The sequence below is a fragment of the Acinetobacter oleivorans DR1 genome (assembly GCF_000196795.1).
GTDB lineage: Bacteria > Pseudomonadota > Gammaproteobacteria > Pseudomonadales > Moraxellaceae > Acinetobacter > Acinetobacter oleivorans.
The window spans coordinates 1,498,898-1,729,583 of record NC_014259.1 but is presented as its reverse complement, the minus strand read 5'-3'; the positions used below and the strand labels follow the sequence as shown (position 1 = coordinate 1,729,583).

General features: G+C 37.2%; 222 protein-coding genes, 1 other RNA gene, 6 pseudogenes and 1 riboswitch (2 of these 230 cut by a window edge). Of the genes and pseudogenes, 81 read left to right on the top strand and 148 right to left on the bottom strand.

All coding sequences use genetic code 11. The annotated features are described in order from the left end of the window. A protein-coding gene (locus tag AOLE_RS08160; protein WP_005046644.1) for a universal stress protein crosses the window boundary here: on the top strand, positions 1-280 show its 3' portion. 164 nt of this gene lie to the left of the window's left edge; the window shows 280 of its 444 coding nt (coding positions 165-444); the start codon falls outside the window, past its left edge; the stop codon is at positions 278-280. Positions 281-336: 56 nt separating this feature from the next. Here the strand turns inward: AOLE_RS08160 and AOLE_RS08155 are convergent, their stop codons facing one another. Continuing rightward, on the bottom strand, positions 337-1,776 hold the full coding sequence (locus AOLE_RS08155; RefSeq protein ID WP_013197623.1) for a glucose/sorbosone family PQQ-dependent dehydrogenase: 1,440 nt from the start codon (positions 1,774-1,776) through the stop codon (positions 337-339). Positions 1,777-2,169: 393 nt separating this feature from the next. Here AOLE_RS08155 and AOLE_RS08150 point away from each other — a divergent pair, with 393 nt between their 5' ends. Both AOLE_RS08150 and AOLE_RS08145 read left to right on the top strand, forming a co-directional pair. Then, positions 2,170-2,802: an SOS response-associated peptidase family protein gene (locus tag AOLE_RS08150; RefSeq protein WP_013197622.1), complete on the top strand. Its 633-nt coding sequence runs from the start codon at positions 2,170-2,172 to the stop codon at positions 2,800-2,802. 224 nt (positions 2,803-3,026) lie between these two features. After that, entirely contained in the window at positions 3,027-4,481 is a 1,455-nt protein-coding gene (locus AOLE_RS08145) for a SulP family inorganic anion transporter (protein ID WP_013197621.1), read from the top strand. Between the two features lie 45 nt (positions 4,482-4,526). Here the strand turns inward: AOLE_RS08145 and AOLE_RS08140 are convergent, their stop codons facing one another. The 6 genes from AOLE_RS08140 to kynU all read right to left on the bottom strand — a co-directional run bounded on the left by AOLE_RS08140 (position 4,527) and on the right by kynU (position 10,543). Further along, complete coding sequence (locus tag AOLE_RS08140; protein ID WP_013197620.1) at positions 4,527-5,705, bottom strand: S8 family peptidase; 1,179 nt, start codon at positions 5,703-5,705, stop codon at positions 4,527-4,529. 238 nt (positions 5,706-5,943) lie between these two features. Further along, positions 5,944-6,057, bottom strand: coding sequence for a hypothetical protein (locus AOLE_RS20690; RefSeq protein ID WP_225623321.1), 114 nt, complete (start codon positions 6,055-6,057; stop codon positions 5,944-5,946). 193 nt (positions 6,058-6,250) lie between these two features. Further along, positions 6,251-6,535, bottom strand: a complete 285-nt coding sequence (locus AOLE_RS08135) for a DUF6527 family protein (protein ID WP_013197619.1) — start codon at positions 6,533-6,535, stop codon at positions 6,251-6,253. A gap of 556 nt (positions 6,536-7,091) precedes the next feature. Then, positions 7,092-7,838, bottom strand: coding sequence for an alpha/beta hydrolase (locus AOLE_RS08130; protein ID WP_013197618.1), 747 nt, complete (start codon positions 7,836-7,838; stop codon positions 7,092-7,094). A gap of 7 nt (positions 7,839-7,845) precedes the next feature. Then, entirely contained in the window at positions 7,846-9,252 is a 1,407-nt protein-coding gene (locus AOLE_RS08125) for an amino acid permease (protein ID WP_013197617.1), read from the bottom strand. A 40-nt stretch (positions 9,253-9,292) separates the two neighbouring features. Next, positions 9,293-10,543: a kynureninase gene (gene kynU, locus AOLE_RS08120; protein ID WP_013197616.1), complete on the bottom strand. Its 1,251-nt coding sequence runs from the start codon at positions 10,541-10,543 to the stop codon at positions 9,293-9,295. Positions 10,544-10,690: 147 nt separating this feature from the next. On the opposite strand from kynU, the gene gigD reads away from it, so the two are divergent. Together gigD and AOLE_RS08110 are read left to right on the top strand one after the other, a co-directional pair. Next, positions 10,691-11,140, top strand: coding sequence for an Lrp/AsnC family transcriptional regulator GigD (gigD, locus tag AOLE_RS08115; RefSeq protein ID WP_004791887.1), 450 nt, complete (start codon positions 10,691-10,693; stop codon positions 11,138-11,140). Positions 11,141-11,169: 29 nt separating this feature from the next. Beyond that, positions 11,170-11,709 carry a GNAT family N-acetyltransferase gene (locus AOLE_RS08110; protein WP_013197615.1) on the top strand — a complete coding sequence of 180 codons (540 nt, stop codon included), beginning with the start codon at positions 11,170-11,172 and terminating at the stop codon, positions 11,707-11,709. Here the strand turns inward: AOLE_RS08110 and AOLE_RS08105 are convergent. After that, positions 11,691-11,984 carry a hypothetical protein gene (locus tag AOLE_RS08105; protein ID WP_013197614.1) on the bottom strand — a complete coding sequence of 98 codons (294 nt, stop codon included), beginning with the start codon at positions 11,982-11,984 and terminating at the stop codon, positions 11,691-11,693. The two genes, AOLE_RS08110 and AOLE_RS08105, sit on opposite strands and share 19 nt — an antisense overlap. A gap of 553 nt (positions 11,985-12,537) precedes the next feature. On the opposite strand from AOLE_RS08105, the gene AOLE_RS08100 reads away from it, so the two are divergent. From AOLE_RS08100 to AOLE_RS08065, 8 genes and pseudogenes are all read left to right on the top strand, one after another. Further along, entirely contained in the window at positions 12,538-13,164 is a 627-nt protein-coding gene (locus AOLE_RS08100; RefSeq protein WP_013197613.1) for an SOS response-associated peptidase, read from the top strand. 64 nt (positions 13,165-13,228) lie between these two features. Then, positions 13,229-14,554, top strand: coding sequence for an AbiH family protein (locus tag AOLE_RS08095; protein ID WP_013197612.1), 1,326 nt, complete (start codon positions 13,229-13,231; stop codon positions 14,552-14,554). A 184-nt stretch (positions 14,555-14,738) separates the two neighbouring features. Next, on the top strand, positions 14,739-15,236 hold the full coding sequence (locus AOLE_RS08090) for a LexA family protein (RefSeq protein ID WP_013197611.1): 498 nt from the start codon (positions 14,739-14,741) through the stop codon (positions 15,234-15,236). Continuing rightward, the gene (locus tag AOLE_RS08085) at positions 15,233-16,531 is read left to right on the top strand and encodes a Y-family DNA polymerase (RefSeq protein WP_013197610.1); all 1,299 of its coding nucleotides are present in this window, start codon (positions 15,233-15,235) and stop codon (positions 16,529-16,531) included. The genes AOLE_RS08090 and AOLE_RS08085 overlap by 4 nt, the downstream gene beginning before the upstream one ends. A 37-nt stretch (positions 16,532-16,568) precedes the next feature. Further along, positions 16,569-17,327 carry a hypothetical protein gene (locus tag AOLE_RS08080; RefSeq protein WP_013197609.1) on the top strand — a complete coding sequence of 253 codons (759 nt, stop codon included), beginning with the start codon at positions 16,569-16,571 and terminating at the stop codon, positions 17,325-17,327. A gap of 49 nt (positions 17,328-17,376) precedes the next feature. Continuing rightward, the gene (locus tag AOLE_RS08075) at positions 17,377-18,213 is read left to right on the top strand and encodes a hypothetical protein (RefSeq protein ID WP_013197608.1); all 837 of its coding nucleotides are present in this window, start codon (positions 17,377-17,379) and stop codon (positions 18,211-18,213) included. A 171-nt stretch (positions 18,214-18,384) separates the two neighbouring features. Then, positions 18,385-19,224 (top strand): PAAR domain-containing protein, encoded by an 840-nt coding sequence (locus tag AOLE_RS08070; RefSeq protein WP_035331338.1) that lies wholly within the window; start codon positions 18,385-18,387, stop codon positions 19,222-19,224. Then, positions 19,221-19,863: pseudogene (locus AOLE_RS08065) on the top strand (hypothetical protein). The gene AOLE_RS08070 and the pseudogene AOLE_RS08065 overlap by 4 nt, the downstream one beginning before the upstream one ends. 125 nt (positions 19,864-19,988) lie before the next feature. Here the strand turns inward: AOLE_RS08065 and AOLE_RS08060 are convergent. From AOLE_RS08060 to AOLE_RS08040, 5 genes are all read right to left on the bottom strand, one after another. Next, positions 19,989-20,759 (bottom strand): TIGR02594 family protein, encoded by a 771-nt coding sequence (locus tag AOLE_RS08060; protein ID WP_013197605.1) that lies wholly within the window; start codon positions 20,757-20,759, stop codon positions 19,989-19,991. Then, positions 20,756-21,055, bottom strand: coding sequence for a phage holin family protein (locus tag AOLE_RS08055; RefSeq protein WP_013197604.1), 300 nt, complete (start codon positions 21,053-21,055; stop codon positions 20,756-20,758). The genes AOLE_RS08060 and AOLE_RS08055 overlap by 4 nt, the downstream gene beginning before the upstream one ends. 121 nt (positions 21,056-21,176) lie before the next feature. Further along, on the bottom strand, positions 21,177-21,395 hold the full coding sequence (locus AOLE_RS20840) for a hypothetical protein (RefSeq protein WP_013197603.1): 219 nt from the start codon (positions 21,393-21,395) through the stop codon (positions 21,177-21,179). Beyond that, positions 21,388-22,086: a hypothetical protein gene (locus tag AOLE_RS08045; protein WP_013197602.1), complete on the bottom strand. Its 699-nt coding sequence runs from the start codon at positions 22,084-22,086 to the stop codon at positions 21,388-21,390. Before AOLE_RS08045 ends, AOLE_RS20840 begins: the two co-directional genes overlap by 8 nt. Then, positions 22,086-22,898: a hypothetical protein gene (locus AOLE_RS08040; RefSeq protein ID WP_013197601.1), complete on the bottom strand. Its 813-nt coding sequence runs from the start codon at positions 22,896-22,898 to the stop codon at positions 22,086-22,088. Before AOLE_RS08040 ends, AOLE_RS08045 begins: the two co-directional genes overlap by 1 nt. 201 nt (positions 22,899-23,099) lie before the next feature. Here AOLE_RS08040 and AOLE_RS08035 point away from each other — a divergent pair, with 201 nt between their 5' ends. Beyond that, positions 23,100-24,161 carry a hypothetical protein gene (locus AOLE_RS08035; RefSeq protein WP_013197600.1) on the top strand — a complete coding sequence of 354 codons (1,062 nt, stop codon included), beginning with the start codon at positions 23,100-23,102 and terminating at the stop codon, positions 24,159-24,161. Between the two features lie 97 nt (positions 24,162-24,258). Here AOLE_RS08035 and AOLE_RS08030 read toward each other — a convergent pair whose 3' ends face one another. The 5 genes from AOLE_RS08030 to AOLE_RS08010 form a co-directional block, all read right to left on the bottom strand. After that, positions 24,259-28,089, bottom strand: a complete 3,831-nt coding sequence (locus AOLE_RS08030) for a DEAD/DEAH box helicase family protein (protein ID WP_013197599.1) — start codon at positions 28,087-28,089, stop codon at positions 24,259-24,261. Between the two features lie 75 nt (positions 28,090-28,164). Then, complete coding sequence (locus tag AOLE_RS08025; RefSeq protein WP_013197598.1) at positions 28,165-29,676, bottom strand: hypothetical protein; 1,512 nt, start codon at positions 29,674-29,676, stop codon at positions 28,165-28,167. After that, entirely contained in the window at positions 29,676-31,637 is a 1,962-nt protein-coding gene (locus tag AOLE_RS08020; RefSeq protein WP_013197597.1) for a defense against restriction DarA-related protein, read from the bottom strand. Before AOLE_RS08020 ends, AOLE_RS08025 begins: the two co-directional genes overlap by 1 nt. 73 nt (positions 31,638-31,710) lie before the next feature. After that, positions 31,711-32,364: a hypothetical protein gene (locus tag AOLE_RS08015; protein ID WP_013197596.1), complete on the bottom strand. Its 654-nt coding sequence runs from the start codon at positions 32,362-32,364 to the stop codon at positions 31,711-31,713. Next, positions 32,364-33,899, bottom strand: a complete 1,536-nt coding sequence (locus AOLE_RS08010; protein WP_013197595.1) for a hypothetical protein — start codon at positions 33,897-33,899, stop codon at positions 32,364-32,366. The genes AOLE_RS08015 and AOLE_RS08010 overlap by 1 nt, the downstream gene beginning before the upstream one ends. Positions 33,900-34,058: 159 nt before the next feature. Here AOLE_RS08010 and AOLE_RS08005 point away from each other — a divergent pair, with 159 nt between their 5' ends. Then, positions 34,059-34,253: a hypothetical protein gene (locus tag AOLE_RS08005; protein WP_013197594.1), complete on the top strand. Its 195-nt coding sequence runs from the start codon at positions 34,059-34,061 to the stop codon at positions 34,251-34,253. 40 nt (positions 34,254-34,293) lie between these two features. Here AOLE_RS08005 and AOLE_RS08000 read toward each other — a convergent pair whose 3' ends face one another. From AOLE_RS08000 to AOLE_RS07840, 34 genes and pseudogenes are all read right to left on the bottom strand, one after another. Then, a complete protein-coding gene (locus AOLE_RS08000) occupies positions 34,294-34,995 on the bottom strand; it encodes a hypothetical protein (RefSeq protein ID WP_013197593.1) in 702 nt (233 codons plus the stop codon). 5 nt (positions 34,996-35,000) lie between these two features. After that, positions 35,001-35,348 carry a hypothetical protein gene (locus AOLE_RS07995; RefSeq protein WP_013197592.1) on the bottom strand — a complete coding sequence of 116 codons (348 nt, stop codon included), beginning with the start codon at positions 35,346-35,348 and terminating at the stop codon, positions 35,001-35,003. 44 nt (positions 35,349-35,392) lie between these two features. Beyond that, positions 35,393-41,053 (bottom strand): annotated as a pseudogene (locus AOLE_RS20890) (interleukin-like EMT inducer domain-containing protein); the annotation flags it as partial. A 630-nt stretch (positions 41,054-41,683) separates the two neighbouring features. Further along, positions 41,684-46,480: pseudogene (locus AOLE_RS20885) on the bottom strand (interleukin-like EMT inducer domain-containing protein); the annotation flags it as partial. 9 nt (positions 46,481-46,489) lie between these two features. Then, entirely contained in the window at positions 46,490-47,383 is an 894-nt protein-coding gene (locus AOLE_RS07985) for a hypothetical protein (protein WP_013197590.1), read from the bottom strand. Beyond that, on the bottom strand, positions 47,383-47,826 hold the full coding sequence (locus AOLE_RS07980) for a hypothetical protein (protein ID WP_049787184.1): 444 nt from the start codon (positions 47,824-47,826) through the stop codon (positions 47,383-47,385). Before AOLE_RS07980 ends, AOLE_RS07985 begins: the two co-directional genes overlap by 1 nt. Continuing rightward, on the bottom strand, positions 47,826-48,473 hold the full coding sequence (locus tag AOLE_RS07975; protein ID WP_013197588.1) for a hypothetical protein: 648 nt from the start codon (positions 48,471-48,473) through the stop codon (positions 47,826-47,828). Before AOLE_RS07975 ends, AOLE_RS07980 begins: the two co-directional genes overlap by 1 nt. 117 nt (positions 48,474-48,590) lie before the next feature. Further along, a complete protein-coding gene (locus AOLE_RS07970) occupies positions 48,591-49,814 on the bottom strand; it encodes a type II toxin-antitoxin system HipA family toxin (RefSeq protein WP_013197587.1) in 1,224 nt (407 codons plus the stop codon). Further along, positions 49,814-50,125 (bottom strand): helix-turn-helix domain-containing protein, encoded by a 312-nt coding sequence (locus AOLE_RS07965; protein WP_013197586.1) that lies wholly within the window; start codon positions 50,123-50,125, stop codon positions 49,814-49,816. The genes AOLE_RS07970 and AOLE_RS07965 overlap by 1 nt, the downstream gene beginning before the upstream one ends. Before the next feature lie 239 nt (positions 50,126-50,364). Further along, on the bottom strand, positions 50,365-50,643 hold the full coding sequence (locus AOLE_RS07960; RefSeq protein WP_013197585.1) for a hypothetical protein: 279 nt from the start codon (positions 50,641-50,643) through the stop codon (positions 50,365-50,367). Positions 50,644-50,707: 64 nt separating this feature from the next. Continuing rightward, entirely contained in the window at positions 50,708-51,469 is a 762-nt protein-coding gene (locus AOLE_RS07955; protein WP_013197584.1) for a hypothetical protein, read from the bottom strand. 15 nt (positions 51,470-51,484) lie between these two features. Then, positions 51,485-52,780: a hypothetical protein gene (locus AOLE_RS07950; protein WP_013197583.1), complete on the bottom strand. Its 1,296-nt coding sequence runs from the start codon at positions 52,778-52,780 to the stop codon at positions 51,485-51,487. Between the two features lie 119 nt (positions 52,781-52,899). Next, complete coding sequence (locus tag AOLE_RS07945) at positions 52,900-53,187, bottom strand: hypothetical protein (RefSeq protein WP_013197582.1); 288 nt, start codon at positions 53,185-53,187, stop codon at positions 52,900-52,902. 4 nt (positions 53,188-53,191) lie between these two features. Beyond that, on the bottom strand, positions 53,192-53,743 hold the full coding sequence (locus AOLE_RS07940) for a hypothetical protein (protein WP_013197581.1): 552 nt from the start codon (positions 53,741-53,743) through the stop codon (positions 53,192-53,194). Positions 53,744-53,807: 64 nt separating this feature from the next. Then, positions 53,808-55,586: a hypothetical protein gene (locus AOLE_RS07935; RefSeq protein ID WP_035331545.1), complete on the bottom strand. Its 1,779-nt coding sequence runs from the start codon at positions 55,584-55,586 to the stop codon at positions 53,808-53,810. 154 nt (positions 55,587-55,740) lie between these two features. Then, on the bottom strand, positions 55,741-56,043 hold the full coding sequence (locus tag AOLE_RS07930; protein WP_013197579.1) for a hypothetical protein: 303 nt from the start codon (positions 56,041-56,043) through the stop codon (positions 55,741-55,743). Beyond that, complete coding sequence (locus AOLE_RS07925; protein ID WP_013197578.1) at positions 56,043-56,588, bottom strand: hypothetical protein; 546 nt, start codon at positions 56,586-56,588, stop codon at positions 56,043-56,045. Before AOLE_RS07925 ends, AOLE_RS07930 begins: the two co-directional genes overlap by 1 nt. Continuing rightward, positions 56,578-57,708 (bottom strand): hypothetical protein, encoded by a 1,131-nt coding sequence (locus AOLE_RS07920; RefSeq protein WP_013197577.1) that lies wholly within the window; start codon positions 57,706-57,708, stop codon positions 56,578-56,580. Before AOLE_RS07920 ends, AOLE_RS07925 begins: the two co-directional genes overlap by 11 nt. A gap of 1 nt (position 57,709) precedes the next feature. Continuing rightward, a complete protein-coding gene (locus AOLE_RS07915) occupies positions 57,710-57,988 on the bottom strand; it encodes a hypothetical protein (RefSeq protein ID WP_013197576.1) in 279 nt (92 codons plus the stop codon). Between the two features lie 14 nt (positions 57,989-58,002). Then, a complete protein-coding gene (locus AOLE_RS07910; protein WP_013197575.1) occupies positions 58,003-59,541 on the bottom strand; it encodes a phage tail-collar fiber domain-containing protein in 1,539 nt (512 codons plus the stop codon). Between the two features lie 50 nt (positions 59,542-59,591). Then, positions 59,592-61,598, bottom strand: a complete 2,007-nt coding sequence (locus AOLE_RS07905) for a terminase (protein WP_013197574.1) — start codon at positions 61,596-61,598, stop codon at positions 59,592-59,594. 19 nt (positions 61,599-61,617) lie between these two features. Next, positions 61,618-62,130, bottom strand: a complete 513-nt coding sequence (locus AOLE_RS07900) for a hypothetical protein (protein WP_013197573.1) — start codon at positions 62,128-62,130, stop codon at positions 61,618-61,620. An 11-nt stretch (positions 62,131-62,141) separates the two neighbouring features. Further along, positions 62,142-62,342, bottom strand: coding sequence for a TraR/DksA C4-type zinc finger protein (locus AOLE_RS07895; RefSeq protein WP_013197572.1), 201 nt, complete (start codon positions 62,340-62,342; stop codon positions 62,142-62,144). Then, entirely contained in the window at positions 62,335-63,138 is an 804-nt protein-coding gene (locus AOLE_RS07890) for a hypothetical protein (protein WP_013197571.1), read from the bottom strand. The genes AOLE_RS07895 and AOLE_RS07890 overlap by 8 nt, the downstream gene beginning before the upstream one ends. Before the next feature lie 2 nt (positions 63,139-63,140). After that, the gene (locus AOLE_RS07885) at positions 63,141-64,046 is read right to left on the bottom strand and encodes a hypothetical protein (RefSeq protein ID WP_013197570.1); all 906 of its coding nucleotides are present in this window, start codon (positions 64,044-64,046) and stop codon (positions 63,141-63,143) included. 310 nt (positions 64,047-64,356) lie between these two features. Next, a complete protein-coding gene (locus AOLE_RS07875; protein WP_013197568.1) occupies positions 64,357-64,815 on the bottom strand; it encodes a hypothetical protein in 459 nt (152 codons plus the stop codon). 78 nt (positions 64,816-64,893) lie between these two features. After that, positions 64,894-65,508, bottom strand: coding sequence for a hypothetical protein (locus AOLE_RS07870; protein WP_013197567.1), 615 nt, complete (start codon positions 65,506-65,508; stop codon positions 64,894-64,896). Then, positions 65,496-66,941 carry a hypothetical protein gene (locus AOLE_RS07865; RefSeq protein WP_013197566.1) on the bottom strand — a complete coding sequence of 482 codons (1,446 nt, stop codon included), beginning with the start codon at positions 66,939-66,941 and terminating at the stop codon, positions 65,496-65,498. The genes AOLE_RS07870 and AOLE_RS07865 overlap by 13 nt, the downstream gene beginning before the upstream one ends. Then, on the bottom strand, positions 66,922-67,260 hold the full coding sequence (locus AOLE_RS07860; RefSeq protein ID WP_013197565.1) for a hypothetical protein: 339 nt from the start codon (positions 67,258-67,260) through the stop codon (positions 66,922-66,924). The genes AOLE_RS07865 and AOLE_RS07860 overlap by 20 nt, the downstream gene beginning before the upstream one ends. Then, a complete protein-coding gene (locus tag AOLE_RS07855) occupies positions 67,260-67,616 on the bottom strand; it encodes a hypothetical protein (protein WP_013197564.1) in 357 nt (118 codons plus the stop codon). The genes AOLE_RS07860 and AOLE_RS07855 overlap by 1 nt, the downstream gene beginning before the upstream one ends. 115 nt (positions 67,617-67,731) lie before the next feature. Continuing rightward, positions 67,732-67,869: a hypothetical protein gene (locus AOLE_RS20370; protein WP_013197563.1), complete on the bottom strand. Its 138-nt coding sequence runs from the start codon at positions 67,867-67,869 to the stop codon at positions 67,732-67,734. 74 nt (positions 67,870-67,943) lie between these two features. Next, the gene (locus tag AOLE_RS07850) at positions 67,944-68,162 is read right to left on the bottom strand and encodes a hypothetical protein (protein WP_013197562.1); all 219 of its coding nucleotides are present in this window, start codon (positions 68,160-68,162) and stop codon (positions 67,944-67,946) included. 162 nt (positions 68,163-68,324) lie between these two features. Continuing rightward, a pseudogene (locus AOLE_RS07845) lies at positions 68,325-68,876 on the bottom strand (hypothetical protein); the annotation flags it as partial. A gap of 126 nt (positions 68,877-69,002) precedes the next feature. Next, entirely contained in the window at positions 69,003-69,626 is a 624-nt protein-coding gene (locus tag AOLE_RS07840; RefSeq protein WP_227501991.1) for a Rha family transcriptional regulator, read from the bottom strand. 298 nt (positions 69,627-69,924) lie between these two features. Between AOLE_RS07840 and AOLE_RS07835 the strand changes: the two genes are divergently transcribed. Continuing rightward, entirely contained in the window at positions 69,925-70,341 is a 417-nt protein-coding gene (locus tag AOLE_RS07835) for a hypothetical protein (protein ID WP_013197559.1), read from the top strand. A gap of 82 nt (positions 70,342-70,423) precedes the next feature. Here the strand turns inward: AOLE_RS07835 and AOLE_RS20685 are convergent. The 5 genes and pseudogenes from AOLE_RS20685 to AOLE_RS07815 form a co-directional block, all read right to left on the bottom strand. Continuing rightward, positions 70,424-70,620 (bottom strand): annotated as a pseudogene (locus AOLE_RS20685) (phage antirepressor N-terminal domain-containing protein); the annotation flags it as partial. A gap of 277 nt (positions 70,621-70,897) precedes the next feature. After that, positions 70,898-71,353, bottom strand: a complete 456-nt coding sequence (locus AOLE_RS07830) for a copper resistance protein NlpE N-terminal domain-containing protein (protein ID WP_023274210.1) — start codon at positions 71,351-71,353, stop codon at positions 70,898-70,900. 46 nt (positions 71,354-71,399) lie between these two features. Beyond that, on the bottom strand, positions 71,400-73,505 hold the full coding sequence (locus AOLE_RS07825) for a TonB-dependent receptor (RefSeq protein ID WP_013197557.1): 2,106 nt from the start codon (positions 73,503-73,505) through the stop codon (positions 71,400-71,402). A 53-nt stretch (positions 73,506-73,558) separates the two neighbouring features. Next, positions 73,559-74,353: a Plug domain-containing protein gene (locus AOLE_RS07820; RefSeq protein WP_013197556.1), complete on the bottom strand. Its 795-nt coding sequence runs from the start codon at positions 74,351-74,353 to the stop codon at positions 73,559-73,561. A gap of 72 nt (positions 74,354-74,425) precedes the next feature. Next, complete coding sequence (locus AOLE_RS07815; protein WP_013197555.1) at positions 74,426-74,836, bottom strand: DUF2946 family protein; 411 nt, start codon at positions 74,834-74,836, stop codon at positions 74,426-74,428. A 325-nt stretch (positions 74,837-75,161) separates the two neighbouring features. Here AOLE_RS07815 and AOLE_RS07810 point away from each other — a divergent pair, with 325 nt between their 5' ends. The 3 genes from AOLE_RS07810 to cydB all read left to right on the top strand — a co-directional run bounded on the left by AOLE_RS07810 (position 75,162) and on the right by cydB (position 78,200). Continuing rightward, on the top strand, positions 75,162-75,611 hold the full coding sequence (locus AOLE_RS07810; RefSeq protein WP_013197554.1) for a DUF2946 domain-containing protein: 450 nt from the start codon (positions 75,162-75,164) through the stop codon (positions 75,609-75,611). Between the two features lie 154 nt (positions 75,612-75,765). Continuing rightward, positions 75,766-77,199, top strand: a complete 1,434-nt coding sequence (locus AOLE_RS07805) for a cytochrome ubiquinol oxidase subunit I (protein ID WP_013197553.1) — start codon at positions 75,766-75,768, stop codon at positions 77,197-77,199. Continuing rightward, positions 77,196-78,200 (top strand): cytochrome d ubiquinol oxidase subunit II, encoded by a 1,005-nt coding sequence (gene cydB / locus AOLE_RS07800; protein WP_013197552.1) that lies wholly within the window; start codon positions 77,196-77,198, stop codon positions 78,198-78,200. The genes AOLE_RS07805 and cydB overlap by 4 nt, the downstream gene beginning before the upstream one ends. Positions 78,201-79,571: 1,371 nt before the next feature. On the opposite strand, the gene AOLE_RS07795 is transcribed toward cydB, so the two are convergent. The 7 genes from AOLE_RS07795 to AOLE_RS07765 form a co-directional block, all read right to left on the bottom strand. Next, positions 79,572-80,558, bottom strand: a complete 987-nt coding sequence (locus AOLE_RS07795; protein ID WP_013197551.1) for a GlxA family transcriptional regulator — start codon at positions 80,556-80,558, stop codon at positions 79,572-79,574. Positions 80,559-80,683: 125 nt separating this feature from the next. After that, positions 80,684-81,463, bottom strand: a complete 780-nt coding sequence (locus AOLE_RS07790) for an MBL fold metallo-hydrolase (RefSeq protein WP_013197550.1) — start codon at positions 81,461-81,463, stop codon at positions 80,684-80,686. Positions 81,464-81,671: 208 nt separating this feature from the next. Further along, on the bottom strand, positions 81,672-82,853 hold the full coding sequence (locus AOLE_RS07785; RefSeq protein ID WP_013197549.1) for an MFS transporter: 1,182 nt from the start codon (positions 82,851-82,853) through the stop codon (positions 81,672-81,674). Between the two features lie 438 nt (positions 82,854-83,291). Beyond that, positions 83,292-83,987 (bottom strand): porin OmpL, encoded by a 696-nt coding sequence (gene ompL, locus AOLE_RS07780; RefSeq protein WP_013197548.1) that lies wholly within the window; start codon positions 83,985-83,987, stop codon positions 83,292-83,294. A gap of 536 nt (positions 83,988-84,523) precedes the next feature. Further along, complete coding sequence (locus tag AOLE_RS07775; protein ID WP_013197547.1) at positions 84,524-85,375, bottom strand: MBL fold metallo-hydrolase; 852 nt, start codon at positions 85,373-85,375, stop codon at positions 84,524-84,526. 364 nt (positions 85,376-85,739) lie between these two features. Further along, on the bottom strand, positions 85,740-86,441 hold the full coding sequence (locus tag AOLE_RS07770; RefSeq protein WP_013197546.1) for a DsbA family oxidoreductase: 702 nt from the start codon (positions 86,439-86,441) through the stop codon (positions 85,740-85,742). An 84-nt stretch (positions 86,442-86,525) separates the two neighbouring features. Next, positions 86,526-87,635 carry an alkene reductase gene (locus tag AOLE_RS07765; RefSeq protein WP_013197545.1) on the bottom strand — a complete coding sequence of 370 codons (1,110 nt, stop codon included), beginning with the start codon at positions 87,633-87,635 and terminating at the stop codon, positions 86,526-86,528. A 281-nt stretch (positions 87,636-87,916) separates the two neighbouring features. On the opposite strand from AOLE_RS07765, the gene AOLE_RS07760 reads away from it, so the two are divergent. From AOLE_RS07760 to gorA, 7 genes are all read left to right on the top strand, one after another. Continuing rightward, on the top strand, positions 87,917-88,324 hold the full coding sequence (locus tag AOLE_RS07760; protein ID WP_013197544.1) for a thioredoxin family protein: 408 nt from the start codon (positions 87,917-87,919) through the stop codon (positions 88,322-88,324). Between the two features lie 111 nt (positions 88,325-88,435). Beyond that, positions 88,436-89,230: an SDR family NAD(P)-dependent oxidoreductase gene (locus AOLE_RS07755; RefSeq protein ID WP_013197543.1), complete on the top strand. Its 795-nt coding sequence runs from the start codon at positions 88,436-88,438 to the stop codon at positions 89,228-89,230. Positions 89,231-89,257: 27 nt separating this feature from the next. Then, positions 89,258-89,593 carry a carboxymuconolactone decarboxylase family protein gene (locus tag AOLE_RS07750; RefSeq protein ID WP_013197542.1) on the top strand — a complete coding sequence of 112 codons (336 nt, stop codon included), beginning with the start codon at positions 89,258-89,260 and terminating at the stop codon, positions 89,591-89,593. 86 nt (positions 89,594-89,679) lie between these two features. Further along, positions 89,680-90,234: an OsmC family protein gene (locus tag AOLE_RS07745; protein WP_013197541.1), complete on the top strand. Its 555-nt coding sequence runs from the start codon at positions 89,680-89,682 to the stop codon at positions 90,232-90,234. A gap of 96 nt (positions 90,235-90,330) precedes the next feature. Then, positions 90,331-90,894: a TetR/AcrR family transcriptional regulator gene (locus AOLE_RS07740; protein ID WP_013197540.1), complete on the top strand. Its 564-nt coding sequence runs from the start codon at positions 90,331-90,333 to the stop codon at positions 90,892-90,894. Between the two features lie 242 nt (positions 90,895-91,136). Next, positions 91,137-92,351 (top strand): MFS transporter, encoded by a 1,215-nt coding sequence (locus AOLE_RS07735; RefSeq protein ID WP_013197539.1) that lies wholly within the window; start codon positions 91,137-91,139, stop codon positions 92,349-92,351. Further along, complete coding sequence (gene gorA / locus AOLE_RS07730) at positions 92,344-93,696, top strand: glutathione-disulfide reductase (RefSeq protein WP_013197538.1); 1,353 nt, start codon at positions 92,344-92,346, stop codon at positions 93,694-93,696. The genes AOLE_RS07735 and gorA overlap by 8 nt, the downstream gene beginning before the upstream one ends. A 908-nt stretch (positions 93,697-94,604) precedes the next feature. Here gorA and AOLE_RS07720 read toward each other — a convergent pair. Together AOLE_RS07720 and AOLE_RS07715 are read right to left on the bottom strand one after the other, a co-directional pair. Further along, complete coding sequence (locus AOLE_RS07720) at positions 94,605-96,887, bottom strand: DUF2971 domain-containing protein (protein WP_013197536.1); 2,283 nt, start codon at positions 96,885-96,887, stop codon at positions 94,605-94,607. Between the two features lie 194 nt (positions 96,888-97,081). Beyond that, on the bottom strand, positions 97,082-97,990 hold the full coding sequence (locus AOLE_RS07715) for a phage antirepressor N-terminal domain-containing protein (RefSeq protein WP_013197535.1): 909 nt from the start codon (positions 97,988-97,990) through the stop codon (positions 97,082-97,084). Positions 97,991-98,163: 173 nt separating this feature from the next. On the opposite strand from AOLE_RS07715, the gene AOLE_RS07710 reads away from it, so the two are divergent. Then, entirely contained in the window at positions 98,164-99,018 is an 855-nt protein-coding gene (locus AOLE_RS07710) for an Arc family DNA-binding protein (protein WP_013197534.1), read from the top strand. A gap of 47 nt (positions 99,019-99,065) precedes the next feature. On the opposite strand, the gene AOLE_RS07705 is transcribed toward AOLE_RS07710, so the two are convergent. The 23 genes from AOLE_RS07705 to AOLE_RS07595 all read right to left on the bottom strand — a co-directional run bounded on the left by AOLE_RS07705 (position 99,066) and on the right by AOLE_RS07595 (position 114,667). Next, on the bottom strand, positions 99,066-99,593 hold the full coding sequence (locus AOLE_RS07705; protein ID WP_013197533.1) for a hypothetical protein: 528 nt from the start codon (positions 99,591-99,593) through the stop codon (positions 99,066-99,068). Further along, positions 99,593-101,881 (bottom strand): phage tail tip lysozyme, encoded by a 2,289-nt coding sequence (locus AOLE_RS07700; RefSeq protein ID WP_013197532.1) that lies wholly within the window; start codon positions 101,879-101,881, stop codon positions 99,593-99,595. Before AOLE_RS07700 ends, AOLE_RS07705 begins: the two co-directional genes overlap by 1 nt. Positions 101,882-101,965: 84 nt before the next feature. After that, the gene (locus AOLE_RS07695) at positions 101,966-102,241 is read right to left on the bottom strand and encodes a hypothetical protein (protein WP_013197531.1); all 276 of its coding nucleotides are present in this window, start codon (positions 102,239-102,241) and stop codon (positions 101,966-101,968) included. Positions 102,242-102,400: 159 nt separating this feature from the next. After that, positions 102,401-102,667: a hypothetical protein gene (locus tag AOLE_RS07690; RefSeq protein WP_013197530.1), complete on the bottom strand. Its 267-nt coding sequence runs from the start codon at positions 102,665-102,667 to the stop codon at positions 102,401-102,403. Between the two features lie 95 nt (positions 102,668-102,762). After that, on the bottom strand, positions 102,763-103,593 hold the full coding sequence (locus AOLE_RS07685; RefSeq protein ID WP_013197529.1) for a hypothetical protein: 831 nt from the start codon (positions 103,591-103,593) through the stop codon (positions 102,763-102,765). 13 nt (positions 103,594-103,606) lie between these two features. Next, positions 103,607-104,293 (bottom strand): helix-turn-helix domain-containing protein, encoded by a 687-nt coding sequence (locus tag AOLE_RS07680; RefSeq protein WP_013197528.1) that lies wholly within the window; start codon positions 104,291-104,293, stop codon positions 103,607-103,609. Further along, the gene (locus tag AOLE_RS07675; protein ID WP_013197527.1) at positions 104,294-104,992 is read right to left on the bottom strand and encodes a RusA family crossover junction endodeoxyribonuclease; all 699 of its coding nucleotides are present in this window, start codon (positions 104,990-104,992) and stop codon (positions 104,294-104,296) included. A gap of 97 nt (positions 104,993-105,089) precedes the next feature. After that, positions 105,090-105,395 (bottom strand): hypothetical protein, encoded by a 306-nt coding sequence (locus AOLE_RS07670; RefSeq protein ID WP_013197526.1) that lies wholly within the window; start codon positions 105,393-105,395, stop codon positions 105,090-105,092. 117 nt (positions 105,396-105,512) lie between these two features. Next, complete coding sequence (locus AOLE_RS07665) at positions 105,513-105,728, bottom strand: hypothetical protein (RefSeq protein WP_013197525.1); 216 nt, start codon at positions 105,726-105,728, stop codon at positions 105,513-105,515. 16 nt (positions 105,729-105,744) lie between these two features. Next, entirely contained in the window at positions 105,745-106,422 is a 678-nt protein-coding gene (locus AOLE_RS07660; protein ID WP_013197524.1) for a hypothetical protein, read from the bottom strand. Positions 106,423-106,613: 191 nt separating this feature from the next. After that, a complete protein-coding gene (locus tag AOLE_RS07655) occupies positions 106,614-107,375 on the bottom strand; it encodes a DNA-methyltransferase (RefSeq protein ID WP_013197523.1) in 762 nt (253 codons plus the stop codon). Then, positions 107,372-107,770, bottom strand: a complete 399-nt coding sequence (locus tag AOLE_RS07650; RefSeq protein ID WP_023274201.1) for a hypothetical protein — start codon at positions 107,768-107,770, stop codon at positions 107,372-107,374. The genes AOLE_RS07655 and AOLE_RS07650 overlap by 4 nt, the downstream gene beginning before the upstream one ends. Further along, entirely contained in the window at positions 107,767-108,495 is a 729-nt protein-coding gene (locus AOLE_RS07645) for a hypothetical protein (RefSeq protein ID WP_013197521.1), read from the bottom strand. The genes AOLE_RS07650 and AOLE_RS07645 overlap by 4 nt, the downstream gene beginning before the upstream one ends. Beyond that, entirely contained in the window at positions 108,492-109,019 is a 528-nt protein-coding gene (locus AOLE_RS07640) for a hypothetical protein (RefSeq protein ID WP_013197520.1), read from the bottom strand. The genes AOLE_RS07645 and AOLE_RS07640 overlap by 4 nt, the downstream gene beginning before the upstream one ends. Further along, positions 109,016-109,780 (bottom strand): ATP-binding protein, encoded by a 765-nt coding sequence (locus tag AOLE_RS07635; protein ID WP_023274200.1) that lies wholly within the window; start codon positions 109,778-109,780, stop codon positions 109,016-109,018. The genes AOLE_RS07640 and AOLE_RS07635 overlap by 4 nt, the downstream gene beginning before the upstream one ends. Further along, a complete protein-coding gene (locus AOLE_RS07630; protein ID WP_013197518.1) occupies positions 109,777-110,805 on the bottom strand; it encodes a hypothetical protein in 1,029 nt (342 codons plus the stop codon). Before AOLE_RS07630 ends, AOLE_RS07635 begins: the two co-directional genes overlap by 4 nt. A 3-nt stretch (positions 110,806-110,808) precedes the next feature. Further along, the gene (locus tag AOLE_RS07625; protein ID WP_013197517.1) at positions 110,809-112,287 is read right to left on the bottom strand and encodes a DNA cytosine methyltransferase; all 1,479 of its coding nucleotides are present in this window, start codon (positions 112,285-112,287) and stop codon (positions 110,809-110,811) included. Further along, the gene (locus AOLE_RS07620; protein ID WP_023274199.1) at positions 112,284-112,670 is read right to left on the bottom strand and encodes a hypothetical protein; all 387 of its coding nucleotides are present in this window, start codon (positions 112,668-112,670) and stop codon (positions 112,284-112,286) included. Before AOLE_RS07620 ends, AOLE_RS07625 begins: the two co-directional genes overlap by 4 nt. 5 nt (positions 112,671-112,675) lie before the next feature. Next, a complete protein-coding gene (locus AOLE_RS07615; RefSeq protein WP_013197515.1) occupies positions 112,676-113,236 on the bottom strand; it encodes a hypothetical protein in 561 nt (186 codons plus the stop codon). Further along, positions 113,236-113,700, bottom strand: a complete 465-nt coding sequence (locus AOLE_RS07610; protein WP_013197514.1) for a hypothetical protein — start codon at positions 113,698-113,700, stop codon at positions 113,236-113,238. Before AOLE_RS07610 ends, AOLE_RS07615 begins: the two co-directional genes overlap by 1 nt. Further along, positions 113,697-113,987 carry a hypothetical protein gene (locus AOLE_RS07605; RefSeq protein WP_013197513.1) on the bottom strand — a complete coding sequence of 97 codons (291 nt, stop codon included), beginning with the start codon at positions 113,985-113,987 and terminating at the stop codon, positions 113,697-113,699. Before AOLE_RS07605 ends, AOLE_RS07610 begins: the two co-directional genes overlap by 4 nt. A 66-nt stretch (positions 113,988-114,053) precedes the next feature. After that, positions 114,054-114,428 carry a hypothetical protein gene (locus tag AOLE_RS07600; protein ID WP_013197512.1) on the bottom strand — a complete coding sequence of 125 codons (375 nt, stop codon included), beginning with the start codon at positions 114,426-114,428 and terminating at the stop codon, positions 114,054-114,056. Between the two features lie 35 nt (positions 114,429-114,463). Then, the gene (locus AOLE_RS07595) at positions 114,464-114,667 is read right to left on the bottom strand and encodes a MarR family transcriptional regulator (RefSeq protein ID WP_013197511.1); all 204 of its coding nucleotides are present in this window, start codon (positions 114,665-114,667) and stop codon (positions 114,464-114,466) included. 138 nt (positions 114,668-114,805) lie between these two features. On the opposite strand from AOLE_RS07595, the gene AOLE_RS07590 reads away from it, so the two are divergent. From AOLE_RS07590 to AOLE_RS07520, 14 genes are all read left to right on the top strand, one after another. Continuing rightward, complete coding sequence (locus AOLE_RS07590; protein ID WP_013197510.1) at positions 114,806-115,570, top strand: S24 family peptidase; 765 nt, start codon at positions 114,806-114,808, stop codon at positions 115,568-115,570. 3 nt (positions 115,571-115,573) lie between these two features. Then, positions 115,574-115,858 (top strand): hypothetical protein, encoded by a 285-nt coding sequence (locus tag AOLE_RS07585; RefSeq protein ID WP_013197509.1) that lies wholly within the window; start codon positions 115,574-115,576, stop codon positions 115,856-115,858. 194 nt (positions 115,859-116,052) lie between these two features. Continuing rightward, positions 116,053-116,385: a hypothetical protein gene (locus AOLE_RS07580; RefSeq protein WP_013197508.1), complete on the top strand. Its 333-nt coding sequence runs from the start codon at positions 116,053-116,055 to the stop codon at positions 116,383-116,385. Positions 116,386-116,423: 38 nt separating this feature from the next. Next, the gene (locus tag AOLE_RS07575) at positions 116,424-117,227 is read left to right on the top strand and encodes a DUF2303 family protein (protein ID WP_013197507.1); all 804 of its coding nucleotides are present in this window, start codon (positions 116,424-116,426) and stop codon (positions 117,225-117,227) included. A gap of 85 nt (positions 117,228-117,312) precedes the next feature. Beyond that, positions 117,313-117,573: a hypothetical protein gene (locus AOLE_RS07570; protein ID WP_013197506.1), complete on the top strand. Its 261-nt coding sequence runs from the start codon at positions 117,313-117,315 to the stop codon at positions 117,571-117,573. A 58-nt stretch (positions 117,574-117,631) separates the two neighbouring features. Next, a complete protein-coding gene (locus AOLE_RS07565; RefSeq protein WP_013197505.1) occupies positions 117,632-117,961 on the top strand; it encodes a hypothetical protein in 330 nt (109 codons plus the stop codon). Beyond that, on the top strand, positions 117,958-118,326 hold the full coding sequence (locus AOLE_RS07560; RefSeq protein WP_013197504.1) for a hypothetical protein: 369 nt from the start codon (positions 117,958-117,960) through the stop codon (positions 118,324-118,326). The genes AOLE_RS07565 and AOLE_RS07560 overlap by 4 nt, the downstream gene beginning before the upstream one ends. A gap of 173 nt (positions 118,327-118,499) precedes the next feature. Continuing rightward, positions 118,500-119,180, top strand: a complete 681-nt coding sequence (locus tag AOLE_RS07555) for a putative quorum-sensing-regulated virulence factor (protein ID WP_013197503.1) — start codon at positions 118,500-118,502, stop codon at positions 119,178-119,180. 12 nt (positions 119,181-119,192) lie between these two features. Further along, entirely contained in the window at positions 119,193-120,233 is a 1,041-nt protein-coding gene (locus AOLE_RS07550; protein ID WP_013197502.1) for an ead/Ea22-like family protein, read from the top strand. Between the two features lie 141 nt (positions 120,234-120,374). After that, positions 120,375-120,665 (top strand): hypothetical protein, encoded by a 291-nt coding sequence (locus AOLE_RS07545; protein WP_013197500.1) that lies wholly within the window; start codon positions 120,375-120,377, stop codon positions 120,663-120,665. 6 nt (positions 120,666-120,671) lie between these two features. Beyond that, on the top strand, positions 120,672-121,007 hold the full coding sequence (locus AOLE_RS20680) for a hypothetical protein (protein ID WP_227501990.1): 336 nt from the start codon (positions 120,672-120,674) through the stop codon (positions 121,005-121,007). Then, entirely contained in the window at positions 121,004-121,540 is a 537-nt protein-coding gene (locus AOLE_RS07530; RefSeq protein ID WP_013197498.1) for a hypothetical protein, read from the top strand. Before AOLE_RS20680 ends, AOLE_RS07530 begins: the two co-directional genes overlap by 4 nt. Then, entirely contained in the window at positions 121,537-122,004 is a 468-nt protein-coding gene (locus tag AOLE_RS07525) for a hypothetical protein (protein ID WP_013197497.1), read from the top strand. Before AOLE_RS07530 ends, AOLE_RS07525 begins: the two co-directional genes overlap by 4 nt. After that, positions 122,001-122,192: a hypothetical protein gene (locus tag AOLE_RS07520; protein WP_013197496.1), complete on the top strand. Its 192-nt coding sequence runs from the start codon at positions 122,001-122,003 to the stop codon at positions 122,190-122,192. The genes AOLE_RS07525 and AOLE_RS07520 overlap by 4 nt, the downstream gene beginning before the upstream one ends. A gap of 121 nt (positions 122,193-122,313) precedes the next feature. Here the strand turns inward: AOLE_RS07520 and AOLE_RS07515 are convergent, their stop codons facing one another. Continuing rightward, the gene (locus AOLE_RS07515) at positions 122,314-123,636 is read right to left on the bottom strand and encodes a tyrosine-type recombinase/integrase (protein WP_013197495.1); all 1,323 of its coding nucleotides are present in this window, start codon (positions 123,634-123,636) and stop codon (positions 122,314-122,316) included. A gap of 236 nt (positions 123,637-123,872) precedes the next feature. On the opposite strand from AOLE_RS07515, the gene AOLE_RS07510 reads away from it, so the two are divergent. The 4 genes from AOLE_RS07510 (at position 123,873) to AOLE_RS07495 (ending at position 126,705) form a co-directional block, all read left to right on the top strand. Beyond that, a complete protein-coding gene (locus tag AOLE_RS07510; protein WP_013197494.1) occupies positions 123,873-124,559 on the top strand; it encodes an HAD-IA family hydrolase in 687 nt (228 codons plus the stop codon). Continuing rightward, positions 124,543-124,971, top strand: a complete 429-nt coding sequence (locus AOLE_RS07505) for an RNA-binding S4 domain-containing protein (RefSeq protein WP_005306259.1) — start codon at positions 124,543-124,545, stop codon at positions 124,969-124,971. The genes AOLE_RS07510 and AOLE_RS07505 overlap by 17 nt, the downstream gene beginning before the upstream one ends. Before the next feature lie 145 nt (positions 124,972-125,116). Continuing rightward, the gene (gene recA / locus AOLE_RS07500) at positions 125,117-126,163 is read left to right on the top strand and encodes a recombinase RecA (protein WP_004791877.1); all 1,047 of its coding nucleotides are present in this window, start codon (positions 125,117-125,119) and stop codon (positions 126,161-126,163) included. Positions 126,164-126,222: 59 nt separating this feature from the next. Next, positions 126,223-126,705 carry a regulatory protein RecX gene (locus tag AOLE_RS07495; RefSeq protein WP_005306262.1) on the top strand — a complete coding sequence of 161 codons (483 nt, stop codon included), beginning with the start codon at positions 126,223-126,225 and terminating at the stop codon, positions 126,703-126,705. 14 nt (positions 126,706-126,719) lie between these two features. Here the strand turns inward: AOLE_RS07495 and ffs are convergent. Continuing rightward, positions 126,720-126,816: signal recognition particle sRNA small type (gene ffs, locus AOLE_RS19795), an RNA gene on the bottom strand. Between the two features lie 317 nt (positions 126,817-127,133). Between ffs and AOLE_RS07490 the strand changes: the two genes are divergently transcribed. Beyond that, positions 127,134-127,997, top strand: a complete 864-nt coding sequence (locus tag AOLE_RS07490; protein WP_013197493.1) for a YbgF trimerization domain-containing protein — start codon at positions 127,134-127,136, stop codon at positions 127,995-127,997. A 58-nt stretch (positions 127,998-128,055) separates the two neighbouring features. Here AOLE_RS07490 and lpxA read toward each other — a convergent pair whose 3' ends face one another. The 12 genes from lpxA to rimO form a co-directional block, all read right to left on the bottom strand. After that, positions 128,056-128,844 (bottom strand): acyl-ACP--UDP-N-acetylglucosamine O-acyltransferase, encoded by a 789-nt coding sequence (lpxA, locus tag AOLE_RS07485; RefSeq protein ID WP_013197492.1) that lies wholly within the window; start codon positions 128,842-128,844, stop codon positions 128,056-128,058. Continuing rightward, positions 128,841-129,326, bottom strand: coding sequence for a 3-hydroxyacyl-ACP dehydratase FabZ (fabZ, locus tag AOLE_RS07480; RefSeq protein WP_003652176.1), 486 nt, complete (start codon positions 129,324-129,326; stop codon positions 128,841-128,843). The genes lpxA and fabZ overlap by 4 nt, the downstream gene beginning before the upstream one ends. Before the next feature lie 6 nt (positions 129,327-129,332). Beyond that, positions 129,333-130,403: a UDP-3-O-(3-hydroxymyristoyl)glucosamine N-acyltransferase gene (lpxD, locus tag AOLE_RS07475; RefSeq protein ID WP_013197491.1), complete on the bottom strand. Its 1,071-nt coding sequence runs from the start codon at positions 130,401-130,403 to the stop codon at positions 129,333-129,335. Positions 130,404-130,407: 4 nt separating this feature from the next. Then, positions 130,408-130,908 (bottom strand): OmpH family outer membrane protein, encoded by a 501-nt coding sequence (locus tag AOLE_RS07470; RefSeq protein ID WP_004643108.1) that lies wholly within the window; start codon positions 130,906-130,908, stop codon positions 130,408-130,410. A gap of 40 nt (positions 130,909-130,948) precedes the next feature. Further along, on the bottom strand, positions 130,949-133,459 hold the full coding sequence (gene bamA / locus AOLE_RS07465; protein ID WP_013197490.1) for an outer membrane protein assembly factor BamA: 2,511 nt from the start codon (positions 133,457-133,459) through the stop codon (positions 130,949-130,951). 36 nt (positions 133,460-133,495) lie between these two features. Beyond that, positions 133,496-134,851 (bottom strand): RIP metalloprotease RseP, encoded by a 1,356-nt coding sequence (gene rseP, locus AOLE_RS07460; protein WP_013197489.1) that lies wholly within the window; start codon positions 134,849-134,851, stop codon positions 133,496-133,498. A gap of 2 nt (positions 134,852-134,853) precedes the next feature. After that, positions 134,854-136,050: a 1-deoxy-D-xylulose-5-phosphate reductoisomerase gene (gene ispC, locus AOLE_RS07455; RefSeq protein ID WP_013197488.1), complete on the bottom strand. Its 1,197-nt coding sequence runs from the start codon at positions 136,048-136,050 to the stop codon at positions 134,854-134,856. Then, positions 136,051-136,875 carry a phosphatidate cytidylyltransferase gene (locus tag AOLE_RS07450; protein WP_013197487.1) on the bottom strand — a complete coding sequence of 275 codons (825 nt, stop codon included), beginning with the start codon at positions 136,873-136,875 and terminating at the stop codon, positions 136,051-136,053. Next, positions 136,875-137,627, bottom strand: a complete 753-nt coding sequence (gene uppS / locus AOLE_RS07445; protein ID WP_004791854.1) for a polyprenyl diphosphate synthase — start codon at positions 137,625-137,627, stop codon at positions 136,875-136,877. The genes AOLE_RS07450 and uppS overlap by 1 nt, the downstream gene beginning before the upstream one ends. A gap of 5 nt (positions 137,628-137,632) precedes the next feature. Next, positions 137,633-138,187: a ribosome recycling factor gene (gene frr, locus AOLE_RS07440; RefSeq protein ID WP_004791853.1), complete on the bottom strand. Its 555-nt coding sequence runs from the start codon at positions 138,185-138,187 to the stop codon at positions 137,633-137,635. A gap of 85 nt (positions 138,188-138,272) precedes the next feature. Further along, complete coding sequence (gene pyrH / locus AOLE_RS07435) at positions 138,273-139,001, bottom strand: UMP kinase (RefSeq protein ID WP_004791851.1); 729 nt, start codon at positions 138,999-139,001, stop codon at positions 138,273-138,275. A gap of 50 nt (positions 139,002-139,051) precedes the next feature. After that, entirely contained in the window at positions 139,052-140,395 is a 1,344-nt protein-coding gene (gene rimO, locus AOLE_RS07430) for a 30S ribosomal protein S12 methylthiotransferase RimO (RefSeq protein WP_004791849.1), read from the bottom strand. A gap of 342 nt (positions 140,396-140,737) precedes the next feature. Between rimO and glnL the strand changes: the two are divergent. The 5 genes and pseudogenes from glnL to AOLE_RS07405 all read left to right on the top strand — a co-directional run bounded on the left by glnL (position 140,738) and on the right by AOLE_RS07405 (position 145,993). Further along, positions 140,738-141,846, top strand: a pseudogene (gene glnL / locus AOLE_RS07425) (nitrogen regulation protein NR(II)). Continuing rightward, positions 141,833-143,326 (top strand): nitrogen regulation protein NR(I), encoded by a 1,494-nt coding sequence (gene glnG / locus AOLE_RS07420; protein WP_013197486.1) that lies wholly within the window; start codon positions 141,833-141,835, stop codon positions 143,324-143,326. The pseudogene glnL and the gene glnG overlap by 14 nt, the downstream one beginning before the upstream one ends. A gap of 265 nt (positions 143,327-143,591) precedes the next feature. Beyond that, on the top strand, positions 143,592-144,245 hold the full coding sequence (locus tag AOLE_RS07415; RefSeq protein ID WP_013197485.1) for a TetR/AcrR family transcriptional regulator: 654 nt from the start codon (positions 143,592-143,594) through the stop codon (positions 144,243-144,245). 112 nt (positions 144,246-144,357) lie between these two features. Then, positions 144,358-145,275, top strand: coding sequence for an ornithine carbamoyltransferase (gene argF / locus AOLE_RS07410; RefSeq protein ID WP_005306284.1), 918 nt, complete (start codon positions 144,358-144,360; stop codon positions 145,273-145,275). 193 nt (positions 145,276-145,468) lie between these two features. Continuing rightward, on the top strand, positions 145,469-145,993 hold the full coding sequence (locus AOLE_RS07405; RefSeq protein ID WP_013197484.1) for a protein tyrosine phosphatase family protein: 525 nt from the start codon (positions 145,469-145,471) through the stop codon (positions 145,991-145,993). Here the strand turns inward: AOLE_RS07405 and ispF are convergent. Beyond that, positions 145,981-146,472, bottom strand: coding sequence for a 2-C-methyl-D-erythritol 2,4-cyclodiphosphate synthase (ispF, locus tag AOLE_RS07400; RefSeq protein ID WP_004791837.1), 492 nt, complete (start codon positions 146,470-146,472; stop codon positions 145,981-145,983). The two genes, AOLE_RS07405 and ispF, sit on opposite strands and share 13 nt — an antisense overlap. 99 nt (positions 146,473-146,571) lie before the next feature. On the opposite strand from ispF, the gene AOLE_RS07395 reads away from it, so the two are divergent. After that, positions 146,572-147,216 (top strand): A1S_1983 family putative colistin resistance protein, encoded by a 645-nt coding sequence (locus AOLE_RS07395; protein WP_013197483.1) that lies wholly within the window; start codon positions 146,572-146,574, stop codon positions 147,214-147,216. Positions 147,217-147,261: 45 nt separating this feature from the next. Here the strand turns inward: AOLE_RS07395 and AOLE_RS07390 are convergent, their stop codons facing one another. The 7 genes from AOLE_RS07390 to galE all read right to left on the bottom strand — a co-directional run bounded on the left by AOLE_RS07390 (position 147,262) and on the right by galE (position 154,271). Beyond that, positions 147,262-148,506: a D-amino acid dehydrogenase gene (locus AOLE_RS07390; RefSeq protein ID WP_013197482.1), complete on the bottom strand. Its 1,245-nt coding sequence runs from the start codon at positions 148,504-148,506 to the stop codon at positions 147,262-147,264. Between the two features lie 175 nt (positions 148,507-148,681). Continuing rightward, positions 148,682-148,769, bottom strand: a riboswitch (glycine riboswitch). A gap of 150 nt (positions 148,770-148,919) precedes the next feature. Beyond that, on the bottom strand, positions 148,920-149,411 hold the full coding sequence (locus AOLE_RS07385) for a hypothetical protein (RefSeq protein WP_013197481.1): 492 nt from the start codon (positions 149,409-149,411) through the stop codon (positions 148,920-148,922). A gap of 323 nt (positions 149,412-149,734) precedes the next feature. After that, positions 149,735-150,286, bottom strand: coding sequence for a cysteine hydrolase family protein (locus AOLE_RS07380; RefSeq protein WP_013197480.1), 552 nt, complete (start codon positions 150,284-150,286; stop codon positions 149,735-149,737). A gap of 298 nt (positions 150,287-150,584) precedes the next feature. After that, the gene (locus AOLE_RS20540; RefSeq protein ID WP_004791826.1) at positions 150,585-150,815 is read right to left on the bottom strand and encodes a hypothetical protein; all 231 of its coding nucleotides are present in this window, start codon (positions 150,813-150,815) and stop codon (positions 150,585-150,587) included. A 416-nt stretch (positions 150,816-151,231) separates the two neighbouring features. Then, the gene (locus tag AOLE_RS07370; RefSeq protein WP_013197479.1) at positions 151,232-151,549 is read right to left on the bottom strand and encodes a hypothetical protein; all 318 of its coding nucleotides are present in this window, start codon (positions 151,547-151,549) and stop codon (positions 151,232-151,234) included. A gap of 203 nt (positions 151,550-151,752) precedes the next feature. Beyond that, complete coding sequence (fumC, locus tag AOLE_RS07365) at positions 151,753-153,147, bottom strand: class II fumarate hydratase (RefSeq protein WP_013197478.1); 1,395 nt, start codon at positions 153,145-153,147, stop codon at positions 151,753-151,755. A gap of 116 nt (positions 153,148-153,263) precedes the next feature. After that, positions 153,264-154,271 carry a UDP-glucose 4-epimerase GalE gene (gene galE / locus AOLE_RS07360; protein WP_013197477.1) on the bottom strand — a complete coding sequence of 336 codons (1,008 nt, stop codon included), beginning with the start codon at positions 154,269-154,271 and terminating at the stop codon, positions 153,264-153,266. Between the two features lie 65 nt (positions 154,272-154,336). On the opposite strand from galE, the gene tusD reads away from it, so the two are divergent. The 4 genes from tusD to AOLE_RS07340 are packed head-to-tail and all read left to right on the top strand — an operon-like array spanning position 154,337 to position 155,732. Further along, positions 154,337-154,705, top strand: a complete 369-nt coding sequence (gene tusD, locus AOLE_RS07355) for a sulfurtransferase complex subunit TusD (RefSeq protein ID WP_004791822.1) — start codon at positions 154,337-154,339, stop codon at positions 154,703-154,705. A gap of 44 nt (positions 154,706-154,749) precedes the next feature. Continuing rightward, a complete protein-coding gene (locus tag AOLE_RS07350) occupies positions 154,750-155,100 on the top strand; it encodes a hypothetical protein (RefSeq protein WP_003652218.1) in 351 nt (116 codons plus the stop codon). Positions 155,101-155,117: 17 nt separating this feature from the next. Then, positions 155,118-155,402 (top strand): hypothetical protein, encoded by a 285-nt coding sequence (locus tag AOLE_RS07345; RefSeq protein ID WP_013197476.1) that lies wholly within the window; start codon positions 155,118-155,120, stop codon positions 155,400-155,402. A gap of 18 nt (positions 155,403-155,420) precedes the next feature. Continuing rightward, positions 155,421-155,732 carry a TusE/DsrC/DsvC family sulfur relay protein gene (locus tag AOLE_RS07340; protein WP_003652222.1) on the top strand — a complete coding sequence of 104 codons (312 nt, stop codon included), beginning with the start codon at positions 155,421-155,423 and terminating at the stop codon, positions 155,730-155,732. 2 nt (positions 155,733-155,734) lie between these two features. Here AOLE_RS07340 and AOLE_RS07335 read toward each other — a convergent pair whose 3' ends face one another. Continuing rightward, a complete protein-coding gene (locus AOLE_RS07335; RefSeq protein WP_023274196.1) occupies positions 155,735-156,598 on the bottom strand; it encodes a DMT family transporter in 864 nt (287 codons plus the stop codon). Between the two features lie 123 nt (positions 156,599-156,721). Here AOLE_RS07335 and AOLE_RS07330 point away from each other — a divergent pair, with 123 nt between their 5' ends. Then, on the top strand, positions 156,722-158,113 hold the full coding sequence (locus AOLE_RS07330) for an aminotransferase-like domain-containing protein (RefSeq protein WP_023274195.1): 1,392 nt from the start codon (positions 156,722-156,724) through the stop codon (positions 158,111-158,113). A gap of 16 nt (positions 158,114-158,129) precedes the next feature. On the opposite strand, the gene AOLE_RS07325 is transcribed toward AOLE_RS07330, so the two are convergent. The 12 genes from AOLE_RS07325 to AOLE_RS07270 form a co-directional block, all read right to left on the bottom strand. Then, positions 158,130-158,612, bottom strand: coding sequence for a winged helix-turn-helix transcriptional regulator (locus AOLE_RS07325; RefSeq protein ID WP_004791810.1), 483 nt, complete (start codon positions 158,610-158,612; stop codon positions 158,130-158,132). A gap of 216 nt (positions 158,613-158,828) precedes the next feature. After that, on the bottom strand, positions 158,829-160,064 hold the full coding sequence (locus AOLE_RS07320; RefSeq protein WP_013197473.1) for a molybdopterin molybdotransferase MoeA: 1,236 nt from the start codon (positions 160,062-160,064) through the stop codon (positions 158,829-158,831). Next, the gene (moaCB, locus tag AOLE_RS07315) at positions 160,064-160,987 is read right to left on the bottom strand and encodes a bifunctional molybdenum cofactor biosynthesis protein MoaC/MoaB (protein WP_013197472.1); all 924 of its coding nucleotides are present in this window, start codon (positions 160,985-160,987) and stop codon (positions 160,064-160,066) included. Before moaCB ends, AOLE_RS07320 begins: the two co-directional genes overlap by 1 nt. Positions 160,988-161,010: 23 nt before the next feature. Then, a complete protein-coding gene (locus AOLE_RS07310) occupies positions 161,011-161,496 on the bottom strand; it encodes a molybdenum cofactor biosynthesis protein MoaE (protein WP_013197471.1) in 486 nt (161 codons plus the stop codon). A 3-nt stretch (positions 161,497-161,499) separates the two neighbouring features. After that, positions 161,500-161,754 carry a MoaD/ThiS family protein gene (locus AOLE_RS07305; protein ID WP_005306329.1) on the bottom strand — a complete coding sequence of 85 codons (255 nt, stop codon included), beginning with the start codon at positions 161,752-161,754 and terminating at the stop codon, positions 161,500-161,502. Continuing rightward, the gene (gene moaA / locus AOLE_RS07300; RefSeq protein ID WP_081399133.1) at positions 161,755-162,795 is read right to left on the bottom strand and encodes a GTP 3',8-cyclase MoaA; all 1,041 of its coding nucleotides are present in this window, start codon (positions 162,793-162,795) and stop codon (positions 161,755-161,757) included. A gap of 229 nt (positions 162,796-163,024) precedes the next feature. Further along, on the bottom strand, positions 163,025-165,298 hold the full coding sequence (locus AOLE_RS07295) for a molybdopterin-dependent oxidoreductase (protein WP_013197469.1): 2,274 nt from the start codon (positions 165,296-165,298) through the stop codon (positions 163,025-163,027). 149 nt (positions 165,299-165,447) lie between these two features. Then, the gene (gene mobA / locus AOLE_RS07290; RefSeq protein WP_013197468.1) at positions 165,448-166,077 is read right to left on the bottom strand and encodes a molybdenum cofactor guanylyltransferase; all 630 of its coding nucleotides are present in this window, start codon (positions 166,075-166,077) and stop codon (positions 165,448-165,450) included. Then, positions 166,074-168,854, bottom strand: coding sequence for a nitrate reductase (locus AOLE_RS07285; RefSeq protein WP_013197467.1), 2,781 nt, complete (start codon positions 168,852-168,854; stop codon positions 166,074-166,076). The genes mobA and AOLE_RS07285 overlap by 4 nt, the downstream gene beginning before the upstream one ends. Positions 168,855-168,872: 18 nt before the next feature. Then, on the bottom strand, positions 168,873-170,495 hold the full coding sequence (nirD, locus tag AOLE_RS07280) for a nitrite reductase small subunit NirD (RefSeq protein ID WP_013197466.1): 1,623 nt from the start codon (positions 170,493-170,495) through the stop codon (positions 168,873-168,875). A gap of 12 nt (positions 170,496-170,507) precedes the next feature. After that, complete coding sequence (gene nirB, locus AOLE_RS07275; protein WP_013197465.1) at positions 170,508-173,054, bottom strand: nitrite reductase large subunit NirB; 2,547 nt, start codon at positions 173,052-173,054, stop codon at positions 170,508-170,510. An 11-nt stretch (positions 173,055-173,065) separates the two neighbouring features. Beyond that, positions 173,066-173,407 carry a hypothetical protein gene (locus tag AOLE_RS07270; protein ID WP_013197464.1) on the bottom strand — a complete coding sequence of 114 codons (342 nt, stop codon included), beginning with the start codon at positions 173,405-173,407 and terminating at the stop codon, positions 173,066-173,068. Between the two features lie 384 nt (positions 173,408-173,791). Here AOLE_RS07270 and AOLE_RS07265 point away from each other — a divergent pair, with 384 nt between their 5' ends. Further along, positions 173,792-174,382: an ANTAR domain-containing response regulator gene (locus AOLE_RS07265; RefSeq protein WP_005306352.1), complete on the top strand. Its 591-nt coding sequence runs from the start codon at positions 173,792-173,794 to the stop codon at positions 174,380-174,382. Next, positions 174,383-175,405, top strand: coding sequence for an ABC transporter substrate-binding protein (locus tag AOLE_RS07260; RefSeq protein ID WP_013197463.1), 1,023 nt, complete (start codon positions 174,383-174,385; stop codon positions 175,403-175,405). Positions 175,406-175,410: 5 nt separating this feature from the next. On the opposite strand, the gene AOLE_RS20880 is transcribed toward AOLE_RS07260, so the two are convergent. Continuing rightward, positions 175,411-175,518, bottom strand: coding sequence for a hypothetical protein (locus tag AOLE_RS20880; RefSeq protein WP_404814728.1), 108 nt, complete (start codon positions 175,516-175,518; stop codon positions 175,411-175,413). Positions 175,519-176,017: 499 nt separating this feature from the next. Here AOLE_RS20880 and sbnA point away from each other — a divergent pair, with 499 nt between their 5' ends. The 11 genes from sbnA (at position 176,018) to accC (ending at position 191,708) form a co-directional block, all read left to right on the top strand. Next, positions 176,018-177,022: a 2,3-diaminopropionate biosynthesis protein SbnA gene (gene sbnA, locus AOLE_RS07255; RefSeq protein ID WP_023274193.1), complete on the top strand. Its 1,005-nt coding sequence runs from the start codon at positions 176,018-176,020 to the stop codon at positions 177,020-177,022. 21 nt (positions 177,023-177,043) lie between these two features. Then, a complete protein-coding gene (gene sbnB, locus AOLE_RS07250; protein ID WP_013197460.1) occupies positions 177,044-178,057 on the top strand; it encodes a 2,3-diaminopropionate biosynthesis protein SbnB in 1,014 nt (337 codons plus the stop codon). 71 nt (positions 178,058-178,128) lie between these two features. Beyond that, complete coding sequence (locus AOLE_RS07245) at positions 178,129-179,769, top strand: IucA/IucC family protein (protein WP_081399295.1); 1,641 nt, start codon at positions 178,129-178,131, stop codon at positions 179,767-179,769. Between the two features lie 3 nt (positions 179,770-179,772). Continuing rightward, positions 179,773-180,978 (top strand): MFS transporter, encoded by a 1,206-nt coding sequence (locus tag AOLE_RS07240; protein ID WP_013197458.1) that lies wholly within the window; start codon positions 179,773-179,775, stop codon positions 180,976-180,978. Continuing rightward, positions 180,975-184,502, top strand: coding sequence for an IucA/IucC family protein (locus tag AOLE_RS07235; RefSeq protein WP_013197457.1), 3,528 nt, complete (start codon positions 180,975-180,977; stop codon positions 184,500-184,502). Before AOLE_RS07240 ends, AOLE_RS07235 begins: the two co-directional genes overlap by 4 nt. Then, positions 184,495-185,268, top strand: a complete 774-nt coding sequence (locus AOLE_RS07230; RefSeq protein ID WP_013197456.1) for an HpcH/HpaI aldolase family protein — start codon at positions 184,495-184,497, stop codon at positions 185,266-185,268. Before AOLE_RS07235 ends, AOLE_RS07230 begins: the two co-directional genes overlap by 8 nt. 152 nt (positions 185,269-185,420) lie before the next feature. Further along, positions 185,421-187,655, top strand: coding sequence for a TonB-dependent receptor (locus AOLE_RS07225; RefSeq protein WP_013197455.1), 2,235 nt, complete (start codon positions 185,421-185,423; stop codon positions 187,653-187,655). A 211-nt stretch (positions 187,656-187,866) separates the two neighbouring features. Further along, positions 187,867-189,192, top strand: coding sequence for a Y-family DNA polymerase (locus tag AOLE_RS07220; RefSeq protein WP_013197454.1), 1,326 nt, complete (start codon positions 187,867-187,869; stop codon positions 189,190-189,192). Between the two features lie 235 nt (positions 189,193-189,427). Then, entirely contained in the window at positions 189,428-189,883 is a 456-nt protein-coding gene (gene aroQ, locus AOLE_RS07215; protein ID WP_004791768.1) for a type II 3-dehydroquinate dehydratase, read from the top strand. Positions 189,884-189,900: 17 nt separating this feature from the next. Beyond that, positions 189,901-190,320, top strand: coding sequence for an acetyl-CoA carboxylase biotin carboxyl carrier protein (locus AOLE_RS07210; RefSeq protein WP_004791766.1), 420 nt, complete (start codon positions 189,901-189,903; stop codon positions 190,318-190,320). A 17-nt stretch (positions 190,321-190,337) separates the two neighbouring features. Further along, positions 190,338-191,708: an acetyl-CoA carboxylase biotin carboxylase subunit gene (gene accC / locus AOLE_RS07205; RefSeq protein WP_004791764.1), complete on the top strand. Its 1,371-nt coding sequence runs from the start codon at positions 190,338-190,340 to the stop codon at positions 191,706-191,708. A 45-nt stretch (positions 191,709-191,753) separates the two neighbouring features. Here accC and AOLE_RS07200 read toward each other — a convergent pair whose 3' ends face one another. The 7 genes from AOLE_RS07200 to AOLE_RS07170 form a co-directional block, all read right to left on the bottom strand. Then, complete coding sequence (locus AOLE_RS07200) at positions 191,754-192,257, bottom strand: hypothetical protein (protein ID WP_004791762.1); 504 nt, start codon at positions 192,255-192,257, stop codon at positions 191,754-191,756. 155 nt (positions 192,258-192,412) lie between these two features. Continuing rightward, positions 192,413-193,579 carry an MFS transporter gene (locus AOLE_RS07195; protein WP_174435481.1) on the bottom strand — a complete coding sequence of 389 codons (1,167 nt, stop codon included), beginning with the start codon at positions 193,577-193,579 and terminating at the stop codon, positions 192,413-192,415. Between the two features lie 466 nt (positions 193,580-194,045). Beyond that, the gene (locus tag AOLE_RS07190; RefSeq protein ID WP_013197452.1) at positions 194,046-195,074 is read right to left on the bottom strand and encodes a Csu type fimbrial protein; all 1,029 of its coding nucleotides are present in this window, start codon (positions 195,072-195,074) and stop codon (positions 194,046-194,048) included. Beyond that, positions 195,065-197,473, bottom strand: a complete 2,409-nt coding sequence (locus tag AOLE_RS07185) for a fimbria/pilus outer membrane usher protein (protein ID WP_081399132.1) — start codon at positions 197,471-197,473, stop codon at positions 195,065-195,067. The genes AOLE_RS07190 and AOLE_RS07185 overlap by 10 nt, the downstream gene beginning before the upstream one ends. Positions 197,474-197,513: 40 nt before the next feature. Further along, the gene (locus AOLE_RS07180; RefSeq protein ID WP_013197450.1) at positions 197,514-198,221 is read right to left on the bottom strand and encodes a fimbrial biogenesis chaperone; all 708 of its coding nucleotides are present in this window, start codon (positions 198,219-198,221) and stop codon (positions 197,514-197,516) included. A gap of 83 nt (positions 198,222-198,304) precedes the next feature. Then, positions 198,305-198,832, bottom strand: a complete 528-nt coding sequence (locus AOLE_RS07175; RefSeq protein ID WP_013197449.1) for a Csu type fimbrial protein — start codon at positions 198,830-198,832, stop codon at positions 198,305-198,307. A 533-nt stretch (positions 198,833-199,365) separates the two neighbouring features. Then, positions 199,366-199,797, bottom strand: coding sequence for a hypothetical protein (locus tag AOLE_RS07170; protein WP_013197448.1), 432 nt, complete (start codon positions 199,795-199,797; stop codon positions 199,366-199,368). Between the two features lie 426 nt (positions 199,798-200,223). Here AOLE_RS07170 and AOLE_RS07165 point away from each other — a divergent pair, with 426 nt between their 5' ends. From AOLE_RS07165 to AOLE_RS07155, 3 genes are all read left to right on the top strand, one after another. Further along, entirely contained in the window at positions 200,224-201,897 is a 1,674-nt protein-coding gene (locus tag AOLE_RS07165) for an FMN-binding glutamate synthase family protein (protein ID WP_004791750.1), read from the top strand. 210 nt (positions 201,898-202,107) lie between these two features. Next, positions 202,108-203,163 (top strand): linear amide C-N hydrolase, encoded by a 1,056-nt coding sequence (locus AOLE_RS07160; RefSeq protein WP_013197447.1) that lies wholly within the window; start codon positions 202,108-202,110, stop codon positions 203,161-203,163. A 62-nt stretch (positions 203,164-203,225) separates the two neighbouring features. Then, positions 203,226-203,720 (top strand): hypothetical protein, encoded by a 495-nt coding sequence (locus AOLE_RS07155; protein WP_005306413.1) that lies wholly within the window; start codon positions 203,226-203,228, stop codon positions 203,718-203,720. Positions 203,721-203,775: 55 nt separating this feature from the next. Here AOLE_RS07155 and AOLE_RS07150 read toward each other — a convergent pair whose 3' ends face one another. From AOLE_RS07150 to AOLE_RS07130, 5 genes are all read right to left on the bottom strand, one after another. Further along, a complete protein-coding gene (locus AOLE_RS07150) occupies positions 203,776-204,804 on the bottom strand; it encodes an alpha/beta hydrolase (protein ID WP_005306414.1) in 1,029 nt (342 codons plus the stop codon). Next, a complete protein-coding gene (locus AOLE_RS07145; protein ID WP_004791740.1) occupies positions 204,804-205,925 on the bottom strand; it encodes a YdcF family protein in 1,122 nt (373 codons plus the stop codon). The genes AOLE_RS07150 and AOLE_RS07145 overlap by 1 nt, the downstream gene beginning before the upstream one ends. Positions 205,926-205,929: 4 nt before the next feature. Beyond that, entirely contained in the window at positions 205,930-206,964 is a 1,035-nt protein-coding gene (gene murB / locus AOLE_RS07140; RefSeq protein ID WP_013197445.1) for a UDP-N-acetylmuramate dehydrogenase, read from the bottom strand. Positions 206,965-206,983: 19 nt separating this feature from the next. Beyond that, positions 206,984-207,487, bottom strand: a complete 504-nt coding sequence (locus tag AOLE_RS07135; RefSeq protein WP_013197444.1) for a low molecular weight protein-tyrosine-phosphatase — start codon at positions 207,485-207,487, stop codon at positions 206,984-206,986. Positions 207,488-207,850: 363 nt separating this feature from the next. Next, positions 207,851-208,078 carry a tautomerase family protein gene (locus AOLE_RS07130; RefSeq protein ID WP_013197442.1) on the bottom strand — a complete coding sequence of 76 codons (228 nt, stop codon included), beginning with the start codon at positions 208,076-208,078 and terminating at the stop codon, positions 207,851-207,853. 62 nt (positions 208,079-208,140) lie between these two features. Between AOLE_RS07130 and AOLE_RS07125 the strand changes: the two genes are divergently transcribed. Further along, positions 208,141-208,611, top strand: a complete 471-nt coding sequence (locus AOLE_RS07125; RefSeq protein WP_013197441.1) for a winged helix-turn-helix transcriptional regulator — start codon at positions 208,141-208,143, stop codon at positions 208,609-208,611. An 87-nt stretch (positions 208,612-208,698) separates the two neighbouring features. Here the strand turns inward: AOLE_RS07125 and AOLE_RS07120 are convergent, their stop codons facing one another. Beyond that, on the bottom strand, positions 208,699-209,472 hold the full coding sequence (locus tag AOLE_RS07120; RefSeq protein WP_023274191.1) for a DUF4882 family protein: 774 nt from the start codon (positions 209,470-209,472) through the stop codon (positions 208,699-208,701). A gap of 420 nt (positions 209,473-209,892) precedes the next feature. Then, on the bottom strand, positions 209,893-210,204 hold the full coding sequence (locus AOLE_RS07115) for a YcgJ family protein (protein ID WP_013197439.1): 312 nt from the start codon (positions 210,202-210,204) through the stop codon (positions 209,893-209,895). 348 nt (positions 210,205-210,552) lie between these two features. Here AOLE_RS07115 and AOLE_RS07110 point away from each other — a divergent pair, with 348 nt between their 5' ends. Both AOLE_RS07110 and AOLE_RS07105 read left to right on the top strand, forming a co-directional pair. Next, a complete protein-coding gene (locus tag AOLE_RS07110; protein ID WP_013197438.1) occupies positions 210,553-211,710 on the top strand; it encodes an iron-containing alcohol dehydrogenase in 1,158 nt (385 codons plus the stop codon). Continuing rightward, a complete protein-coding gene (locus AOLE_RS07105) occupies positions 211,710-212,144 on the top strand; it encodes an acyl-CoA thioesterase (protein WP_013197437.1) in 435 nt (144 codons plus the stop codon). The genes AOLE_RS07110 and AOLE_RS07105 overlap by 1 nt, the downstream gene beginning before the upstream one ends. Before the next feature lie 46 nt (positions 212,145-212,190). Here the strand turns inward: AOLE_RS07105 and AOLE_RS07100 are convergent, their stop codons facing one another. From AOLE_RS07100 to amvA, 5 genes are all read right to left on the bottom strand, one after another. After that, positions 212,191-214,419 carry a phosphocholine-specific phospholipase C gene (locus tag AOLE_RS07100; RefSeq protein ID WP_013197436.1) on the bottom strand — a complete coding sequence of 743 codons (2,229 nt, stop codon included), beginning with the start codon at positions 214,417-214,419 and terminating at the stop codon, positions 212,191-212,193. Between the two features lie 323 nt (positions 214,420-214,742). Beyond that, on the bottom strand, positions 214,743-216,896 hold the full coding sequence (locus AOLE_RS07095; protein ID WP_013197435.1) for a DNA polymerase III subunit gamma/tau: 2,154 nt from the start codon (positions 216,894-216,896) through the stop codon (positions 214,743-214,745). A 123-nt stretch (positions 216,897-217,019) separates the two neighbouring features. Then, entirely contained in the window at positions 217,020-217,652 is a 633-nt protein-coding gene (gene cpaB / locus AOLE_RS07090; protein WP_023274187.1) for a metalloprotease secretion chaperone CpaB, read from the bottom strand. A gap of 22 nt (positions 217,653-217,674) precedes the next feature. After that, positions 217,675-219,456 (bottom strand): metalloendopeptidase CpaA, encoded by a 1,782-nt coding sequence (gene cpaA / locus AOLE_RS07085; protein ID WP_013197433.1) that lies wholly within the window; start codon positions 219,454-219,456, stop codon positions 217,675-217,677. Between the two features lie 257 nt (positions 219,457-219,713). Next, positions 219,714-221,192 (bottom strand): multidrug efflux MFS transporter AmvA, encoded by a 1,479-nt coding sequence (amvA, locus tag AOLE_RS07080; protein WP_013197432.1) that lies wholly within the window; start codon positions 221,190-221,192, stop codon positions 219,714-219,716. Between the two features lie 125 nt (positions 221,193-221,317). Between amvA and AOLE_RS07075 the strand changes: the two genes are divergently transcribed. Beyond that, complete coding sequence (locus AOLE_RS07075; protein ID WP_013197431.1) at positions 221,318-221,896, top strand: TetR family transcriptional regulator; 579 nt, start codon at positions 221,318-221,320, stop codon at positions 221,894-221,896. Positions 221,897-221,943: 47 nt separating this feature from the next. Here the strand turns inward: AOLE_RS07075 and AOLE_RS07070 are convergent, their stop codons facing one another. The 3 genes from AOLE_RS07070 to AOLE_RS07060 all read right to left on the bottom strand — a co-directional run bounded on the left by AOLE_RS07070 (position 221,944) and on the right by AOLE_RS07060 (position 225,595). Further along, positions 221,944-223,203: a serine hydrolase domain-containing protein gene (locus tag AOLE_RS07070; RefSeq protein WP_013197430.1), complete on the bottom strand. Its 1,260-nt coding sequence runs from the start codon at positions 223,201-223,203 to the stop codon at positions 221,944-221,946. A gap of 71 nt (positions 223,204-223,274) precedes the next feature. Continuing rightward, positions 223,275-224,129 carry a MaoC family dehydratase gene (locus AOLE_RS07065; protein WP_013197429.1) on the bottom strand — a complete coding sequence of 285 codons (855 nt, stop codon included), beginning with the start codon at positions 224,127-224,129 and terminating at the stop codon, positions 223,275-223,277. A 74-nt stretch (positions 224,130-224,203) separates the two neighbouring features. Beyond that, positions 224,204-225,595: a 3-oxoacyl-ACP reductase gene (locus AOLE_RS07060; protein ID WP_013197428.1), complete on the bottom strand. Its 1,392-nt coding sequence runs from the start codon at positions 225,593-225,595 to the stop codon at positions 224,204-224,206. Positions 225,596-225,830: 235 nt separating this feature from the next. Between AOLE_RS07060 and AOLE_RS07055 the strand changes: the two genes are divergently transcribed. Next, on the top strand, positions 225,831-227,402 hold the full coding sequence (locus AOLE_RS07055) for an acetyl-CoA C-acetyltransferase (protein WP_013197427.1): 1,572 nt from the start codon (positions 225,831-225,833) through the stop codon (positions 227,400-227,402). A 63-nt stretch (positions 227,403-227,465) separates the two neighbouring features. On the opposite strand, the gene aceI is transcribed toward AOLE_RS07055, so the two are convergent. Continuing rightward, positions 227,466-227,900: a chlorhexidine efflux PACE transporter AceI gene (gene aceI / locus AOLE_RS07050; protein ID WP_005073799.1), complete on the bottom strand. Its 435-nt coding sequence runs from the start codon at positions 227,898-227,900 to the stop codon at positions 227,466-227,468. 90 nt (positions 227,901-227,990) lie between these two features. Between aceI and aceR the strand changes: the two genes are divergently transcribed. The 3 genes from aceR to leuE form a co-directional block, all read left to right on the top strand. Continuing rightward, entirely contained in the window at positions 227,991-228,884 is an 894-nt protein-coding gene (aceR, locus tag AOLE_RS07045; RefSeq protein WP_013197425.1) for an HTH-type transcriptional regulator AceR, read from the top strand. Between the two features lie 131 nt (positions 228,885-229,015). Beyond that, the gene (gene tal, locus AOLE_RS07040; RefSeq protein ID WP_013197424.1) at positions 229,016-230,005 is read left to right on the top strand and encodes a transaldolase; all 990 of its coding nucleotides are present in this window, start codon (positions 229,016-229,018) and stop codon (positions 230,003-230,005) included. A 73-nt stretch (positions 230,006-230,078) separates the two neighbouring features. Continuing rightward, positions 230,079-230,686: the 5' portion of a leucine efflux protein LeuE gene (gene leuE, locus AOLE_RS07035; protein WP_035331318.1), read on the top strand. 43 nt of this gene lie beyond the right edge of the window; only the first 608 of its 651 coding nucleotides appear in the window; its start codon is at positions 230,079-230,081; its stop codon lies off the right edge, out of view.

The following is a 230,686-nucleotide window of genomic DNA, read 5'->3' as shown; positions in this document are numbered from 1 at the left end:
ATTAGCACAGGATTACTTTAATAAAGCTAGAGCATCTATTCAGGGTATTTTAGACCAAGCGAAAGAACAATTTAGCCAACATGGAATTTCTGTTGAAACAAAAATTGTTGAGGGTCAAACAATTCACACAGAAATTATTAAAGCCGCTACTGAACTCAAAGCTGACCTATTAGTGATTGGTTCTCATGGTCGAAAAGGGTTTAAAAAGTTCTTCTTAGGAAGTGTGACTCAAGCTCTTTTAGGAGAAATTCATTTACCGGTATTAGTCGTAACTGAATAATTTTTCTTAAGCTAAAAAAACCGATCTTATGTAGATCGGTTTTTTAATGGCCTGTGTTACTGAGCTTTATATGTAAATTTAATCAGAGACCCAGGGTTTTCTAATGTGTTCGTTACAGAGCCATCATCTTTTTGGACATTTCCGGCTGTATCAGTCAACACGTATAAAACATTTCCATCTGGACTTGCAATCACGTCACGATAACGGTTGTTGCTTTTAAACATTGGTACCGCATCATCATAAGTCGCACTATACGTTGGATCTAACTTAATACGGAAAATAACACCACGTTTTAAAGATGGAACCAATAATGTATTTTCCCAACCAGCAATTGCTTTTTTGCCGCCCTTATAGACATAAGCAGATGACGGCGCAACGGTTGGCCAGCAAATGTAGGTCATATCCCCACAAGTTGGATCATTATAGTTATAGCTATCCTGCACGGTATATAAAGTTTTTAACGGTGATACAAAGTTTTTACCAGTCCATTCAGACTCTTTCGTCACAGGTACACCTGCCGCTACTTTTACTCCGTTTTGCCCTAAATCTTTAATTTGTGACTTATTGGTTGCTGCCGAATAATTTGCATAGGCATAGCCGCTGTCATCTTTATAACCCGCTACATTTGGCCAACCATAGTTACCACCCTTAACTATGAGGTTAATTTCATCATCAGAGTTTGGACCTTGTTCAGATTGCAACAATTTACCATTTGGAGTAAATGCTAAGCCCTGCGGATTACGGTGTCCGAGCGTATAAATATGGCTAACCACCCCGTTAAAACTTGGATTATCTTTTGGAATACTTCCATCAAGATTTAAGCGTAGTACTTTACCCATATAGGTATGATAGTCTTTGCTACTCACTTCTTGTTGAGTCGGCGTATGTTGTGCTTGATTTGGCAAGAATAAATAAGCAAGCTGGTTACGCCCTTGATCACCAATCGTATAGTAAATCTTTTGGTCTGGACCAATGACAAGACGACCGGATTGATGGTCTTTTGATGAAGGTAATCCTGCTAATAAATCGACTGGCTTCTCAAGAGTATCAGTTGACTTGTTATAGGTATATCGACGAATAATCGTTTGATTCGGTAGTTCTTTATCTGTAGATTTCGGATTTTTAAATGTACCCGAAATGTAGATATAAGGATTATTTTTAAAATCAGGATGGAAAGCAAAGCCTAATAAACCATTTTGTCCATCAGCATCATTTACAATCTCAGGCACCTGAAAAACTGTTTTTACACTGCCCGACTCCGGATTCACTCTTAGAATCTTACCTGTTGCGCGCTCTGTTAACCAAATTTGATTATCAGGTCCCCACAACAAAGCATGTGGCTTATTTAAATTAGATAGAATAACTTTCTTGTCAAAGTTTTCTGATTTCGCTTTAGCAAATTGAGATGGAGTTAGAGGAATATCAGCAAATGCTGAGAGTGTAACTAGCTGAGCAGCGCCTAATAAAGCAATTTTAGCCAATAAATGTTTATTCATGTGTCCACCTTATAAATTGTCAAAATTTTCCGAGAATTTTTAAACCTCTAATAAAGGGTTTGTAAAAGTTCTCTATATGATTTGTATTATGATGAATAACGAATCTATTAAAATCTAAATTTCTGAAAGGCTCTGTTGCATAAAAGTAGCTATTAAAACTGAATAAACTCTCTTTAAGATGAGCAACTTAACTATACGATTTATCTATTCAATTCATTTTATATCTGAAACTTTTTTGAAATGGCCATTATTTAAATAAATATTTATTAACGAAGTAATTGATAGTTAAAAATTAATACTCAAAGAGACAATTCTAATTATAAAAATATACATCACTAAAGATTAAAAGTTAGAAGCTGTAATTGAGAGCTATTTTTGCAATGAAGGTGTCTTATGTGTGCAAACTTTAAACCTATTAAGAAAACACATGCCAATCAATTAAACTTATTTGAACCCACTTTTGAATATAAGATGGATATTTTTCCAAGTGATGATTGCCCACTCATTTTATCGAATGAAAATGAGCTTGAGTGGAGAAAAGCTAAATTTGGAATGCTTCCCCCTTATGCCAAAGAAATTGCTTTCAAATACGCAACGTATAATGCCAGAACAGAGACAGTACAACAAAAGCGCTCTTTTAAACATGCTTGGTTAAATGACCAATTTGCGCTTATTCCTGTTGAAGCCATTTATGAACCTAAATATATCAATGGAAAAGCGCATTGGTATGGTATTTTCCGGCAAGATGAGCAACCTTTTACACTGGCTGCGATCTTTGAAGAAACACTTATTGATGAACAGAAAGTTAGATCAATGTCGCTATTAACAATCAATGCTGATCATCACCCTTTTATGAAACAATTTCATAAACCAGATGATGAAAAACGCTCAGTTATTGTAATACCAGATGATCTTAGAAATGATTGGCTCAACTGCACTCATTCTGAAGCAAAAGATTTTTTCTTAGATATGCCTGCGAATGAATTTACCTCAATGCCGAAAGCTGAAATGAAGAATTATGATTAAATTGGTTTAGTCGACTTAGGTTAGTCAGCCTTAAAAACTTATGCTATTCTTCGGGCACTTTTAGATGCCTCAAATCTTTATACCTATGACACTTACGCCACCTTAAGTTTATTTACCCTTATTCATTGTAAATAACTCATCACTGTTTAGTGATGTGGTGTAGTCGCTTGTGTTGGTATATCACATCACTAGCCTTTCAAAATTTAGAACTTAGGCTATTTCTCATGTTATCGAATGTCCGAGAACAATGGTTCTCTAATGTCGGCGCAGATATTCTTTCTGGTCTTGTTGTGGGTCTTGCTTTAATTCCAGAAGCAATTGCATTTTCAATTATTGCGGGTGTGGATCCCAAAGTCGGTTTATATGCATCCTTTTGTATTGCCGTTATTATTTCTTTCGTAGGTGGTCGTCCCGCTATGATTTCGGCGGCTACAGGCGCAATGGCTTTGGTTATGACAACGCTCGTAAAGGACCATGGGCTTCAATACTTATTTGCAGCAACAGTATTAACTGGCGTCATACAGATTTTGGCAGGATATTTCAAACTCGCCAAACTCATGCGTTTTGTTTCTAAATCGGTGGTTATTGGATTCGTGAATGCTCTCGCCATACTTATCTTTATGGCTCAATTACCAGAATTGGTAAATGTGACGTGGCATGTCTACTTATTAGTAGCAATCGGCTTAGGAATTATTTATCTATTCCCCTATATTCCAAAAATTGGAAAGTTCTTTCCCTCACCTCTTATTTGTATTGTAGTGGTCACATTACTCGCTATTTTTTTAGGTTTTGACGTTCGAACAGTGGGTGATATGGGATCATTACCAGATACGTTACCTATATTTCTAATTCCGAATATTCCTTTTAATTTAGAAACACTCCTTATTATTCTTCCATACTCGTTAGCCCTTGCCGCGGTTGGCTTACTTGAATCGATGATGACTGCAACAATCGTTGATGAAATGACAGATACATCTAGTGATAAATTTCAAGAATGTAAAGGTCAAGGTATCGCAAATATTGCTTCAGGTTTTATGGGCGGCATGGCAGGTTGTGCCATGATTGGTCAATCAATGATTAATGTAAAATCGGGTGGTCGCACACGTTTATCCACTTTCTGCGCAGGCATATTCTTACTTATTTTAGTTGTATTTTTAAGTGGTTGGTTAAAAGTGATTCCCATGGCTGCTCTGGTTGCGGTCATGATTATGGTATCGATCAGTACTTTTGAATGGAACTCTCTGACTCAATTTAAAAATAATCCTAAAAGTAGTAATGTCGTTATGATCGCTACCGTTATTGTAGTAGTTGCTACCCATAATTTAGCGCTAGGTGTGTTAACTGGTGTATTACTTTCAGCACTTTTCTTAGCAAATAAACTTGAAAATGATATTCGTATAGAAACTTCATTCGAGAATCGAGCTCGTCTATATGAATTAAGAGGTCAAATATTTTTCAGTTCATCTGAAAAATTTATGCAAAGCTTTAACTTTAAAGAAGAAATTAAAGAAGTCATTATTGATCTTACTCACTCTCATATTTGGGATGTGACTTCAGTTGCCATGCTAGATTCAGTAGTAAATAAATTTCAAAAGAACGGTATTCAGGTAACGGTCCGCGGTTTAAATGAAGCCAGTTCAATCATGATTGATAAATATGGTACTCATGCAAAAATCTAAAAAAGGTCCTTCGGGACCTTTTCCAATTTCAAGACATACTTCTTATTAAGGTGATTTATATAACAATCGATTTGGGCTACCAGAAGGATTTTTTACCACATTACTACTTGCTTGATTTAACAGATTAGTTGAGATTATCTGAGGTGTTGCTGTAGGTGTACTTTGCAACATTTCAGCTACGACACCAACAACATGTGGAGTAGCCATTGAAGTTCCATTTAAAACTTTAGTTGCGGTATTACTCCCAATCCATGAAGAATTGATCTGGCTTCCTGGCGCAAAAATATCAACGCAGCTTCCATAATTAGAATAACTCGCTCGTGTATCAGTATCATCTGTAGCAGCGACAGTGATTGCTTTACTCACTCTTGCTGGAGAAGAACTACATGCATCTGCATTAGAATTTCCTGCAGCGACAACCATCACATAACCGTTATTAAATAAGTTTTCTACTGCGCTATCTAAGGATGTGTTCGCATCACCGCCTAAAGACATATTCACCACAGCTGGCTTTTTACCATTTTTTAATATCCAATCTAACCCCGCAATCACGTTACTCGAAGCACCAGACCCATCACATCCTAAAATTCGTATTGGTACTAAACTTACGTTCTTAGCAACACCATAAGTACTGCCACCAACCGTTCCTGCTACATGAGTACCATGCCCATTACAATCCGTTGTACCATTTCCATCAGAGATCGCGGTATAGCCACTTAATACTCGTCCAGAGAACTGTTGATGTGTAGATAATATTCCGGTATCAACAATATAAGCTGTTGTGCCCGAGCCTGTTTGTAAATATGAATAAGCTGAATTTAAAGGTAAGGTTTTCTGATCAATACGATCTAAACCCCAATCTGGATTGCTTTGTGTAGTTACATCAATTTTCATGACTGTGTCATTTTCTACTGAAAGAACTTTAGGATTTTTTTTCATGGCTTCAACAAAAGCACTACCCGCAACATCGGGTAAATAAATTGCAAATCCCTTAAGTACAGTATCATAAGTCTGTAATATCTTTCCCCCATGTTGTTTAGCAATACTTTGTGCAAAATCATTAGAAGGACCAACATCCTTATTGAGAATAACAATATATTGGTTTTTAATAATTCCTTTAGCTTCCAAAGAAGTTGGTACAGAATTTGTTGTAGCAGGTGCTGCATAGACTAGATTGACGGCGGCCATTGATAAGAAAGCAGCCGATATTTGGCAAAATTTCATAAAAAATCTCCATATTTTTTACTTCAGACATCGTTGTTATGATCAGTACAGTCTTTATATTTAGAAGTTAAAATTTTTTAGAAAGGAATTTTTATTATATTCTCCATCTATTATAACCAAGTCATATTTTCATAAAACTTGGGCCTATACAATACTCTTATCTTTTTCTATTAAAAGTGAGAACCAATTCAAATAAATTAAAAAATCAAAAGTTATTTTACTCTATTGATAATTTAGATTAGCTGGGATGTATGATGTAAAAATATATAATCATTAAAAATAATATAAATGTAGAAATAATGAGATATGTTCCAATGGTGTTAAAACTTCTTAAAAATTTCCAGATATCCATAAATAAAATATAAAACAGTAAGTTATATAAATTTTTGCAAATTTCAATCCTAGCTTCAACCAAAATAAATTTACAATTTCTTTAACTATACATATTCAGTATTAAATATGTAAAGATATATTACTCAAGTCTCTATTACTTACCGATTCTATAAATTTTTAAATGATCTTAAATATATAGACAAACACTAAAATTAATAAAACCTATCATTTTTTAATTTTAGTTCTGGCAACTCAACCGTACATCCTGCTAAATGATGTCTACAGTTAGCACTATATTCAATAAAGCCACCTTTAATAAAGTAATTACAATGACCATACATAATTATGAGCTGATCAAAAGTTGGTTTTTCCAAATTATTATTAAAAGTCCATTGGTTACCATTAGAAAAAGGATAAAGTACAGGAATATAGTGAAGATACCCGCAACCTGGACACATATGTTTATACATGCCACCTTCAAAATATTGTACTTTCATAAAGGCTCCTTTATAAATAAAAAAACCAACTCATGAGAGCCGACTAAATCAATTACTTTCAAATGCTATATATTATTTAATTATTCTTATAGCTTTTATTTTCTTATAATTTATCAAGCCTATATGACAAATTCATGAATGATAAGTCAGCTTATATTTTAATTAATCTACTTATTAAATGATAATTCGAGTTAAATCATGAAAAAACCCTAGTTTATTTCTTATTTATGACAGGTCTATCTTATTCATTCATATTAATCTTTGGATAAATATTATAGCTATATCACCCTTTATCTTATTGTTTTTAAAAGTCAAATAAAAAAGTCCGCATCTTGGGAAGCTACGGACTTAAAAACTCAACTAAACAACAGCTAAACAATTTATTGTCTAGTGAGAAAGCACTATCTTTTTAATCTAATTAAGTTCCACTGTTAGGTCAACAACAATAAATAATTTCTATAAAAAAACAGGTTAAGATGTGATTCACCTCACACTTTATCTGTCTATAAAATTAATTACTCATACAATCACATTGCATATATTTTAATTCGACTGCTTAAACTAATATCGACTTAAAATAGTGTTCTAAAATAGAATAATGATTAACTTTAGGAATAAGCTTAAAAGAAACAAAATCCTGATCTTGCTCTTTTTTAATATCAAAATAATTTTGGCTTTGCCATTTCAACTCTTCGAGCTCAAGTTCACCACAGAAAATTGAACATGGAATAGTGACTCGATCACTGTGATGAACAGGACTATATTTTAAGATATCTTCGCTTGAAAGATTGAGAGCATGGTTTAAATGAGTGCTTTGTATAGGCCTTAAGTCATAAATTCCACTTAACAACACCATCTCAGATATGAATGGATGGCCTAATGACAAAGCAGCCAGGTGCGCCCCTGCTGAATGCCCCACCAAAACTACCTCATTAGTTTTCCAGTCTTGCTCTCGAATAAAATCGAGAGCTTGATTAACTTGAGAAACAATATCTGAAATTTTGCTTTGTGGTGCCAAATCATATTCTAAAAGAACACACTGGGCTCCTTTTGCTAGAACATAGGGTACGATGAATCCAAAATCTGATTTATCACACCATTGCCAATAGCCACCATGAATAAAAATAACAGTCTTTTTGGCTTGCTCTAATGGGAATAAATCTAAAGTTGATCTTGGGTGCGGACCATATTGAATATCTGCAATATGAATAAACTCTTGGTAGCTCAGTAAACTTGTCCGTTGAAATTCTGCCAATATCTCATGTTCATTAGCCACGGTTCTAGCATTGTCATAGGGTCTCATAGGTCTCTCACTTCAACGATTCTTCATGAGCATTTAAAGCAAGCTTGGCTGATGACCGTTTTAAATAATAGAAAACAGTAAGCACAACAACTAATGGAACTCCAAATTGTAAAGTTGACTTGAATTCATTGGTAAACCATGTGGTGACTGTGATACTTAAAATTGCGATTAACCCCAACAGTGAAATTAACTGGCTTGCTGGAACCTTAAACTTTAATTGCTGGCCTTTTCGTGCCATGTGCCTTCTGAAACACATATGGGTAACAAAAATACTGCCCCAAGTGAACAGTGCACCAAACATAGATAAAGCAATCATGATCGGGAATGCCGAGCTCGGATTAATGGTATAAACAATACTCGCGATCCCAATACCCACTGCTGACAATAGCAACGCGTTGATTGGTACGCCATTATGACTAATACGACCAAATAGTTTTGGTGCATCACCTGCGCGTGACAAGCTAAATAGCATACGTGTCGAGATATACAACATACTATTCATGGCGGATAAGGCCGCGACAATTACAATAAAATTTAAAATACTGTCCGCATATGGAATACCTACAATTTTCATTACCATCACAAAAGGGCTAGTCGCATCGGCTCCAATTAAAGTTGTCCAAGGAACAAGTGCCACAATGAGAAATAAAGACAGTAGATAAAATAGTATTAAGCGAATTGCAGTACTTTTAAACGCTTTCTTAACGGCTCTTTCCGGATCTTTAGCCTCACCAGCCGCAACAGCGATCATTTCAATACTTAAATAACTAAATATTGAAATAATTACCCCGATCCAGACCCCACTAAAACCATGAGGAAAAAAGCCACCATGCTCGGTTAAATTAGAGAGAACCTGTTCTGTTCCTCCATGACTTTGGGTCAGAATACCAATTGCTAAAAGAATAAATACAATAATTGCAAAGACTTTTATGGTCGAAAACCAATATTCAACCAAACCAAAAGCTTTAACACTATATGCATTAACCACAAGCAAAGTCAGCGAGAAAAAAGCGATCCAGACCCAAGAGCCTACATCTGGAAACCATAATTTCATATAGTTAGCTACTGCTGTAATTTCTGTACCGACCGCTAATACAATACATGCCCAATAGCAATAACGGACTAAAAACCCAGCAAGAGGACTTACATAATGCTCAGCATATGCTCCAAATGAGCCTGACGTAGGATGCTGAACTGTCATCTCAGCCAAACAAGCCATAATAGCAAATGCGATTAAACCACCAATAGCATAGCTCACGATGACAGCTGGCCCAGCAAAGCTAATTGCAAACTTGCTTCCCATGAACAGCCCTGTACCAATCGCTCCACCAATTGCAATCATTCCCATCTGTTTTGCGGATAATTTCTTATGTAAACCCGCTTCTCGATTTTGTATTTCATCAAAACTGCTCATAGGCTCTCCTAGCCATTCTTCTGATATTAACCTTTAACGATCAGGTCACTTCACTACGTACCAGATAACGCTCATTTTTCCATTCACTATTCAACATAATCTGCTTAAGTTGCTGTACGGCATTCCAAATATCTTCGAAACCTAAATATAGAGGTGTAATTCCAAAACGTAATACTTCCGGCTCTCGGTAATCCCCAATCACACCACGAGCAATAAGCGCCTGAATAATTTCATAACCAAACTCATGTCTATAACTGACATGACTGCCACGATAGTTATGGTTTAAAGGTGTGATCAATTCAAAACCAAACTGAGGACATTCTTGTTGAACAAGTTGAATAAACAAATCAGTTAATTTGAGGGATTTCTCGCGTATTTGTTGCATATCAGCTTGTAAGAAAATATCGATACCACATTCGATTAGACTCATCGAAATGATAGGTTGTGTTCCACACAAATAACGACGAATACTGTTAGCTGGTTCATAGTGCTGAGCCATATCAAATGGTTTTTTGTGCCCCCACCAGCCTGATAAAGGTTGCCAGAACTGATCACGATGCTTCCGATTTACCCATAACAGCGCTGGAGAACCTGGGCCGCCGTTTAAGTATTTGTAAGTACAACCAATCGCAAAATCACTGTTGCTCTGATTAAGATCCATAGGCACCGCACCAACCGAGTGACATAAATCCCAAATAATCAAAGCATCTTTAGCGTGAATTTGTTGATTAATAGACTCCATATCATAGAAATATCCAGTCCGATAATTCACATGAGAAAGAACAACGACAGCCACATCTTTTACTAAAACACGAGATAAATCATCGGCCCCATCAATCAATTCAACTTGATAACCTTGATTAATCAAGTCTATAAAGCCTTCAATAATATAAATATCGGTTGGGAAGGCATCTTTTTCTGCAACAATAATTTTACGTTCCGGAAATTTTTCGGCTTGAATTTTTACCGCTGCGGATAAAACTTTAAATAAATTTAAGGTGGTTGAATCTGAAATAACCACTTCCCCTTTTTCGGCACCGATAAGCTGTGCAACTTTATCTCCGAGCCTAGTCGGTAGCCCCCACCAATCTGCTTTATTCCAACTATTAATGAGGTCCTCGCCCCACTCTTTTGAAATAATATGCTGAGCAACCTCTAATGATTTCTTTGGTCTTGCACCTAAAGAATTACCATCTAAATAAATGACATTTTTTGGCAGTGCAAATTCATCTTTAAACTTTTTGAGTTCATCATCCTGATCCCAATAGAGGCATTGTTCGCGAGTAATCATTTGTTATTTCACCTATTTTCAACATTTCCTTTGTATTTGAATTTTATCACGCCAATTCTTTCGATTTATTCGATAATATTTGATTAAAATTTGCTATTTTCGTATAAAATTCGAATTAAAATTAAAAAACATGGATGAAATTCGAAAATGAATGTGGATGCAATCGACCTAAAAATCCTAAAGTATTTACAAGATAATGCTCGGTTAAGTAACCAAGAACTGGCCGATCTCGTTAACCTTTCGGCTTCAGCTTGTCATCGGCGTGTTAAAATTTTAGAAAGCAATGGTGTAATTGAAAAATATCAAGCGAAAGTTAATTATGAAAAACTAGGCATAAAAATTGAGGCAATCGTCGAAATAAAACTTGCCCAGCTAACAGAAAATGATCACAACTTCTTTTTAAGTCAGATCAAAAATTTTGATGAAGTCATTAATGCATATATTATTACTGGTGAATCTAATTATGTTTTACACGTTGCGACCAAAGATTTGAGTTCCTTTTCTCATTTCGTCATTAACACCTTAAATAAAATAAAAGGTGTAGTGAGCATCAATTCCAAGATCATTTTACAGAAGATTGTGCAAAAACCACTTTAACTTCTCATTTTCAATTAAAGAGCCATCTCATGATCGAAACAAAACGTTTAATTTTAAGACAATGGAAAGAAAGTGATTTTGAGTCTTTTATAACAATGGGCTTAGATCAAGATGTTATGCAATTTTTCCCAAATCTCTTAACACCCCAAGAAAGCCTTAATTTAATCGAAAAAATTTCATCTCTCATTCATGAAAATGGTTGGGGCTTTTGGGCAGTAGAATTAAAAGAAACCCATCAATTTATCGGGTTTATTGGTTTACACAGCCAACCTGAACAATTTGACTTCTCTCCATGTGTGGAAATTGGATGGCGACTTGCAAAAGAATTTTGGAAACAAGGTTATGCAACAGAAGGAGCAAAAGCAGTTTTAGATTATGGTTTTAATATACTGAATTTAGATAAAATCGTTTCATTTACTGCTACGATTAATACACCCTCTCAAGCTGTCATGGAAAGACTGGGAATGCAAAAAGTTAAAAACTTCGAACATCCTAAAGTTCCTCTTCATCACGAATTAAGAGAACATGTGCTATATGAAATCACGAATGCTTACTCATCAAAGTCATAACCGACAGAGGTCGAACACTCCCAATATTCATTAAGTTTATCTGCTATTTCTTCTTTTTCCATAGTGGTAAGCACATAGAAAAGTTTAGCCTCTTTATTTTTTCTTAGAATTAATAAATTGTAATAATCATACTCAGGTCCATTCAGCCCTAAGTTAAGTTGTGACTCACAATGTTTTTCTGCTTTGTAGTGCCACTCAAGTTTATAAGTATCAAGGCCATCAGCAGCATTGATTACGATACCGTCATTGGTTCCACCAATAAATCCAATTTTCATTGCTTTCTCTAAGTTCTTATAGGAATAATTTTAAATATAACTTTAAATAAGTATCCTTCAATTTATAAAATGTTTGTCAATACGTATGCTATGTAAACAAACTTAATCCTAGGGGCTAAAAATCTTAAATAAATTTTAAATATTTTTAATTTAAAGGAGGAATTTTCCACTAAAACTGCTTCATTATTATTTTTTATTTTACCAAATTCCACGTTATAATTTCAAACCATTTATCTTTCCTATCCGTCCTATGAAGCTATGTAAATTTTAGAAAATTATTGGATGGAGTTTTAAATTAGTTTGAGTATTTATAAGTTTATTTAATTTATGATTTTAAAAGGTTATATGGTAGATGTGTTTTAAAAATTTTGCTCTGAATGATTTTGGAGATATTTAAAAAAATGTCTAAAATCATAATGTTTGATAAGAATGGTACAATTAACAAGTAATTGATTTATTTAAACTAATTTACGAATATACAAGTTGTAATAAAAATATGTACACAAGTTTGTACAAAAATAATAAGTTATAAAAAAAGTTAAAGGATTTAGTTATGTGTGCAAATTACGAACCGATTGAAAAAGATCGAGTACACCTTCTTAATCTTTTCGAACCAACTTTTGACTATAAGACCGATGTTTACCCTGGTTACGATTGCCCTTTACTTTTTAGTAACAATGGCAAAATAGAATGGCGACAAGTAAAGTTCGGCATGATTCCACCATGGAAACATGATCTCAAGTTTTCTAAGTTCACATACAACGCAAGAACTGAGACGGTTGATAAAAAACCTAGTTTTCGACATGCATGGGCTAAAAGCCAGTTTGCTTTAATACCTGTAGAAAAGATCTATGAACCAAGATATGTAAATGGTAAAGCCGAACGTTGGGGAATTTATAGAAAAGACGGCTTGCCGTTCACAGTGGCAGCAATTTATGATTCAACGCTGATTGATGGCAAACAAGTTAGGTCTATGTCAATGCTGACTATTAATGCAAACAATCATCCTTTCATGAGTCAGTTTCACAAACCTGAAGATGAGAAACGGTCAATTATTGTAATCCCTGAAGAATACAGGGAAGATTGGTTGAACTGTAAAAAAGAAGATGCTGATCAATTTTTCTTTAAGATGCCCTTAGGTGAATTTAAAGCTGAATTTTTACCTAAAGCTTCACGCTAGCTAAGTCTTTAAAACTATTATTTTTTAATGTATCTTCTTTAAAATTTATATTAAGGAAACACATGTGAATATTTTAGTTGTCGGCAATGGCTTTGACTTATCACACTTTTTACCGACAAAATATGATCACTTTATGTTTGCCATGCAATCTATTCAAAATTTCAAAAAAAATAATATAGATATGGAGTTTAAAAAAATTTTTGGTGAGCTACTAGAAAGTGAACATTATTTTTTTGACAAAACCAAAACTTTATACGACACCAATAAAATAATAATTCCACACAATGATGTTAAAAGCATTAAAGACAAACTAAACAAGAACTCATGGTATAAATATTTTCACAATCATTTTACTGAAATAAAAACATGGATTGATTTTGAACAAAAAATTGAAGAGGCATTAGTTTTAGTTGCTAAAGCTATAGAAAAAATTGAAGAAAAATATAATACATATGGAATTTTTAATTATCCAGTTTATACAAAATATTCTGAAAGAATTAATCAATATTATTTCTCTGAAATACAATTCCACCTTTTATTATGCTTAAATCTTATTGAAGAGGAAGTAACTGCAAATAGTCCAGGATATAGGTATGGATTTATTTCTTCTTCTTTTTATACAGTACTGAATGATGAAAAATATGGATTTAACAGTCAGAAATATTTACAACATCTACAAGATCAATTAGATGATTTTATTGATCTTTTTAACTTATATTTATGCTTAGTTGTTGACAAACTATTACCTTTTAAAAAATTCAGTTTTAATAAATCTGATTGTATTGATGAAGTATTTTCTTTTAACTACACCACTACCTTTGAAAATTTTTATGAATCCCCTGTGACAATTCATTTTCTTCATGGAAAATTAGGAAAACAACACAATTTAGTACTTGGTATTTCAGAATTAAAAGATGGTTATCTAAAAAGTTTAAAAGCGTATGGCTTTACCAAGTATCATCAAAAAATTTATAAGAATACAAATTATCAATTCTTAAATTCAAAACTTAATGATTTAAAAGTGTTAAATGAAGCTTTAAGCGAGTCGAAATTAGACTATAGAGCTGGTGTACCACTACCTAGCAATATACCCTCTTACAATACATTAATAAATAGAATAAAAAATTCTATTGAGAATTTCGATTTAAATATACAAATTTGGGGTCATTCATTAGATATATCTGATGAAGTTTATATTAATGAAGTTTTTTCTTTTAATGAAATTTATGATAATAAAGTCAGAGTTTGTATTTATTATTTTGATCCAAAAGCAAAATTTGCCCTTTTGAATAATCTATTTCATATATTAGGAAAAGAAAAGGTTGAAACTTGGATGAAAAATGGCTGGCTTCATTTTGATGAAAATCCAAATTTAGTAAAAAATGATTAAACTTCTTTTCAAAATTAAAAATGCTTTTCAATTTAAGTGAAGAGCATTTTCCGACCAAATGCTCCTTCTAGCGCGACAACTTATGACTAGTCCTTATTTATCCACAACTTTTTAAATTTGAAATTTAACTAAGCTCTAGCATATCATCTTGAATATGTTACAAATTCAAGTTAGGGGATATTCTATGAGCGAAATTGCACCATCCATCATCCAGATAAAACCGTACCTCACACAAGGCGCTGTTTTATCTGAAGCCTTGTTAATCAAGCAAGTTGTACCATCAACTCACCTGCTTGTCCCTTACGCTCTTGAAAAAATTTCCGCTGGCTTCCCCTCTCCTGCACAAGACTATATAGACAAAGCGCTCGATATGAATGAGCACTTAATAAAAAATGAAACTGCAACTTTCATTGTCAAAGTTGCTTCGCTTTCAATGCTAAATGCAGGAATAGATATTGACGACGAACTAATTGTCGATCGCAGCTTAGATGCAAAACACGGCGATATTGTCGTGGCACTAATCGATAATGATTTTACAGTTAAGCGCCTAATGATCGATGAAAAAGGCCAATGGCTAAAAGCAGAAAATCCGGATTACAAAGATATTCATTTATTAGATGGCCAAGAATTAATAATTTGGGGCGTTGTCACCTGCATTATTAAAATGATTAGAAACTCATGAAACATGAGAACAAAGTCTTTTTCTTGATAGACGTCAATAACATGTACGTCTCTTGTGAGAGAGTCTTTGACCCGAGTTTAAACAACAAACCTGTGATTGTTCTCAGCAATAATGATGGGTGCGCCGTGGCGCGCAGCAACGAATCCAAAGCCCTAAATATAAAAATGGGTGTGCCGTTATTCCAAATTAAAGACATAGTCCAAAAACATAACGTAGTAGTGCTATCAAGCAACTATGTAATGTATGCCGAAATGTCACGGCGCTTTCATAAGATCCTTGCTTCATACGTAACAGATGAAGAGGTTGAGCCCTACTCAATCGATGAATGCTTTGTTGATTTCACAGCTTATGAGAAGAACTTTGATTTAGAAAAAGTCGGTCACGATATGCGGGCGAAGATATGGAAATGGATTGGTTTGCCCGTGTGCGTAGGAATTGGTCGCAGCAAGACGGAGGCAAAGATCTCCAATCATATAGCTAAGAAAAATCAAGGCTTTAACGGCGTTTGCGATCTCGTCAATATGGATCCATGTAATAAAGAATATTATTTTGATCAGATCGATGTAAGTGAAGTTTGGGGCGTTGGACGTAAGCATGCAAAGAAGTTGTATTCTATGGGAGTTAAAACAGTATTGGACCTAGCTTGTACTGAAGCACGCGAAAAGCAGCGTCAGTTTTCTATAGTCATGGCCCGTACCATTAATGAACTACAAGGCATGTCATGCATTGAGATTGAAGACACTCCGCCATCAAAAAAACAAATTATTAAATCGTGTTCTTTTGGAGCAAAAGTAACTGAGCTAAATGATTTGAAAGAAGCTATAGCAATGCATGCACAAGAAGCATGTAAGCGGTTGCGTGATGAAGAGTCACTATGTGGTTGTTTACTTGTGTTTGTTCAATCAAGTCCATTTGATGAAAGTGCGCCATTTTATAATAAGTCTATTACTGGCGCATTTTCTGAGCCTACTGATAGCGCGCTTGACTTTGTAAAAGCAGCGACAAGGATGTTGAACGAGATCTATAAAGAAGGGATTAAATACAAGAAATGCGGCGTAGTGCTGACAGGTCTAGAGCCAAAATCTGGCCATACCTATGACCTATTAACCGACTTTGAAATGATAGAAAAGAAAGAACAATTGATGAAGGCGCTTGATAACGTGCACACAAAATTCGGAAAGAAAAAGCTCGGTGTTGGTCCTTGTTATATACCTGGTCGAACTTGGTCAATGTCGAGGGATAAACTGACTAAAAACCCATTTATGTGGGATCAACTATTGACGATAAAGAGTTAATAACTCATTATTCTTAAAACAAACTTCACTAAACATTATGTCTCATAAATTTGAATTAATCGTTAAACTCTTTTTATCATATTTCTTTTTGTTACTTTTATGCTTTTTATTTTATGCTCTAATAGTTTTACCAGTAACAGAGGCAGAGAAGGTTAACGCAATTATTGGTTTATTCGGGTGGTCAGCAACAATATATGCTCCAATAGCGGCATATATTCTTTTAGATAACTGGAAGGCCCAAAATCACTATATTGTAAAAATTAATATCTTGATTGAAATGTTAGATACAATAGAAAGCTTCTCAAAATCAATAACCACCTTGAGAAACACAGATATATACGACCCCCTTTTTGAAAATAATATTGATTTTAATAGCGATTTAAACAAATTACAATTTGATTTACATGATTATTACCAAGTGATTAGGGATCATTTAAGTAAACTTGAAATTCTTGAAAATAAAATCAAACTTATTCAAAACAAAAATATTAACAATCCAGTATTTGGTGATTCATTGAGTCATGCCAAAGAACTAGCTATGAATTTATATATTGATATAATTTATATCTATACTCTATGCTTCAAACATAAAAAAGAAATTTATGATAGAGGCGAACGACCAAAAACATTCTATGTTAAATATAAACATGAAGATTTAAAAAGATTTATTAATTTAAGCTATATGAATGAATTAAATCTAGGAAATAAACTAAACTATAAATTTTCAGAAAGACAAACTCGAGTAATTGAAGAGCTGAATTGTAAAATTATGACTTTTAGGAATACTTTAGATTAAGTTTTTTAATGAAATATCACCCTAAACTCAAGCATGGGAAATTTAAAAGATGTTTTCTTCAACTTTAATAAAAAAATATTACTATATTTTAGTCAGTTACATTAAATTAATTTCAATGCGAAAAGTTAGTTTAAATAGAAAACTTATAGGGGTCTTCACCTGCATCCTAGTTTTTTCTTTACTAATATATATTGTTGCCATTTATCCTCTTAATGGGGATAAGGCTAGCTCTCTAGCTAGCATGTTTGGCTTTGCTGCGACTCTATTTGCTCCTGTAGCTGCACTTTTTCTATTGGATAACTGGAAAGAGCAAGTAAAATATAATGAACAGATTAATTGTTTGACTGCAATTCATAGGAACTTACATAATATAAGAAACAATATAATCGACATTCGAGAGCAAGATAACTATTTTTATTTTCACAAACTAGTTCGCTACTTATTAATCTCAGAAAAGGGAAATTTAAATCTCGAAAATCTAAAAATCCAATTTGATGATTATTATTTTAAAGAAATCGATAAATATATTCGTGAAATTATGTTTTATAACTCCCAACTCGCCTTAATCTCCAACAATCCAGAATTTAATTTATTTGGAATTGAACTACATCACCTTCAAAATAAAATCAAAGGCTTAAACCATGATTTTATTTATTTTAATAAAATAGTTCCTAATATAGACTTCTCAAGATTACAAGATATTGATTTTGATAATGAGTTTAAAATTATTGTTCAAAAGGCAGCTTATTGTAATTATCAATTCAAACAAATAGAAGGTATTGAATTTCTAAATATAATCGAAGAAAAAAATTATACTAAAAAATTATTTAATACATTAGACCAACTATTAATCGCAGTTCGAGAATATAGAAGAACTCTAAATTAGTTATTATAAAAAATAATATTTCTGTGAATTCAACGCTTTTATAAAACTACCGAAATTTAGTTAAATAGTTATCTTTTATAATTTATCTGAGAAATAATAAAAAATATACAGTATTGTCTACCCTCTCTTTGATATTCTTTCGCCACTTCAATAAAATAAGATGGAATTGATTTGGCAACCCCATATATAACAATCGGCTGCCCCACCACAGGAGGCGGCCAAGTAATTTCTGGGAACAGTATGTTCCTTATTAACGGTATTGCCGTTGCTTGTGTCGGTGACAAAGCAACATGTCCAACACATAAAGTTGTTGCAACCATTGTGTCTGGCGATCCATGTATGCAGATTTTTGGCAAAGCTGCCGCTCGTGTTAATGATTCCCTTTCATGCGGTTGCAAATTATTGCCTCAGCAAAACTTAGTTGTTCAAGACAATGGTGGTGGCGCAGCAGCATCTTCGAAATCTAGCTCGGCTCCTATGTCTCAACAACAACCGGCTACAGATAGTTTCGTTAAAGATCAGTACGAGAATTACTACATAGAAAATCAAAAAACAAAAATGGTTTCTTTCAAACCTGTATTAATGCCTTATGACCAGGATAGAGCTAATCTCTTAGGTGTACTTTCTCAGATGGCTTCGGGAGCATGTACGTTTGAAGTTACACATCAGGTTAAAAAAGACCAACTCTTCGTCACTGCTACGCTTCTCCCGCCTACGGTTAAGGGTGACGCGCAAATCTTCCCTGAAGGCGTTCTTCGTTTATTTAAGAAAGGCAAACAAATAAGCGACGTAATAAAGCTTAAAGTTGGCAAAGGCTACTGGAATACTGAAAACGACAAACAACCCGTTGGTAGTTGCGAAGTTAAACTCCCAGCCCCCGATTTAGAAGTAATTGAGGCTCATGTTACATTGAAATATGACGCAAAATTTGATGGTGGCCTAGTAACAACAATGCCACCAGACACCACTTATAAGTTTACAATTACATCGGCAGCAAGACGTAAAGCATGAAAAAGTATTTAACCCTAATTATTATTGGCTCAGCACTTCTAAGCGGTTGCAGCAACGCATCTGATGGCACTAAACAAAAGGAAGTAAAAACTGAGACGACAGCACCCAAAACATTGTCTGCTGAAGATCAGAAGATTATTGATAAGCACAATGAGTACGTTCAAAAATACTCTCTAGAAGATAAAGAAGTCTTTCAAAAGCACATGCGTGAAATACTTCCTGAGGTCGATAAAATCACAGACAAACGCAAGCGTGAACTACTTCAAATGAATATTTATATGATTTTGAATGACTATGACAAAGCACACGCTTTAAATGATAAGCAACTTGCAGAAAAACCAAATGACACAGCAAGACTTACATTTAGATGTCAGTTACTTGGATTACAAGGAGAAGCAGCCCCTACACTTAACAAGTGCTATGACTATGTTGCAGAAGTTCTAAAAGTAGAACTAGACAAACCAGAAAACAAGAAGGACCCAAACTACAAGCAAGGCGAGTTCTCCTACTTACTAGCTAAATACAAAGGTGGGCATCCCGAATATAAAGAGAAAATGAAGAGGTTTATTGATAGTATAAATGATGAAGCTCTAAAAAACCTCTTTAAAAACAATCTACGATACAGAAGTACAAAATTAATTAAAAAGCCCTGATCATTCAGGGCTTTTTTTAAAGGGCTTTTACGCAAATAGATACGTTTACATTGCTATTAATTGTATGTGCTGTACAACCACATAAAAGAAAGCTCAGTAATAGAAACTTCATTAGGCTTCAGAAACCCGAGTTGCTGTTACGCCTTTAAATTGCGGTAAAGAATAACGTTTACTTGCTGGTTGAGGTGTAAGTCCATACCAACGGAACTCTTGGAATTCAGACTCACTATACAGCGCATAACACACTTTATTTGATTGGTTTCCACCAAGACAAACGAGTTTTCCAGAAGACATATCTCGCCCTACGACAAAGCAAACATGGCCCCCACCCTTACGTGTTTTAATAGCAACACAACCATAAGCGGGTTTTGCTAACTTTGTGCCGTAATTCACATAATCCAATGCACGGTACCAATGTTTAGGATAAGCAATTCCTGCTACCTTCAAACAATGAGCCACGAAGGTTCCACACCAAGCTGTTTCATCATCGGCCCACCAAGCTTTAAGCTCTTTTAACCATTTCAAAATAGTTGGATTATGCTGTTTACCTGGTATTTCTTGCAGACCAAGATGCTTTTTTGCTTCTGCAATCCAAGCTAATTCATCAGGCTTTGTTGGAGATGGGATATTCAATAAAGAATTGATCCCTACTAACTGGCCTGTTAGTTGCGGGACATTAAGTCGTGGCTGAGAAATTTTCTTTCCAATCCATGACAGACCTAGCATTAAAGTACCAGTCACAAAAGCATGATATTCTTTAGGAATTACCTCAAAATCTACTCCCCATTGAAGTGCTGGCAACAAAATTAGCATGATGAATGCACCAATTGTCGGCAGCTTGACAGAAAGGTACTGCCAAGCACTATTTTCAATAAACTTCATTCATCTTTCCTCTTTCGTAAACTATCTTGCTCTAAGACTTTGATTCGTAACTCGCTTTCTTTTTCACGTAATTTGCTCTCTTTTTCACGAAGAGCACTTTCCTTACGTTCCCGACGATCACGTCTCCACTGAAAAACAAAGCTAATGAATAGGCCAGCAACAGCAACAATTGCACCTGTATAGCTCAACCAATTGAAAGATGCTAAAGATCCAATTGCACTAGCGATGCCACTCAAAAATGTTGTTTTATTGGCAACGCTAGTGAGTGTGATTTCAACTGTCTGATGATCAGACATGGCCTATTCCCCAGATTTCATTTATGGTTATTTTTGCAAGAGTTATTGTTAAGAACGGAGTATGGTTCCAAATACAAAGCGCAAAAAAAAAGCCTGAATTACTCAGACTTTTACACGAATACTATCGGCCTCTACTGGCTAGGACATTTAGGCCCTTAATCACTTCCTGCCCCAGCTTTATGAAAGCATTGTGCCGTTCGACTTCATTTTCTAAATGTTTTTTGCGGCTTTCCCATGCAGAAGAATTGAAGTAAATGCTTTCAAAACTCAAAGGCATTTTCAAAGCTTCAGATAAAGGCATCGGACAGTTTGCAGAAATACTATTAACAGTCTCAAGCAAAAGATCGGTCCAACTCTTTGATGATTCCTGTAAAGACGGAAGCGGTGCGAAATCGAGCAGGCGCGTCATCTGCACCTCTTTCAACTAATATGCCATGGTTATCAACACTTAACCGCAAATGAGTAAACAACGCATTGTTTAAATTATTAAAATCTTGATAACACAAATCGAAATCACTGGCTGGCATTTTCTTAATGAAATCCAGACGCTGTTTAAATTGTTCTTCAAATAATTGCGGGTTAGATCTATCAGGCAAAAAAGATAAATGCTCGTGATTAGAATAACTCAGCTGAAAGGCCATCATGCATGCAATCCATTCAGCGACATTCTTACAATTTGCCTCTAAGAACTCAGCTTCCATTCCAACAAGCTGTCTAACTGTAATTCCATTTTGAGTAGCTTCAGTTTTCCAATTATTTTCGGACTGAAGGAAAACTTTTGACAAGTCTGTATTCACATCCAACATAGTATTACTTTGTTTTTCAAGATACTTTAGTAGCAGTAAATACCGTTCCTGAATCGTTAACAGCAATGGATCAACTATATTGTCTAAAGCAGATTTAAGAAAAGCTGAAAGTCTTTTTTCATTAAAATTAGGAGTTATGATTGAAATTTTAAGACAATGCTCAAAACTAAGCTCTTGCATTTTGTAGGTATTTCCACCTACGGACACAGGGTCAAAAGTAATCATTAGTTGCCTCCATATAATAAGTAAATGTCTTTTGAGTCCCATGCAGTACGACTCATTAAACTAATATTGACGGCCAAACTTAACCGGTTACCTTTTTCATCAATAGGCGCGACAATTGGTGCTGAAACACTTTCAATAATAAAGGGTTTATAAGTTTTGCCATGGGTAGTGAGAGATACAAAAGGCGGGATTACACCTGAAAATAACCCTTCTAGGGCTGTATTAGAGTCATTAATGACATTTTGCAGCGTAGAATCTGATGATAATGATACTGGCAGGCTCCATGCCTCCAATTGCATAATTCTGTCTTCAACTTCTGATTTCGCATCACTAAATGCCAAGAAAAAGATTGATAAATTGAGACGTACTGACGAGGTAGATAGGAAAACTTGAGTTGTATTCACCTTGGTTAAATTTGTGCGTCCCTCAACGCTTTTAAGTGCACTTTCAGCAGTTGCTAAAGGACCAGAAGCCATATCGCTTAATGCAGAAATAAAGGGCGAATTTTCTCCTAGAGTAGCAGCAGCTTGAAGCATCTGACCAGTTTGCAAGTTAGCCATCAACATAGGCATTTTTAGTTCTGGATTGCTATTTTCAAATGGAGTTTGCCATTGGCTCTCAATACTTTTGTCTCCTTCAGTAAGCAAAGCTCTAATTACTGGTGATGCAATTGCATTACCATCTTTATCACATAGAGAAAACTCAGCGTATTTGTGCTTTGAAATAGAACCGTAGAAAGGATCTGATTCAGTACTTGGCAACTTAGTTTTTGCTGTATTTACAGCTGGTGCATAAGCTAAAGCTTTGGACATATTTAAGTACTAACTCATAAAATTAAAGTTATTATCAATTAAAAAATAAGAACAATTATTAGGTTTGTTCCAGCATAACAAACGACTAAAAAAATATTAGAAACAATAATTTCTTATTTTTATATAAAGTTGATTATGAGTAATTTTTTAGTATTATGGAATTGAGAATATTTATTTAAGCTATTGTTTGAGAATTAAAAAATGTTAGATTTATTCACACCTATTGTTGAAACCGAAAAACAGCATAAAATTTTTAAATTGTTATTAAATGAAGCAATGTATGCTGAAAGGAATGTGATATTAGATTGGGCAAATGGATTTGTTGATAGAGATAATAAATTTGTAAAAGAATTCCAAACTACTTTTGAGTCTTCTTTTTGGGAATTATATCTAAATAAAATTCTGAAATCTGAAAATATTGATATAGACTATAAACATCATGCGCCTGACTTTGTATGTAACAAAAATAATTCAGCATTTTGTATTGAAGCGACAATTGCCAATCCAGAACAAGATGGGTTGCCAGCATATGGTTTTGGCGGTGAATATTTAGATTTTGAAATTGACTTTAAAGAGTTCAATCGAAAATCAATTATTAGAATAGCTAATTCGATTGTATCTAAGGCTCAAAAATTTAAAAAATCATATAAAAATTTATCTCATGTTATTGGCAAACCATTTATTTTAGGTCTTAATTCTTTTGATCGTCCTCATTCCCACTTTATAGGTCATCGAGGTTTAATTGCTGTTCTCTATGGAATTTATCTTAATGAGGAAAAGGCCATTTCCGATAAACTCAACTACTTACCAAGAGAAAGAATGGATTTTATTGAGAAAGATAATGGAGCAGAAATTCCTCTAGGTTTTTTTACGACTTCAGAGTATGAAGATATTAGTGCTGTAATTTATAACCCTTATGCAACTTGGGGGAAAGTTCGAGCATTAGCTGAAGTAACTGAAGCAAATAAAACTACTTTCTTTAACGCACTTTACACTAGGGATGACGTAAGTGAGAGTACATTAATTCCTGATATCCACCAAGGAATTCCTAAAGAAGAATATACAGAATCAATCTTTGATGGTTTATATATTTTTCATAATCCTCATGCTAAATACCCTTTCCCTGATTTTTTATTTAATGATCCTCATATTGCTCATTTTAGTTTAGATAATAGCGGTAATCTGCTTGAAAGCGTTGGAGAAAAATTTTTACTTTCAAGAAGTTTAATTAGTTCATATGCAAGTTCTATGATTCCCAAGTAAATAAAAATTCAAAGACATAATATTAATAAATTTAATTTTTCTAAATCCAGTACACCATAAAAATACGCTCATCATGAGCGTATTTTTAATACTTATATTAAGCTGCTAAATTAATACTGTTCACTTGCTCAAACTCATCAATCTTTTTAATGATTTCAGCAGATTTGTTATATGGCATAACTACTTCATTGAACTCATTAACTTCTGAGCCCCAGAATTTCAGCATGATATTCTTGATCTGAGGTTTATCAACTCCGTCCCCATTGAAAACATACTTGCTACGTTCAGTTCTAACATAAAGTTCATACTTAGCAAGCTGCTCATCAATGCGTAGTTTTCTAGGAGGCATTGCGATGTCACGGATTTCTGAAAAGAGGTCTTCAACACTTGTTAGATGTGTAAAGTCTAATTCTCGTGTAATTGGTACATCATTAGTTCCGGCATGTTTTTCGATAATGATGATTCGAGTTGAAACGGCGGTACCAGCATTTTTAAAGGTAGATTGAGGCAACCAGATTTCAGCTGTAAGAACTGCACCAGGTGTGCTTTCAATAAACTCATCAACTTTTGAATCCATCGAACCACGTGGTACCAAGGCCACAATACGACCACCATCATAAAGATGACCAAAAGCTTTTTTAATATGTTGAATTGCCAACGTTCCTGCATGACCAAACGGCGGATTCATTACAATTGCATGGTACTTATTTAAAGTCTCTAAAGACTCGAAAGTATCAACAATTACTTTTGCACCAGTATTTGCCATTTGAGCACGACTAGCTAAAGATTCAGTCGGTTCAATCATTGTTAGCTCTACATCTTGCGGAACAAATCGACCAATAGCTCCATCACCAGCGCTTGGCTCAAGAACAGAATCACCTGTGTGCACACCAGCCCATTCAATCATTTTAAATCCAAGTGGTTCAGGCGTTGCATACCACTCTTTACCTTCGCGGTTATCACGACTTTCAGAACGTTTGCCTTTGGCATAGTAGAATGTTAGTGCTTGATCAAATGGGGTTAACTTAGCAATACGGGCATTTTCTTCATCATATGCTTTACCACCAATACCATCATTTAGACTTGGCTCTTCATATTGAGCATCTTCATAAGCCTGAATTAACGCTTCTTTGATACTTACTACAGCATCGGCACCTTTTGCAAAGTTATCTACTGTTTCTGCACGTCCAGCAATCGTGTCTGCAAATGCAGCCCGTTCCCATGCAGTACCCGTAGTTAAGTATCTCTGAATAGCATTCGATGCTTGTCCAGTTCGATAGATACGACCTTCTGTCTGTCTTAACTTGGCTGGCTTTGTTGGTTGCCCAATATTAATTAAAACTCGTTGATGTTTACCAGTTGTATCATGCAAGCTAATTCCTGTTGAGCCCGCATCTGACTGCAGAATAAGAATGTCATGCCCGCTACCATCTGTATTAAATAAATTTACATTAGATTCACGTTGTTGCTTTGAAATACGGCCATTAAATAATAGAGCATTTGGAAATGCTTTCTTTAAAGTCTCAACTGGTGAATCATAGTCAAGATTGAGATTCACTAGATCCGGTCTGGTTTCCTTGAATGAATTATATTCAAGCTCAATAGCATCTCTTAAGTGGATCTCATATTTTTCGATATCAAGCTGACTAATTAAGAAAGGTGCAAAACCACCACCCTCATTGTAATCATGGAAAATAACTACTTTACGGCCTAATGCTAAGTGCTTTTTCACCATATCAACACAAGCTTCAGCTTTAATAGCTTCTAATAAACGACGTCTTGCTAAATAATCAAAGCGTTTTGCAATAATTTCGTATATGTTTTTAAAACGATTTCCTGTGAATAGCTGATCATATTCTTGCATCGATGCATGACGTCCCCAGCCTGTTGTTGGTTTTCCAGTCTGAGCCGCCCATTCTTCAAAAGTTCGTGTTTTATGCCCTTCGATTTCTTTATAACCATTGCGAAGATAAGTTAAACCTTCATCAATAAGTTCACCTACTCGAGAGCCAATTAGAATAAATTTTCGATCATAGTCAAAATTAACTTCTAAATCGCGTCCAGACATAGCCCCAGTGTTTTTAAGACTTTCGGCAAACTGTCTTTCAAGTACACCTGTATCCACCTTTGCCTCTGGACGAGTCAACTTACCATATCGTTTTCGATATCCAAGATTGCCCATATAAAAGTGCTCTCTAGCCTTACCAAAGCCTTCTGCAAAATTACCTTGATCATCTACAGATACTGAAGGCGACATATAGTCATATAAATAGCCCTCCGCCCAATCAAGTGAAAAGTGATAACTAAATGGCGTAGCAGATAAGAAAACAACTTTGCACTTACTTTTCTGGTGTTTCCAGTTCAGATTCCAGATTTTATGTTGCTCATTTCGAAGGATCTGCATTTTGTTATAAGCGGATAGATATTGCTCAGTTTCTTTGCCATTTTCATCAAGTTCTTCATTAGGTATTTGATCTGCAAATTTATTATCAAACCATTCATTAAAACCTCGCAAATGACCTGTTAATGCTCGTAGCTTGTTTAAAGCTGCAGTTGATTTCCCATCAGATGATTGTGAAAGAGTATGGGCTTCATCAATTAAAATAAGGTCCCAATGTTTATGAACCAAACTTGTATTTTGACCAAAATTAGCAAAAGTTGTGACTACTACTGAGTGCTCATCTCCGCCGTTATCTTTAATGCTTTTTAATTTATAAGCCTTTATATGCAAAGGACTTGAGCTTTTTACAAAGTCATTCACGATTTTATCGTTAAGGGTAACAATCAAAATATTCTTGAGACCAGCATTAATAAAACGCTTTGCAACACCCAGCCCAGTAAAAGTTTTGCCTGTACCTGTGCCATTTGTAAAAAGAATACCCTTCTTATTTTCCGCGATTAAGTGCTTTTCCGTTTTAAAAACATCCCCGCGCTGTGCAGGTTGTAGATATGGCAAAGCTTCGTCAATATTTGAGGCATCACTCCAAACAGTTTCTACATTATCTGCTTTTAATTGAGCTTCACGCTTTTCATCTATGGCAGCTCTAACTGATTTAGCAGATTGTACAATTGATCGATCTCTTGCTCGTTTAAGAGATGATCTCTTACCAGATAGTTCACCGCTTCCGCTGCTGTTAACCCGGTTAGTACTGGTTCCACTATCTCCATCTGAAGATTCATTTCTTGGATTTCGGCCGCCAAGTAAACTTGCATCATCACTTTTTGATAAGCCAGAACTACTGTTTCTGAGTTCCCCAGTTTCTCCATCATTTCTGATTGCTTCTGCAGTCTCGAGTTCATCTTTTCCTGATCCATTTGCAGGAACAATTGGTCCTCTGGATCTGAAACGAAATTCGCCAACTGATTCCACATCTGAATTGGTATTTGATACATAGGAGAATAACCCTTTTACTAGTTGCTGATCTTCGGAAAGAAGTGAGTCTGGAATAGCTTTAAGATGTTTTGAGCGAACAAGAATTTCACCCTGAGAATAAAAGGCATAAGGATCATATTCTTTAGCTTTGGTTAATTTTATTCCTTTTAAACCAATAACCTGTAGCGTTTTATTCTTTTTAGTTGTGTATGGCTTCAGCTCTTTTTCACAAGCAAAAAGACTGACAATAGTCTCTAGTTGTTCAATAACATTTCTTGAACCGTTATTTAAATGTTCGATAACTGATTCATCAATGTTTTTTATAGCTTCAGCATATAAGACTTCAACTACTTCATCCAATTTTGGAAAATCACTTTCTTGACGTGCAAAGGATAATGCTTGCTTCGCTACAGACAAGTTAAGTTCTATTTGCTTATGGATGATAAGAAGGAAAAACCGAGCAATATTGCTCTGAAAATGCATGAAATCAATCATGTAATAAATCGCAACCAATACAGTGTCTTTAGTGATTGGTTTGAGCTTAAAGTTGGACATATATCCCTCAGCATAGGAACTTTATGTTCGTATGTTGAGGGATCGTAAGTACTTAATTTTCAGTAGGTTCCAGAACTAAATATCTAATCCTTCGAAAAGAATGTCATTAATTTTGTTCACTTCTGGTTTTTCATTGTCACCACCTTGAGCAACTTTTATTTTCAAAGCACTATGGAAACGTTCAGCCCCTTCTTTGGTTAATCGAATTGTCTTAGGGTTACTTGATCTGTTGGCCTCAATCAAAGAATCGTACATTTGAACACTAATGAAATCATCACCAAGCACTTGTTGTGCATATTGGATAGCATCTTTTACACTTACTGGTTCAGGTTCACCAAACAAGCCTACATTGCTACTATCTAAAGCCTGTTTCTCTGCAAATTCAGCTAATGCTTTAAATAACATACTCATTTTTTTTGAACTGCGGCTATTCTTGGCGAGAAACACGGCGAGCTCAGCAACACCTTCTCCCAAATCCTCAAAAAGCCCTTGTTGCTTTACGAACTCAACAATATCTTGGTCATTTTGCTTGGCAGTTAAAATGGTATTTGCAGCATCAATAATTGCATTAGCAACACGTTGATCAATAGCTTGCTCCATACCATCTACGATTTGATCCGATATATCTTGTACATTTCCACGGCTTATAGCTTGAGCTTCAATAAATTTAGGCGCAGCAACACCAAGCGCATTAAGCATATTTTGAAGATCTGGTTTTGTATGATCGGCCATCATTTCTAGTAAACGATCATCATTGTAAGCTTTACTAAAAATTGCGGCCTTAATTCTGTTTATCAGTGCTTGTGTTGGTTTTTTATCTTTCGTGGTGTACTGGGCTGCTTCTGTATCACCTAATTTAGTTAAAAAACCTTGAATAAACTTTTGGTTACTTACTGCTAATAAATCACCGTCTTCATTCGGGTTAAAGAGAGCCAATAAATTATTATCTAATCGTTTAGCATCAGCTTTAGCCCGCTCTGTAGCTGTAAATGACAACTTATCATCTTGGTTTGCATCAATAGCAAATTGTGCTCTATCAATTTCAGTGGTACGAATACGTATCAAAATGGGTTTAGCAATAGTCTGTACCTGCTCAGTGCTAAACCCAAAGTAATCGGCTTCATCAATCAACCATTGCTTATACTCATTTGCGGTACCACGCTCATATGCAAGCTTGATTGCCATGGTGCGGCCATTTCCTGATTCAACTACTAAATCATCTCCAGTTATTGGTGCTCCCGTATCTGCCCGTCCTGAACGTCCGAGGCTTTCAGGATCTAAATCATTAGCAGTTTTCTGTACCCATGCTTGTGATGATTCACGACTACGATCTCGTGGCTGCAGTTCTTGCGGATAGTTTGGGTTTTCTGCACCTGTTGCCGTATGAGATGCAATGACTTGATCAATATCGACTAAAGCGAAGACAGTAGAAATCTTTTCCCCTTTGGCTGTTTTCACATTATTATTTCTACCTTTCAAAAGCCCAGTAAAGCCCGATTTAGGTTTTAATAAACTAATCATTTGATCAATTACAACTAAGGGGTTTTTAGTAATATCTTGAGTAGAAATCTGTTTTAGTGTTGTCATTAGATATTCTCCGCTTCCATTTCCATTGTTTGTACTTGGTTCAATAGTTCTGTAACAGCCGGAATAAGAAGAGGATCATCTAAGTCTTTTTCTGCTTCGTCCCGAATTTGTTCTAATAACTCGAGATTAACCTTAACCTGCCCTTCAATTACTGAAAGATAAAGTTGATTACCTTCATTTTCCGTCGTACTAGATTGCAGATCTTCAACTTCAGTTGGAGTATTTAGTTCTTCAGGTTCATCATCTGTTACTGAAGTTTGAATTTGTTCTTTCTTACTAACGCGATCCGCTAAATATTCATCTGCCCATGCTCTTGAATATTCATAGAATGCTGTTAAATATTCTGGTGAACCTTCAGCCCCATTCCAGGTTTGTAAGAACTCACTACGGCGATCTGAAACCCACCCCATAAAGTCAATATTGTTAGAATTTTCAGGATTTTCTAAAGTGTCTAACCATGCCTGCATCATTTTATTTTCAGCCATACCAGCTGAACGTGCTGCTAATACTTCTTCATCTCTTTTTTGATTTGCTTCAATTTCAGCCTCAATGAGTTTTTTTGATTCTAGTTCTGCTTGCTGTTGAGCTAGATCTTGTTCATCTAATTCAGATATCCATTTTCGAGCCCAAGATACTGCTTCTGAATCGCCCTCTACAGCCTTATTGATACGTTCATAGAAAGCTTGATAACGTAAGCCATCTTCTCCCGCCCATTGAGGATCTGCATTCAAACGCTTTAAATCAGCTCTTAAACGTTCTGCTTCTTCATGTGAAATACTATCTGGTGAATTATCATTTAAACTATTCTCTTCAATGATTTCTTCATTTTCTTCTGATTGCTTCGATTGCAATGAAGTTTGCAATTGATCCAAATCGTTTAATAAATTGGAAATTTCCGCATTCAAAGAATTTAACTGGTTTTGTTTTTGTTCAATACGACTTTCAGCATCTGCCAAAGCTTTAGCTTTTTCGGCTTTTTTAGCCTGTAAACGTTTAAAACGATTACTATTTTGGTTAATTAACTTCATGATTCGACCAGCGAGAATTGGAATTGAAATTCCTTCACCCTGATTAGGCTGAATTGCAGCCGTAATATCGCGATTGTTCATTAATATCTTCCATGACATTAATGAATCTGCTGGACTAATTTTTTTGGATAATCGATCGGGCTTATGGAAAAGAATTGTGAAGTTTTGGCCGTCATCAAAGTCATAAGTAAGCGCTATTTGAAGTACTTTTCTATGTTTAAACGGCTTACTTTCAGTAACGTTAACGACTTTAACACCAGGTTTAGAAAACTGGTTCATAGCGTTATGTAAGATAGCTGACAGCTGCTCTAAATGCTGGTAATCAACAATAATAGAGTCATAATGTGCTTCTTCTACCCCTAGACTACATAATAGCGTAGGTAACCCATCAAATTTACTTAGCAGCTGGCTATGGTCATCATTTCGCTGCATGTCTAATAAAAGTTTTGCTGTATCACCTTCATGTGAAACTAAACTGATACCGTCCCATTGAGGTGTTTCTGCAGCAATCACGTTTTGTAATTGCTCTAATTGCCATCTTTGAATAGGTTTTGAACCAGATAAATTAAATTTTTTGGATGATAGGTGACGTTTAAGACCAAATTGATTTGTTTCAATTACATCTGTAACACAAGCATCAAACATACGTCCAAACTGTAAGATTGCTAATTCACCAGCATGTTGATTATCAATTGCACCTAGTATGGCTACAGAATCATAAGCTTCGATTCCATTCTTCTGCCCTTTTAAGTTAATCACTCGCCAGAGGTCATTTTCCGTGTAGTCTTCAGTGACTAAGGCATTAATTTGACGGTAATCTCCTTTAATAAACCCAATTGCACAAGCGCCACTATTAACCATTGAATCAAAACCAACAACAAAACGACTTTGATGTGGGGAATGAGTTTGAATGAAAATTGACTTAATACTCACGGACTTAACCTCATTTTAATTTGAGGTTATTTTCTCAATCTGCCAAATATAAAAAGCCAATGAGTTCCAAAACTTATTTTAAGTTTGGGAACATTTTTATGAAATTTAAGCTGACGATTGAATGTGCTTTATTTGCTGCGTCCAAAGGTAAATTACCAGCTTGTAATGCGACTAAATGCTCAATTTCAAAATGGTGCTTAGTTCTAACGGCTTTATCAAAAGCATAAATTTTCAAACGCATTAAATATTCAATTGGTGGCTGTTGCGTACCATCTTTATTAAACATTATCTGCTTTATGGCTAATGCACTATTTGTAATTGCGGCAGCTTTAGTCTCAATAAATGAAATACTTAATTCATTTGATGCATTACCAGTTATATGGTTGAGTTGATAGTGCCCAATATGCACTGAGTCTGTTTGCGCATCCAGAAGTGATACATCAACATTATTGGCTAACCATGCGATTTTATTGGAAGGATCAAAAATTGGAATATTCGCTTGGGCAATCTTACTATTTGCCCGATAAGGTCGAATTTCTATTCCAAAATGCGCGGCTGAGAGAGTTCCTAACGCATAGAGCTCTTGATAATGGGAAACAGCTTTATCAACTGTCAATCCAGACCATAAGACAGGATTTCTTGCAAAACGTTCCTTAAATGGACTTATAACATTACCAAAACTGTTATTAGACGTATTATTCTGGGTTTCATATTCAAAAAAAGCCATTATTCTTCATCCTCAGAAAATTTACGGCTCTTAAAAATACTTTCAGCTAATAATTGAGCTTCATCATATTTCATACCTGCATCGCGCTCTAGAATATAGGCCATAGTTTCTATATCTAAGTTTGTTTCCTTTAAAGCGGCAATCACTTGGGTTTTAAGTAGTGTTGTATTCATTCTAGATTGGGCATTACTGATTTCTTCAGTAGCTGCTGCAGTTTGGTTTGTATAATATTCAACTTGCCAAGGATAATCTTTAGGCTCAAATTGTTCATTAAATGCAAATCCCCAATCCAAATGAAGAATCTGATTAATCCCTTCAGTTACTGCTGTACGAATGTCTTGTGACCTACGCATGATTTGCGCTGAGGTATGGAACGCTCCGCCTTCACCAATACCACCAGTTAACATGTCAGCCCACCCCACCATACTCGGGTCTAGACCTATCCCGCCCATTAACAAACGGACATTAATCATGAATTGTTCAATATTAATTGGTGAGCTTCTTTGAAGTTTGATATCACCAACAGGATTCAGAACTTGCTTCTCATCAAATACTGGCAGCATGTGAAAAGCAGTATTCCAAACCGCTTCACCACCTGATAAAGCGTCACGAACATATGTCTCATGATTTTTAAGTAAACCTTCTAAACCACGAACATAGGCTTGGCGTTGTGCTGGCGGCATTCCAGACATATTAACTGTCAAGAACATCTGATTTACAGTATCTGCAATCTGCTGGCTGTTCATAGATGCCAAAGCAAGAATCACATCATCATAAACTTCTTCAATTTCGTAGAGGAATGATCCACCTAAATGAGCGGGTAAGATAGGTAATTCATCTGGGTCATCTCCTTCTAACATTTTAGTTACAAGGCCAGTTTCAACTAGTTCATATTGGGCAATATTGCTCATACGAGGCATTTTGAAACGTACCATCTGAATAGTATTCAATTTGGTAATTGTTTTCTGCCAATTGCGAGGATCTAAGCAATAAAAGGCAACAGTTTTACTACCTTGTTCAAAGGGCTGTATTAATGGTGGATATGTATACTCATTACAAAGGAGGTCAATTACTCCATTCTCTTTTTTGCCATATATTCGGGCATAGGAATCGCCAAATGAAATCGCATCTCGAGCAAGCTTACTTAAATACTTATTGATCAGCTTTTCCATTACATCACGGCGTTCATCTAGCTGTTTTTTTATTTTTTCAGCTGCTGGGCCATTTGCCTTTTTCAAACGTTGTGCTGGTGTAATAAACACTTGTTGGCCGCTATAAGAATCTCCGCCTAAAGCTGCAGATACATGAATCCCCATACCCTCAGCGATTGGGGCAAAGCGTAACATTCTCTCCCATTTGGTGAAAATTTCTTTTCGAGTACGCTTCTTATTGGCTTTGGTTTGATTTGTCCCAAGTGAAAACGGTGCCATGCTTTCATATAACTGCGCCGTGGAATCCTGATTAGCCGTATCGAATTGCTGATCATATGAATTAACATTTTCACCGAGTAACAACGATAAGAACCGAGAAGACATAACTAAGCCAAAATACCTAAATAATTAAGTATTTTGATAGCTACCAATTTTTAACTATTAGATAGGTTCCAAAGCTAATTGGAACCGTACAGATTTAATAAATATACAGCATGCAATTCTATCTGAACCTATTTTCAATCTGTTTTAGAGGAAAAGCTCATGGCTGAAGTTAAAGTACTTAACGCTTTGGATATCGAATTAGCACAAAAGACTCAAGACATCGTCAATGCCCAGCGATTTAACAGCCGCCCCGCTTTCAAAACATTAAACCTAGGCTGGGATCTTGAGAGTGGTTCTTTTGCTGTTAATTACAGTTTTGTAGAAGAAGAACCTGCTTCTGACCAGCCTGCCTAAAATACTTTTATAAAGAAAGCCCCCGAAAGGGGCTTTCTTTTTATCCTGCAAATCTAAAAACAAATAAATTAAAACCGTATAACTTTAATGCCTTTACCATCCCTGGTTCAGGTGAACCGTCATGTCGCCATTTAAAAGCAAGCTTTAATTTACCTTGGTTATATCCCCAATACATAGCAAACCATCTTGCTGTAGTACCAGTAGGTCCTGGGTTAATATCCAAAGAACCAATAATATTGTCTACAAGAAAACCAGAACCTATACCAATATCCACCTCAATACCTTCACCACCGTTAGAGGCTAACTCATCATGGGTAAAATGTAATACTTGAGTTACACGTGGTACTTTACCAGCAGATGCTGCTGACCAAATTAAATCACCTGTTTCATTAAATACGTCAAGATAACCTGATGATACTGGATAGTCTTGACGTAATTGATACAAGGTGCCTGAATTAACTCCAAAAGTACCAGCCCCTGCACCAAAACCCCCATCATTAGGCATCATAATAGTCATAGGGGTTAAACCATCATCTAATTTATCAATACCTATTGTACGAGTATCACGCATTGTAGTTGGGTACCAAGATGGACCACCACCACCAAAAGTAATAATCATAGGTAAAGCCCCTCCAGGATCTGGTAATGTGGTAATTACTGTAGTTCCTACTGTACCAATATTTTTAGTCTCATCATCGACTACTACATTACCTTTATCATTCAGTACAATAAAATTACCCATTACAACTACCTAAATTTATAAAAGAGTAATGTGTCTGTAGCTAAAGGAGCTTGCTCAAAACACGACAAAACGTAAGTATCTGCTGCAGTAATAGATACAAAACATCTTTGCATACCTACTACATTCTTTTGAGTACCTACTTGCCTTCCTGTAACAAAAGCTACAGTAGTTTCTGGATGTATACCTGGCATAGTAAGTGGCAAGCCTATACGGTCAGCTCCAAAGTAGTCTTGAACACTTTTAGGAGCAACAGCTTCACCAATAGTAATGCTTTTAAATGCAGTAAGTTGCTTATCTGTAAGATCAACAATAATTTTTCCATTTTCATCAAAACATTGTAAACCTTGTGGCATTTTTTCCTCCAAAAATAAAGGGCTAGATAACTAGCCCCTCATCACTACCACAGCCCTAATTTCACCCTGACAACGTTATTATCGTCATATACTGTAATTAAACTTCCACTTAATACCATTCGAGCACCAGTTGGTTTTGCAGGATCTTTATAAGTTGTTAAGGTTCCCAACTCACCAGCAATTGCACTCAATTTATCGACATTAAATAAATCAGCAGTCAATGACTTTACTTTGAAGTTTGCAGCGGTCAAATTCTTAATAAATACATCACTATTCATAATCACTTGATTATCTTGAATAATGAAAGGCATGTACTTTGTTGAAGAAGAACCAGTTGTGAAAAAGATTCTATCTGCTTGAAAACCTATAGAGCTGAATACAGTTCCATTAGTTTGTTCAGTTGCCATAGACATACCACTGAACACACCGTTATTGTCCATTCCAAAAACATATTTACCTTTGATACCATCAATCAAATCGGCTTGAGATTTAAGCTTTACTGCATTATTTCCGTATACTGATACTAATGTTTGAAGTGCTCCTGCATAGGATCCAACTTCAGTGGTATATGTAGTTTTAAAGCTTTCAAAATCAGCGATATTGTCTGCATCTTCAATATCAATGAAATCAAGATCTACCTCACCTGCTTTACCTGAATAATTGCCGATAAAAACGGGAGTAAAGAAAGCTGCTTTGTTTGCAAATGTTTTTGGACTTAGAAGAGTTCCTGCACCAGAGCTTGCACCCGCAGATCTTCCTTTAAAATAAGCGGTACCTGTAATCCACGTACCCAACGCAGGTGCGGTACCAGCAACCAGGTAATGACTTGATCCAACATCATTAATTTCAGTGTTGTCTTGAGCTACATATTTAGTTTTCGTTGCATTTTGACAACTTGCACCTACATACACAACGCCAGTACCACTTACACGGCGAAATCTATACTTCACTCGATAGTATTTGTTGTCATCAATAGGTAAAGAAGCAAACCAATTTATCCAAGCTTCATCATTTCCACTATTGTTGCCAATACGGAGAGCATATCCCCCACGACATGTAGCATCTGCAACAATTGTCATTTCAGCTTTATTACCAGAAGGGGTTTTATTCAGCCAATCTTTAAACCAAGTATCAAGTACCGAAGCCATGATTTTTTGACTGTTCGCTGAATATAACGCTGTCATACGTTCAGTTGATGAGGCAATAGCTTCATTAGTTTTTGATGAAGTTAGGTAATCACGTTCTAAAGTAGCTTTAGTTGTTGCGGCTAGATCTTTTGCATCAGCTGCAGCTTTATTTAAGTATTCATTTACTGCCTTATCTAACTTAGCAACTTCAGTGTAGAAGATGTTAATCCTTCCCTTTAATGAGTCACGTTGAGCAGAGGTTAATGTAGTTTTAGTGGTTGTTGTGGAAATAATATCTGTGAAAAATTTAGGAGATACATTATTCAAATTATCCCAAGCTGTCTGAGCTGCCGTAACGGAAATACCCCACGGATTAGCTAAGTTCTGCAACCGGTTAAAGTTAGACTCCATATCTTTATAGCTATTATACAAAGCAGATTTTTCAGTTGGTGTAATCACTAAATCTGACATCACATCATCAGCTATTTGCTTACCTGCAGCAGCATTTGCGGTTACGGTAGCAGACAATACGCCGTTAACTTTAACAGTATCAGCGGAAGTATTTTCAGATGTAATATCCCCTACTTTTGTCCAATCTGATGCGGTAAATGCACCAGACGTACGCCCAACAGTTGCAACTGAAACAGTAGTTCCATTTTTCCAGATATCCCCTTGTGCGTATGGAATAGTAGGCTGTGCTGTAAATGTTTTTGATTTACTGTTTGCACTATTTTGAGCGCTATCTGCAAGACTTTTTGCTTTTTCAGAGATTAATCGCACAAGCTCTTGTCGTGCATTATGAACATTCGCAAAATTAGTAATAAATTGATTACGATCAATAGTACTGGTCACATTCATGTTGGCAAATAAAGCGGCCAAATAGGTATTTAACGTACTAAAAGCTGTAGCATAAGCGGTCGAAGATATCCCATAAGTAACTGCTTCAGCTCTTAAGTTCGTATCAGTTTGATAAAGCGTATCCCATACCAGCTTTGCTTGCTTTTTCTCTACTGCAGTGAGTTTATTATCAGCTGCAATATCACTTAACTGAGACATTGGAACATCAACTTTGGCTTGTGAGCCAGCAGTTGTTTCCATCGCAGAAGTAACAGTAAAAGGCGTAACTGACTTATAAACTGTTAAATCCGTTTCAATTGCCGCTGACCAGCCATCTTTGAAATAATCAGGTGGATTAGTATGAGTAATTGTTGCTGATTCAACAGTAATTGCTGGATATGACCAAGCATCTTTTTTTGTTATCAAGATACATACTTTATTGTTGCTATCTAAGGCCAAAGCCAAACCTTTCGTGATCGCATTTGATTCATCCACTGTTATCCCAAATGAACGAGCTGTCATATTCTGATAAAAAGGTGTGGTGGACGTATAAGCATAAAATGCTAGATCCATATCAAAAGTATTATCTTCTTTATTATTGTAGTTATAACCAGAGATTTTAATCTTCGTCATGTACGCGTTAATAGTGATTGGCGTTTTAATGACTAATGTACCAGTAGTTGTAATTTGCTGACGCCAAGTTAGAGGATTAGCAAAAATCTTGCCTACACCTGAACTTAGAGGTTGAACGCTCATAGCAGTAGTATATTCTGATGTAAGTTTTTGAGATGAGGCTGCAATGGCTCTATCAATAGTTGTATTAGTGATATCAGCATTCAAAATATAAGCGCTGTTTTTACTATCTAACTTTGAAGACATCTCAGTTAATTGTGCTGCCCAAGTTTCTTTGAAGTTCGTTAAAGTTGAAAGTGAAGTTGTAGCAGTAGAAACAAAATCTTGTAATGTTGGGTCGGCTGAAGCGTAGTCCGTAACATCATATTGCTCAATTTGAGCTAAAGTCCAAACAAGAGGTGCAGCAGATGTAGGTGTAGATCCGCCTGATACATATAAGTGACCTGAGTTAGAGAATGATCCAGTCGCACCACATTTAATCAATCGGATATAGGTTTCGAATTTACCTGTCCCTTCAGCACTACCTACAAATCGCTCAATTGCACCTGTACCCATCGAGTTTCCAGCGATTACCAACTTATATCCAATTGGCAATTTGATTAAATACTTAATGACAAATACTGCATTAGCGCGACCATACACCAGTTGAAAAAAACCGCCCCACGTAGGATTTGCAGCTCCAATGGTTTTGATTTCCAGTTCATGTGTTGAGGTGGTCGGGTTATCCGCACTTTTTGCAACACGTGCAACAGTTACATTTCCATTGCCTGCATTGTTATATACACTTACTCCATTATTACCCTTCTTGAAGTTCACATCTCCTTGCAACAATTTTCCATTCGTAATCATCATTGCAAGCATTGTTGTGTTCTCTAATGCCGAACCAAGATTGTTAGTACTTGTTTGTAACTGCGAAATTTCAGTATTTTTAAGAGTTGCAAGATCTTGTGAAGTTTGGTCAGCTGTAGCTTTTGTAGTTTTCACTACTGTCGATAATCCGCCAGGTACACCAGCATCATATTGGTTGATCTGTTGAACAATGACACCCTTGTTTGCATCAGCCTTAATAAAGGTATCTTCTACAAACTGTGCATTTTGCTTAAGAGAAGATCTAAAACCTCCTTTGAAATTTGGTGCAGAATTACCTCGGCTGATAAACATGTTTGTTATCGTAAAAGTTCCACCTGACGGTGCATTATCAAAGCGTAAACCTAATGGGATAGCTTCAAACGCAGTAGCTTTTACATCAGAAGGGAAAATACCAGTCAATTCAATTTCACCCGTAGCAGCAACAATAAATGAAGGCAATCCAATGCTATAAGTTGCTCCATGAAATTGAATGCTACAAGTCGCGCCAACTAATCCAGCAGCAGCTGTATATTTGATACGGGCTACAATTGGATCGCCTTTATCGATAGGAATTTCTTTATGTTTATATTGAAGTTCCCATACAGCAACTGTTCTGTTAGTTCCTGTTGCGATACTTAAATTTTTAGTATCGTCACCAAGTAAAATCCAGTTCTCTTCTGAATACCTTAAAATATCTAGTTGTGCTTTAAAGACCTTAATTTCTTCTGCAAATACTTCTTTCGCATCAGAACGAGTAATCTTTTCTTGAAGAATTTGAGCGTGGTTTTCTAAGACTTTTTGTAGGTTACCACTGTTGTTTGCCAAACCAATCGGAATACCACTTACGACCTGCACGGCAAGCATGATTTGTTTGGCTCCATTCGGGCCCGTATCTGGTGTTGAATGTAATTCGATACCTCGACCTGACCCAATTCCTTTTTGCCCTACGAGGATGTAAGCATCACGCCCAGTGATTTGATCAATTGTAAATGGATTTGCACCGAGTGAAACTAAAGCATTTTTTACGGTAGCAATATTTACTCCGATGCTGTCGTAGTTTGTGACAATAACAAAGGTATCATTTGGAATTGCCGCGATAGCATTACTCATCGCCGTAGCATTCGCGATAGCTGCATATGTATCGTATCGTGTGGAAGTAGCGATTGACCCATCTGCGGCAAGAACATGAACTGAAAAACCACGAGCTGAAGCAACAGATTTGATTTCACCTTTTAGGTTTTTGATACCTGTGAAAAAGCCATTCCAACCACACGAATAAACACGATAGTTAAAAACCTGTCCTAAGTCTTGGTTTAATTGCTTGTAACCTGATTCTAGATTTGTGATTGATTGTGTGGTGTTTTGCTGGTTATCACTGATGGTAGAGTTAATTTCTTGAAACTTGCCATCAGCAGATAATTTATTATTATCGACCGCAGATTTTAAAGTTACATAATTTTCTGAAATGGATGCAATTTGTTCACCATTCTTTTTAACATCTGCCTTGGTACCTTCAATTGCAGTCGCATTAGCCTCCAACCCCTTTTCAAGTTCACGAGGATTTTTTCTAAAACCAGTTGCTAATTCACCTTTTTCAATTTGTACTTCACGAATTAAAAAATCAGGTGCAAATCCAATTTGAGCATACAGAATCACATTAATATATTGTAAATCAACAAGATTAGTATCAAATGTATAAGTACATAATACTTCTTTATCTGTAGAAATATTATTCCAAGTGGTGCCAATTTGGTTGTTGCTACCTGCAGCATCACGTCGATGAATGATTAGGAAAATTTGAGTTTGTGCAGCCGTTAATGATTTAGCTTTGAACGACAACGTATACTTCTGGTTCGCTTCTAAACCTTCAGCTAAAGTAATAGTCTCAATAAAGCCTTTGAAATTTGTTGTTGTATTGGTTGATTTAAAATGCCCCCAAGTAATCCAATTTGAATCCTTATAAACTTCAAATAAGCTACCTGCTACTACTGCATTTTGACGCCAATTTGATATTTCAAGTGGCTTAGAGAAATCACCATTTTTAATAATATTATCGCCACCACTAGTTGAAATAGCGGCTTTAATGATTTTACTTTCCTCTGCAATCGCCTGATTAGTCTCTGTTTTTGTATAACGAGTACTATCAAGAGTTGCTGAGCTATTAGTCCATAAATCACCAAACTTTTGTCGGAATTTTGCTTCAAGTGATTCAGTTGCAGCTGAAATTGCTTTTGTAGTATCTGACTTACTCGAATAATCGATAAGAATAGATGATTTAACAATAGTGCTATCAATATCAGATTCATTTAAGACTGGTGAAACTTTATAGCCCTGAACTTCCCACCAACCTGATGTCCCTGTATGGCCCAATGCGATACCGAAGCGTAACTGCTGAATAATGGTGTTAGAGGTAAAGTTTGCTGTGGTAGATACGAAATACCAATTTCCATCTTTTGCTGGTAATTGAGCTGCTGGAATACTAACGGCGCTATATCGTGCTATTGTCCACAAGCCATCAGCATAACCATACATAACTGGAATGCTTAACGAACCGTTGGAGTCAGAAGAACAACGAACCCAGAAGCTAATGCGATATGTCCGATCATTAGGGACTGCGCTTAAGCTATAGTTAAAGCAGTTTACTGGAACAGTTGTATCTTTACGGAATACCGTATTGCCAACTTTTCCTGTTGTGGTTGTTTTGAAGTACTGCTTCATATCATAGCCATAATGGCTAATCCACTTGTCAGGATTCGCTAAGTTATAATCAGGAATTAACGAATCACTATCATTTTCAGCTTTAATAGATTCATCTAATTTGGTGAGTGAAGTATTAAAGTTTTTTGTTTGTGAAGCTGTAACTTCATCTAATTTTGCATTTGTAGCGTAGTTATTTAGAGCTTGAGCAGTGTTAAAGATATTCTTCTCTACATCTGTCATACCGACTTCAAGCTTAGATGTGCGCTGTGCTAATGCATCCCTTTCCGTAACATATGTTTGCTTAAACTCAGTGAGATTAGCTGATACTTGATCAAAAGCTGCATTAAAGTCATATGGGCTCGCAATCCAGCTGTCAGTTGTTATAAATTCCCCTTTTACAAGCACGGCCCAATAAATAGTACCTACCGAATTCTTATCTGCTGTAGGTTTATTCAGCATATAAAAATGGATTCCTTTTCCAATACCAGCAGATGTCTTAGTAAAAGTTATCTTGCTAACTAGTTTGCCTGTAGTGTTAATTATTTGCTGTATGAATTGGTTTCCTCCACCAGCATAAACTGCTAAATTTGAATTAGTATCCCCAGCTCCCCGCATGTGTTCTGCACACCATATTAGTGTGTACTTACTACCTACTTCCCAATCTTCCCCCATTTTATAAATATGATGTGGATAAGCAGTTCCGTTATAGGTACCCGCAATATTCGAATTAATTAAGAGGTTAGTCCCCGCTGGTGCGGATTTACTTAGATTAGCTGATAAAGTATTTGACTGTTCAGTAACTGCTTTAATCTGTCCAGCTTGTTCTTTTACTTCTGATTTTGTAGTTTCCAGTGCTTCACTTGAGGCTTTTTTTCCTACTTCAGTGTTAGTCAAAGTTAAATCATTTCTTAGCTTTGAAATATCTATACTTTGAGTAGACAAAGTATCACCTTGCTTCTTTAATTCTGCCTGAGCAACTTTAATATTTTCTGCATTTGCACTTAACGAGCTTTGAATATCACGTGGACTTGGGCTCCATGCTGTTGCTTTATTACCTGCTTCAATCTGTAATTTTTGAATTGTAGGGATACGTCCAGTTGTGTAAGTTCCATAAAATTCAATAGTGGATTCAATTGTACTGCCAGTATGTAATTTAGGAAAAACAGTCACTTCATACTTTTGAAATTCATTAGCTTTCGTTGCAGTGACAGGCGTAGAGAAATTATGCGCTGACCCATTTGATGAGTACACGAGTACAGCACCTACAACTGGTACACTCATTTCAAAAGAAATAGTAACCGGCTTATCTAAATTTTCATCATAAAAAGCTTTGAGCTCTTTACTTCGTTCATACATAAAGTATTCACGACTTGTTGCAGCTGTTGAGGATCTTGGGGCTTCAGAATTGGCAACAACATTGACACCACCAACCTTAATATTTTGTACAGCAGCTGTTATGTCTGTTGATACGCGGCTCATTGCACTATCAAGATCACTTTTAGTAGCTGTTTTTGTTATAGCCTGAGCGTTAGTTTTAATACCAGTTTCTGCATTTTCTACTCTTGCTTCGAGTTCACTAGTCCGCTCTGCTTCAGCATCGGTACGATTAGTTGCTGTTTTGAATAAATCATTGGCTGTTGCAGTTGAATCATTTGCAGAAGCTAAAGAATTGTTATCTTCAATGATAATGAAGTTAAGCTGACTTATACCTGGTTGAGCTGAGTAGTTACCAATAAACATTGGTGCATAATATTCGGCTTGGGCAGGGAATGTACGAGGATTATCAATTGTTCCAATGCCCGTAGCAGCACCTGTAGATTTTCCCTTCAGGTACATTACAACTTCTTGCCACTCACCTAAATTAGGCTTAACTGCTGACAACAAATAGTTAGACGAGCCCATATCTGCAGCTAAATTATTTGTTGTTGTTACATACTTTGTTTGATCTGCTGTTTTACATGCTACACCAACATAAATACTTCCTGTTTCGCCAGAGACACGACGGAAACGTGCACGAACTCTATAAAGAGTTTCTGGATTTATTTTTACGAACTCTTTCCAATGTACCCAAGCTTCATCATTGCCGGCATTATTCCCAAGCTCAAGAATATAGCCGCCCAATGCCTCAGCATCCTGAATTACTTTAGCTTCACCAGTAGTGCGCCAAGTCGTCCAGTCATCAATGCCCTTTGCTGTAGCAACCGCACGCACACCCGTAGTTACTTGAGTTTGAGACTTTAAACTTAATAAATTTTGAGCAAGTGCTTCAGTTGCTTTTACAGCTGTTGTTCCTGTTTGCTGAGCTTGTGCAGCATTATCAAAAGCTAGTTTTGCCACATCATCAGTAGACTTAATTGAAGATGTAAGGCCAGATATTTTAATATTTGTATTATCTTCTAATGTCGATACGCTTTTTTGGACATCGATGATTTGACCTTGAACTTTTAGATTTTCTTTAGAGATACTAGTATCTAAAGAAGAAAATTTTGTAGTTGTTGCCTGTTCAAATTCTGCTAAAGATTCAGTTACTTCTTGAATATTTGCATTTGATTGTCTGTCAGCTTCTTCTAAATCTGCTTTTGTTTGATCAATACGTAAAGATAAAGCTTTATCACCATCAGATACTGATTTTGTGATTGTTGCTAAATTTGAATCTGTTTTTGTCTTATTTGAATTGTAGTCAGTCTTAAGTTCTACAAGCTTTTGAGCTTCAGAAACTACTTTATCATCGACAAGTTTTACAGAGGCTTCTACTTTTTCAATATATGAAGCATTACCTGTTACCTGATCACGCCAAGTTTTCGGAATTGTGTCATTTACAGTGGTGACATCCCAAACTTCATATGAAGCAACAATTACATCAACTGGTTTTTCAACTGAAGCGACAGGTGGATTTATACTATTGATAGGTCTGAAATGACCTTGAATCGTTGAGCCAATATCAGGACCACATTTAATTACTGAATAATAAATTTCAAATTTACCAGTCCCTTCAGCATTTCCCATTACTTTCAGAAAACCACCAGTACCTAACGAATTACCATAAGGTTGAAGCTTTAAACCAACTGGGATTTTGATGATTTGTTTAACTAAGAAAGTTTTATTAGGAGCAGCTGAAAGTAATGGTGTATTCGGATACCAACCTGAACCTAATAGGCCCGTAGATCTGATAAGAATTTCATGTGTTGAAGTTGTTGGGTTATCGGCGGATTTTACTTGTCGTGTATAGGTAGCACCCGCTTGGTTAACATAAGCTGTTAAATTATTGCTTTCTTTGAAAGTGGGGTCATCACGTAGTGGTTTACCTAATGATTGCATTCGAGCTAAGTCATTAGCGTTTAAGATATTTCCATTTGCCGTATCAAGGCTTGCTTGCAATTGACCAGTTTTTTCAGCAACAGATTTATCTAGTTCAACTACTGTTCGCTCAACACTATTGATTGCAGCTTTGTTGTCTCCAATTTGAGACTGGGCTGAACTAATTTGTTCAGTAAAAGCCTTATCTTGAGCTGCACGTGTTTTTGACTCTTCCGAAATTAATGCAGTTGATTTACCCAATTCATTTTGCATTTCAGAAAACTTAAGTTCAAAACTTTGGGTAATTGCTTCTTTATCATTGGCACGTGCTTCAGCTTCTGCTAGAAAACCTGTAGTGACTTTCTTATCAAGATCGACATACTGTGCAGCAACTTGATCAACTCTTTTAACAGTAGATTCTGTTTGGCTTACGATTGGTTCAATTTTTTGGTTAATTAAAGTGTTGGTTTGTTCACCCATAGCTAATTTAGCTGCATCAACCATTTGACCAGCTTTTATTAAGTTCTGATCAATATCTTGCTTTAGAGCAGCTTTAGTTTGGTCTACAACAATTAGTGCTTCATCAACCTGTTTTTTACGATCAATAATTTCTTGATCTGCAACTTTTTTTGCATTCTCTGCAACTAAGCGAATTTCATCTGAATCACTTCGAACATCAGCAATAATTGAATCTGTTTCGCTCTTGATAAAACCAATTTTATCATCGAGTTCTTTTTCAGCACGAATAGCCCGTTGTTGAGCATCTGCGACCATTGCTTCATTAGCTTGTACAGATTGATCTATCCGTTGATTAGCTTCATCTAAGCGTAGATTTGCATCATTTGTATGTTGTTCAACGATTAGTTTGGTATCAATAATTTCTTGATCTATATATGCTCGAACTTCATCAATTTTACTTTGTGCTTCCTTACCCACTTCTTTTACTTGGTCATGAATTTTTTGCACTTCTTCATCGATATGATTAATACCCTCTTCAAGCAATTTATATGCATCTGAGTCCTTAATATTTTCGATTAATTCTTCTACTTCTTTTATTTTTTCATCAATTTCTTGGCTAACTTGATCTTTATTTTCATCAATTTTTTCACCTTGCTCTTTTAATTCTTCTTTTAGCTCCTCCAATTTATCAATTGCATCTTGAAGTGCGCCTTGAAATGCTTTGGGATCAATAGGAATACCAGCAACCGTAAGAGTAGTACCAACAGCCATACTACCCGCAACAGCACTATTACCGGCTACTGAAGTGTCACCCACTACACTGCTATTTCCTGTTAATGTGCTATTACCAGTTTGCTGTGTATTAGCTTGTACATTCATCAACGGCGTTTTGATTGAAACGGTAGTTCCAGAATCTACTTTTAAATTTTCTTTCGAAATAAATTCAATGTTGTCTTGTCGAATACGGCGTACACCAATGATCGCGCCGTCTCCGTGACTGACATAACTATGGATTACTGGACGTTCTTCATTGCCATTTTCAAAGAAGACATAGACGTCTTCCCCATCCACAATTTGAATTTCAGTATCTAAATCACTATCACCGACTGGATAGGCAAAAGTTGCCGTGATGCCTTCACTCGCGCCATCAGTTAAACCATGAATGTGTACTTGTGCAGTACGACCCTTTGCGTTGTAACTTAAAATCTTTGCACGTTTAGAACCATTCATATATTTGACCTACAAATTAGCAATCCAGAACTTTGATGAAGTCCCCATTGATCCCCCGATTGCGCCTGTATCTATATGATGTGCAGCTGTTAAAACGACATACTTCTTACTATCAATTTCGAATATATCGCCTGCATTCCAACTCAAATTTAGCGGCCTAATAATGGTCCCCCTCAAAATCAAAACTTTTTCCAAGTTTTTAACTTGTCGGGCATCTAATCCAGCTCTTTGAGTAACAGTGTGTCCTGGGGTTATTGAGTCATCACCAACAACCGTTGAACCATTATTCTCCACGGTCACGAAAGATGATTTTTGCATCAGTTCCAAAGGTTTACTGGATATCCAAACAACGCTACTTGGATCTAGTTTTGTGACAGCTTCCTGTTTAAATAAAAAATCAATTTTTTGAGCAGATACTTTATTGTTTTGAAAAGAAATTACTGCCGCTTCTTGCTGCAGATAATGAGCCAAGCGTTGAGTAGGCATGCTTCCCTTTAAACATACGAATTTTGGCAAAGGTAAATCACGACCAAGACTGATAGTTGCGCCACACGCTCGAATTACTGAATTAAAAGATGTTTCATTACTGATAACAGCTTGCTTTGAATTTTCGATAAGCCTTTTACAGCCAGCCAAAATACCAATACAAGAGATACCACCTACACGGCGATCTTGTTTAATAGTTTGAGTTTTTAAGGGAGTAACTTTGATTAATTCAAATGGATGAGAAATATCGTTTACAGTTAATTGCTCCCCTTCTTTCAAAAGGGAGTCTAATTCAGCTGTTGATTGAACGGTGAACTCAATAGATGATGGGATAGGTACAAGATCAGTTCTTAATGTTGCACTAATGAGCTCAGATGCTGGAATAACTTTACCCGCAGACACAATGGTAATTTGCATTAACGGTTCCCCATGTTAAAACTCTTTGGGACCATTAAAAATGCAAGTTTTGGCAAAGCATCTTTCTTTTCATTATAGATTTGCTGTGCTTCAGAGACTGATAGCCCGTAACTTTCGACTCCAAGCCCACGGGTAGCTTCAACTAATCGAGCTTGCAAAAGATCACAATGCGCTTTTACTAAAGGCAAAATGATTACGTACTCATCCCCATTAAGTTCTATGGATTCATTCAGTTCAATACTGGTAATTGCCTTAGTTTGACAATCTAATGTCGCCCAACCCGCATAAGATTTTGTCTCTTCAATAAACGCCTTAACGATATCCTCAAGCAAAATTGAGTAACCAGTTAATTGATATTCTTTGTAGAGCTCTTCTGAAAGTTGCTGGATAGAACCAGCAACTACAGCATACCCCTCGGATTCAGGTAATAACTTCATATCAATTACCCGAAAAGATTGCCCAATTGGCGACCTACACCAGAAACTGCATTAACAAGGCTAGTGGCTTGTTGAGCAGTATTGATAACTTGCTGAACTCGGTTAACAAGATCAGCTGTACCATCGATTTCTTTTTTACCTGGCTGGATACTTCCATTAGTTCCAATGCTTGCAAAGCTACCGAAATAGTTGTAATCAATTGGACATGAAACAGTCATGACTTGTGAGCGGCTATCTGAATCATATTCCGCTGATTCAAATCGAATAGCACAGTTTTCAAGTGCATAAGAACGGGTAAAACTACCTAGACGGCCATCGTAATAATCACCATGAATCATGCCACCACTTGCAACGATATATTCAGCAAGAATTTGGTCATGACCTGCTTCAGTAACTAGTATCTGAAGGTTACCTGTGTATTTGGTTTTGGGTGGTCCAGCAACAATACCCGTAAAACCACCTGCATACTGAACTTCGGCCGGATCTTCATTACTAACAATAGGCCGTGGACAACTTTTAAATAAGAAACGAAGATCTTCCATACCACGAGGCACAAACATACCTTGGCAAGCTAATAGTGGTGAGCCAAGTTGCTGTAAGGCAATGTAATCTTGTTTAAGCTGATTTAGTAAAATCGGATTAGCTTGTTGCATAATTTTGATGCTCAAAAGGCTGTTATATGCATCAAGATTAAAAGGTTATAGTCTCTACAAAGTTACGTGGTTCCATAAAAAAAGCCACCTTCATAGGCGGCTCTATTATCGTTTCTTTTACTCAATTTTTGGAATTTTACTCCAAACGGTTTCAAAGTCTTGAGACGATAATATCTCTTGATAATGATTCTTAAGCTCTTCTTTCCAGCCTAATATTTCATCTACAATCTTTTCAGCTTTCTGTTGTTCAATTTTAAAACTTGAAGCACTACTTAATAAGTTACTACGAGTTATTTTTTCTCCTTCATCACCTATTTTCATTGATAAAAGTGTAGGTAAGAGATCAACCTGAGGTACTACATCAAATAATGGAGCTAATTTCCATCTTCCATTTTTGTATATAAATGCATGGTTTTTGGGATGATCATCAGAATTTCCAACTAATGCATTGAAAATCATTCTTTTATACAACTCTTCTATTTCTTCTAATGAAATTCTTTTTCTAAGCATTTCATTTGCTAGCAAAGGATATGACCATCTTGTTGTATCAATTGTAGTCCATGAGGTATTTAATAACGTTAAACCACTTAACATTGGGAATCTTCGGAATCGTTTAGATTGTTCATCATATTCACGATCAAACCTTTCTAATATTAATACATCTTTTTCCTCATTATTATGGTTAATCTGCACCAAGCTATGGTTCGCAACATTAAACCCTTTTTTTTCTGCAAAACTTAGACATGCATATTCTACACGTGGCACATTTACGAGATCATTGATATCTTTGGGTTTAGCTAAGTACAATTTTTTATCATCATACAAGGTGATTTTAGGTCTAGCACCACCTAATGAAGTTGTCTGTGCCAATGCTAATCTTAGTTTTTCAATTTCTTCACCTTTTCTAACTTTACTCGTAAATTCTAAAAAGTCTTCAAGCTTTACCATATTTAAGAAATTTTCATTTGTTGCCTTTTGAGTAACTCTTCTTTGCTCCCCTATACAAATTGCTCCAAATCTATCTGAATTATTTGAATAAAGTAAATAATCTAAAGTAGTCCATGGAGTATCTTTTTCTGCAGAAAAAATTCTCTTTAATAAATTTTGCCCCCAGTTATCAGGAACAATATCCATTATAAAATTTGGTATACCTTTATTTTCTGTTACTTCATATACATGCCCCTTTCTTAATGGATACTTAATTTCATCTGGTACCCAATTAATTGAATATGAAGGGTTATAGGTAAACTCACCTTTACCATTGATCACTGATAGTCGGCCTAAAGTTTCAAAATCAACTGAATCTGGAATTTGAATATATATATATATTGTCTGTTTCATTAAAAGTCCTCATCCTTTACAACGCCAACCCGAACACGTTTATGCTTAACATCATTTTTTTTTATTTTTGGTAAGGCCTGACTCAACTGATCTAAAATTCCTAAATACCAGATAGTTTTAAGTAGAGCTCCTGTCTCTACTGACGTGTCGGCATTTTCTATACGTTTTATAGTTGACAAAGAAACTTCTACTGCCTCTGCTAAATCCACCTGACGCATATTTTTTTCTAATCGATAAAATTTTATCAATAGACTTAAGTCTTTTATAAAATTCTCCGCGTCTAGCGGAAAAAACTTATCTTTGTAGTCCATATAAGAAACCTTAAAGCAATTAAAAGTTCAGATTTGAACTATATCTTACATTAGATTCAATTTATTTACAAATAGAAAGGTCATATTTGAACCTTTAACCAGATTTAAATATCACAAAAGAACTATTAAAAATATTTAAATTAGAAAATTAAATCCTAAGAGTTTGTTATATAAATACAAACTAAATTGTTAAATTAAAAAAGCCACCCCAAGGCAGCTATTTTATAATCTTTGATTAATTACCCAATATTAGGCGGAACACGTAATACCTGAACCGAAGGAACATTACGATCAAGACATTCTTGAACACAAATGTAATCTGGATTTTTTGGATCATATCCAAGTTGACCACGGATATTCCCGTTATGAATTGTCATGGGCATGTCGAAACGGCCACGTTTAAAACGACCAATGATAATTGTATCCGTTAGTGACTGATTCGTTTTTGTCTCGGTTTTATCAGTTTTTTTCTGATATTGAATACCCGGCGCTTCACCTAAAATCTGTGTTGTATTCATGCTTATTTCCTCAATTTATTGTATTAAAGGTAAAGCCAAATCAATGACTTTACCTATTGAACGATTAGTAAATGCCTAAACGTTTACCTTTATTAAATGATCGTAAACGCTTGCGGATTGCATTTGCTGAAAAAGCATGTAGTCGTGCCTTTTTCATACCAGCCTTTTGAGCTGTAGTTAATCGAACCTTTTGACCAGGTAATCGTTTATTAACTACAGTTTTCTGCCCCTGACGAATAGCTAAAACACCTCGATAGTGAACTTTACGGCCATTAACTTTACGCTGGCTAAATGCGCCGTTACGAGCTTTAATTTTCTTGGCAATAGAATCAAAACCTTCTTCAGTTTCATCTGCTTCCCCGAAAATGAATTCTCGAATCAATTCCTCTAGTTCTGGTCCGTCGTCAGGCATATTAGCGAGCATGGTATTTACAGCTGCTTCTAAGGCCACATCTGCTGCTTCGATATTTTCACTGAAAATTTCTTCAATATCAGTATCCACTACCCCAAATGTTAAAAAAGCATCAGAAAGAGAAGACATTAATGCATTTTCATATATAGCATCATTCGCATCCCCCAAAGCATCAATAATTAATCCATCCAAATAATCAATACCCATCTCATCTTCTTCAAGCTGATTTTCGCTAATAGCATCTACCGTATCTGAAAGGATGTTTAGGGCAATTTGACGTACTTGTTCAATAACTGACTGTTGCTCTCGGTCAGAACTAGATACCTTATTTGCAACTGTCGAAATTTGCTCAGCTGCTGAATCAAATTTACGTAATTCCAAAGGTTTTTGTGTGGTTGGGCCAAATGGATTCATCTTAAGATCCTTAAATTATTTAACTAAAACATCTTCATCAAAAATTGCGGCACGTGTGGTACCAACTACCCCATGGGCTAAATAGAGTCGTACACGCTCATATGGAAAGTCCTTATCTGGAACTAAGCTAAACTCGAAAGGTTTACCACCGAGTTCATCAGCTGCCTGTAGCCAACCGGTTGTTTCACTAGATGCACCTTCTAAGAATTCTTGGATATCATCACCAGCTTTTTTAATGTAGTCCGGTGCTGCTTGGAACATATATGTTCTAAGAATTGCGATACATTTGTTCGTCACACGGCCTGAAATTTCCGCTGCAGGAACTAAACGCAAAGCACTATTTTTACTTTGATATTGAGTAAGTACATCACTTAAAACAAATAAAGTAGTTTCGAATTTAACTGGACGTACTACATTAACCTTGGCCTTAGCCAGCATTTCCTGAGTCTGGTCATCCTCAAGATCATTACCTGACATCTGGCTTAAGTTCTTTGCAGTAAATGGGTAGTCTTTCCAAGCTACAGCATTCTTTAACGGCGCAAAGCCTTGTTTATTTAATTTTGCATTCCGTAGTAACTTATCACCGATATAATGGCCTAAATAATACGCAGGAACTTTGCGTCCTTTAAGGGTGGCTGAATCACGAGCTCGACAAAGGTTAGGACTCCAAATAAATTGCACAAACTGAGATTGGGCATCCACGCTTGTTGAAAATTGAGCGGCTTGTTCTGCGGTAAAAGTTGGATTTATTTCTGCATCTAGAGGAATACGTAATTTTGTAGCTGCTCGTTGAGCGGCAACATAAATTGGTAAATCATGAGGATTAGGTAATGTCAGATATGCTGGAGTATCTAATTGGCTTGTGAGAATTTTATATAGTTCATCTGCATTAAATGAAGGTAAAGCTTCATCCTCTAAAGCCAATGTTTTTGAAGCTCTGCCCAAACTATTAACTTCGTTATATGCAGTTGATTTGAGAATTGCTTGTAACGCATCAATTCCCAGCGTTAATTCAAATTTCTCGAAATATTCTTTGGCATCAGCTACTGCAACAATAGATGTAGAGCTTTCAATATCTCCGTCTACTGATCCCTGCACAGAAATAATCAGATCACCAGTAACAGCATCTCTAATTATCAAACGCATTGTGATATCAGCTGGACCACGTGGGCTAGTTACTTTCGCAAAAAAAGCCACATTGATTTCAGCATTAGCAAGATAACTGTATGGATCAAATTCTAATTTGAATGATGTGCTTGCCCCTGTTTCAAGGGATAGCTCACCAGTACTCGACAGAGCAAGTATATTCATTACATTACACGCCCAAGGCTATTTGTTTTAGGTATTTTGAGCTGTGGACATAATCAGTTTTCTAGCTAGTTCCAATGTAAAAAAACCACTCGAAAGTGGTTTTTAAAATTACTTTGTTTTTACAATGCACCAACTGGTTCCGCCGATTCTTCTGGTTCAGAAAGTACAATCTCAAGAACACTTCCTTTTAAACCATTAATTTGATCTAAATTCTCAAGTAATTGCTTATGAGCTTCATCACCGATCAAAGTAAAAGTAAATTTTTCACCAGCTTTTACTTTGACTTGAGTAAATGGTTCCGTAATGTCATTTAAGCCATTATTCTGCAAAGTAATAACCCGCTGAGTTGGTAGATCACCTACAGCGTCCATAATTGGGTTTGTGCCATCAATAATTAAAATAGCCATCTTATTACTCAACTGTTAAGTTTTTACCTAGCCCTTTCAATTGTCGTAAGTTTTCAAGGACCTGATATTTAAATGTTTGGTTATGGCACGTAATGCTAGTTGTTTTACCTGATTCGAGAGCAACACGAGATAACGGTTCTAGAACAGTTGTAAAACTGTTATTAGTCACGTTAATAACTAAAAGATCTACGTTATCACCCTTTGTTTCTGCTAATGGCCCATCAATGAGTTGAGTGTTTTTAGAAGAACTTGTTTCTTGAGGTTTTTTATCTACCTCGTCTTTGTCCATTTCATTTACTTTTGATTCGGTTTCATTATTGACCTTTTCACTGATTTTCACTTCATCTGGTGTTGAGTTTTCTGCTTTGGCATCGCCGTTATCTTGATCTTGAGGATTTAATAAATCTCCTTGATCTGAAGCTTTTTCATCACCAGCTTGGGTATTTTGAGTTTCTGTAGTTTTGTTGGTTTTACTTCGAGTGTTTTTGTGTTTGGTATTAGCTTGATCATCTGTAGATGTTAATGTTTCATCGGTACTTTCAGTTGTTCCAGCCATGAGCTTTTCCTTACAAGAATTAGAATAAAAAAGGCGCATAGAAACGCGCCTTTCAGGTCATGTATTACGAATTTTTGAGGGATGGCATATTGATACAGTGGATGACATAGCCCTGATCAGCATAACGTTCGAACGGGTTCATTTCTGCAGCTTGTGAACCAATTAAGGTCAATACTGATTCACGTGCATCTGGACGTGTTTCAATAACAGATAATGGAGTTTGAATGAAGCCTACAAACGGCGCTCGAATTGGTTCATTTCCTCGACCAATTAAAAGCATATCAAAAGCAGTATCTGCTTCTGCTACAAGCTCTTGGGCTGAAGGCGCATGATAAACATTGGTACCATCAGCAAGGGTTCCGATGCGAACAATTTGACCATAACCAGCGGTATAACCCGTTTTTGTCGGCATTTTATCGCTCGACAACTGATTAAAGAAGACTGCACCACTGTCACCGACATATAGATCATATGCAACAGTAGAGCCACCAGTACGCTGGTTAATGTCCAATTTAGCAGCGGAAATAAACTTATTTACTTCACCAAACAAATCAGCAGTAGTATTAAATGCAGCTGCTAATTTACCAGTCACACCACGAGACGCATCAAAAGTAACTTCACGTTTTGAGTACTCAGCCAAGTCTTTTGCTTCACCTAACAATCGAACAGTTTGTTCCAAGAAAATTTTTCCTTGGACAATTGCTAAAGCTTGTCCCAGAAAACCAAGCTTAAGCTCATTATTCACTTGAGATTGCAATAAAGTTGATAAAGTAACCTGTGCCATAATTGGTGATGCCACCAAATTTTCGTACTCAGGCTCAAAATCTACACCAACTGGGATCATCAAGTAGTTATTGTTGCCATCACGAGCATCAAAATCTGCAACTAGATAGACTTCAACTTTTGCACCAGCGGGTAAGGCTTGATTTAATGTCACGCTAATTTTACTAGCTGTAATGTCAATTTCACTGCCGACTACACGGTATTCAACACCATTGATTACAATATCTTTTTCTGCAATAGCGGAGATCTTGCCCGTTAGCTTTGACTTTGTGCGATTACGGGTATGTGCAACTTCTTTACCGTTAATTTTGATTGATACATTACCGGCAAGAAACGGCAATAATTTTGCATTAGCATCGGGTGTTTTAGCTTTGTAATCAGCATAAGAGGTACGAGCTGTCACTGAGTATGTTAAACCAGCACCACCATTCGACAAGGCAAAGCGGAAACGCCCTTCTACATATGGCTTAGAAGCATTCGCACCATCTAAGTATTCTGATTTCTTCATTGCACCAAAGTCACGATTGGTGACAAAGCGAATTGATACAAGAGGAACTTCATTAGAACCATTAGAGTTCGGAATCATTGCAACAATAGGTGTTGCATACGCAATTACGTTGGCAATGGTTGCCACGGTAATGGCAGGTACAATACTTACAGATTCATGATGTTGATGATTAACATCATCAAAACCTGATTCATTAAGGCTGTCGTAGTAACTAAGTGCTTCAGCAGGTAATGCTGTAATTTGTTTGGCACCATTTAAACCAGCAGTTAATGCAGCTGCGATAATTGAGGGATGTGGTAATTCCCCACCATGACGAGTTTGGTATTGTGCTACCCCATACATCACAGCTTTATCAACTTCAGGTGCATGTTCGATACCAATGGAATCAAAAATAGCTTTTAAAACTTCTGGGTATTCCCCTGATTCTACTTGAGCACTATCGAATCCATTTTCAAATTCATCTGTACCTTTAAAATAGTAATTTTGGCACTGAGCTGTAGCAATACGTTGCGCATCATACTTTTTACGAACTTCGTCTGATAAAACAGTCATTTTAAACCAGCCTTTGGCTTTCCATTTAAGATAACGAAAGTCTGACATGTGAGTTTTTTCTTGATTCTGGTCAGTTCCAATCATAAAAATGTCCTCGCAAATGAGGACAAAGAAAATGTAGCTAAAGGACCTATTCAGCCCTTTATTTATATAGTTATCCGCTTACACCACTTGAAACATAAATTTCAACACTATCACCAGTTTTAACCTTATAGCGAAGCTTATCCCAACAATGTTGACGAAACGGTTCTGTATCCGGTGCAGCAGCTGTTAAAGTAATAATCGGCACCCAGTGAGCATCATTTTGCGGATCTGCATTTGGAACATTACTTCCGAAAAATTCTACTTCTGCTCCGTTCCCGATTACCTGGTAATTGAAAATTGCAGAAGTACATTGTGCGGCTATTTCAATATCACCAGCCTTTTTTCCTTTTTCATTAAAAACTAAATAACTCATTAATTCTCTCCATCACCCATAGGTGCAATAAACAAATCATCTCTACGGTTTAAAACATACTTACTGCCAAAATCAGCCATAAGGCTAAAACCAGTAATATTTACAATCTCAAACCACAACATTAGATTTTCATAAATCATTAAACCTAAAAGATCGCCTTCTTTAAGAATCATGTCCGGAATGTTGATTATCCTTTCCAATACATCGTCCAATTCTTCATTGAATGGTTCTACTTGAGCGGTTAGCACCAAATCAGAGGGGTTATTCATAGAGAAGTTCTTTTGAATATAACCACCATTAAATTTATCGAAATGAACATAAGCAGCGCCCTTATATTCATACTTGTAATTAGGCTCGTCTTGAATCGATAGAGTGTTTGCTTCAAAAGATAAAGGATCTAAAGGTTTTGAATCTTCAGCTGGATTATTGAAAATCACCTCTTTACGCCAAACTTGTGCTGGAATACTTGCTAATGCATTCATAACAACACGTCTCGCTGCTAAACGGCGACCATTGGCAACTTGATTTACTGATCTATTTAGCATTTTTACCTAAACCTTTCATGAAGACATTTAACATGTCCTGATCAATAGCACCTGACTTATGCAAGGCTTGAATTCTTTCAATTTGACTTGCTCTTACCGTTTCAATCTCAAAACGTTTGAGGGTTTTTAATTCGCGTTCTAAGAGCTTTTTCGCAACTTTATCTGCTCTACGCATCATTTCATTTTCAGCTTTTTGAATATTTGCTTTGATTGGTTTCGTAGAACCATTCATCAAATCTTTTACTTGTTCATTAATCGAATTCTGAATTTGCTTATCAGTTTGCTTATATCGAGCACCAACTTGTTTCTGGCGCTCTTTCTCTACTTCTTTTTTAAGATATGTAATGCCTGATGGTGAACCTATCCACTTAACAACACGCAAAACATGCTTACAAGCCACACCAGACAAGTGCGGGTTACGGACTTTAGGAAACCCGCCTTCATCTCGACCTAGGTTATAACCACCAATAGTTGCCATGTATCGATACCAAAACGTATGTCGCTCACAATCACATTGAAATTTGATTTTCCCTTTAGCCAAACGGTTTTTAACAGTACTTAAGGCTTGTTTATTAATATCAAAAACAACTGATTTAAAGTTTGAGAACTCAATTTCAACGTGGTGATTTAAGACTTTACTTTTTGGACCGGCATTAGTGAGTAAATGCACTAAACCAGCTTTTCTACTTACTGGTACCGCCAAATGGATTTGCTCATTTGCCCGATCAATATCATCTTGTCGGCTTAAATTAATGATGTTTTGAGGGGTAATACCTTTACTATATTGATCTTTTAAAAGTTGAATGTTTTCTTGAAATGCCAAGATATCATCACGGGTGATACGCCTTGGCACTTCTCCATTTTGCTGACCTAAGGTTGTAAAAAGAATCCGTTCAACATCGTATTTTTCACCTTGCAAAATGTCATGTGGCCGCAAGAACATAGGTTTAGGGATCTTTCGTCCCCAATCATCATATTCAATTTCTTTTTCAGCAAATGCCCTTTGGTCCCTGTCCGCTTTTTGACGACTCTGTTGATCTCTACGTACTGCACCGTTTTGCAAAGACTGATTTAATTGAAGCTGAGCACGGCGGAAATCATCTGGCTTGAACTTTGACATATTAATTATCCTGCAAATATTCTTTTTGAAGTTTTAATAAATCTGCAAGCCTTGGAAATGCTACCTTTTGAAGTGGTAACTTTTCCCAAATACCATTGGCTCCACAAGCCACAAGAACCGCATCAATTTGATTTCGTGAACCATAAAGTTTGTAGCTTAAGAGTGATGGATCTTGTGATTCATCCTCTTTGATTTCCCAAACAATCAGATTCTGAATATTGTTTCGTTGAAGATTTCGGTGAATTAGGTCTCTAATAGCATTTCGATAATCATTTCTCATACTGTTTCACCTGCTTATGCTGAAACAGTACTTACACGGGCAAAGCCGCCAATACCCGTTTTACCGCTGTTACCATTACTTTCTGTTATATGCCCAGCTTCGCCAACAACTAGAGTCATGTACTGCGTTTTTTCGGATGTATTGGAATATCTACAAATGAGTAAACCACCGCTTGCACCACCACCGCCAAGTGCCCAGCCATCATCACCAACACCATTTGCACCATCGCCACCCGCACCCCAGTTTGAAACTGTACTTACAGAAGCACCGCCTTTATGATTCAACTGATTTGAAGCTGTACCAGCATTACCGAGTTTTCTAGAAATTTCCGTAATGCTTGAAGTCACCGTAATTGCACTAGCTAAACCACCTGCACCGTTAGAGAACGCACTACCATTTGACCATTGGCCGCTTGTCCCACCTTTCCCACCACCGACAACAGCCAAATCAAGCTCATTTAAACGTAAGCGTGTATCAGTACCATGTGTTCCGTGGGCCAAAACTCCTAATTCCCATACACTGCCGCCCCCAGCTCCACCAGCGCCAACTAGAATGAACTCTTTTAGCTCTTTAGGCTGAATTGGAATAATATAAACGCCTGGTACAGTGTAATCGCCGTTACCATCATTTAGTGTTTCTGCTGCTACCTGAAGAACGGACCAGCTAACGGCACCTGAATAGTCAATTCGATTTTGACCTGAACGATTCCAAACTTCATAAGAGAACGATTTTTCAGCCCGAGTGATTGACCATCCCTCATGAGAACTTTCTGGTGTAAGTTGAATAGCATATTTTGAGTCACGTAAATCCGTTACTTTTCCACCTAAATCGATAATTGCGGTCTTCCCAACATTGACACCTGCACCAATTAGTTTTGGATATTGAGAATCTAAATATTTTTTTAAATCTATTAGCTGTATTACTAAATTTTTAGATGAAGTATCTAAACCATCGATCTGATGTTGTAAATCATCATCCTTGGTCTTCACGTCCTTCTTAAATGCATATTGTGGGTGTGGATCTTCGTGTGCATTATGATCGATCATAAGCTTACGAGTTAATGCGCCGTATTGCGGGTGTGGATCTTCATCAGCGCTATGCTGGTTCATCAACATGACAGCAATTGGAGTATTGGGATCAATCTTAATTGTTACTTTATCTAAATTAACGTCAGTTAAAACAAATCCAAATGTCAGTATTGCAACAACATTTGCATGTAACGACATGATTGATTCAGCTGTAGTCGTTGAAGCAACCGCAAGTAAAGTACCATCTGATAGATAAATCCCTAACTCAAATACTTCCATTGTTAGAGTGGGTTCAATACTCATCACAAAACGTAAAGTGCCCGTTTCTGAATCAACATCTCCACCATTTAAAGAAAATCTAGCTAACTCATTTTTAAGTGAAGTTAAAGTTTTTGCCTCTTTAGATGCATCAAATTTGCTGGTACCAACAGCAAGATGTGTCAATTCCCCACCAAAACTAGCGACATCACCAACTTTATTTAAAGCATTCCGACCAACATCAGTTAAAAAGAAGTTAATAGCCATAACCCACCCATTGATTTATTTAACTATGGTAGTTATGGCTCAAGGTTATTTTAGGGGTCAGTTCCATTAGCTTGATCATTTTCTGCAGCTTGCCTTAATGCTGCAAATCTAGACTTACGATCCGCTTGTTCTCGGCCTTCTGGCGTATCATCCGTTACATTTACAGTTTCATATGCTTCTGTGTAATGAACGTTTTCTAAGAAAAGGAAAGCAAAAGCATCACCTAAATCGGGCGATTTAATACCCATACGCCTCATTTCATCCTTACTCAAAATTTTATATCGAGCAAAGTCATCAAAGCGGTAAGGAATGTGGATCAATTGATCTTTAATTTTTACATAGTGCTTTTTCGTTTTCATCTTAAAGCGGCCACTTGCGACTGCTCGAGCAAAGCCAACGTAGGCTAAGGAACGCTTATTTGTAAACTCTTTGCGGTTATCGTTACTAAAGCACTGTGAACCCCAGTATACAGGCACATAGAAAATGCCTTGTTTTTTCAAGTATTGGCCTAAGCCTTTACCAGCACCGTTATCATCTACAACTAAGTTTGCATTTGGATACTGTAAAAGTAATTCATTAATTTTAGCGAATAGTTCAAGAATATCATCTCGGTTTTTACACAGCGGAATATCTACCACTTCTACACGACGAGCTCGTTCTCCCCATTGAGCCTCACCCCAAACCTTACTAATTACAATAACTGAGTCATCTCGACCTACACCACCACCCACGTCCACGGTAATAATATAGCCGAATTGATGGTCATCAAAAATACTTGCGCCAACATACATTTCTTCTGTCTGACGCTTGGTTATTAAGAACTCATCGGATAAATCAGGAAATTCACCAAGTACACGAATTTTGTATTGTGCATCGTCACGGCTACCATATTTTTGCCGTTGTTCTTCTAGAGATTGCTTACTTACAAGGGGTGATTCCTCCCCGTTAAAAGTTAAAGCAATCCATACCCCACCAGCCCGATGACTTAGCTTGTGATGAGTCTCATAGAACATACCCGCGTTACGGGTAGGCTGAGAAGTCATTACAGCGCGGTTATCTTCATGCGTTAAAGCACCAAACGCCACATCAAGTACAGCATCATCTACACCGCTGGCCTCATCGACCCACACCATATAATTATCGCCGTGGTTACCAGCGAGGTTAGTTGGTTGATGCTTTGGTGCTGTCTTAGCAAAGACATACCACTTTTCTTTATATCCCTTGATATAAACCAGTTCTGACTGATACCCAACATAATCAGCGAGCCATGCCAGAGGCCCTTGTTTCAATCGCGCTAGATTGATACTGATTTCTTTCCAGACTTGTTTTTTTAACTGCCCGATTTGCGGGGCAGTAAACATCATGATTGATTCATCAAAAAACAAGAGGTGCCACAGGGCAACAATACCCGCACTGGCGGTTTTACCAGTGTTATGAAGGACTAAATCATCTTCACCTAAAAAGAATGGATCTGGATCAAGTACAAAGCCGTAATATTTGCCTTCACCAAGCTCAGTTACCAATGAGATTTTTAAAGGCTTAATTTCCCCATTTTCAAGCCGATAGGATGCAAACTGTTCTCTATTTTCTGGCTTAAGATTCATGTATTGGGAAACAAGCAATTCAATCTTGTCGCCCTTTGACCAGCCGTTACCATCGTATAAAGAGATTAAACAAAGGATATGAGATTTATTAAAGGTATGAGCCTTACCATTCTCATATTCAAACCGGAACATTTCCTGATAACCGGTTACTGTTTTTATTACGTCCAGCTCTGTTTTGCCATCTGCAGCAAGGATCTTATGATTTAGATTAATACGCTCAACAGGTATAAATTTCCCATTGGCTAATTTGATTAATGTGCCTTTACCAAAACAGCCATGGCCCGAAGCAACGGAGGTACGGCTACCATCAAAGGCTATTGATTCAAAAAGTAATTCTTGTTGCCATGTCGGTTCGACACCTAAAGCTTCTACGGCGAAAGCATAGATGTCGTATCGATACCGTTCACAAAGTTCCCACCATTCAGGGATTTCTTTCAATGGTGCTAAAGCCATACCGTAAAAACACCATCAATTAAAAGAATGAAAAAGGAAGCATGGTTTGATCCACTGCATCTTCTTCAAACTGGTTCCCCTCAGTAATCGAATAACCTTTTGCAATTTTTGTACTTGCCCAAACAGCTAAAAGGATTGCAATGTGCCCGTTGTTTAGACTGCTGCTATCAAACTCTTGCTGAAGACCGTTTTTATCGACCTTACGGATTTCAAGTACGTTTTTTGGGTTGTACTGGTTAAGCTTCGGCTCAATTTCAATTAACTTTGCTCTGAAACGAGCTTGGTAAATTGAAATCACTTCTTCTAAGTGCTCTTTAGCATTGAAACTTAATTGCCAGTTCTGTACTTGGTCCGGTGAGTCAGTCACTACAACCGTTTGATCTCTTAATTTAATTGGTACAGGTAAATTTGAATAAACTTCTGTCTTTTGGATCACTAGCTCGCCAGTGTCAGCAAAAACAGCTCCAATTAAACGAATCGGTTGATCGGAGAAACCGGCAACACGGCTGTCTATACGAATAATTTTAGACATAGCATTTTCCCCTAACGCCGTTTTCGTTCTAACTTGGTCTGGCATTCAATACAGAACTTCACGCCACCAAGAGCTCTACGTCGCTCAGGGATTTCTTCACCACACTCAAGGCATTCTTTTTCAGATTCACCTTCAAAACGGCACCGGTTCGCAATTTCTTGCTGTAGTAAATATTCAGCACTTTCTTGTGCTTTATCGATTAAGTCAGTCATCTATACGCTCAACTGTAATTTCACCTGTCTCAATGTCACCCTTCACGCGTTGGTGATCGAGTGGCGTGTATTGGTCAGCTTGCACTACGACCTTGTCGTTAATTGCGGGTTGTTCCACCGCTGATCCGTCAGGTTCATAGCCATTACCCGTGTTTTGGTCAAAAGGACCTCCAAAACCAATGACATTTGGCGTATAACCGACCAGCTGAATATCTACAGTTGAGATAGAAAGGTTGATTGCTTCACTAGGGACTGGGGATGGAAAAAGTTCATTTTCAAAAACGGTGAAATTTGAATTAACAACATGCTCATTCCATTGCTGGAAAGGCACTTTGAAACGGCGGTTATCACTACTAGACATATACGCGCAAAATTGATCAATGACTGAGCGTAAGTCATTAGGATTAGTGGCAAAGAATGCGATTTGAGCTCTTACTGTTGTTGGTACCAGACGAACCTTTACCCGCTTTTCATCAATAAATGTCTCAATGAAATCAGGAACTGGTAATAACTGGTTAACATCAGGCGGCTGATCTGTAAGAGCCGTAGCTGTGAGCATTACGGGTAAAAGTACTTTTGATTCTTCATCATGCTTCTGACTTTTTCTGTATTCAGAAAGCATCGCCTCTGAATCATCCATCATCCGTGACGGACATGCTTTTATAGCGCCGCCAATGGCTCTTAATTTCCAGTCAGCCGTTAATTGCGTCTCAGGCATATACCAAGCTCGAAAATTAACAAGCTGCTTATACCAAGCATTTTGAATACTTTTTAGTGAATCATTGGGGTAATTCATTTTTACCCCCATACACTAAAAATATTGCCAAAAGACTTTTTCGGCTTCTGCTGTTTCTCTTTTACATTTGGCTGGTCCAAACCTTGAAGAACTTGTATGGCGTGTTGCTGTACTGAATCAAAGCTTTTAACTTCATGAACCATGCCTGTATAAAGATCGTTTTTGCGTTCTTCTCTTAGTTCTTGACGGCGTTTTTGCTTATCAACCACTTCTGATAACTCACCCACCAATCCCTGAGCATTACCCAACTCATTTAAAAGGTGTATCTGGTTGTTGATATTGTCGTAGGTCTGGAAGATTTGATCTTCAAGTAATTGGGCTATAACAATTTCAGAGGGCGATAACTGAGAAATATCTGTTGCACTATCAAAGCAAGAAACAACACCTTCTGGTTCTTCAGGAACAAATAAACCATCAAATAACTGACCGTCTCCTACATTACTTGCATAATTTGGTTGCGCAACGAAATCAAAACCAAAAAAGCCCGTTGGAATAAGACGACCACCAATATTTTTATAATTAACTGCTGTACTAAAACCACCTGCTTGAGCTGCATATTGTTTTAAAGCGAATTCACCAGGTTCATTGTCAAAGAACACTTCTTGGTGTTCTACCGTACCATCTTCAGATGCACGTAAATGAATTGTTTTTAGCGCTGGGGCCAGATATACCAACTTACCCTTAATAGGAACAGTTTCAGGCGGTACCATGCCGTAACGCTGACGGATTTGATGACCATAAAAGCCCTGCAATGAATTAGTAGAAACCATCTCTTGTACATGGTCACTATTAATCAAATTAATCATTGCGCCTACATCGACATTACTTCGATCTACACCAGTATATTTACGGCATCGATCATGTAAGTTGTAAGAGAGAACTTTAGTCTTTCTATTTTTGCTAGCCATAAAAATAGCCCCAATGCTGTTTGGGGCTATTGTTTCAGTTCACTAGCTATCGAATTTTAATCAGTTCCAGATCATATCTTTTCATCACACTCAATCAATTTCAATAGTTTGTCATGTTGTTTATCTTCAATAGTTGCATCAAAGATGTATCCACTTTTAAGAGAGATAAAAACATCATAAAAGCTCTCATAAACCATACTGCCTCTATGATCACTTTTCGAGACTTGCAAACAATCCATTTGAGAAAAGTCAATTACTTGTGAACAACCACGTTTTCGACAAAAAATACTTAATCGCATACTTCACCCAATTACTTAACAAGTGTGCCTTCAACACCACGAGCACGGCGCTCGGATGTTCGCTTATTGAATTCTTCTAGGGCACTTTCCATATAAGCAATCGCTTGTTTGTTGAACTCACTTGGGAAATTTTCATCCAAAGTCTTTGTACGGTGGATTAGGATTTGTAATAACGCTTCACTGGTCGCCCCATTAATACCATGTTCTGAAATTGGACCATCTTGGAAGTGAATGCTAATTTCAAAGTCAGTGGCATTTTGCTTTTCATTATTAGATGAAATCTTATAGTAGTGCCCTTGCTTGTAGGCTGTGATGCCTTCAACCATTTCCCCATTAACAACTTTATCTATTTCGTGTGGCTCTAATTCTCGGTTTGCACACCCTAAGAAATGATCAATCAATAGGTTTTCTCCTTGATCATTGATAGGTTCTGCGATTCCTACTAAAACATTATCTTGAGCTTGTTGCATATAAAAAAGTCCTGAACTTATGTACAGGACTATGAAATCATTTTGTCTTTGGGTGCTTATTCTACAGTTCCAAACTATTCAAACGAAGTTATAAACTGCATAAGGCTTAGCTGCAATTGCTGCTGCAAAACTTGAAGCACCTAAATCCCTATCAAATGCCATCGAGTGAACTTTAACAACAATATTGGCTGGTACTAATCGCCGTAATATAGGTGACAGCTCCACCACTTCATTTGCATCAACTGTTTTATCCAAAACAATTCTAATTCGACTTGTTAAGAAGTAATTTGGCTTTTCTACATCAGATAGATAAGTTGGATATTCTTTTAGCTTTTCCAAACTATGCCAAAGCCGAATAATCTGAAAATGATCCTTCCCCCACAACATTCTCAAAATGAACTCTAAAAAGGCCAATCCTCTTTTATTACCCATACTGCTCCAATTGGCATAGATAATTCGCATTAACGTGTCAGAGGTATTATTTTGCCGTAATACAACAAGTCCGTTTTGTTTCGAGAACCGTTCTATAACGGTTTTACTACCGATGTGAGGGCAACCATAATCGAGCAAGTCTTGTAGAGACTGTTCAAAGTTTTGTGCAAATACTTTCTTAAATGCTTTAGAGAGCGCCGTCTCTAAGCCTGTATTTACATAGTGTTCATCAATAGGCTGTGTAAAGATTATAGGGTCCATGTTGCCCCCGAAATATCAGCTGTACGCTCCATATTTACTGTCATACTGTCTTTAGTGACGTAAACCCATTCATTAGGTTTATTAATCTCATTTGAAAGTTTGATTGAGAAATCGCTCATCCGGTCTTGGAAAGCCACGATATTGTCATTAATGAGCTTTGCCATTTCTTGACTATTAAAACCATTCACTAACCACCTGCTTGAGCTAAGTGATTCACGGCCATAGCGCTGAACTATTAATTCGATAATTTGGGTTTTAACCATATCAGTATTATGTACTGAGGCTAATGTGCCCGTGATTACTATTGGTAGTGGCTTTTCTACCACGTCATGTACATTTACCTTGTCTTTATACAAGTTATCGCAATAACCAATATAACTGCAGATATCTTGTTCTAAGGTCGTTTGCTCATCTGGGTTTTTAGCAACAACTACAAGATTTAAATGATTAATGTCGCGGTAAGTAATCGCAAAATGTTGCTCTTGAAGTGTTTCATTCCATACAGAAATAAACTGAGCCCGTTTCATAAACTTTTTACGGACTGCATAGTCAAAGTTACCTAGAAATACGGCGTCATCGTCATAAAGTGAAGGATAGCTTGATAATAAACGTAATTCAGAAACAGATAGTGGATCAACACCTTGTCTCACCAATCCACCGCTTTTAAATCGCACTGATACACGCTGCTCATCATTTGTAAGAACGTCAAGTAAAGCTGCATCTTTCAAACGATTGGCATCAACCTCGCCATAAGTTTCAAGTATCCCAAAAGTTATTGTTTCATTAGCTTGTACTGTCCGACCTGCTCTCTCAGAATCACCGAATTCAATAAATAATCTTCTAAGATTATCTGTAGTGACCGTAACAGCATATTCACCAGGTTCAACATTCATCCAGCGTGGCTTAATTACAAAGTTATTATTGCCCTGCTTAATAGAAATATTTGCAAGTGAAAGGTCCTCTAAAAGATCTATTCGATATTTATGAAAACCTTCAGTTACTGGAATAACGTATTTGATTTCACGGTATTCGCTTTGCTCTGCAATTACTTCCGCAGTTTCACCAGCTTTAACTGTAATTGATTGAAGTAATCGCCACACTCTACCGCCACTATGATCCTCAATCATTCTGCCTTGGCTAAAGCTAACAGGATTCGTAGATCGATTAATGATTTCCATGTAATGCTGGCACGGCGTCCCTATTGGTAAAATGCCTTTATTAGTTGCATCTGCAATAATGGAACGGTCACGTGTCTTAGTGAATGGCTCAATTGATGCGATATCGATTTCTGGGCCAAATGCAGTTAAAAAACTAGCCATAGAACGCAGCTGGTGAACGACTATTGGATCTTGAGCTTTGTAACGTTCCTGAATCTCATAATCATCTATCGCTGCTTGGAGCTGGGCTTCAAAATCAGCTTGCATTAATGTCATATGTTTCACCTGTTACTGGTTTACTTAGTCGTTCTGCTACTTGGTTAAGGTCAATAGGCACATTCATGATGTTTAGATAAATATGGACAGTCTCAAAACCTTCTGTTTCTGAGTAAAGAGCTAATTGATCAGAATTAAGCTCAGATAAAATAGGTAAGTCTTTCTTCATCTTATTAATGAAACTATCAGCAACTCTCGCGTCAAGTGGTGTCATTAGGAGCTCATAAATAGGTGCACCAAAATCCGAACCATACTTTCCATTGACGGGGTGATTAAGCCAATAACCGACCATATCTAAGATTGTTTTAGCAGGGATCATTAAGAAGTCGACCTATTGCAAAAAATCGTCAAAAGCTTCACTAGAATTGCCGTGCCAATCTGATAAGTTGAAAAAATTGAGAAATAGATAATAAATATCCAAAGTGAAACGCTTAATGCATCAAAATAATTAGCAACGTTATAGATTCGCCAATCAACCAAAAGAATGGTGATCAATACGCATGCCATGCATATGAAGTACATCAATCTGATTTCTTTAAATAAGAGACTAATAGGCAATTGGCGTAATTGTTTTATAGATGTTGCTTTATTTTTACTATTCCATCCGGTTACAACGTAGAGATAAGTAAAAAACGCAAGAATTAAGACAATATCGATACCGATCTGAATTTGCATTGCACTACCCTTTATTAGCATTTTTATAAGGGTAAATGTTTAAGCATGATAGATATTTAGTGAGTTCCAAAACAAAAAAGACCGCAATTAGGCAGTCTTTTTAAAAATATAACTATTAATTCAGTTTCATCATTTGGGCATAAGCATCACGTTTGTTTTGACGCAATGATTCGATTTCTTTAGTAGTAAGAATTCGAACTAAAGGTATTTCGTTTTTCTTATTTTTATCCAAACTACTTTTTGCATTTTTCATTCAATAAAACCTTTCAATTTCTAATAAAAAAGGCTGCAATTATGCAACCTTTTAATCATAAACTCTTAAGCATTCTATGCAATTGCTGAATCCATTTTTCTTTGGAAACGCTCAGCATCAGCACGAGAAACTGAAACGAATTTACCTATTGGTCTCATTGATTGAACAGCACTACGACGCATTTTCGCTAATTTAATTTCGATTGCCTTTTGCCATTCTTGCAATGTTAAACCAGCTTCTTTAGCTCGTTTCATCTGTAATTCAAGAGGCATATTTAACATTACTTTATTCATTATCATCCTCCTCTAAGTAGAACCAAGTATGATCTTTTTCAATAGATTCATTTGGAGTTGAATTTGCTGTGTTTTAATACTTTAAATGAAGTGGAATTTTTAAACAAGACTTCATCCTCTGTAGTTGATATCACTTGAAATGGATACGATTTCACTAATCTACTTTCCCAATTCGGTTTGACCAACCTCCATAGCAGAACTAATACCAAGCTGCTGATTGGCTAGTTCAATTTTTTCCAAAAGTTGATCACGTTGCGCCGTTTGTTTTTCTAAATCTTCATCTAGCTTTTGTTCTTGCTCTTGAACTTCTTTGGCCTTTTGATCTACTGAAGAACGGCGTGGGGGTAGACGCACTTTTTCACGTTTATTTTGATCTTGAATCTTTGATTGTGCTTCACGAATAAGATTTGCTACACCATTTACGGCATTATCAAAAGTTGGCTTATAGTCATCACTGAAATCACCTGATAATACAATCACTTTGTCATTAAGTTCTGCCTTGACCACATCTGCTAAAGCTCGAACATAAAGCGTAAGTGTTGCACCACCAGAAAAGAAAAAAGTAACTGGTAAAACACTGACACCAGCAACACGTTTAACCTTACGAATTTCAGGTGTCAGGATAGTTTGTCCCGTTGCTTTTTCAAGAGATGATTGGATCTTTTTAATGTATGGAGTTGTCGCTGTTACAGCTGCAAGATTTAGACTGCCCATGGATAAAAACCTCAAATGATTGAGGTAATTTTGCTCTTACATTAACTACTAAAATGTTGTGAGTTCCATTAAAAAAACCACTCTTTCGAATGGGCTTTTTGTATTTCAGGAATTTATTATTAGGTATTAACAAACGCCTTCACTAATCAATTTTTCGATAACCCATACTTCCCCTTTTGTTGTAAACATTGGTTGTGAAAAACCATTATCTGTTTGACGCATGATTCCATATCCTGAATCAACGAACCATTGTTTAAAAGCCTTACCACGCTTTAAGGTTTTGTTATAGACATCTAGCTCTTCCAATATTTTGTTTAGCTTTACTGCTGAAAACTTAACTTTCTGTCCCACCTGTGTAGCTGTTAATAAAGTTGTACGTTCTACTACCGTATCGTAGTGTCGTACCTTAGGAGCTGCTACCTCAATTTGTCTAGCTTGCTCAGCTGCTAACATTAAAGCGTCAGCATAAGTTTGAGGGATTTTGAATCCTGACTCTTGTACTTGTGACTCTAATTCTTGCCAGCGTAGATTAATTTTATGTCGAGCATTGATATCGTAGCCTGTCATCAAAGTAAGACTAAGATTCTTATTTAGTAAAAATTCAGAAGAGTAACCACGAGCATCTTTAAGTTCTTGATATTTTTCATGGCTCAGAATTGAGCCATCTAAGCTATTCAACATTTCTCGAATGTCACGAATAACATTTTTATGAAGTTTGCCAGTCAAGTCGGCAACTTCTTTGCTTGACATAAATTGGTCTTTTTGGAATTGAACTACTGCATTCATTTCTATCTACCTAACCGTCAAAAAATGACAGGCAAGGAAATGGACGGTAGAAAATCATTTCCCTTTCGATGTACGGTCTAGCCTGTGAAGCTAGAATAGAAATGTTGAATTGATTAAAATGTGGGTGGTTCCATCCAATTTTCAAAGGATTGCATTTTCTTAAAATTTAACTACACAATTCATCCAAATAAATGATACAAGTAAGTGATAGGCCACACAGAATGGCTGAAACTTCAATGAATTATTAATATGGAATTTATAAATGTATTTAAATTATGAAGGTCATGAGATTCATCTTGATCCAAATAAGATTCAACAATTTGGCGAAGACTTAGTTTATGAGGACACGCTTCTATGTAATACAAATGAGTTAATTGTTCGCAAACATAAGGGACAAAAGATATCAATTACTACAAAAAAATTTAACCCCTTCTTCAATGCTACTTTTCCTCAAATGAAAGTTCAAATCCAATGGCTCAATATTCAACGTACTGACGAACTCAACATTTTGATTGATATTGATAACTCTCTTGTTAGTAATAAAAATGACAAAATTCCACTAACACTGGCTCAACAGAAAGTTTTAAATGTTCAAATTCCTAAATCTTTAGATTTTCGTTATGAAAGAGAAATAATAATTAAAAATCTGTCCAAAGCTATAAAAGGTTTTGTCAAATGAAATGAAAAAGCCAGCTGTTTTAGCTGGCTTTCTTATAAGGGGAGTTCAATTAGGAACGTCTTAATTTAATGATATGCCCTTATCAGTTCACTGCTTCATAAGGAAAGCGTTTTAATACTTTACCTAACTCAAGTACTTCATCCTTATGTAAAAACTCCCATAACTCATTTTAAAATTTTCACGTAGTTGTACTACATGTACAGGTGTGTGATGTAGTAAATATTGCTGAGCAGAAACAGCGCTGTTTTCCTGAATCGAAACCCAAAAGTTTTTAGGTCCATGAGATTACTGAGATTACTGAGATTACTGAGATTACTGAGATTACTGAGATTACTGAGATTACTGAGATTACTGAGATTACTGAGATTACTGCCTTATAACACAAGGCTTTTAGGGTGTAACCTTTAAAAAAAGTTACAGATATTTGAGGTTACAGCTTAACATCAACTAACTATTGTCCTGTCAGTATTATTAATTTATCTAATCCTATTACTTAGATATATGGATTTATTAATTTTCTACTATTAGGCGCTATTTTTATAGCGCCTAATAATTTTCAGGTCAGTTTATCGAGTTGGAAATCTTCAAAGGACTGATAAGATAAACCCGTCTTAGTCTCTAAGACTTCAACATAACCACTACCTAAAATTAGCTGATTTCGTTCTTTCACATTCTGTAGTTGAATCTTTATTTTCCCATTATCCAAGAAGCTAAAACTTCCAACATACAACTCATGCTTGTTGTGATCACTATTACTCGTTCTTTCTAGTCGAAAAGTTTGATCTGCATGAATATTTAAATCTACATTCACGCCATTACACTCATCGCAAAATGTAACACAACCAGCACAAGGAAGACTTCCTTTATAATGACCTACCCATTTTTGAAGTTGGGCATCTAAAGGTTTTTTTACTTCTGAACTGGCTTTCTCATTATTTGTAGCTTGATCATGCTTGTCACAACCCATCATTAAGCTAGCAAAAATAAAAGAGCTCAATAATCTTTTCTTCATCACGGTTCAACTTAATCTGTTTAATTTCACTATCTCACTTAAAAAATCAGAAAGACCAATCAAAGCGCAAAGTTGCTTTTAATGGTTCACCAGGTTGTACCCAAAAATTAGTATAGCTTGCCACGTAATAATCCTTATCGAAAAGATTATCTATATTGAGTTGGGCACGTAGATCAGGACGAATCTGTAAATAACCACCAATGTTCACTACTGTAAATTCAGGTAAAGTTGTTCCATTATCAATATAGTTCGCACTACGCTGTCCATAATAGTTAATATTCCCGACTAGTCCTGCCTCATGACCAAAGATATTCAATTGATAGTCAGCACTTAAATTTGCTGTATGCTTAGGAATATTTTTAAGTCTTGAACCTTTTTTATCCACTTCACTTTCAATGACTGAAGCATCAGTATAAGTGTAATTGGCATTCACTCGGAGACGGTCGCTAAATTGATGCTGTAACTCAACTTCAAGCCCCTGACTTTGTACATGACCATTGTCAACATAACTATCAGTAATACCTTCTGTAAGCAAATGACGCTTATCCAAATCAAAATAGGTTAAACCTAACCAACTCTGTGGTAAAAACTGATATTTAGTACCTAGTTCCCAACTGTTCGTTTTTTCCGGTTCATAAAGTTCATTGTTTTTATTTAACCCAGTATTAAGTTCAAAACCTTTACCCCAGTTACTGTAAAATGAAAGGCGGTCAGTTGGCTTAAAATTAATACCGGCTCGTGGTGTAAACGGTGTAAATGTTTGTTGTGAAGAAATTAAAGTTTGATGGTTATCAATCTGCTGTTCTAAGCGGTTAAAACGCCCTCCCAATAAGATATTCCATTGATCATTTAAAAATACTTGATCCTGAATATTAATACCGATCATGTCTTGTGTTTCTTTGGTATTTTTAGTCACTCGTGTCAGAACTAAAATATTTTGGCCATAAACTGGATTATAAATATCAATCGGACTATTTGTACCTGCTGCATTTCTTCGCTGAATTTGGTCAATCGTATAATGCCCAGCTTCTATATTAGTTACTAACTCATGTTTTAGAGAACCAGTATCAAACTTACCTCGTAAAATTGACTGAAAATTTATTGTGTCAGTTTTAAATTCACGAGCTCGACGGAAGCGATTTGCTGTTCTTCCATCTGCAGCAATTGAACCAATTTCGGTAGATATACCTTCACGCTCTCCATGGCTGTAAGTAAGAGCTGTAGTATTATTCCAATTATTGTCAAACTCATGATTCAAACGTAACTGATACATCTGATCCTTAATTTTAATATCGCCATCACTTGGTTCACCCAAGAATGTTTTCTTATTTACAGCAATTTTGTCATCAACCATTGGAATACCTCGATCAAAGACACCTTGATATTCGGCAAACTCTGTATCAAGATTTAATTGCGTTTGATCTGATATTCTCCAAGCTAATTGTGGCGAGAGATAATAATGCTGATTATCTACATGATCTCTAAAACTTTTATTATCTTCATAAGAGGCGCCTAAACGATAAGCAAAATCCTCATTAATGGCATCAGTTGTATCAACCGAGAGTCGATATTCCTCTAAAATACTACCGCTAAGACTTAAAGTACTCTTACGTTGCCATTCAGGTTGTTTAGTGGTGATATTCATAATTCCACCAATTGCTCCCTGACCATACATCGCAGCCATAGGACCTTTTAAGAAATCAACCGCTTGAATATTTACCATATCTCGTGGACTATGAATGCCACTCACAGAACTTAAACCATTACGCATATAGATCGTTCCCATATTAGGGTCAGTACTAAATCCACGAAATGAGTAGTTATCCCAGAAACCGCCACCATAACTATCTTGATAGACGACGCCATTTACAAAAGCCAAGGCATCATTAACACCTTGAACATTATAGTTTTGAATATCTTTTTCTGAGACATGGGATTTTGTAAAAGGTACATCCAATAAATCATGATTAAACTGAGTAATCGCCTGTGAGGAAGTATGCCTCTCATCTTGTTTCTCAGCAGTAACCGTAATCGTTGGTAACCGCTCTGTGCTTTCATCTACACTCAATTGCTTTTCAGCTGCAACTGTATTTGTTGAACACTGAATGATAAAAATACTCCACGCTAGTGGATGAAATAAAAATTTAGACATATACGACTCTGAATTCATGAATAGACTGTTTGTTAGCTTTTAAGATTTAAATGTCACATCAAGCTCAACATTTCTTGGTGCCCCATATAAATTTGCTTAGATGAATAACCAGAGTATTCGCCATAAAACTTATCGGCTAAATTTCTTCCCCAAAGCGTAAAAGTCATATTTTTTAGATCATACGCAAGTGATGCATCATATGTCGTATAGCCTTTTACGAAATATGTATTAGCAGTTTCGGTATAGAAACCACTTGCATGTACTGCACCGCCTAAGGCCTTTTCCCCAAATAAAACAGATGATAGACCTTTTAGTACTTCTATTTTTTCATATTTCCAGACATCTAAATCACGAGTAACAAAAGTAGATGCACCAATCCGAACACCATCCTGTAAAACAGTATTCATATTTCCAGAAAAGCCACGCATCGTCAGAACTGCCGGAATACCTGGTACATTTCCAACGGTTGCACCTGTCACATTTCCAAAGGCTTCTTTAACTGTTCTTAAACCTTTCTTTTGCATTTCTTTTTGAGTGATTATTTGAACTGTCGCTGGCATTTCTTGAGAGGTTAATCCTAATCGACTTTCTGTTGTATTCACCTGTTTTAAATGAAGAGATGCGGTATTTAGATCTTTTCGCGCTTCGATAACTAATATTGGTAATTGCACTGTTTGTTGTAAATCATCTGAGGTAAAAGTAGTGGTTCCAAATAATCCCGAAACCAAAAAAGTAAAACCTAGTCGATAAAACAAAGCAGAATTAATCAAAATTGATTTTGATACGTCATGAGTTGAAACAATAAAAAAGTTCCCATTTAAGAATGGGTTTAACTTGAATTGAGACATTTCAATTCCTTTTAAGCATAAATTTCCGCTAAGACACCCAATGGATGTCTCAAAACATAAAACATTTGAAATTTAAGCAAATAAAGGAGGTGCTCGCCCTTGTGGCAATAAATATAAACGCTGTAAAGCAAAATAAATATGCTGAAAATTACGCTCAAATGCCAACATTCGAACATAAAGTCGGTCAAAGACTTCTTCAAGACTAAAGTCCAAGCCAGTAGTTAAATTGGCAAATACCGTACAAAATGGACATTCATGTCCAATATCATGTTGGTGAATACTTTGTTCTTTATAGATTTTTTGATCTTCATGCATCATGTGATGCTGATCTGAATGATCAGATAAATGATGGGAATTATGTTGTTGAGCAGTAGTTATAGTATTGGAAAAAGCATCGGAAATAGTTACACAGACCAGCGCAATACGGTATTGTGCTGGCAATAATGGTTGTATAAATACAACGGATTGCAGAAACATTGCCATAAGGGCAAGGGCTAGAGCAACTCTCAAGATAAGCTTTTTCAATATTGAGACGATGACAATTTAACACAGCCCTTACAATGTAAGCAATTGTTAGTGTATACACTATACGTAAAAGTTTGTCTCACTATAGACACAACGATCTTATAATAAATCCTAAATAAAAATAAGAAGTTTAATCCCCCCCTATTAAAATAGTTTGTGCCTCTTCATTTTCAATAGATAGAAATCTCAATTTATAAGAAATATCAATTATAACTTTGAGATAATCAGATTTTTGTTATAGTAGGGCGCAACCGATTTTTAGAAAGAGATCAATTGGGTGTTGATGGTTTTTGGAAGATTGCTAGGATTATATGCAGTCTTGTTACAAATCGCTGTGTTCTTACAGCCATTACTGCCAGAGAAATATCAAATTTCTCCAGTATGTGAGACTATTGCTCAAGCATTACAACTTCATCATTCTGTTGCACCTTCTAGTAACGATCACTACAGCACATCAGAACAGCAATACAGCATGTCTCATCACATGGAACATGCAGCACACGCCACCTCATCTGACATTACAGTAGCAAGCCACCATCACCATGATACAGGACATCAATGTCAGTACTGTGTCGTATACAGCCATGTTGTACCCTTACCTGACCTTGATCTAAAACAAATTCTTATTCGAATTCAGGTCCGGTTTCTTGCTTTTGTTGAAAACAATTTTCACGTTTTCTTTCAACTCCAGCAACTATTTCTAATTCCACAAGGGCGTGCCCCTCCTCTTTGATGATCTTCCACTTGAAGCTCAAAACTCTAGTTTTGAAAAATTAATATTTTCAAGAGATTATCACTATGTTTTTTCCTTATTTTCATACTCTTAAACGGGTAGAAATGTCTATAGCTATAAGTTTAGCTCATCAACAAAAAGATGAGGTACGCGTATGACTCTGGGTTTAACAGCACTTGAACTAGCAAGAATACAGTTTGCATTTACGGTATCGTTTCACATTATCTTTCCTGCAATTTCGATTGGGCTTGCAAGTTTTTTAGCAGTTTTAGAATGGCGTTGGTTGCGTACAAATAATCCAATCTACCAAGACCTATTTAAATATTGGGTCAAAATCTTCGCTGTTGCCTTTGGGATGGGTGTAGTCTCAGGTGTGGTGATGAGTTATCAATTTGGTACCAATTGGAGCGAGTTTTCCCGCTTTGCAGGAGGCGTTACAGGTCCATTGCTCACTTATGAAGTTCTTAGTGCCTTTTTTTTAGAAGCAGGATTTCTAGGTATTATGCTGTTTGGTTGGGGACGTGTTGGTAAAAAAGCCCACTTCTTTGCCACCCTTATGGTTGCAATTGGCACCTGTATTTCAATGTTCTGGATTTTGTCTTCAAACAGTTGGATGCAAACTCCTCAAGGATTCACAATTGAAAATGACATTATCGTTCCACAAGATTGGTTTGCAATTGTCTTTAATCCTTCTTTCCCTTATCGGCTTGCTCACATGGCAATTGCTGCTTTTATGGTTGCAGCTTTACTTGTAGCAGCCACCGCAGCTTGGCATTTACTAAAAGGTCGTCGGGACGAGTTGGTTAAAAAGTCATTTTCTATGGCACTTTGGCTGATTTTGATTTTAGCCCCCTTACAAGTCTTTGTTGGTGATGCACATGGTTTAAATACGCTTGAACATCAACCAGCAAAACTTGCAGCTATGGAGGGACATTGGGAGACCAATTATGATGAAGGTATGCCATTGTATTTATTTGGTATTCCGAGTATGCAAGAAGAACGTACCAAATATGCAATTGCAATTCCAAATCTAGGAAGCCTTATTCTTACGCACTCAATGAACGGCTCAGTTAAAGGCTTAAAAGACTTCGCACCTGAAGATCGTCCTAATTCAACCGTGGTTTTTTGGAGTTTCCGTATCATGGTTGGTTTAGGCATGTTGATGCTATTACTGGCATTTACAGGAGTATGGTTGAGAAAAACAGGGAAACTATTTGAAAGTAAATGGTTTCATCGTTTCGCATTATTGATGGGCCCATCAGGTTTTATTGCATTACTCGCAGGTTGGTTTACCACAGAAGTAGGCCGTCAACCATGGGTGGTCTACGGTGTTATGCGTACAAAAGATGCTCTTTCTCCTGTTTCAGCCGAGCAAGTGGGTTTAACTCTGATTATCTTTGTCGTGGTGTATTGCATTGTTTTTGGTATTGGCATTTATTACATGTTGAAACTTATGCTTAAAGGCCCTGAATTTATTTATAGCCAACAAGATGAAATTGGCGGTGTCGGTCATTTTAAAACACCTATGCGACCACTCAGTGCCGCAAATGAATATCTTGATGATAAAGATCAAGGAGCTTCTCCATGATTGATTTATCTTTAATCTGGATTGTAATTATTGCCATTGGCGTTTTCATTTATGTTGTACTTGATGGTTTTGATCTCGGTATTGGTATTTTGTTTCCATTCATCAAAAATCAGCAAGAACGAGATGTGATGATGAATACCGTTGCGCCTGTCTGGGATGGTAATGAAACATGGATGGTACTTGGTGGTGCTGGCTTATTTGCAGCATTCCCAATGGTCTATTCCGCAGTTTTATCAGCACTTTATCTACCAATTATATTAATGGTTATTGCGTTGATTTTTCGAGGTGTTGCTTTTGAATTTCGTTTCAAAGCAAATCGTAGCAAGCCCTTATGGGATGCGGCATTCATAGGCGGGTCAGTATTATCTAGCTTTTTACAAGGTGTAATTCTTGGTGCTTACATTCAGGGAATAAATATTGTCGATGGGCGTTATGCAGGTGGTGGTTTAGACTGGTTAACACCATTTTCACTGTTCACAGGTGTAGGTGTGGTAGTTGTTTATGCTGCACTCGGCTGTGGCTGGCTCATCATGAAAACGGATGATGTATTGCAAAGCGCTATGTATCGTTTAATGCCAAGGCTGATCATAGCATTGTTACTGATATTTATAGCGGTGAGTATATATACACCAATGGCACATCCAATAATTGCTGAACGCTGGTTTAATCCACCTCAACTTTTATATTTCAGTCCAGTTCCGATTCTAGTAGTGGTTTTCACCTTTTTAACGATTCGAGCTTGTCAAAAACATCAGGAGTCCATGCCTTTTTTATATACTTTGGCATTAGTGTTCTTAGCCTATACAGGTTTTCTGATCAGTATTTTCCCTTATGTTATTCCACCCTCTATTACCATTTGGGATGCGGCTGCTCCAGCCAATAGCCAACTATTTGCACTGATCGGTGCATTGATTCTAATCCCGATTATCATCATCTACACCATCATGGCATATTGGGTATTTAGGGATAAAGTACGTGTTGGCGATGAGGGTTATCATTAGGAGAAATTCGATGAGATTATCTCAATCACAATGGTTTATATTACTTTGGCTTATTGGCTTCTTCAGCTTACTTTTTATTGCAATAATATTTAGATTGCTTCTGCAACTAGCTTACTAAAGGAAGACCATGCATTAGCATGGTCTTTATTTTTGGCACGACTCTATAAATAGAATGTTCTGAAATACATAAAATGTCTAATACTCTTATAAAAAAATAATAAGGTAACTTATGATGACTCTCTAGTTTATAGTTATAAATAGACCAGATAAAGCACTTAAAATATTAGTTTAGGATAATAGTAATATGAAAATTCATACATTAACTGCTGCTCTATTCATTACAGGTAGCATTTTTAATGTAGTTCATGTTGGGGATACATATATCCACAAATTGCGCCTATTTATGTAAAAGCTAATCAACGGTATCAATTTGGGCTAACCACTACAGCCACTCAAGGTACGATAACAAAAGAACATTTAGCAAATCATCCATTACTACGTCCTGCTAAAGTACTAGAACCTATTCCTGATGAGGCCAAAAGATATTAAGGCTATTATTAATTTCACATAAATAACAGAGATAGTCTGTATACATCTCTACTACTTTATGAGAATTCTGAAAAAAATTACTTGTATTCCTTAATGATTTATAGAGATGCTCAGCAATAGTTTGCTGACAATTTACATGTAATGATGAATCTTCAACAGTTTGAGTATTTCCATTTTTTAAATGGTATAGTGTGAATAAACCCCTTTAACAAGAACTTTTAATAGTTGCCCCTGATCCTTAGAAATAATTATTTTCACACGAGCCAGATTTTTACTGCTCAAAAACTCAGCGGCTAGCTTCATATCTCCAAGAGTTGCTGATTATTCTACTTCTAGTACTTGTCGCTTCACAGCTAACTAGGTTTGATGCATTAAGGATTAAAATTGCTTACCTTGTTCCTCACCAATAAAAGCGTGCAACTTATCAACAACTATATACTTAAATTCCTATATATGGTATTCGTCGTGAGATCAGTAGTAATGGTTAGCCTGCTGGTACTACAATTCTGGTTTTCTCCAACTTAAAACGACTCATACATAGGCAAATCACGGAAACAGTTCCACATAAATAGTATTTACTCAATGCAACTTATTTCGAGTAAAGTCATAGCAATTATATTCCTGAATATAAATACTGATTTAATCATTGTCGATACTTGACCGACTGTTATGTATAAGAAACAGACTCTCATATTATCGAATTTGCATCCCTGATAAGTAAAAGACTTTTCAAACTGTTATTTGGGCCACAAAGTAGCCCCCTAGAACTAATACTATTTGCTCGTGAACACACTGTACTAGAATAGTTAAAAATATCAAACCTCATTGTTTTAAATGATTTTTTCTTCGATCAATAAAATCAGGACCTCGGAATGCTCGGCGCCACTCTGTTGGGGTGACTCTGAATTTTGACTTAAAATTTTGTCGGAATGAAATCGGTGATTGAAACCCAATCGCCTCTGACACTTTTTCAATACTATAATCTGTCGTCTCCAGCAGCTCTTGGCTTCGATGAAGACGCTCTGTGTTAATCCACTCACTTAGGGTCATTCCCGTACCCTTTAGAAAGTGACGCGTTAACGTTCGTCTGCTCATGCTGACAAATCCGGCCAGTGAGTCAAGATCATGAGGTTTATCTAGATTGCGGCGCAAGTATTCCATCAACTCATTCATTTTTTTGTCTCGAGAAGATGTTGGAACTGGACGTTCTATAAACTGAGCCTGACCGCCTTCTCGATAAGGGGGAACTACCATCCTTCTTGCAACTTTGTTGGCAATTGCCGAACCATAATGGCTGCGAATAATATCCAGACAACAGTCAATACCGGCCGCTGTTCCAGCAGAAGTAATAAGCCGTTCATCGCTAGAATAAAGCGAGTTACTGTCTAGGTTAACAGCTGGAAAACGTTCAGTGAAGTCGTTTTCATATTCCCAGTGTGTGGCTGCGCGGTGCCCATCAAGCAAACCTGTATAAGCAAGTACATAGGTACCCAAACAAAGCCCCACAACTTCCGCACCACGCTGCCAAGAATTGATCAGTTTATCCAACATTGCCTGAGAGGGTTTTTCAGCAGGATTGTTCCAATAAGGTACGATAATAATGTCTGCCACATCTAGTCTCTCAAGTCCAAATTCCACATTGATAGACAGGCCTATATCAGATTGGATCATGCCTGGCTTCTCAGCACAGATTTCGACGCGAAACATATCTGGCTCTGGCATTGATGGTCCGAAAATTATACAGGGCACTGAAAAGTGAAATGGACTGAATCCGGCCGTGGCAATTACGGCAACTGTCAAAGCAGACATAATGTTTACCTTTCCATAAATGGTAGCCACCAGAGCTTCGGTGGTTGGTATGCTGATTTTAACTGACCACGTAGAACAGGTAGCCAGCGGTTATAACATTTCCCTTAAGTCATACATATGATCTATTAGAAAGCAAGAGTCTCTCCATCTGCTGGAATAAGCACATGATCTTCGATACCGTGCTCAAGCGTAAACTCACTTAACTCTGCACGGGTAAGCAGGCAGTGATTAACCGCCTCCATATGCGAAGCAATAATAGTCGCTGTTGGCAGAATCCTATGCGTGCGCAGTGTGTCCTCTTTCCCCATGATAATCGGACCATAGAGTTCGTTAACAGCATAACCAGTATTTAGCACCACTATATTTGGCTGGAAACGCTTTAAACTTTTTACATAAGGTTTTACCCAGATGGTATCCCCTGCAATATAAAGCGTTTTCTCACTATGGTGCATAAATACTAACCCGCATGCATCCCCCAGTAAATCGCCGGATTCAGCATCAGTGTAAAGCTCATTACTACCGTGCTGACCATCAGTTTTGTAAATTGTCATCCCATCCACGAAATGGTTTTCATCTTTCAGCACACGAATATTGAGAAAACCCTGAGAACGGATCAACACTGCATCACTTTCATCCTGTACATAAATAAGCATATCTTTAGGCACAGCTTGCTGTGCTGCTTCGTCCCAGTGATCAGCATGTGTGTGCGTTAAGACCACAGCATCAACATTCAGCAAATCTTTTACCGCTATAGGTAACGCTACCATGGGGTTACGAAGATATGGACGAGCACTTCCAGCAAAACCATCCCAAGCGTCTTTTTCTGCCAGCATAGGATCAATCAAAAATTTTTTACCAGCATATTCCAACAGAAGAGTAGCATTACGAACTTGCGTTAACTTCATTTCTTACTCCAGTGATTCATTAGGTTTTAAGCCACAACCAGCCCGTTCACTTTTAACGAGCAACGTGGCTAAGCATGGGATCTAATATAGGATGTAAGCTCGGGAAATCGTGACATGCTTATGAGACACTAGTCGATGAAATCAGGCCAAATAAAGAGAATCTAGTACTCGGCTGTACTGTCTGCAGCTGATTGGACTCCTAACGGCCTTATTTTTGCATCAGCCTAATCGTAAACTTTTGATTCCAAGTTAACCACAACATCGGCACAGCCAAACAGATGATCCAAGGAACTAGAATAAGGTGCATGGTTTTCCAACCAAATAGATTCAGCAGAGGACCAGCACCCAGCGAACAAATAACGCTGAAGATGAAGACACTCATATCATTTGCCGCCTGAGCAACGCCCTTTTCACCTGTAGAGTAAGTTGTTGCTAGTAGACTAGTACCCCCAATGTAGAGAAAATTCCAGCCTATTCCCATCAGGATTAGCGCAGCAGCAAAAAATCCCCACGTAACTCCTGAAAGCACCACAATGATATATGCAATCAGAAGCAGGATTCCTACCAGCATAATTTTAATAACACCAAATCGGTCGATGAGTTTTGCTGTGAAAAAGGAAGGGATGAACCGACCTAATATATGTAGCTGGATGACAGCAGCGATTTGCGAGAGGTCAAAACCATAATGCTTCATTGCAATAGGTGTCGCTGTCAGACCCAACACCATAATGCCAAATCCCGAAGCACCAGAAAAAAGGGCGACAAGGTAAGCTGGCTGAGAAATAACTTTTATCCACGGGCGACTTAATACCTGCTCAGTTAAATCATTTGACTGCATGGGTATTTGTAAACGTGACAATAGAAGTAAACCCAGCGAAGCCAGTATACCCATAAAGAGGAAGGAACCCATATAAGCCACGCTGAATAGTGTACTTCCAATGCTAGCAAGAAATGGGCCTAACAGGGCTGCGATGACCCCGCCAGCTAGAACTAGTGAAATAGCCTTGGTGCGAAATACTGGAGGAGCAATTTCAGCCGCAGCAAAACGATAAAACTGCGCAAATGCCTGATATATACCCAGAAAGAGCATTCCGAGACACAACAACATGAACGAATGCTGGATCATTGCCACTATAGAAATGATGGCTGCCACGACTCCACTTAGAGTACCAGTAATGAACCCCGCTTTTCTGCCTACCCGACTCATCCATAAAGATGCAGGAAACATCACAAGTACGGTTCCTAGGCTTGCCATTGAAATGGGGACAGTAATTAGTGAAGCGTTAGGCGTCAAGAGCGCTCCGGCAAGTCCGCCGATTGTCATTATAAGAACTGATATCGACTGAAATATGGCCTGCGAACCTGCAAGTATCAAGACCTGCCGATGCATATTACTCATTTTATTAAGCTCCGGAACAAAATTAGAGACGAGCAGAGTGTAAAATCCTCATCAGCCTGCTCCAAGGAAATTAATTACGCAGAAATTGGCTGGGTTTAAGTGATAGGCAGATACACCAGCCATGTTATTTACAACTGAACCTACAATCTGTTTAGGTAAGGAATATAAGAAAAGTGGGCATTCATGTGTGAGAAGGCTAGCAGCCAATTATCAATGAAAACGGGTCATATTATTCAGATTAGATAAATATCAACAAAAGCAGATATGGCTAAAGCACGAATACATGGTAGCTAAGGCGGCAGAATGCTTTCAAAATTAGGAGAATTCGATAAAACCTATACTATTACGAATAAAAATTCAGAAGGCTTTACCTAAGATTGTTTAAGTAGTTCAAGGAATTGAGACTATGCTGAAAGATAAACCGAAGGCTCAGGGAATAAAATATTTAATACCTATACGTATGCGGAACTGATTATCATGGTTTTTATCCCGATCAAGCCAAGCAAGTTCAGTATAAGGCATCCATTTTTTACTCACCCAGTATTGAGCGCCCAAGTTATTTTCCCAGTGAGCCTTTCGGCCATTAGGTGCCTTAAAATTACCAGTATTAACATTATATTGAGAGTTTAAAAAAAGTTTAAAATTATTGGCGGCCTGATAATTTATAAAGAGGTCCAGTTGATGAACATCATTATACGACCTTACCTGATTGAGATCATTTTCTCTGTGCGTCAAATGGTTATAGCGATAGCGTTCTGCAATAGATATTTTATTCGAGAGTATATGATTAAGCATCACAGAACCTGCGATTTTCGTCCCTGCTGAATTGACATCCATGAGCGCACCGGGCACCACTGACCAGTTGTCGCTAAGCCTAATAGGGTACCACCCTTCAAACTCCTGAAAGCTACTTTTAAACTGATTAAAGTCTTTTCCCATGTCATAAAGTGATGAAGCAAGAAATACCGCTCCACTATCAAATTCATGCCCAACACCGATTTTATACTGATTTGTCTCAGCACCAGTAATGTGGGCATAACGGGTATCTACCCAACTTGATGAAGCATTGACATAAAATGGGAGAGAAAGCAGCATTAAGCTTGAAACAAAAATATTTAACTTCATTTTTCACCTAGAGGTTATAGGTTTTTTTGGATTAATATAAATTACATGTTGAGAGTTTTTACTGTGATGCTAATGAAGGACAAGAAACGATAGTATTGAGCCAGTTTGTTTTTAGCTGTGCGGCTTTTTTGTATTGCAATCCATTCACTGAAAATAATTTAAATAATAACAGCTTGTGGACTGTTTCTAGCATGAGAACCTGCAACGACCAATTTCTAGCAATTCATGCTTTTCATTTTGATGGAACTCTGAATAATTCCTCCTGCAGGTAACGGGATCAAGCGCATTGAGCACTGCCATGAAGCTGTAAATCCAGTAGGTTTGAATTACCTGATGAAAGCAATTGTCTTAAATGCACGCAGCGAGCGAGGCGTTATATTATGGCTGTATGTCATAAGTTATGGGGCAAGGGGTAAATTTGTTATGCGTTTTTATAAGCATCATGGGAATTGGTGTTATTTTTTACTTGTTTTGATAACGGGGAATAAAAAAACCAGTCATCTATGACTGGTTTTTAGCTTGGGTGACCATACTATTTAGTATGTAACCACATCTCCGTCGTTCGGCACTACGACGCGGTCACCAAGTTTGTTTTCTTTGACATATGCACGCATCTCAGCACGAGTCACTGCCGTATGGTTCACGGCATCCATATGTACGGTTATGATTTTTGCTTTCGGTGACATTTCGTAAGCGTGGCGAACATCTTTAGTTCCCATAATAATCCCTGTATCAGGGAACATTAAGCTACGGGCATCGCCAGTATTCAGGATCATAACATCTGGCTTGTATTTAGTAATTGCTTTGTTGACATCGGCATTCCATACAGTATCACCAGCTAAATATACTGTTTTATGACCTTTTGCTTTGAACACAACCCCCATGGCTTCCCCTAGCAATTCACTTAACGGTGAAGCGTACATTTCATCGGTACCATGTGCACCGTGAGTCTTAGTAAGCGTGACATCACCAAACTGCATTGACTCATTTAGGACTTTCACATTTTTGAAGCCTTGGCTACGAATTAATTTCGCATCATCCTCATGTTGAGCGATAATTAGAAGATCCTTCGGTAGTTTCTTTTGTGCCTCGTCGTCCCAGTGATCCAGATGCGTATGTGTGACAATAACTGCCTCTACACCTTTATAGACATCTTTAACACTCATCGGTAGTTCAATTAATGGGAATCTTAATTGACTGTTATGGGATCCCTCAAAGCCAGGATAGGTATCTTTTTTTGATAACATTGGGTCAATGAGGAATTTTTTATTCGCAATCTCAACCTTACCAGTGGCATTTCGAATTTGTTGATAGCCATCGCTAGCGAATGCGGTAGAAATAAGTGCAGAGCTCAGAACAACAGTGGTAAATATATTAAGCAATTTCATTTCTTACTCCAAATAGATATTGTTAAATAGAAAGACTTTTTAACAATGCTATTCCATGATTAATAAGTTATTGTTTTTAGTCTCGCTTGTGCAGGAGGACTATGCGAAATAACTTATGGTCGTTAGAGTAAGTATGTCTAATCATAATCAATCATTCCATATTAACAGGGTCATTCATCGATGAAATCAGGCCATTCTTTCTATTAACGGAATGTATTTCTAAAACTTATGATTTTTTACCGATTCTGAAAACTTTTTCTGCTGCTGATCCTAAAATTTGTATTGCTGTAAATCATAAAAAAGTTAGTCATGCGTTTAAAAATTGATAGGGGGACAAATAAGTTACCCCTATCAATTTACTCAATCAAATACTACAACCATTAATGCCACAGCTTTGACCCTCTGTGATCACTAATTCATTCTGCTTTTCTTCCCATACCTGCTCTAATGCACTTAAAAAAGTTTCTATAGGCTGAGCACCACTGATTGAATATTTATTATTTATAATGAAAAGCGGCACTCCACTAGCACCCATCGCATGTGCACTGGCTTCATCTTTTAAAACTTCTTGTTTCAACGAAATATTACTAAAGGCACTGTTAGCTTCTTCACGAGGAACTCCAACTTCATTAGCAAGCTCAACCAACCCCTTATGATCAAAAATAGACTTACCTTCAGTTATGCTTGCCTTAAAAAACTTTTCTGTTAATAGTTCACCAACACCCTTCTGTTGCGCCAACTTTACAATGGCATGGGCATCTAAAGTATCGCCAAAAAGCATACTATTAAAGTTATAGATCAGACCTTCTAGCTCACCTGCACTTTTTACATGGTTCATCATCGCATCAGCGCCACTTTTCCCACCAAATTTTTTATACAATGCATCTTTAAAAGGCTGTGGTGTAAGGCCACTTGCTAGACGGTAACTATGATATTGGATAGTTACCTGATTCTTATGTTCAAAGGCATCCAAACCTTTCTCAAATCTTTTTTTAGCAATCCAGCACCAAGGGCAAACAAAATCTGACCATATATCTACGGTAATTTGCGAAGGTAGAGTTTTCATAAATATCTCAGTAAATTCATTAGATGTTTAAAAACAAAGAAGTTTTAATGCCTAGTGTCAAAAATTAACTAGGCACCCCATTGTTTATTTGCCGTTATAATCTGGATAATCTGTATAGCCTTTTGCTGGAGATCCACTTACGCCGTAGTATGTTGTGCGATCACTTTCCGCCAAGGGCCATTTATTCTGCATCCGCTCGACTAAATCGGGATTAGCAATATAAGGGACACCAAAAGCAATTAAATCGACCTCACCTTTTTCTAATGCCGCCTCAGCACTTTGTTGATTAAAACCACCAGCTGCGATAATAGTTCCAGAAAAAGTTTCTCTGAATAAAGTTTTAAAATTTTGGGCTTCTAAAGGTGCTGTTTCATAAGTTGGTTGATAGTACAAATGCACATAGGCCAATTTACGTTTACCAAGAGCTGACGCAATATTTGCCCAAGTATCAACCTCTCCTTCATAAGGCGCCAAGTCATAAATACGACCAAAAGGAGAAACTCGCACAGCCACTTTGTCATGGCCAATTGCTTGGGAAATAGCATCAATAGTTTCTAGAAGAAAACGTTGGCGATTCTCAACAGTTCCGCCATATTGATCTGTTCGGTTATTTAACTCAGTACTGAGAAACTGGTCAAAGATGAATCCATTTGCAGCCATAATTTCAATGCCATCAAATCCTGCTTCAATTGCTAATTGTGCAGATTTAACAAAATCATGAGTAACACGTTTGATTTCTTCAGTTTCTAAAGCTCTAGGTTTACTTGGCGCAACCGGACCGGGTTCACCCGAATCAGTATATGCAAATACTGTAGTGTTGGTTGCTGGAATAACTCCAGAAGATACAGGTACTTGATTATCAGGTAAAACTGAAACATGCGACATTCTTCCCACATGCCAAAGCTGAGCAAAAATACGACCACCTTTTGCATGCACTGCTGCAGTAACTTTTTTCCATCCTTGCATTTGTTCATCATTATATAAACCAGGCGTATATAAATAACCACGCCCTTCTTCAGAAACAGGCAAGCCTTCAGTAATGATTAGACCTGCGGAAGCTCGCTGGGAGTAATAAAGCGCAGTAAGTTCATCTGCAACACCGTTCAATGTTCGCGTACGAGTCATAGGCGCCATTACTACTCGGTTTTTTAATTGAATATCCACCAAATTATGGGGAGTGAATAATTTATTCATCACAGACCTCTAGAGAGATTTACAGATAATTAAGAAATTTCTTTAACCACACTCATCAATCAATGAATGACTCAGGTAATGACCTGTTTGTGAAGTACAAGATTTGCACTCCCTCATTCCTATTGCACAAATGACAAGTTGATGCCACTATATCAACCAACTAGTAGGTAGGCAATAGTATTTTTAATTTAACCTGAATTTAATGTCGGTTAGCAATTGATTGAATACTATCCTTTAACTGAATTCTGAATCTGTAAATACAGAAAAGAGGAAGTTTTATAATGCGTAAATTACACACTTTAAATGAAGATACCTTTCATGAAATTGAATGGAAAGAAGGTTTAGCAGTAGTCCGTTTTTATGCTCCTTGGTGTCCACCGTGCCACAATAGCAAAAAATTATTTAATACTTTTGTGGAAAGTATTGAAGATAATGTAATTGTCGGAACAGTTAATGTTGATCAGGCACCTATTTTAACAACCCGTTATAATATATGGGGTTTACCATCTGTTTTAATGTTCAAAGATGGGCAATTAATCCATCGTATTGTTGGAGTAAAACCTATATCCGATTATCAAAAAGCTTTAGATGAACTCATAAAATCTGAATCAAACAATGATGAGAAAAACGAAGCAAAGAGTTCCATTGGTACTCTTTGTTTAACGAAATCTGAGATTAAAGCTGAATAATTTTCTAAACTATTTTCTGTTAGTACTTGACATTTAAAATTAGCCCATATAATCTACAAACCAACTAGTAGGTAGGCTACTTTTAATCGATATTAATGATTAGGTGATCTTATGAGTGAGCAACAATTTAAAGGCCAGAAACTTCTCGTCATTGGTGGCACTAGTGGCATTGGTTTAGAAACAGCAAAGAAAGTTGCTGAACAAGGTGGGACTGTAGTAATTGTTGGCAATCGCGCAGATAAAGCCGAGACAGCCCGTAAACAATTAGTTGCTATAACAAGTGAAGAACAAGTTTTTGCACTGACTGCTGATTTAACAAATTTTGATAGTGTTCAAAAGTTAATTAGCAAATTGGATAGTGAACATAAAGACATTAACTTATTAGTTAATTCAGCAGGAATTTTTTATCCTAAAAGCTTCCTAGAGCATTCGCTAAGTGACTATAACAATTTCCTAGACCTGAACCGCGCATTTTTCTTTATTACTCAACAAGTTGCTTCATCAATGGTTGCACAAAATAAAGAAGGATCAATTGTAAATGTTTCTGCCGTTGCAGCTCGCCAAGCTATCGAAACTGTCACAGCATCTGCCTATTCAATGGCAAAAATGGGTTTAGAAGCTATGACTCGTCATGTGGCTGCAGAGCTAGCAGAACATGGAATTCGAGTAAATGCTGTTAGCCCTGGAATGGTGGAAACCCGTATTTTCGAAAGATTTATTCCTTCAGATCAATTAGATAATGCACTTCAAGATTTCAATAGTTTTCATCCCTTAGGAAGAAATGGTACCCCAAATGATGTAGCAGAAACTATCGTATTCCTTCTTTCCGAAAAAACATCTTGGGTAACTGGTGCTATTTGGGATGTTGATGGTGGTGTCATGGCATCAAGAAAACTAGGCAAATAATATTTAATAAATGATGAGGTTTCAAAAATGAACGGTGAATGGACTAACAGATTATCTGCATTAGTTAAAAATATTGGTAATTTTGCAAAAGCAAATAAACCCGTTGCCACTGCTTTTCACAACTTAGAAGTTGCGACGCGTGAAAATAAAGTACTCGACGCAAAAACTCACGAGTTAATTGCGTTGGCAGTAGCAGTTACTACGCGTTGTGATGGTTGTATATCAGCTCATGCGGGCGCAGCTAAAAAAGCAGGCGCTACAAAAGAAGAAGTTGCGGCAGCTTTAGGAACTGCTATCGCTTTAAATGCTGGTGCAGCCTATGTTTACTCAGCACGAACTTTAGATGCTTATGACGAAATGTAACTTCACTAGAGGTTACATAAACAAGCTTAGTAATGGGGAAATTATTCTCCATTCACCAAAATTTATATCTTAATTGGAGTTCTATAATGAACAATGTAGTGAATGAAATTGATCTAAATGCTTTTCAACAATTTGCAGATAGAGTAAGCCAGAATCCTACCACTTCAAAAGCTCGTTTTAACGTACAAACAAGATGGGCGGGTCAAACACGTTCTGTTTCCACTGTGAAATCTTATGAACTTTTTGGTAAGACTTATGAACGTAACTTCCATATAGCTGCTGATGAACCTCATGAAATTTTAGGAACAGATAGTGCACCTAACCCACAAGAATTATTGATGGCGGCACTTAATGCATGTCTTACAGTTGCTTATGTAGCTATTGCTGCTACTAAAGGTGTCAAGATTAATTCATTAGAAATTGATACTTCCGGAGAGCTGGATCTCAGAGGTTTCTTAGGCTTAGATGAAAAAATTAATCCTGGATATGATGAAGTCCAATACACTGTAGTTATTGATACAGATGGGACACAAGAACAATTGGATGAAATACATAGTGCTGTTCTTAAAACTTCACCAAATTTCGCCAATTTTTCACGATCAATTCAAATGAAACCGCAATTAGTGATTGCAAACAAATAATATGTGATGGGTGGCATACTCGTTAATCTGATGATTCATCTTTAACAACAATGCTATAGTATGCCGCCAAATCTCTCTAATCTGGGAACTACGAATATGACCATTGATACTCGCCAAAGTTTAATTAACTCAGCAGAGCTTATGTTGAGATCAAGAGGTTATGCTGCTTTTAGTTATGCTGATTTAGAGAAGATTGTTGGAATTAAAAAAGCCAGTATTCATCATTATTTTCCCAAAAAAGAAGATTTAGGAATTTTAATAGTCGAAACATATATTGAACAGACTATTCAAGATTTTGAAAAAATCGAACGTGATTTTCCTAATGCATTCGGACGCCTTTGTGCCTTTGCTTCCTTATTTAGAAGCTCAATGTCTGAAGGAATGTTACCGTTATGTGGAGCTCTTGCTGCTGAAATGGCTGTTTTACCAGAGAGCATGCAGGAGTTAACTCGAAAGTATTTTGAAATCCAATTATCTTGGATAGAAAAAATCATCCATTTAGGTGTAGAAAATGGAGAACTTGCCGAAGGTGATGCAAATCAGCAAGCCTTTCAATTATTGAGTTTAATGGAAGGAAGTAGTTTTGTAAGATGGGCAATGAATAAAGGGACAGAGCTTGATCCTAAGGTAATAGGAAAAATTGTTGGCGTGCTTTCTTAAGATTAGCTCAGATATTTAAATCTTTTTAATTCAAATATCTAATCTATTTCTAATAAAAGTAAATAAATATAGGAATGCTTTAAATAAAGCATTCCCTTTATATTCGTCCATATATAGCACCCGCTATGACTATCCCAACAAAATTAGTTTAATTTTTATGTCAGATGAAATATCCATCGGACAATCTCTAATTTTATGGTAGTACTTTAAATATTAGTCTACCTAAATGGGAGTGCCCCTATATGGTAGGTTACAACATTCAGAATAATAAAAAAATTTATGGCTTACATGCCACTACTATTATTAGTTTGGCTCAATTATTGGCCACATCATTGTGGTTTAGTGCAAATAGTGCAGCAATAGATTTAATGCAACAATGGCAAATAACAGTTGCAGATATTGGTTGGATTACCAACGCTGTTCAAGCAGGATTTATCATTGGAACTTTTGTATTTGCTTATACAGAAATAGCAGACCGCTTTAAAGCCAGCCATATTTTTGTTTGTTCAGCACTATTAGGCGCCTTTTTTAATTTCTGCTTTGCATCGTTCGCCCATGGACTTATGGACGCCCTTATTTACCGTTTTCTCGTGGGATTATGTCTCGCAGGAATCTATCCAATCGGAATGAAACTTATCGTTCTATGGGCACCTCATCAGGCTGGGCAAGCACTAGCGAAATTAGTTGCTATGCTGACATTAGGTACAGCTCTTCCCTATTTTATTAATAGTTTACCCATTCATTTTGCATGGCAAACAGTCATGATTTGTTCTTCAAGTCTTGCATTGATTGCAGCCTTGTTAGTTTACCAATTAGGAGACCCAACAGTCTCTCCCAAACCACAAAATATAGTGTCATCAGGTGGTACTTTTCAGGTTTTCAAAATTCGAAAATTTCGTGCAGCTGCTATAGGCTATTTTGGTCATATGTGGGAATTATATGCCTTTTGGACGATTATTCCTTTATTTATTGCTAAATCAGGTATTCCAGAAAAATTGGGATACAACAACATTTCGCTCCTTACTTTTTTTGTAATGGCATGTGGAGCAATTGGTTGCTTGGTGGGCGGATATCTTTCTAAATATATAGGTAATAGATATGTTGCTATAGGATCTTTATCTATCTCAGGTTTTAGTTGCTTGGTATTTGCTCTAGGCTGGCGTTTTTTACCTGCGTGGTTCTTATTGGTTTTATTTGCGATCTGGGGAGCATCTGTTATTGCAGACTCACCGCAATTCTCTGCGCTTTCCGCCCAATCTTGTCCATCCGAAAAAGTTGGTGCGGCATTAGCTATTCAAAATTCAATTGGTTTTACACTGACTATCATATCTATTGCATTGACAACCTATGCCTTTGAAATAATTGGCTTGGATTCAGCATGGATATTATTGATTGGCCCCATTCTAGGTGTTGCTGGATTCTACTATTCAGCAAATAAAGGAGTTATCCATGTCTAAACATTACGATTATATTGCAATTGGTGGAGGCAGTGGCGGTATAGCCTCTGTAAATCGAGCAGCCATGTATGGAAAAAAATGTGCATTAATTGAAGCGGGAGATATTGGTGGCACATGCGTTAATGTTGGCTGTGTCCCTAAAAAAGTGATGTGGTACGCTGCTCATATTGCTGACGCAATTCGTCAATATGCGACGTCATATGGTTTCACTACGGAAGTAAAATCATTTGATTGGCAGAAACTTATTAAAAATAGACAGGCATATATCGAAAGAATTCACACCTCTTATAACAATATCCTTAGTAAAAATAATGTTGATGTCATACACGGGTTTGCAAAATTTATTGATAAAAACACAATTGAAGTAAACGGAGATTTATTAACAGCTGATCACATTCTCATAGCTACTGGTACAGAAGCGAGTTGGCCTGCAATTGAAGGTGCTGAACATGGTATCGACTCAAATGGCTTTTTTGATTTAGAAGTATTACCAAAACGTACCGCGATTGTGGGTTCAGGATATATTGCAGTAGAAATAGCTGGTGTCCTCAAATCATTAGGTTCAGATGTCCAGCTTTTTATTCGACGCGAAAAACTCCTACGTAATCTAGATCAGTTCTTAGGAGAAGCATTACTAGAAATTATGCAAAGTGAGAATATTAAAATTCATAAAAATGCTGAAATCAGTAAAGTAACAAAATTAGAAGACGGTTCTATCATGTTGCATTTAAAAGATGGAACTCAACAAGTTGTAGATTGTCTTATTTGGGCTGTTGGAAGGAAACCCAATACCAAAGCTCTCCAACTTGAATTAACAAATGTAAAATTGGATGAACAAGGGTTTATCAAAGTTGATAAGTTCCAAAATACAACACACGCTGGTATTTATGCAGTTGGAGATATTACTGGAAAGGTTGAATTAACACCTGTTGCAGTTGCTGCCGGACGTAGGCTCTCAGAACGGTTATTTAATAACAAGCCTAATGAATGCTTAGATTACAACAATATCCCCACTGTAGTATTTAGTCATCCGCCTATTGGAACCGTTGGATTAACAGAAGAACAGGCGATTGAAGAATTTGGCAAAGATATGGTTAAAGTATACAAATCTTCATTTACAGCAATGTATGACGCCGTGGCACAACATAAACAACTCACTAAAATGAAGCTTATATGTGTTGGTGTAGAGGAAAAAATTGTTGGTATCCATGGGATTGGTTTGAATATGGATGAAATTCTACAAGGCTTTGCAGTCGCTCTAAAGATGGGGGCAACTAAAAAGGACTTTGATAATACCGTTGCTATTCATCCTACATCATCTGAAGAGTTCGTGACGATGCGTTAGTTATATTCTTAAATGAATAAGTAAATGGTTTCATGTCTATTTGTAAATAGTAGAGCCTAATTGTTTATTTAATAAAAAAGTTCTCAAATTGAGAGCTTTTTTATTGCCTTTACACTAATCGAAACATAAAGCAGGTAACAATAGGGTTTATATTTTTAAAAGTGAAAAAATACTTTTAATTTAAGTTATGACGATTTAGTATAGGGTCTGAGAAAAGCTTGCATCTCTGGGCCTCCATATGGCTACCCAATTACTGGTTTTAGACATTCAAAATCAGCAGGTTTATCTGAAGGGGAATAAATTTTACAAGATGCTTTCAGAAAAATAAATAGTGCTTTGTATTTTACTCTCTATCATAGTCAAACTATATCATACATGACATCTGCTCTTTCTTCTTCTCTGATTGTATAGTTGCGATGTATATATATAACAGTCTTATATTTCATTTAATGCCTAATAGACACTTATTTATATGATAATATTTATTTAAATAATCATTTGAGTTGGCAATGAGTTTGGATCAGGAAAATTACTTAAAGTTTGGCAAATTTTTGTTGAGATTACAGGTTGTGAAAAGTCCAAAATTCCTGTGATTGGTATTAATAATTGCCAAAATATTATCTTTAAGGACACTGATTTAATTGAGAACGATAAAATTCCACTAACACCGGCTCAACAGAAAGTTTTAAATGTTCAAATTCCTAAATCTTTAGATTTTCGTTATGAAAGAGAAATAATAATTAAAAATCTGTCCAAAGCTATACAAGGTTTTGTGAAGTGAAAAAAGCCAGCTTTTTTAGCTGGCTTTAATTTCAGGTTAATTCCATATGAAAAACTGTAAATAATAAAATGTAAGACTATGGATTTCCATGAAAAACAACCTCATAGCAACAAGGTCATTAGACCTATTAATCAAGAAATAGTTCTCTATACTCTAAAGCATAGCTATTATCTTCACACAAAAAAGCTTGTTTAACTGAAATTTTAGATTCATGTGGTAACTTTTTAGCATTTAAAGTGTTCACAATTATTCCAATTAATTTCTTTTTATCCTCAGGGAAATTTAAGCCTAATGTAATACTCTTAATAGATGCATTAATCTTTGTCCTGTCGGGATTAGGATATTTATAAGTTTCAAATTCAACTTTATTATTCAAAAATGTAAAAAGACGGACTTCATTTTCATAAGACCAATCTTTATTTTTAGTTAAAAGAAACTGATTGAATATAAACTCATCTTTATCTTTATATCTTTTTTTATCATCAGCATAGTCAACCTTACTAATTCCATACCCAAATGGTAATTCCCCTCCAAAGAAATATTCAACCATAACCCCTTGATGTTGTTGAGCATAATGCGACCACATTAACATCGAATTCTCGTTATTAGAAAATGAACATATATTGTAATTTTCAAGTATATGTGTATCTGGTCGAATTTTACTTAGTTCCGGTAATTCAATCGGATCGTTTAATAATCTCTTACTAGGTAAGAAGAAATATTGATTTGTTAAAGCATCGATGGTATTAACATTAAATGGAGAATATTTATATAGGATATTAAATCTAGTAGAAAGAAAATTATTCCACGTAAAACTCTTCACCAAACCCAGATTAAATTCATTTACAAGTTTATTATATTCCTCTTTTGAAAAATCTTCACAAACAGCCTTTTTATATAAATCAAGATAATTATTAATGATAATATAGTCATATTCTTTTGAAGCTCTCATACACTCCAAAGCTTCTTTAGAATATTTAAAAGCGTTTTTATAATCATTAATATGCATATAACAAATTGCTAAAGAGTTTAAAGTGCTCATTGTGGGTCTATTGTATTTATGAAATTTATTAATATTATCAATTGTATTTTCATAATTTCCACATGAAATACTTACGTAGCAATATTCATTAAATTCAGATAGTTCAAATTTTTCTAAGGATAAAGTGTCACCATACTCTTTTAATTTCTCTTCTGATTTCTCTTTATAGTATTTATCTTTAATATTATTTAATCTTCCTTTTAGTTCTGTGTAACTTTTATTATTTACAATTTCATCTTTTTTTAATATTTCTTCTGCTTCTTGAAGTATTGAATAATTCTCAATTGGAAAATTCGAAAAATAATTTTCTTTTACTTTTTTTTCAAGATCCTTACATATTAGTTTAAATCTTAATTTTAAAAATAAAAAGTAAGAATTTTTATCATTTTTTAGAAAGTTTAAATCATTAAATTTTTTAATTATATATTCATATGTTTGCTTATTATATTCATTATCTAACTCTATTTGTGATAATAGATAATATAAATGTGAATCAATTATTGCTATTAACTTATCTTCCTTGTTAGCTTTTTCAAAAAGAGAAACAACATCATTATATTTTTTTGCCTCGTATGCTTTTTGGATTAACACATCACTTGTAGGGTTAGGCCCTCCAGCTTTCGCTTCATTTAAATACACTTCATAGATTTTATTTTTGTCACAATTTTTTATTTTACTCAACTCAAAACTATTTATTTTTAGAAGAGAGTCATCCAAAGTAATTAAATTTTTATCAACATACTTTTTAATGATTCTATAATTTATTTTATCAATATTGTTAATATTTTCCAATCCTTCTTCTAAATCTCCCAAGCAAAAACATAAATCAATTATTATCCTATCAATATTTCGATTACCTCTAAGTTCACCATGATTTAGTATTTTTTTTAAAAATAATAATTCCTCTCTATTAAGATCTTCCAAACCATCTAGATCATAAATATTATTTAATACATTTTTAATTTTTTGGATTTCATTATTCTTATAAAAAGAGCTTAAGCACTTTAGCAAATGATCAATCTTATTTGAATAATAAAAAACACTCCAATTTGCATCAGCATGGTTGCTGTCTATCAATAAAGCCTTTCGATAAAATCCTAATTCGATATGTTTAGATTTATTATAATCAAATATTTTTCCTGCGATGCAACCAAGATAAAAATAAGCTTCTGCCTCCGATCCTTTTCTTTTAACAATTTCATCAAAAACAAAGTCATTATTTTCATTTTTCAAATCAAGTATAAAATAAAAAAATCCAGGATAGTGATCATTAACTGAAGTATTCCATTCTTCTTCTAAAAAATTTAGATGTGAGAACTTTTCATTCTTAATCCAATTAATTATTTTCTTTTGATCATTAGTATTCATAAAAATGCCATTATTTAACAAGTCTTATTAATAGCCTGAATTTTATACCAATTTTTCTTATTTTTATATAATCCAATTAAAAAATAAATACATTCTGCTGAATTAAGATTAAGGTTAGAAAGCTAGATTTTTCATACTAGCTTTCTTTTTAGTGGGGAGTTCCTTAAGGAACATCTTCAAATAATAATATGCCCTTATCCATTAACTGGTTCGAAAGGAAAGCGTTTTAATACTTTACCCAGCTCAAGCACTTCATCTTTATGTAGGAAATCCCACATTTGATTAAAACGTTCGCGTAATTGCACAACATTAACCGGTGTGTGATGTAGAGAATGTTGCTGAGCAGAAACAACGCCGTTTTCCTGAATCGAAACCCAGAAGTTTTTAGGCCCATTTGTAGATTGATACTTAAGCTTCTCACCTATCTGCTGTGCAATTTCATAAGCCAGTGGATTTTCTAATGCTGGATAACGCGCTGCAAGATTATCTACAAACTTCTCTAACCGTTGTAATGTATCTCTTTCGGTTGGAGCTAACTCTTGAAGTGGCATCGTCTCAAGATACTTTTTCGCATCATCAAAGTGGATTGAAAGTAATTGACTGTATTTCGCAATCCCGAAATGATTGTTATGACGCTTCCATAGAGACTTTCTTAAACCCAGCTTATTACCTGCACGGCGGTCCACAATTGAATGAAGGACATGTTGCTGCTCTGGTGAAATGGTAAAGCGTTTGTTGATTGCCTGTCCTTTTATCCAATACGCCCATAAAACATCATCGCATTCGTTTTGGTACATGATCACAGTGTCACGAATTTCGGGTTTAACTTTACCAGGCATTATTGAATATAACCATGCAGGTAATTTCCTTAGCAATAAACATGTATGAGCTCGGGACTGATCATCTCCCAATATCTGCATTGTGATTTCCACAACGCAGGTCGCAAACCTTTGTTTCAATTTGGAGAATTGTGCTGCCCAATCAAGCCCCATTCCCTGAACAACTGAACGCATCGGCACGTAGGGTTGCCCTTCATATTCAACAATGAAGAGTTCAGTGCCATGAAACGACACAACTTGTGGTATATATGATAAATTAGCCATATCAATATCCTTTTTTCATGTGATTGTTGATAGACCCCGAGTTCGATCCGGCAAGATTACTCGGGGTCACCCCCACTGGGGGGGTATTCAAATTTATTATTCTCTCCCCCTCTTGTCAACCCCACTGGGGTTCATTATTATTAATTTAACTTTTCACTGCTTTAGAATTTCTTATGAGTAAACATCTAGGTGTCGAATACAAAGTTCGAATGCCGCAAGAATTGAAAGATAAGATTGCCGACTCAGCTAAAGAATTAAACCGGTCCATGAATCAGGACATTGTAGCTCGACTGGAAAAAAGCTTTGCTCCGATAGATTTAGATGAGATAGAAAAACAGTTAAATGATTACTACTATTCAAATGATTTGATTCCTGCTACTCCAATACGCCTACCTCGAATTAATAAAGAGTTTAAGAAATCAGACATAGATCAAAGTGGATTTGATAAATTAAGAAGTATCATTAAAAAAACTAAAGATATTAATAAATCTTTAAATGAGTATCTGCCGCACGCTAATCTTCAAAATGCAGCTTTTCATGAACAAGACAAATATCTTGCTGTAAGAGGTAGTCATGGCAATACAACAGAAAACTGTATAAATCTTATAGAATATATAAAAATGCCTGAATGTATTCAGGTACTTCTTTTTGCTACCCATAACAAACCTACACCAGGTTTTAGCCGCGAAGATGGTCCTGAAACCAACCTTCCACTTATGGGTGCATTATTATTAGTTGAGTTAGAAGATTTTAATGCATATGTGATTTTTGACGGATTATTTTTGACCGCTCAAAGGTATCCACGTTATAAAGAGGTAAAAGAAGTTTTAGACGCTGCTGTTACTTCTGATAAAGCATATTTTATCAATATTCCTGTTCCTTTTACTTCAACTTGGGGGCCAGTAGGTGCAGTCGATCAACTTTTACCTTTGCCTCGTCAAGAGCTTACCCCAGATTCAAGAAAGAACTTCTTTAAGTTGTTATGTAACATCTCTGAAGAAAAATACTTAGACATGTACCGTTCTTAATTAAAAAAGGGATTGAATGACTCAATCCCTTTTCTTATAGACGAGTATTAATTTTCATTAATGTGATCTTGATTCGTCTTAGCTAAAGTTGCTTGAATTCCTTTCATCAAAGGCTGATTTTCAAGTTGTTTCATAGCTTGCATAAAGGAGGTAAGTTCTACCTGCATAGCTTCAACTGTTTTAGTAGAGTTAGGAACACATTCATTTACATGCTGTGATAAATAATCGGTATATTCTTTAATGTTAGAAGCCCCAGCATTTAAATACTTATGTTCTGTGCTTTTCATTTCCGATAAAGCTTTAGTGTAGTTCCTTGAATATTCTTGCTCATTTGATAAAGCAATTGAGGCATATCCAAATGCAAATACTTTAGTAAGTGCCGTATTTGTAGTTTTTGGACTCACCACACCTGTACCTAATTTCCGATCAATAATTAAAAACTGATTTATATATGCTGAGCATGATGCAAGATAATGAGCGTTTTGTGCATTTTTTGGAAACTCTGTTAAAGGGTTCGCATTTACCGCAGTTACCATCAAACTAGTAGCAATTAAAGTTAAAAGTCTTTTCATCATTAAGCCTCATTCTTATACATTCCTATACCACCAGTAAGTGCATGAGCAAGGAAACGGTCATTAACATTCTGCCCGATGTTACCATTATTCTGATTTACAACAACAACTTCCTGCGGATTAGGAGTATTTAGTGGTTGCTTAAACGGCGTAACTTTCGTCAACAACTTGTTTTGATTATTTAGCTGAGGACTTGAACGTTTAGTTGCCTGAGGAACAATAGCTTTCTTAGTGCTTACAATACTGGCTACCTTTGCTCTAGTGTTATCAACAATATTAGTTGATGAATTTTGGGTAACTGCTGTTTTATTTTCTTTAGGTAAATTGGGCTTCTTTTCCTGAATTGAATTATCAATATTAGCCCTATATTTATATTCCTTGTCTAAATGTGGTCTGTAGTCAAATGATTTCCCATTGCGAAGCTTTGTTTGACCATAGGCCCATTTCACATATTTAGTCCCTAAAACTCTTGCAATATCTTCTCTTGAAGCATTGGGATTTTGTTCCATATAAGCTTTAACTGATGCATATTCAGGATTAGTATTAATTTCTTGCTTCATAAAAGCACCTTGAGCATCTAATGATGCTTGGCTCTTAACCATATTCCCGCTGCTATCTAACAATCCCCGTTCTTTCATAAAAGCAGTAAGTCTATCTTTACGAGCTCCTTGCCAAGAGATCATACCCATATTCGTACCACCAGCTTTATCTTGATGTTTACCAAACAGATATTTATCTTGGTAGTCATTTTCCCTACCGACAGAAGCAGTTAAACCTGCAGCCCAGTTATCATTGAATCCTGCTTTTTTCATAGCATTATAGACAGCAAGTTGTTTTTCCTTTGTCTTTTCACCAATAGGAGAAACAGTTGATCCATAAGCAGGAACATTTTTGTTTGCCCCAAAGCCCGGCTTGTAAACTCCTTGGCCTACTCCCCACGTTGGAACGCCGTCATGAAATGGATTAAACCGGTTAAATTTATCTTTGATGAAATCTAATGTATCTCCTGTAGTATCTTTGATACCTTCCACAACTTTTGAAGCTGTACCTTTGGCTTGATCAAAAGCATTCGTTGCATAACTAACAAATCCTTTCCACGCCGTATTAATAATACCTGGTACATCTGCAGCAATTAATGAATCTGTCCACTCTTTAAAATACGGCGTAACTGCGGTACCAAGCTTATTACCTATCCAAGAACCAGCCATACCACCAATCAAGGTGCCAGCTGGACCAAATAATGATCCTACCGTACCACCAATAGCTCCCCCAGCAAGACTACCAACTGTTCCTCCCTTTTCTTGAGTGCTTTGTTCATTCCAATCTAACAATGATGCACCAGCAGCTAATGCACCTATTACGGGTAGACCACGGCCAAACTTGAGAAGTTTACCCAAGCCCTTTCCTAATTTCCCTACACCTTTCTTTCCTTTGCCTAGAACACCTCCTAGCAGCCCACCACCTGCAGATAAAGCGGAAGTAAGTAATTTCCCTAGTGAACCTAATAAACCACCCTTAGACGCTAAATTATCGGCAATACGCTGCAATAATTTTATTTGTTTACGGTTATGGTTTTCTTGTTCACGAGGTAATGGCTCATTGCGTTTTTTACTACGCATCAAACCAGTTAATGGCCGCAAGGCTAAACCAGCTGCACGGCGTACAGGAGAAAGTAAGTGACCAACTTCATTGATAGCATCAACGGTAGGATCTACACCTTGTGGTGAGTTCGGCATTACTCCTTTGATCGCCGTTGTTATCGTTTGGGCAACCTTTCTAATTGATGATTGGTTTTGAGCATCATTATTGTTAGATACAAAACGCCCTTTTTCATCACGTTCTGGTGTAGTTGAGCTTACAATCTTATCCAAATCTTCATGACTATTAATTTCTATAGCTGGCTTTCGTGCCTTAGGTTGGTTGATTTGTTCTTTATTTGGTGTATTAAGGCCATTAACTGATTGCTCCAATACATCTGCAAAGTCTTTAACTAAGTTGTCGGCTACAATAAAAGAATGTGTGATTGGATTTGCTTTTTCTTTTAAAAAAACTTCAAAGTCTAAAGCTGGTCTATTATTGACAGCATTAAGCATCTTTTGAAACTCTGTCAGTTTTGGCTGAGGCTTAGCAAACTGTGCTTTTTGCTCTTCAAAGCTTTGAGTAAGAATTTCGATAATCTTTTCAATATTTGAATCAATCGTACTTACTTTTTTTTCAACTCGTTTTATACCAATAATGAAACCAAGCTCATCATAAGATAAAACTGAATTATTGTGATCTGAATCTGCCATAACAAAAAATGCCCCATACTGATATAGGGCATTTTGGTTAATTTTTTTAAAATAAAAGCTGCTAGGTTCCTATTGTATTAACTCTTAGACAGGCCATTTAGCACTCAAATTATAGAAATTTACGTGCTCCTCAGTTCCTGCCAAAGCTACTTGATAACCATCTGCTTGCAAGTGACGCACAGCTGCTTCCATTTCCAAACTAGATACAGTTTTTTTATCAAATAAGACTACAGCATTCCCAGATTTAGGGTTTGCCTTAACAGTTTTGTAAATCTGATCAACAATATAATCCTTATCAAATTGGATTGAACTGTTTGCTAAGTTAGATGCTTCATTTGCTGTAATACGATTAGATGACATTTGCATGTTTCCTTTTAAGTTAAAAGTTATTGGTTATTTCTAATATAGTCATGCACTACCCAAAACACGGGAACTTTTTTTAAAATATGTATTCATGTGCTTAATTATTAAACAAAAAAGCCCACCATTTAGGCAGGCTTTATAAAATTTTAAGTTCAACTAAATTTCTTTTTGTAAATTTTTAACTAAGTAGTAATTCGCACAAAAGGGAGCAATAATGGACCCAATTACAATTGCAAAAAGAATAACTGCTAAAAAGATATCAACTATAGAACTATTTATTGCTATAGATATTGGTGCCGCAACATGTTCAGCAAATGAATATGAAAGTTTAGAAACTTCAGGCATTAATAAATAAAAATAGAAAGCAACAATGATCGCTCCCGTCACCCATCCCCACCAAGGAAAACCGTCATCTTCTTTCATAATTACTCTTAATGATTAAAGTGAATTTATTCTACATTTCATTGAAATAGTATATTCATTAATCAACTATATTCCAGCGCATTTTTGACATATTCTTAATTATCTTCCGGTTCAATTTCACCAGCCTCTACAAGGGCGAGTTTACGCATAAACGCAGCTTCTTTTTTCTTCTTCATATTTGCTTTTGCAATTGCCATTCTTTCTTCAGCACCTGAAATGACGGAACTACGCCGTGCTTGGACTTCTGACTGGTCTTTAAGATCATCTACATCTAAACCCCAGAACATCGCCTCAGTCCTAGCAATGTTAGAAATGCTAATACTTTGCTTAACGTTTAAATCTACAACCTGACAAATAAGCCCCATTTTGAATTTAACTAGTGCTAATTGTTCTTCTGTAGGGTTATTTAGATTTAGTACTTCATCTCTAATATGAATAACACTATCAATTGTATCCGTAATTAGCTCTCCTAATTTATGAGCTCTAATACGGTTATTTTTCACAACTAATGCAGACTTTAGATAGTTCTCGTTGACTGAAGAACTCCCGCCGTTGCTCTGACCATTATTTTTTGAGTTTTGACTATTAAATTCAGCAATATTTGACGTTTTTTTGACAGAATTTTGACTATTACTTTTTTCTTTATTTTCAGAATCTTGAGACTCATCTTGACCATTATTTTTATTGGTCAATTTTTTTATCTCTTTATTGAGTTCTCGTGCAGTCTTCTTGACTAGAGATTTAGCTTTCTTTTTCCATTTCTCAGCAAGTGCTTTACGGCGTACAACTGATGGCGAAGGCATCTCACAACCGAGTTCTTCGCCAACATGATCAACTAAACCTTGCCATGTAATCTTAGGTGAAGATTCATAGACATCTTTTAGCCTGTTCCAAATTTCTTCCGAGTATTCAATCTTGCGAGCCATTTTTGTCTATCCATTACTCTGAAAATAGACCTATTTGTTTTACTTCCGCTATAGCTTGTTGCTGTAAAGAAGCTTTACTAAAACGCTTTTTATTTTGAATAAGGTCAATTAGTGCCTTTTCCTGTATATCGCTTTCATCGCGCTGAAAAACATCATCAATAGCCATTTCAAGGTTACGAATTTGTTTAGCTCGATTTTGTTCACATTCACGAACAATAAGCATTAAAGTTTGTAATTCAGGTAATACTTTATCTTGAAAAGCCTGATCTTTAGTTAAACACGCCTGAATAAGTTCTTTTGAAGCTGTTAACAACTGTACTGTTAAAGCTTTTGGAAATGACGTTACGTGCTGTGCTGCGGCCATACTTAATTGAAAAGCCATGGCTTGAGTATATTCACTCATCATATCGCCAAGACTATTAAACAAAATACCTGCTACAGAAGCAGTTTTATCTAATTCTGGCTCAACAGTAAATCCAAGTACCCAATCAGAAGAAACACCATATTTTTGACATAGCACAGATAATAATTCTGCATCTGGCATTAATTTACCATTTTCGATTTCACTCATTCGATTCTTATGAGGTGTACCGAATATCTCTAATGCTACGTCTTCTTGACGTAATTGAGCCATGTCACGCGCCATTGCAAGTTTTCTACCAATGAGTACTCGACGTTGCAAATCGCTCTTTTTCGCCATTTAAATGCTTCTCCCAGCCAGCCAATCAAAATCTACAGTTTTAGATAACCAATCAGTTTCATCAGTAAAAACACAAGAAAGCCAGACACAACCTTCTTCACATGGTTCTGCCAGCTTAATTTGTTCACTTATGAAAATATTGTCATCTTTGAATAACAAGCCATCACCTTTGACACTATCAATAATAAGTTTGGGATAGTTATCAATATCAAATCGTGGATACGTTTTAGCGCTGTAAGAACGAGTTTTAAGTGGTGGCTGAACAATTAACCGTATTTCACAAAGTTGATCGATAGCTTTTAACTTAAGTGCTCTAAACATAGGTCCATATTGTTTTTGAACCTTGTCTTTATACTTTTTAGCACCTACTGAAAGACTATTTCTTTGCTTTCCGTTCTGATCAATTGTAGCCCGCCAAATCTCGTTGGCGCTTAAACCGTACGGCAATTTGATTGTGATGTATTGCTTACCAGAAATGATAACACCGCCTGTGCTTCCCCTATATATACTATTTTCCCCGTTTTCCCCATCATTTTCTTTTTCTACATGGCATGGGAAAAAAACATGTTTAGATGCGCTAGTTTTTTGCTTTTTAGGTTTGTCATTAACTACTGAAACACTGAAATCCTTAAAGAGTTCCTGTCTTTTATTATTAAAGAAAAACTCACTCCACTGACGGCGATTATTTCGCTTCTTCATTAGAATCTAATTCCTGAATTTGTATGAACTCAGGAATTATTGAATTATTGAATTAGCTCAAAAGATGATGGTTCCAATATTTTTTAGTATTCGTAATTTAAACTTTCTTTTTGTTATGGATATTTTCTGGGCTGCTAATACTATAAGTTCTGGTTTCTGCCGCATTCAACAAAACTGGAAGTTTCTCAAACATTTCTTTATGGTTTTTGCCATTGTAACGTAAATTGTAACCATTCTTTTGTTCAATGAAACAAACTTTTTCTAAACCTATATATTCATATCTCTGGACATCTAAAATATTTATTTGATATTTCTTTCCAGTTGAATTATCAACTGCTAACACAAAATATATGTCTTCTTTTTTTTCTATGATTATTTCATCAAAAAATATCCAATCTTTCATACATAATCCCTGTGCAATTAATTAAAAAAAGTCCGCACCTTGGGGAAGTTGCGGACTATAAAACGATAATCAGTTCACATAAAATAATACATAAATCGAATTTAATCAATATACATTTTAATGTTTTGTTCTCATCATTTTTTCGACGATTTGGGATGCTTCATGAAAATCTATATCAAAACAAATCCAAAACCTTAATCGCTTATCTCCAAGAATATAACTCTGAATGAAATACTCTGACTTCTTCTCTGGATCAATTTCAGCAGCTTTAAATGAATACACATCTTTCTCAACAACCTGACCGTTGAGATCACCACCTATACAAATTTTCATTATTTTACTCTTTCTATTAATTTTTGATCGTACCATTGATTTTATTGTCACTACTATTGGTAAATTTTTTTACTTCATCCATTCCAACAATTTTAATTTCTTTAGGATTATTCTGGTTAAGAAGTATCAATTTATCATTTGCCTTATCTAAAAACCTCCAATCTTCCTTTGCTGAACTATCTTTAATTGAAACTCTTGGCAAATCTGCTCGGTGTATATTTTTTTGTATATCAGATATGCCTTGAAGAAAAGGAATTACTATAATTAAGAACACGATTGCGATATATTTCACAAAAGGTTTAGAGTTATATAATGTAAAAGTAAAAAATATTCCTAAAAATAGACCAACTGCAAAGAAGAAACTATAAGCATAGCCTTCAGTTATCATTTCGTATATGTAATATAGACATATAGCAATTAAACCTAATCCAAATTTTAAAATATTTCTTTCACCACTTCCCTCAACAAAAACCTTGTCATGAAAGATAAGAATTAAAAAATATATAATTACTAGTTTTAATGCTGAATATGCCAAATCAAAAACATTAAAAAACTGAATTATCCACAAACTATCAAGTAATCTTGTGAAGTAGTATCCTAATTTATAAGAAATACCTATCAAAATAACTGTACTCGTTAAAGTAGCAATTTTTTCTGTTAAAGCAGCCTGTTTGAATTGATCAAGTATTAACATATAAATGTAAACCAAATTTACTTCTTTTATATAGTATACCTATAAAAGAATAAGCTCTTCATAAGAAAAGCTTATTTATAGTTTAAGTGAAAAGATTTACGTCACTTAAGTCCTCCATAAGTTTTGTGGAGTGGCCCATACATCTGTCTTTCCTTCTGCATTGCCATATAAACCTAATTTTGCCATTGAGTTCATGCTATTTCTCCAAAGAGATCTGGCTGCTTATCTTTATTTTTATGCGCCTCTTTTATACGGTCTTCAGCTGTTTGAAAAGTTTTAATATCTTTTTCAATACCGATAAAATTACGTCCAGTATTAACACAGGCTACTCCAGTAGTCCCACTACCCATTGTGTTATCAAGCACAAGTTCGCCTGGATTTGTGTATGAACGAATCAAGAATTCACAAAGGTCTACAGGTTTTTGAGTATCATGTACTACTGGAAAATCGCGACTGAAAATTTGTACAGATCTCGGATATCTTTCAGTAGAGTCATAGTCTTTAATATTCATCTGCTTACCGTACAGTGCTGATCCTATATCTTTCCTTTTTGCTGTTTTACGTTTATGCCCGAACGTTTTCTGAGGATTAAACGTAGGAAGCGATTTATAAAAAACAAGAATGTTTTCATGAGCACGTAAGGGTTGTATGTCAGCATTTAAAAAGCCAGTTGCAGCAGGTTTTTCCCAAATCCATTCATATCGGAATAACTTAAGATTAGAAGTAGCTAGTATTGAGGTGAATGGTTGTGCAGAAAATAAAACTATCGCGCCATTATTCTTTATTACTCTTTCGTATTGCTCCCAAAGCTGTTTGAATGGAATTACTACATCCCATTTGCAGCATGTAGTTCCATAAGGTAAATCACACAAAATCATGTCTACGGTTCCAGTTTCAACTTCCCGCATTCGTTCTAGACAATCACCCAGCATTAATTGAATTTTATTTTTCATGCCTTTGTCTCGCCTGTAGGTTCTATTACTTCAATTTCTTGTGCAAAATTTAGAACCGCACCTACCTGTGCACCAGTAAACACCATGTAAGGAAATTTAATATCAGCATAAGTTAATACTACTTTATCAATGCGATGTCCTGCCTCAATTTCCTCTTTGGTAGCATGATTTACTTGAAAACTAAGTACATTACATACACCGTCTTTCATACCGTGACAGTTAAAACCTTTGGCCTTTAGAAAGTCTCCATGACCAATACCAATGACTGTAAGGATGTCATCACATAAAAGAGTTGTAATTTTATCCCCCACTTTAAAATCACTTTGCATTGGTTTGTTAAGCAATGCCCAAATATTGCGTTGTTGGCGCTGGCGTTGTTTTAGTCTCCTCATCATGCCACGCCCTCATAACCAAATGATCTGCCGTTACCAATGAGTTGGTCAGCAATCCAAAGCTTTCGTAATTGCTCCTCGGCTATCCCCTTATTTATCCAATCGGCTACCATCAAGAACTCTTGATACGTATGAACACTCTTAAAACTGGCTGATGTAGTTAGATATACTTCAATACGATCTATACCAAAGCCATCTGGAATTTTTTTGTTATGTTCTAAGGCTCTTAAAATCTCATCATTTAAGCCTTTCCAACCTTTGACACGTATGCCACCACCTAAATCAACATAACAATCATTTTTACCTGACCAAAACTCAAAGTAATTCATCTTTGGAGCTTTAAAGGGTTGATTTACAATTATTGAGCCTTCATACATATCGGTTCTATCAGACATCGTAATAGTGAGCTCAACATTCCATTGTTCACACTCATTAACATGCTCGAGTACTTGAACAATTGCCAAATCCTGATAATCATAGGCAGCGATACTGAAGTGGTAAGGCACTGATTGAGCATTTGAATATTGTTTAAGTAAGTCAGCCTCTTCTATCTCCTTCTCTTTTAAAAAATATCGTATTTCACTTGAAACAAAACTCATGCTGAACTCATATTCTTGAGCTGCTTCTCTACGCAATTCAGCCATTCTCTGATTTGCTTGAACTTGCGCTGGTGTTAGCTTGTTTGGGTTGTATTTTTTAATACGTTTTCTTTGATTTGTTTTACTCATTGTTTAGCCCCTTGAATTTTCAACTTTTCAGCAACTAACTGATCAGCAACTTTCTTCACATACTTCCATGTGAAATATTGATCAATTTCAGACTTACCTTGATAAACCCGTTCAAGTTGAAAAGCTGTAATCGCATACCCAATCTCAAATGCTAGTAATTGCCAGTCTTCTTTAAATACCTGAGCAAACCTATCTAAACCTTCTTTTTGAGCCTGTATACGCATTTGACGTTCATCTGGACCACGTTTTATTTCAGACTTCGGCTTCGTTTTTACAAAACCTGATGAAATGGCCCAAGTAACACAAACTTCACAGCGGCAACCCATGCGTTTATAAGCTCGCTGATTTCCATGAGCCATAGATTCTGACTGCTTAGATTGAACTGGTTGAATTTTATTACCTGGATGTTTCAACCATTTTTTAACTGCTTTTTCTAAAGCTTTACGCTCTTTTGATTTAGCTGCAACGTTTGAGTAAGCAACTAATGCGTATTCAGATTTTTTCATATCAACAAATGCGTTCACTGTGCTTTACCTCCACCTATACGAGCATCATCCCAATCACATTCCACAATTTCTAAGCCATCATGTTGAAATCTTGACCATAGTCGGTCCCCAAGATCTTCGCGGACCTCAGAAAGACTTAGGTTTGAAATCACTACTGTTGGCTTCAACTCGTCATAACGAGTGAGTAAAACTTTGTGGACACTCTCTAGAAGCTGCGGGCGTTTTTCAGCACGGTCATGTAAGCCGTATTCGTCAATAATTAATAAATCTTTACTCACATAACGTTTTAGCGCTTCTTCTTCACTATCACCACTACGGCGATAAGCCCCTACGATATCTTCTGCAAGATCAGCAGAAGTAACGTAAATTGCTTCACTGTTTTTGATAATGATATTTTTTAGGATTGATGAACCAAGATGAGTCTTACCCGTACCAGTGCGACCAACAAGGAGTAAATTTCTAAAATCTCCTCCATTGAAATCCATTGTGAATTTTTCACAAGTTTTACGGGCGTTGTCTTGTCCTTTGTGAGTTACAGCATAATTACCAAAGCCGCTATTTACATGTCTTTTAGGAATACCAGCACGGGCCATTTTCAAATGTAAAATACGATTGTTCTTCTCACTTTCATATTTTTCATTTGACTGTTCCATGAGTTCCTCAACACATGACTGGCAAACGATTCGACCATGTACATTGATCATGTTTTCTTTGTGAATATTACAAATCTGGTTTGTAGGGGAAAATTTATATTCCAATTTCTGAGGCATTGCGTTCATATCAATTCACCCTCCAATCTTGTGTTACCAGCAACAGGCTCATATTCCTTAGGAGCTCCCCATTGATCATTCACGTTGCGTGGTAATGATTGATGGTTCTGCTGTTGCCCAGTAGCGCTTTCAGCTTGGTCCCTATTGAACCAAGACGCTTTGAAAGCTCCCCAAGGATTTTGTCTTTTCAAACAGTATTCAATCGCTTGGGGTAAAGTGATTTCAGCTTTTTCGGCCTCGTTTAGCAAAGCTTCAAAGGCGTTTTCAGTGTTTTGAGCTTTCTTCGCTTTTCGGATTTGCATGAACTCAGTAGCGTCCTTGTCAGGTACACCATGTTTTTTCAAAGCAGACTTAAAATTAAATTTTGTTTGAGTAGGCGCTTCAACTTCGCCAACGGCGGAGTTGTTATCTTCAGGATTCAGATTAAAGGATTCAGGATTCAGATTAAAGGATTCAGGAATCAGGGCGTTTTGGTCTGAGATAAGAACAGTTTCAGAACTGTTATCTAACTGTTCTTGTGAATTTCCATTACTGTTAACTTGATCCGATTCGTTACCCTGAAAACTGTTTTCACTTGCTACCACTGCATTATTAGATGCAAACGGGCCTGTTTTATTGTAAAAATGCTCACGATCAACTTTATTAACATGAACCGGCTTTCCAACAGTGGTCTTGTTTTTCGGATTACGGTGATGAGCAGTGTAAATACCATTACGGTCAGGTAGCTCACTGTCCTTCTCTAAACCATGGGGAGTTTGATGCTTAACAAAGTTAACAATATGGATAACATCAGTACCATCAGCGTTATATAACTCGATAAATCCGAACTTAGAAATGTTCTCTAACTGTTCTGCAACGTTTATATTATCTGCAGGAAATAAAGACATTTTGATTTTCTTAGGTCGATTTTCGAGTCGCCCTTCACGATCAGCTAAAGTCCAAAGTCCTATAAATAGCAATCGTGCTTCGTAAGGTAATTCAATAATGTCTTCATTCATAAAGAATGAGGGCTTAATGTTTCTAGATCTTGCCATTTCTTAAGCTGCCTCATAACGGTGTTCATGTGCAAAATTTGCACGTACTAAAGCTTCAGAGAATTGCGGCGGTACAGAGTTACCAACCATTCGACACTGTTCAGTTTTAGTTAGTTTTACGGTGTTACCAAATTCATCAATGCCATACTCAATGATGTAGTTAGATGGAAAACCTTGTGCCGCAAAAAGCTCATGTGGTTGCCACATACGGAAGCCAATATCAACAATTTGATAAAGCTGTCCTTTTACTGTGACAATTCCAAATCGATCACGAGTACTTATCGTTCTTAGGGGTTGAGTAATGTCATTACCATCTGTTTCACTGCCATAAAATGCAGTTAGAAAAGCCTGCACTTGGGCAAAATGAGCTCCGCTTGCAGTAATCGTTGGTAATGGCTCATTAACAACTTGACCAGTACTATTCTTTCTTAAGGTCACCAGGTTACTTACAACGATGCTGTTGTGATCTTTTGCCGTGATTGTATGTATTGGATCACGAACATCACTTCCTATTACTCCGGTGTAATTCTTTGCGATAAATGCAGTCACCAATGCATGATGCCCACCCTTCACTCCGGCACAAATTGTCCGAAGTGGTTCATCAATAGGCATAGATCGAGGAGTAGAAGAATTCGCGCATTCAGTTAAAACAGGTGCTGCATCATTTGCTGCACTTAATGGGACAATAAAAGGCTCAGGATTGTTAATCACAAAACGAACCAACCCATTTGCAATACGGCGGCATGTAGCCTCAACTAAAGCTTTTTTACGCGCAAATATACTTGGACAAGCAATTGTCCAATCAACACATTCTGCAGCTGTACGCCATGGGAGAAGTTTTCCACTTTTTACTGCTTTAGATTTTGGATCTGCATGAGTAGGTTTAGGCCATTCAATTGCCAAATTATCACGACGAGCAACCATGAAAAATCTTCTACGAATAGTAGGAGAACCATAATCACAAGCCTTCATTACACGCCATTCAACGCTATAACCCTGATAACGTAACGCACGGATAAAAGAACGGAATGTTTCACCCTTATACTTAGGGTCGGGTTTTCCATCTTCGCCAATGCGCCCCCACGTTTTGAATTCTTCAACGTTCTCTAACATGATGATTCGTGGACGGGTTAAATCTGCCCAACGGAGTGCAATCCAAGCAAGGCCGCGGATTTTCTTTTCAACAGGTTTGCCACCTTTTGCTTTTGAAAAATGCTTGCAATCAGGACTAAGCCAAACTAATCCTACAGGTTGATTGTTTGTAACTTTAACAGGGTCAACGTCCCAGACATTTTCACAAAAATGGCGAGTATTTGGATGATTAGCTCGATGCATTGCAAGAGCTTTTGGATCATGGTTAATTGCAATATCTACAGGACGTCCAAAAGCTTTTTCTAAGCCTGTAGAAGTACCTCCACCGCCAGCAAAATTATCTACAATTAGTTCATGGGGTAATAAGTTAAGGTTGAGGCACATATTCATAGTGCACCACCATTAACTTTTTTAAGTGTTAGTAAAACACTAAATAACTTACCTGCAGAATAACTAAATTCTTTTACTTCAGTGCACTCAACTAAAAAGCGATGTTCACCAAAATTAACTCTGCTTCCTGATCTATCAAGCGTATAACGGCTCCATCCTTCAGGAATCGGATCACAGGAAAAATGCCCATAGAATTTTTCCTGTCCACATTTAATGCTACAGAGGGGTTCAGCTACCCAAAAAACTTGATTGAGGAATTTTTTTGTAGCGCGATTTTGATTATTTGCCCCGTCTCTAATTCGCATATTTACCACTATTTGGCATATGTCCTTATTACGGATTTCTTTAGCTTGGTTGCGGTCAACGATGAGTTTATTTTTCATATCGTTCACTCACACAATCCATTTAATTTCTTAAACTCTGAAATCACATCTGCAAGCATTGTTTCGAGGTATGTATAAACAGTATTTAATTTGGTAGGTCTATTTTCCCAAAGCCAATCCTCACCAAACAGTTCACACATAATGGCTCGGTCTCTAAAAGTGATCTGGTCAAATAAGTTTGAAATACTTTCGAACTCAATATTTTTAAGATGAACATAAAAGTTTCTAAGATCTTTTTTTTCAATTTCACCACTTGAACGACCTTCTTTTAATTCAGAAAGTTTATTTATAGCTATGTATTCAATTACTTCTTCACCCTCTTCTACATCCACCCATTTTTCTACATTAGGAAAGAGTTTTTTAAGTAAATAAGCTGCATCGCATTGGGCAATAAATTCTTTAAAAGTTGGTTGACCAACATGCGAGAAGAACGCAGAACCGGTATAGCTACTTAAAACAACTGTTAGTCGACCACCACCAGCACTATATGAATTATTTGGATCAACATAAGTTAAAGCCCAATCAGACTTATATTCACCAATTTTATTAAAGACGAACTTTTCCATTAAAAGTTCTCCTTAATAACTACATTTTCCTGAACTGGTTTGAATAAACTCACTTGTTCAGCGAAAGCCCAAGCACATTGGCAAAAATTATTGTATTTAGAGTTAAGTCTATCTTTCGAATGTTCAAAAACTGCTTTCGGTGTATGAGGTGAGAATTCTTTTGATTCTTGATATACCTTCCTGCTTTCAGCCTCCCCCATTAAGACGGTAGTTAAACTTTTATAAAGTTGCTCTTTCTCATGCGAAAGTACTTCATTAAGAGTTTCGACAAAATTTGTACCGAAATTAGAAATGAACCATTCATCATGACCACCAAAAATAAATTGTGGTACGAACAGCTCGCCATCTACTGATCTTGCTGGATATTGTCCATGGCATAGTGAACAAATGACTAAAGCAGCAATTTTTAAATTTGGTGCTTCAAAACTGAATTTTTCTTGATATTTACTGATTTCATAAATCATTGACTTGCCACCACTTCAAAACGCGAATCTAAGAAAGCTTTGTTCACTGGACCTACATATCTAGTCCAACCAAAGTTTTCTTGCCAAAACCACCAGTTGTTCTGATCATCACGCTTCCATGGCGCTCCCTCAGAATCGGTATGATTAGTTCCTAACGGCCAAACCTTTTCGGTTTGAAGTTCTACGTTTTGATGCGGGGCATCTTGTTTAATTAGGCAAGTGGAGCACTGTTCTTCATTAAAATCAGTACATTTGCCTATGCAGGGATGATTTGTTAAATTACACACGTTTCCTTAACTCCAAGGTGAGGGAACAAGCCATACCCACTTTCTGTTGGCGCAGAGAGTGGTTTTTTATTTCCAGCTAAGTAAATCTAGCTGGACTGATTTATCACTTGCATTTGATTGCCGTGATTTTTCTGCCCTTAGAGGCACTAATTCAAAGGTATCTTCGGTATACCCGCTTTGTTTTGACCCAATAAATACATTTCTGAGAAACTCGTATTCAGTTTCTGCTTCTGAGATTTTTCTTGTGCAAATGTTTTTAATTACTTCGAGAGAGCTTGTATCTGCTATCTCACCTTCTACTTCTGAAATCTTTTTCTTACACATAGAGCGGATGAGATTTGATAGCGAATTCTTGCCCTCTAACTTGGCAATCCAATTCATCTTTGCTTTTTCATCTAAAGTTAATTTTGCAGAAGCATTTGCTAAAAGTTTTTCAGCCATAGGTACCTCATTACTAAGGTTGAAAGTGAAGTCACTTAAGCCATTTTTGATGCAAGTTTTGCCTTTTCACGATTAACGAAAGCATCCAAGGCAACACCTTTGACATAACCAATATTCTTTTGGGTGTCATTCAAGATGCGAGAAACAGAACTTTGTTCAATACCCGTCTCTTCACTTACTTGTTGTTGTGTAAAACCACGGGTGTTAGTTAAAAACAGAATTTTTTCTTTAAGTGTCATGTTCAGCTCTTACGACTAGATCGATTAATGCAAATTATTATGCATATTTGCATTATCGTCAATGCATAAGTGAGTTATTTTACCCAAATTATGCGTTTGCGCATAAAATAGGTTCGCGGAGTGTTACTGGTGAAATCTATGAATTTCCTAAAATCGAATATTGAATATTTGCTCAATAAAAATGATACAAACCCCAATGATCTTGAACAAAAGCATCCAGAGATTAAACAATCGACTGTATTCCGCATTTTGAATGGAATTACTAAAGATCCTAGACGCTCGACATTAGAACCTATTGCTAAATGGGCAGGCGTAACTGTTAATGACTTATTTGATAAAGATTTATCTGTCTTAGAAAGAAATCAAAACCAACATAACCCAGGTCCTGATAACAATATAATTTACGATACCGAAATTCATTTATATGAAGAAGGTGACCCCATCCCTGATGGTTATGTAGCTATTGATTTCTATAGTGAAATTAAAGTCAGTGCCGGAGGTGGATACTTGAATATAGAGCAGCAAAGCCCTCATAAATTTTTATTCCCAGTAAATGAAATAAGAAGATATGACGTAAAACCCGATTGTGCAAAAGTGATCATTGTTGATGGGGAAAGCATGTTTCCTGATCTAATACCAGGACAACGTATTTCGATTGATACTTCTGCTAAAAGAATTTTTGATGGTGAAATTTATGCCTTTTTAAGAGGTGATGAGTTAAAAATCAAAATGTTATTTGAATGGAATGAGCAAGGTAGAGGTGGGTTTAAAGCTGTTTCTCGAAACACAGATAAAGTTAAATATCCTGATGAATATTATTCGCCAGCTCGTATAGAAGCTGAGAATGTTCAAATTATTGGACAATACTGGTGGAAATCTGAAGGTCGTAAAGTGAGACGCTAAGCTATGAATAATAATGAAAAAAACACAGCAGATCTAATAGGTAGACAAGCTTTTCTCACTACATTTGTCGAAGAAGTTGTAAGGTCATCACCAGATATAGCTGCGACCATTCTACTAAATATTAAAGAACTCACTAATGAGCATCATCCACTTGTAACTCAAGCATTTACAACGGATCATTTCGAAAACCACAATATGGCTGGCAATGTTATAAAGAAAGCATTACATGGTTTTGATATGGAACTAGCGAGAATGCTTAAACTTACTGTGGAAAATTTAAAGATTTAATCTATTAAATTAGTAAATTAACTTTTTAAATTAATAACTTACCCTATTCTTAATAAGCCTGCTTTAATAGCGGGCTTTTTTATATCTAAAAATTAATCAAAAAAAATAATGCACAATTGCATAATGCAGTATTGCATTACGTTATGCACTTATGCATAATAATTTCACCAACACATCTCTCGGTGAATTAAAAAATGAGTCAATTACGCTCTACAGAATGCGAAGAATTTATCAATGACATCGATGGTGGTGCTTTTGCTAAACAGCTCGGTTATGCGGTTAGTAAAGTTGCAAGTGCTGCTGTTGATACTCAAAAAGTCGGCGAAATTACAATTAAATTAAAGTTCACCAAAGGCGTTGGACATAACAACGTAACGGTTGAACACAAGCTTATTTCTAATGCTCCAATGCCAAAGGGTAAGAGCGTTGAAGAACACGGCGATAAAACACCGATGTATGTAAATACGCATGGCGATGTTTCACTTTTTTCAAAACACACTCAGCAGCTTTTTGAAGAAAAAGCTTAATTCTCCCCCTTTTAATTACAACCAAAGGAAAGACCTTCATGTCTGAAAAAATCGAAATTGAAAAAGTACTAGGTTTAGCAAAACCAGTAATTCAACTTGAACGCGGCCAACTTGTTGCTTTGCATCAAGACTACAGTGTTATTGCTGCAGAAAAATTTATGGATGCACGTTTCCGTCCTCATGGTGAATTCTTAACACCTACATTTATTGACTTTAAAGATTTTGTTATAGCAGAAGGTGGAAAAAATACACCAATTTTTGTTAATCAAAATGACGTAAAAGCTATTGCAGTTCTTAACTTCCATGGTGAAGGACAAACCCAAGGCCATTGTGACTACTTAGCTTCTTTATGTTTAGAATCAACTGTTGTATGGAAAAAGTTGAATCAACTTAAAGACAATAAATTAGATCAACGCAACTTTGCTGTTTTCATTGAAGATTGGGCTCAAGTACTTAATGCATTTGATGAAAATAATAATGTCATTGATATTAAAGATGCCGTTGTTGCAGTACGAAATATGCAAATTGACGCGTCAACTACTAGTAACGCTGAAGTAGAAAACACACGTCAGGTTCAATCTGAAATGGCCCAAATTGCAGCGACAGCTAAAAAAGGCATATTACCTGCTTATTTCACAATCCAAGATTCAGCTTACTTAGGACTTGAAGAACGAGAAATCAAATTACGTTTAATTGTGAATAGCACTGGCAGTACACCGCAGTTTGCCATTCAAATTGTCAAAGAAGAGTTATTACGTAGTGAAATTATTGAAGATTTCAAAGAAGAAGTAATTGCTTTACTTCCTGAAAACCCAGTGCGAATTGGTTCATTTAAATCTTAAAAAATAATAAAAGCCCTGAAAACTTTTGACGGCTATCGGGGCTTTTTTCAACCAATACTACGCAAACGCCAAGAGGTTAACTCTCATGGATATCTACAAGAACAACGTTACAGATGAACAAGGCTTGATTAGCGTTGCGGAGGCGTTACGAGCTATGGCTTGTGGTCGTCTTGTTCAATGTACAAGTAAAGACTTTCCGAATTGGAAGGACTTGGAAATCACAAACATTAATGCGAAAAACTTTATTGATGAAGAGCGCATTAATAAAAACGGTTTTAAGTACAGATATAAACCTTCGCAAATCTCTGTAAACGCTGAACTAACACAAATGAAAAAGCCTCAATGACTTTGGACGGCTATCGAGGCTTCTTCTACCAATACTGTACGTATTAAGGCGAATTATTATGAATCAGAAATATATAAGCAGTCAACCTTCACCATCTACTCCAATCTGTTTTGTTCCTGAACTTAGCGGCAACAAAACAAATAAACCAGCTACATCTAAACTTTATCAGCATCCATCGGCTGAGGATCTAAAGTTTAAAAAAGATAGTAAATTGCCGTATGTTTTACTCTTCCTCGTAGTTAGTGCGATAGCTATTGCATTTATATATGCATGTGATGCAGAGGCTCAGGTACGTGAGCAAAAAACAAAACAATGGCAACAGCAATTTAACTCAGGTGAACAAGTAGAAGCTCAAGTTCGTGTTGTTAAATTAGGTGGTGCCCAATGAACACTAACTTCCTTCGTGGTTCTAGACGTTATAACAATAGTCCAAATGGTACGGCAAACAATAAATCTTTCCGCGAGTTTAAGGGAAAAGATGAAGACCGCGGTTTATATAAAGTTCGACTGGGCTTCACAACTTATGCTGCACCTCACACTTTAACACGTGTATATACCATTGATGATTCAGGTGAATTAACCCCTGTTTCTCAATATACGCTCAATACAAAAGCATGGATCCTTCGTAATTTAGAAGAGGAAATTAAAAAACAGAGAAAACGTGAATTGGATGAAATTTATAGCAAAACACACATCCCTTCTCCTGATCGCAAAGCCTACAAAATCCGTCGTGGATTTCTAGGTTCACGTTAATAGAAGGTGAGACAGATGTTTGTTATGAAATCTTTTCGTGTGATTTATGGGACTTGTCCAAGATGTACTAATGACAAATGCACTTTAGGTGTTAGTCATTCTGGCTCAGGTTCTCAATGGGAATGTCAAAACTGCGGCTTTTGCTGGCCTAACAGCTAACTGGTGCGTGATCGATGAAAGCAATTATTTTAGATACTGAAACCAATAAATTAAATGGTTATCCAATCGAAATCGCTTATGCATCTATTGGCATAGAGAATGGTCAATTATTGGTTCAAAAAGATGAGGTTTTTAACCGCTTCTATTCTTGTCCTGAACCCATTGATTTAGAAGCTATGGCTGTACACAACATCATTGAAGCAGATATTGAAGGTCAACCAAGTTGTGAAACGTTCCGGTTACCTGAAGGTGTTGAATTCATTGTCGGCCACAATATTGATTACGACATTAAAGCTCTAAATAAATGCGGACCAGCAATTAAGGCAAAGACAATTTGTACTTTAGCTTTAGCAAGGGATGTTTGGCCTGATTTACCAAGTCATAAATTGGCTGTTCTTTACTATTTCGTGATGAGTAACCGTGAAGAAGCACGTAAGCATTTAAGACATGCACATTCAGCACGGGCAGATATTTATTTTACTGGGATTATCCTAATAGCTCTAATTGAACGACTAGGAATTAAAGACCTGAATTCTTTATTCCTTATGTCTGAAGCAGTTCGATTACCCAAAATTATGTCTTGGGGCAAACACAAAGGAACCCCTCTTAAAGACTTACCGCATCCATATATCACTTGGCTACTGAATAAAGAAGACCTAGACCCACATTTGCGTAAAGCGCTTCAAAATATTTAAAGGTTCGAAGTTATGACACCTACTCTATTTACGCCTGAAACATGGGCGGAGTTTACCCAACAACTCAAAAATTCTTGGGAAAATGATAACGCTGGTACAGATTCACCTATTTTCGTTGTTCAATCAAAAAATATTGTGTGGGGTTTAGACCCAGCAAGCGATTCAGTTGAAATTACGAATATTGTCGATGTAGATCAGGAATCAAAATATAAATCAGTTGAAGAGTTTTTTGAGTCACTTAGAGCTGCGGAAAAACATACTTTAAATGGTTTAGCAATTGATGAAGAAGATGAACTTTTTCTTGATGTAAAGGCATCTACTCAAATTAGTATTTTATCCGACTGGGACGAACGCAGTGTTCATATCTGCCATGGTAAATATTTTTGGGAAGATATCAATTGTCATCTAACACGTTCAGCAGCAGAAGCATTTATTAAACGTAAAGCGCATGATTTCAGTGAATTGCGGGTATTTGTTAAGTCACTTTATTGGTGTGATGAGTTTAAGAGTTTACTTAACGCTATCATTAGTGGCGAAGTAGGTTTAACAAATACAAAAGACGACAACATTCTAAATGTTTTGGGCCCAATTGATGCTACAACTCATTCTGAAACCGAATCTACACCTGTAGGTAAGACAGCCAAGAAATCAAAAAGTAAAGAAATCAAAGTAGAGAATTGGACACGGTACCATAACGGTAAACCTGTAGAGTCTGCCCCTTTATCTGAACTTATAGAAAAGCTAAAGAAAACCAAAACCGCAGATGCGGCTAATACTCTCATTGAGGAAACCAAAGACTGGGCTACTGAAGATCAGAATTCGTTTTTAGATGAGTTACATAAACATTTGGTCGTTATAGCTGGTCACTCAAAAGAAAACATTTCTATTGGGGAAAAGATCAAACAAGCAAAGGACCTTACTACGTTAGATGCCCTTGAAATTGATATTTCAGAAGCCGATGAACGTATTCAAGAAGCACTGATGGATCTTATTAAGAAAAGAAGAAAGGAACTTGAGGTCGAAGCTAACTTTTTATTGGAGTCGCCTCAATGATTCAGATCTATAGCAGCAAAACCAGAACCTTTACTGTGATGGGTAAAAACAGAACTCAAGTGTTCTCAAATGTATCACTTCATGAAACTGAAGCTCTTCTCTTCAAAGTGAAACTTAAAGATTCTATTTGGAGATTCTAACATGATGAAGTACATCCCTGACTCTATGTCATACCCATTCACTGTTTGGATGTCAGAAAGTGGTTTCTATCCTTCTTATAAAAAAGGATACCTCGTTATGAAGCGTGGCAAAGAAGTGGCAAAGATTTCTACAAAAGAAACTAAAAATGGTTTTGAAATGAATGAAGTTTGTCAAAAGAGATTTACTTCATTTTGCCGAGTTTGGATGAATAAAGATAAGCGCTTTATTAATCAACTTCGAATGCGCGGAATATCTAAATCATTGCAATTCAGTTATCAAATGGTGGCTTAAATGAACATGAATGAACGAGAGGCTTTTTTGGGATTTCTGAGAACTAAAGGTGTAATTAAAGTTGGCTGGAATAGTTTAGGCGTTTTAACAAACCTAGTTCGTGAAGCTGGATGCACTCTTAGCTACAACGATATTGAACTAATGCAAGAAGTTTGGATGAAAAAAGCCAAAGCTCAGGCAGTGCCAGAAGGTTTTTGTTTAGTACCCAAAGAGATACCTGACAACGTTGTTAGTTGTTTAGAAAATAGTGGCTACCATTGGGGTGATATGACTCGTGACCACTATGCTCCTATTTATTCATTGATGGTAGAAGTAGCAAGCGAATCGGGAGTTGAAGAATGATTGATTTAGCTGAACAAAGAGCTGCTTTAATGGCAGACGTTGCGGTATTTAAAAAAGAATGTATAGAACTTTGGTTCGTTCCAGAACTTGCAGCATCTTATTCAAATAGGGACTTCTTTTCGTATTCCATAATTGAAGATGACCAGGTCTTTTTTATGATCGAACAAGCCCGCCAATTGTGGGCATTTTGGAATAAAGCAAAAGCCAATGCAGTACCTGAAGGTTCGATTTTAGTTACGGAATCTGAAATTGATACATTTTGGCAAGACGATGAAGAACCAGAAAATTGCGTTAATAAAGAACGTGACTTTAATAATTTGGGTGATTGTTTAGAGATTGAAGATATTACTTCAATTACAAAACGTCATGTTGCCTATTTAGCTGCAAGTAAAGTCTACGGCACATGGGTAACTAAATTAGAAGCCGGTCAATTGAAAAAAGATTATTTCTTTGTAGGGAGCAGAGAAGAATGCGAAGAAATTGTCGAAACTAATAAGTCTCTCTATCCATCTAGATCGGGAGCGAATCAATGATTGATATGAATAATGAAAGAAATAGGTTTGAGCAATATGAACTAACCAAAAGACCCTGCTCCAAACCTGCTAGTTTATTTGAAAGATTCGATTCAAATGGTCTTGGTGAGTCTGAACAGCACTATGTTGGGAAATATGTTGATAGTTTCATGCAAGAAAAGTGGGAGTTGTGGTTAGAAAAAGCTAAAGCTCATACGATGCCTGAGGGTTATGTTTTATTCCCTAAAGTTGCAACAAAGGAAATTGATGAAATCTTGGGGATGCAATGTTTTCAATTTATTCGCACTGCACAAATATATAGAAAACTTGGCTTTGAAATAAACAAAAAAGCTGAAAGTGAACAAGCTTTCTTTTTGTTTAAGTTTCTTCATTTGGCTCTTGTACATGGCGATAACTATTTAGATATATTTAATGCAGAAACGCGAAAGTTAATCCTAGCAAATGAATCAGGAGCTGAGGGATGAGTGCGTTTAATTTTGAGCAACTTTATCTAATGGCTCTCATGAATAGTAAAAAACCAAAATATGTTTTGAATTGGGTTCATGTCACTAGACTCGGACCAGGTGCAACAAAGGCTAAAGAAATTTGCGAATATTTTGGAGTTGATCCTGAAGGTACTGTTTTTAGAAAAGTGGAAATTAAGGAGGTCTAAATTTAATGGCAATTTATATCTCGACACCAGAGATTTTACAAAGGTACAGAATTTCGAAAGGTACTTTAAAAAATATGCGGGAAAGGGGTTCCGACCCCTTTCCTGAACCAATTATTAGAGGTCACGGAAGAGCTACTAACTTATATGGGGTTAAAGCTGTTGCCTCTTGGGAGAGTAGAAATGGATATTTAGAAGCACTAGAAATTGAACCTTTAATATCAAATCTTTCATAATTATTGAATATGGTGCAAAGCTTATCAAACCATTTTGCATAAGCTTGCGCCTGAGGTTCTAAGTACTGGTTCAAATCATAAGTACCCCAGATTTGCGGTAAAGCATGCCCAAGCATAATTTCACAAATATGCGGTGGAGCAAATTCAGAAATATGTGTACGCATAGTCCTTCTCAAATCATGAGTAGTCCAATGGTTCATATCAACGTCAAAATATTTTTTAACATTTTCAATAATATAAATAGGAATTGTTGTTTGAAAACCTTTCTGCGTAGGTTTAAATTTTTGTGCCTTAATAATTGGAAAGGCCCACTCACAATCAGGTGGTGAAAGTTCAAAAGCCTGTTTAAGTAAAATTTCTACTTGTGGAATCAGTGGCCTAACAATTGCTTTTTTCGACCTTGCACCTGTTTTATGCTGCTCTGGAGGAATTGTCCATGTATGATTCTGAAAATCAAAATCACTCTTCTTAGCGGTTCTCAACTCCCCTACTCGACAACCAAATATTAATAAAAATAGAACCATAAATTTATTTTTGGGTGATATTCCAGTTGATAGAAAAGTTGCATGGATAACCCAAAAAATCTCTTGTTCTGTTAAATATCTAGTGCGTGAATTCTTTCTTACGTTTAGGTCAATTGCTCTGATATGTAATAAAGTCTGCTCTTGTAATTTTCCATGAATACATCCCCAGCGCATAATTAGCTTCAAATTACCAAGAACCTTTACAGCGACTGTTTTTGCATAACTAACAATGGATAGCAAAAGTTTTGACCATTCTTGTAAAGTAACTTCATCACAAATACGTTTACCTAATCTTGGAAATACGTGTATTTCAAATGCTCTTTTATCATCTTTACATGCTGCTTTATGCGAAGCAGCTGTATCAAAGAATTCAATGCAAATTTCACGAACTGTAGGTTGTGCTAAATAAGCTGTCTCTTTTTTTAATTTAAGTTGTAAAGGATCTCTACCTTTATCCAATTCCTTTTTATTCTCGGCTACTTCAGCTCGTGCTTCTTTCAAACTCATCATTGGATAAGTTCCAATATCCATTCGTTTTGAAGCATTATTAAATCTATACCGCATTTGAAACACAATTTTCCCTTTTGGGGATATGCGAACTGATAAACCGTCTCTGTCATTAATTACTTGAGTAGCATCTCTAACCTTTCCGTTATTAGATTTTAACCATGTATCACTTAAAGCCATTTTCTCTTCAGATAAAGTCCAACTTACAAAATATCTTAAGCAACTTACCGTCCATGCCAGCTATAATATTTTGTACAAACTCTTGTACAAATTTTTGTTTGTTGCATGAATTGCTTTGTTGAGCTTTGAATTTCTTTGAAAGCTAAAAATCATTCCCAAATTATTATTTTTTAAGGGTTATATGACAAATTCATTTGAAAAATTGTGCTTTGAATGCCTTTGGAGTTTTTTGACGCATGTCTAAAATTGTAATGTTTGATATGGATGGCACACTCTTAGATCTCGCTTTTGATGATTTCATATGGAATGAATGTCTTCCTGAACGGCATGCAAAAATAAATCAACTTCCTCTCTCCGTGAGCAAAGAAAAGCTATATCAATTTTATCAATCACATCGCCATACGCTTGTTTGGTATTCATCAACCTATTGGACTAAAACTGTAGGCGTTGATGTACTCAAATTACAACAAGAATTTCAATCTAAGATCCAAGCTCGTTCTGGCTGCATTGAGCTTTTGCAACAACTTAAAGAGCAAGGATACATGTGTTGGCTAGTGACGAATGCTGATCGCGCGAGCTTACGCTTAAAACTCAATAATATTGCGATTGAACATTTCTTTGATGTCATCATATCAAGCGAACAAGTAGGTTATGCCAAAGAAGATATTAATTTTTGGCAAGAACTCCAAAGATTACATCCATTCAATCCAGATGAAACGATTTTTATTGATGATACGGCTCCAGTATTAAAGACAGCAGAAAAATTTGGTATTCAACACTTGTTTACTATCTCGCAGCCCTCAAGTCTAAAGGATATAAAACAGCATCAAGATTTAGAATTTAAAGCACTAGATCGCCTTACTGAATTGCTGTCTATATTGAATGAAATTGATAGAAAGGATAATGATGTCAAAATTGCCTGAAAACGATGCTGTAGAGACCATGCGTGTCGACAAATGGTTATGGGTTGCTCGTTTTTTTAAAACTCGTTCAATTGCTAAAGGAGCGATTGAAGGAGGTAAAGTACATCACAATAATGAGCGTGTAAAAGTTTCCAAAGAAATCCGAGTTGGAATGGAACTTGTTATTCAGCAAGGGTTTGATAAAAAAACTGTTGTGATAAAAGCTCTTTCGAACACACGTGGTCCAGCTCCAATCGCACAGCAACTTTATGAAGAGACCGAAGTAAGTATTGCTAGACGGGAGTTGATTGCATCCCAACGAAAATTGCATAATCTAGCTCGACCTGACCATAGACCGGGTAAAAAGGATCGTCGTCAAATTATTCGGTTTAAACAGGAGAATGATCAAAATTGGTCATACGGTGATGAATAAAAACGTCGAGTTGTGTCGCACACACACATACAACACATAGAAGCTATAGAAAAAATCTGTCACTATTACCCTAGTGAAACAAGTTGAGATTCAATGCATCCACTTGGGTTAAACGTGATGAACATAGAGTATTGAGGTTTTTGAGATGGATGAGAATAAAAGCAAAGCATTACAAGCCGCGCTAAGTCAAATTGAGAAACAATTTGGCAAAAATACGGTGATGCGTCTCGGTGACAACACTGTTCAAGCTGTTGAAGCTGTATCTACAGGCTCTTTGACTTTAGATATTGCATTGGGGATTGGCGGTTTACCAAAAGGTCGTATTGTAGAGATTTATGGTCCAGAATCTTCTGGTAAAACCACAATGACTCTACAAGCAATTGCACAATGTCAAAAAACTGGTGGTACTTGTGCCTTTATCGATGCAGAGCATGCATTAGATCCACAATATGCGCGTAAGCTTGGTGTAGACATTGATAATCTGCTTGTATCGCAACCTGATAACGGTGAACAAGCACTCGAAATTGCAGATATGCTCGTTCGTTCTGGTGCAATTGACTTAATCGTTGTCGACTCAGTCGCTGCACTTACTCCTAAAGCAGAAATTGAAGGTGAGATGGGTGACTCTCATATGGGCTTGCAAGCTCGTCTAATGAGTCAGGCACTTCGTAAAATTACGGGTAATGCTAAACGTTCAAACTGTATGGTTATCTTCATTAACCAGATCCGTATGAAGATTGGAGTAATGTTTGGTAGTCCAGAAACCACAACTGGTGGTAACGCATTGAAGTTCTACGCTTCTGTACGTTTAGATATCCGCCGTATTGGCCAAGTAAAAGAAGGCGATGAAATCGTCGGCTCTGAAACTCGAGTTAAAGTGGTTAAAAACAAAATGGCTCCTCCTTTCAGAGAGGCTATTTTCCAAATCCTATATGGTAAAGGCACAAACCAGCTAGGCGAACTTGTAGATTTAGCTGTACAACAAGATATCGTACAAAAAGCAGGCGCTTGGTATTCATATCAAGGTAATAAAATTGGTCAAGGTAAGAACAATGTTATTCGCCACTTTGAAGAAAACCCTCAAATGGCTGGGGAAATTGAACGTAACATCCGTGAACAGTTATTAACAACTGGTACTAATACTGCTCAAGTTGAAGATGAAGAAGAAGTTGATCTTCTACTAGAATCTTAATTAGTCATGAGCCTTAAAACGCCCTTCGGGGCGTTTTTTTACAAGGGAACCCTAATACTATGTTCAAAAGAACTGAAGAACAGTCTCAACAAAGAGCTTTGCTTACAGGTCAACGTTTACGCTCTTATGCTTTTGCTTTATTGACTCGTCGAGATTACTCCAAAGCAGAGCTTACTGAAAAATTAACTCGTTATGCACAAAATCCTGAAGAAGTTAAGCGACTTGTTGAAGAATTATCTGAACAAAACTATCAAAGTGATCAACGCGTTGCCGAATTAACATTAGCTAGCCAAATTCGTAAAGGCAAAGGTCCAAAACGTATTAAACAAGCTTTAAAAACAAAACAAATTGAAAATGATTTAATTGCTGATGAAATTCATAATATTGATTGGGTAGAACAGGCTTATCAATTGAAAGTGAAGAAATTTGGTGAAGAAGTAGAAAAAGATCCTAAACTTAAAGCAAAACAGATGAGGTTCTTACAATATAGAGGATTTGATTTAGATGTAATTATGAAGGCAATCCAACGGAGAGTGGATTAAAAGAATGGTGGCAGCCCCACTAGCAAAACTTCGGCACATCATAGATCTGCTACCGTTGCTACCTTCCGGTCCTGGCGGGGTTCACAGAGTACAATTGCGAAGCCACCAGCGGGGCTACCATTGCAAAACAGAGTATAGAGATTTTTAAAATAGTTGCAAGCCTTCTTCACAGTTTTAAGCAAGTTTATGTTTCAATTGATTAATTCATCAGCAAAAAGCCTTAAATTCCTATACTTCTCTCCCTTATATTCTTTGTTGTATCTAATTTTGGATAAAATATGCTTGAAGATTGTAAACTATTCTTGCATTTATATTGTTAGCTGTTTTAATTGCATTGACCAATTAAAATCTTAGTTAGATAGTTAAGTGAATAGTTTATATATTCCTTTTTTAAGTTGGCTTTTACATAAAATTATGGACCTATACTCATGCGATTGATGAAGCATTCTTTCTTATTTATTGCCTTAATGAGCACTACCTCTCTCTATGCCAACATTCCAATTGAGTCTCGCGGTTTAAGCCAAAGTGGTGGTAGCGCAACTAATACTTCTTCTAATAATGTCTCGGTACCTAGTAATTTAAACTGGGAATTAATGCAAAAAAATCAACAATTAGAAAATGATATACGTACCCTACGTGGGCAATTAGAAGAACAATCAAATGATATTGAACAATTGAAAAAAGATCTATCTAATCGCTACACAGACCTAGATCAACGCCTAGAACTCCTTAATCAGAAAGTTGATCCAGAAAGTGCACAATCAGATAATCCAACGAACAGTGATACGCCTGCTACGGCAAGCACAGAAACTCCTGCAGTTGAAAATAAAGTAGTGAATGCTGCCCCAACAGGTACCCCTTCCACTACTCCTCCACCCCAACCGGAAGCCTCACAACCGCCTTCACAAAACCAATCAAACCCTATAGAGCTTGAAAAGGCAGCTTACACTGTAGCTTTGGACGCCTATAAGCAAGGTGGTGCAAAAAAAGCGATTGCTCCAATGCAGAACTTTATCAAAAATCATCCTAATAGCGTCTATACAGGGAATGCATATTTTTGGTTAGCTGAGTTTAATTTAGCAACTGATCCGGTGAATTATAATGAAGCTAAAAAGAACTACAATGTAGTAGCAACTCGATATCCAAATTCGAGTAAAGCTCCACGCGCCCTTTATCAACTCTATAGCATTGCTAAAGATGTCGATAAAAATCCAGCTTCAGCAAACCAATATAAAACTAAAATTTTAAGTCAGTATCCAAAATCTGAAGAAGCCAAATTTTTTAATAAATAATAATTTTAAGAAAAAAAAGACACTGCAAAATGCAGTGTCTTTTTTTTAATATATTTTCTTAACGCACAATACCACGTTCAGACTGTTCAACAGAGTTAATTAGTAATTGAGCTTCAGGAACATTCGGAAGAATATCATTTTTAATCTGCTCAACAGCTTGAACAGAAGTAAGACCTGATTTAAAAATTAATTTATAAGCCTCTCTGAGACCTTGAATTGTATTCTTAGACCAACCCTTTCTACGCATTCCTTCGATATTAATACCGAATGCATGAGCTGGATTACCAGAAGCCATAACGTAAGCTGGCACATCTTTTAAAATTAGTGATGCTCCACCGACCATACTGTAAGAATCGATTTTACAGAATTGATGAATACCAGAATTACCACCAATAATGATGTGATCACCTATGTGTACGTGTCCAGCAACACCAACGTTATTCGCAAAAATATTGTGATCACCAACAATACAATCATGTGCAATATGCGTATTAACCATCAATAGGTTATGACTTCCTATTTTAGTTAAAGCATTATCTTGCACAGTTCCTCTATGTAAACTGCAATGTTCACGAATTAAATTATGATCACCAATCTCTAACCAGGTTTCTTCACCTTGATATTTCAAATCTTGGCAAACCTCACCAACACTTGCAAACTGGAAAATCTCATTATTTTGACCAATTTTGGTAAAACCACCCACTACTACATGAGAATGAAGTTTAGTACCCGCACCAATCGTCACATTTGGACCGATAACGCAATAAGGTCCTATCTGGACATCTGGAGCAATCACTGCAGATGGATCAATAATGGCCGTAGAATGAATTAAGTCGTGATTGCTCATGCCTGCTCTGTTTTTTGGTGTGAAATCATAATTTCAGCGGTTGTTGCTACAATACCATCCACGGTAGCCGTACAATTATATTTGTAGATACCGCGTTTTTGCATTACTAATTCAGATTTTAATACAAGTTGGTCACCAGCAACTACTTGTTTTTTAAATCTAACTCTTTCCGCACCAGCAAAAAGGAATAAAGAACCAGGTTTTGGCGTTTCATTGTTCATAATAAACCCTAGAACACCTGAAACTTGAGCTAATGCTTCAACAATTAGAACACCAGGCATAATTGGATATTCTGGGAAATGTCCCTGTAGGAACTCTTCATTGATAGAAACATTTTTATAACCAACAATACTATTGTCAGTAACTTCAGTCACACGATCAACCAATAAGAAAGGATAACGATGCGGCAAATATTGACGAATCGTTTGAATCTGCATTGGTAATTCAGGGATGGCAAATTTAGGTGTAGTTGACTCGGTCATAATATTCTATTTACGCAAATTAAAGGTTGATTCAAGAGACTCTATTTGAGCTTGTATATGATCAAGTCGTTTAGTGATTTGGGTCAATGGCACATCTGCTAATTGTCGCAAGCGTACAATTGTCTTTTTCCAATGGCTATTTTCAAATAATCCAATTCCCGAAGAGTAAGTACCAGGTTCAGAAATATTTTTTGTGACCATTGACATTCCGGTCAAAGTCACATTATCGGTAATAGAAAGGTGGCCTGATACACCGCAAGCCCCAGCTAGAATACAGTTTTTGCCAATTTTAACACTACCAGCAATTCCGCATTTAGCAGCGATAGCTGTATTTGAACCAATATGAACGTTATGCGCGATTTGCACAAGGTTATCAATAATTACCCCATCTTCCAAAATGGTGTTGTCGAGTGCACCTCGATCAATACTACAATTTGAACCAATGCGAACATCATTACCAATAATAACTGAACCCAATTGAGCAATACGATGCCACTTTCCTTGGTATGGCGCAAAGCCAAAACCTTCACTACCAATTACAGTGCTTGCATGAACTCGCACACGATCAAATAATTTAGATCCACCCGTAATGAGAACATGAGCATCAATAAAACAATCTTTTCCAACTTCCACATTATCATCCAGTCGAGTATGAGACTGAATAATTGTGTTATCACCAACTACACAATTTTCGCCAATGACGACGTAATGACCAATATATGCTGTTTCAGAAATGATCGCAGAAGGATGAATTTGAGCAGTACTTTCTATACCCACCGATGTGATTTTTTTATCGAAAACATGCGTAAGTATGGCAAATGCTAAATATGGATTATCAACAATAATAAAATTTTGTTTGTCAGGAAGCTGTTCTTTAATAAGGCTTGTAACAATGTACGCACCCGCACGGCTAGCCTTTGCTTGATCAATATACTTTTCGCCATTCACGAAAGCAATTTGATGAGTTTCAGCATTTTCTAAACTTGCTAAGTTTATAAATTGAAGACTACCCGTACCTACTAGCTCACCATTTACTAGGTGAGCTAGTTCATCTAAACGATAATGTTGCACTTTCATTAATTTATTTCATTGAATTAACCTTTTGTATCATTTTATCAGTTAAATCATATTTAGCGTCATAGGCAACAGTTGAATTTTTATTCAAAATGAAGTCAAGATTATTTTCTTTTCGTAATTGTTCAGCTGCTTGCTTCACACGAGTCTCAAAAGTTGAGTTCATTCCTTGCAAACTAGTTTGAACTTTTGACTGCAAACCTTGTTGAGTAGAATTAAATTCATTGAGTTTTGTTTGATATTGCGCCTGAAGCTTTTTGATATCATCTTCTTTCATTTTTTGCCCTTGAGTTTGGGCTTGACGTTGAAGACCTTCTAATTCTTTACCTAACTGCTCAAGACGAGTTGTGGTTGGCTTAACTGATTGATTTAAACTTGCGTTTTGTTGTTTCAAATAAGCACTGCTTTCAACAACTTTAGCAAGATCAATGACACCATAACCAGCAGCATTAGTCATGGCAGAAACTGTCAAACCTAGTCCTAACATTAATATATTTAATTTTTTCATTTAAATTTGTGTCCTTATTGCATGTTTAGTCAAGTCGTACTTAGAAAGTACGACCGATTTCAAACTGGATCTCTTTAGTTTCATCACCAGGCTTATCATTTAGAGGGAATGCATAGCTAAGAGATAATGGTCCGATCATAGTGATCCATGTGAAGCCAACACCTACGCTATAACGCATATTACCTAAGTCAAAGCCATAATTATCTTCACAGTATTTTTTAGCATTGGCAATTTGCTGACCATTCATAATCATAGAATAAGAACCAACGTCACACTTGGTATCAAATACCTGACCACCTTCAGCAAAAAGAACTGGGCGTACTTGTCGAGTCCAATCTCCTTTGAAAGGTAATGGCAATGCTAACTCTGTACCAAACTGTACTAGAGCATTACCACCTACTTCTTCTGGAGAAGAGTCATTTTTACCTTCTTCTTGCAAATTCACACTTGAATATTTCGGCCCCAAAGTACTGCTATCGTAACCACGAACAGAACCATACCCCCCTGCATAGAAGTTTTTATAGAAAGGTAAATCATTACCATAACCCAACTTACCATAGCCACGAAGTACAAAACCTGTGCTACCAATAGGGAAGAATGCCTGAGCATCATAAGTTGCTTTTTGATAGTCAACATCACTACCAGGTAAACCAATTTCCAAACCTATACGATGTGACATGCCTGAGGTTGGGAAAATTGGACGGTTTAATGTGTTATATGACCAACCTAAATTTAAGTTATAAGTAAAGAACTCTCCTTCAAATGCACTCCCATAAGGCTCAGAAGTTTTGCCATCTGGACAATTATACAGTCCTGTTTCTTTATCTTGAACAAGATCAACAAGACAATAGGTACTTGTAGAAGTAGTTTTCCCACCATTTGCCTTCAAGTAATCACGGACATATGTAGAGACATAAGGACCAGTCGTTACTTTAGTATTATCAACACCCACCGAAGCACTTAAACTTTGGTTTTCATCAATTGGATAACCAAAACTTAAACTGCCACCAAAACTATCGGTAACATAGTTATTAACGTTATAGTCATCATTTAGTTTCGTTTTACGATAGTAAACGTTGTAACCGCGACTTACCCCATCAATTGTGAAGTAAGGGTCTGTAACACTTAAGTTATAGTAATCTTGAGTTTCAGAACGAGATAAATCGATCGAAACACGGTTACCCGTTCCCATAAAGTTAGTTTGACTCAAACCTGCCTGGAATGTGATACCACCACTTTGTGAGTAACCTACCGCTAATGTTGTAGTTCCCGAGTGTTGCTCTTCAACATTTACGTTTAAATCCACCTGATCTGGTGAATTTGGAATACGAGCTGGCTTAATATCAACAGTTTTGAAGAATCCTGTACGCTCTAAACGAACCTTAGACAAATCAATTTTTTCATTACTCGCCAAAGCGCCTTCCATTTGACGCATTTCACGACGTAATACTTCATCGGCAGTTTTACTGTTACCTGTAAAATTAATACGACGCACAGTAACTTGCTGACCTGGATTTACATAGTAATTTAAGTCAACAACACCTGTATCATTATTAATTTGTGGAACAATATTTACATCTGCAAAGTAATAACCAGCATTACCATATTTACGCAATAACAATTGCTTAACAGCATTTACTTTTTCTTGAGAATAAGTATCACCATCTTTATAGATTTTTAAAGCTTGTAACTCTTCAGGTTTATAAAGTGCATCACCTAAAAACTTGGTTTGTCCAAATTTAAATTGACTGCCTTCCTCTACAGCAACTTCAATAAAGATGTTCTTCTTATCTTCACTAATATTAAGCTGTGAGTTATTGATATGAAAATTGATATAACCCTTATTCAGATACATCGCACGCAAAGCTTCAAGGCTCGCTGCCATTTTCTCTCTAGCATAACGGTCATTACGAGTTACAATTGAAGACCAACCGCTTTCTTTAACTGCAAAGGCTTGTTTAATTTCACTGTCTTTAAAAACAGTATTACCAATAATATTAATATTGAAAACTTTAGCCGCTGTACCTTCATTAAAATTTAATTTAAGTTCAACACGGTTATTTGGACGAGCTATCGTATCAACAGTTACATCAGCATCATAACGGCCTTGCTGGGTATATTGCTGCTCTAATTCAGTTTCAATTGTTTGTAAAGCTGACTTCTTAAAAACTTCGCCTTCAGCAATGCCCATTTTTTTGAGGCCTTGCTCTAAAGCCTCTTTAGGAATAAGTTTGTTACCCTTAAATTCAAGTTTTGAAATAATTGGGCGCTCTACGACATTAAAAACTAAAGTATCGTTGTCTCTTGATGCTTTAATATCGTCAAAAAGTCCAGTGGCATACAATGTTCGAATTGCTTCTGCGATCATCGGTTCATTAACGCGATCGCCACTGTTGATTGGCAACATGGTAGAAACATTTGCAGGAGTAAGACGGACTAAACCATCTACACGAATATCTCGAACGACGAAATCATCAGCTGCATATGCTTGTTGTACCGCTGCCATAGCGCTAACAAGTGCCAAAGGCATTAAAAAATGTGTGTGCCGCATGCCAGTTTTTCCAGTAAGTTATAAATCCATATACGTTTACAAACGCATAAAATCGTTAAATAAAGCTAAAAGCATCATACTACCGAGCAGTACCATACCAATTTTTAGACCAAACATTTGTATTTGTTCAGAAACAGGCTTACCACGAATAGCCTCAATAATGTAATAAACGAGATGTCCACCATCTAGCATCGGAATTGGCAATAAATTTAAAATTCCAAGACTTACACTCATTAAAGCCATAAATGAGATAAAAGTCTGCCACCCCATTTCTGCACTTTGTCCCGCTACTTTCGCGATTGTAATTGGTCCAGAAAGATTCTCTAAACCAATTAAACCCTTAACCATTTTTACAATCGAACTCAATATCATGCTAGAGATTTGACCAGTTTTATCTAGTGACATCTCTAAAGCTTGTATTGGAGTATATTGAATTGTTTGCTTATATTCGTCAGGAATTGTAATTTTTCCTGCATCACTTTTCACACCCAAAACACCACTCACTTGCCCCATGTTATCTCGTTTCCCTTGAGGCATAACTTGCAAATGGATTAATTGACTATTACGCAACACATCAATATTGAGTAATTTTTCTGGAGAATGTTGTACGACCTCAACAACATCAAACCAGTCTTTCATTGCTTGACTATTAATTGAAACAATGCGATCACCCACTTTCATTCCTTGACGAATTGCAGCTCCATCTTGAGTCAATTCAGTAACAACAGCAGGAATAACAGGACGATATGGTAAAAAACCTAACACATCTAAAGCTGATTCATTCTGGTTTTTTAAGAAGTCTTTAATGGGTAAAACAATATTTTTTTCAGTACCTGCACGGTCTACATCAACATTTACACTACCAGTTTCACCTACACGATCAATTAAAGCAAAGTTAAGTTTTTCCCAAGTTTGCGTTTCTTTTCCATCAACAGCAACAATCTTGTCACCGACTTGCATTTGTGCAGTTGCTGCTGGTGAGTTTGGTATAACTTTACCGACTCTAGTGTTCAGTTGTTCTTGTGCTGGTAAAAATAAGATCCAGAAAAGTAAGACAGCAAAAATCAGATTAATTAATGGACCAGCTACAACAATTGCTATACGTTTCCATGGTTTTTGACGGTTAAATGCATAAGGTAAATCTTGCTCTGCAACATTACCTTCACGCTCATCAAGCATTTTTACATAGCCGCCCAATGGTAAAGCTGAAAGTTGATATTTGATGCCAGATTTTTTTGATGTCCACTTAAGTAATGTAGGTCCAAAACCAATGGAATACACTAAAACTTTAACACCTAGTTTCCGTGCTACCCAATAATGACCAAACTCATGAATTGCAATTAAAGGACCAAGTAAAAGAGCCGCTGCTGCAATCATAAATAATGCACTCATTTTCAGCCTCCTATACTTGATATATATTGCTGTGCTACATGTCGTGCTATTTCATCTTTAGCTAAAATACACTCAATATTTTCAGCAACTGAATTTTCCAATTTTTGCAAAGTATGCTCTACCACTTGTGGGATATTTGTAAATCCAATCTGTTCCTTTAAAAATGCAGCAACAGCAACTTCATTTGCAGCATTTAAAATAGTAGGTGCCAAACGTCCCGCACGCATTGCCTGACGAGCCAAATCAAGTGCTGGAAATTTCTGAATATCTGGCGCTTGGAAATTAAGCTGAGAATATTCAAACAAATCTAAAGCAGGAACACTCGTCTGTAAACGCTCAGGCCATGCTAAAGCATGTGCAATTGGCGTACACATATCTGGATTACCCATTTGCGCCAATGTTGAACCATCCACATATTGCACCATAGAATGAATAATACTTTGTGGATGAACAACAACTGTAACAAAATGTTCAGATATTGAAAACAAATGACATGCCTCGATCAACTCCAACCCTTTATTCATAAGAGTAGCTGAGTCAACTGAGATTTTCTGTCCCATAGACCAGTTGGGATGCTTACAAGCCTGTGCAGGAGTAACTTTTTCTAATTGTTCTAACGAATGGTTTAAAAATGGTCCACCTGAAGCGGTCAATAAGATTCTTGATACACCCTGTTGCGGTTGTCCATTTCTTTCAGCTTCTAAATAGTTATGAGGCAATGACTGAAAAATAGCGTTGTGTTCAGAATCTACCGGCAATAATAATGCCTGATGATCACGTGCTGCTTGCATCATGATTTCACCAGACATGACCAAAGCTTCTTTATTAGCAAGCAATACGCGTTTACCAGCTTTCACAGCAGCTAGAGTTGGCAACAAACCTGCAGCACCAACAATTGCAGCCATAACAACATCAACATCTGGATGTGAAGCAATGCTTATCAGGCCTTCCTCACCAACCAAAATTTCAATATTTTGTAATTTATTATATGCAAATAGAGCTGTTAATTCGGCAACTTTCTGCTCAGGAACGACCACAACTTTTGGTTGGAAATATTTGCAAATTTCAACCAACTCAGAAATTCGACTATGAGCTGAAACCGCAAACACTGAATACTTATCAGGATGTTGATTTAAAATTTTTAAGGTACTTTGACCAATGGAACCGGTTACACCTAATATGCAAACAGATTGTGTCATCTATAAATCTACACCAATAAGTTTTAATATATACATTCCCGTTGCAAAGATCGGGGCTGCAGCAAGTAAAGAATCAATACGATCTAACACACCACCATGACCTGGTAAAACACGACCAGAATCTTTAATACCGGCACGACGTTTAATCATTGATTCAAATAAGTCACCTAAAACTGAACCAAATACCGTAATTAACGACAATATAAGAAACAGAATTTGCTGAATTAAATTTAAATTTAGATAATGATATTGCACAACCACCATTATTACTACGGTTGTAATAATACCACCATACAAACCTTCTACTGATTTATTAGGACTTACAGTCGGAGCTAATTTTCTTTTTCCAAATTTACGACCAACAAAGTAAGCACCACTATCCGCACCCCAAACGAGTAAGAACAGATACATTAACCACCATGGCGAACTTTGCCATACTACAAAAATTGATGTTACCGCAGCGCAGACTAAAATTATGCCAATTACATACAAGGTTGCGTTATACCAGCCATCAAATTCAGGAAATGACTTAACCCAATATACACTGACAATCCAAGTCAAAATTGAAGCAGACCACAAAAGTAATGCAATATCGTGGAAAAATAGGGCGACACCTGAAACAAATGCAACAAGCAGACCGTAACACCAAGCTTTAGGTTTTACAGCATTTGCAGTTTCGCGAGGCATTAACTTATACCACTCATACCCCGCTACCCCTGCTGCAACAATCATAAGAACCAACATTGGATAATGTGATTGCGTAGCAAACATACAGCCTAAAACAACTGCAACAAGTACCAATGCGGTAACAATCCGCTCTAACATTATAAATTCTCTATTTTCTCTTGCTGAATTTGTTCAGATGTTTTGCCAAAACGACGTTCACGCCCTGAAAAAACATTCAATGCATGATCGAACTCTTTTACTGTAAATTCTGGCCATAAAGCTTCGGTAAAATACAGTTCCGCATAAGCTGCTTGCCACAACAAGAAATTAGATATGCGATAATCTCCGCCTGTGCGGATTAGCAAGTCCACAGCCGGCAGATCGTTTAGACTGACATATTTTTCGAACAAATCAACATTTATTTGATCAGCACTAAATTCACCACGGGAAACGGCCTCTGCAACCTGTTTTGCTGCATTAGCAATGTCCCACATCCCACCATAGCTTATTGCAATGGTTAAGGTCATAGTGTCATGGTGTGCTGTCTGTTGCTCTGCATCTTCCATTAAGGCAACTAAGTGTGAGGATAATCGAGAACGATCACCGATAAAACGCAAAGCAATATTAAATTTCTTCATGCGAGGTATTTGCTCATGAATACTTTCTTCCAGAAGCTTCATAAGCAGATCGACTTCATACTGTGGTCGATTCCAATTTTCACTTGAAAATGCAAAAACAGTTAAAGCACGAATACCAGTTTTTTTACAATGTTCAACGATAGGATCAAGAACATTTTTACCTTCCCGATGCCCATCACCTTTTTGCATTTGATTTTTTTTTGCAAAGCGGTTGTTGCCATCCATAATGATGGCAACATGCTTGGGAAGATGATACTCTTCAGAATCGGTCATAAAAATTAGACCTTCATCAATTCTGCTTCTTTCGCTGCAAGACGCTTGTCTACTTCTGCAACATATTTGTCAGTAATTTTCTGAATATCATCACCTGCACGGCGCTCATCATCTTCAGAAATCTCTTTTTCTTTCAACAATGCTTTGATATCACCTAATACATCACGACGAATATTGCGAATCGCAACTTTTGCATTTTCAGCTTCATTACGCGCAACTTTTTGCATATCACGACGTGTTTCTTCAGTTAATGCTGGTAAAGGTACACGAATTGCATCTGCTGTAATCGGGTTTAAACCAAGATCACTTTCACGGATTGCCTTATCAATAGCTGAAACCATTGTACGCTCAAATGGCTGAACAATAAGTGTACGAGAGTCTTCAATACCCACGTTTGCTACTTGATTTAATGGCACATCAGAACCGTAGTAAGGAACCATCACACCATTTAAGATTGATGGGTGTGCACGGCCGGTACGAACTTTAGCAAACCCGAGTTCTAAAGACTCTAGAGTTTTTAACATACGCTGTTCGCTGTCTTTTTTCAGATCGTTAATCATATGATCTACCTTACTTATTTATTCAAAGATATATTTAACAAATTTAATTTAGCGCTAGTATAAAGAGCTTTCAGCAACACGTACATTACTTAGTAACGCGCGTTCCTTCTTTTTCACCCATTACTACTGACAATAACGCACCTGATTTATTCATATCAAAAACTTGCAATGGCACATTATGGTCGCGGCACAAACAAATAGCAGTCAAATCCATAACACCAAGCTTTTCATCTAACACTTGATCAAAAGTTAAATGATCGTATTTAACAGCATCATCATATTTACTTGGATCTTTATTATAAACGCCATCAACTTTAGTCGCTTTTAAAATCAAATTCGCTTCAATTTCAATACCGCGTAAACATGCTGCTGTATCCGTCGTGAAAAATGGATTTCCTGTACCCGCAACGAAAACACAAACTTCACCTTGACTCAAATGACGAATCGCATCACGACTTGAATAAGACTCTACCACTGTACCAATTGGTAATGCAGACATAAGACGAGTTCTGATATTACGACGAACTAGAGCATCACGCATAGCTAAGCCATTCATCACAGTTGCAAGCATACCCATTTGATCGCCTGTTACACGACCAACCAAGCCATCTTTTTGCAACTGACTACCACGGTACAAATTACCGCCACCTACAACGATACCCACTTGCACACCTAAACCAACCAAGTGCGCAATTGAAAGTGACATATGATCTAAAACTTGGGCATCAATACCCATATCTTTATTACCTGACAATGCCTCACCAGATAATTTTAATAGAATACGTGAATAACGTGGGCTAATTGTTTCCGCCATGACTTTGCTCCAAAACCTCTTAAACTGAATGCTCTTTAAATATATTTCGATTAAACCGATTTAATTTTAATTAACTTTGCAAATAAATCGTATTCATCTGCATCGGTAATTTCGACTTCCAATATATCGCCCGGTTGAATAGTGCTCTTATCGATATCTTCTACAAACACATTACCGTCAATTTCCGGAGCATCGGCATAAGAACGTGCAACGGCAACAGGATATTCGTCTTCTAAACCATCGACTAATACAGTCATCGTTTGACCAATACGTTTTTGTAATTTGGCAGCAGATATTTGCTGCTGCACTTGCATAAAGCGCTCGTAACGCTCTTGCTTAATTTCTTCTGGCACATGATCGGGTAAATCATTTGCCGTAGCGCCTTCTACTGGTGAATAGGTAAAGCAGCCTACGCGATCAAGTTGAGCTTCAACTAACCAATCTAACAAAATCTGGAAGTCTTCTTCAGTTTCGCCTGGAAAACCAACCACAAAAGTAGAACGGATCACAAGGTCAGGGCATTTTTCACGCCATAATTTAATTTTTTCTAGTGTATTTTCACTATGTGCCGGACGCTTCATTAATTTAAGAACGCGTGGGCTTGCATGTTGGAAAGGAATATCAAGATATGGCAGGATTTTACCTTGAGCCATTAAATCGATAACTGCATCAACATGTGGATATGGGTATACATAGTGTAGACGCACCCAGATGCCCAATTGGCCTAGTGCTTCACACATGTCGAAGAATTTTGTCTTAACCGGTTGACCATTCCAGAAGTCAAGTTTGTACTTGGTGTCTACGCCATAAGCCGATGTATCTTGAGAAATAACCAAGATTTCTTTAACACCCGCTCTTTTAAGTGCCGCAGCTTCTTCCAATACACTACCAACTGGACGAGAAACCAAGTCACCACGCATACTTGGGATAATACAGAAGGTACAACGATGGTTGCATCCTTCAGATATTTTTAAATAGGCATAATGCTTTGGTGTTAAGCGAATTCCCTGTTCAGGAACCAAATCAATAAACGGATTATGTTTAGGTGGTGCTGGTACATATTCATGAACAGCTTCCATCACATCTTGATAAGCTGCCGCACCAGTAACCTTTAAAACGTTCGGATGCATTTGACGAATTTTATCTTCGTCTTTACCTAAGCATCCTGTAACGATTACTCGACCATTTTCACTCATGGCCTCGCCAATTGCATCTAGCGACTCTTGTACCGCAGATTCAATAAAACCACAGGTATTAACAACTACTAAATCAGCACCATCATAATCTGATGCAACTTGATAACCTTCAGTCTTTAACTGAGTTAAAATTCGTTCAGAATCTACCAATGCCTTAGGACAACCTAAAGAAACAAAACCGACTTTGGGGGTCTTCATGAATCTGCGCTCCACTTGAATGCGCGTATTGTATGTCTTTTCTTGTCTCAAGCATAGGTGGAAAGCCTACTCTTTGTGTAATGCACCAAAATACAACCAACATTTGCACCAAAACTCACCTTTGCACCAATTTAGATCATGTTATTATCTAGACTAAAGCTATTTGTTTTGATCAAAAGATATAAAGAACGATTTCAGCGCGTTTTTAAGTACCTTAAAACTTTAAAATAACCCATAAACAAAGTTGGCGTATATTTTGCATCGTTCATGTTCTATAACGGTGAAAATCCGATAATCAATGAAGATGCCATTGCGCTATTTTAAGACAGGAACGATTCGCTAATGGATCAACACAACCCTATCGACTATCGCCTATTGGTAGACAATTTAACTACTGCGATTTTATTAATCGATAGTAACTTGAATATTTTTTATTTAAATTCAGCCTGCGAAGCACTATTTGACATTAGTTTGCTCCGTGCTTCAGGACAGCCTGTTTTAAATTTACTTCATGCGCCAGATGATACTTTTAATACACATGAAGCTTTATTGAATACCATAAAAACCGGACAACCTTATACACGTCGAGAAGCTGTCATTAATGTTAACTTCAAAGATCTACATGTGGATTACACAGTCTCTCAATTAAATGCCGGTAAAAGCTATCATCCATTATTGTTGATTGAGCTCAACCCAATTGATCGCATGTTAAAGATTTCAAAGGAAGAAAATCTTGTTCAACAACATCAGGTCGCTAGGCAGCTTGTGCGTGGTGTGGCGCATGAAATTAAAAATCCACTTGCAGGTATTCGAGGAGCAACCCAGTTACTCGCTCGTAGTTTAAATGATAAGACTTATGCTGAATTCACCGATGTCATCATTAATGAAGTGGATCGTTTGACTAATTTGGCTGACACCATGTTGGGTTCTAGACAATTACCAAGCTATGAAAATGTTAACGTGCACGAACCTTTAGAACGAGTACGCTCTCTTATTGCGAACCAGACAAAGAAAAAATTAAAATTATACGTGACTATGATTTGTCTTTACCTGATGTGAATGCCGATCGTGATCAGTTAATCCAAGTCATGCTCAACATTAGTGTAAATGCAATTCAGGCCATAACAGAGAATAAAGCATTCTTTATCGATCATGAACCAGAGCTAATTCTACGTACTCGCATACAACGACTTGTCACAATTAATGGTGTGCTGAATCGATCTACCGTGCGGGTTGATATTGAAGACAATGGGCCAGGTATACCTGAGAGTATTTTAGAGTCCGTATTTTACCCATTGGTTACTGGACGAGCAAAAGGTACTGGGCTTGGCCTGAGTATTGCACAGAATATTATGCATCAACATAACGGAATGATTGAATGCCAATCTGTTCCTGGAAAAACTATTTTTAGCTTATATTTACCTTGGGAGTCAGACCGTGTCGCGAAATAAAATATGGGTTATTGATGATGATCGCGCCATGCGATGGGTATTGGAAAAGACCTTTAAAGAAGAAGGCTTTGACGTTACCAATTTTGAAGAAGCTCAAACTGCGCTTGAACGTTTGCATCATGATGCTCCCGATGTCATCTTAACTGACATTCGAATGCCTGGAATTGATGGTTTAACTTTTTTATCTAAAGTCAAAAACACTCATCCGGATTTACCTGTCATTATTATGACAGCACACTCTGACTTAGAGTCTGCTGTATCAAGTTATCAAACAGGTGCATTTGAGTATTTACCAAAGCCATTTGATATTGATGAAGCTTTAGCTCTAGTCAATCGTGCAATTCTGCATATCAATAAACTACAACAACAAGAAGCTACAAAAACAGCTTCACCACTTCAATCAACAGAAATTATTGGTGAATCTCCTGCCATGCAAGAGGTTTTCCGCGCTATTGGTCGTTTATCTCAATCTCATATTACTGTTTTAATTAATGGTGAATCTGGTACAGGTAAAGAATTAGTTGCGCATGCTTTACACAAGCACTCACCACGCCGTGCGAAGCCTTTTATTGCTTTAAATATGGCGGCAATTCCAAAAGACTTGATTGAAACCGAGTTATTTGGTCATGAGAAAGGTGCATTTACAGGTGCAAACACTCAACATCAAGGTCGCTTTGAGCAAGCAAATGGTGGAACTCTATTCCTTGATGAAATTGGAGACATGCCATTTGAAACACAAACCCGACTACTTCGTGTGCTCGCCGACGGTGAATTTTATCGTGTAGGTGGACATATTCCAGTTAAAGTTGATGTTCGAATTGTGGCAGCAACGCATCAGGATTTAGAAAAACTGGTGAATGAAGGCCGATTCCGCGAAGACTTATATCACCGTTTAAATGTAATTCGTATTCACATTCCTAAACTTGCCCATCGTAGCGAAGATATACCAATGCTGGCTCAGCATTTTCTTGCACGTGCCGGTAAAGAACTTGGCGTGAGTCCAAAAATCTTACGTACGGAAACAACAGACTATATGCAACAGTTACCGTGGCCCGGTAATGTTCGACAACTTGAAAACACGTGTCGCTGGTTAACTGTGATGATCACTGGACGTGAAGTTTATCCAGAAGATTTACCTTCTGAACTTAAACAAGTTCCATTGCAAAAGAATAGTGATTCTGGGCAACCTACCCCTTCATTTGAACGCATTTCTCTACACCATTGGGATGAGTTACTAAATCAATGGGCAATTCAAAAGCTTAAGAATGGTGAAATGAAGATTTTGGATATTGCTACCCCAATGTTTGAACGCACCTTAATTAACGCTGCTTTACAACAAACACGTGGACGCAAACGTCATGCTGCAGAATTACTAGGTTGGGGACGCAACACCTTAACTCGCAAGTTAAAAGAACTTGGAATGGATTCTGCTGACGATGATGAAGAAGATGAACATAAGGTCAGTCACACTGAGGCCTAAAAAGCTTAGCACCTAAATTAAAAGCGGCTAAGACACTCTTAGCCGCTTTTATTTTGATTAGATTTTTTATTCAATTTAAAATTGAACATCAGGTTACATCATTAAATCATTTCAAAATTCACTCTAAGCTTATATTTTCTATTCTTTTATTTTTTTAAATATCTATTTACTGTTCAGCAGATGATCTAAAAAAATAGCGATGGCCATCCTTAAAGATAGTTTTGCTATACTAAATAAGCAAAGTTAACTGTTGTTATGAAATTTTATGCATGATTCCGTCCTTGACCCACATCATTCAGTATGTGAAAAACCACAAACACGCAGAGGTATAGAACGTCGCCTAGCTCTATTGCTAAGTGCAACCGAGCTGTTTTTGGATAAAGGATATGATGCTGTTTCTCTTGATGACATTGTTAACCATGCTGGAGGTTCAAAAACTTCTATTTATAAATATTTTGGTAATAAAGAAGGCTTATTTACCGCGATTTGCGACTATAAACGTGAAATGTTTTTTAAGGACGTTTGCATTCCATTTCAACCAGAGAAAACTACTTTAAGAGAATACTTAATTCAAACGCTCAATCGTGTTTATGTTCACATCATTCAACCCGAGCATGTTGCATTTTTGCGACTCATTATTGAACAGACCGAGTGTAATACGGTCCTTATACAATATCTATATGACAAATGGGTACATAATTTACAGAATACACTTACCCAAGCATTAGAATTTGCAGACAAATCAGGCGAAATTACATGCCCTTCTCCTTATTATTCTTCACTCATGTATTTTGGGATTTTGCGCGATATTGAATGGCGCATGATTATGGGTATGCCAGCCCTACCAGATGAGCAGGAAGCTACTGATTATATTGAATATTGCGTAGATGTTTTCTTAAAGGGCCATCATAAAGTCTAATTCTTTTGCATTTTAAAATGCTTATAGTATAGTAGACTTCTTTTTTCCCTCCTCCACCCAGCCAACAACAGATAATTGTTGTATTTCATAACGATTATTATGGAGTAGCTACATGGCTCTAAGACATTTCCTGACTTTACGTGATCTATCCACTCTAGAACTTAATCGCATTTTAGAACGCGCAAGCGAACTTAAAAAAATGCAGCATGACAATAAGGTATATCAACCTTTTGTTGGTAAAGTATTGGGAATGATTTTTGAGAAATCAAGCACGCGTACTCGTATCTCTTTTGAAGCAGGCATTAACCAATTTGGTGGTAGCGCGATTTTCCTATCACCTCGAGACACACAATTAGGCCGCGGCGAACCAATTGAAGACTCAGCACGTGTAATTTCTAGTATGCTTGATATTGTGATGATTCGTACTTTTGGTCATGACATTGTTGAACGTTTTGCATCATATTCAAAAGTTCCTGTGATTAACGGTTTGACAGATGACCATCATCCTTGTCAGTTACTTGCAGATTTACAGACTTATAATGAACACCGCGGTAGCATTAAAGGTAAAACCGTTGCTTGGATTGGTGATGGCAATAATATGTGTAACTCATATATTGAAGCTGCACACATGATGGGCTTTAAACTTAAAATTGCATCGCCAAAAGGATATGAGCCTAAACCAGAATTTTTAGCAGAGTTTGGTCATTGTGTTGAAGTTTTTGACAATGCAGAAGATGCTGCCGTAAATGCTGATCTCATTGTGACAGATGTATGGGCAAGCATGGGACAAGAAGAAGAACAGAAGCTTCGTGAAAGAGCTTTTGCAGCTTTTCAAGTCAATGAAAAATTAATGGGACTTGCTCATCCTGAATGTTTATTCATGCACTGCTTACCTGCTCATCGTGGCGAAGAAATTTCTGAAACTATGCTTGATCATAAAAATGCAGTGGTATGGGATGAAGCAGAGAATCGTCTTCATGCTCAAAAAGCTTTAGTAGAATTTTTATTGAATGAAAATCTAAAATCATAATTATTTAGACAAAAAAACAGCATCTTTATGATGCTGTTTTTTTATTTTATAAAACTTGTACTTTTCCAGTTAATTATTTTTAAAATTTTGATAACGTTGTCGAATATATAAGCAGGCTGTATTTCAACTATTCTCTAGAATCGTGTATAACATTCTACACAATAAGCTAAGCCTACTCTCGTAGAGTGCGATCATGACTACCCTTGAACAATCATTATCTCAAATTCCCGCATTTTCAATTATTCATGAGCATTTATTTAGTTCAGCACAGCCTTCTGCTGAACAACTGAAACTGATTAAAGAATATGGTTGTAGTACAGTCATTAATCTCGCTTTAAGTAACGCACCAAACTATATTGAAAATGAAGATCGTATTTGTTTAGACCTCGGTTTAAATTACATCCATATTCCAATTGACTGGGAAACTCCATCGGCTGAGCAATGTTTATTGGTGCTCGATCTTATTGATCATTTAGTCCAGAATGAAATTGTCTGGATTCACTGTTCTAAAAACGATCGCTCTAGCTGCCTGATGTATGTCTATAGACAGTTTTATATGAATATGGACATGCCTACTTCTCAAGATTTACTTCATGAAATTTGGGAACCCAATGAAACTTGGACAGGGCTTATTCATAGTATTACCTTACAGCTACAAGGCCGTAAGGCAACTCTTGAGCTTCAGCAGTCTTTGCAACAAACCGATCACTTGGTGTGATGAGAGACTAAAACAGTTGCTGTAGCCAAAATACCTTCTTGACGACCGGTAAACCCAAGTTTTTCGGTTGTCGTTGCTTTAATACTGATTTGATTAACATCTACATTTAAAACATCAGCAATACTTTGACGCATTTCCAAATTATGTTTAGCTAATTTTGGACGCTCACAAGCCACCGTAATATCCGCATTATTTAACTGATAACCGCGATCTAAGATTAACTGGTAAACATGCTTTAATAGTACTCGGCTGTCCGCACCCTTAAATTCTGGGTCAGTGTCAGGAAAATGTTGCCCTATATCTCCAAGTGCTAAAGTACCTAACAAAGCATCACACAAAGCATGGAGTACAACATCGCCATCAGAGTGTGCTTTCAAGCCATGCGTATGTGGAATTTGAATGCCAGCTAATGTAACGAAGTTCCCTTCTTCAAAGGCATGCACATCCATTCCTTGTCCAATGCGAATTTGAGCAACCATATAACTATTACCTTCCATAAAAACTTAAGAAATCTTGTATTCAGCCTTTCTGTTTCGCTATAGTACACCTAGCAAAGTAGACTGAAAGTATAAGCGATCATGCTGTCTAATACTGATATGAATCAATTGAAAAGATTAAGTTTTGCCGTGACACTGAGTTGTTTATGTTCATCTCATGTTTTTGCAGAACCAATAGACTGTTCCAATCGTGGAGCTGAGCTTAAGATCTGTTCAAAAACATTTAGTGAATCAAGAAAGCAACTCAATAATAAATATCTTTCTGCATATTTAGTTACTGATGCCCCCTTACAGCTTTTGCAGGATACACAAAAGTTATGGTCTAAACATACTCAGCAATGCAAGAGTAATTCATGTTTTCAACAACAGTTTGATTTACGAACTGACGACCTAAATTTTTATGCATCGCTTAAGCAAACGCTTACCCAACATTATCTTAAGTTTGAAAATGGACGTCTAGCAGCACAACCTGTTCACATTCAGGTCCATCAGCTCGCGAAAGATAAAATCAAGATTGAAGGAATAGCATACCGAAATCCAAATAACCGCAAAGAAACTCAAACGATTTCTTTGATGGCCTATAGTTCACCTGAACAAAAAAATGAAATTTTAGACAATGAGCATAACTGCAAATATCAGTTTAATTTCCAAAAAGCTTTACTGAATGTGAAAACCCAGCAAAAAGGCTGTGAGCGTTTTAGCGGAATCTATCGATTATATGATTAGTGCTTTAAGTAAAAAGCCAGTGTTTGCACACTGGCTTTTTACTTTTTAGATCGGATATTTTTGAGCAATATCCTGCCCCACTAAAACCGCGGTTGCCGCAGACAAAGTCCATCCTAAATGCCCATGTCCTGTATTGTAAAAAATACGAGGCTGTCTAGATTGCTTCACCACAGGCAGCATATTAGGCATCATCGGTCTTAGCCCAGCCCAAGGTACCACGTGCTCAGTTGAAATATCAAAGTTACGGTTTACCCAATTTACCAAAGGTTGAATACGATCAGCTCGTATATCGCGGTTGTAACCATTAAATTCAGCAGTTCCCGCCACGCGCAACCGATCTTTACCTAAACGAGAAGTCACAATTTTAGCACTCTCGTCTAGCAAGCTGACCCACGGTGCATTCTTTACACTTTGCTCATCTTTTAATTGCACGGTAATTGAATAACCTTTTACTGGGTAGACATTTACTCGCTCTCCAATCATATCGGCAAGTTGATAACTTCCCACACCACCGCACACTACAAGCACATCACCTTCGATTTGGATGCTATCTGATTCAACAAGATAAGGATGCTCTGCACTTGGCTGACAACTTACGATCACTTTGTCTGGATGACACTTAATATCTGTAACTTCCAAACCAAATTTATACTCAACACCGTATTGTTTAGTCTTTTCAGCCAAAGAGGTTGAATATTTATGAATATCTCCCGTTGCATCACTTGGTGTGTAATAACCACCAAAATATTCACCTGTTAATGATGGTTCTATGGTTTTCATCTCATCAGGTGAAACTGAATAGCGCTCTAATGTACCTTTGTTCAATACATTGTTCACTTGTTTAGCAATCTCGTAGTCAGCCTTACTATGATACATATGGAGAATTCCACGTTTCTCCAAATCAAACTCGAGCTGCTCTTTTTCAGCAACCTCAAATAAACGCTTACGAGCAAGTAATGCCAAACGGACCGTCTCAATCGTGTTTGCTTCATAGTTTTTAATATGGGATAAAAACTCAACTAGCCAGCTATATTTATGCAAACTAAATGAAGGATTCAGCAGTAGCGGTGCGTCTTTTTGTCTCATCCACTTAAAGCCTTTAACTACAGTGGCTTTTTGGTTCCATACTTCGGCATTACAAGCCGATAATTGCCCTCCATTGGCAAATGATGTTTCCATTGCAGGATATAGATGTCGATCAATCACTGTGACTTGATAACCCAGTTGCGATAATTCATAAGCAGAGGTAACCCCTGTGATTCCCGCACCTATCACAATAACATGTGGCATAACAGACTCCTCAGAAATGCAAAACATTTCATCAGTACAGCCCATCTGTCATTGGTACCTGAGAGTTTCGACCCCAACGTTACCTTTTAACGTTTAGATCTTCCCCTTCGGTGAGTTTATAATTTATAAGTTATTATTTTCAATTCTTATAAATCTAAGCTTCTCTCCAGATTTTTTAATTATTACAGTCCTTCTGCCTGAGAGTTTCCGGGCTTGTTGCTCCTTCGGCGGGTTCTTTCGAACCTCTCTCCCGCAATAATTTTGTATTTATATAAGCAATGTATCTGCCACTTTAGAAAAAACGCATTCTTTTCTTGTAAACTTTTGTACCAGTAATTATCAGGTTATAAATCATTAATTTAATTATAAAAATAAAAAAGGTGAATTTTTATAAATTCACCTTTTGTGTTTAATTAGAATTTTCCATTGAGCACTGGTTCTGAAACTGTGCCCTTCCATTGCTCACGTAAGGTTGGTAAATAAAATTTCTCACCAATAGTGACCAATTCAGCATCAATCAATGCGTGAACTTCATGCATAAAAATATAATCAAGTGCGACCAAAGAGAGCTGATGATTTTTTTGTGCTGTTTTCTTACGTTTCGCTTGAGCTTGTTTCACTAACTCATTCGCAAAGTTTTTATCTTTATAAGCCGTAATTGCATTTAAACGGAGTTCAATAATACCCCATCCAGCCAATAGCTTTTTAAAGACATCAAAATCTTCTGAAGTTGATTCCCATGTTACATTTTCTAAATCATTATCATCAGGTAAAACTGGCAATAACAGGTCACCTGTACTTGGGAAAATCTTTTTAAGATTTAACAGAAACTTAACAGGCTGATCACCGGGATAATCATTAAATTGCACATGTTGTTGGGTATCTGTTAAATAAATAGAGAGCATTCAAAAATCCTTAGCTAAGCTTCTGTTTTCAATTACTTTATCTTCAATTTTGCCAAATAAATGCAAAATAAAAAACAATATAAAAACAGGACAAGGTGGGCATTTTAACAATTATGACAGCTTATTCAACGCTAATTCGCCATTAATTAGTGAAACTTATACCCTCTTGATAAAAAGCCCTCCGAAAAGAGCTCTTTGTTGATACAAGTTCAATTCTTGCTACCGCTAAAAACAGAGCAACCACTAGTCTTCAAAAGGTTTTTTGTACTTTAGTGATACAGCTAATCAAACTTTTTGAATAAAGTTGTCGGTTCATTTCTAAATTAAATTTGAGAAATGAACTCTTCTGTCGTTTTTAACTTAGCAAAAGCATTACTTAAAATTTGGTTATGATGATCAATTGCTTGCTGAGCATTTAAAGCTACTGAATCAGTTGTTGTATGTGCATCTGAAATTAATATCAATTTATATCCGTACTCAGAAGCAGTCCTAACAGTAGTATCAATACAATACTCGGTTTTCATCCCAGTAATGATGATTTCATCAACACCAAGCTTCTCTAACACTTCTTTTAAAACAGTATTTTTAAAGCCACTAGGATACCTTTTTTCAATGACTAGATCTTTATGTGGATTAAGAGCTAACTCTGTGATTAGCTGAGTATTCGGTCCACTTGGATCTAATGGGGTGCCTATCTCACCAACATGTCGAATAAAGATAATTGGTCTATCATTCAAGCGGCAATATTCAATAAGACTAAGAATATTTGAAAGTACGAGTTGAGCATTATGTGGCTTAGACTGGCCGTTAAATAGGCCATTTTGCATATCAATGACCAGTAAAGCCGATTTTGAATTGCTATTGAGTTTTTCCATAATTTCTCTCTGTAAAAACCAATAATGAACAGAGAAAAATTAACCCAGCCATTATTGGCTGGGTTTAGTTATCTTATTAAGTCACTTTAATAAAAATCACACACAGCCTTCTTTAGAGGTCGTGGTGGTGGTGATTTTATTCAATAAACAGTTCATTTGTTTTAACTGCCCAAAATTAAAGCTTAAATAACCATACCATAGCTTTTTCAATAAAAACAAAACTTTTTAACTTTTATTGTATGAAATATCTTTTAAGCATACCTAGTTCTTAAAGAAATACTTCATCATAAAAACTAATTTATTTAACTGAAAGTAAGTATTCGTATGCTGTTTTTTCATTACTCTCTAATTTAATGACTGCATCAGTTTCATCATTCAAAGTAAGGTTAAATACCTTCTCACCATCATAAGAAATTTGATGACCCATACGAAATTCTGAATCAATTGACTCAAGAATAATAAAATTTCCTTCGATATTCGAAGCGATATAGTAAGTGTTGTTCCGATGAACATATCTAATTGTGTACATCAATATTTAAATTCCATCTAAAAAATTATGCTTTTTCTTAATTAATAAAAAAGACTGCTTCCTCTTTTCACCCAAAAATAAGCCTAACAAAAAAGTTGCTTAAAACTAGAATTGGAAAGATGCATACAGTCACTTTCCAATTTGATAACACCTAAACTCCATCAATATAAATCGAATTAAAAATTAAATAATTCAAATATTTAAAACCAAAAATCGTATAAATGTACGCTAGTTTAAAAAGATCCACCCCTTCTTTTGATGTCTAACACCCATAATTTAGCGCTAAATTTATATACAGATATTACAGAAATACTTAATAATAAAAAACCCCGCCATTAGTCGATAGTTAGTCGGGTTTCTTGTATTGCCATATGTCTAACAAAATTAACTCACGAATGGAGTTAATACTATTTAAATTAATCTTTACACTTAACTTTCAAAACAGCTGCTTTGGTATTCACTGGAATAAGCATTCCTGAATTATAGACAGTATGATGATTTACGATTTTGTTATTACTATCCAACTCATCAAAACCCTTATCCTTACATATTTCTTCTGCTTTACCGATTAACTTTGCCCTCAAAGCTTCTCTTGAACCAAATGCATTACTTTGAGCATGAAGTTGATAAACCCCAGGATTCACCTCAGCTACAGTAGGTGGAAACATTTGTAGACAACCCGACAAGGTACAAGCTATTACTGCTAAAACAGTTATTGATTTAGTCTTTTTCATTTATTTGAACTTAAAATAAAATAACGTAGCAAAAATAAAGTCTAGATATGACATTTATATTTCAAGGTATAAAAAAAGCCCACTTTTTCAAGCAGGCCTTCCCCTTATGATTTTTTGCGCTGATCATTCAGGACTTTTGTTGTACTTAGCAACTCGCGGATATTACAGAAGTATTTAAGAATAAAAAAGCCCATTAGGAGAGATTATTTACTATTTGGTGAAACCATTTTTTCAGGTTTAACCACTTCATCAAATTGCTCTGCTGTAACTAAACCAAGCTCAACGGCAACCTGCTTCAAAGTTTTATTTTCCTTATAGGCAGTCTTAGCAACTTTTGCAGAATTTTCATAACCAATCACTGGGTTTAAAGCAGTGACTAACATAAGAGAGTTATGTAAGAAGTGATCAATTTTATCCTGATTAGGTTCAATTCCTACCGCACAGTGATCATTAAAACTATTACAAGCATCACCCAGCAATTGAATAGACTGCAATAAGTTATAAGCAATCACAGGCATAAATACGTTTAATTCAAAGTTACCTGAAGCACCAGCCACATTAATGGTCGTATCATTTCCAAGCACTTGCGCAACAACCATGGTCATTGCTTCACTTTGTGTTGGGTTTACTTTACCTGGCATAATGCTTGAGCCAGGTTCATTTTCTGGGATACGGATTTCACCGAAACCACAACGTGGACCACTGGCCAACCAACGAATATCATTCGCAATTTTATTTAAACTAACTGCAAGCGTTTTTAATGCACCAGAAGCAAAAACAGCAGCGTCACGCCCTGCAAGCGCTTCAAATTTGTTTGGAGCAGTCACAAATGGTAAACCTGTAAGCAAAGCAAGTTGAGCAGCTGCTTTCACTGCATAGTCAGGATGTGCATTTAACCCTGTACCTACCGCAGTACCACCCAATGGTAATTCATATAAACCTGTCAATGCCTGTTGCAAACGAACTAATCCATGCTCAAGCTGAGACACATAGCCACTAAATTCTTGACCTAGTGTTAATGGAGTTGCATCTTGTAAATGGGTACGACCAATTTTAACAATAGACTGAAACTCATCTGATTTTTTTTGCAAAGTCGCTTTAAGCTGTTCTACTGCAGGAATAAGCAATTCATTAATTTGCAAACTTGCTGCTACGTGAATAGCGGTTGGAAATGAATCGTTCGTTGATTGAGCACGGTTGACATGATCATTTGGATGTACAGGTTTTTGCGCACCCAACACTTGGCCTAATTTTTGGTTGGCAATATTGGCAATCACTTCATTGCAGTTCATGTTACTTTGCGTACCTGAACCCGTCTGCCAGACCACTAAAGGAAACTGTGAATCCCATTTACCATCAATGACTTCTTCAGCCGCAACCACAATATATTGGCTCAAATCTTGCGGTAACTGTTCAAGTTCAGCATTAGTTATTGCAGCAGCCTTTTTCACCAGCCCCATTGCTCGAATCATGGCACGGGGTAATCGTTCTTGCCCGATTTTAAAGTTCTGTAAGCTGCGTTGAGTCTGTGCCCCCCACAATGCTTCATTTGGAACTTCAATCTCACCCATAGTGTCATGTTCAATTCGTGTTTGCATAGAAACCTCAGTTGTCTGGTTAAAGAACTTACGGGCTGAAGCAATTATTTGCTCTGGCTAGTTAATTTTTAGTATCGTACTCAAGCATTCCATTATTGTAAATAAGAATCATTATCTTATCTTCCATTTAATGTATTTTGATAAAAACGCCATTCATCTTCAATCATTTGTTTTAACGGACGTTTAGGTGTCCAATTCAATAATGTTTTTGCTTTGGATATGTCTGCCGCAACCTGACTTAATTCAACATGTTTGTAAATCGCAGGTTGAGTCGGAATTTCAGATTGAGTTACCTGTGAAATTTCATCTAGTAATTGACGCACAGAGTGAACTTGGTCATGGGCAATATTAAATGCTTCACAACAATGTGTTTGATCACGTAGCCAATGTAAGCTGGCAGTTACAGCTTCACACACATCTAAAACGTGTAGAAAACTGCGTTCAGTCGTATGATCTGATGTTTCAGCTTGATCTTGTAATTCAATCAAATCACGTTGCATTGCTGCAACTTGCATGGCAAGCGGTACAATATTTTTAGGGAGCTGAGCAACATACTCTCCGAGCACCCCATGTTCAAATGCACCTACGATATTAGATAAGCGCAAGATCGCAATTTTCCACTCATGATCAATTTTATAAGTATCACGGATAATTTCTTCAATCATCTGTTGAGACTTAATATAGGGATTAGGATAAGCATAATTGAATTCGTCTGTTTCGCTTAATTGCAGACCAGATTTTCCATATGCTGCAAGGCTAGACAAATGAATAAAGTGACGAACACCTGTGCGTTGCATGGCACGTAGTAAACTCATGATGCAACTTACATTATCATTATAATATTCAAGAGGTTTAAGATTAGATTCTTCAATTGATTTAAACCCAGCAGTGTGAATAACTGCATCAATTGAATATTGCTCGAAGACCTTATTCAATGCGGGTGTATTACGTACATCAAGTTTAACAAATGGAACGTACATACCTGAAATAAACTCTAGGCGTTCCAGCGTTTGCAAGGTTGAATTAGCCAAATTATCGACAATTACCACTTCTTGACCCTGAGCCATGAGACTCAACGCAATGTGTGAACCGATAAAGCCTAAACCACCTGTCACTAAAATCATTGTATACTTACCTTTCTCTTAATGCATCTACGCCCATTTAGACGTATGACCATAGTGAATTCTCAATGAGTACATTACTACTAATTACCTCTGCTCCTACTTCCATTCATGCTTGGCATGCTTTAGGACTTGCTCAGGCACTCAAAAGTAAAAATGAAGACTTTCGTGTATTCTTTTACCAAGATGGCGTGCAGGTTGCTAATGATTTTCAATGGGTTCCTGACGACCAGCGTAATTTAACGCATGAATGGCAAAAGCTTGCGATTCGACTTCCTGTATGTGTGAGTGCTGCCCTCGCTCGTGGTATTACCGATGCAGAAAATGCCAGTCGCCATCACCTTACTCATCACAACCTTGCCAAAGACTTTCAACTGGTCGGGTTAGGTGAACTTGCTGATGCGGTACAGTCAGCATCTCGTCTTATTCAATTTTAAGTTACTTTGTTTGCTTAGATTGTTGCTTTTAAAAGGTATATTGTGTGAAATCTGTACTCGTCATTTTAAGCCAAGCCAACTTAACTAGTCTTCAAATCAATGAAAGCCTTTCCGCTACTATGGTTTTAGCAACCTTTGGCTCGCCAGTCAAAGTATTATTGAAAGATGCTGCTCTTAGTCTCTTGCAAAATGACCTGAGCTTTAACCAGTTTCATCATACCTTCAAAGTAGCATCAAATATGGTCGAAAGCTTTGAATTTTATGATTTAAGCCCCATTCTTATCGAAAGCAAAAATCAACAAAATCCTTTTGTTCAACAAACAGAACAAGAGCTCGAATTCATTCAGTTAAATAATGAGTTCATTCAGTCTTTTGACCATGTCTTATATTGGTAGATGAAGGTGTAAATTTAATGAATCCATCAACACTTTATCTCGTGCAATCTACTTATCACAATACACCGAATGTTATTGATGAATTAGGTCATCTTTATCAGAAAGGTGACCAGATTATTTTTATGGGTGATTCTGTTGCGCGGCTTTCAACTGAAATGATTCAACAGTTTAAATCTGTTTCATGCTTAAGCATCGAAAAAGATTTACTCGATACAGATACTTTAGCCCAGATGAATGTACTCGACTATGATCAATTTGCAGATCTAGTTTTAACTTTTAATCGCTGTATTTCTCTTAAATAATAGATTTAGGCTAGTTTCATGAATTTAGAATTAGACCAAGATGGTCATTTGGTTGATTATACAATTTGGAATCCTGAAGTTGCACAAGAGCTTGCCAAATCACTTGATCTTGAACTAACCGATTGGCATTTCGAAGTTTTAGCTGCTGTGCGTCAGTTTTATCAACAGTTTGGGCACTCTCCAGCAACTCGCCCACTCATTAAATTTTTAATGAAAACAGTAAGTCCAGATATTAACAATGCCGTTTTACAGCAACAATTTAATACTGGTTTAGTTGCCCGTCATTTGAGTCGTTTGGCGGGTGTTCCTAAACCAGCAAATTGCTTATAAAGTTAAGTAAATTTTTTAGCAGCAGCGACACATAAAATAGTTGCTGCTGTGACCACTAACATTGACCAGCTCACATGTTCATGCAATAAAGCCGCTGCAATACCTAGCCCCATTAAAGGCTGTAAAAGTTGTAGTTGGCTTATGGCAGCAATACCGCCTTGTGCCAGCCCTTTGTACCAAAAGAAAAAGCCAATGAGCATACTAAACAAAGACACATAAATAAGGCCGACTAGAGCTGATGTAGACACACTTTGGAATGAAGCTGGCATATAGAAAATGGTAAGCAAAAACATAAAAGGTAAAGACAAAATAAGTGCCCAACAAATGACTTGCCACCCGCCTATTTTTCTTGAAAGTACACCGCCTTCTGCATAGCCAAAGCCACAAAAAATAATCGCCATCAACATATAAAAGTCCCCTATTCCAAGTGATGTATCACCAGAAAGGAAGAACATATAGGCAAAAACAACAGCACTCCCCAATACTGCAAATATCCAGAAAAAATGATTCGGTTTTTCTCCGCCTCTTAGTACAGCAAATATTGCAGTTGCAAGCGGCAAAAGACTAACGAATACAATTGAATGGGCTGCATTCATATATTGCAAAGCAAGTGCTGTAAACAATGGGAAACCGATCACCACCCCCACAGCAACAATGGCTAGAGGCCACCAATCTTGTTTGGCTGGTTTCTTTTGTTTTAAAACTAATATAAGAATAAGCCCCAAAATACCTGCTATCGCAGCTCGTGCTGCGGTTAGAAAGCCCGGTTCAAACCCCATTACCGCTACACGTGTCGCTGGTAGTGACCCCGCAAAAATAGCCACGCCAATAAAACCATTCACCCAGCCATTCATAAACCTATTCATAATTTTCTCCGTCACTATACGAAGAATTTAAGCTGTGCTAAGGTGATTAAACCAGATACAAAGCAGTACAATTTAAAAGAACTGTTATGTATTAACAACCAATACAGTTGGGATTTTAAGCGCGTGAATCAGAGCAAAACAAAAATTGAAATTGTCATTTCAGAAATTGAGCAACAAATAAAAAATCGATCTTTATTGCCGGGAGCACGCTTGCCTTCTGTTCGTAAGTTAGCAAATGATCTGGGATTTTCAGTATCCACTGTTGTAGAGGCGTATGAAAGATTAATTGCTTTAGGCAAAATCGAATCAAGAACTGGATCTGGTTTTTATATCGTTGGTCCGCTCGCACCTTTATCTTTAAGTGAATTAGGCCCTAAATTAGATCGTTCAGTTGATCCATTATGGATTTCACGTCAATCTCTGGAAGCGAAAGCAGATGTTTTTAAGCCTGGTTGCGGTTGGCTACCTGATGACTGGATGCCATTAGACAGTATTCGTAAAGCTTTAAGGACGGCCGCGAAAAGCCCAGATGATTGTTTAATGGGTTATTCAACACCATTGGGATTACCAGCTTTACGTGACTTACTGGCAAGGCGTGCTCAAGCAAAAGGTATAGAGGCGAATCTTAATCAGGTACTTTTAACTGATTCAGGAACTCAAGCGATTGATTTGGTTTGCCGATTTTTATTAAAGCCCGATGATGTTGTTTTGATTGATGATCCTTGTTATTTCAACTTTCATGCATTACTTAAAGTCCATCAAGTCAAAGTTATTGGTATTACCTACACACCAACAGGTCCTGACTTAGAGGCATTTAAAGAAGCAATTGAGACTTACAATCCACGTCTTTATATCACCAACTCAGGAATTCACAATCCAACTGGAGCAGTACTTTCTCTTTCTACAGCACATCAATTATTAAAACTTATTGAACAATCCAATTTGATTGTCGTTGAAGATGATATTTTTTCAGATTTTGAATATAACGCTGCTCCTCGGCTTGCGGCTTTGGATAATCTGTCACGTGTAATTTTTATTGGAAGTTTTTCTAAAACGTTATCAGCATCTATTCGCTGTGGTTATATCATTGCAAAACCAGAATGGATTGATCAGCTCACTGACCTAAAAATTGCCACAAGCTTTTCTCACAATGGCGTGTCTGCTGAAGTTTTATTAAGTGCTTTAACAGATGGATCTTACCGTAAACATATAGAATTATTAAAAGTTCGTTTAGCAAAAGCGATGCACGATACCATTACCAAACTAGAACCTTTGGGCATAAAGCCATGGATTAAGCCTCAAGCGGGAATTTTTGTTTGGTGTCATTTGCCAGAGGGTGTTGAAGCTTCAAAAATTGCAAAATACTGTATTAACCATCAAGTTATTCTTGCACCAGGAAATGCGTTTAGCCAAGCTCCTAATGCTGGTCAATTCATACGTTTTAATGTAACACAGTCAAATCATGACCACATTTATAAGACTCTAGCTGATGCGATTCAACAAGAGTCTTCATAATTTATAGATAGGTAAATTAAGCTTGTTTCTGTTTTTGTTCTATATATGCAAAATAGCCTGGCCCAGCTGAAACTTGCACTTGTTTTGCATGTAAAGGTTCATGGCAGACTGAACACACCATAACTGGTTCGAACTTATGGCCACAAGTTTTATGACGATACTCTAAAGGTTTGCCTAAACCTTGATCCATCCATTTATCTGCCCAATTCGCCATCGATAAAATAATTGGATAAAGTTCAAAACCCTTATCAGTGAGGCGATATTCAAAGCGTTCTTGACGATCAAAATAAGGAGCTTTGGCTAAAATTTCATATTCAACCAAACGCTTTAAACGATCTGAAAGGACATGACGAGTTACACCTAATGATTTTTGAAAATCGTCAAAACGGCGTATTCCCATAAAAGCATTACGTAATATTAGCATCGTCCATCGATCGCCAATCACTGATAGCATACGAGCAACCGAACAAGGTTGATCACCGATGTCATCCCATTTCATCTTTATGCGTTCCTCGATATTTCCTAGCCTAACGGCCCTATTGTTTATACCCTAAACCACTTACCACGAGTTATGCAAGATTCATTATAAAAATAACTTCTTATCAACTTTATAAAAGAATTTTTATTATAAAAAATAGAAAGCTATTATATAAATTCGCTTAACAAATATAACTCACCTAATTGCATAGTGAGTTATATCTATTATTACTCATCATTAATTTGAGATGAATATACCCTTCAAAATATGACCTGCTTCTAGTTTTACACTTGCTGGAATTCGCACTAGACAATTGGCCTGCATTAAATTACTGAGCATGTGTGATTGTTGTTTTGCCAGACTTTTAACTTTAAGTTGTCCATTGTCAAAATAAGCATGCATCCGTAGAAAACGTTCACGCGCATCGTCTTTTAAATCATGATCTAAAATTGCACTAAACCACTCCGGCCCTGCTTGATTTCCCTGCAAAGTGTCGAGCAATGCTTTACCGTAAACTTGCATTGATACATAGACCGCAGCTGGATTACCCGGTAACCCCAACAAATAACAATGGTGATCTTTTTCCGTGTGAGAATATTCAGCAAAAAAAAGTGGCTTACCTGGCTTTTGTTTTACTTTCCAAAAGATCTGTTCAAAGCCAGCCTCAAAAGCGCATGGCCGAACAAAGTCATAATCACCTACTGACACTCCGCCTGTGGTTATGATGACATCATGACTATCTTTTAAATCATTAAAGTAATGCGTGACTTGCGCCGCCTCATCTGCCACATGAATGAGTTCAATCTCTAAGCCATAATCTTCAAACCAAGCTTTTAGTAATGGACCATTTGCATCAAAGATTTTACCTTCTGCAAGATCTTCTGCTTTTTCGGCAACTTCATCACCAGTAACTAAAACAGCAACTTTCGGCGCACGATAAACGTCAACCGTTTGTACACCCGCCATACTTAAGGCAGCCAAGCTTCCAATATTTAAAAACTGTCCAACTTGGGCAAGCAACTGTCCGTTCTGGATTTCTTCGCCCGTAAAACGGATATCAGCTTGAGGGCGAATATGTTCAGTTAACGAAATTTCTTGTGCTGACACGACCTCTACGATTTCTTGCCTCGCAACATGCGTTGTGCCTTCAGGAATTTTGCCACCAGTAAATATACGAATTGCCTGTCCTTCACTCAGAAAGTCATGACTTTCGCTTCCGGCGCGAATCTCGCCAGTAACCTGAAACTTTTGATTATTTAAATCTTCTGCGTGGCTACAAAGTGCGTAACCATCTACAGCACTTTGAGAGAAGCTTGGCAAATTAATTTCTGAATAAATTTCTTTAGCAAGATATCTACTTAGGCTATTTTGAAGAACTTGCTGAATTGAGCCTAATTTTTTAGGTCGGTTACTAATCAGCTCAATTGCTTCATCTACGCTAATCAACCCACGTTCTGCACCACAACCTGACATTATTCATAGCCTCCTGGATGTGGTAAATCACGGCAAACATCAAAAATATGGACTAATGCAGGTAAAATAGCAGCCATTGATTCACTTGCTCCACCACGGCTTCCCGGTAAAGTCACCACCAGTGAACGATCAATAAAACCAGCCACTCCACGCGACATTGCAGCATATGGCGTGCGTTTTTGTCCAAATGAACGCGCAGCTTCCATTAAGCCATCTAGCTTACGCTCAAGAAGTGGCTCTAGCGTATCAACCGTAATGTCACGCTTACCAATTCCCGTACCGCCGACGGTCATAATGCAAGCATATGATTTGCTCAGCTCAAGCACTAAGTTTTTTAAAGTATCTGCCTCATCTGGCAAAATCTGGTAGTGAATCGGATCGAATCCTGCCTCGGTTAAAGTTTCAACCACAGATTTTCCGGCAGTATCGGGCTTTCTGCCAGCTGCGACAGTATCGGACAGCACAATAACAGCAGCCGAAACAGACTGACGAAGAACGCGCTTAAAGTGTGATTTTCCACCTTTTTTCTTAAGCAATTTACATTGATCCATCCAGAGCTCTTCTGGTTCACAATGCGGTTTTAACATGTCGTAAATGGTTAAGCCTGCAAGACTTGCAGCCGTTAAGGCTTCCATTTCTACGCCAGTCGGACCAATGGTTTCAACCACGGTAATAATCTTTACAAAATCATGTTCTAATTCATATTCAACATCTGCACGATAAATCGGCAGTGGATGACACAAAGGAATCAGCTCATCAGTTCGTTTTGCTGCCAAAATTCCTGCAACACGTGCAGTTTTTAATGCATCCCCTTTTTCAGTATTTCCTTGTCTTAATAACTCAATACAGTGCGGTGGTGCATATAAAATTGCTTGTGCTTCAGCAACACGATAACTTTCCGGCTTCATTCCTACGTTTTTCATTATTTATCCTAGTCTTGCTTATTTCAGTGTGAGTGTTCATGGCCGGCATGATGGTGATGTTTGTGTTCGTGCGGTGCATCCTTACGAATACAGCAGCCTTCTACATAGTGACTTGTACCATCTGTAAAGAACTCTTCTTTAAAGACAGGCACTTCATGCTTTACCCGCTCAACCGCTTCTTCGCATGCTTGAAAAGCTTCACGGCGATGGGCTGCATAAGCAATTGCAATGATTGCTGTTTCACCCACATCTAGATATCCAATCCGATGAACCACTCGGACATAAGATACCTGATACTTTTTCTCAATTTCCAGTTCAATTTCACGTATCATTTTTTCAGAAAGCGGTTTATACGAGGTATATTTCAGTGCTTTAACAGCTTTACCTTCATGATGGTTACGAACCGTACCCATAAAAATATCAATTCCACCGCATTCAGGAAATGATTCAATAGGATCAAAGGTATCAAGGCTTAAGGCCTGCTCTTGTATACGTGCAAAATCTCGCATGGCTCATCCTCCTGCAACTGGTGATAATAAAACCAAAGTACATGGCTGACTTAAAGCTGATTGCCTTGTTATGACATTATCGCCAATAGCGCATGCACATTTTTCCATGGCCTGTGTACATTCTGGATGCAATAAAACAATTTCATCTAAGACATCTTTAACTAAAATATCGGTGGGGAAAACTAACGAAAGATTTTGTGGAAGCAATTTTTCAATTGCACCAAATGATTCGATTTTAATTTGGATAGATTGCTGCATTTATCCCCCAAGCATATGCATACTGATTTTACGGGTTTGTTGATGTTGTAAGGCATGAAAGCCTTTGGCTTTGTGCCAGATATACGGCATAACTTGATCTTTTAAGTGCTGACTATGCAGCATATGATCGGTTGAGTTCTGTGCGCGTAATAGTGCTTCAAGCTGCGGCTTAATATTTAAACCCTGCTGAGCAAAGAGACAGTTATATAGCTCACCTTGCGCCGTTAGTCGTATACGGTCACATTGGTGGCAAAATGAATGAGTAATGGTAGAAATGATGCCTAGAGCGTAGCTATTGTTAAGCAGATATTGACGTGCTGGCTCATGTTGTTGCTCAATGACTTGTACCGAATAATACGGTTGCAATGCCTGTAAAATTTCAGCTTCACTCACCACATCTTTATTTGACCAGAGTGCATCACCATCAAGCGGCATAAACTCAATAAAACGTAGCGGAATATGATTGGCGATTGACCACCTCACCATGGGTAAGATTTGATCGTCATTTTTATCTTTCATTAACACGCAGTTAATTTTAAAGGGTAGTCCTGCATCTTTCGCAGCTTGAATACCCTCAAGAACTGGTTCTAATTTTTTCTTGGTGAGTTCTTTAAATTGAATTGAATCAAGACTATCTAAACTAATGTTTAAATCATCTAAACCAGCATCTTTTAACTGCTTAGCGTATTTAGCAAGATAATGTCCATTGGTAGTCATTGAAATGCGTTTTAGACCTAATGCTTTTAAAGCTTGTAAATCACGAACGAAATGAACAATGCCTTGACGCATTAATGGTTCGCCGCCTGTAATACGGATGCTTTCAATGCCTTGTTGCACCATAAAACGACAAAACTGAAAGAGTGCCTCAAAACTAAGCAAGTCTTGTTTATTTAACCATTCAGGATGTTCAGGCATGCAATATACACACTTAAAATTACAGCGATCAGTTACCGAAATTCGTAACTTTCGCTTGATACGCCCATATTGGTCTTGCAAAAGCATTGGCGCAGTTTCAGAGTGATATTGTTTCATTATTTGCACTCATATCGAGAACAGTTCAAATATTGCAAGCACTCATTAAGAGCAATTAAACTTGTAAAATTGCGCCTTAGTAGTGCTTTGATCTTTATTGCAAAATTTGTTCCAGTTCTATTTATCATCCATAACTTCTTCGGTTTTTTGATAGACCTTTGGCTGCACCAATTCACTGTAATTTTAAAACTGTATAAAATTGGTGCAGCATTAATCTCTTATTTGCCTTACATTATTTCTAGCACTTTTCTAAGCGGATGGGTACATATTTATGGTACGGCGTTTTAGATAATGGATCACAATGTTCAGCGGAAATCAGTCGATTTAATTGTGGTCCAATGGGTTCACCACCTTGAAAGCGCATGCCATAACCATGTGGAAGTGAAACTACCCCTTTTCGCATTCCCTCATCAAAATCTACAGTAACCTGAATTTCTCCATGTTGTGAAATACATTTAAGCTGACCTCCTGCATCTACATTTAGGTGCTTTGCATCTTCAGGATGAATTCGTAAAGCCCCTTCAGCATCTACTTTTCGCCAAGCTGGATCACGGTAAATTTGATTGGCGTTATAGCTACGTCGCTCACCTGATAAAAGTATGAATGGGAATTCTTCAACATTAACCTGATGATTTTTTAAATTTGCCAGCTCAGCTAACATCTCTGGAATAGCAAGACGTATTTTCTTGTCTTTATAAGCAACCAGTTTCCAGATTTCGTCATATTCGTGTTGCGACAACACTACGCCTGAACGTTGCTTTAAAATTTGTTCAAATAACCGAACGCCTAAAGTTAAAGGATTACCTTTGTAACCTGCACGGCGTACCGCTTTAGTATGTAAGACAGCATATTGAATCGACAGCGGTAATAAAAAAGCAACTGAATCAGCTGATTTTTCTAACTGTTTACCTAAAGTGCGATAGAGAATTGAGGCTGCAAAAGGAATGTATTTTTTATTTCGTGCAAACGTCAGCCCTAATGCAGACAAGTAAGGTAAATAGGCTGTTTTTTTCGAGTCAACTGAAGCTATTTTTTCTAAAATTGGAAAGCGTTTTGGAATCACCTGCATGGCTTCAAGTAATCGTGTATAAATTTCTGCCTCTGGCAAAGTATTCGTTTGAGCGACCAATACAGGATGTCTGAGATGAAAACCATTTTTAGGAAACTCCAAATTAAAACCAGTAAATTCCCATTTTTCAAACTGGGTATGCGCTGGCAAAATGTAGTCCGCAAGCCTAGCGGTTTCCGTCATAGCAACATCGACCACAACCAACAAATCTAATGCTTTAAATGCTTCCTCATAAGCTGGTGTATCTGGATAAGTTAATAACGGATTACAGCTATCTACAAACACAGCACGAATTCGCTTTTCCCCTGCGTTTAAGATTTCATCGGGTAAAATATTAGGCGGAAAGAACCCAGAAATGGGGAACATTTTATGATAAACACTACGTCTATATTTCGGCTTTCTTTCATCTGTATCGCTTAAGATAGGAATAAACATGGTATGTAAATTATTGGTACCCTGCTTTCCAAAGTTTCCAGTCACTAAGTACAGTAGTTTTTCTAAATATCCGTTTAATGTCGTATTTAAAGTATGTTGAATACCCAAATCAATCCGAACACAGCCTCTTTTAGCTTTCGCAAAATCTCGAACTACTTGGTAAATCAAGTCGACTGGAACATCTGCTTTGGCAATATAGTCTTCAATCGGCACACGACTAAATGCTGCTTTTATGTCTTCAAAACCTTGTGTGTGCTGCTCAATAAACGCTGCATCATAAAGATTTTCTTTAATAATGATCGCAATCATCGCCGACATTAAAAAAGCATCTGTTCCAGGTTTTAGCTGCACGTGAATGTCTGCTTGTTTGGCTGTTTCGGTAACACGCGGGTCGAATACCACCATGGTTCGGTTGGGATCTTTCTTAATATGTTTTAGCGTGTCTCTTGCGTTGGGAATGCCATGGGCCTGAAAAGGATTTGTTCCAATAAAAAGAACGTAATCGGCATATTCAACATCTTCTGTGGTATGACAAGCCTGACTACCGAACAAACGTCCATTGAGCCAGAAATCACCCGTTTTTTCTTGAGCAAGTGAGTTATAAGCATAATAACTTTTCATGGCCAACAAGAGCTGTCGGCCATATGCTGCACCGAGATGATTACCTTGACCACCGCCCCCAACAGAAGCAAAAGCAGTCCCGCCAAAATTATCTCTAATCTGCACTAATCGATCAGCAATTTCCTGTATGGCCACATCCCAGCTCACTTCTTGAAATGAGCCATCTGGTTGGCGTTTTAAAGGTGTGGTCAAACGGTCTGCGTGTTGCTGATAGTGTTGTAATCTGGCAGCTTTTTGGCAAATGTAGCCTTGAGAAAATGGATGTTCGGGATCACCTTTAATTTTGAGAAACTGATTATCTTTAATTTCGACACTTAAACCACAGTTTCTAGAACACAAAATACATGCGGTCACATCTGTTTTATTTTGCTTCAGCGCTTCAACCATGCCCTTTGACTCCCTTTATTTTTATACATTTCAATGCAACGAAATATCAAGTTCCAAAATAGAACTTAAACAATAAATAGTCAACCGCACAAAGATTAAAAATGTGGTTCACTCGACCAATGTAAATTTTAAAGTGCTAATATCCGAAGTTAATTTGCTGTAAAAATTTCTTTAAATGCTTTGATTTGTTTGTATTGCTGAAGCTCATCCAATGAATTAATGCTATGAAAAAAAAGATTCTGTTTTTGAAATATAGCGACTTGTGCATGCAAAAGCTTAAAGCACTCTTTCAAACTTAATCGTTGCTTTTCAATTTGCTCCGTTATGGTGATGAGGCTTTCACGTTTTAATAAACAAAATGGATATAAGGCATCTCCATTAATTGAAACATAGGCTGCCTGAGCCTGTTTATTTTTCCGAAGTGCGCCATGTAATTTGGCAACAACTTGCGTAGGTATATAGGTCACATCACAAGGAATAAACAAAACATAGTCTGCGCTTACATTTGACCATGCACTTTTCATTCCCATCAGTGGACCGAAAAAACCTGCTGCATCATCTTGATAACATTGAATGTCAGGCACAATACTTTGATAAATTGAATAATCACGATGACTATTCACCCAAATTTCAGACACAGATGATCTTAATTTCTGATGAATTTTAATGAGTTGAGTTTCACCATCAAATTGCTGTAACAACTTATTTAAACCATTCATACGGCGGGCTTGTCCGCCTGCCAGAATGACCAGATCAGTTACGGGATACCCCTTATTCACACTTCCACCTCCTGTTGGCAAGCTTTAATCAAGCCACGGATTTCAGGTAAACATGAACCACAATTACCACCTGCTTTTAAACAAGCTGTCACTTGTTTTTCATGAGTAATATTTTGAGTTTTGATTGCATCTATAATTTTGTTCTTACCTACTTTAAAACAACTACAGACTAAAGGTCCGTCATTATTTGTAGCAGACATTGGCATGCCAGCCAGTAATGCTTTTCGGTGTAAAGCACTTAAACGCTCGCGTTTAAACAGACTTGCCACCCAATCACGATCTGGCAATAAATCTGGCGGTGCAATATATAGACTTGCAATTACGATGCCATCTTTCAAAACAACGCTATGACTTAATTGTGATGAAATATCTTCAATACTCAGCCATTCAAAAGTTTCATCTGCAAACGGTAAAAAGCTTTTTAAGTTCTTTTGAGTGTCATGAAAAGTTTGACGGTCTGCAAGTTCGTAGCGGTTGGTTTTCAACATTTTGACCTTGCTCCACCATGCACAGTGATGTAGCGATTCTTGAATATACGAATCGTATCCTTCACGTACATAAAGCACACCCTGCCAAGTGGTATAGAACGGTTGAATGGTGACAGGTGTATGTTTGAACTCAGGTTCACCTGAAATTGTATCAACTTCTGGATTAACAACTTTACCAATACGCGCATCTGACGCAATCTGTTCAGTCCAGTGAATTGGTGCAAAAATTTGACCACGACGCACACCAGATGAAAATGTCACACGTAGTACACAACTACCCCATTTCGAACGAACTTCTACCAAGCCTTGATCACGCACGCCAAACTTCAAAGCATCACTCGGATGAATCTCACAGAATGGTTCAGCGCGATGACTAGTCAAATTTGGTGACAAACCAGTACGCGTCATGGTGTGCCATTGGTCACGAGTTCGCCCTGTGTTTAAAATGAGTGGATAGTCTTCTGAAACTGCATGTACTGGATCAATTGCAACAGTTGGAATCAGTTTTGCCTTGGCATTTTTATGACTAAACTGTCCTTTCCCAAACAGTTGTTGAACGGCTTTAGCGTCTTGGTTTTTATTCCACACTGGCCATTGCACTGGTTGTAGAGCATCGTACTCAGCATTACTTAGGTTCATTAAACCTTTTAGATTGAAATAACGAAAATTATTACTTTCTTCTCGCACATGTATGTCTGTATTGTCTTGTGCAGATAACGCTGCATGCTCATTGAAAATATCAACGGCACTGGTAAATTCAAAACCATCGAAGCCTAATTTTTTCGCGACTTGACTCACCGACCACCAGTCTGCTTTTGCTTCACCCGGCACAGGTAAGAATGCTCGCTGACGTGAAATACGACGTTCAGAGTTGGTCACGGTTCCATCTTTTTCACCCCACCCTAAAGCTGGAAGCAAAATATCGGCGTAAGCCGTAGTATCCGTATCGGCGCAGATATCTGACACGACCACCAGCTCGCACTTCTCTAATGCACGTTTGACTTGATCGGCATCGGGTAAACTCACCACCGGATTAGTTGCCATAATCCAGATGGCTTTAATTTTTCCAGCTTCAACGGCACGGAACAAATCAACTGCTTTTAAGCCAGCTTGAGTCGCAATAAATGGGCTGTCCCAAAAAGTTTGCACTAGTTTTTGATGTAGTGGATTATCTAAATCCATATGCGCAGCCAGCATATTGGCTAAGCCACCGACTTCTCGTCCACCCATCGCATTAGGTTGTCCTGTCATTGAAAATGGAGCGGCACCGAGCTTACCAATTTTGCCTGTTAGTAAATGGCAGTTAATAATGCTATTGGCTTTATTGACTCCCTGACTTGATTGATTGACACCCATTGAAAATAGGGTGATGACTTTTTCAGTCTGTGCAAATTTTTCAAAAAACTGCTGTAATTTATCGAGTGCAATACCTGTACGCTTTGCCACATATTCAATATCAGTTTCTGGCTGACTGCTTGCCAAAACTTCTTGCAAACCTTCGGTATAGGCATCTACAAAGGCCTGATCAGCATGACCTTTTTGATATAGATATTGAAATAAGCCATTAAATAAAGCGACATCTTGGCCCGGTAAAATCGGCAAATGCAAGTCCGCTTGTTCACAGGTACTGGTAAAACGTGGGTCAATCACGACCACAAACATATCTGGATTTTGGCTTTTAGCCTGCATGATCCGTTGATAAAGCACAGGATGGCACCATGCAGTATTAGATCCTACCAATACCACCATGTCTGCATGTTCAAAATCTTCATAACTTGCAGGGACAATATCTTCACCAAAGCTACGTTTATGGCCCGCAACGGCAGATGACATGCAAAGACGTGAATTAGTGTCAATATTTGCAGTACCCAAATAGCCTTTTACAAACTTGTTCACCACATAATAGTCTTCAGTCAAAAGCTGACCAGAAACATAAAATGCAATGCTGTCACGACCATATTGATCGATACAAGATTGGAATTTATCAGCGATCTTATTAATTGCTGCATCCCATGTGGTTACCACCCGATCAGCTTTTCGCCCCATCATTGGTTGTAAAACACGTGTTTCTAACCCCAAAGTATCTGCAAGTCGGCTACCTTTAATACATAAGCGCCCAAAGTTGGAAGGATGCTCAGCATCCCCCTCAACTTGCACCACAGGTCCTTGAGGTTTTTGTTGGATGTTTAAGCTAACACCGCAACCCACCCCACAATATGGACATGTTGTTTTGGTGATTTTTGCAACATGATCGGAGCTATCGATTTCAACGCTTGGAATACTATTCATAACTGCTCCTTTCCCTATTTAGCCTGCATTTTTTAATGCAAAATCTCGACCAAATAGCAGCTTATTTCTGAATGAAGAAACAGGTGTTTGGTCTGCAATTAACTCTGCATACCACATGCCATCTTCAGTATCACCGAACAGTACTGCACCGATTACCCGATCGCTTTGAATGATAATGCGCTTGTAAATCTGGCGTTTTTCATCGTTTAGGATAATGTCTTCATAATCATCTTTCGGTTCAAAATTGCCCGCCGAGAATACATCAACACCACTTACCTTTAACTGAGTCGGTACAGTTGGTGCTTTAAAGGTTAAGCTGCCGTGTTCAGCCAAATGGGTCGCGCAAATAAAAGCTTGCCCCCACAGTGGTTCAACCAAACCAAAGGTCTGTCCACGGTGTTCAATACACTCACCCACCGCGTAAATACTTGGATCAAACGTTTGCATGGTGTCATTCACCAACACACCTCGATTGCAGCGTAGACCAGCACTTTGGGCCAAAGCAATATTTGGACGAATGCCCACTGCGAATACCACAAGGTCAGCTTCTAAAACGGTGCCATCTTTCAAGCGTATTTGTTTCACATGACCGTTTTCATCACCAATTAACGCTTCGGTATTGGCTTCGGTAATGATTTGAATGCCTTTTTGTTCAATACTATGACGTAATAACTGACTCGCACGACCATCAAGTTGACGTTCCATAATGCGGTCCATCAAATGCAATACTGTGACATTCATACCGCGTTGTTTTAAACCGTATGCAGCTTCTAAACCAAGTAAACCACCACCAATCACGACTGCATTAGTTTTTGAACCGCAGTACTCAATCATGGTGTTAACGTCATAGATATCACGGAAAGTTAAGACACCTTTTAAGTCGACACCTTGAACTGGTGGAATAAACGGAGCCGAACCTGTCGCCAAGATTAAACGGTCATAATCTACTGTCTGGCCTTTTTCGGTGTAAACCACTTTACGAGGGCGATCAATTTTTACCGCTTTATCACCTGCAATAAATTTAATGCCTTTATCGTCGTACCACTTTGGTGGATGCAACATAATATCTTCAATAGTTTTTTCACCCGATAAAACCGGAGACAACATAATACGGTTATAGTTACCCCATGGTTCTTCACCAATCACCGTAACTTCATAACGGTCTGGTGCCATATCAAGTAAATCTTCTAGGCAACGCATTCCTGCTAAACCATTACCAATCAATGCCAGTTTAAGTTTGTCTTGAGACACACCTGTATTGGTAATATAAGTTTTTTGCGGCACCGCATTGACCCAAACACGACCATCAACAATTTTGCTCGGGTAAACCGCCAATTTTTGGTCTTTATCTTCTAAACAACGGCCCGTTGCCAAACTAAAATGTTGTTTATAGATTGGTGATGCAATAACACGCTCACCTTGCAAATCACCAATAATGCCGCGGCTCATCACATTCGCTTGGCTAAATGGATCTTTATTACTCAGCACGTAAACACGTTTTTCATGTCCTACACGGAAGATTGCTACAGCTTGGTCACCCACTAGTGCACCTGCGCCAGTGTTTGGGGTTAAATCATCGAGTGCACACACATCAATCCATTGATCATCAGGAAGCATATTTTTGTCTTGTACAATATTCATATAAGTTCTCCTTTATGCTTCAACCATTGGAATACGGTCTTCTGAACGTTCAGCTTCGGTTAATGGACGGATTTGACCACGTTCAGTTGTAAATTGAATGTGCGGATCAGCCTGCTCATTTGCACCTGCGTTGATATACGTTTGGAAGCGTTTACGAACTTCAGGATTTTCTACCGCAGTACGCCATTCGTCTTGATATGTGCCAATAATGTGTTCCATACGGCGCTCAAGCTCGGCAGCCAAACCAAGAGAGTCCTCAACGATCACAGATTTAAGGTAGTCTAGACCGCCTTCCATGTTGTCACGCCATACACTGGTACGTTGTAAACGGTCTGCTGTTTGGATGTAGAACATATAGAAACGGTCGATGTAACGGATGAGCGTTGCTTTATCAAGGTCAGATGCAAGTAACTCGGCATGACGCGGTTTCATACCACCGTTACCACATACATAAAGGTTCCAACCCTTTTCAGTGGCAATCACGCCTACATCTTTACCTTGCGCTTCCGCACACTCACGTGTACAACCAGACACAGCCATTTTTAATTTATGTGGTGAACGCAAACCTTTGTAGCGGTTTTCAAGCTCGATCGCCAAACCAACCGAATTGTCTACACCGTAACGGCACCATGTGCTACCCACACAAGATTTCACTGTACGTAACGACTTACCATAGGCATGACCAGACTCGAAACCAGCAGCATTTAACTCTTCCCAAATGAATGGAAGCTCGTGAACCTGCGCACCGAACATGTCAACGCGTTGACCGCCAGTAATTTTGGTGTACAGGTTATATTTCTTCGCAATTTGACCAATGGCAATCAAACCATCTGGAGTCACTTCACCACCAGCCATACGTGGTACAACTGAGTAAGAGCCATCTTTTTGAATGTTACCCAAGTAGTAGTCATTACTATCTTGTAGACCTGCATGACTTGGCTCAAGTACGAAATCGTTCCAACAAGAAGCTAAGATATTTGCAGCAGTCGGTTTACAGATGTCACAACCCAAACCATGGCCATGTTGGTGAATCAAGTCATCAAAAGTTTTGATTTCATTGACACGAACCAAGTGATGCAACTCTTGACGCGAGTACGGGAAGTGTTCACAGATATGGTTATTTACAGTCACACCTTGACGTTGTAACTCTGACTTTAAAACTTGAGTCACTAATGGTGCACAACCACCGCATGCAGTTGCTGCTTTGGTGCATTTCTTTAATGCACCTAAAGAGGTCGAACCATCACTAATCGCTTGGCAAATGTCTGCTTTTGATACGTTGTTACACGAACAGATTGTTGCGCTGTCCGGCAGCAAATCTACACCGCTACCACCAGATTTTCCTGCTGATTGTTCAAAACCTGGCATGATTAAACTTTCAGGCACTTCCGGTAAAGCCAGACCATTTAACATCATTTGTAAAAGGTCGTTGTACTCTTTCGCATCGCCCACCAAAACTGCGCCCAGCAATTTGGTTTTATCTGCATTTACAACAATCTTTTTATAAACCAGCGCATGCTCATCTGCATAGAAGTAGCTTAATGCACCCGGGGTCATGGCATGCGCATCACCTACAGAGGCAACATCCACACCCATCAATTTCAACTTGGTGCTCATGTCCGCGCCAGCAAAGCAGTTACATTCCTCATCGGAAATATGTTTTGCTGCAATACGCGCCATGTCATAACCTGGTGCAACCAAACCATAAATCTTGTTTTGCCAAAGCGCACATTCACCAATGGCATAAATGTTTTGATCTGAAGTTTGGCAGTAATCATTAATGACGATACCGCCACGCTCACCAATCGCGAGTCCACTATTACGTGCAAGCTCATCACGCGGACGAATCCCCGCAGAGAATAAAATCACATCTGCTTCAAGCTCGCTACCATCTGCAAATTTCATTACATGAGTTGTGCTGTCACCGCATTCAATAGATTGAGTCGCTTTTTGTGTATGAACTTTTACGCCAAGATCTTCAATTTTGCGGCGTAAAACTTTACCACCCAAGTCATCAATTTGAACTGCCATTAAACGCGGTGCAAATTCAACAACATGTGTTTCCAACTCTAGGTCACGTAAGGCTTTCGCTGCTTCAAGACCAAGTAAACCACCACCAATCACAACACCTGTTTTTGCATTGAGACTCGCTGCACGAATAGCATCTAAGTCTTCGATCGTACGGTAAACAAAACAGTTTTCACGGTCATTACCCGGAATTGGTGGAACGAATGCATAAGAACCTGTTGCCAACACCAATTTGTCATAGCTAATCACATCACCATGGTTGGTTGTGACTGTTTGCTCAGCTGTATCAATTGCAGTTGCTTTTGTATTAAGACGTAAGTCAATGCCATGTGCATCAGCAAAGTCAAAACGTGCTAAAGATAAATCTTTTGCCGATTTCCCAGAGAAATATTCTGTCAAATGCACGCGGTCATAGGCGATACGAGGTTCTTCCGCGAGAATCGTGATTTCTAATTCATCATCTGCTTTTTCTAAAATGGCTTCGATGAATTTGTGGCCCACCATACCATGACCAATCATTACCAATTTCATAGTGCTTCTCCTCAAATCACGTTGCTTTTAAGCTGCGTTATTCCGTTCTCAAATAGACATTGTTCTTTTGCTTTGTGCTCTATCGAGAAACGTATCAAGCTCACATGGCATGTAGCTGCTTGAAACCAATTTTTTTCACTCGTTGATGACACCCAATGCACAGCAAAATCAAAAAAAGAAATAAAAAAAGCGAGCCCCCTCTTAGAGAAGGCTCGCATCGCTGGAACTGAAAAATTAAATAATTCAGATGTAACTTTTTTATGCAATAAAAATAAAGACATGACCTTCACTCCGACTGAACGTAACTTCTTTGTATGTGCGTTTGCACTCACAAACTCGATCAGAACGGACATCGTTGGCCGTCTTTAAAACTCATGGTCGTCTTCGACCTGTAATTAAGTAAGCACTTTACATGCCAATATTTAAAAAAATTTAATCCAATAATACTTTTATATTTAATTTCATATAGATATAATTTTTTAATAGGCAAATAAAGAATCAAACCTTATTTTGCTTGCTCTATCACTGCACATTTATGTGGTTTAAATAAAAATAAGCTTTGCCACAAAATGAACCGTATTTTTGCACCAAGATCGAACACACCAACTCTTTAGCATCCAAAATTACCACTAAATCCTGATTTTTGAGTGGTTTTGGATGGCACTAATCTTGCTTAAAACCCAATAACAAAAAACGCGTCGAATTGGCGCATTTTCTTAGCCTGATTTTCTGAACTTATGCCAAAACTCAAAATAGCTCTTATTGATGATGATCATGCGCGAGCGGACTATATAAAAAACAGTCTGCTTGAGAATGACTTTGAAGTGGTCGCTTGCCTTACTTTGGATCACTTGAATATCTTTCGTCTTGAAGATTTACAAGCCGATGTAATCTTGCTCGATATGGATCATCCTCACCGCGACATTATTGAAAGCTGTGTCAGTAGCTATGATCTACCTACTGTCCTGTTCACTAAAAATTCAGATAAAGACACCATCAAACAAGCTATCGATGCAGGCGTGACCGCTTATATTGTAGATGGCATAGACCCTGCCCGCTTACATACCATTTTAGAAATCTCGATCGAGCAATATAAAAAGCACAAAAAACTCGAAGGTGATTTAAAAGAAGCTCAAACCAAACTTGCTGACCGTAAGGATGTTGAAAAAGCTAAAGTTCTACTAATGCAATTGCATGGACTACCTGAAGAAACTGCATTTCAGCTTCTTAGAAAAAATGCGATGAGTCACCGAATTACGATTGGAGAAATGGCACGGCGTTTACTTGACGCTCAAAAATTACTTGGCAACCAACTAAAGGATGAATAAATGAGCACATTAGAAAAGACTCAATTACAACTCGGCTATATTCCTTTGCTTGATTGTCTTGCATTACTTTGGGCAAAACAAAGAGGTTTCTTTGAAGAAGTCGGTTTAGACGTCACTTTAGTTAAAGAAGCATCATGGGCAAGTCTTCGAGACCGTTTGGCTTTTGGGTTATTAGATGCAGCGCACTGCTTATCTGCAATGTTACCTGCGGCAGCTATAGGCACAGATCAAATTGGCACGCCACTGCAAACATCACTCGTTTTAAGTGAAAACCGTGCTTTCATTAGCTTAAGTCAAAAACTTACTCATCAACTTGCAATTAAAGAAAATGATACAGCTCAAATAACGGCACAGAAAGTGGTAAGCCATCTTGAACAAGGTCACTCCATTTCGTTAGCGCATGTGTTTAAGCATTCTATTCATCATTATTGTTTAAGAGAATGGTTGGCTTTAGCAAATCCAAAAATCGCGCAGTCTATTCAGCTCAAAACATTACCGCCACCTTATATGGTCGAAGCACTCGATAAACATGTGATTGATGGTTTTTGTGTGGGTGAACCTTGGAATACCCAAGGTGAGCTTCTTGGTTTAAGTAAAATGATCTGCTCAAGCCAAAACATTATTCCTCCTGTGGCTGACAAGGTTTTAGCCGTAACACAAGAATGGGCAGAGCAACATCCACAAACACTAGTCGCGCTTACCGCAGCAATTATGAAAGCCCAACAAGAATTGAGTGAGTTCCAAGACTTTGCTCCAATTTTAAAGTTATTGGTTGAGTTTGAAATTGTTCGTTTTCGTTGCTCAGAAGAAGTGCATGTCGATAAATATTTTAAGATTCAGGATATTGTTCGTCATTTAGTAAAAGAAAGTGCGCTTCCAAAAGTAGAAGACTTTTATTGGCTGCTTGAGCAAATGCAAAAGTGGGATGAACTTCAAATCGACCAAGTACAAATCACAAGCTTGGGAGCTCAATGCATTAATCTTGAGGCTCATGAACAAGCCAAACAACGATATTCTTCATAAGTAACCTAAGAGTCAAAACAGCATAAAAAAAGCTGTCTTTTATAAAAAAAGACAGCTTGAAAGACCCATAAGACAAAATGCGAAACACGCATTACTATATTCAACTGATCCATTGAAAATATAGCGCTTATGGAAATGATCATATCTATCTAAACATATCATTTTCAGACATTTTCATATCAATAACTGCCACATCATCAATTTCGTTAATCATTCTCAGCTTGTTAAGAAAGTACTCAAATATTCCTCTCTTTTTATGCATTAAACCTCTCTATCATCTTTACAAAATAGTGATACACAAATTATGTGGGTCAGGTCATAAATTTTATTGCTTCAAAGTAATTTCAATCATCCGTCTTAATTAGATTAATTTTTTTAGCTAAAAAGTAATTTATTGCCTATCTAGTTATATTTAAAAAATTTATTAAATTCTAACTTTATAAAATATAAATATTACGATTCAAATAATTACACAAAAAAAATTAGTGAAAAATCCTATAAGTCCCCCCTATTTTGCGTTACAAACCGCAACAATCATGGCACAAATGGTAATAATAATTAAATTAATAATCATTATCATTCACATCACATAAAAACCTGAGAAGATCTACCATGATCCATAAAAATATTCTCGACTGCATAGGTAAAACGCCACTATTACAACTATCAAGGCTATTCACGCATCAATCGATCTCAGTGATTGCGAAAATGGAATTGTTAAACCCAGGAGGAAGTATTAAAGACCGTCCAGCATTATTCATGCTACAGGAAGGCTTAAAATCTGGAGTAATTCATAAAGATAGTCATATTGTTGAAAGTTCGTCAGGAAACTTAGCGATTGCCCTTGCAATGGCTTGCAAAATATATGGATTAAAATTTACTGCCGTTATTGACCCCAAAATTGCCTCAGCAAACCTACAAATGCTGAAGCTTTACAAAGCCAATATCGAAATGGTCTCTGAAAAAGACCAAAACGGCGGTTACTTAAAAACCCGAATTGACACTGTAAAACGGCTCTGCCAACAACTGCCAAATGCCGTCTGGATTAATCAATATGCCAATCCAAACAACTGGAAAAGCCACTATTTTGGTGAAGCAGAAGAAATCCTAAATCAAATTGATCGCAAGATTGATTACCTCGTGATTGGAGCAAGTACCTCCGGCACGATTATGGGCGTGTCTCGTCGCCTTAAAGAAAAGTTCCCAGAATTAAAAGTCATCGCTGTCGATATTGTCGGCTCTGTGCTGTTCGGTGGAACATCTGGTCCACGCGAAATTCCCGGTATTGGAGCAAGCACTGTCCCAGCTCTACTCTCCCCTGATGAAATTGATGATGTCATTTATGTAGATGACTATGAGTCGGCACTCGGTTGCAGAGAACTTCTTGAACACGAAGGAATCTTTGCTGGCGGTTCAAGTGGCTCATCAATTTCAGCCATCAAAAAACTAATTCCAACCATTCCTGATGGATCGTGCGTCTTAACGCTGTTGCCCGATCGCGGCGATCGTTATCTCGATCTGGTTTATGAAGATGAATGGTTCGAAATGATTAAGAAGCGTCACTTCAATCGAAACTTACGACGCCAAGAAAACCTTACTTTACAAAATGTTGTTTAACCTTCTCCTTAGGAAATATTCATGAGCAATTTGGCTACCCTTCGCTATTTAAGTCAATCAGATTTATTAAATCTTGGCGCAAATCATAGTAATTCATTTATTGAAGCGATTACTGAAGGTTTAACCCTGCATGCAAATAAACAGTTTGTTCAACCTTTAAAACCGTACCTTCGCTGGCAAGGTGCAGACCATATTGCTGACCGTATTATCGCAATGCCTTGTTATTTAGGCGGCAATGACCCGATTGCTGGCATCAAATGGATTGGCTCAAGACAACATAACCCTAAAAAATTCAATATTCCACGTGCTAGCGCGCTGATTGTTTTAAATGACTCAGAAACAAACTATCCGGTTGCAGTAATGGAAGGCAGCTTAATCAGTGCCATGCGAACTGCTGCAATTACGGGCGTTTCGATTAAGTATTTAGCGAAAAAAGACTTTTCTGACATTACCGTGATTGGCTGTGGACCAATTGCGCAAATGCAGATTAAGACGGTACTTGAACAATACGCTCAAGTGAAAAAAATCCATTTATTTGATGTGAACCCTGAAGCGGCTGAGAAACTCAAAGCGTTGTTCTTATCGGAATATCCGCATATAGAAATTGAAATTCATGACAGCCCTAAGTCTGCGATTCAGCAAGCTGATGTCCTCATTACCTGCACAGTCTCAGATAAGCCTTACATTCCATTTGAGTGGCTTAAAAAAGGATGCTTTGTTTCAAACATTTCAATTATGGACATTGAGCCAGAAGTCTTCTTAAAAGTGGACAAAGTAATTGTGGATGATTGGGACCAATCAAACCGAGAAAAGAAAGTCATCAATGTGCTGGTTGAAGATGGCTTATTCAGCCGTGAAAAACTACATGCTGAACTTGGCGACATCATTATTGGTCATAAAAACGGCCGCGAACACGAAGATGAAATCATTTTGCTCAACCCAATGGGCATGGCGATTGATGACATTGTCTGCGCTAAGTGGTTCTTCAATGCCGCACAAGAACAAAATGTTGGCACGGTTCTACCGCTTTTATAAGAATAGGAATAAATAAAATGTTAGATCGGATTTACACAGCACAACTACAAAAAACGATAGATGCACTCTACATGGAGAATTATGGAGATTTTAAAGATCATATTTCCTATAAAAAGCCTTATCTGGCAATTACTCTCAATGATGAGTTGGAGCTCTATTTCAACTGTTTAAAAGTAGATGGTGTAAATCCTTTCTATGTTACCCAACCCGAAGTTTTGCTTCATAACCTCTTAAACAATACGACAACTAAAATTTCGATTTCTGAAGTTTTTAACTATTTAACCCAAGCAACTTGGTGGCCTTCACCACACCATCAAAAAGCGATTAATTACTGGCTAGATAACTTAGTAACGGCTGAAAAAATTCCTCAAATTTTACAGTCAGCCCTTTCATTTTCTTCACCTTTAATCAAAAGCGAGTTGCTATCACTGGTCGCTGATCGTCCATTTCATCCATTCGCTCACTCAAAAGGTGAACTTGCATCACTCACAACTCAAAAAGAAATTGAGGTGTATTGGTGGGCTTTTAAGAAAGATGATGTGATCAATAATATGGAATCTGTTCCTCACAAAGAGCTTTTGTTATCAGAAGTTGAGGAAAGTCTTATTACTAACAAAATGGCTGAGCTTTCAGATGATTACTTAGCCCTGCCTTTGTTAGAGACTCAACATCGCTATTTAAAGCTTGATGAAAATAAGTATGAAGGTATTGACCTAAATCATGTCACCACAATTGGTTTACCGACTTCTTCTTTAAGAACGCTTATTCACAACACAAACCCTACTCTGCATTTAAAACTCTCGACCAATGCCAAAACATTAGGTGCAATCCGCTCTATGCCAGGCCGTTATTTAATGAATGGACATACGGCTTATGATTTTTTAAATGACGTTATTAATGAAACTTCTTTATTAAAAAATCGCCTCTTTTTGAGCAATGAAACCCACTGGTGGGTACTGGGTAAGCGAGAGCCGATTGTAAAAAATTTAGGTGTAATCGGTTGCCAAGTCCGACATTTACCTGATTTTTGCCGAGACAAAAACGTCACCCCAATCACTATGTCAGCTTTAAGCTGTACATATGTTGACCCTTGGGAAACTTTAGGCGTTGAAGGTGACAAATGGTCATTACTAAAAGACTTAAGTGTTCATTTTATTCAAACATTCTTAACACTTTGGGCAAAAGGAATCATGCCTGAATGCCACGGGCAAAACACCATGGTGTGTTATGAAAATAATAAGTTGAAATGCTTTGTTTTACGTGACCACGATACCTTAAGAATATGTACGACAGCCATTGAACAAAATGGTTTTACACCTCCGGTTTATACCATTGATACCAGCACGCCAAACAATCTTATCTTTACTCAAAATGAAGACTTATTTAACTACTTCATTACCTTAGGGATTCAAATTAACCTCTACCCGATTGCTTTAGCTGCTTTGAAATATACGGATCGTACAGAAAGCGATTTTTGGGAGATGGTTCAAGACATTATTCAAGATTTTGTAGAAACCCAACCCATTTCAGAACAAACAAAATCGCAAATTCAAACTTATCTTTTTGACAATAAGACTTGGCCATTTAAACAGCTACTTACGCCTTTACTTGCGCAAGAAAGCGACTCAACAGGCATGCCAAGTAAAATCGGAACCACGCCAAACCCTTATCACAGCTTATCTGTTTCTAGCTATGAGACCATGGATATCTAAATCATGCGCTCATCTCGCCTAGATCATTTCATTATTTTGCTCTGTCAGTTTTTTTCCACTTTTGGGCTCATGGTGCTGATTCCGATCATGCCGCTTTATATGGAAAAACTGACGGCGCATATGAGTGCTCCCACTATCTGGGCAGGTTTGGCACTCGCGGCTCCAGCTATTGGCAGTTTATTTACAGCACCAATTGTGGGTCATCTATCCGACACATTTGGCCATAAAAAAGCCTTGTTACTGTCTCTGGCTGGCTTCTGTATTTCAATACTGCTCATGGCAAGCGCCCAGCATTTATACCTATTTATTTTCGCGCGAATTTTACTCGGTTTTTGCGGTCTCTCAGTCATTTTAAATGCTTATGTTTCATATCTCTCGAATGAGCAAGAACGAGGCGCCGCTTTTGGACAACTGCAAAGTAGTGTTGCACTCGCTTGCCTATGTGGTCCCGTACTCGGCGGGATATTTATGGATCAATGGCGGGTTGAAGTATTACTTAACGCGACAGCTTTTGTTGTGATGACACTCATTGTGATCGCGTCATTTGTATTAACCAATCCCGTTAAAACCGAGGCTTCAAAAACTAAAGAGAAATCTAAGCTTCCAGCTTTCTTTGATAGAACGATTTTTTCATGGTTAAGCGCTGGCATTTTGGTTCAAGCGGGCGGCTTTGGTTTGGTGTCCTGCTTCGTTTTATACATTAGTGAAATAAGCCAAAGTACTCATTCATCGTTATCTGCTGCGAGTTTAACGGGAACCATTCATGCGCTTTCATGGGGAGCAGCCTTTATTGCTGCAACCTATTGGGGAAAAAGAAATGATGATAAAGGAGATTCTTTTAATAACTTCATTTACGCATCTTTAATTTGCGGCATCACGATTTTCGCATTGATCTGGGTTTCGAATATTTGGCTAGTTCTTGTATTACGACTCATACAAGGCTTTTGCTTTGCAGCCCTGATTCCTTCGATCTTACACACCATTTCTCTAAAAGCTGGCGCTCAAAGCCAAGGAAAAGTGATTGGTATTTCTAATAGTGCCTTTGTCTTAGGACAACTTATTGGCCCAATCACCATCACGCTCACCTACTCATTTTTCAATATTACCGCTGCACTAATCTGCACTTCACTATTTTTTATCGGTGCGGGATTAGTGGTGATTTTGAACAGATTCTTAATGGATACAATTTTAGAAGAGGCACAAGAATGAACTCAATTATTACAACAGATGCATGGTCTTATAAACTTTTCGAACAGTACCTGAATACTTTCTTTCGTGAACTCAAAGTGAATCTTGAAGAACACATTATTCCATCTCAAGACTCTCCTTTATTCACATTGTATGCAGAGCAACCAAACACACTGTATTTTGCTTATACGTTTAATTCATCTAACACGATTGTTTATGGCGCAGTTCAGCACTTATCGACCACTGGTTATCATCGATATCAGCGTGGTTTTGTTCTGCAAAATTTAAACGACAATACATTTAACTCACTCATCCACCCTAAAAAATTAGTGAAGCTCATTACAGATGAGCTGAATAGTCTATTTAAAGATAATAACCAAAATAAGAATCTGTATTCCGATATTGCCAATAGTATCGAGAATACAAAATTCTTTTTAGAAAATAAGCCTTCCCAATCAGCAACTAAAGCGTTAAGCAGTTTTCAAGCAACCGAACAAGGCATGCTATATGGACACCCTTTTCATGTGACCTCTAAAGCCAATTTAGGTTTCTCTAAAGAAGACATGAAAAAGTATAGTCCTGAGTTAGGCGCAAGTTTCCAACTCCATTACTTTGCGGTTCATTCTTCTCTAATCCAAAAACTTGTAAGTGAGACCGAACCTTCTCACCATATTGAAAATGAAGTTTTAGAAACGGCAAAAGAGCATTTGCAAGAGAACTTCACAAACTATGAGCTCATGCCAACCCACCCTTGGCAAGCTAATTTCTTACTTCAACATTCATCTTTAAAGAAACATTTAAACAGCCAAGACGTGATCTATCTGGGAGCTTTAGGTCAAACCGTATGGCCAACCTCATCCGTTCGCACCGTGTGGTTACCTCAATCGAACCTATTCTTAAAACTCTCTATTGATGTGCGAATTACCAGTTTCATTCGTAATAACCCAATGGATGAGATGGAACGCGCGATTGATGCGAGCAAAATTATTATTAATCACAAGATTAATGAGCAATATCCTGACCTTGTAATTCTGCCGGAGTTAGAGGCAAAAACAGTCAAAATCCCAGAGCTTGAAAGTTCATTTGGCATTATTTATAGAGCGGGGCTTACGCCAGAGGTATTAGAAAATACCCGAATGCTCGGTGGCTTGGTTGAAGAAAACGAAAACCATGAAATCCCGCTTTTAAGCTTTATTCAGCAAGCTGCACCGAATCAAAACTTACAATCGACCGATGCGAAAGACTTCATTACTTTCTGGTGGAAACAGTACGTTAAAGTTTCGCTTATTCCATTAGTTGAATTGTTTGCAAACAAAGGTATTAGCGTAGAAGCGCATATGCAAAACAGTCTAATGGAATTTAAAAACGGCTATCCACATCGCCTTATTCTTCGAGATATGGAAGGCATTAGCATTGTTCCAGAAATGATAGAAGACGACTCATCTATTTCTGAAGATAGTACTGTCTGGTTCTCTCAAAAAGATGCTTGGACCTTTTTAAAATATTACCTCTTAATCAACCATATTGCTCATCTCATCAGCGCAATTTCGCGAGTTACGGCCATTGAAGAATTTGAACTTTGGCAAGCCACCCGTCTTACCCTCACACAAGAAAACTTTACTGCCAAAGGCAAGCAGTACCGCGACTTATTAATTCATTCACTCACATTACCAATCAAGGCAAATATGTTAAATACGCTTTACCACAGTGGTGGCAATCCAATCTGGATTGAAGTTGAAAACCCTATTTATAAATATCGCGGCGCAGAAGCGCTTTGCCCTCTTCAACCAACACAACAAACCAATTATAAAACCCTCGCAGAAAATCGCGTGATGGGCCAATTACTAGAAGCGCTTATTTTTGAAAATACTTTTAAATACGAGTTTTCTAAAGGTCAGATCAAGTTCTATATTTCCGATACTGTTTTCTATACTTGTGCGGCTAAACGACACTTTAGTTTTAAACGAATTAAGTTAGATCCTTCAAGCTTAATCCGTTCTAATATTACGTTAGACGCTGAAACTCGCCCTAACTTAAAAACGCTACTTGCTGACCTCAAAAATATTATTGAAGCAGACCCAGTTAAATGGCAAAACTTTAATGATGAACTCAATTTAACTTACGTTAAACATGCGCAGACTTTGAGCCAAGCCCCTGCTCAACCTTTAAGAACTTTGCCGTACCTAGAACAAGAGGCACGCATCACCAACGCCCATTTATATCACCCAAGTTTTAAATCTCGTATCGGCTTCGATTTAAAAGAAAACCAAAAATATGCACCCGAGCTTTCTGAAGGTTTTACAGTCCAATGGGCGGCAACTCATAATAGTTTATGCAAACTGGTTTTAAGTGAAACCATTAACTTAGAACAGCTTTATAAACAGCATTTTTCAGAAAAAGATCTACAAGCCATTAACAATCAATTGAAAGAGCAACATGTAGATTTTAAAGATTATATTCTTACCCCAATTCACCCATGGCAGTGGGATAAAATTATTGAATTATATTATCAAGATGCAATCAGCAACCAACTGATCATTCCGTTAGATATTGAAGGTCCAACTTACTTACCACAGCAGTCGATTCGAACCTTGTCGAATATTAGTGATATTTCGGCGCTTTCTCTCAAGTTGGCAATGAACTTGGTCAATACTTCAACCTCTCGTGTATTGGCACCGCATACCGTTCAAAATGCGGCAAAAATGAGTGACTGGTTGTATAACATTGTTGAGCAGGACCATATTTTAGAGAAACAGCGTAAGCCAGTTATTTTAAGAGAGATTGGCGGTCTTTCAGTTAACCAGCCGATTGCGCTACCTGTTCAATACGGCGCACTCGCCTGCATTTGGCGCGAAAGTATTTACAGCTACTTAAAAGAAGGTGAATCGGCCACGCCAGTAACAGGTTTGATGCAACTCGATATTGACCAAAAACCTCTCATTGATGAGTGGATTCAAGAGTATGGTATCGAGTTCTGGTTAGAAAAATTACTCACCAATGCTTATCTACCAATCATGCATATTTTGTGGTGCCACGGTCTCGCTTTAGAATCACATGCGCAAAACATGGTACTGATTCATAAAAATGGCTTACCAGTTAAAGCGGCCTTGAAAGATTTCCACGATGGAATCCGTTTTAGTCGTCATCTTTTACGTGAGCCAGAGCTTTTACCTAACTTGCAAGATGCGCCAAAAGAACATGCCAAAATTAACCCGAACTCATTCTTAGAAACCCACTCTCCAAATGAGTTAAGAGACTTTACTCAAGATGCGCTGTGGTTTGTAAATCTGGCTGAGTTAGCAATTTTCTTAAATGAACATTATGACTTCGATGAAATCAAATTCTGGACCATGTTAAGAACCATCATCAATCAGCATAAAGAAGCTCATCCAGAGTTTAGCGAACGATATGAATTGTTTAACTTTACAGATGACACCATTGATATTGAACAACTCGCAAGCCGCCGTTTCCTTCCGGAAATTCGCTTAAGAGTACAAACTACACCAAACCCGCTCAGCCTTATTAAGGAAATTGAATATGAATAAGCATTCGATTTCTTTTAAGAAACGAATAGCAAATGGCGAGACGCTCTACGGAATCTTTTGTTCCGTAGCTTCGCCAATTAATGTCGAGCAACTAGCACTTGCGGGCTATGACTTTATTATTATCGACTTGGAACATACTTTATTTAGTACGTCTCAAGTCGAGACCATGATTTTAGCTGCTAGAGCCATGCCTCTTGATGTGTTTGTAAGAGTGCCGTTAAACGCGAACCATTTAGTTCTACCTCTGTTCGATGCAGGGGTAACGGGCATTGTGTTTCCGCGTATTGAAAATGCGGAGCAGGCTCAACAGGCGGTGAACTATTGCCACTATATGCCGCTTGGGCAAAGAGGACTCAACTCGACAAGGTTAAATCGATACGGCATGGATGATTTAGCGAGTTTTGTTCAACATGCAGCAAACGAAACGGTTGTCATTGCTATGATTGAAAGCTTAGAAGGACTACAACAACTAGATGAAATTTTAAAAGTAGAAGGTATTGATATTATTCTTGAAGGTGCTGCCGACCTTTCTCAATCGATGGGAATGCCGTGGCAAACTAGCCATCCAAAAGTGAAAGAAAAAGTTCAAGAGATGTATTTAAAGACTAAAAATAGTCAAAAGTATTTCTGTGCTATTCCTCGACAACCTGAAGATATTGCAGCGTGGAAACAACAATCCGTTCAGCTTTTTGTACTCGGGGATGACCGCAGCATTATACGCCGTGCCCATCAAAACCATCTAAATACCTTTAAGAGCATTTCATAACTGCTCACATCTTTTAGGGGAATAAAAGCCTATTCCCCTAATTCATTGAATAAATTTCAAATATATTATTTTAAAGCAATTAATAATATTGTTAATTACAATGATTCTCATTTATAATTCGGTCAATTTAAAATCACTCTCAGGGCGAGACAATGGGAAATAAGAAAAGTAATAAGCTTTTAACGAGGAAATCTGAAGTTAAAAATATCATTCCACTTCTTTCACTTGGTGGAGCCATTATTCTTTCAAACTCAGCATTTGCAGCTTCAACTTCTGATACCACAGAAACAGAAAAAAAGCCTGAAGCCCTTCCTACCATTACTATTGCAGCTACACGTGCAGATGAACTCTCTACCTCTGCCAAACAAGTCACCAAGTTAGATGAAAAACAAATTGAGCTTTTGAAAAATGGATCGTCTGGAAACATTGCGACTGTTTTAGCCAAAGCCGTACCGGGCCTATCGGACTCAAGCCGAACCATTACCGATTATGGTCAAACTTTACGTGGCCGTAATGCGCTTATCTTAGTCGATGGCGTTCCTATGAACCTTACACGTGATACAGCGAGAGGACTTTCAGCCATTGACCCTGAAAGTATTGCCAACATTGAAGTGATTCGTGGTAGTAACGCAATTTATGGTGGCGGCGCAGCGGGCGGTATTATTTCAATTACTACAAAAGCTGCCGGCGGTGAGCCTACGGCTAAAACGGTCGTTGGCCTACAAACACCACTTACAAATCTGCGTTCTAATGCTTTAAGTGGCGATATTCACCAATATTTCACGGGCAGTTTTAACGCTTTTGACTATGCGCTCGACTTTGGTTATCAACGTATTGGTAGCCCATACGATGCAAGTGGTGACCGTGTTGCACCTGAACCAAGTCAGGGCGACCTTTACGACTCAAATGGATATAGCATCGGTAGTAAGCTGGGTTATCACATTGATGACAACCAATATCTACAGTTTGCTGCAAATTATTATAATGCAGAGCAAGACTCAGACTATGCATCTGACCCAAGTGTAAAAAAAGCTCCAGCAGGAACTGTCCCAGCCAAAGCCATTAAAGGGCTAAAGCTCAAAGACCAAAATAAAAACGAAAACCAGATCTACAATTTGACCTATAACCATAAAGACTTTTTTGGTAATAAAGTTGATGCTCAAATTTATTACCGTGACTTCTTTACCCGTTTTTCACCGTTTGATGCTCGTGGCAATGCAAACCGCGGCAAACAAATCGACCAGATTTATCAAGAAAATAATGTACTCGGTAGCCGCTTAACTGTGACCACACCGCTTGAGTTTTTAGGCGATACCTCATTGGTTTGGGGTGGTGACTTCAGTCATGAAAAAAGCGAAATGCCTTTAGATATTTTCGACCCAAAAATTTATGATCAATCAGGTGGTCTAGAATTTGTAAAAACTGGCAAGCTCATTTATTTACCCGAACTTACCACGCAAAGTGTTGGTGGTTTTGTACAGTTAAAACACCGCTTTAATGACCAATGGTCAGCAGAAGCTGGTACACGCTATGAAGACAGCTACGCCCAAATTGATAGCTTTGTTCCATTATCACAATTAGGCAAGACTAACCCTTACACTGTTCCGGGCGGAAAAGTGAAAGCTGATGCATGGTTATACAATGCTAATGTGACTTTCTCTCCAAATGATCAAAACTCAATCTATGCATCGTTTAACCAAGGTTTCCAGTTACCTGATGTTGGTTTGATTATCCGTAATGCTGGTGAAGGTTTTAACCTTGGGTCATCATTCTTAGAGCCTGTAAAAGTAGATAACTATGAACTCGGCTGGAAAGGAAACTTCAATAACTTCTCATCAAGTTTAGCTGTATTCCACTCAACTTCTGACCTTGGTGCTGTGCAGTCTTTTAACAATGGTTTAGTACTGGCTAGAACCAAAGAAAAAGTCACTGGTGTAGAGGCAACTTTTGACTATCTTGACGATGCAAATGTTTGGGGAACTGGTGGTAGCGTTACTTGGATGAAAGGCCGTGAAAAACCTCAAAACGGTTCTGAACAAGACATGACAGGTTTCCGTATTCCCCCATTAAAACTCACAGCTTACGTTTCTTATAGTCCAACAGAAACTTGGACGAACCGCCTACAAGCAACTTACTTCGGTTCAGAAGATTATCGCTTAAATGGTGTAAATGGTTTTGGTCGCTACGATGTAAAAACATATACAACAGCAGATTTAATCAGTAGCTTTGCGCTTAACAAAAAAGACACTGTGACAATTGGTTTAGAGAATATGTTTAACCGTAAATACTATCCTCTTTATAGCCAATTATTAAGAACAAATGATAACACTAGCCATTTGGTGGCAAATGGTGCAACACTTAAAGTGACTTATAGTCATAAGTGGTAATCAAAGCTAACATAGAAGGATTCACAAAAAAGGAGATCAGCGCGATCTCCTTTTTTTATTAAAAAAATAAAGTTTTATCTTCGTTCCTTTGTAGGCTAAAAGCCGGCTGTCGGAACTCCCCTAGCTTTCCACTAGAAATTTTGTTAACTTGATTTTGTTACATATTCAAAATTATGTAGTTTTACCAATATTTTTAATGGGGCAAGTCAGAATGGACATCTCACACCGCGAAATTTACGCGCTTGTAGACATTAATAACTGTTATGTCAGTTGTGAGCGACTATTTGACCCCAAACTTATTGGCGTGCCCGTTGTCGTGCTTTCTAATAACGATGGATGTGTTGTATCACGCAGTGAAGAAGCAAAAAACATGGGTATAAAGATGGCAATCCCATGGTACCAAATTGAAGAAGAAGCTCTCCAAGCAGGCGTACACGTCTATTCAAGTAATTACACTTTATATGCTGAGATGTCTCGTCGCTTTTTTTCGGTTTTAGGTGAATTCTTCTCACCCGATGATTTAGAAGCTTATTCTATTGATGAATGCTTTATCCGTTTAACCCCTTATCTTCAATCTCTAGATATTCATTCTCATTGTGCCAAAGCAGTAGAAACCCTAGAAAAATGGTTAAGCTTACCTTGCTGTATTGGCATCGGATATTCCAAAACTCAGGCCAAGTTAGCCAATCACTATGCTAAAAAAATTAAAAGCTTTAATGGAATTTGTAATTTCACTACCTTAGATCCCCTACTGCTTGAAGACCTCATGCAACAAACTTCCGTCAAAGAAGTGTGGGGAATTGGCTACCAATTGGTCAAACAATTACGAAGCTATGAAATTTATTCATGCCTAGACTTAACTTTTGCCAATGAAAACCATCTCGCAAAAGCTTTCTCTGTGGTTATGGCACGTACTATTCGTGAGCTAAAAGGCCAATCCTGCATCCAACTTGATGATCCTGCCATCTTAACAAAACGAATTTTAGCATCACGAAGTTTCGCTCAAGCTTTATCCAGCATTGAGATTATTAAACAAGCGCTTATCTTTCATCTCAATCGTGCTCACCGGCGTTTAATGAAACAAGAACAGCTGTGTGCCTGTATTCAAGTCATGCTTTATGAAAAAACAGATAAACCACCTTATAAAAAAGCATCATCTCAAGCGATAGGTTTAACGTATGCAACAGATGACCTATGCATATTAACTAAAGCAGCCATGCAACAAATTGATGTTTTATATAAAGAAAATAAAAAGTACATTAAGATTGGAGTCTTATTTTGTGGTTTGCACGCCCGTCAACATCACATTGATGACTTATGGCAACCTCTTGAGTTGATTCAGCAAAGACAACAACTCATGAAAACCCTAAGTACAGTTCGTAATCGCTTCGGCAGTCATTATCTACAAGTCGGTTATCATTCCCGTAGTCCATCTTGGCATATGAAACAATGTCATCGTTCAAAAAACTATCTAACTCGATGGAATGAGCTACTTGTAATTGGAGAGAATTCTACAGCCGTTACACAAAATACATGAACTGTTTTTGTCAATTCAGTTTAAAATGAGCTTCATTAAATTACTTGAAATTTTGTCATTTTTTAACATTGCTAAATCATCGCAAAATTTACAATATATAAGCCGAATTTGGTATACCCTTTCTGCGACAATTAAAACAAATTATAAAAAAATTGTAGAAACATATGCCATAATAAGCAAACTTTGCAGACATCTTGCAAAGAATATTTGCAACTTTAGAGCTGGAGCAATCTGAATGAGTTCGACCATTTTGGTGATTCATGGACCGAATTTGAATTTGCTGGGAAAACGCGAACCAGAAGTATATGGTCATCTTACCTTAGGTGATATTAACCAACAACTCGTTATCCAAGCTCAAAACGCATCAATTACATTAGATACTTTTCAAAGCAATTGGGAAGGTGCCATTGTTGACCGTATTCATCAGGCACAAACCGAAGGCGTAAAACTTATTATTATTAATCCTGCGGCCCTCACCCATACTTCCGTTGCTCTACGTGATGCCCTACTCGGCGTTGCCATTCCATTTATTGAAGTACATTTGTCGAATGTCCATGCAAGAGAAGCATTTAGACATCATTCATATTTATCCGATAAAGCAATTGGCGTGATCTGTGGTCTTGGTGCAAAAGGTTATAGTTTTGCACTCGATTACGCTATTGAAAAAATTCAACCATCTAACCCAAACTAGTTTAGGAATAGTCGCCCATGGATATCCGCAAAATTAAGAAACTCATCGATTTAATGATTGAGTCTGACTTGCAAGCGATTGAAGTTAAAGAAGGTGATCAATCAATCGCTTTAACTCGCCGTAGTCCAGTCGTTGCTGCGGCTGGTGTAGCACTTCCGGCAGCTCCTGTTGCAGCAGCACCAGTAGCAAAAACACCACGTGGAGCAGTTGAAACCTCTCCAATGGTTGGCGTGTTCTACGCTGCCCCAAGCCCAGGCGAAGCACCATTTGTTAAAGTAGGTCAAACTGTATCTGCTGGTGAAACTTTGGGTATTATTGAAGCAATGAAAATCATGAACCCAATTGAAGCAACTCAAAGTGGCGTGGTTGAAGAAATTTTAGTGAAAAATGGCGATGTAATCCAATTCGGTCAACCTTTATTCCGTTATCGCGCGTAATTACCTCGGGGACGTCTATGTTGCAAAAAGTTTTAATTGCAAACCGTGGTGAAATCGCTTTACGAATTACCCGGGCTTGCAAAACATTAGGAATCAAGACTGTTGGTATCTATTCAGATGCCGATAAAGACTTGATGCATTTACGTTTTGTTGATGAAGCAGTATGTATTGGTCCCGGTGCAAGTAGTGATAGCTATTTAAACATCCCGGCAATTATTACTGCTGCAGAAATTACCGGTGCCGATGCTATTCATCCTGGCTATGGTTTTCTTTCAGAAAATGCTGAATTTGCTGAAATTGTAGAAAGTTCAGGTTTTACTTTTATTGGTCCACGTCCAGAACACATTCGCCTTATGGGGAACAAAGTTTCTGCGATTGTTGCCATGAAAAAAGCTGGTGTACCTACTGTACCTGGTTGTGACCATGCTGTAACCATCCACAATGCCCTTGCAGAAGCTAAAGAAATCGGTTTCCCGCTTATTGTTAAAGCGGCATCTGGTGGCGGTGGACGCGGTATGCGTATTGTTGAGCGTGTAGATACACTACTTGAATCAGTTCAAGCAGCTCAGCGCGATGCAGAGATGTGGTTTGGTGATGATACCGTTTACATGGAACGCTTCCTACAGAAACCTCGCCATGTTGAAGTGCAAGTTCTTGGTGATGGTAATGGCCATGCGATCCATTTATATGACCGCGACTGTTCATTACAACGTCGTCACCAAAAAGTGTTAGAAGAAGCACCTGCACCAAATCTACCAGAGCAAGCTCGAGCTGATATCTTAGAAGCATGTGTTCATGCATGTCAGTTAATGCAATATCGTGGCGCTGGTACGTTTGAATTTCTATTTGAAGATGGTGAATTCTTCTTTATCGAAATGAACACTCGTGTTCAGGTAGAACACCCTGTTACTGAAATGGTTACTGGTGTTGATATTATTGAGCAACAATTACGTATTGCAGGCGGCCTAGGACTAGAGCTTCAACAAGAAGACATCAAAGTTAATGGTCACGCAATCGAATGTCGTATCAATGCTGAAGATCCAACAACTTTCTTACCTTCACCAGGTAAAATTGAAAGTTTCTATGCGCCAGGCGGTGCTGGTATTCGTTTAGATTCTCATATCTACCCAGAATATAGCATTCCACCTTACTATGACTCTATGATTGCTAAATTGATTTCTCATGGTAAAGACCGTGAAACATCACTTGCTCGTATGCGTCAAGCCTTAGATGAAATGATCCTTACAGGAATTAAAACTAATATTCCTCTACATAAAGATCTCATTTTGCAAGATAAGAGCTTCTGTTCTCAAGCAATGGACATCCATTACCTTGAAAAGCACTTGTTAAAGCAATTGGAAGAAAAGAAGAAAGCTGAAACTGCATAATAAAAAAGCCTCTTATACGTAAGAGGCTTTTTTATATCCATTACTTTATGGTAGGACTCTACGTAAAGTCGCAAAACACTGCTCACCCTTAGCAGTTGAACAGAAGTTGATAGTATGGTCATTTTTCCACTGTACAAAATACTGAGAAACATCACCTGTTTGATCTTGTTTCTGACCTGAACAATCTACTTTATTATTATCAAATTTAATTTGCATCACTAAAGCAGCTAACTGTTCTTTAGGGTCATCAGATGGTTGATATTCATATAAGCCGTATGACCATTCTTGGCCACTTTTGATCACTACATCATTACTACTGCGGAAGTTATAATATTCCACACATTTCTTATTATTTGGAATTTCCATTCCCCATAATCCCATAATTTCAGGACGCGTAACAATACGTATAGCATTAGGATTACTTGCAGTCCGAACGGGTTGTTCGGCTGGCTGTTGAGTAGCCGTTTCTGCCACAGCTAAACCAGAACAAGCCCACAATAATCCAATAATATAAATATTTTTCATAGATTTATTAATCATTAAACGCATGAAGTTAAGTTAGCATATTTTTTGACAAAATCACTGCTCCATAACCATATAAAAACAATATTTTTCAACTGTAACGTGCTACAACAAGTCATCAAACAATTTTATATTTACTTGCTTTTTTCAATGTAAATCATTTGTTTTAGATTATCTCAAGCTTAGACAGCTGAGGAATCGACTTGTTTCGGAAGCCGCATTACAAAGCACAAACCTAACAGCACAACCACACTGGCACACATAAAGATGAGTTCACCAGAAAGAATTTTCCAGAAATGCCCAGCCAGAACACTACCAAAAGCGACACCCAGCCCCCACATGGTGCTGTAAAGAGCTTGTCCACGCCCTTGTTGTCCAGCAGAGAAGTTTTGAAAAATAACTCTCATTGCAATTAAGTGAAATAAACCAAAACTAAAAGCGTGCAAACACTGTGCAAAAAGCTGACCAACAAAGTAATGTGAAAATAGTGCAACAAGCATCCAACGTATGCTCGTCACGAGCAAACACACAACCACTAAACTACGCCACGAAAAACGTTGAAAAATCTTTGAGGCAATTGAAAACATAAAAATTTCAGCAAAAACCCCCATCGCCCATAAAAATCCAATTTCAGTCGTACTGAAATTCAAAGATTTCAGAAAGTTACTATAAAAGCTATAAAAAGGTGCATGTGAAAAAAGCAAAATAAATTCAATTGTGAAAAATGCAGCTACTGTCGGGCGCTTTAATACAGGAAGTAAAGGCTCTAACTTTTTCTGTGATGTAGGTGCACCATCCGGTTCTCGAATGGTAAAAGACCAAATAAATGCTAATGAAGCAATAATTAATAATAAAATTGGAAGCATCGAAATGGGTACTATTTCCAGAAGTGCACCAATAACAAAAACACCGACAATAAATCCAACAGATCCCCACTTACGAATTTTGCCATAAAGTTTAGCTTTTTGATCACCCAACCAAAATAAAGTAACCCCTTCAAATTGAGCTAAAATAGCATTTTGGAAGAAGCTAAAAATAAGCATGAGTAAAGCTATGGATTGAAAAGTATTTGGTACTATAAAAATAGCTAACCATATACATGATTCCATCCAAGTAGCCAGCCGCACTAACAGCATTCGCTTACCAGATTTGTCGGCAACCCATCCCCACACTAAAGGCGCAAAAAAACGAGTTACAATCGCAATTGATGATAAAATACCAATTTCCTGATAATTAAACCCTTGATCTTGAAGATATAAATTCCAATAAGGCATGAACGTACCAACAATGGAATAGTAAAAAAAGTAGAATCCGCCGAGTCTGGTTTGGATTGTAAATGGTTGGAACAAGTTGTAAACCTTAGTAGTTTCAATAGGTTAAAATTCGAGATAATTGTATATTCAAAGCATCCCAACCCCATAATTTTAACACTTTGTTTTCCAATACAAATAACTAAATTATTAATAACCAACTTCGCTTCTAAAAGCTTTTTTTATTGATAAGAAAGACTAAATGAATATAAGACAACTGTAATTTAATTTGTACAATCTGTTAACTTGTGTAAAAATACATTTAATATTCATAGGGTATTTATTCATCAGATGTTTTTTCTTATTTTTTTAATTTGTCTTTTTCTATTTTTACTTATTCTAAAACAACATTACCGTTGATCACCTTTTTACGTCTATCTTTTCTTTAAAAGCTTTTACAGTATCTTCAAATTAGAACAATTAAAAAATCAAATCTAAATCTCATGACTATTCGCATGAGCAACCCAATATAAAAACAGACTCAATATCAAATTCCAACAGATTATTAATAAGTTACTGTAACAACTATCGTATCTGAGTAATTACCAGGTGTCGTTGAAATAGCTGTACCCTGCGGAATTTTTCCATAGACATTTGTACTTTGGGCAGTGCCTGAGCCTGTTTTAGAAACACCTCCAGAACCTCCAACCGTGGTTACACCACCAGTAGTGTCCCATACCGTAGAATAAGTCGAGTTCTGATACAGCTGGTAAGGGATATATTGACTACTACCATTTGTCATACGTCTAAAGCCTCCAGCAATACGGTTAATTCCATCCCCCAAGTAAATACTATATGAGGTTCCATTGTTACACGTTGTATTCACTGCACCTTGTGCCGTGTAATCACGACTCGTCGTACCAATATCATTGATATTGCCAAAATCTACATTTGATGTGGAATCTAATTGGCACATACTCGGTACAACATAATTAGCAGTGATAGTGGCATTGCCTGAGTCCCATCCGCCTCCGCTATCTCCTTCACAGACAGTGCTAGAGCTTGCTTGCATATCCCAAAAAAGTTGAACCGTACCCGTATATGTCCCTTTAGGATAGGCAATAAGAGACCCTGTGCGGGCTGGGACTTTTACATTTACCGAGTAACTAATAATATTATTTGAAGCGACCGTTCTCACTGGACCATACCAAAAATTTGAACTTTGGTTAGTGGTAGAAGATCCAGCACCACCTACGGTTGCTGTGACGGTGTAAGGTAATGAAACGCTGTTATTAGTATTTGTAGTTCCCGTAAATACGGTTTTCATGCACATATAACCTGAAATTTCAGGAGTAGTACGCCCGCCAAGACAGCTAATCGTGCCAGAGAAGTTGATGTTTGCATCACTATTAATGGTAGCAGCCGTATAGGTATAAGTACTATTAGTTGTTCCCGTTACCGTACAAGCCGCATGTGCAGAGCTAAAAAATGCATATAATATAAAAAACAGAACAGGTGCTAAAATATACTTTATGGCCAATGAAAACTTTTCACTCTTCATCCAAAAACTATGACTCGCAGTAGTTATCGACATACATAAGACCCCAATTTTTTAGCACTGTATTGCTTATTTTCATACGCAAAATTAACTTGGCATGAGCCATGATCCAGAAGATCGACTTCAAGCTTGTTTTGTTTTAATAGGTTTTGAATAAATACTTCACCGTCATAGCCAACCACCCCATTTTGTTGCTCATTAATTCGAACCGTATAACCTGGTAATAAAGGTGAATTGTTGGCATCAACAAGTTTCACTAATCCAGAAATGACCTGATGAGCGCCGAAGTCAATCAAAGCTCCTTGGCGATAACCTACAAATGCTGTTTGGTTAGTGGATTTAACATCCCACTCTAAAGGTAAATATGATGGATCTAGATAGATATGATGAAGCTGATAAGGTCTTAAATTTGCAATTAAGAATCGACCGGTTCCATCAGTTGCTCCTAAATTTACCCCACCATTTAAAATTTGGCTTTGTGGCCCAGCATTGGTTACGACTGCGTAGCCATCTCCAATTTCATTGGCTGCAAAGACTCGTCCTGCTGCTGCAACCAATGATCCTGTCGCTGAAAGCGCAACTTGGTCGTTATCCCCAATTCGGTTGTATCGACCTGTCAGGTAAGCCGCCCGAGCACGGTAAGAGGCATAGACCGATGCATTGTTCTGATTCGCATCCTGATCACGCTCAACATAGCCTCCCCAGCCAAATGCACCAATTTGTGGATCGCTAAATCCATTTATTTCTTGTCTATAGGTTGTTTTACCACTTTCATTAGAAATACTTGTAATCGCATTGACTCGGCTAGAGGGTGTGTAGCGCAGCGCAAAGTAAATGCCATAGTCTTTTTGGTTTTCATAATCTTTATATGCTGATGCATAAAAGCCCCAGTTTTTGTTTAGACTCCCACTTAGGTTTGTAGAGAGTAATTTATAAGAATTGTCGCTATATTTGATCTGGTTATAACCCAAATAAACGCCATAGCCTGCGTAAAAATTATAGTTAATTCCTGCCCTAAAAATCTCATCAGCCAGCGCACTGTAGCTTAAATAATTTTTGGGTTCATCATCGGATTGATTATCTTTTAAATATCGAATTTGAGACACGCGGGCAAGGTCAAAGTAATTATCAAATACCTTACGGTAACTGGTATTAAACGAAATGTTCTTACTGATACGTCCTTCTAAGCCAAGCAAAGCAGAATAACCGTTTTCATCTTTATACTGGCTCGCTGCGATGTCAGCATTAATCACCCCAAAGCCAAATAGGTTCTTGGCAAAACCAGTGCCCAAGTTTGTTAGGCCATCTGTTGAAGCCTCTGCACCACCACTTAAGGTCAGTGAGTTACTGTAACCGTATCGAATCGCACCCGAAGCAAAAGTGGCATCATCATAATTGTTTGAATATAGTCCATAGTTATAGCGTGGAATACCAACATCTACTGAGAATTCATTAATGCCTTTTGCCAGAATTTTGGATGAAAAATAGTAAGCCTGTTTTGTAATGCTCTGCTGACCCGTTGCATCAGTAGTCACAAGAGTGACTTCATTACCTGAAATAAACGGGAGCTGCTTAATATCAAACGGGCCTGAAGGCACAAACCCTGAATAAATCTTTTGCTGGTTAACGTATAAATCTAAAGTCGAAGGAAGTGCAGCCGAACCTGAAAATTGCGGTAGTGCCGAGGTAACAAGATCACCTCGTTGGGTGTAAGCACTCGACCACTGGAAACCTGCCAGACGTACACTACTCCCCCAGTCAGAACTATTGGAAATAAAATCCCCTAAGGTATATATCCTGATCTTTTCAGGGTCTACGTACTGCCACTTACTTTCTAGTCGTACCCACTTTTCATGACTATAACTATTTTCATTACTACCGTTGTATAAAACGCCTGAAGAAAAGTTACCGATTGCGCTGTTAAAGATCCCTTCTGCCGAACCTGAGAAAACATTCTCGTCATTGGTTATGGTGTTATACAGACTATAGTTCAGGATAGCCGCATTTAAGGGCTTCATTTTTAGCAAATGAGGGCTGGTGATCTGCTGGCCATTTAAGTCAACTGAATAATCCGTCAACATGTTCGACGGAACTTGTAAATTTAGAGCCTGTTCATTCTCTAGATATTTAAAACGGATTCCTTTTAATTCATCAATACACACCCATTGGTTATCAGGAGTCTGCTCATCCATTTTCACCCTTAAAACTTTCAAGTCACGAGAACGAATATACAGCTTTCTATCTTGATCTTGGCGCACCGAGATCAAATCTGTTGAAATACTCGAATTAATAGAAATCTTTAAGAAAAGCTGTGTATACGCTTTATCAGAGATGAATACCTGATGAGAAGAGTTTGTAACTTCCGGAATACTTGGTAAAGCAGCATTGGTGCTATCTTGCAATGATTCAGCAAAAGCATGAATCGGCAAGTACATAACACATAAGGCACTTACGAGATATTTCATGTGTGCCTCTTTAAAGAGATGTTTGCTTACCGTTAATATTCAATGAAATATTATATTTATGATCCGTTTGAAATTTAAAATCAGGACTAATATTAAAATTTCTTGCTTTGCCAGCAAGAATATAACCATTCACCGTATTTACTTTAATGGCATAGCTTTTATTCGCTGTTGTATCAACAAGCGTTAAATTGCTTAAAAGTGCATGTCGATTTCCAACATTATTAATTATAAGAGAGGAATTATTTTGCTCTTGTTGTATTGACCAAGTAAGTTTAGTAATTGCATCTTTATTGACTACAAATAAAGGCAATGACGAACGTAGTAGTACATTAACGCCCTGATCCACTTTACGGTTATCAATCGGTTTTGGTAGTTCATCAATAATTATACGATAGGTTTGCTCACCAGAAACTGGTACTGGATTAATTCTAACTACACGTAAGTTATAAGAATCATTAGGTTGTAATTTTAAAAATGGTGGACTAACCGCAATCTCATCTGTAGGTATTAATTGATCTTGCCCAGCATTTTGGCGCCATTCAAATACACGTACCTGCAAATCACTGCTTTCATTCGACTGGTTATATAAACTAATTGAAGAAGCCGATTGATCGCTTAATATTTCAACACTTACAGGCGAAAGACGAATTGATGCAGCATTCAGCATACTAGGCAAAAATAATAATAAACTTGTAGTAACAAAGATATTTTTTCTCATGATTTGCCCAGAAAGACTTTTCTCAAATTAGGCTAGCTCTCTAAATCAAGAGCTAGCAATGACACAATAAAACTTATTAAAAATTAGTAAGTCACTGTTACTGTTACTGTGTCAACATAGCTACCAGCACTTGGTAAAGTTGAGCCAGCTGGAATACGACCATAGACGTTAACTGTTTGTGGCACACCAGTACCAGTACCGCTATAAGCAGTAGTTGCAATACCAATTGCTGTTGCACGGTTAGTGTCAGAGAAAAGGTTGTAAGGAATATATTCGTTGCTAGTTGCACCACCAATCATACGACGTTGAGTCGTTTGAGCATTTTTGCCAGCATCAAAAGCTAAAGTCCATGGCACAGTGTTGTTACATAAAACTTTAATTGCAGTACCACCTGTTGTTGTTGTGTCTGCATCTACGTTGCTCGCAAGAGAACTTAAAGTACCAAAATCTAAAACTGCGTTAGCTGTTGTACCTGTAGCTGAAGTATTCAATACACAGCTATTTGTAATTGTTGCTTTAACAGTCAAAGTACCTGTTGCAGTTGCAGCATTTGCCGCATTGATAGACATTAAACCCAAAGTAATTACTGATAAAATGAGAGACTTTTTCATGGTTAAAAACCTTTTTACATTACGCCAATAAAATTAATAGATGTAAAAACTAGCCTTCCCCATCACAATCACTAGCTTTTCTGATTGTTTTTTCAAAGCGTTATTTTTTTACTCTACTTACGGCGCATAATACAAAAAAACAACAAAAACACTAACATAACTTTCATTCTAAATATCAATTAATAATTCAACTTCTGATGAATTTCTCAATTATAAAAATTTTTATGGTTTATCACGCTTTTTATATCGATTTTCGATACTTTTATCTAACTTTTGTTAGTTTTACTAAAAAAAGTATAGATTTTCATTAGTTAAAGTTTACCATCACTTTTAGTATTTTATATTTTTTTAATTTTTGGTAAAAAAAGCATGAACAAAAAGTAAGCTACTGATTGTTCTATATATTTTAAATGAATAAGAAAAGAATATTTTATGAATAAGAAATCTAAGTAACTTATAGATACTTCCAGGATTTTTTTAAGAATTTTTAGTACTTACACAATTTCCCCCTACAAAAAGAAGTTCGTGTTAGCTTAACTATTTCTAAAAATTAAATGAAAAATCAAGCCAATAAAACCACCTCCCATAGCAAAACCCAACTGTATATAGGCTTTACCGTACCAAGCTAACTCCCTAAATTGATAATCTGCACTTTGCGACCCCATTACTAAAATATTTTTAATGTCCCAACTATGGAATCCTTTAGGTCTTTCTGCAAAAAAATCTAGAATAGGTGTAAACCCAAAAACAAAAAAAACACCCAGTAAGGGATAAACGATAAATCCAGGAAAAATAGGATTATTCTTCCTTTCCATAGAGTCGAATATTAAAGTTGCAGCAACTAATATACTTTGTACTAAAGCGACTTTTTTAAAAGTATCTAGATCAAAACCGAGATAGAACATTAAAGTTAAGAACAAAACCTCTGTGAGAAAAACAGAGCAGATTAATAATTTCCAATTCATTTCAGTCCTTAAATGATTTTTTAGAATCTTATATAATTGTAGTCATGTGTATTAAAAAAATATTTCAATTTATTTATATTAGCAAAAAATAATTAAATAGCACAACATTAATTAAATCAAAAAAAAAATACAAACAAAAAGTTATTATTAATTAAATCTAAAGCTAAATTTAATTAATTCACACACGTTTTAGAAAATCATTCAATAAAATATAATAATTAAATATTTTATAATTTATCTCACTCTAAAAGTCTTCAAATTAAAAAGTATTTATATATTTACATACTTTCTTTTAAAACATTTCTAAATTGAGTGAACCTTTGAATGGCTCTTTGTTTTCTCTTAAAACTAACAATTCCATACTTGTAGTTTCACGTGCTTATTGGCAAGGTATGTACCAGTAAAACATTAGGAATTTGTTCCAATATGGCGAGTCCAGCACAAATCATTCGACATAAATTTCTCAATACATTCTTTTCGCGCCATTCTCTCTGGTTCTTATGTATTTTTACTGCACTAAGCATCACCTGGTTTCGAACCGTATACACCCCTCACAGTATCTATTATTTTATTTCTGATACTCTCCTTAACGGGTTATGGGTGCTTACAGGTGCACTAAGTTTATTAGGCCTTTATGATGTTTTGCAGAATAAACATTCAATTCTAAGAAACTACCCAATTATGGGGCATTTCCGTTTTTTGTTTGAAGATATACGTCCAGAAATTCGCCAATACTTTATTGAAGCGGATCAAGATGCTCTACCTTTTTCTCGTATGCAAAGAAGTCTAGTTTATCAGCGTGCTAAAAATGAAAATGCAGATAAACCATTTGGTTCAATCATTGACGTTTATCAAGAAAATTATCGATTCATTGTCCATTCAATAAGCCCTTGCCCACCAGCAGATCCAAAGAGCTTTCGTATTCAGGTGGGTAATGCACAATGCCTTCAACCGTATAGTGCATCAATTATGAACATCTCTGCCATGAGCTTTGGTAGTTTAAGTGCCAACGCAATTCGTGCGTTAAATAAAGGTGCGCAGTTAGGTGGTTTCTATCATGATACTGGCGAAGGTAGTTTAAGCCCTTATCACCTAGAAAATGGCGGTGATATTGTTTGGCAAATTGCCAGCGGTTATTTTGGCTGTCGTACTTTAGATGGGAAATTTGACGAGCAAAAGTTTGCCAAGCAATCTCAATTACCACAGATCAAGATGATTGAGCTGAAGCTTTCCCAAGGCGCAAAACCAGGCCATGGTGGAATTTTACCTAAACATAAAATTACCGCAGAAATTGCTCAAATCCGTGGTGTTTCTCGCGATCATGACTGTATTTCTCCTGCAAAGCATTCTAGTTTTTCTACTCCTATTGAAATGATGCATTTCTTACAGAAATTGCGCACATTATCTGGAGGTAAACCAGTTGGTTTTAAACTGTGTATTGGTCAACCTTGGCAATTCATGAGTATTGTTAAAGCAATGCTAGAAACAAAAATTGTTCCTGACTTTATTGTCGTTGATGGGTCTGAAGGTGGTACAGGCGCAGCACCGATTGAGTTTAGCGATAATATTGGTACTCCATTACGTGAAGGCTTACGCTTTGTTCATAACACCCTTGTCGGTGCAGGGTTAAGAGATCAAGTTAAGATTGGTGCGAGTGGTAAAATCATTAGTGCATTCGATATTGCCAGTACTTTTGCGCTAGGTGCAGATTGGGTTAATTCAGCACGTGGTTTCATGTTTGCTGTTGGATGTATTCAGGCACAAAGCTGTCACACGAACCAGTGTCCTGTAGGTGTTGCAACCCAAGATAAAGACCGTCAAAAAGCAATTGATGTACCAACTAAATCAGAACGAGTATTTAATTTTCATAAAAATACATTGCATGCATTATCAGAAATGATTGCTGCGGCTGGTTTACGTCACCCTTCTGATATTAAAGCTCACCATTTGGCTCAGCGAGTAAACGACCGTGAAATTAAGAACTATGCTCAATTGCATTTTTTCTTAAAAGAAGGCGAACTTTTACAGTCTGAACTTAATAATGACGATGATAATTTTTATTATCGGATGTGGAATATGGCAGATGCCAATCACTTTTAATCTATATTAACTTGATAGATTGAGCATTACATTTAGAGTGTGATGCTCTTCTATATTTGAAATGAATATGTGATTTCCCTTTAAATTTCATTCCCCTTTTAATTTGTCTTTAATAGATTTTTCACCTAATATAAAAGTATAAATAACGTACACACTTTAATTTTATTTAATAAAAATTTTTTAATGCTTATAACAAGAAGGTATCTCATCATGTTGAAAAAAACATTCATCTCTTCTTTTGTCGCACTAGCAGTAGGTTTGAGTAGCTATGCTGTTGCTTGTACACGTGCCGTATATTTAGGCAATAACCAACATATTATTACTGCTCGCTCAATGGACTGGAAAGTTGATACGGGTACAAATTTGTGGATTATGCCAAGCGGGGTTAGTCGTGACGGTAGCGCAGGTTCCAATTCAATAAAATGGACGTCTAAATATGGAAGTGTAATTGCCACAGGCTATGAAGTTTCCACAACAGATGGAATGAATGAAGCTGGCTTGGTTGCTAATATTTTATGGTTAGTGGAGTCTCAATATCCAGATGTGAAAAAAACGGATAAGCCTTTACTCAGTATTGCGGCATGGGCTCAATATGTACTCGATAATTTCGCAACTGTCGATGAAGCAGTTAAAGCATTAGAAAAAGAACCTTACACGATTGTGACCGATAATGTCCCAGGCGAAACACGCCTCACTACCCTGCATTTATCTATTTCTGACAAAACAGGTGATAGCGCAATTATTGAATATATTGGTGGAAAACAAGTGATTCACCATAGTCGCAGCTATCAAGTCATGACTAACTCGCCTACTTTCGATAAGCAACTTGCACTTGCCGAATATTGGAAACAAATTGGTGGAACAATCATGCTCCCCGGTACAAACCGAGCATCCGATCGCTTTGCACGTGCATCTTTTTACATTAATGCAATTCCTAAAAATGATGATAGTAAACAAGCTCAAGCCTCTGTATTTAGTGTCATTCGAAATGCATCTGTTCCCTATGGACTAAATACCCAAGAAGAACCGAATATCTCTTCAACTCGCTGGCGAACTGTGGCCGATCATAAACAGATGCTTTACTTTTTCGAGTCAGCACTATCACCAAATGTATTTTGGGTTGATTTGAAAAAGATTAATTTTAAAGATGGTAAAACTCGTAGACTAGATTTAGGCCCCGATCAAAGCCATATATATGCAGGTGATGCCACTTCTTCTTTTAAAATTGCAAAACCATTTGTATTTTTAAGCCCATCTATGCGTTAATTTATGTCAAAATTTACTACACTTAACATAAATAATATTAAGCATACTCTCTTGGAATTTATATGATGAAGAAATCTCTACTCTTATTGGGTTCATGTCTACTTACAGCGGCTTGTAGCACCACACAGGTTAGTACAACAGCTCCTAAAGAGGTAAAGACAGCGGGTCAGCTAAACTGCTCACCAACTGAACTATGCCCAAGCTTGCTCGTGAAATGGAACGAGAATCAAAAAGATCAGCTTCGTGTAGATGTTCATTTAAGTAGTAGTTATAACTTTTATGATATTAACGAGTTAACATTTGATATTGATGGGAAACGATTTAACTATCAACCTGCTCAATCAACTGAAAAAACGAATGTGAGCCGATTAGTTCCTAAACATTCTACAACTTTCTTTATTATTCCAAGTAAATTCTTGCAAGAGTTTAAAAGTGCTCAAAATGTAAACGTTTTGATAAAAACGGATAAGGGAACAATCGAACGCAATATGTATAGTCCACAAAAGCAGTCTTCGGTTTATAAAAACTTTATGCAGCTTTATCAAAATTCAAAATAAAGTACAAAGATTAACTCATGCATCTATCCAATTTTTTGGATAGATGCATTATTTTTTAATAATAAAAATGTTTTGGCTTCGCATGTAAAAATGCTGGAATCAATCCCGTTAAAGCTGCACGTATATCCGCACGCTCATTAATTAATTGATGAGACCCTTCTTCTAGCATTAATAACGTTTGTAGTCTAAATTTACGACGAATAAATTCAATGTTGTAACGCCAATCAACTGTCTGATCGAGAGCACCTTGTGCAAGCCAGACAGGAATACGACAAGCTGGCCGCTCTTCCATTTCTTGCATCCATTTAGACATTGCCAAAATCCAGTCCATGCCCATCATTCGAGGTTGTAAAGGATCTTTTAAACGAATGAAACGTAAAAATTCAGGATTATGATTATTACGTCTAAAGTGTCTTGGTACTTGGCGCTTAATACGGCGAATAATGCCCAATCCAACTGGGTTATGCCACCATGCTGTTTTTGCAGGACGAATCAAAGGAGAAAGTAACAAAACTCTATCTACAATCGGATCTTGGCGTTTTTCAGCATATTCCAATAAGTGATGCATCCAGATTGCACCACCCGTACTTTGACCAATTCCTACCCAAGGTTTCGGTAACTGATCTGCATGTTTTACATATTGATAAACAGCCATCAGAACTTGTTGATAGTGATCAAAATTTTGAATACTTGCTGGTGAGCCATTGCTTAAACCATGCCCTGGTAAGTCATAGGTAATGACACTAAAGCCTTGTTCAAGAATTTCACGAATAATAGGCTGATAAATACCACTATGCTCAAGATAGCCATGTAATAAGCAGACAGTACCTTGTATTTTTTCTATTTTAGGCTTGAAAACTTGCACATGTAATCGGAATAAAGGCATTTGAACATAGCCCTGCCAATGATCACATTCAAGTAAATGCAAACCATACAACTTACGGTAAGCCAGTAAATCTCGAGACGGTTCTTCTAATGTATTTAAATTAAGTGGACTTAAAACCTGTGGCGTAAGATCACGGTTAGGAACCGGCAAATCTAATTGTTTTAATACGGCAGGATTGAGAAATGGGATATCTGACATTAAGGTACCTCTCGACAATCACTTGAGCCAAACAACATGTCGCGAATTGTCGCAAGTAATTCATAATTTGCACGACGGCTATGATCGTAATTTTGCACACTTGGTTGCCAGCGTGTCAGTGGTGTTGGCATTGGAGCCACAACAGGAATGGTTTCAATACCATTTAAAGCAAATAGTCGACGAGTACGCGGCATATGGTATTCATCTGTAACCAACATGACCGTCGGTGCTCCACCCTTTTTCTGAAGCAAGAGAGAACTGAATCTTGTATTCTCACAAGTATTCATACTACGTTTTTCTAGTAACTTTGCATCAACTCCGCGCTCTTTTAACCAAGCTTGCATATAAGGTGCTTCAACACCGCTAAGTACAATAGGAAGCTGATTTTGTTTTTCAACTTCTAAGGTTTTTTCCAGTCTCAAGCGTGTATAACCATTAACTACAATATCTTTTCCATTTTTATCAAGAGTCAAACCACCACCTAAAACAACAATTGCATAAGGTTGTGATAACTTTTTAGCTGGAGCTGGTAAAGGATTTTTACGAACATACTCGATTTTCTGTTCAGGTTCGCTAACAGCTTTTTGATGTTCTGGCACTACAGGTTTTCGTGCTAAAAACTCGGTATATTGCTCTGTAAGGGCCTTATTTTCTGAACTATTAATAAAGAGTGCTTCATCAATTGGGCTACTTGCTTCATCAGCAGCATCAATTTCTGAGTTTTTCACGACTAAAGGAACCGTTACAGAAGCGGCCGCCTCTGAATCTTGTTCCTTTTCTTCTAAAAGAATAATTTGCTGCAAAGCCTTATAGTTTTCTTGAAGATAAGTCAGATCTGTTGTCTTTTTTTCACGTAAAGCTTTTTCAGTCAGCTTTAAATATGCTTGACGAGCAATCCATAGATTTGAACCCGGCTCTAAATTATCATGTTCACTTAATGCAGCCTGTCTCTGACTTTCAGCGGCGACTTGATTCACATCAACCGGTACAAAATAATTAAGTCCAGCTACAATTAATTTTGAATAAAACGGCGAATATAAAAAAACCACGAAACAGCCTAATAGTACAAATAGCACGGTGACTACTTGTACTAAACGTACCATTAAGTGTACTTTTGGCATAAAACTATTCCGTATGATTTTCAATTAAACCTAAACTGTTATAAAGCACAGGCTCTGGTTCTAACATAATATGGAAACGCTGATCAACATCATGTTGTACAGCCTGATAAGTTTTCTTTACATCAGTAAGAGATGCATTGGCATAATTCACCAAAACTAATGCCTGTTTATGAAACATCCCCACCATATCGAGTTGCTTCCCTTTCCAACCCGCCTGATCAATTAACCATCCTGCTGCAATTTTAACGTTTCCACTGGCTTGAGGATAATGTGGAATTGTTGAGAATTGTGTGATTAGACGTTCAAATTCTTGAGAATTAACAATCGGATTTTTAAAGAAACTACCTACATTTGGATACTCTTTTGGATCAGGGAGTTTACTTTGGCGAATATGGATCACTTGATTTTGTAAGTTCTCAGCAGTCTGATTGTCTCCCACTGCTTGCTTCAAATCACCATAGTTAAGTTTTAAATGTAGCTGTTTAAGTAATTTAAAAGTGACATGCGTGATGATGTAACGGTTCGGATCATCTTTAAAAATACTATGACGGTAAGCAAAATGGCATTCGGCTGCTAAAATTGTCTGAGTTTCTTTCAATTTACGGTCATACACTTGTACCGACTCAATAAACTCACCAACCTCAACACCATAAGCACCAATGTTTTGTACAGGTGACGCACCTACTAAGCCTGGAATAAGCGCTAGATTCTGCAAACCAAACCAATTTTGCTGAGTGCTATATAAAACAAAATCGTGCCAGACTTGACCTGCACCTACTTTAACCCGAACGAAATCATGATCTTCAGATAATACTTCAATTCCTTGAATATCAAGATGAATCACTAAAGCATTGATCTGCTGCGGCAACAACATGTTACTACCGCCCGATAACACAAGTACATTTAAATGATGCTGCTTAGCAAAATCCAAAGCTTCTTCAATATCCTGAATATTACCGACTTTTGTGTAATGTGAAGCTGTTGCATCTAAACTTAATGTATTGAATGGCTTAAGCTGTACCTGATTTTGAATTTGCATTGTGTTGAAAAACCTATTCTTAAACATTCAATTGTTTTTTTAAAATATTAACCCACGCCAAACTACTAGACTCGCATTGGTCAAGTACGCGCTCGAAGCCATCAGCACCACCATAATAAGGATCAGGTAAAGCTTGTTGTAGATATTGAGGATCATGCTCACTCATTAAAGCTACTTTTGCACGAATTTGATGAGTACCAAACTGAGAAACCGCACTTTGTAGCATGTCATGAATATCATCAAAGTTTTGGTGATCCATTGCCAAAATCAAATCAAACTCTAAAAAGTCTTGTGTTGAAAGCTGCCTTGCACGTAAAGACGACAAGTCATAACCTCTTTTTTTAGCGTGCAACTGACTACGCTGATCAGGTGCTTTATTTGGATGATAATTACTCGTTCCAGCTGAATCGACAATGACATTAAGTTGATGTGCATCACAATAATGTCTGAAAACCACTTCAGCCGTGGGAGAACGGCAAATGTTTCCTAAACAGACGCATAACACCTTATATTGTGTTTCCATTAGAAACTACTTCCAAGCATTTGAATTAAATAGAAATAAATATGGAGCATGTAAAACCCTGACAGAACTATAAATTATTGTCAGAATCGAATTGACCATTGTGACGTGTTGCATTTTGTCAAAACTCACATGGCTTGAAAAGGAAAATAATGTTTATCAATAGATTAAAAGTTGATAAATCAGCCGACAAAGTAGCTGACTTTCTAATTTTGAATAAAACAATAAAGCCCTCCGAAGAGAGCTTTTACAGCAAAGCAGACACTTACATTATTAATAATTATATGAGCTTTACCTCTTAAAACAGGTTAGCAAATACTTAACTTGCAACTTATGATTTACTAATACGTAAAAGAACCAAAATAATCATTTAACTGTACTAATTAACTCAATCATTTCCTTCGTTGGCCTTAAGCTACCTAATTGCCACTGTTCAGGTGGATGTTCATCAATTCGAATCCAGACATGCTCTTGAAAAGCTGGATTTCCCTTTCCTTCTATCTCTACAAATAAATCTGTTATTCGTTTAAAAAGCTCGGCTTTACTATCTTTATCTAGTAAACCCTCTATAGTTTGTATATTTATAAATGGCATAATGCTACCTGAATTAAGTCTAGGTCTAAATTATAGACTCATGTTAATTGGAGCTCCATAGAATGTCAAATATTATTCCAGATCATAGATTTTCAGTAGATGTATGTGGAATCTTCAAAATTGCTGAGATATTGAACGATAGTTGGACGATCCTATTGTTGAGAGAAGCTTTTTACGGCGTAACGAAATTTAATGATTTTCTAGAAAATACAGGTATATCGAAGCAAATTTTATCTAATCGTCTAAAACACCTCATTCAATTAGAAATATTTGAACTATCAATTTATAAAGAAGTGGGTGTACGAGAACGTAAAGAATACTTACTCACCAAAAAAGGTAAAAGTCTAAATATTGTTTTGCTTGCCATGCTTGAATCTGGTAGTAATTTTATTGAAGCAGATAAAGATGTCGTGAAAGTTTTTAAGAAGAATTCAGATGATCAACTCAAATTAAAGCTTGTTGATTCATCTAATCAAGTCATAGATCTTAATAATCTGGTATTGAAACTCATTCCTCGCAGAAATAAGGAATAATTTGTTCTGTTCATCTCACTTTCGTTTAACTGTAAAAAAGCCACTCGAAAGTGGCTGATGAGAATTTTTTTAAATTTAACAAACTTTTTACAAAGCTACTCCACAAATATCTTTGGTGCCAGTAGGATAAGTTTGTGTAATTTTTGATTGATCAATTAGAAACTCAATCGAAACATCTTTATTCGCATCAGTTGCTGCTAAATCATAAAAATTAGAGGTTAATGAAAAATACAAGTTATCTAGTTTGGATGGGAAAGTAGCAAAATATCCTTTGTTAACCCCATTAAAAACTAAACCAACTTGATTAGAGTTCTGATTAATATAGATACCAATTTTTTGGTAGCCATCGGAAGTACTTTCCGGAGCTAAGTTAAAAAGATCAGAAACTACCGCGCTATCATTTGAAGTCGTTTTAATATAAAAGTTATTAACCGTAGGCCCATGTTGGTACGCAACTATAAAATTCACAGCTTTACCATTCTGCATAATACCTGCTGCTAGAGCTGGGAAAATATTTACATACCCTGTATTACCTAACGTAGGAACTTTAATTTTATATTCAAACGCTACAATTCCAGAAGTTGGTATTACTTTATCCCCTCTGGTGTATAACATAGCAGATGAATCATTTGCTGCTAGAAATCGTGAAAGGTAATCTTGACTATAAGCCGAATAAATGGGACTTTGCTGAGATGTCTTATAAGAAAAATTATTTCCTGTAATAGTTGGAAACTTCTGAATAGAAGGATTACCTAAAGATTGCAATTGAGTTAGTGTCGCATCAAAGTTATAAGTACATTCTGCAAAAGTACTCCCTACTCCACCAAAGCTCATTATTGTCGCTAGTATTATCTTTTTCACATCATTATCCTGTTTTTATTTTGAACACTTAGTATAAACAAGTGGGTAAATATTTTTATAAAATCCGATAAGTGACAAACATACGGGTAGTTAACTATTTTGAATAACATCTTTGATTTTCTAATTAATTCATTAATTATTTTGCTTTACTATTCATCTATGATAATTAAGGATTTAATGTGTTAAGAGTCCGCATTAATTAAAACAAATGCTACCGTAATCATAATTGCAAGCCCATAATTCTTTAAATGCCAGTAATACAACTTATCAAACTAGTTTTTATTGATATATTCAGAAAACCTAAATAAAAAACTGATTTTTCAGAGCTTATATAGTTTTTAGTTAGTAATCTATTTTATCTTATATTTTCTAGAGAAAAGCCCAAATATTATGGGCTTTTAAGCAAAATGAAGACAAAAATCATTTATTTTTAAAAAGTTTATCAGTCATAGTTCTATCAATCTTGCTACGGTGCCCATTCTCAAAATATCGATCGACATGGCATAGTTTTGTCTTGGTATCACAGAACACACCATTTGAGAGTGTAAATGCTGAAGTATCAAAATCGCCTTGAGAGAATGCTCTGTTGGCTTTATGAGTTCCTAAGTATTTGGCTGTAAGTTTTTTAGATATACCCTTCTTGTCAGCACAAATATATTTATCACAAATTACACCTTTTTTAGGTGAATAGACGCTAGAGCTAGTTTTAGCCATTACTGCGGAGCTCAGCATGAAGCAAGTGCATCCAATAACACTAAGTAAAGTTTTAGAAATTTTCACTTTTTGAACCGAATAAAATTATAAATTGTTAAGACATTATATGTATTAGCAGCCTTCAGGAAAATCTACAGCCCCCTATAAATAACAAAAAGCCCACCTTTCGATGATCTTTTAAATTACTTACATGATCTCCATCTATCGTCTGACTCTGACCGCATGAAAGTAGTGACTATCTCATATAACACTCGACATAATAGCCTCAGAACTACTTTATTTTAAGGTGTCTTATGCTAAGTTATTTGAAGATTGAATCTTATAGAACCATTCAACAATAATTTTCAAAAAAAGGAAATAATGTATATGAGCCATTTTCAATTTCAAACCGTTCCAAATATCATCTCTGGCTTAGGCTCTATACAAGAATTACAAAATGTTTTGTCTTCAAAAGCTTACCGTAAGCTATTGCTAGTCACAGATGCAGGTATGGTCAAAAATCAATTGCACCTGCCAATTCTTCAAATTTTAGATAACCTCAACATTGAATATGTCATTTATGCAGATGTTCAGGCTGACCCACCAGAACAAGTTGTTTTAGATGCAGCCAATTATGCAAAACAGCAAAATGTAGATGCCATCATTGGTTTTGGTGGAGGCAGTTCTTTAGATGTTGCAAAAGTTATTGCTTTACTCGCCCACCCTGACCAAACTCAAAGTTTGCAAGAGATGTACGGCGTAAACCAAGTAACCACTGCTCGCCTACCACTTATTTTGATTCCAACGACAGCTGGTACAGGTTCTGAAGTAACGCCTATTTCAATTGTGACTACTGGCGAGACAACAAAAATGGGGATTGTCTCTCCAATACTGTACGCCGATATAGCAATTCTTGATGCTACTTTTACTCAAAACCTTCCAGCACATATTACCGCTGCAACAGGTATCGATGCGATGGTACATGCTATTGAGGCATATACCTCTAAACACAAGAAGAATATATACACCGATATTTTAGCTAAGTATGCTTTGAAGTTGTTAAATCATAACTTACCGAAAGTTCTTAAAGATGGTAATGATTTAGAAGCACGTCAGAACATGCTGTTCGGCTCAATGCTCGCAGGTCAAGCGTTTGCAAACTCACCTGTTGCCGCTGTACATGCTTTAGCTTACCCACTGGGCGGTCATTTTCATTTGTCACATGGACATACCAATGCCTTAGTGTTGGTTGAAGTATTAAAATTTAATGCGCCCAATGCAAAAAAATACTATGCAGAGCTTATGCAATGGCTCGATCCATATAGCAATGGGAGCACTGATGGCTTGTGTGATCTGTTTATTGACCATATGCAGAACCACTTGGACCGTAGTGGTTTAACTTTAAAACTTAGAGATTTGGGTATTGATGAGTCGAGCTTACCTCGGCTTGCACAAGATGCCATGTTACAAACTCGCTTGCTACAAAATAACCCACGTGACATGACAGAAGCCGCTGCTTTAGCAATTTATCAGGCGATTCATTAATGACTAAACCCGTTTTAAAAACCCGAGATCAATTTAAGTTCTTTTTAGATATTCAAACGCGTTGGGCAGATAATGACATCTATGGTCATGTGAATAATGTGACTTACTATAGCTACTTCGATACAGCAGCCAATGCATTGCTCATTCAGAAAACAGGTTTTGATATTCATGAAGCAAAGTCAATTGGGTTAGTGGTTGATTCAGCTTGTAGCTTTTTACAAGAGTTATCATTTCCAGAAATTATTCAGGTAGGTGTGGCGATTGGTAAAATTGGTACGACTTCACTACGTTATGAATTGGCAATCTTTAAACAAGGTCAAGATCAAGCCTCAGCTCAAGGGCATTTTGTGCATGTGTTTGTTGATCGCGAAACGCGTAAGACTGTTCCAATTTCTGAGTCAGTTCGTGAAGCTTTAAAAAGTTATTTATTATAAAAAATGGGGCAAAAGAAAATGATCTGTTCTTTTTGCCCACCTAAACTTACATCATTGCAGGATCACTAAAAGAATCTTCACCCGTTTCAACTCGGCCCGCAAAACGTCGGTAATAGTACGGATCACTCTGACTCGTGATTTCAAAATCATACCAATGTCCCACGTCAGCCAAAGTCCAGTGTTGCTTAACAACCTGCCCCGCTTTTACGGTAAATTGTAACGGCGCATCTTGTCGATATGCACAAGGTTTTACCGTCAAAAGTGCGTCCTTGGTTCCTTCATTCATGAGTTCTACGTAAACATCACCGTTAGCAATGTCATAGCACACTCGAATTTCAGGTTTAACGCCACTATCAACAATACGTTGAGTATCGCCTTTAAAATGACGATGGTAGCCATTTGGGCCAAGTACCCATAAGTCGTAACGGCCCAAGTTATCTTTTAAAGCATCCCATTCGTCATCTAGAGTTTTATTCGGCTCGACAATATAACGCTTTGGAATAAGGTCTAGATTAAGTTTGTCATACACATGGAAAACCGCCGCTTGATGACCTGTATTAGAGAAAATCAATTGCACTTTACCATCGGCTTTACAGCGCGCGCTGGTGTGCAGTTCGTAAGGTAGCGCACGCGACAGACGTATGCCACTTTGCTGAATCGGTAACTTAATATCAGTAGGTACAGGAACAGCTGGTAAAGCTTCTTGATTTTCTCTTAGCTCATCGGCCTGCAAACGTGTCTGTTTCCCGTTGAGCTGCGGTAAAACATCTGCATTTGGTGTTTTAAAGTTAAATGCACTGGTTAAATCACCACACACTGCACGACGGTATGGACTGATATTCGGCTCTTTTACACCGAAACGTTTTTCTAAAAACATGAGCACAGACGTATGGTCAAAAACTTGCGAGTTCACCCAACCACCACGGCTCCATGGTGAAATCACATATAACGGAACACGAGGACCCGGACCATAAACTCGTCCATCAGGTGTAGGCTGAGAATGACTTCCTTCAGGCGCAGCGTGGTCAAAATACTCATCCTGCATATCTGCACTACTTAATGTCGATTTGCCAGCGTATTGGCCATTTTTGAGTCGAGATGGTGCTGATGGTGACGGTACATGATCAAAGTAACCATCATTTTCATCGAAATTGATAATGAGTGCTGTTTTACTCCAAACCTCTGGTACAGCAGTTAAAGCATCAATAATTTCTTGAATAAACCATGCCCCTTGGACAGGACTTGAAGGATCAGGATGTTCACAATAAATTGATGGTGCATTAATCCAAGACACTTGAGGTAACTTCCCTTCACGAATGTCGCGTTTAAAAGCGTCAAGATATTCTTCTGGTTTATTGCCCGGCAATGTATTTGCAATGCCTTTATAGAGTGGATTTTTGGCATTATCCGTTGCAGCATCATAGGCTTTATACGGTAGTTTTTGACCCGTATCCGCATAAGGTTTATTCGGTTCGCCGCCACTTGCAACCGGATAACCAGAAGCAATGTTCGCCTTTCTAAATGAACGAAATGCCCCAAGCATGTTATCGCCCCATTCATCCGGCATATTTTGATAACAAATCCAGTTTACCCCTGCTTCTTCTAAACGCTCCGCATAAGTCTTCCATGTATAACCGCGATCTGCCGTAGCTGGATTACCATCAATCCAGTCCCACTCATTGTTTACAAATGAACGCTTGGTCGGTGTTGCACCATTTGTACCCGTTAAATGATAAGAACGGTTTGCATCTGTTCCAGTGTGCATAGAGCAATGGTAGGCATCACAAATCGTAAAGGCGTTCGCAAGTGCAAACTGATATGGAATTTCTTTTTCTTTAAAATAACCCATGGATATATCAGTTTTATGGGCTGGCCAATTCGCCATACGCCCATTGTCCCAAGCCAGCTGACTGTCATTCCACGTATGCGGCGTACCATCTGCACGCTGCGCATTATTGGCTGTACCATCTAAGTGAAAAGGCGTTAAAACTTGCCCATTACTTCTAAGCTGCTCCCAGACACGGCGACCACTTGGTAGAGGAATTGTAAAACGGTCAGCAAAACCTCGAACACCTTTTAACGTTCCAAAGTAATGATCAAAAGATCGGTTTTCCTGCATTAAAATAATAACGTGTTCAACATCCTGAATGGTGCCAGTTTTATTGTTTGCAGGTATTGCTAAAGCTTTTTGAATACTAGATGGGAACGCTGCCAATGCCGCTGCACCAAAACCCATATTTAAAGAATAATTTAAAAATTTACGACGTGTAATCATGATCAGGTTCTTTTTATTATTTAAGTTTATGGAGCACAGCGCATTACAGGCTTTTTACCTGTTTCTGGTGTACTTGAATTATCATTTGCTGAGTCGTTACAACCACTCAGCAGAATCGCGCCGATTAATAAAAAATATGAATATTTAAAACAATTTATTCCAGTGCATTGCCTTTTCATTGCTATGTACAATCCATTTAAAATCTAAAATGGCTAACATAGAAAAGTACAATGACAGTGACATGACCCAAATATTTCAATCCAGTGAAAAATATGAAAAGTCTATTATTTTCATATTCTGCACCAGATCAAAATCAGATGAATTTAAGGCTTTAATTGAATATTTTGTAGTTCGCCATCAAAAGTTTCTATGAGACTCTTAATAACTGGCTGTTGCTGTAACAGCTCGGCTGCTCGGTGAAAAGCTTTTTCTTTACGCGCACTTTGAATGGTATATGGTGTAGATGTATTCAAAGCACCATATTCAACTGTAAATTGAGTATTCGGCCATTGCTCATTTAATGCATCAATAAGGCCTTGCTGCAATTGGGTCAGCATATTTTCATATTCTTGAGGAATATGGAAAATAGTATTGCCGCCAATTTCACCAGTCATCACACCATGCTGCGCAAGTTCTTGAACAGCGGGTGAAAGTTGACTATTTCTAAACCAATATTCCCACTTTTCAAGTGACCACTCACCTTCTAAAACTTGAGGAGCCAGCTTCAAGATATCTTGAGGCATCAGCTGCCCGTTATCAGTTTCGCTAGACTCTTTCACAACTGCAACTGTTTCTGTTTGAACCATTACTTCGGCTTGTACAAATGACTGTTGTTCAATAACAGGTTCAGAAGACAAATCAGGAGTTATAGGCGCATCTTGATCAAGGGAAAATTCAGCGCTAGATGTCTCAAACAAACCTTGAGGCTCAGCAGAAAAAGCTGATTCTGGTTCAATTTGTTTTGCTTGGGTTTCTGCCTGAACTTGTACAAACTTTTGTTCTGGTAACGGAATGAAATCTTCTTCCAGAACACTAACAGTCTCGTGAACAACTGCTGACTCAAGTCCAATCAACTCATGATGATTTGGATCAAATACCATTAAATCCTGATTAGACTGAGGTTCAGGTTCAGGTTCAGGTTCAGGTTCAGGTTCAGGTTCAGGTTCAGGTTCAGGTTCAGGTTCAGGTTCAGGTTCAGGTTCAGGTTCAGGTTCAGGTTCAGGTTCAGGTTCAGGTTCAGGTTCAGGTTCAACCATAACGGGTTGACTAATAACTTCAACAGGCTGAACAGCACTTACAGGAGCAATATCTTGAACTTGTTGCTGTACTTGGTGATTCATCACTGCTTGTCCATTTTGTTGAACAGGCTCTGATACTAAAATTTCATTTGGCGCTAAAGGACGGAATGCTAATAAACGTAAAACGCACATTTCAAAACCTTGCTCTTGCGTCACGGCAAGTTGCAAGTCTGAACGACCTTTACATGCGATTTGGTAATAAAGCTGCAAATCTTGAGCAGAAATCAGCTTAGACAGTTGCATGATTTTGCGATTGATTTCATCGCTATATTTCAAACTCAAATCAGGTAGATATTGCAAAATTGCCAATTCATGCAATGTCGAAATCAACTGATCAAGCACCAGTGAAACATCTAACGCTTGATGTCTAAATTGCAATAAAAGCTGACTAACTTTCTCACGTTGGTTCTGATGAATCGCTAAAATCAAATCATAAATAATTGTACGATCAATCAAGCCAAGCATTTCTTTAACATCTTGATGATGTACAGAACCTTGACCATAAGCAATGGCTTGGTCAGTTAAAGATAATGCATCACGTAATGAACCTTGAGCAGATTCAGCAATTTGCCAAATTGCATCCTGATCGGCATTAATTTGCTCTTTTTCAAGAATAGCGCCAAGGTGCCTGGTAATTTCATCGACAGCTAAAGGTCGTAGAGTAAATTGCAAACAACGTGAAATGACCGTAATTGGTAACTTTTGTGGGTCAGTCGTAGCAAACAGAAACTTAACGTGTTCTGGTGGTTCTTCTAGTGTTTTTAATAACGCATTAAAAGAATGCGTAGAAAGCATATGCACTTCGTCAATCAGGTAAACTTTAAAACGACCTTGCGTTGGCGCATAAGGAACGTTGTCTAAAAGTTCACGTGTATCTTCTACTTTTGTTCTTGAAGCAGCATCGATTTCGATCAGGTCAATAAAGCGACCTTCATTTACCGCTTTACACGTTGCACAGACTTCACACGGCGTTGAAGTCACACCTGTTTCGCAGTTCAAACACTTGGCTAAAATACGTGCAATTGTAGTTTTACCTACACCACGCGTTCCTGTAAATAAATAAGCATGGTGCAGACGACCGCGTTCCAATGCACTACTTAATGCACGAGAAACATGGTTTTGCCCCACTAACTCATTGAAATTACGTGGACGGTATTTTCTAGCAAGTACTTGATACATGTATGCTCCTTTTTACAGGCATAAGCATACTTTGTTTTTAAAAGAGTGTGAACGCATAAAGCTCATATCCGTACAGATAAACTGCGAACTGACTTCTTTTCTCTACCAGAACCATTTATTTGTCTAAGGATGATCATGATGTAGCTCTTGATCAGTTACACCTTCATCCATGGTTTGGACCAGCCCTACACCATCCTTAATTTCAGCCGAATAATTTCCTTTCTCAGTAAAAATCTGCATGATCGTATAATGGTCTTTTTGACTTTGAGTAATGGTAAAGAAATTCTGATTTGGATCGCCCTGATCAAATTTTCCAGTCCACCGAACAATATCTTGGTCAACAGGTTCGATCTCTACAATTTTCCCTGTGCGATTAATGCTATATTCCAACATTTGAAACTTAACAGTGTCACCCACTTTTTTAAGTTCAATCACATTTGGATCATATTTAATGATCATACCTTTAGCATTTTTAAGTAGCGGAAAATTAACATTAGAAGGAAGCTGATCTTTTTCTATTTCATTAAAAACAATCTGTTGCTGAGACAACTTTTCCTTTTCTGATGGACTCAAATTCAGCATATTTTGACGAGCAAATTCATTCTGACGATCTGCCACTTTTGGCCCAGACTCTTGTCGACTTTCTAAAGGCGACGTTAAAGCAGAAGAGCTTTGCTGTGAAAAAGCAAACCAGATTAAAACTGCTAACGCCACACAAGCGATAGCAGTTCCTATTAACAATTTATTTTTCTTCATTATTTACAGCTAAAAATAGAGATTAGTTATATAGAGAAATTTTCTGTGCGTTCAGGTTAATGACGCTGACAGCATCAATTTTTCCTTCTTCCCCTAAACGTACACCATATTTAGGGTTGTATAGGTATGGACTCGAATAAAAATTAATATTATTGCCACCCATTGCGGTGCTTCCTAACGGATGAGCAAAGCCTGAGCCAATATTGGTTGAACCATTATGGTACAGACCAAGATTGTGCCCGACTTCATGGCGCATAGCGGCAAAAGAACAACCCGCAATATCATTTGCACCAATCATATTATATGCAGAAGCATTGATCCAAGCCCAACCACAGCCACCGTCACCAGGTTCATTACCTTGATAATAAACACCGTCTGCCAATACACGTTTTCGCTCATTTTGTACCGTCGTGTCATCTCGTCCAGTCGAAATTGCTTCTTTTAAAGTAGTAGCAGGGATTTTATAAGTTAAATAGCCCACATCTCTTAAGTAAAAACGTGCATTCGAATTTTCAGCAGTTAAATTTGTTAAATTTACGCCTTCAATCATTCTAAGTTTTGCAGCGCTCTCACCTAAAATTGTATTTACTTCTGGACTAGAAACTAACAACATATCAATTGTATAACTATCTACTGTCCAACCTTGAGCGGTGTAAATAAAACGGCGATTTTCACCATTTTTAATTGCAGTAGATAAGCCATTAGCGGCATTAATATAGGTGTCTGCCGACGCATTCGACACAATAACCACCTTATCCCCGACTTGAGCTTTAGCGGGTAGCTGCAAGGTTGGCTGCCAATTTGATGTAGACAGTTTCACCTTTAAAGTGGGCTGAGTCATATTCGGTAAAGTTGTAGGGATTGTTGCCGATGAATCAATCACCTTTGTTGGTGAAGAGATCAGCTGCCAATATCCTTTGTCGCTTACATACATAAACTCATATTGATCGCCTGTTTTAAGCGTTAAAGTCGCTTGGCTATTAATATTGGTGTTATTAATTTTTGCAGACCAAGTCGCTGTAGACTTGATAATAATTCTATCTCGATCACTTGCAGTGGTAGGCAAAGTGAAATTGGAAACCCAATTTCCATCTCCAAATGCAATTTCGGTAAGTGGACTACTTACCGCGGCTAAAGATGTTCCGATTTGCTGAACATTTAGCTTCTGAGGTTTTATATATTCTGGCACCCATTTTCCTAAAGCAGAATAATATTTAAACCAATATTCAGATCCATTTTTTAATGTAAAACTGCTCGGGAAAAGTAAATTTGTTTTATCAATATCCGAATTTGCACTTGCTGTAGAAGCAACTTGTACGGTTGTTCCGTCACGTACGTCACTTGGTAAAGCAATGGTTTGTGCCCATTTGTCATTTTGAATGAGTACTTTTTGCATTGATGCGGTTGTTAAAGGTACAACCTCATAGTTAGTACCATTGGTAGGACTAACCGTCGCTAACTGAGCAATCCATTTATTTTGACTGCTATTAAAGATGAATTGATAAACATCCCCACTATTTATCTTCAATACTTCTAACGGAATATTCGTATTAGAAGTATCTAAATAACTACTATAGGCGGCACTAGAACGAATTGTAATTTTGTCCGAATTATTAGCACTTGCCGGTAAAGAGAGATTTTTGACCCAATTCCCATTTGCTAAAGAAAATTCTAAATCTGAATAACCAGATGGTATTGATCCACTATTATTATTCTGATTTGGTGAAAGTACAGTTGCGGCATACACAAGTGAAGACGCAACAATTGCTCCAATAATAAGTGATGTTTTTAATTTAAAATTCACAGCGGCCTCTTTTATTTGTTTTTAGATTTTCGAATAGCAGGTTAACAAACCATTTTTTCACAGTCAATTTTCGATCAATCAATTTTTCATTAAATTTCAATTACATGAATATTTAATCATTTTGAAATAAAAACATGAAATTTATTAAAGAATGGGTTGTTTATGAGAATTAAATAACTAAATTTATTATAAAGAAAATATTAAAAAAGACATTTGAGGGTAAAAAGAAAGATAAATCTCTCTTTTTACCCTTTATTTTAGTTTACTTTCTTTGGAAAGCTAAACCAGACAAATACAGTTAAAAGGAAGAAACAAATGGCGGAGATTGTAAGCACCCAACTATGCGCATAGCTAAAAGCTTGCTGAGCAACTGCAATTAATTGCCCTCCCAAAGGGCTTTCAAGGTTAGAAGCTAATTGCATGGTTTCGCCAATCGATATACTCGCTTTTTCAATTAAGTTCGACGGAAGCTCTGCTGGTAAAATAATTGAGCGACTATAAAACCAAGACAACATTAACCCGAAAATAGCGACACCTAAACCAGCACCAAGCTCATAGGCCATACCTTCAATCGCACCTGCTGCACTTGCCTTTTGAGGTGGGACGGATGACATAATCGCAGCAGTTGAAGCCAGTAATGCAATCTCAATGCTAAAGCCTAAAAAGACCATACACGTCCACGCTAAAAAGTGATCAGTCGAAAAGTTAAGCTGGGCAAGCCCCCATAGACTAAATCCACTTATTAAAATACCAACAGTAGATACAAGTCTAAGCCCCCATTTATTTAAACAAATTCCTGCTAATGGACCACCTAAACTAATCGCAATCATGAATGGAATAATAAACATGGCTGCCTGTAATGGAGAAAACCCATGCACAAACTGCAACTCTTGAGACAAGAGTAATTCAAACCCAACCAAAGCAATCATGGAAACCACGGCCATAACAATACTGGTAGAAATCACTGGATGCTTAAACAATTCCAGATCAATCATTGGAGTCGTACTTCTTTTTTGGCTTCGAATGAAGTGAATTAATGTGCTTATACCCACCACAAACATCACAACCGTAAGTACCGAGAAGTTGTACATTGCCGATTTGATTGAATAGATGAGGCTTAAAATTGCCACGACTAAAATTAAAGCTTGCCCTAAGTTAATTGGCTGATCAGTTTTCTCTTGTTGTTTTGGAATGATCATCGCGATCATGACCAGAACCACTAAAATAATCGGGATATTGATGAGGAATACTGCTCCCCAATGGAAATGTTCTAGTACAAATCCACCAACTAATGGACCAAAAGCTGCTCCGCCACCACCCACTGTAGACCAAAGACCAAGTGCAAAATTTCTCTGCTTTTCTTCGGTAAAAGCATTACGAATGCCTGATAAAGTGGCAGGAATAAGCATTGCTGCCCCTAGACCTAAAACAGCACGGGAAGCAATTAAGGCGTAAGCTGTTGGAGAAAAAGCCGCAGCTAACGAACCGACTCCAAAAATTGCAGTTCCAATAAATAATAATTTTTTAAAGCCAATACGATCACCAAGTGCACCCATCGGTAAAATCAAACCCGCCATAATCAGTGAATAAATATCAATGACCCATAAAAGCTGATTGGCAGTTAAATTCAATGCTGCACTTAAAGATGGTGTTGCAACATGCATCACCGTTGCATCAATCGTAACTGGTAAATATATAAGGACGATAATTGTCAGGATTAACCATTTTTTTTGCATAACGCTCTTCAATATCCAAAACTTGGACACGTGTTCAAATCATGGTTATTATATACACAACTGGACACTTGTCCAACTTTTAGTTTTAATGTAATTTGTGTCGAATTCAGTCAGGTGAAAGAAACATGGCCTATCTTAATCGCGATCAACGCAGAGAAATGATTCTGCAAGCAGCCATGCAAGTTGCTTTGGCTGAAGGTTTTACAGCCATGACGGTACGCCGAATCGCAACAGAAGCACAAACCTCTACCGGACAAGTTCACCACCACTTTTCGTCGGCATCTCATTTAAAAGCTGAAGCTTTTTTAAAGCTCATGGAACAGCTTGATGAAATTGAACAAACTCTAAAAACCACTAGCCAATTTCAAAGGCTATTCATCTTATTAGGCGCAGAAAATATAGATAGACTTCAGCCCTACTTACGCTTATGGAATGAAGCTGAACTCTTGATTGAACAAGATGTTGAAATACGAAAGGCTTATAACCTTGCCATGCAGAATTGGCATCAAACAATTGTGCAGGCCATTGAATCTGGTAAAAAAGTAGGTGAATTTAAAAATATATCTAATTCAACTGATATTGCTTGGCGGCTCATTGCCTTTGTGTGCGGATTAGAAGGGATTTATCAACTTGGTTTACAAGGTTTAGCTGAAGAAGATTTTAAGCGTCATACTGAAGCAATTATTCGCCTAGAATTATTATAAATATAGAAGCTGGCATTAATTAAAATACCAGCTTTAAAACCCTAAAATTAGAACCAGCCTTTACGGCCTTTTAAAATTTGGTCAGTGCAACGTAAGGCTTCTTGAGTCAGTCCCCACAAACGGTAATCACCCGTGATTGAACCAATTTGGAAGTTATGGGTATAGGCAAAACTCAGATCACGCTCAGGATCGCACCACGCCCCTGAACCATTGTAACCAATATGTCCAAAGCCATTTTTAGCGCGTTTACCCATAGTAATAATGCGGTGATATCCTAAGCGCCAATTCATCGGAATTGGCATGACACGATCACGTGCATAACTTTGAATAGTACTAAGCTCTTTAAATATTTCTGGGCGAATAAGTTGCTGTCCATCCCATTCACCGTGATTTGCCAGCATTGCATAAATTTTAGCAAGACTATTTGCAGTAAACGTACCGTTCGCCGCTGGAATGACTGCTTGCAATCCTTCATCACTAAAGAAACTAAAATGCTTCATTCCTTTTGGAATCATGGCATCCTGAAAATCTTGTGGGTCTTGCCCCGTCCACGTAATCATTTTTTCAGAGAGTGAACTCTTACGTGCCTGAGGCTTTTTAGGTTTTTCAACTTGGGTAGCCGCTGGTTTTTCTGGCTTAGATTGAATAATTAAACGTGCTACACGGTCTAGCTCGCTTGCAGGCGTACCAAAATAAGCGCCGTCTAACTGTAACGGCTCAACGAGATATTTTTGCATGAGCTGATCTAAAGATTGACCAGTTGCTTTTTCAAGTACTCCACCGACAAGCCAACCAAATGTTAAAGCTTGATAAGCATTACCCTCTCCGGCAAGGAATCTAGGCTTAGTCGCTGCAATCACATTTAACATATGTGACCAGTCGAGCATTTCTCTTGCACTTTCGATGATATTTCGAACATCAAACATGCCACTTTGATGGCTTAGGACATGACGTAAAGTCATTTGCTCTTTACCATTTTGAGCAAACTCAGGCCAATAAGTGGCAATCGGTTTGTCGTATTCTAAAAAACCTTCACTTACTAAAATATGCGCTAAAGTTGCAAGTACACCTTTACCTGTAGAGTAGCAAACTGCCAAAGTTTCAGGTTGCCAGGCTTCATTTTGTGATTTTAGACCGGTGTAGATATCTACAACTTTCTGGCCTCTAAAATAAACCGCTAATGCAGCTCCACCTTGGCCTATTCTAGCATCTTGAAGACGGCTAAATTGGTGAGCTAAATCAATAAAACGTTCATCTAAAATACCGTGATAGTTATGGGTATCGGCCAGTAAAATTTCTTTAATCACATGAAGTTCCTTGCATTTTTTGTTATTTTGCTCAAAAGCAGCCCAAACCTGTGTTCAGGCTGCTGATATTTTTATAATGCTTTTACTGTTCCTGCAACATGCGGTTTTTGCGATTTTGCATTACGAATCAAAAAGTCAGTCTTTTTATCTGCATTGGCAGTTAAAAACTCAACTTTTGACGGTAGGAACATTGGTAGCTTAAACCACACATCTGCTTCATAAGCATTTGGTAATTCGAGGTTCGCTAGCGCTTTAGCTTTGCTCCACATGCCATGCGCAATTGCTTGCTTAAAGCCAAATGCTTTTGCAGTAATGGCATGAATATGAATTAAGTTAAAATCTCCAGATACTTTCGCATAACGGCGGCCTGTGTTTTCTAAAATATCCCACTCTGCCTTTGGAACATAAGCTGGTGCTTGTTCTTCTTTGGCTTTCTCACCCACTCTTTTATCAACTTTTTGGCGAGATAAATAAGTCGTTAAGCCTTCCATCACCACTTCATTGCCAACTTTTGCCGTGGTAATAAAGTCAAACTGAACACCTTTATCATGTGGTTTTAGTTCCCCAAATTTACATGACAGAGTGAGTTTTTCAGTTACACCAATTGGTCTGGTTTGTTTAATCTGGTTACGGATGTGAACTAAACCTAAAATTGGAAATGGAAAGGCTTCTGCTGTCATCATGTGCATTTGCAAACTTTGAGAAAGCACAGCCAAATAAATTGCGGGTACAAAGCCATTATTTTTAAAACCGCATACTTCGTTATAAGCTTTAAGATGACTTTGATCAATTTCTAGAGTATCTACCACATATTCAACTTGCGGTAAGATTTTTGGACCTTTCGGCTTTTTAAAAATTAAACCTTGTACCACTTTTGGGTAAGCTAATGCCGCTTTTGGTAGCTGGCTAAAATGACGAGTATTCATACCTAACCTTTTATAATTTATAGATTCTTGAACAAAAAAGGGATGCACAAGCACCCCTTTTTAGCTAAAAGTGCTTAAGCGCCCAACAAGCTTTGACCACACACACGTACAACGTTGCCGTTTACTCCTGTAGAAGCAGTTGATGCAAACCATGCAATCGTTTCTGCTACATCAACAGGTAAACCACCTTGTTGCATTGAGTTCATACGGCGACCAGCTTCACGAATTGCAAATGGAATTGCCGCAGTCATTTGAGTTTCGATGAAGCCCGGTGCTACTGCGTTAATGGTAATACCATTTTTTAAGATAGGTGCAGTAAATTTAACTAAACCAATTACACCAGCTTTAGATGCAGCATAGTTTGTTTGACCAAGGTTACCAGCAATACCACTAATTGATGATACACAAACAATACGGCCATTTGCATTTAGACCATCGTTTTCTAACAAGTAGTCATTTACACGTTCAGCAGCAGACAAGTTAATGTTAATTACTAAGTCCCAAAGCTCTGGCTTCATGTTTGCCAAAGTTTTGTCACGTGTAATACCTGCGTTATGAACAATAATATCTAAACCGCCTTGTTTTGCCGCAGCAGTTTTAATTTTTTCGCCGGCATCGGCAGCAGTAATATCAATTGCCAATGTAGAACCACCAATGTCAGCAGCTACACGGTCAAGGTCAGCTTGTTGTTGTGGTACGTCTAAACAGATAACATGAGCACCATCACGTGCCAACACATGTGCAATTGCTTCACCAATACCACGGCTCGCACCAGTTACTAATGCAGTTTTACCAGCAAGCGGTTTCGCCCAGTCAACATCAACTACATCTGCTTTAGAAATACGAACAACTTGACCAGACACATAAGCTGAACGTGGAGAAAGCAAGAAACGTAAAGTTGATTCAAGGTTTGCAGCAGCACCTTCATCAACATAGACCACTTGCGCAGTAATACCCTTTTTAAATTCTTTACCTACAGATTTGATAAAGCCTTCAAGTGCACGCTGAGCAATCGCTTGTTTTACAGTTTTTGCAGTTTCAGGAGTTGTACCAATCACAATCACTCGACCAGAAGTCGCAACTTGACGTGCAATCGGGTTAAAAAATTTATAAAGTTCGTTTAACTGTTCTGAGTTTTGAATACCAGAAGCATCAAATACAACTGCTTTGAATTTTGATTCTTTGTCGCCTGCATTGAATGGTCGTAAATTTAAACCAACTTTTGCAGCTTCTTGTTGTAATGCAACATTATTGCCTACATAGCTGTCAGCATGAATATTGCTAAGTACTTGTGCAATCGCACCAGACAATACACTTGACGGCGCTGCGCCAACCAATACTGCACCATTCACTACTGGCTGAGCACTTTCAAAACGCTCTAATGCAACTGGCGATGGTAAACCCAGATTTTTAACAACAAATTTACCAATAGGAGATTGTGTAAATGCTTGGTATTGATCAGTCATGATTATTATCTCTCAAAGAAATGAATTTTCTACGACAGGCTTCATTATGTTATGAGATGAATAGCAACAATATGAAATCAGTCGTTCATTAGAGTTACTCCAAATCATACTTGAGTTCATCTTTGGATGTCTTGACCTGAATGCTATCTACAATGTCATTCTAGTCAATACAGGTCTATTTGAATTGTGTTAATGTAGCTTATAAGAATATCGTTAATATGCTTGGAAAAGCCTTATGAGCAAGACAACTCAAGAAAATCCAGCAGTCGAGAATTCTGCTGAGGAAAAAGTGTCAAATACATCAAAGCCGGCTTCTAACACGGCTAAGCGTAACAGCACAACTCCTAAAGCAGCAACTAATACTCCAAAAACGACACGTACTCGTTCAACGACTGCACCTGCACGTAGCCCTCGTAATAAGAGCGCTGCTACAGCAACCCCATCTACATCTTCTAATAATGTAGTTGCAGCACCAAAAGCAACAAAAACCAAAACTTCTGTTCAACAGGATAAAACCATGAGCCAAAACACTGTTCGCCGCGTTGCAATTATTGGTGGCAACCGTATTCCATTTGCACGTTCAAATACTGCTTATTTTAAAGCGTCTAATTCTGACATGCTCACAGCAGCATTGAATGGTTTGGTTGAGCGTTTTAACTTACAAGGTAAACGTATTGGTGAAGTCGTTGCGGGTGCTGTTTTAAAACATAGCCGTGACTTCAACATGACTCGTGAAGTTGTATTGAGCACAGATCTTGCTCCTGAAACTCCTGCTTATGACATTCAAATTGCTTGTGGTACAGGTTTACAAGCTGCTTTTGTTGTTGCAAACAAAATTGCACTTGGTCAAATCGATGTAGGTATTGCTGGTGGTGTAGACACAACTTCTGACGCGCCGATTGCTGTAGGTGATGGTTTACGTAAAGTTTTACTTGAGCTCAATGTTGCTAAGACTGGTAAAGACCGTCTTAAAGCATTAACAAAAATTGATTTTAAAAAGCTTCTTGATGCACCAAGCAATGGTGAACCACGTACTGGCCTTTCAATGGGTGAGCACCAAGCAATTACTGCTTTAGAATGGGGTATTACTCGTGAAGCGCAAGACGAGTTAGCTGCAAGCAGCCATCAAAAACTTGCTGCTGCTTATGAACGTGGTTTCTTTGATGACCTAATCACTCCATTCTTAGGTCTTAACCGTGACAACAACTTACGTGCAGACAGTACAGTTGAAAAACTTGCTAAATTAAAACCAGTTTTCGGTAAAGGCGAAACTGCAACAATGACAGCAGGTAACTCAACTCCGTTAACTGACGGTGCTTCTGTTGTATTGCTTGCTTCTGAAGAATGGGCAAAAGAAAACGGTCATGAAGTTTTAGCTTATCTTTCTTTCTCTGAAACAGCAGCTGTTGACTTCATTGGTAAAAATGGCCCTAAAGAAGGCTTACTGATGGCTCCTGCTTATGCAGTCCCTCGTATGCTTAAGCGTGCTAACCTTAAACTTCAAGATTTCGATTTCTACGAAATTCATGAAGCATTTGCATCTCAAGTATTGTCGACATTGAAAGCTTGGGAAGACGAAAAATTCTGTAAAGAACGTCTTGGTCTAGATGCACCTTTAGGTTCAATTGACCGCTCTAAACTTAACGTAAATGGTTCATCTTTAGGTGCAGGCCATCCATTTGCTGCAACAGGTGGTCGTATCTTGGCAACTGCTGCTAAATTGATTAATCAAAAAGGTTCAGGCCGCGCATTAATCTCGATCTGTACAGCAGGTGGTGAAGGCGTTGTAGCAATCGTAGAGAAATAATTTTACGATTCATCTTTAAAAAAAGCACCCTGATGGGTGCTTTTTTAGTTTAATAACTTAATTTTAATGAAGTGATGCAGCTTTAGCATCAGGGAAAAATTTGTCTTCGATATGGTCATAACACCACTGGAAAATAAAGGTATAAACCAAAATACACAAGGTTAAACCAATATCTAAAATAAGTGCATCAATGACACTCATCTGAAGCATATATGCAATCATCGGTACTGTTGCAATCAACAAGCCACCTTCAAAACCAATCGCATGTAAAATCCGTACAGGGATCGTTCTTTCCCAATTATATTTATGCTCTACTTTTTCGAAATAGTGGTTAAAAATCATATTCCAGAAAACAGAAACAACTGCCATAAACACACCGAGTGTACCGGTTACATCCATTGGCATATCAAAAATAAAGCTTAATGCAATCGCAATGATGACCAATAAAATTCCTTCATAACTGATTGCATGAATGAGCCTTCTCTTGGAAATCAACATTTTTAAATACTCAATAATTACTTGGATAATGTGCATTTTATTTTTATAATATTGATTAATCCAATCAGGTTCTTTCAGTTTTTTTGACAGATGAATATTAATCAAGAACAACTACTCATGTTTCAGGCCGTGATTGAAACCGGCTCTTTTTCAGCAGCAGCACGTAAACTTGGAAAAGTTCCTTCGGCTGTAAGCATGTCTATTGCCAACTTAGAAATTGATCTGAACTTAACTTTATTTGATCGTAAAGGCCGTGAACCCGTCCCTACTGACGAAGCACGGGTGTTATACGAAAAGACATCTCAGCTTTTAATTGAGATGAATCAATGGAAACAGCATGCTCACGCGTTAAGTACAGGGTTAGAAGCCAATTTAACTCTTGTGATTGTGTCTGAACTTTTACACACCAATTGGACCGACTATATTTGTCTTTTAGAAAGTCGTTTTCCAGACTTACAAATTAATATTGTGTCTGCCCCTCAAGAAGATGCACTTCAAATGTTATTAGATGGATCTGCCCAACTTGCACTCATGTTTGAACGCGAACACCTAGATAACAGAGAACAATTTGTAGAACTTAAACGTGAGGCTCTAATTCCGGTTATTTCAAATAGCCATCCCCTCGCAAGTCAAAATCAGGTTTCTTATGAACAAATCCTTACTACACGACAAATTGTAGTTGCAAGCCGAGATGAGACTTTAAAACCTGAATTGCTATTTTCGAAACATTATTGGCGTACAGACAACCACCACTCTGCTTGTTTAATGATTTTACGCAATCTAGGTTGGGGTGTTCTTCCTCAAGAAATGTTTAAAGAAAACCCCGAACTAAAAAATAAGCTTAAAGTATTGGATTTATTAGATTTCACTCCAAGATTTGAATATTACGTCGACTTAGTGTGGAGTCGTGAAAGTGAACTCGGTGCGGCTGCCAGATTTCTAATTGAATATATCCGTAAGCAACGAATGCAACAGGTTCTTTAAAATTATTTCAATTGAGATGCAGAACCTAAACGTTTTTCTTTGAAATATAACAATTGATATATCGACAGCATGAATAGACTTTGTGCTATAAAAGAAAACATAAGATTTATTACTGAAGATGTTGAATATCAATGACTCATACAGCACTTGACCAATTAAAAACATTAACGACCGTTGTTGCCGATAGTAGTGACCTTGATGCAATTCGTAAATTTCGTCCATTAGACGCAACGACAAACCCTTCATTGATTACGGCAGCAGCGGAACAACCTGAAAGTAAAGAGCTGATTGAAGATGCTTATTATCAAGCCAAAGAAGAAGGCTATAGCAACGATGAGTTAATCGAAAGAACGATTGATATTTTGACTGTAAAATTTGGCGTAGAAATTTTAAAACTCATTGAAGGCCGAGTTTCTACAGAAGTTGATGCTGCCCTTTCATACAACACTGAAGCCACCATTCAAAAAGCCCATGAATTATGTGAACTTTACAAAGGTTATGGTATTGATCAGTCACGTATTCTGATTAAAATTGCGTCAACTTGGGAAGGTATTCAAGCTGCTAAAGTACTCGAAGCTGAAGGAATTGCTTGTAACCTCACTCTCCTTTTCGGTTTACATCAAGCTCAGGCATGTGCAGATGCAAAAGTTACTTTAATTTCTCCGTTTGTAGGCCGTATTTTAGACTGGTACAAAAAAGCCGAAGGTGTAGACGCTTACCCAATCGAAAAAGACCCAGGTGTCGTTTCAGTTAAAAAAATCTACACTTACTACAAACAGCAAAATATCCCGACTCAAGTGATGGGTGCGAGCTTCCGTAGCATTGATCAAGTGCTTGGACTTGCTGGTTGTGATTTGCTAACGATCTCTCCGGGCTTACTTACCCAGCTTGAGCAAGATACACGTACAGTTGATGCAGCTCTTGATGCGACTAAATCAAAGCAAGCAGAGGCTATTGTTAGACCAGCTCAAGATGAGCAAAGTTTTAAAGACGAACTTAATCATGACTTAATGGCATTCCAACTTTTACAAGGTGGTGTTGATGGCTTTATTAAAGCTCGTGACCAATTAAGTTTTTTATTACGTCAATCTTTCGGAATTGATGCGGAAATTAAACCTTAAAAAACTGCACTTTTCATACAAAATCACCGATTTTTGTTATCATGGCAAAAATCGGTTTTTTATTGGGTTTCTCGTGTTCGGCATAACAGATATAACAACATATATTATTGGTACATTCCTAATTGTGTTATTGCCAGGACCCAACTCTCTATATGTGATGTCAATTGCTTCACGTTATGGGATTAAAACCGGATATATGGGCGCATTAGGTATTTTTACTGGCGATCTCATTTTAATGCTGTGTACCGTACTAGGAGCTGCTTCTCTACTTAAAGCATTTCCATGGGTATTTGTTATTCTTAAATTAACAGGTGCACTTTACCTATCTTATTTAGGCTTTAAGCTCTTACAAGGCAGTATTCAACGCTGGAAACAACGTAATCAAGCACAACCAGAAATGGCTGATTTACCTGCTTTAGATAAAGTTCATCCTTATAAAACAGCACTCAGTATTAGTTTACTCAACCCTAAAGCGATTTTATTTTTCCTATCTTTCTTTGTTCAATTTGTTGAACCTAACTACGCCTACCCCGCTTTAAGCTTTTTAATTCTAGCGGTTATTTTACAGGTGATTAGTTTTAGCTATTTAACTGCATTAATCTTCTCTGGAATTAAACTTTCAGCATTTTTTAAACAAAACCATAAAATTGCAGCGAGTAGTATTTTTTTAGTCGGAATTTT

Excerpts from the sequence above, each read along its gene's own strand:
- murB (WP_013197445.1), bottom strand. The coding sequence starts at position 206,964 with ATGCAAATTCAAAATCAGGTACAGCTTAAGCCATTCAATACATTAAGT.
- AOLE_RS07340 (WP_003652222.1), top strand. The coding sequence starts at position 155,421 with ATGAATTTAGAATTAGACCAAGATGGTCATTTGGTTGATTATACAATT.
- AOLE_RS07665 (WP_013197525.1), bottom strand. The coding sequence starts at position 105,728 with ATGAAAATTTGTATAGGTGGTGATCTCAACGGTCAGGTTGTTGAGAAA.
- fabZ (WP_003652176.1), bottom strand. The coding sequence starts at position 129,326 with ATGACCGAGTCAACTACACCTAAATTTGCCATCCCTGAATTACCAATG.
- AOLE_RS07235 (WP_013197457.1), top strand. The coding sequence starts at position 180,975 with ATGAACTCAATTATTACAACAGATGCATGGTCTTATAAACTTTTCGAA.
- sbnA (WP_023274193.1), top strand. The coding sequence starts at position 176,018 with ATGATCCATAAAAATATTCTCGACTGCATAGGTAAAACGCCACTATTA.
- AOLE_RS07710 (WP_013197534.1), top strand. The coding sequence starts at position 98,164 with ATGAGTAAACATCTAGGTGTCGAATACAAAGTTCGAATGCCGCAAGAA.
- AOLE_RS08140 (WP_013197620.1), bottom strand. The coding sequence starts at position 5,705 with ATGAAATTTTGCCAAATATCGGCTGCTTTCTTATCAATGGCCGCCGTC.
- AOLE_RS07625 (WP_013197517.1), bottom strand. The coding sequence starts at position 112,287 with ATGAATATGTGCCTCAACCTTAACTTATTACCCCATGAACTAATTGTA.
- AOLE_RS07570 (WP_013197506.1), top strand. The coding sequence starts at position 117,313 with ATGGATATCTACAAGAACAACGTTACAGATGAACAAGGCTTGATTAGC.
- AOLE_RS07560 (WP_013197504.1), top strand. The coding sequence starts at position 117,958 with ATGAACACTAACTTCCTTCGTGGTTCTAGACGTTATAACAATAGTCCA.
- AOLE_RS07200 (WP_004791762.1), bottom strand. The coding sequence starts at position 192,257 with ATGCGTTTAATGATTAATAAATCTATGAAAAATATTTATATTATTGGA.
- AOLE_RS07515 (WP_013197495.1), bottom strand. The coding sequence starts at position 123,636 with ATGGCTTTAAGTGATACATGGTTAAAATCTAATAACGGAAAGGTTAGA.
- AOLE_RS07760 (WP_013197544.1), top strand. The coding sequence starts at position 87,917 with ATGCGTAAATTACACACTTTAAATGAAGATACCTTTCATGAAATTGAA.
- AOLE_RS07325 (WP_004791810.1), bottom strand. The coding sequence starts at position 158,612 with ATGAAATGGGATGACATCGGTGATCAACCTTGTTCGGTTGCTCGTATG.
- AOLE_RS07270 (WP_013197464.1), bottom strand. The coding sequence starts at position 173,407 with ATGTCCGTTCTGATCGAGTTTGTGAGTGCAAACGCACATACAAAGAAG.
- AOLE_RS07675 (WP_013197527.1), bottom strand. The coding sequence starts at position 104,992 with ATGAAGAAGCGAAATAATCGCCGTCAGTGGAGTGAGTTTTTCTTTAAT.
- AOLE_RS07885 (WP_013197570.1), bottom strand. The coding sequence starts at position 64,046 with ATGGCTAGCAAAAATAGAAAGACTAAAGTTCTCTCTTACAACTTACAT.
- AOLE_RS07610 (WP_013197514.1), bottom strand. The coding sequence starts at position 113,700 with ATGATTTATGAAATCAGTAAATATCAAGAAAAATTCAGTTTTGAAGCA.
- AOLE_RS07130 (WP_013197442.1), bottom strand. The coding sequence starts at position 208,078 with ATGCCATTTATAAATATACAAACTATAGAGGGTTTACTAGATAAAGAT.
- AOLE_RS07650 (WP_023274201.1), bottom strand. The coding sequence starts at position 107,770 with ATGATGAGGAGACTAAAACAACGCCAGCGCCAACAACGCAATATTTGG.
- AOLE_RS07470 (WP_004643108.1), bottom strand. The coding sequence starts at position 130,908 with ATGAAAAAATTAAATATATTAATGTTAGGACTAGGTTTGACAGTTTCT.
- AOLE_RS07545 (WP_013197500.1), top strand. The coding sequence starts at position 120,375 with ATGATGAAGTACATCCCTGACTCTATGTCATACCCATTCACTGTTTGG.
- AOLE_RS07850 (WP_013197562.1), bottom strand. The coding sequence starts at position 68,162 with ATGAATAAAGTAATGTTAAATATGCCTCTTGAATTACAGATGAAACGA.
- AOLE_RS08150 (WP_013197622.1), top strand. The coding sequence starts at position 2,170 with ATGTGTGCAAACTTTAAACCTATTAAGAAAACACATGCCAATCAATTA.
- AOLE_RS08080 (WP_013197609.1), top strand. The coding sequence starts at position 16,569 with ATGTCTCATAAATTTGAATTAATCGTTAAACTCTTTTTATCATATTTC.
- aroQ (WP_004791768.1), top strand. The coding sequence starts at position 189,428 with ATGAGTTCGACCATTTTGGTGATTCATGGACCGAATTTGAATTTGCTG.
- AOLE_RS08030 (WP_013197599.1), bottom strand. The coding sequence starts at position 28,089 with ATGTCCAACTTTAAGCTCAAACCAATCACTAAAGACACTGTATTGGTT.
- AOLE_RS07680 (WP_013197528.1), bottom strand. The coding sequence starts at position 104,293 with ATGGCGAAAAAGAGCGATTTGCAACGTCGAGTACTCATTGGTAGAAAA.
- AOLE_RS07985 (WP_013197590.1), bottom strand. The coding sequence starts at position 47,383 with ATGCAAATTACCATTGTGTCTGCGGGTAAAGTTATTCCAGCATCTGAG.
- AOLE_RS07175 (WP_013197449.1), bottom strand. The coding sequence starts at position 198,832 with ATGAAAAAGTCTCTCATTTTATCAGTAATTACTTTGGGTTTAATGTCT.
- AOLE_RS07815 (WP_013197555.1), bottom strand. The coding sequence starts at position 74,836 with ATGGCAATGTTTCTGCAATCCGTTGTATTTATACAACCATTATTGCCA.
- AOLE_RS07125 (WP_013197441.1), top strand. The coding sequence starts at position 208,141 with ATGTCAAATATTATTCCAGATCATAGATTTTCAGTAGATGTATGTGGA.
- AOLE_RS07595 (WP_013197511.1), bottom strand. The coding sequence starts at position 114,667 with ATGACACTTAAAGAAAAAATTCTGTTTTTAACTAACACCCGTGGTTTT.
- AOLE_RS07390 (WP_013197482.1), bottom strand. The coding sequence starts at position 148,506 with ATGCCACATGTTATTGTGATAGGTGCGGGAATCACAGGGGTTACCTCT.
- AOLE_RS07920 (WP_013197577.1), bottom strand. The coding sequence starts at position 57,708 with ATGTCAAAGTTCAAGCCAGATGATTTCCGCCGTGCTCAGCTTCAATTA.
- AOLE_RS07225 (WP_013197455.1), top strand. The coding sequence starts at position 185,421 with ATGGGAAATAAGAAAAGTAATAAGCTTTTAACGAGGAAATCTGAAGTT.
- AOLE_RS07265 (WP_005306352.1), top strand. The coding sequence starts at position 173,792 with ATGCCAAAACTCAAAATAGCTCTTATTGATGATGATCATGCGCGAGCG.
- nirD (WP_013197466.1), bottom strand. The coding sequence starts at position 170,495 with ATGAATATTGTACAAGACAAAAATATGCTTCCTGATGATCAATGGATT.
- AOLE_RS07065 (WP_013197429.1), bottom strand. The coding sequence starts at position 224,129 with ATGAATACTCGTCATTTTAGCCAGCTACCAAAAGCGGCATTAGCTTAC.
- AOLE_RS07450 (WP_013197487.1), bottom strand. The coding sequence starts at position 136,875 with ATGTTAGAGCGGATTGTTACCGCATTGGTACTTGTTGCAGTTGTTTTA.
- AOLE_RS07115 (WP_013197439.1), bottom strand. The coding sequence starts at position 210,204 with ATGCTGAGCTCCGCAGTAATGGCTAAAACTAGCTCTAGCGTCTATTCA.
- gigD (WP_004791887.1), top strand. The coding sequence starts at position 10,691 with ATGAATGTGGATGCAATCGACCTAAAAATCCTAAAGTATTTACAAGAT.
- AOLE_RS08135 (WP_013197619.1), bottom strand. The coding sequence starts at position 6,535 with ATGAAAGTACAATATTTTGAAGGTGGCATGTATAAACATATGTGTCCA.
- AOLE_RS08075 (WP_013197608.1), top strand. The coding sequence starts at position 17,377 with ATGTTTTCTTCAACTTTAATAAAAAAATATTACTATATTTTAGTCAGT.
- AOLE_RS07915 (WP_013197576.1), bottom strand. The coding sequence starts at position 57,988 with ATGAGAAATGATTATCGAAATGCTATTAGAGACCTAATTCACCGAAAT.
- AOLE_RS07260 (WP_013197463.1), top strand. The coding sequence starts at position 174,383 with ATGAGCACATTAGAAAAGACTCAATTACAACTCGGCTATATTCCTTTG.
- AOLE_RS07695 (WP_013197531.1), bottom strand. The coding sequence starts at position 102,241 with ATGTCATCTAATCGTATTACAGCAAATGAAGCATCTAACTTAGCAAAC.
- AOLE_RS07910 (WP_013197575.1), bottom strand. The coding sequence starts at position 59,541 with ATGGCTATTAACTTCTTTTTAACTGATGTTGGTCGGAATGCTTTAAAT.
- AOLE_RS07950 (WP_013197583.1), bottom strand. The coding sequence starts at position 52,780 with ATGAATATACTTGCTCTGTCGAGTACTGGTGAGCTATCCCTTGAAACA.
- accC (WP_004791764.1), top strand. The coding sequence starts at position 190,338 with ATGTTGCAAAAAGTTTTAATTGCAAACCGTGGTGAAATCGCTTTACGA.
- AOLE_RS07790 (WP_013197550.1), bottom strand. The coding sequence starts at position 81,463 with ATGAAGTTAACGCAAGTTCGTAATGCTACTCTTCTGTTGGAATATGCT.
- AOLE_RS08060 (WP_013197605.1), bottom strand. The coding sequence starts at position 20,759 with ATGAAGTTTATTGAAAATAGTGCTTGGCAGTACCTTTCTGTCAAGCTG.
- AOLE_RS07055 (WP_013197427.1), top strand. The coding sequence starts at position 225,831 with ATGAGCAAGACAACTCAAGAAAATCCAGCAGTCGAGAATTCTGCTGAG.
- AOLE_RS07110 (WP_013197438.1), top strand. The coding sequence starts at position 210,553 with ATGAGCCATTTTCAATTTCAAACCGTTCCAAATATCATCTCTGGCTTA.
- AOLE_RS20690 (WP_225623321.1), bottom strand. The coding sequence starts at position 6,057 with ATGGATATCTGGAAATTTTTAAGAAGTTTTAACACCATTGGAACATAT.
- AOLE_RS07830 (WP_023274210.1), bottom strand. The coding sequence starts at position 71,353 with ATGAAGAAAAGATTATTGAGCTCTTTTATTTTTGCTAGCTTAATGATG.
- AOLE_RS07490 (WP_013197493.1), top strand. The coding sequence starts at position 127,134 with ATGCGATTGATGAAGCATTCTTTCTTATTTATTGCCTTAATGAGCACT.
- AOLE_RS07335 (WP_023274196.1), bottom strand. The coding sequence starts at position 156,598 with ATGAATAGGTTTATGAATGGCTGGGTGAATGGTTTTATTGGCGTGGCT.
- AOLE_RS07585 (WP_013197509.1), top strand. The coding sequence starts at position 115,574 with ATGAATAATAATGAAAAAAACACAGCAGATCTAATAGGTAGACAAGCT.
- AOLE_RS08000 (WP_013197593.1), bottom strand. The coding sequence starts at position 34,995 with ATGGGTAATTTTATTGTACTGAATGATAAAGGTAATGTAGTAGTCGAT.
- AOLE_RS07345 (WP_013197476.1), top strand. The coding sequence starts at position 155,118 with ATGAATCCATCAACACTTTATCTCGTGCAATCTACTTATCACAATACA.
- AOLE_RS07890 (WP_013197571.1), bottom strand. The coding sequence starts at position 63,138 with ATGAATTACCCCAATGATTCACTAAAAAGTATTCAAAATGCTTGGTAT.
- AOLE_RS07530 (WP_013197498.1), top strand. The coding sequence starts at position 121,004 with ATGATTGATTTAGCTGAACAAAGAGCTGCTTTAATGGCAGACGTTGCG.
- lpxA (WP_013197492.1), bottom strand. The coding sequence starts at position 128,844 with ATGAGCAATCACGACTTAATTCATTCTACGGCCATTATTGATCCATCT.
- AOLE_RS07810 (WP_013197554.1), top strand. The coding sequence starts at position 75,162 with ATGGTTTTTGGAAGATTGCTAGGATTATATGCAGTCTTGTTACAAATC.
- AOLE_RS07575 (WP_013197507.1), top strand. The coding sequence starts at position 116,424 with ATGTCTGAAAAAATCGAAATTGAAAAAGTACTAGGTTTAGCAAAACCA.
- ispF (WP_004791837.1), bottom strand. The coding sequence starts at position 146,472 with ATGGTTGCTCAAATTCGCATTGGACAAGGAATGGATGTGCATGCCTTT.
- AOLE_RS08105 (WP_013197614.1), bottom strand. The coding sequence starts at position 11,984 with ATGAAAATTGGATTTATTGGTGGAACCAATGACGGTATCGTAATCAAT.
- AOLE_RS07825 (WP_013197557.1), bottom strand. The coding sequence starts at position 73,505 with ATGTCTAAATTTTTATTTCATCCACTAGCGTGGAGTATTTTTATCATT.
- AOLE_RS07565 (WP_013197505.1), top strand. The coding sequence starts at position 117,632 with ATGAATCAGAAATATATAAGCAGTCAACCTTCACCATCTACTCCAATC.
- AOLE_RS08125 (WP_013197617.1), bottom strand. The coding sequence starts at position 9,252 with ATGAGCAGTTTTGATGAAATACAAAATCGAGAAGCGGGTTTACATAAG.
- AOLE_RS08090 (WP_013197611.1), top strand. The coding sequence starts at position 14,739 with ATGAGCGAAATTGCACCATCCATCATCCAGATAAAACCGTACCTCACA.
- AOLE_RS07100 (WP_013197436.1), bottom strand. The coding sequence starts at position 214,419 with ATGATTACACGTCGTAAATTTTTAAATTATTCTTTAAATATGGGTTTT.
- gorA (WP_013197538.1), top strand. The coding sequence starts at position 92,344 with ATGTCTAAACATTACGATTATATTGCAATTGGTGGAGGCAGTGGCGGT.
- AOLE_RS07685 (WP_013197529.1), bottom strand. The coding sequence starts at position 103,593 with ATGGCTCGCAAGATTGAATACTCGGAAGAAATTTGGAACAGGCTAAAA.
- AOLE_RS07895 (WP_013197572.1), bottom strand. The coding sequence starts at position 62,342 with ATGACTGACTTAATCGATAAAGCACAAGAAAGTGCTGAATATTTACTA.
- AOLE_RS07645 (WP_013197521.1), bottom strand. The coding sequence starts at position 108,495 with ATGAGTAAAACAAATCAAAGAAAACGTATTAAAAAATACAACCCAAAC.
- AOLE_RS07870 (WP_013197567.1), bottom strand. The coding sequence starts at position 65,508 with ATGGACCCTATAATCTTTACACAGCCTATTGATGAACACTATGTAAAT.
- AOLE_RS07150 (WP_005306414.1), bottom strand. The coding sequence starts at position 204,804 with ATGTCAGATATCCCATTTCTCAATCCTGCCGTATTAAAACAATTAGAT.
- AOLE_RS07060 (WP_013197428.1), bottom strand. The coding sequence starts at position 225,595 with ATGACTGATCAATACCAAGCATTTACACAATCTCCTATTGGTAAATTT.
- AOLE_RS08100 (WP_013197613.1), top strand. The coding sequence starts at position 12,538 with ATGTGTGCAAATTACGAACCGATTGAAAAAGATCGAGTACACCTTCTT.
- AOLE_RS08110 (WP_013197615.1), top strand. The coding sequence starts at position 11,170 with ATGATCGAAACAAAACGTTTAATTTTAAGACAATGGAAAGAAAGTGAT.
- AOLE_RS08025 (WP_013197598.1), bottom strand. The coding sequence starts at position 29,676 with ATGACAACACTAAAACAGATTTCTACTCAAGATATTACTAAAAACCCC.
- ompL (WP_013197548.1), bottom strand. The coding sequence starts at position 83,987 with ATGAAGTTAAATATTTTTGTTTCAAGCTTAATGCTGCTTTCTCTCCCA.
- AOLE_RS07955 (WP_013197584.1), bottom strand. The coding sequence starts at position 51,469 with ATGAATCCATTTGGCCCAACCACACAAAAACCTTTGGAATTACGTAAA.
- AOLE_RS08035 (WP_013197600.1), top strand. The coding sequence starts at position 23,100 with ATGTTAGATTTATTCACACCTATTGTTGAAACCGAAAAACAGCATAAA.
- cydB (WP_013197552.1), top strand. The coding sequence starts at position 77,196 with ATGATTGATTTATCTTTAATCTGGATTGTAATTATTGCCATTGGCGTT.
- AOLE_RS07210 (WP_004791766.1), top strand. The coding sequence starts at position 189,901 with ATGGATATCCGCAAAATTAAGAAACTCATCGATTTAATGATTGAGTCT.
- AOLE_RS07385 (WP_013197481.1), bottom strand. The coding sequence starts at position 149,411 with ATGCTCTCTATTTATTTAACAGATACCCAACAACATGTGCAATTTAAT.
- AOLE_RS07705 (WP_013197533.1), bottom strand. The coding sequence starts at position 99,593 with ATGATGAAAAGACTTTTAACTTTAATTGCTACTAGTTTGATGGTAACT.
- galE (WP_013197477.1), bottom strand. The coding sequence starts at position 154,271 with ATGATTTTAGTGACAGGTGGTTTAGGCTTTATCGGTTCACACATTGCG.
- lpxD (WP_013197491.1), bottom strand. The coding sequence starts at position 130,403 with ATGAAAGTGCAACATTATCGTTTAGATGAACTAGCTCACCTAGTAAAT.
- AOLE_RS07795 (WP_013197551.1), bottom strand. The coding sequence starts at position 80,558 with ATGTCTGCTTTGACAGTTGCCGTAATTGCCACGGCCGGATTCAGTCCA.
- kynU (WP_013197616.1), bottom strand. The coding sequence starts at position 10,543 with ATGATTACTCGCGAACAATGCCTCTATTGGGATCAGGATGATGAACTC.
- AOLE_RS07935 (WP_035331545.1), bottom strand. The coding sequence starts at position 55,586 with ATGACTGTTTTATCAGACGAAGTTCGTAAAAAGTATGATGCGCAACGT.
- AOLE_RS08055 (WP_013197604.1), bottom strand. The coding sequence starts at position 21,055 with ATGTCTGATCATCAGACAGTTGAAATCACACTCACTAGCGTTGCCAAT.
- AOLE_RS07995 (WP_013197592.1), bottom strand. The coding sequence starts at position 35,348 with ATGCCACAAGGTTTACAATGTTTTGATGAAAATGGAAAAATTATTGTT.
- AOLE_RS07750 (WP_013197542.1), top strand. The coding sequence starts at position 89,258 with ATGAACGGTGAATGGACTAACAGATTATCTGCATTAGTTAAAAATATT.
- nirB (WP_013197465.1), bottom strand. The coding sequence starts at position 173,054 with ATGAAATTGGTAATGATTGGTCATGGTATGGTGGGCCACAAATTCATC.
- AOLE_RS20370 (WP_013197563.1), bottom strand. The coding sequence starts at position 67,869 with ATGAAAAATGCAAAAAGTAGTTTGGATAAAAATAAGAAAAACGAAATA.
- amvA (WP_013197432.1), bottom strand. The coding sequence starts at position 221,192 with ATGCAAAAAAAATGGTTAATCCTGACAATTATCGTCCTTATATATTTA.
- AOLE_RS07715 (WP_013197535.1), bottom strand. The coding sequence starts at position 97,990 with ATGGCTAATTTATCATATATACCACAAGTTGTGTCGTTTCATGGCACT.
- rimO (WP_004791849.1), bottom strand. The coding sequence starts at position 140,395 with ATGAAGACCCCCAAAGTCGGTTTTGTTTCTTTAGGTTGTCCTAAGGCA.
- AOLE_RS07930 (WP_013197579.1), bottom strand. The coding sequence starts at position 56,043 with ATGAGTTATTTAGTTTTTAATGAAAAAGGAAAAAAGGCTGGTGATATT.
- AOLE_RS07505 (WP_005306259.1), top strand. The coding sequence starts at position 124,543 with ATGTCAAAATTGCCTGAAAACGATGCTGTAGAGACCATGCGTGTCGAC.
- AOLE_RS07220 (WP_013197454.1), top strand. The coding sequence starts at position 187,867 with ATGGACATCTCACACCGCGAAATTTACGCGCTTGTAGACATTAATAAC.
- AOLE_RS07590 (WP_013197510.1), top strand. The coding sequence starts at position 114,806 with ATGAATTTCCTAAAATCGAATATTGAATATTTGCTCAATAAAAATGAT.
- AOLE_RS07865 (WP_013197566.1), bottom strand. The coding sequence starts at position 66,941 with ATGACATTAATGCAAGCTGATTTTGAAGCCCAGCTCCAAGCAGCGATA.
- AOLE_RS07735 (WP_013197539.1), top strand. The coding sequence starts at position 91,137 with ATGGTAGGTTACAACATTCAGAATAATAAAAAAATTTATGGCTTACAT.
- ispC (WP_013197488.1), bottom strand. The coding sequence starts at position 136,050 with ATGACACAATCTGTTTGCATATTAGGTGTAACCGGTTCCATTGGTCAA.
- AOLE_RS07905 (WP_013197574.1), bottom strand. The coding sequence starts at position 61,598 with ATGGCTTTAGCACCATTGAAAGAAATCCCTGAATGGTGGGAACTTTGT.
- AOLE_RS07945 (WP_013197582.1), bottom strand. The coding sequence starts at position 53,187 with ATGGCTATTTTAATTATTGATGGCACAAACCCAATTATGGACGCTGTA.
- AOLE_RS07700 (WP_013197532.1), bottom strand. The coding sequence starts at position 101,881 with ATGGCAGATTCAGATCACAATAATTCAGTTTTATCTTATGATGAGCTT.
- AOLE_RS07395 (WP_013197483.1), top strand. The coding sequence starts at position 146,572 with ATGCTGTCTAATACTGATATGAATCAATTGAAAAGATTAAGTTTTGCC.
- AOLE_RS07770 (WP_013197546.1), bottom strand. The coding sequence starts at position 86,441 with ATGAAAACTCTACCTTCGCAAATTACCGTAGATATATGGTCAGATTTT.
- AOLE_RS07600 (WP_013197512.1), bottom strand. The coding sequence starts at position 114,428 with ATGGCTGAAAAACTTTTAGCAAATGCTTCTGCAAAATTAACTTTAGAT.
- AOLE_RS07975 (WP_013197588.1), bottom strand. The coding sequence starts at position 48,473 with ATGCAACAAGCTAATCCGATTTTACTAAATCAGCTTAAACAAGATTAC.
- AOLE_RS07230 (WP_013197456.1), top strand. The coding sequence starts at position 184,495 with ATGAATAAGCATTCGATTTCTTTTAAGAAACGAATAGCAAATGGCGAG.
- AOLE_RS08130 (WP_013197618.1), bottom strand. The coding sequence starts at position 7,838 with ATGAGACCCTATGACAATGCTAGAACCGTGGCTAATGAACATGAGATA.
- AOLE_RS07555 (WP_013197503.1), top strand. The coding sequence starts at position 118,500 with ATGAAAGCAATTATTTTAGATACTGAAACCAATAAATTAAATGGTTAT.
- AOLE_RS07875 (WP_013197568.1), bottom strand. The coding sequence starts at position 64,815 with ATGCAACAAGCTCAAGATAATGTTTTAGTAGGAATCGCAGAACCTATC.
- aceR (WP_013197425.1), top strand. The coding sequence starts at position 227,991 with ATGAATATTAATCAAGAACAACTACTCATGTTTCAGGCCGTGATTGAA.
- AOLE_RS07190 (WP_013197452.1), bottom strand. The coding sequence starts at position 195,074 with ATGTCGATAACTACTGCGAGTCATAGTTTTTGGATGAAGAGTGAAAAG.
- AOLE_RS07240 (WP_013197458.1), top strand. The coding sequence starts at position 179,773 with ATGCGCTCATCTCGCCTAGATCATTTCATTATTTTGCTCTGTCAGTTT.
- tal (WP_013197424.1), top strand. The coding sequence starts at position 229,016 with ATGACTCATACAGCACTTGACCAATTAAAAACATTAACGACCGTTGTT.
- AOLE_RS07135 (WP_013197444.1), bottom strand. The coding sequence starts at position 207,487 with ATGGAAACACAATATAAGGTGTTATGCGTCTGTTTAGGAAACATTTGC.
- AOLE_RS07785 (WP_013197549.1), bottom strand. The coding sequence starts at position 82,853 with ATGCATCGGCAGGTCTTGATACTTGCAGGTTCGCAGGCCATATTTCAG.
- AOLE_RS08045 (WP_013197602.1), bottom strand. The coding sequence starts at position 22,086 with ATGATTACTTTTGACCCTGTGTCCGTAGGTGGAAATACCTACAAAATG.
- AOLE_RS07655 (WP_013197523.1), bottom strand. The coding sequence starts at position 107,375 with ATGAAAAATAAAATTCAATTAATGCTGGGTGATTGTCTAGAACGAATG.
- AOLE_RS07615 (WP_013197515.1), bottom strand. The coding sequence starts at position 113,236 with ATGGAAAAGTTCGTCTTTAATAAAATTGGTGAATATAAGTCTGATTGG.
- AOLE_RS07960 (WP_013197585.1), bottom strand. The coding sequence starts at position 50,643 with ATGAATACAACACAGATTTTAGGTGAAGCGCCGGGTATTCAATATCAG.
- AOLE_RS07740 (WP_013197540.1), top strand. The coding sequence starts at position 90,331 with ATGACCATTGATACTCGCCAAAGTTTAATTAACTCAGCAGAGCTTATG.
- AOLE_RS07720 (WP_013197536.1), bottom strand. The coding sequence starts at position 96,887 with ATGAATACTAATGATCAAAAGAAAATAATTAATTGGATTAAGAATGAA.
- aceI (WP_005073799.1), bottom strand. The coding sequence starts at position 227,900 with ATGTTGATTTCCAAGAGAAGGCTCATTCATGCAATCAGTTATGAAGGA.
- AOLE_RS07075 (WP_013197431.1), top strand. The coding sequence starts at position 221,318 with ATGGCCTATCTTAATCGCGATCAACGCAGAGAAATGATTCTGCAAGCA.
- argF (WP_005306284.1), top strand. The coding sequence starts at position 144,358 with ATGGCTCTAAGACATTTCCTGACTTTACGTGATCTATCCACTCTAGAA.
- AOLE_RS07860 (WP_013197565.1), bottom strand. The coding sequence starts at position 67,260 with ATGATCCCTGCTAAAACAATCTTAGATATGGTCGGTTATTGGCTTAAT.
- AOLE_RS07495 (WP_005306262.1), top strand. The coding sequence starts at position 126,223 with ATGTTCAAAAGAACTGAAGAACAGTCTCAACAAAGAGCTTTGCTTACA.
- AOLE_RS07835 (WP_013197559.1), top strand. The coding sequence starts at position 69,925 with ATGTATTTAAATTATGAAGGTCATGAGATTCATCTTGATCCAAATAAG.
- AOLE_RS08145 (WP_013197621.1), top strand. The coding sequence starts at position 3,027 with ATGTTATCGAATGTCCGAGAACAATGGTTCTCTAATGTCGGCGCAGAT.
- AOLE_RS07380 (WP_013197480.1), bottom strand. The coding sequence starts at position 150,286 with ATGGAAAAACTCAATAGCAATTCAAAATCGGCTTTACTGGTCATTGAT.
- AOLE_RS07415 (WP_013197485.1), top strand. The coding sequence starts at position 143,592 with ATGCATGATTCCGTCCTTGACCCACATCATTCAGTATGTGAAAAACCA.
- AOLE_RS07550 (WP_013197502.1), top strand. The coding sequence starts at position 119,193 with ATGACACCTACTCTATTTACGCCTGAAACATGGGCGGAGTTTACCCAA.
- AOLE_RS07510 (WP_013197494.1), top strand. The coding sequence starts at position 123,873 with ATGTCTAAAATTGTAATGTTTGATATGGATGGCACACTCTTAGATCTC.
- AOLE_RS07285 (WP_013197467.1), bottom strand. The coding sequence starts at position 168,854 with ATGAATAGTATTCCAAGCGTTGAAATCGATAGCTCCGATCATGTTGCA.
- AOLE_RS07840 (WP_227501991.1), bottom strand. The coding sequence starts at position 69,626 with ATGTCAAGCAAAGAAGTTGCCGACTTGACTGGCAAACTTCATAAAAAT.
- AOLE_RS07310 (WP_013197471.1), bottom strand. The coding sequence starts at position 161,496 with ATGCGAGATTTTGCACGTATACAAGAGCAGGCCTTAAGCCTTGATACC.
- AOLE_RS07755 (WP_013197543.1), top strand. The coding sequence starts at position 88,436 with ATGAGTGAGCAACAATTTAAAGGCCAGAAACTTCTCGTCATTGGTGGC.
- AOLE_RS07170 (WP_013197448.1), bottom strand. The coding sequence starts at position 199,797 with ATGAATTGGAAATTATTAATCTGCTCTGTTTTTCTCACAGAGGTTTTG.
- AOLE_RS07145 (WP_004791740.1), bottom strand. The coding sequence starts at position 205,925 with ATGCCAAAAGTACACTTAATGGTACGTTTAGTACAAGTAGTCACCGTG.
- AOLE_RS07765 (WP_013197545.1), bottom strand. The coding sequence starts at position 87,635 with ATGAATAAATTATTCACTCCCCATAATTTGGTGGATATTCAATTAAAA.
- frr (WP_004791853.1), bottom strand. The coding sequence starts at position 138,187 with ATGATTAACGATCTGAAAAAAGACAGCGAACAGCGTATGTTAAAAACT.
- AOLE_RS07630 (WP_013197518.1), bottom strand. The coding sequence starts at position 110,805 with ATGGCAAGATCTAGAAACATTAAGCCCTCATTCTTTATGAATGAAGAC.
- AOLE_RS20540 (WP_004791826.1), bottom strand. The coding sequence starts at position 150,815 with ATGTACACAATTAGATATGTTCATCGGAACAACACTTACTATATCGCT.
- AOLE_RS07155 (WP_005306413.1), top strand. The coding sequence starts at position 203,226 with ATGATGAAGAAATCTCTACTCTTATTGGGTTCATGTCTACTTACAGCG.
- AOLE_RS07820 (WP_013197556.1), bottom strand. The coding sequence starts at position 74,353 with ATGTCTCAATTCAAGTTAAACCCATTCTTAAATGGGAACTTTTTTATT.
- AOLE_RS07165 (WP_004791750.1), top strand. The coding sequence starts at position 200,224 with ATGGCGAGTCCAGCACAAATCATTCGACATAAATTTCTCAATACATTC.
- AOLE_RS07580 (WP_013197508.1), top strand. The coding sequence starts at position 116,053 with ATGAGTCAATTACGCTCTACAGAATGCGAAGAATTTATCAATGACATC.
- bamA (WP_013197490.1), bottom strand. The coding sequence starts at position 133,459 with ATGCGGCACACACATTTTTTAATGCCTTTGGCACTTGTTAGCGCTATG.
- AOLE_RS07525 (WP_013197497.1), top strand. The coding sequence starts at position 121,537 with ATGATTGATATGAATAATGAAAGAAATAGGTTTGAGCAATATGAACTA.
- AOLE_RS07660 (WP_013197524.1), bottom strand. The coding sequence starts at position 106,422 with ATGTTAATACTTGATCAATTCAAACAGGCTGCTTTAACAGAAAAAATT.
- cpaB (WP_023274187.1), bottom strand. The coding sequence starts at position 217,652 with ATGAAGAAAAATAAATTGTTAATAGGAACTGCTATCGCTTGTGTGGCG.
- AOLE_RS07305 (WP_005306329.1), bottom strand. The coding sequence starts at position 161,754 with ATGCAGCAATCTATCCAAATTAAAATCGAATCATTTGGTGCAATTGAA.
- AOLE_RS07635 (WP_023274200.1), bottom strand. The coding sequence starts at position 109,780 with ATGAACGCAATGCCTCAGAAATTGGAATATAAATTTTCCCCTACAAAC.
- fumC (WP_013197478.1), bottom strand. The coding sequence starts at position 153,147 with ATGCAAACACGAATTGAACATGACACTATGGGTGAGATTGAAGTTCCA.
- tusD (WP_004791822.1), top strand. The coding sequence starts at position 154,337 with ATGAGTACATTACTACTAATTACCTCTGCTCCTACTTCCATTCATGCT.
- AOLE_RS07965 (WP_013197586.1), bottom strand. The coding sequence starts at position 50,125 with ATGGACTACAAAGATAAGTTTTTTCCGCTAGACGCGGAGAATTTTATA.
- AOLE_RS08040 (WP_013197601.1), bottom strand. The coding sequence starts at position 22,898 with ATGTCCAAAGCTTTAGCTTATGCACCAGCTGTAAATACAGCAAAAACT.
- sbnB (WP_013197460.1), top strand. The coding sequence starts at position 177,044 with ATGAGCAATTTGGCTACCCTTCGCTATTTAAGTCAATCAGATTTATTA.
- AOLE_RS20680 (WP_227501990.1), top strand. The coding sequence starts at position 120,672 with ATGAATGAACGAGAGGCTTTTTTGGGATTTCTGAGAACTAAAGGTGTA.
- recA (WP_004791877.1), top strand. The coding sequence starts at position 125,117 with ATGGATGAGAATAAAAGCAAAGCATTACAAGCCGCGCTAAGTCAAATT.
- AOLE_RS08015 (WP_013197596.1), bottom strand. The coding sequence starts at position 32,364 with ATGGCTTTTTTTGAATATGAAACCCAGAATAATACGTCTAATAACAGT.
- AOLE_RS07855 (WP_013197564.1), bottom strand. The coding sequence starts at position 67,616 with ATGCAAATTCAGATCGGTATCGATATTGTCTTAATTCTTGCGTTTTTT.
- AOLE_RS07245 (WP_081399295.1), top strand. The coding sequence starts at position 178,129 with ATGGAGAATTATGGAGATTTTAAAGATCATATTTCCTATAAAAAGCCT.
- AOLE_RS08005 (WP_013197594.1), top strand. The coding sequence starts at position 34,059 with ATGGCTGAAGTTAAAGTACTTAACGCTTTGGATATCGAATTAGCACAA.
- AOLE_RS07295 (WP_013197469.1), bottom strand. The coding sequence starts at position 165,298 with ATGGTTGAAGCGCTGAAGCAAAATAAAACAGATGTGACCGCATGTATT.
- AOLE_RS07405 (WP_013197484.1), top strand. The coding sequence starts at position 145,469 with ATGACTACCCTTGAACAATCATTATCTCAAATTCCCGCATTTTCAATT.
- AOLE_RS07940 (WP_013197581.1), bottom strand. The coding sequence starts at position 53,743 with ATGGCTGGAACAACTGAAAGTACCGATGAAACATTAACATCTACAGAT.
- AOLE_RS07160 (WP_013197447.1), top strand. The coding sequence starts at position 202,108 with ATGTTGAAAAAAACATTCATCTCTTCTTTTGTCGCACTAGCAGTAGGT.
- AOLE_RS07690 (WP_013197530.1), bottom strand. The coding sequence starts at position 102,667 with ATGAAAGAAGATGACGGTTTTCCTTGGTGGGGATGGGTGACGGGAGCG.
- AOLE_RS07900 (WP_013197573.1), bottom strand. The coding sequence starts at position 62,130 with ATGTCTAAAATTATTCGTATAGACAGCCGTGTTGCCGGTTTCTCCGAT.
- AOLE_RS08010 (WP_013197595.1), bottom strand. The coding sequence starts at position 33,899 with ATGTCTTCTCGGTTCTTATCGTTGTTACTCGGTGAAAATGTTAATTCA.
- AOLE_RS07370 (WP_013197479.1), bottom strand. The coding sequence starts at position 151,549 with ATGAAAAAGACTAAATCAATAACTGTTTTAGCAGTAATAGCTTGTACC.
- AOLE_RS07670 (WP_013197526.1), bottom strand. The coding sequence starts at position 105,395 with ATGAAAGATTGGATATTTTTTGATGAAATAATCATAGAAAAAAAAGAA.
- AOLE_RS07520 (WP_013197496.1), top strand. The coding sequence starts at position 122,001 with ATGAGTGCGTTTAATTTTGAGCAACTTTATCTAATGGCTCTCATGAAT.
- uppS (WP_004791854.1), bottom strand. The coding sequence starts at position 137,627 with ATGACCGATTCTGAAGAGTATCATCTTCCCAAGCATGTTGCCATCATT.
- rseP (WP_013197489.1), bottom strand. The coding sequence starts at position 134,851 with ATGAGTGCATTATTTATGATTGCAGCAGCGGCTCTTTTACTTGGTCCT.
- AOLE_RS08155 (WP_013197623.1), bottom strand. The coding sequence starts at position 1,776 with ATGAATAAACATTTATTGGCTAAAATTGCTTTATTAGGCGCTGCTCAG.
- AOLE_RS20880 (WP_404814728.1), bottom strand. The coding sequence starts at position 175,518 with ATGGATCAGTTGAATATAGTAATGCGTGTTTCGCATTTTGTCTTATGG.
- moaCB (WP_013197472.1), bottom strand. The coding sequence starts at position 160,987 with ATGAAAAACGTAGGAATGAAGCCGGAAAGTTATCGTGTTGCTGAAGCA.
- AOLE_RS07805 (WP_013197553.1), top strand. The coding sequence starts at position 75,766 with ATGACTCTGGGTTTAACAGCACTTGAACTAGCAAGAATACAGTTTGCA.
- AOLE_RS07620 (WP_023274199.1), bottom strand. The coding sequence starts at position 112,670 with ATGAAAAATAAACTCATCGTTGACCGCAACCAAGCTAAAGAAATCCGT.
- pyrH (WP_004791851.1), bottom strand. The coding sequence starts at position 139,001 with ATGGCGGAAACAATTAGCCCACGTTATTCACGTATTCTATTAAAATTA.
- AOLE_RS07185 (WP_081399132.1), bottom strand. The coding sequence starts at position 197,473 with ATGTACTTGCCGATTCATGCTTTTGCTGAATCATTGCAAGATAGCACC.
- AOLE_RS07970 (WP_013197587.1), bottom strand. The coding sequence starts at position 49,814 with ATGAAACAGACAATATATATATATATTCAAATTCCAGATTCAGTTGAT.
- AOLE_RS07105 (WP_013197437.1), top strand. The coding sequence starts at position 211,710 with ATGACTAAACCCGTTTTAAAAACCCGAGATCAATTTAAGTTCTTTTTA.
- AOLE_RS07745 (WP_013197541.1), top strand. The coding sequence starts at position 89,680 with ATGAACAATGTAGTGAATGAAATTGATCTAAATGCTTTTCAACAATTT.
- AOLE_RS07925 (WP_013197578.1), bottom strand. The coding sequence starts at position 56,588 with ATGCTAAATAGATCAGTAAATCAAGTTGCCAATGGTCGCCGTTTAGCA.
- AOLE_RS08085 (WP_013197610.1), top strand. The coding sequence starts at position 15,233 with ATGAAACATGAGAACAAAGTCTTTTTCTTGATAGACGTCAATAACATG.
- AOLE_RS07775 (WP_013197547.1), bottom strand. The coding sequence starts at position 85,375 with ATGAAATTGCTTAATATATTTACCACTGTTGTTCTGAGCTCTGCACTT.
- AOLE_RS07095 (WP_013197435.1), bottom strand. The coding sequence starts at position 216,896 with ATGTATCAAGTACTTGCTAGAAAATACCGTCCACGTAATTTCAATGAG.
- AOLE_RS07320 (WP_013197473.1), bottom strand. The coding sequence starts at position 160,064 with ATGTCAGGTTGTGGTGCAGAACGTGGGTTGATTAGCGTAGATGAAGCA.
- AOLE_RS07180 (WP_013197450.1), bottom strand. The coding sequence starts at position 198,221 with ATGAGAAAAAATATCTTTGTTACTACAAGTTTATTATTATTTTTGCCT.